Origin of the sequence: Bacillus sp. B19-2, assembly GCF_022832475.1 — a bacterium.
Classification (GTDB): Bacteria; Bacillota; Bacilli; order Bacillales; family Bacillaceae; genus Bacillus; species Bacillus paralicheniformis.
Window position 1 is genome coordinate 288358 of sequence record NZ_JALHKQ010000003.1, and the last position, 230686, is coordinate 519043.

The window sequence follows — 230686 nt, forward strand, 5'->3', positions numbered from 1 at the left end:
TGCGGTAAAATCGTGAGCTTTGTACGAGCATCCCTTTCATACGAGAGGGATTTTTTATGTTTGATAGAGTTGAAACCGGATCTTAAATATCATATTTTTGATTTTTAAAGAAAAGTATTCCAATAACATAGCAAACATGGTTTAATATCAAAGTGAACGTTTTTACTATATTTTCCGGAGGTATTTATGAACAAAAGGATCGTGAAAAGTTCAATTGCTTTCTTTCTCCTTGTTGCATTGATTTTTGGCCAGCTGCCATTAGCGAAGACAATGGCGGCCGAACACAGCGTTCCGGTTAACGAAACCACACTGACCGGCGCGACCCCTGTTGAAGCGTCATTTCAAAGCGATGATGAGGTGCATTGGTATAAAATCAATCCTTCAAATCAGGAACTCGCAAACGACACGCATTTCCGCGTTAAACTGAAATCAGCTGCAGAGCTGAACATTTCCGTCTACTCCAGCCTGGAAAACGCAGCTGAACAGCAAACGTTTGACAGATACAACGGCTACTCCTATGAAAATAATCCCGCTTTAATCGATTTTCCGATTGCCTGGAAAGGTCCTTACTACATAAAAGTAGAAAATCACCATGATGAAGAAAACGAATCCACTTCAATTACAGATATTTCTTACACCATCAGCTATGAAGGCGTCACCCTGCCTCCGGCAAATCAGGAGGCGGAAGAAGAGTGTCCGGCAGAATTAAGCGTCTCCGAAAGGGAAACCGGCAAGGGCATATTAAAACAGTTAAGAACGATCAGGGATGAAGTTCTTTCAAAAACTGAAAAAGGAAAAGAGCTGTCTTCCCTTTACTATAAAGCAGCTCCATTCATAAGCGCAAAAATGCTCTTTAACAAATCGATGAGAGACAGTGTCTACAAAGATTTGGTGCAGCTGAAGCCGCTGTTTGCCGATGTCGCAAAAAACGGACAAGAGAGCGCATACACCATGACGAATGATGATCAAAAAGCGATCAGCCGTCTGTACGAAACAGCAAGCGCGTCCGTTCCCGAATCGCTGAAAAAACAGCTGGATCAAGTCGCAAAAGACATCGGCATCGAACAATTAACAGGCAGCAAAGTATCGGCTGTGCTGGAGAAAGCGGGGATGGCGACAGCTACATCAAGCGCGCCCGAAAAACGCTATATTGTAAAATTGAAAGAAGGCAAAAAACTGGGTTCTTTCAAATCTAAAGCCCAATCTTCTGGCGTCAAGGCATTAGAACCCTTTGGTAAAAGTAAAACGGAATTTAAAGATATGTACGTTGTGGAAATGAAGGAAAGCCGTTCTGCCGGATTCAAAGCGGCGGCAAAGCAATATCAGGCGGCAGCCGCCAAGATCGCCAAGATGCCTGAAGTGGAATTCGTCGAACAGGTTCAGCAATATGAAGCACTGTCAGCGGACACCCAGTATCCATATCAATGGTCGCTCAAAAATAACGGCAAAAACCGCGCTGCGAATGCAGATATACAATTTGAACAGCTTCAAAAGCTGATGAAAGGCAAAAAGCTGAGAGATACAGTAATCGCCGTTGTCGATACGGGTGTTGATCATACGCTTGCCGATTTAAGCGGCAGCGTCAAAAAAGACGAAGGCTATAACTATATCGGCCGCACCGCGGATGCGATGGATGACAATGGCCACGGCACACACGTGTCAGGTATCATCGCAGCTGCGCAAGACAACCATTTTTCAATGGCGGGAATCAATGCCTATGCCAAAATCCTGCCTGTCAAAGTGTTGGATTCCTCAGGCAGCGGAGATACGGAACAGATTGCCAACGGCATCATCTATGCTGCCGACCACGGTGCAAAAGTCATCAATTTGAGCCTTGGCGGACCGTACAGCCGGGTGATGGAATATGCGCTCAAATACGCGGCTTCCAAAAATGTGACGATCGTTGCCGCCACCGGCAATGACGGAGTGTCGGAGATTTCGTACCCTGCATCTTCGAAATATACGCTTTCAGTCGGGGCGACCAATAACCTCGATCTCGTCTCGGACTATTCCAATTATGGAAAAGGTCTCGATATGGTGGCGCCGGGAACCGATATTCCAAGCCTCGTTCCGGACGGCAATGTCACTTATATGAGCGGAACATCCATGGCGGCGCCGCATGTTGCAGCTGCAGCGGGACTTCTTTTGTCACAGAATCCGTCCTTGAAACCAAAGCAAGTCGCTAAGCTATTGACCGAGACGACAGCAGATGTGGCATTTGAAGAACAGGATAATCCAAATCCGGACTATGACCTGGATGTAGAACCGGCTGCTCAAATTCCCGGATATGATTTCGTTTCCGGGTGGGGGAGGTTGAATGTTTATCACGCAGCCAGCATTTTTGAGCTGAACATGAAGGTTCATCCCGTTTTAAACCGCCATACGGCAGTGACAGGCACAGCCAAAAGCGGTGTGGCGGTCAAAATCTTGCGAGGGAAGCAAGTGTTGGGCACGGGAACAGCCGCAAAATCAGGCGCGTTTTCAGTGAAAATTCCGGCCCAGAAGGCGGGGCAAGTTCTTCATGTCGCGGCTTCGGGTTATCAGGCGGAAGCCTCGCTCAGAACCGTCGTGGAAAAAGCGCCGAAAAACCCGTCCGTCAAACGCATCACGAACAAAGATACTGCCGTAACGGGGAAAACGGCTGCCGGCTACACGATCAAAGTGAAAAACGCGTCCAAAAAAGTGATCGCGCAAGGTAAAGCGGATGCATCCGGAGCGTTTAAAGTGAAAATCAATAAGCAAAAAGAATATGCCGTTTTGTATATCTCCGCATCTGCTGATGACTACAGAGAAAGCGGCGATGTCAAAATGACGGTGGCTGACGTTATCCCGCCAGGCGCCCCGAAAGTTTATCCGGTTTCCGATAAAAGTACGGTGATTCACGGAAAAACAGAAGCAAACGCGCAAGTCAGCGCAAAAGTAAAAGGAAAGACGATCGCTTCCGGCAAAGCGAACGGTAAAGGTGAATACAAGCTGAACATCAGCAGGCAAAAAGCCGGAACGGTCATCAGTGTAACAGCAAAGGATAAAGCCGGGAATGCCAGCAAAGCGAAAGCCGTCACTGTGCTTGACAAAACTCCCCCGCCCGCGCCGAAAGTGAATACGGTGACAAACAAGAGCACGGCCGTTAAGGGGAAAGCCGAGGCAAACGCCGCCATCACCGTCAAAGCAGGAAAGAAAACGATTGGAACCGGCAAGGCCGATAAAAAAGGCGCGTTTTCCGTCAAAATAAAAAAACAAAAGGCAAACACCGTTGTAGCGGTCACTGCAAAAGATAAAGCCGGCAATACGAGCAAAGCGAGCAAATTTAAAGTCAAAAAAGCAAAATAATCCGATGGCAGAGGGAACTGATGACATATCAGTTCCTCTTTTTTAATCGTAATTAATATATAAGAATACTATTGAACAGCCGTGCTTCCTTCATTCGATTTATGAATTTCAGCTCATGTCAACAGTTGGGCCTATTCTCCCTTTTTTCGTTTTTCTTTAAAAAATTTTATATTAAAAAAGGAATTTTCGAGTGTTCTGTCAAAAAGTGAGTGTATTGGAAAAAGCGGAATGAACGTTCATTCCGCTGGCTTGGAGGGCAAAATCAATGGAATCGGAAAGCAAATATCAGAAGATTATCGAGGCTTCGCTCGTCCTTTTCGCAGACCGAGGCTTTGACGCCGCAACCATTCCGATGATTGCCGAGAAGGCAAACGTCGGTGCAGGCACCATCTACCGCTACTTTGACAGCAAGGAAGACCTTGTAAACATCTTGTTCCAAGATAGTGTGAAGAGATTTAAAGAAAAGATTGAGGAGGACTATCCTGAAGATTCAGCAGGGATAAAAAAACAATTTCAGCATATTTTCCGCTGCCTTTTCGAATTTTCTCAGGAAAATGTCCACGCGCTCTATTTTTTGGAAATTGACAAAACCTCACATTACCTGACAGAGAAAAGCCGTGAAGTCTTGAACGAACTGCTGGATTTCGTCTATTTATTTTTTGAAAAAGGGAAAGCGGCCGGCCTGATTCGCCCCTTGCCTTCTCACATCTTGTCGGCTGTGGTATTCGGGGCGTTCGTTCATATTCAGAAATTGGTAAGAGCCGGGGAAATCGAAGATCCTACCGGACTGATCGAAGAGATTGAAGAATGTTCCTGGCATGCTGTCAAATATCATGGATGAAAAGCTTTTTTCAAAACAGAAAGGATGATTTTCATGAACATGTTAAATGGAATTCCAATCCCTAAAACTTACGGGCCGCTCGGCAACCTGCCTTTGCTTGACAAAAACAAGGTCTCCCAGTCTCTTTGGAAAATCGCGGACGAGATGGGGCCTATCTTTCAATTTAAGTTTGCGGATGCGATTGGGGTATTTGTGTCCAGCCATGAACTGGTGAAAGAAGTCTCTGACGAGTCCCGGTTTGACAAAAACATGGGGAAGGGGCTATTGAAAGTTCGCGAGTTCAGCGGAGACGGGCTGTTTACGAGCTGGACGAAGGAACCCAATTGGCGGAAAGCCCACAATATCCTTCTGCCGAGCTTCAGCCAAAAAGCGATGAAGGGATACCATCCCATGATGCAGGACATCGCCGTCCAGCTCATCCAAAAGTGGTCCCGACTCAATCAGGATGAAAGCATTGATGTACCGGATGATATGACGCGGCTGACGCTGGATACGATCGGCTTATGCGGATTTAACTACCGCTTTAACAGCTTTTACCGAGAAGGACAGCATCCGTTTATCGAGAGCATGGTCCGGGGGTTGAGTGAAGCGATGAGACAGACGAAGCGCTTTCCGCTGCAGGATAAGCTGATGGTCCAAACGAAGCGGCAGTTTGACAGCGATGTTGAGTCGATGTTTTCTCTTGTTGATCGGATCATCGCTGACCGGAAGCAGGCCGGCGGCGAAAGCGGAAATGACCTTTTATCGCTTATGCTTCATGCGAAAGACCCTGAGACCGGCGAAAAACTGGATGATGAGAATATCCGCTATCAAATCATTACGTTTTTGATCGCCGGGCACGAGACGACGAGCGGTTTATTATCGTTTGCGATCTATCTGCTCCTGAAGCATCCGGATAAGCTTAAGAAAGCGTATGAAGAAGCAGACCGCGTGCTGACCGATCCCGTTCCTTCCTACAAACAGGTTCAGCAGCTGAAATACATCCGAATGATTTTGAATGAATCGATAAGGCTTTGGCCGACGGCGCCGGCTTTCGCTCTTTACGCAAAAGAAGAAACGGTTATCGGAGGAAAATACTTGATTCCGAAAGGCCAGAGCGTCACAGTGCTCATCCCAAAACTGCACAGGGATCAAAGCGTCTGGGGAGAAGATGCCGAGGCGTTCCGGCCTGAACGGTTCGAGCAGATGGACAGCATTCCGGCGCACGCATACAAACCGTTTGGCAACGGCCAAAGGGCATGCATCGGCATGCAGTTCGCCCTTCACGAAGCGACGCTTGTGCTCGGCATGATTCTTCAGTACTTTGATCTTGAAGATCATGCAAACTACCAATTGAAGATCAAAGAATCGCTGACATTAAAACCGGATGGCTTCACAATCAAGGTAAGGCCGAGGAAAAAAGAAGCAATGATGGTGACACCGGGTGCTCAACCTGAAGAGAACATGCGGCAGGAAGAAAAGCCTTCCGCACCGGCTGCGGAAAATACGCACGGAACTCCTCTCCTTGTGCTTTACGGTTCAAATCTCGGCACAGCCGAAGAGGTTGCAAAGGAGCTTGCTGAAGAAGCGCGTGAGCAAGGATATCGAAGCCGGACGGCGGAGCTTGATCAATATCCAGGCGCCCTCCCGGCAGAAGGGGCTGTTATCATTGTGACGGCTTCCTATAACGGAAACCCGCCCGATTGCGCAAGGGAATTTGTCAATTGGCTTGAGCATGATCAGACAGGCGATTTGCACGGTGTCAAATATGCGGTATTCGGCTGCGGTAACCGGAGCTGGGCCAGCACCTACCAGCGGATTCCGCGCCTGATTGACAGCGCATTGGAAAAAAGAGGCGCCCAAAGGCTGCACAAGCTCGGAGAAGGGGACGCAGGCGATGATTTTGAAGGACAGTTTGAATCATGGAAAAACGATCTGTGGCCGCTTTTAAGAACCGAATTTTCATTGTCCGAACCCGAACCGAATCAAACAGACAGACAAGCCATATCTGTCGAGTTTGTAAGCGCACCTGCGGCTGCGCCGCTGGCTAAAGCTTATCAGGTGTTTACAGCGGAAATATCGGCAAACCGGGAACTGCAGTGTGAAGAGAGCGGGAGAAGCACGAGGCATATTGAAATATCGCTTCCTGAAGGTACCGCATATCAGGAGGGAGACCATCTCGGGGTGCTTCCGCAAAACAGCGGGGTGCTGATTGAACGCGTTTTTCAGCGGTTTGGGCTGAACGGAGATGAACAAATTCTGATCAGCGGCCGGAATCAAGCATCACATTTGCCTTTCGAGCGGCCTGTTCATGTCAAGGATCTTTTTCAACATTGCGTCGAGCTCCAGGAACCGGCCGCAAGGACCCAGATTCGCGAGCTGGCGGCACATACTGTTTGTCCGCCTCATCAGCGCGAGCTTGAAGACCTGCTGAAAGATGACGTCTATAAGAATCAAGTGTTGAAAAAACGGCTGACAATGCTTGACCTGCTTGAGCAATACCCGGCCTGTGAACTGCCGTTCGCCCGCTTTCTGGCGCTTCTGCCTCCGCTAAAACCAAGGTATTACTCGATTTCCAGTTCGCCGCAGCTTAACCCGCGGCAAACAAGCATCACCGTCTCTGTCGTAAGCGGCCCGGCATTGAGCGGCCGCGGGCAATATAAGGGGGTCGCATCGAACTATCTCGCAGGCCTTGAACCGAAAGACGTGATTTCTTGTTTCATCAGGGAGCCCCAGTCAGGCTTCAGGCTTCCTGAAGATCCTGAAACACCGGTGATCATGGTCGGACCGGGCACCGGAATTGCACCTTACCGCGGGTTTCTTCAGGCGCGCCGCATCCAGCGCGCTGCCGGAATAAAGCTCGGGGAAGCGCATTTGTACTTCGGCTGCCGCCGTCCGAACGAAGATTTTCTGTATCGAGACGAATTGGAGCAAGCGGAAAAGGACGGAATCGTCCATTTGCATACAGCGTTTTCCAGGCTTGAAGGCCGTCCGAAAACATATGTGCAAGATTTGCTCAGAGAGGATGCAGACATGCTGATTCACTTGTTGAACGAAGGCGGCCGCCTGTATGTGTGCGGAGACGGAAGCCGCATGGCTCCCGCTGTTGAACAAGCTTTGTGTGAGGCGTACTGCATTGTACAGGGAGCGAGTCAGGAAGCGTCGGAAAGCTGGCTGTCCGGACTTTTGGAAGAAGGGCGCTATGCAAAGGATGTGTGGGACGGCGGCATTTCCCAACATGACGTGAATGCGGACAGCATCTCAAGAACGTAAAACAAAAAGAGGCATTCTGAATGGATCAGGATGCCTCTTTTTTAGAGCTTGTGATTTTTTCATTGATATAGATGAAAAGGTTTGATCCCAAGAACAAAACGAGCAAAATATACACCCATTTTGCCGGCGTTTCCCAGCCCTCGAAAAAGGGAAGAGAAGCAATGAATGTTTGCCCTTTCATGATGGCAAGTACCAATAACGCCACAAAGATGATGAGAGTGATTCCTTGTAAAATGAGCGTTTTTGCGCTTCGTTTTTTCAAATCGTCCCATACGTACATCAGCCCGAAAACGAGGGAGGCCATGGAAATGATATCATTCGCTGTGCCGTTGATCTTGAGCCCCGCCCGGAGAAAAAGATTCAAACCTACAGATGCTAAAATTCCGTAAAATCCGATTGTTTTAAGCAATATGTACCCCCTCAAACCATTATAGAGGGAGATAAAGGAAAAGCCAACATGACAGGCTGTGTTCAATCATTCTAAAAACGGCTGATCTTCAGGAGGAATCGCCATGCTGGCTTTGATTTAAATATCGGCATGCGGTGAAGAAAGTTTAGCTTTTATTTCAGATCTGATGTATGGTCTTGACGCCTGTTTCTTTTTGCTTCGGCAAAGAAAATTGCCGGATAAGCGATCAAAAGCAGTCCGATAATGAAAGAGACGATTCCCGGCCATTTAAAATGAGTCCAGAAGAAGCCTCCGAAAGATCCCGCTAAGCTTGAGCCGAGATAATAGCTCAACAAATAAAGGGAGGAAGCTTGAACGCGCTGTTCGCCGGCCGTCTGCCCGACCCAGGAGCTTGCAATCGAATGCGACCCGAAAAATCCGAATGTAAAGACAGCGATCCCGGCGATTTTCAGAGAAAGCTGCGGCAGAAGCGTAAGCAATGCGCCTCCCGCGATAATGGCAATCCCGATTTTCAGCATCAACGGGTTGCCAAAACGGTCGGCCTTCTTCCCCATATAAACGGAACTGATTGCCCCGGCCAAATAAACGATAAAGATGAACCCGATGACAGTTTGAGAGAGTCTGTACGGAGGTCCCATCAATTGAAACCCGATATAATTGAACAGCGTAACAAAGCTCCCCATTAATAAAAATCCGAGTGAAATAATCGACAGCAGCCGCTTGTTCATCAAGACGGCAGAGTAGGCGAAGCTCGCCTTTTTCACGCTCGTTTTTCGCTTGGTGGAGTGCTGCGGCCGGGGCAGCAAAATCCAAAACAAATAGCTTAATAGTACTGATAATCCCCCGATGATTCCAAGCGCTGCGCGCCAGCTGAACAAGTCTGTCAAAAGGCCGGTCAAAAGCCTTCCGCTCATTCCTCCGAGGCTTGTGCCGCTAATGTATAACCCCATCATTTTGCCGAGCCCTCTCGGATCAAATTCCTCTCCGACATAAGTCATGGCGATCGCGGGTACGCCTGCAAGGAAAAAGCCAAGCAGCCCTCTCATCACCAAGAGCGCGGCGAAGTTCGGACTAAAGGCGGTCAAGAAGCCGAGCACAGAAGTCGCAAACAGGGATATTGCCATAATCGTCTTCCGGCCAAATCCGTCAGATAAAGCTGCTGCCGCAAGCAGTGCAAAAGCCAATATACCTGTTGAAATGGATAAAGTTAAGCTTGCAGCTGCCGCCGATATGCCGAATTCCTCCGCAAACAGCGGCATGAGCGGCTGTGTGGTGTAAAGCGTAGCAAATGTCACAAAACCGCTGATGAATAAGGCGATGCTTGCTTTTTGATAATCTTTCGTATGTGGCTGTATGTAAGTCATGGCAGCTCCTCTTTTCCAGAATGACAATCTATGTTTCATGGTACGCTTTCATTTGTGATGTGTCTAATTTATAATATCTATCAACATCATGCATTCTAGTTATGAAGGAGCGGATGAGCATTAGAACACTATCAAATTGACCATTTTATTGCCGTGAGCAGGCAAAAACATTTACAAAAGCCGCCCTGGAACAAAGGATTTCCCAGCCGGCTTTGAGCAGGTCGATCAAGAAGCTTGAAGAAGAATTGGCGTCCCGCTGTTTATTCGAAAGACGAATTGTCAAGCTAAGCGCGACACTGCGTCCATGAAGGCTTCGTAAGCCGACCGCCAACCGCCAACCGAGACATTTTGCGCGGGCGGTTATTAATTAAACGAACCGCTTCGACGAGTTGCTGAACCGAAGTCATGTCCTTTGGGGAAGAACTCCCGGAGGAGACCATTGGCGTTCTCGTTGGAGCCTCGCTGCCGAGAGGAATAGGGATCATTTGTAGATCTTTTTGAAGTACACGAACGGCTTTCCTTCGGCTCGGTGCTTCTCGGCGATCTGCTCAGGCGGCCACATCTCCTGTAGCTTCCGGTTAAGCTTGCGGTATACCTGCCGACAGGCAAGCGCGAAGTTCTCCGCTCGTGATACGTCTGTTGGGCAAAGCTAGCCGCATAAGCCACACCCTCCTTGCTCCCGCCGCGTTTCAGTTCTCTTGCGATGGCAGAGGGATGACGACTTAGCTCAGCCCGATCCTGCGGCATGAGGAACACAACCGTTGCAGCGCTTTTAATTGTCCTCGATCAATTATGCTAAGATGGGAGTAGTTCATGTTGGGTTTTTCTGTAGAAAATGGTGTTGTGGTTATCAGAACCAAATAAAAATATCAGATCAATGGCACTGCATATTCACAAGTCTTCCAGCGGTTTATGAGGATAAATAAATAACGACATTCTTGGAATGTCGCTTTTATTCTAATTAAGGTTATCATAAATTAATTACAACGCACCTGCATCTCTTGCTGAGTAGAACGAAGGATAAATCGGTCGATAGTTTAGTTCGTCTCTTATTCGCGTTGTATCGACGACCATGTCCCACGGATCATAATCCTTTTGCAGTGCTTCTGACGGTATCTCGCTGTTATCAAGTTGAAAAAGCTCCGCAATTGAGATCGGTGCATCGTCGCCAACATTATAGATTCGGCCATCAAAACCCGGTATAATGGCTGCGAGCAGCAGGGCTTGACTTACGTCCGCGTGGTGTACCATATGGATTCTTTTGGCTGGATTCCAACTACGGAAGTACGGCAGACTTTCAGTAATGTGGGGATCGCGCTCTCCATAAACAAAGGGCAGCCGAACGATGCGCACTCCCAATCCCTGTTCGCGATGAAGCTGCAGCAGCGCCTCTTCGGCCTCAACTTTACTTTGAGGATAAGGATGAACGGGTCTAAGCTCGTCGTCTTCGCGATTTGGTCTCAAGCGATTAACCGAACCATAGACGTTATTGGTACTGGTAAAAACAAACCTTGGCACACCCGCCTTCAACGCCGCATGAGCTAAGGCTATACTGCCATTGAAGTTTGCTGTTCTAGTCGTATTCTCATCTCCCCCCCGGAACTGTGCAGCCAAATGAATCACAACATCAATGCCCTGGAGATCGTCAACATAGCTTTCCGGCTGCAAAAGATCGCCTTCTAAAAGCTCGGCCCCTTGCTGATAAAGCCAATTCGCTTTTGCGGCGTTCCTGACTAACAATTTAACCTGGTGTCCGCGCTGCAGCATACGGGGGACAAAACGGCTTCCTATTTTACCTGTAGCTCCTGTAACAAAAATGTTCATTTAAATCCTCCTAGCTTTTGAATGTCTCAAGGTTTAGCTTAATAGAAGGCTCGATGTGCTGCCTTCCTGTGTTTATCATATGATTGGGAATGTCAGGATAAGGAGGAGTATGATGAAGGAGGTTCCCTCTAAAAAGTTACTAGGTGATTTTTTACGTTCCCGTCGCGAACGCCTTTCTCCAGAAGATGTAGGGTTAGTATCTTATGGACGACGACGGGTGTCGGGGCTTCGAAGGGAAGAAGTAGCCCAGCTTGCCCATATTGGAACTTCATGGTATACCTCATTGGAACAAGGCCGAAGTGTTAATCCATCAGAGGATGTACTCAATAGCATAGCAAACGCGTTGCAATTGACGGAGGATGAACGTGAACACCTCCATCTTCTTGCAAAACCGGCACAACAGGAAAGTGCAGTCAATGAGCAAATGAATATGGGTTTAGAACGGACAATAAGAGCTCTTGAACCCCATCCAGCGTTTATTCTCAATAGATATTGGGATTTGTTGATATGGAACAGAGCGGCTGCATTCGTTTTCCAATTACCGCTATTTTTAAATCATATGCAGCCGAGAACCAATTGGTTGAAACATCTTTTAACGGGCGGCTTGCTGGGGGAGGACAAATACAAAGCACAAGTTGTGATCGCACAGTTTCGTGCAGATTATGCACATTTACGCGATGATCCGAGGTTTAATGAGCTCATTGAGGAATTAAAGAAGACCAGTCAGCTGTTTTGTGATTTATGGCCGTTACATGACGTTCAGGTCGTTACGGATCGCTACAAAAGAAGTTACGATCCTCATATCGGAGAGATGGAGTTTGAACATGTGATCCTCCAACCGTCAAAAAATCCCGACTTGAAGATAATGATTTATACAGCTTCAACAGATACGGCAGCGCGTTTGCAAAGTTTAATAAGCACTCTGTGAGATTGATCATTTACTTGTGACTTCTGTTAAGGCGAAAGCTCTCATGATCTGGTTAGTATGATGTCTTGCCCGTCAGGTTAGTGGAATCCTATCAAAACCGTAACGAAAGTATCGGCAGTATATGAAAGGAGACATAAGCGTAACGAAGTCTGGCGGCCGATTGCCCTGTGGAAAAGATTCTTAAGCTTAAACCCGATTTGATCGTATCGATGACAAATGACAAAAAAGAATATGAAAAGCTCTCAAAAATCGCTCCCACTGTCGTTTATCCGTTCGGCACGTTTAAAGATGCACGCGATGAAATGAAAACGTTTGGCGAGCTGCTCGGCAAGGAAAAGGAGGCTCGGGAGTGGACGAAAACGTTTAATCAAAAAATGAAAGCCGCCCGCGCGAAAATTAAAGATGCATCTGTACAAGGTGAAACGTTCTCTTTAATCGGCGCATATGCAAAATCTGTGTATGTCTACGGGGCCTACGGGTATCGGGGCGGAGAAGCGATCTATACGCAGCTGGGACTGACGCCGCCTGAATCTGTTAAAAAGGATGCCATTGATACAGCTGACGGATATAAAGCCATATCTTTCGAAGTCCTGCCGAAATATGCCGGAGACTACATATTTGTCGATGAATCATACAACGGAAAGCTTGATCAGGACAATCCGGTTTGGACGTCGCTTGACGCGGTGAAAAAAGGCAAGGTCTTTTTCCTCGATCCGGACAGGTTCTGGCCGTATGATCCAAACGCTGTTCAGGCGCAGGCCGAAGAAATAGCGGACATGATTTCCAAGAAAGCGAAAAACGAATAGAAAAGCGGGGAGCCGAAAAGAATGATCCGGCTTCCCGCTTTTTCATTTTTCATAATGCTGAAATTGAATATCCAGTGTCCGGAGGTACGTTTGCAGGCCCGCATCCTGGATGGGGATGATATAGGCCGCTTCACCCGACTCATTATGGTGGGAATGCCATAATCCCGGCGGTGTAATGAAGGCTTTTCCGGTTACCCAGTCAATCCGTTTCGGATCGATGATTTCTTTTGTGACCGGATCGATTTTGTTACCGACTAATGTGTACGTGCCGGGTGCGGCATAGGCGACAAAATCGAGAGCCACCGACTTGTGGCTGTGGGGCGCTTGATTGGAGCCGGGAGGCACGATGCCGAACATCGCCCACAATACATGGGTGATCGTCAACGTTTGATCGAATATATCATTGTTTAAAAGAACGGAAATACGGTTTCGGAAACGGGCGTCAGGAGCGGCGGCCGCTTCAGCCAATTTTGCTTTTGCCTGTTCTGCGGTGTAGAGGGTTGGTTGAAAGCGGGATTCCGACGGCTTTACGCCCAAGTAATGCAGGAGAGGTGAATCGGTGATGTAATAAATGGCTGCATCTTCTGCTGCGGTATGCCGGCTGCTTGAACCGGCAGGCAAAGTCAAAAAATCGCCTTTCTGCCAGTGAATCGTATCTTCGCCCGCTTCGGTACACCCTGCGCCGCTGACAATGTAATATAGTTCGCTTGTCGCGCGGGGGGCGGTGTGAATCGTGTCGCCTGAACGAATCTTGATGAAGTGGGCGAGAAGGGAAGGGCTTGAAGCGGGATATTCCGTCTTCAGTTCTTCAGAGATGTCCAGCGGGATGATCCGCGTTTCACCTGTTTCATACAACTCAGGCCCGAATTCTTTCACAGGAACCGGACTGATTATTCCGCTTCCAATCGGGTCAGAGGCAGTGGTATACTCGAAAAAACGGGCATGTTTCGTCAAATGCTCGGCTCGGGTTTCAAATTGAGAATGCATTGAAAAACCTCCTGTTATTTTTTGATAATTCAATCATATCTCATTTGGAATATGCTAGTAAACCATTACATTGATAGAAACAGATACGGAAAAGAGGGATTGGATTGGGAAAAGGATTGAACGGCAGAAGAATTGCCATCGGAGCATCGCGAAAAACGGATGAAATGAGCACATTAATCAAAAAGCAAGGCGGGGTTCCCGTCGTACGCTCCCTTCAGGGTACCGTGTTTTTGGCCGAAAAAGAAGTAGGTCCTGATTTGCGGGCCTTTGTTGAAACGGGAGCCGACTGGGTGATTTTTACGACCGGAATCGGGACGGAGACGCTTGTCAACCTAGCTGAGGAACTGGGGATCGGCGAGCGCTATTTGCAAGTGATCCGCGAGGCGAAGGCGGCATCGAGAGGCTACAAAACAATCGCCGCTTTAAAAAAGCTCGGCATTACGCCAGTTGCTGCGGATGAAGACGGCACCACCAAGGGACTGATCGACTCTCTTCAATCCTGCGATTTTTCTGGGAAACGGGTGATGGTCCAGCTTCACGGCGAAAATGCACCGTCACTGCTTCAGTTTTTGGAAGAGAAAGGTGCAGCCGTTGTTCCGCTTCTGCCGTATCGCCATGTTGCCCCGGACCGGGAAACCGTCGCTTTATTGTGCAGCGAGATCATCAACCGTGAAGTGGATGCGGTTTGCTTTACAACAGCCGTCCAAGTCCGCTCGCTTTTTCATTTTGCGAAAGAAAACGGCTATGCGGAGAAAATTGTTCAATCTTTTCAAGACCGCGTGTTGGCGGCCGCTGTTGGAAAAGTGACGGCAGAAGCTTTAAGAGAAGAAGGAGTTGAACGCCTGCTCGCTCCCGGCCTCGAACGGATGGGAGCGATGATTGTGGAGCTGGCCCGGTTTTATGAAACGGAAGAGGAAATCAAAACACAGTAAGTGCGAAGGAAATCAGCAGATTGGGGTGTGAGAGTCTCCTTGGGAGGCGCTGCCATGTGATGCAGATCCAAAAGAAAAAAAGCCGCAGACACAGCTTGCCGTGCGGCTTTCATTTTCTGGGCCGTGATACTTTTTGAATCATGCTTTTGAATATGTTGATCGTGAGCCGTTGATTTCAAATTGCTGGGTATCGCCGTGTTTTTTCTGCCGTATCGCCTTGTCAAACGGCTTGCAGCCGCAAAAACAAGAAAAACGCTTCGCCGATGAGCCGAAGCGTTTTTTACTTTATAAAACAAATCGATCTGAAACGAATACAGCGCCGTCTTCATTAAAAATCCGGGCGGGCTTTGTTCCGATGACCCGGATGTCTGAAGTGCTTGCGGCGATTCCCGTTTCTTCAGGCAAGGCGATGACGGGCGTGTCAAAAGCATGCCTATACCTTTCAATCAGCGGATCATGTTCAACCTTGTAGTGGCACCAAACCGCATAGTCTCCCAGGAGCTTTAAGCCGTTAAAATCGCGCAATCCACAAGCGTTGCGATCCATATAAGAGCAAGTCATGATGTTCTTTCCGAGAATGATGGCGCCGGCGCTTCCGCCGTAAATGACGCCGCCGCTTTCGGCATAGCGCTTTAAAACCTCGATAAAGTGAGATTCAATGAATTGTTTGAGCAGACGAAACGTATTTCCTCCGCCGATATATACGGCAGAAAACGCGTCCAAATCGTGCCCGGTTTTGTCTTTGACATCCGTCCACATCACGATATTTTTAACGCCGAGCGGGTGAAAGAGCCGGCTGATCCAATCGAAGCCGTCACCATACCTGTCGGCGTCCATGGCAATCGGAATATACAACAAAGGCTTATGAGGGCAGAGGCTCCCGGCAAAATGCCGATCCAGCCGTTCGGTTTGGTGCGCATCCCCGCCTCCGGAAAGAAACCATTTTCCCATCCTGACCTCCATCCATTTATTATGTTTCCTTTAATTGTTCATTCAGCACGCTGTCCTCCAATACGGCAAATTTGTCTCCATACACTTTCGTAATATGTGTTTCGCCCCAGGCGCACAGTGAATCCAATATGTCTTTAAGCGTCCATCCGTATTCGCTGAGTTCGTATTCGACCTTCGGCGGCACCTGCTGGTACACGATCCGGTTGATGACGCCGTCCTCTTCCAGTTCGCGCAGCTGCTGGGTCAGCATTTTCTGCGTAATGTTCGGCATCAGCCGCTTCAGCTCGCTCGTGCGTTTTTTGCCGTGCGTCAAATGGCACAAAATCACACATTTCCATTTACCGCCAATTACTTCAAGTGTAGCTTCGACAGATATATTGTACTTTTTCTGCTTCATGTTCTCCTCCAAACCATAGGAACTAAAAAGTACCTATCTAACTTTTTGGTTCCTATCGCACTTAAAAGTACGTACTTTTTTTTATAGATGATATGTATCATAATATCATTTGCCGGCAGCCATTTGCTATACATTAAAAACGAAAGGGGGAAAAAGAATGACTTCTGTTCATGATAAAAAACGCAGTACATTAGCGCTTTTAGCCTTGGCGGCCAGCGCATTTGCCATCGGGACAACCGAATTCATCAGCGTGGGACTTCTGCCTTTAATTGCTGATGACATGAACATTTCAGTGACGACCGCAGGGCTGACTGTATCGTTATACGCTTTAGGCGTGACAGTCGGCGCCCCCGTATTGACATCTGTCACATCGAGTATGCCGAGAAAAGCGCTGCTGCTTGTGATTATGATTATTTTTATGATCGGCAACGGGCTTGCGGCATGTGCCGGAAGCATCGGTGTTTTATTAACCGCCCGCGTGATTTCCGCGTTTTCTCATGGCGTATTTATGTCAATCGGTTCAACGATTGCGGCAAGCCTGGTCCCGGCGGATAAAAGAGCCGGAGCGATATCGATTATGTTTACCGGTCTGACGATTGCGATGATTACCGGAGTTCCCATCGGCACGTTCCTCGGTCAGCTGTTCGGCTGGCGGATTGCTTTTGCGGTGATCGTCGCAGTCGGCGCACTGGCGTTTATCGCCAACAGCTTGCTTGTTCCGGCCGATTTGCCAAAAGGCGTCCGAACATCTTTCAAGAGCCAGTTGAAACTTGTAACCAATGGCCGTCTGCTGCTTTTATTCATCATTACGGCGCTTGGTTATGGAGGAACATTTGTTGTTTTTACGTATTTATCCCCGCTGCTTCAGCATGTGACGGGATTTAAACAGGAAGCTGTTGCCGTCATTTTGCTTGCTTACGGCATTGCCGTCGCGCTCGGAAATATCATCGGAGGTAAAGCGGCCAACCAAAAACCGCTTACTGCATTATTCTATATGTTCATCGCCCAAGCTGTTGTGCTTCTCATCTTAACGGCGGCTGCTCCTTATCAGGCAGCGGGCTTTATCGTCATCATGCTGATGGGATTTTTAGCATTTATGAATGTCCCCGGGCTCCAGTCCTATGTGGTAATTCTGGCTGAACGGTTTGTTCCGGGGGCGGTTGATGTCGCATCAGCTGTCAATATCGCCGCATTTAACGCCGGGATCGCGATCGGCTCTTATACAGGAGGCGCCATCACACAATCGATCGGTTTGATTCACACTCCTTGGGCCGGAGCTTTGATGGTGCTCGGCGCCGTCGCGCTGACGGGCTGGAGCAGGGCGCTGGAACGAAATGACCAAAAACAAAATCAAGCTTTAAAGAAAAACTGCGCATGACGCATCCAAAAATATAAGGAGGCCAATGAGATGATGACGGCAAAAAATTTGCAAGATCGAATCCCATTGAATAACGGAACGGCCATGCCCTGGTTTGGACTTGGCGTGTTTAAAGTAGAAGAAGGGCCCGAACTGGTGCAAGCCGTAAAAACGGCAATCAAGCACGGCTACCGCAGTATTGATACGGCAGCCATCTACGGAAATGAAGAAGGGGTTGGCCAAGGAATTCGCGAAGGGTTGAAAGAAGCCGGAATTTCTAGAGAAGACTTGTTTGTAACATCAAAGGTTTGGAATGACGATTTAGGCTATGACGAAACGATTGCAGCCTACGAAGCGAGTCTCGAAAAGCTCGGGCTCGATTACCTGGATTTATACCTGATCCACTGGCCTGTTGAAGGGCGCTATAAAGCGGCGTGGAAAGCACTTGAAACCCTTTATGAACAAGGTCGCGTCAAAGCAATCGGCGTCAGCAATTTTCACGTTCACCATCTGGAAGACTTGCTGAAAGATGCCGCCGTCAAACCGGTCATCGACCAGGTCGAGTATCACCCGCGGCTGACGCAGAAAGAGCTGCAAGCGTTTTGCCGTTCGCATGGCATCCAGCTTCAAGCATGGTCGCCGCTGATGCAAGGCCAATTGCTCAGCCACCCGCTGCTGAAAGATATCGCGGACAAGCACGGCAAGACACCCGCTCAAGTCATTTTACGCTGGGATTTGCAAAACGGAGTCATCACCATTCCAAAGTCGACAAAAGCGGAGCGCATTGCCCAAAACGCGGACATATTTGATTTCGAACTGACCATCGAGGAAATGAAGCAAATTGACGGGCTGAATGAAAACACTCGTGTCGGTCCTGATCCTGATAATTTTGACTTTTAACAAAAACGGCCCCGTTCAAATTTTCGAACGGGGCTTCGACACATTTTTTATCCGCCGTTTTTCACAGGCTAGGACATAATGTGAAAGAGAAAATGAGATATTAAGAGAAAAAAGAAGGTAATAAGTCATAAACTGTGTGAAAAAGGTTATAAAAGTGATAAACGAGGAAATTTGATCATTTATGAAACTTTACACGATGATTGAACGGGCGTAATATAAATCTCATCAAAAAACTGAATAAAATTTCCAATTAACGTAACCGCTGAATTCCGATTGGAAGCGGGGGAACCAATTTTTTGTGGCGCTGCCACTTGGGGTGAATCCTTTTCAAGGTAAGGTGACTCTTTGCACCTGAATCCGACAGCTAACCTCGCAAGCGTTTAAAGAGAACCAAAAAACGTGCATAAAGCACGGTTTCTTAACTGTGCCCAAAAAAGCCGTAAGAGGTTTGTTCTCTTGCGGCTTTTTTTCGTGCAAAAAATATGAAAGGAGGTGAGTGAAGTGCTGGATGTCGTGATGCTGGCCATTGTCGCAAGTTTGGCGGGAATGATGTTTCTGTTGCTGAGATGGGCGGGGAAAACCGCTGATCAATCATAAATGGGAAAGGGTGATTGCCATGGCGATATTGGCAGCGGGAGCAGCCGCCATGTTTATCTATTTGACTTATGCTTTATTGAATCCTGAGAAATTTTAATTGTACACAAATTGGGGGTATTGAAATGACGTCGCTCATATCCATCTGTTTTATCCTGCTTGCCGCATTGTTGGCAGCCAAACCAATGGGGCTTTACATAGCGAAAGTATTTGACGGCGCCCCGTCCAAAATCGACCGGTTTTTCCTTCCGGCGGAACGCTTGCTGCTTAGGCTGGGCGGAGTAAAAGGAGAAAACCAATCGTGGAAGAAATACGCCGCCGCGCTGGTACTCACGAATACGGCGATGATCTTCTTGGTTTATCTCGTTTTTCGTCTGCAGGGTGTATTGCCTTTAAATCCTGAAAAGGTCGCGGGAATGGAACCCACCCTGGCTTTTAATACGGCAGTCAGTTTTATGACGAATACAAATTTGCAGCATTACAGCGGCGAAAGCGGTCTGTCCATGCTTTCGCAGATGATTGCGATCACCTTTTTAATGTTTGCCGCTCCCGCTACGGCGCTGGCAGCGGCGGTTGCGATGATTCGAGGGCTCGCCGGGAAACCGCTCGGCAACTTTTTTGTCGATTTGGTCCGTTCGATCACGCGGATTTTACTGCCGATCACAGTTGTGGTATCGCTTGTTTTCGTCGCCTTAGGCGTACCGCAGACACTTGATGGTTCAGTGACAGCCCATACGTTGAGCGGCGGGGAGCAGTCCATTGTGCGGGGGCCGGTGGCGTCCTTTCTATCCATCAAAGAGCTGGGGAACAACGGCGGGGGGTATTTTGGCGTCAACTCTTCTCATCCATTTGAAAATCCGAATGGATGGAGCAATGCGATTCAAATTTTACTAATGCTCTTGATTACCATCTCACTGCCGTTTACGTATGGGAAAATGGTTGGGAACCTGAAGCAAGGCCGCATTCTTTTTATTTCCGCAGGTCTTCTGTTTTTGCTTTCGGCCGGGGCAGCTTTCATGGCGGAATCCCAAGGAAATCCCGTCATCAATCAGCTCGGAATCGAGCACACAGAAGGCAGCATGGAGGGAAAGGAAGTACGGTTTGGAACATTGAATTCAGCTTTTTATGCGATGGTTACAACCGCGAGCGAGACAGGGGCCGTCAATACGATGCACGACACGCTCACGCCACTAACGGGTCTTTTGGCATTGCTTAATATGATGCTGAACACGGTGTTTGGCGGAATAGGCGCCGGATTGATGAACATGCTTCTATACGCGATGGTTGCGGTTTTTCTGTCGGGATTAATGGTCGGAAGAACGCCTGAGTTTTTAGGCAAAAAAATTGAAGGAAAAGAAATGAAGCTTTTAGCCGTCACTCTGCTGATCCATCCATTGTTAATTTTAGGGGCGTCAGCGCTTGCCCTCATGACGCAAGCGGGTCAGGGCGCAATTTCAAATCCCGGATTTCACGGGATCAGCCAGATTTTATACGAATATACGTCTTCAGCCGCGAATAACGGTTCAGGATTTGAAGGGCTCGGAGACGCGACGCCTTTTTGGAATATAACGACGGGAATTGTGATGTTTATCGGCCGTTATTTTTCAATTGTCACACTGCTTGCAGTTGCGGGGTCACTTTTGAAAAAGCAAACCGTTCCGGAAACAATCGGAACATTTCGCACCGATTCAAGCTTGTTCAGCGGGATTTTTATCGCTTCGATCCTGATCGTCGGGGCTTTAACATTCTTTCCGGTGCTTGTGTTGGGACCGGCCGCAGAATATTTAACATTACGATAAGGGGGCTTTACTTATGAACGATTTGCATCATTCCAGTCAACAGGTCACACCGGATGCCGATGCCGTTCACACAACAAAACAAACGATGAACGACACGATCATCAAAGATGCGGTCAAACATGCCTTTTTAAAATTAGATCCGCGAATTATGGTCAAAAATCCGATTATATTTGTCGTAGAAGTCGGATTTTTCATAACGGTTCTGCTTTCCTTGTTTCCCAGTTTTTTCGGCAGTACGGCGGCTCCCTGGTTCAATCCAGCGGTTTCTTTCATTTTGCTAGTCACCGTGTTATTCGCGAATTTCGCCGAAGCGCTGGCTGAAGGAAGAGGAAAGGCGCAAGCCGACTCTTTAAAACAGACGAAAAAAGGGATTTCGGCCAATAAAGTAATGGATGACCGCATTGAGAAGGTGTCGTCTGCCGAGCTTAGAAAGGGCGACATCGTCATCGTCTCCCAGGGAGAAATGATACCTGGCGACGGAGAAGTCATCGCGGGTCTCGCATCAGTAGACGAATCGGCCATCACGGGAGAGTCTGCTCCGGTCATCAAGGAAGCAGGCGGCGATTTCAGCTCGGTTACGGGAGGCACCCGGGTCGTCAGCGATTCGATTAAAGTCAAGATCACGAGTGATCCGGGTGAAACATTCCTCGATCAGATGATCGCTTTAGTCGAAGGGGCTGAAAGGCAAAAAACACCGAATGAAATCGCGCTGAATACGGTTTTAACGAGTTTAACGCTGATTTTTCTGATAGTTGTTGCGACACTCCCGTTTTTCACGTCCTATCTCGGTTTTCAAATTGATCCCGCCGTCTTGATTGCCCTGCTTGTCTGTCTTATACCGACGACAATCGGCGGGCTCCTGTCAGCCATCGGGATCGCGGGAATGGATCGCGTGACCCGCTTCAACGTTCTGGCGATGTCGGGGAAAGCTGTCGAGGCTGCGGGCGACATTAATACGATTGTTCTTGATAAAACAGGGACGATCACTTTTGGAAACCGGATGGCCGGGGAATTTGTCCCTGTCGGCGATGAATCGCTTCAAACCGTTGGTGAATATGCGGCGCTTGGCTCCATCCATGACGAAACACCGGAAGGACGCTCAGTCCTCGAACTCGCTGATAAACTCTCGATTCACTATGACTCGTCCGTTGCTGAAGCAGGAGAACCTATTGAATTCAAGGCGGAAACGAGAATGAGCGGCGTGAACCTGCCTGACGGAAGGCGTATTCGCAAAGGCGCTGTCGATGCCGTGAAAAAGTGGGTGATCAACAATGGCGGAACGATTCCTTCGAATCTCGATCTGGAAAGCGAACGGATTTCAAAAGAAGGCGGCACACCGCTGGCTGTTGCGGCAGACGGAACAATCTTCGGTTTGATTTATTTAAAAGACACCATTAAACCGGGCATGAAAGAGCGCTTTGACGAACTTCGCAAAATGGGGATCAAAACGGTGATGTGCACAGGCGACAATCCGTTAACGGCCGCTACGATCGCAAGGGAAGCGGGCGTTGATGGCTTTATTGCCGAAAGCAAGCCCGAAGACAAGATTAATGTGATCAAGCGCGAACAATCTGAAGGAAAGCTTGTCGCCATGACGGGCGACGGAACCAATGACGCGCCCGCGCTGGCGCAGGCTGATGTCGGTCTTGCCATGAACAGCGGCACAACAGCTGCCAAAGAAGCAGCGAATATGGTGGACCTCGATTCGAATCCGACGAAAATCATTGAAGTCGTCTCGATCGGAAAGCAGCTGCTTATGACGCGCGGCGCATTGACAACGTTCAGCATCGCAAACGATATTGCCAAATATTTTGCCATCATCCCGGCGATGTTTATGCTGGCGATTCCCGAGATGAACGCGCTGAACATCATGGGGCTTGGTTCGCCGATTTCAGCGATCTTATCTGCGCTGATATTTAACGCGCTGATCATCCCGCTCCTTGTGCCATTAGCCATGAAAGGAATTGCTTATAAGCCGATGAGCTCGAATGCATTGCTGGCCCGCAATTTATTGATCTATGGCCTCGGCGGCGTCATCGTCCCTTTTATCGGAATCAAGCTGATCGATATGCTGCTTCAGATTATTTTGTAAGGAGGAATCGTCATGAAAGAAATCGGAGTAATCTTCAGAATCAGCCTGCTGTTGATGCTGGTTTGCGGGCTTGGATATCCGCTTGCGCTGACAGGGATTTCACAAGCCGCCATGCCTGGAAAGTCAAATGGAAGTCTTATGTATGACCAGAAAGGGAATGTCATCGGCTCTGAACTCATTGGCCAGCGGTTTAGAGACCTGCGGCTCTTTCAAGGGAGAGAATCCAGCATCAATTATGATGCCGCAGGATCTGGATCGCCAAACGAAGCGCCGTCAAATCCCGATTTGCTGAAACGGCTGAAAGCTTCAATTGAAAAATGGAAGGAGGAAAACCCTGATGTTCCTATCAGTAAACTGCCGGTCGATTTAGTCACGAACTCCGCTTCAGGATTAGACCCTGATATCAGTCCTGACGGGGCGATGGCGCAAATTCCGAGAATCAGCAGGCTGACAGGGCTGCCGGAGAAAGAGCTTGTGCAGCTTGTTCATCAGCATACCAAAAGCGACTTCTTAAGTGAACCGCGCGTCAACGTGCTGCTTCTCAATATCGATTTAAAAGAAAAACTGAAGTAGAATGCTTCCCGGTGTCTGATCATACGACACCGGGAAAAACTTGATGAGAAAGCGGAGATGCTGCAATGCGGACAAAAAACACCCGTGATTATCGAAGGAAGACGCCGGGAGAGCTGCTGGCCGAAATTGAAGAGCTGAAAAGAGGGCATTGGACCATTTATATCGGTTCTGCGCCGGGAGTCGGAAAAACGTATCGGATGCTCCAGGAAGCACACGATTTAAAGCGTGAAGGGATCGATGTCGTGATCGGCCTTGTCGAAACGCATCAACGAAAAGACACGGCCGCACTCGTCAAAGGTTTAGAAGTCATTCCAAAACGAAACATTTCATATAAAGGGATAACGATGGGGGAAATGGATGTCGATGCGATTATTGACCGGAAGCCGGACCTTGTGCTTGTCGATGAACTAGCACACACCAATGTGCCAGGTTCGAAAAATGAAAAGCGGTACATGGACGTTGAAGATATTTTACAGGAAGGCATCAACGTGCTGTCCGCCGTCAATATCCAGCACATTGAAAGCGTCCATGATATCGTTCAGCATGTCACCGGGGTGAAAGTGAGAGAACGGATCCCGGACCGCGTGTTGGAATTGGCGAATGAAGTCATCTTGATTGACGTCACTCCGGAAACATTGCAAAAGCGGCTGCAGGAAGGAAAGGTATATGAAAAACATAAGATACAACAGGCTTTAACCCATTTTTTCACGAAAAATAATTTAGCTGCGTTGAGAGAACTCGCCTTGCGTGAAGTCGCAGATGATGTGGATGACCGCCTGGAGCGGACGAACGGCAGTCGCCGGCCGAGGGGAACGAATGAAAAGATTTTGGTGTGCGTCCAATACGGAAAAAATGCCGAAAAACTGATTCGGCGCGGGTGGAGAATCGCAAGCCGGCTGAAGGCCGATCTGCTCGTTTTAAACGTGTCGCGCATGTCAAAGGAGAAGCTGGCCCCAACAGAACGGGATAAAATCGGGCAATGGGAGACGCTCTGTGCACAATTCGGCGCCGAATTTATTTTTAAACACTCAAACAAAAGGCGAATTTCCGAAACAATCACCGATACAGCGAAACAGCATGGCATTACACAAATCGTGCTCGGCCAATCCGCCCGATCGCGATGGGAAGAAATCAGAAAAGGCTCGATTGTCAACAGCATAATGAGACATACAGACGGAATCGACCTTCACATTGTCTCGGATGAGAAAGCTTGAGATTGGGATGCCGTTGTCAAAGGATGTTCAGCGGCGCCTGCGGCCTCCATCTTCAGCAGTTCTTTTTTCATCTCCAATCCGCCCCGGTATCCCGTGAGCTGCCCGTTTTTGCCGATAACCCGATGGCACGGCACCACCATTAACAGCGGATTTGCGCCGATCGCAGCGCCTACGGCCCGGACAGCGTTCCGCTTTTGTATATGCCCGGCGATATCGGAATAGGAACACGTGCTGCCGAAAGGAATTTCGGAGAGCGCCTGCCATACAGCCAGCTGAAAAGGCGTGCCGGCAAGGTCAACAGGAAAGCTGAAATGAGTCCGCTTGCCATCAAAATACGCCTGAATCTGCTCGGCGTATTCTGCCAACCCTTTGTCATCCCGAATGAAAACTGGCTGTGCGTGCCTTTTTTCAGCCCAAGCGGCCAGCTCCCTGAAGCCTTGATTCCATGCCCCTGTAAAACAGAGCCCGCGGGCAGTCGCCGCAATGTGAATCTGCCAGCGGCGGCAAGTCAGCGTACGCCAGTATACGATTCGATCTTCCATATGTTTACCTCCGTTTCATTTGCCGGTATGATGTCGGCGATTGTCCTGTTTTCTTTTTAAACAAAGCGGCAAAATAATCCGCATTCTCGATGCCTACCGTTGCTGCGATTTCTGCGATCGTTCGTTCTGAATGGGCAAGCAAATCGAATGCTTTCTCAATCCTTTTCTGCAGGATGTATTCAGTCGGCGAAACGCCTTTGATTCGTTTAAATGTCCGCTGCAGATGAAAAGGGCTGATATGGCACCTGTCAGCCAAAGCTTGCAGAGACAGCGGATCGCGATAAGATTCCTCGATGATTTGCGTCACACGCTGTGCCAGCTCTTCATCTGGCAGCAGCGCCCCGGCCGGATTGCAGCGTTTGCAGGGGCGGTACCCTTCTGATAAGGCATCTTTTGCATTGAAAAAGATTTGCACATTTTCGATTTGCGGAACTCTCGATTTGCAGGAAGGACGGCAAAATATCCCGGTCGTTTTGACCGCGTAATAAAAAACGCCGTCATAGGCGGAATCGTTTTCCGTGATCGCCCGCCACCTTTCAGGCGTCAATCGTGATTTGCTGTTCATATCTTCACCCCGATCTATGTCAGTATAACCTAAATGACAGCCGGAGGTGGAGAGGCGGAGAATGGCACAGCAAGAAGACAAAGAAGAAGAAGAGGGACTGTTGCTTGGACTTCCGAAACGCGCTACAATTCTTTTACAATACAGGATGAGGTGAGAATATTGCCGAAATCAGTGAAGCAGGCCTCCTAAAATAAAAAAGCTATATTTTAGGAGGTAAAACATGAATTTTCAAACAATCGAGCTCGACACTTGGTATAGAAAAACTTATTTTGACCATTACATGAAGGAAGCGAAATGTTCTTTCAGTATAACGGCAAACGTCAATGTGACAAATTTGCTCGCCGTACTCAAGAAAAAGAAGCTCAAGCTGTACCCGGCTTTTATTTATATCGTATCAAAGGCCATTCATTCGCGTCCCGAGTTTAGAACAACTTTTAACGACAAAGGACAGCTGGGATATTGGGAACAAATGCATCCGTGCTATACGATTTTTCATCAGGATGACCAAACGTTTTCCGCCCTCTGGACAGAATACTCAGATGATTTCTCACGGTTTTATCGTCAATATCTTCAGGATGCTGAGCGCTTTGGAGACAAAAAGGGCTTGTGGGCTAAGCCGGACATCCCGCCCAATACGTTTTCAGTTTCTTCTATTCCATGGGTGCGCTTTACAAACTTTAATTTAAACCTAGATAACAGCGAACACTTGCTGCCGATAATTACAAACGGGAAATATTTTTCAGAAGGCAGTGAAACATTCTTGCCCGTTTCCCTGCAAGTACACCATGCAGTGTGTGACGGCTATCATGCCGGCGCTTTTATGAACGAGTTGGAACGGCTTGCCGCCGATTGTGAGGAGTGGCTTGTGTGACAGAGGAAAGGCCGATAGGATTCGGCCTTTTTTTATGCACTTCTTAGCGGGCATCTTAACATCTCTCACTGCTGTTTAAATTTACTCACGGCATTTGGAACGCCGGCTCTCAACAAACTTCCGGTAATGAAAATCATGAACCAAACGGATCGTCGGCCTGATTAACAGTTGAAAGCTGCCGATCACAAACATCCATATTCCCACCGGCTTCAGTTCCTCGGAGAAGAAGCAGAAGCTTCCGACAAGGAATAAAAGACCGATGAGAAAATCGTTTAATGTATGAAGAACTTTGTATCTTTTTTTGAAAAAGAGTTCGTATCGATTGTTTTGGTTTTGCGGCATTGCTTGATCCCTCCAGTCCTTTTATTACCCTGCCGGAAGCAGGAATGAAACGTCGGTATACATAGGATTTATGAATAAGGAAAAACATAGGGAAATAAACCATCGAGGAGTGAAAAATATGCGGTTATTCATATGTGCATTGTGCCTGTTCGGCTTGATTGTTCCGACATTTGAAACAAAAGCGCTGACGTTTGAAGAATTGCCGGTTAAACAAGCTTCAAAACAATGGGAAGTTCAAATCGGTAAAGCCGAAGCCGGGAACGGAATGGCGAAGCCGGAAAAAGAAACGTTTCATACTTATGCTGTCGAAATCAAAAACATTGGACACGATGTAGCTTCCGCGGAAATTTATCTCTACCGGAATGAGCCCAATTCTTCGACGAAATTTTCGCTTTGGAACATTCCTCACGAAAATGCGGTCTCTTTAGCCAAAAGCTTAAATGACGGAAGCCCTGTCAAGCACCGGAATTTGCTATTGGCAGAGAAAGCGACCGAATTGGAAGTGGACTTGATTTGGACGGAAAAAGGGAGAGAAGGCAGACTTTTAAAGGAATCGTTTATTTTCAAAGGGAGATGAATCATGAAGAAAGAGGCCGTTGAACCGTCAACGGCCTTTTTTGTGAAGATTAAGGCAGCCGGTCGTTCGGCCAACATGATATCGAAGTGAACGTTGATCAGCAGAGCTTTTCACAAAACATTTACATGTAGAGAAAAATACGGGATGTTTTCACCAATATTTTCTCAATAATGATACACTATTGACAAGCTGCTACTTTGGGAGGGGTGTTTCTATAGATGCTGATGAAGCAAAAACACCAAACTGTGTCATGAGAGCACGATCAAATCGATATAAAAGTAGGAGAGCCAGGGTTGTCAATCTGTAAAAGATCTTTTTTTATCCTGTGATTCGGCTTTAAAGTTCTGAATCTTCAAGAAAGTTTGCCGCCTTTTTGTTGATTAATCGAGAACAAAGGATGATACATATGAAAAGAATAGATAAAATCTACCATCAGCTGCTGGATAATTTTCGTGAAACGAATATCCATCAGCTTTTAAAGATACAAGGAAATTCGGCTCAAGAAATCGCCGGTCAGCTGCAAATGGAGCGTTCAAATGTCAGCTTTGAATTAAACAATCTCGTTCGTGCCAAAAAGGTGATCAAGATTAAAACGTTCCCCGTCCGCTACATCCCGGTGGAAATCGTTGAAAACATCTTGAACATCAAATGGAACTCAGAGTTGATGGAGGTTGAAGAACTGAAGCGGCTGGCTGACGGCCAAAAAAAGCCGGCGCGCAACATGTCCGCCGATCCCCTCGAGCTCATGATCGGGGCTAAAGGGAGCTTGAAAAAGGCAATTTCTCAGGCGAAAGCGGCTGTCTTTTATCCACCGCACGGCTTGCACATGCTGCTGCTCGGACCGACGGGTTCGGGGAAATCGCTGTTTGCGAACCGGATCTACCAGTTTGCCGTTTATTCGAACATATTGAAGCCCGATTCCCCGTTCATCACATTCAATTGTGCCGATTATTATAACAATCCTCAATTATTGCTCTCGCAATTGTTCGGACATAAAAAAGGGTCGTTTACAGGTGCCGGCGAAGACAAAGCAGGATTAGTCGAACAGGCGGACGGGGGCATTCTGTTTATGGATGAAATTCATCGTCTCCCGCCGGAGGGGCAGGAAATGCTGTTTTATTTCATTGACAGCGGCACATACAACAGGCTTGGTGAAACAGAGCATAAGCGAACGGCAAAAGTCCTGTTTATCTGCGCAACAACGGAAAACCCGGGTTCTGCCTTGCTGAAGACATTTTTACGGAGAATTCCGATGACCGTACATATCCCTTCGCTCGATGAACGGTCCCTTGGAGAAAGAGTGGAGCTGACAACGTTTTTATTGGGGAAAGAAGCAGAGCGGATCAAAAAAAATTTAAATGTGCATATCGATGTCTATAATGCATTGATTCATTCTGCAAAATTCGGAAATGTCGGGCAGCTGAAATCAAATGTGCAGCTCGTCTGTGCGCACGGATTTTTAAATAACCTTGACAAAGACGAGGTTGTTGAACTGACCGTCCGGGATCTTCCCGATGAGATCAAACAGGACTGGATGTCCAGCAGCAAAAATATCGAACGGAGCAAAATGATTTCTGAATACGTCAACATTACAACGATCATCTCTCCGATTGTGGAAGATGACACAACGAAAATCGATGACTCATTTAACTTATACCATCTCATAGAAGAAAAAGCGAAAATCCTGAATAGAGAAGGCTTAACAAAAAAACAAATCAATCAATATATTTTAACGGATATTCATTTGCACGTCAGAAGCTTTTTTAATCAGAAAATGCTTCAAAACCACAGTTTGCTCAAATTCGTTGAAGACGACGTGATTCAGATGACGAAAGAATTAAAGGAAGTCGCAGAACATGAGTTAGACTGCAAATTCGACCGTAAATTCATCTATTTCCTGAGCATGCACATCGCCGCATTTTTAAAGCGCGGAAAGCAGGTTGATGTCTTAAACCCGCAGGAAACAGATGAAATCAGGGAAACCCATGTGAAAGAATATGAGGTCGCACTGATTTTCAAAGATAAAATTCAAGCGTATTTTAAAGTAACCGTTCCGGAAATCGAAGTGATCTACTTGACGATGCTGATTCAGTCGATTAAATCATGGAAAGAAAACAAAAGGACGGGCATTGTTGTGGCGGCCCATGGAAACAGCACGGCGAGCTCTATGGTTGAAGTAGCCACTGAACTGCTGGGGAGCACCCCGATTGCTGCGGTTGATATGCCTTTGACCGTTTCACCCGCGGAAATCGTCAGCAGTCTGGCGGAGAAAGTGAAGCAGGTTGATGAAGGTGAAGGTGTTTTAATGCTTGTCGACATGGGATCGCTGGCGATGCTGGAAACAAGGCTCGAACAACAAACGGGCGTAAAAATAAAAACGATCAGCAATGTTACGACATCAATGGTGCTTGATGCCGTCCGCAAGGTGAATTATTTGAATTTGAATTTGCACGCCATCTACGATTCGGTTACAAAGGATTTCATCGATTTATGGGCCGATAAACCGCGGGTTTCAGGCAAAAAGAAGGCGATCGTCTCCATTTGCACGACAGGCGGCGGAACGGCGAAAAAGCTCGAAGAGATCTTAACATCAATCGTGAGCAGGACATCCGATGAACAAATCAGCATTTTGACGGTGTCATCGATCAAATTAGCAAGCCGCATAAAAGAGATTGAAAAAGCGTATGAGATCCTTGCCACGGTGGGCACGAAGAACCCTAAAATCGATGCTCCGCACGTGCCTTTAGAAGTATTAATTGAAGGCGAAGGAGAAAAAGTGATTCAGCAAGTGATCGGAAACGGCAATATCCCTGTAAGCGGCGGATTATCCGGTAAAAATGTGGTGGTGAAGGAGCTGTGCGAAGACAGCCTGAAGAAGTATCTTGTCTTTTTGAATCCCTATCATATGATAGACATGCTGTTGGAGTGGCTTCAGACGGTTCAAGACGAACTGCGCATCACATTCAGCAACGCGGTGCTGATCAAAGTCATCATGCATACCGCTTTCGCTTTTGAAAGGGTGATCAAACAAAATCCGATCGCTTTTCCTGAGGAAGAAGAAATGAATGATCAGCTTGAAAAAGTTCTTCATATCACAGAGAAAACATTAAAGCCTTACGAAGAAAAGCTTGGACTCGCGATCAGCGAAGATGAAAAAATATTTATCGCGTCCATCTTTTCTGAAGAGTTATAGCTGTTTTCCATGAGCGATTTTTTCAGGTAAACCTGTATTAAGTGGAATCCCATTTTAATACAGGTTTATTTTTATGCTTGAATGTGTTTCAAACTTGAAAATCATTCGTCTTGAAATACAATGAAAGCGCTTAATACAACTTTGTTGGCACGATACTTGCATTATAAATAAGCGAACGAAAAAAGAAAGGAGCAATGTACATGATTACAGTCATTATTAGCGGCCACGGAAACTTTCCCACAGCATTAAAAGAATCTTCAGGGATGATATTCGGAGAAGAAGACAGCCTGATCGCGGTGCCGTTTCTGAAAGGGGAAGGCATTCAGACACTGCAAGAAAAATATCATCAGACGCTGAAGGACATTCCGGAGGAACACGAGGTGCTTTTTTTAGTGGATATTTTCGGCGGGACGCCATATAACGCAGCGACCCCTTACATCGCGAAGGAGCGGAGATTTGATATGGCAGCTGGCGTGAACCTGCCGATTTTGTTAGAGACATTGAGCTTGAGGGAGCATATGCCGCTCAAACAACTGCTAAACCAGTTGAAAAAGATGAGCCGGGAATGCTTCCAAATCTGCAGCGAACAATTGGAAAAATTCAGTCAGTCCAATCAGGGAAGAGAGGATGAATTGTAATGAAAATCGTTTTGGCAAGAATTGATGACCGCTTTATTCACGGCCAAGTATTAACAAGATGGATCAAAATCCAAGCTGCTGACCGCATTATCGTTGTCTCTGATGAGGTGGCGCAGGACGAAATGAGAAAAACGCTGATCCTTTCTGTCGCACCTTCAAATGTGAAAGCCAGCGCCGTTTCGATCTCCAAAATGGCCAAAGCGTTTCACAGTCCGCGGTACGAAGATACGACGGCAATGCTGTTATTCGAAAATCCGGGCGACATTGTTTCCTTAATCGAAGCAGGTGTTCCGATCGAAACAGTCAATGTCGGCGGGATGCGCTTCGAGAATAACCGCAGGCAAATCACGAAATCGGTCAGCGTGACTGAAAAGGACATCAAAGCGTTTGAACAATTGCACGGATCGGGCGTGAAGCTGGAACTGAGGCAGCTGCCGTCAGATTCGAGCGAAGACTTTATGCAGATTTTAAGAAACGCAACAAAATCCTAGAAGGAGGGTTCTAAAGCGATGTCAACGATTCAAATTATTTTGCTGCTCGTCATTGCAGCTATAACAGGTATCGGTAGTGTATTGGACGAAGGGCAGACACACCGTCCGCTGATTGCCTGCACGTTGGTCGGTCTTGTTCTCGGGGATCTGAAAACAGGCATCATTCTCGGCGGAACGCTGGAGCTGATGGCGCTTGGCTGGATGAACGTCGGTCTTGCAATGGCCCCCGATACGGCCATCGCTTCCGTGATTTCGACCATTTTAGTGATTACCGCCGATCAGGGAATCGGCGAAGGGATTGCCGTCGCGGTGGCTTTGGCTGCTGCGGGTCAGGCGCTGACGATTTTCGTCAGGACGATCACCGTATTTTTAATTCACCGCGCCGACAAATACGCAAAGGATGGCAATTTTAAAGGAATTGAAATCATGCATATTACCGCCATGGCGTTTCAAGCGCTGCGCGTTATGATTCCGACATTGATTGTGGCTCTGATCAGTGTCAGCGCTGTTCAGGCGTTTTTAGGAAATATTCCGGACGTCATCACAAAAGGCTTGCAAATCGGCGGAGGCATTATCGTTGTTGTCGGGTATGCGATGGTCATCAACATGATGAACATACCGTATTTGAAGCCGTTTTTCTATATCGGTTTTTTGCTGGCCGCGTTTACCGATTTCAATTTAGTCGGCTTCGGTGCCCTTGGGCTCTGTCTGGCATTTTTATATCAGCAAGTGATGCAAAAAAATCATGCGCAGGGGGCGGTTGCCGCCGCCAGTGACAGCAGCGTGGCCGCTTTTGATGATGACGATGATCTGGATGCTTAACAATTGAAGGAGGGACGAATAATGGGCACAGAAAAAAGGTTAACAAAAAGAGAGATTTTCAGTATGTTTATCCGCTCAAACTTTTTGCTCGGATCATTTAACTTTGAGCGTGTACAGGCGCTCGGCTACTGCTACGTCATGATTCCGGCGATCAAAAAATTGTACGGTCCGGGAGCGAAACGGAGCGAAGCGCTCCAGCGCCACTTGGAATGGTTTAATACGCATCCGTGGCTGACAGCGCCGATATTTGGCGTGACCGCTGCGATGGAAGAAGAAATGGCCAATAATAAAAAAATTGATGCCAAAGCGATCAATGGAATGAAAATCGGCTTAATGGGCCCGTTGGCAGGTGTGGGCGACCCGATTTTCTGGGGAACGTTGCGTCCCGTTCTGGCAGCCTTGGGAGCGTCGCTTGCTTTAAGCGGAAATATCGCCGGCCCGCTTTTGTTTTTCTTTTTAATCAACGCGATCAGGTTAAGTACAAAATACTACGGGTTAAAGTACGGCTATGTGAAAGGCATGGAAATTTTGCAGGACTTGGTCGGGAACCGCATTCAGAAACTGACGGAAGGCGCTTCAATACTCGGGCTGTTTGTAATGGGAGCGCTCGTTTCCAAGTGGACGACGATCAATATCCCGATCGTCGTGTCAAGAATTAAGGATGATGCAGGCAAAGTCGATGTGCAGACCGTGCAAAACATTTTAGACAGCATCATGCCGGGGGTACTGCCTTTAGGATTGACATTGCTCGCTGCCTGGATGCTTCGCAAAGGAGTGAATCCTCTTCTCATGATTTTCGGTATTTTTATTATCGGGATTGTCGGCTATTGGACTGGTTTTTTGGCATAAAATGACTTAGTTATTCTTTTCTTAGCTTTTCGAGAGGCAGGTCCATTCGGCCGCAAAAAGGGGGCGGCTGTTTGGACCGTCACTAAAAACCGTGTGAAGAAGAGGGGAGAAAAGGGATGAAAAAGAGAATGATTCAGATGGGGATCATAGGGGCCATGATGTTTCCGGAAGCGTTTTCTGCAGCTGCGGCCGACCCGGACTACTATAACGAGGATCATCGGCCCAAGTATCATTTCACGCCGGAAGCAAACTGGATGAATGACCCGAACGGGATGGTGTATTACGCGGGGGAATATCATCTGTTTTATCAATATCATCCGTATGGCCTGCGCTGGGGGCCGATGCACTGGGGGCACGCAGTAAGCAAAGATTTGGTCAAGTGGGAGCATTTGCCGGTCGCGCTGTATCCGGATGAAAAAGGGACGATTTTTTCGGGCAGCGCTGTCGTCGATCGGCATAATACAACAGGGTTTCAAACAGGGACGGAGAAGCCGCTCGTTGCCATTTATACGCAGGACCGGGACGGGGAACAAGTACAAAGCATCGCCTACAGCAATGACAAAGGCAGGACGTGGACGAAGTACTCAGGCAACCCTGTCATTTCAAATCCGGGAAAAAGAGATTTCCGAGATCCGAAAGTCGTTTGGCACAAACAGACGAACAAGTGGGTGATGTTGCTTGCAGGCGGCGACCGAATTCTAATCTATACATCGCCTGACCTGAAGCAGTGGACATATGCGAGCGAATTTGGAAAAGGAGAAGGCAGCCATGGAGGCGTGTGGGAATGTCCGGATCTGTTTGAGCTTCCTGTAGAGGGCAGACCGAATGAAACGAAATGGGTGATGCAAGTCAGTGTTGGAGACGGCGCTGTCTCAGGAGGATCAGGCATGCAATATTTCGTCGGAAGCTTTGACGGAACAACCTTTAAAAATGAAAACCCGCCGAATCGCGTATTATGGACAGATTACGGCAAAGACTTTTACGCAGCTGTCAGCTGGTCTGATATCCCGCGGTCTGACGGACGAAGGCTTTGGTTAGGATGGATGAGCAATTGGCAATACGCAAACGATGTTCCCACTTCCCCGTGGAGAAGCGCAATGTCTATCCCGAGAGAACTAAAATTGAAAGCGTTTTCTGAGGGGTTCAGAATTGTTCAGGCTCCGGTAGCGGAGCTGAAGTCGATCAGGGGTGCATCGCAAAGGTGGAAAGACAAGATCATTTCGCCTCGAAACAGAAATTTTTTGAAAGCGCTGTCAGGTGATGCGTACGAAATCAATGCGGAATTTCAAGTAAATACCGGAACTGCGGCCGAATTCGGCTTTAAAGTCCGAACAGGGGAAAACCAATATACGAAAATTGGCTACAGCAAAAACAGCGCTTCACTCTTCGTCGACCGAAGCCAATCCGGAAACGTCTCCTTTCATCCGAACTTTAACACCGGAAAGCATGCGGCCCCGCTGCAACCGGTCGGCGGGAAGGTGAAGATGCGCATTTATGTCGACCGCTCTTCAGTCGAAGTATTCGGCAACGACGGGAGGCAGGTGATCACCGACATTATTCTGCCGGACCGATCCAGCAAAGGGATTGAAGCGTACGCATCAAACGGGTTTGTCAAGCTGAATTCGATGACGGTTCATCCTCTGAAAAAAGTATGGGGAACATCGCCCTTTCAATCGAATTTGACCGGCTGGACGACCGTAAACGGCGTATGGGCCGACACGATTGATGGAAAACAAGGACGCTCTGACGGGGATTCGTTCATTTTATCTTCAGCAAAAGGAACAGATTTCACATATGAAGCAGATGTCACGGTAAAGGATGGAAATGGCAGAGGGGCGGGTGCTCTCGTGTTTCGGGCCGACAAGGATGTTCAAAACGGATACCTTGCCAATGTGGATGCCAAGCATGATGTGGTGAAGTTTTTCAAATTTGAAAACGGCTCGGCCTCTGTTATTGCCGAACACCGCACACCGCTAGAAGCCGGCCGGAAATATCACCTGAAGGCGGTGGCCCGCGGTTCCAACTTTTATATTTACTTGGATGACCGATTGGTGATAAGCGCCCGGGATTCCACGTTTACCGAGGGAGTATTCGGCTTGAATGCATGGGATGCGACCGCAGTCTTCCAACATGTTTATACTGATCGATAGCGATGAAGCTGGAATGCTGGGCATTCCAGCCTTTTATTGATCCCTCCGTTTTCTTTTCAGTACAAACAGAACAATGTCAAACAAAACATCATTTATTTATGGAACAGAAGAACCCGAAACGGAAGTACGCACTTTTAAGTTGTATAGGCACTTTTTTGTGCCCGCAGGTTTAAAGAGGGGACCGCGTTTGTTTGAGCGCAGCGCAAAAGCATCAAAAAATCCGCCGTCTGTAAACGGCGGGCTTACTGTTTATGGGGAATTCAATCATAGCAAGTAACGGTGATGTATGTATCGTTCCCTTTAAACAGGACGAGTTCTGCTTTTTTATTCGCACCATCTGTAAAATCGCTGACATCGATCACCGGACTGTTGCTTTTTGGTCCGACGTAGATATTTTTTCTTACGATTTCGGGCGTGCTTCCCGCCCCGTCAACTTCATACAGAGTAAAAGTAAAGCCATAAAAGCTGTTGTTGTGAAAATAAAATTTCCCTCCGCCTGATTTAATGATCGGAGTCTGCGATGTCATGCCGTATGTGCCGATATTATCCCATACACCGGCACCTGCTGCAGACGCCGAAGAAAAAGGCAAAAGCAAACACGCCAAAGTGAGCAGTAAGGCACCGATTTTGCTGAATTTCATGATTGGTCCTCCTTTTTAGTCACTACACTGGGGATTGTATCATTCATCACAGATGAAAGAATGAGGCATTGTTCCCTGAAAAATTCGGTTTATCTTTTTCACGCGATGCACTTTTTGCAGGCGGCATCCATAAATTGTGCTTTTATTAAGAGAAAAGGCCGATCATGGTGCTGAGGCGTTATAACATTTGAAGCAGATGTCTCATGCAGGACCCAATTCTGCCGAACCCCGTGTTATTAGGAGAAATCTGATGTTTTAACATTGTTTCCTCTCCGCGGTTTTTCGAGGTTTTTTTTTTTGAAATCGAAATAGGCACTACTAATGATTGACAACATTTTCAAACTGGCTTAAACTTAGTTTGATGATTAAACTAAGTATGGGCATGAGGAGTGGATAAAAGAGGGAGATCATTTTTATGAGCTGATTATAAGCAACCTTTGAAATCTGATTTTTATGAAAATTTCAAAATGGAGGTGATAAGATCACATAAACCTACAATGAAGAGAATTCGTGGTTGACGAGAGAAGCATCTGTCTCACTTCTGCTGAAAGCCGCTTGCCAGGTTTAATGTATACGCTTTCATGAAAACTCATTTTAAAGCCGCTTTGAAAGGCTGTGAAGGAGGTAAGAATCATGACGGGTGAACATGTAAAACAAGTTAGTATGTATGAGAAATCCGGTTATGCTTCTGGAGATTTAGCATGTAATTTAATTTACACCACGGTTTCTACATATCTTTTATTTTTCTATACGGATGTTTATGGTTTATCAGCCGCTGCCGCTGGAACAATGTTTCTGATTGTTCGAATCATTGATGCGCTTGCCGATCCTTTTATCGGAACATTAGTAGACCGAACAAACAGCAGATTCGGGAGGTTTAGGCCGTATCTGCTGTTCGGCGCGTTTCCGCTTTCTGTACTTGCCATCCTCTGTTTTACAACCCCGGATTTTTCAGATACCGGAAAATTAATCTACGCCTATATCACGTATGTCGGTTTATCGCTCACATATACAGCGATAAATGTTCCATACGGCGCATTAACCTCCGCGATGACGAGAGATAATCAAGAGGTCGTCAGCATTACTTCTGTTCGGATGGTCTTTGCCAATCTTGGCGGACTCATCGTATCTTTTTTTGTTCCTTTACTTTCTACTTATTTAGGTGATACGACAGGAAACACGGCTCTTGGCTGGCAACTGACGATGAGCATGCTGGGGATCATTGGCGCCTGTCTATTAATCTTTTGTTTTAAAAGTACAAAAGAACGGGTCGCTCTGCCAATGTCCGAAGAAAAAATTAAATTTTCCGATATATTCGAGCAATTTCGGGTGAATCGTCCGTTAGTCGTTTTAAGCATTTTCTTTATCATTATTTTTGGCGTCAACTCGATAAGCAATTCCGTCGGCATTTACTACATGACGTACAATGTAGGCAGAGCTGATCTTGTGAAATGGTACGGGTTGCTTGGAAGCCTTCCTGCATTGGCCATCCTGCCGTTTATACCGCGAATCAATAAGTGGCTGGGAAAGAGAAAGCTATTAAATGCCGCTTTATTATTAAATATCATTGGACTTTTGGCCATTCTCATTGTTCCGCCAAGCAATGTGTTTCTGGTGCTCTTCTTTCGGGTCATTGCCGCAGTTGGAAGCGTGACGGCCGGGGGATATATGTGGGCGCTTATCCCTGAAACAATCGAATATGGCGAATATAAGACAGGGAAACGCTTGAGTGGATTGATTTATGCGATTATCGGCTTCTTTTTCAAGTTTGGCATGGCACTGGGCGGAATCGTTCCGGGACTCATACTGGAAAAGTTCGGCTATGCCGCAGGTCAGGTCCAAACTCCTGAAGCGTTGACAGGGATATTATTAACGACAACTGTAGTTCCGGTTATTTTCCTTATATTAGCTATGATCGACATTAATTTTTACAATTTAAGCGATGAAAAATATGCAAAAGTCGTCCGTGAATTAGAGAATAGAGACAAAGTGACTTGGACGATATGAATGAATTTGAGCGGGAATAGCCATTAGCCGGCTTATACTTTAAAACCGTTAGGAGGAATGAAGATGAAGATTATCAATCCGGTGCTTAAAGGTTTCAACCCGGATCCATCCATATGCAGAGTAGGGGAGGATTATTATATCGCAGTATCCACCTTCGAATGGTTTCCAGGCGTGCAAATCCATCATTCAAAAGATTTGGTGAATTGGCGTTTAGTTGCACATCCGTTGCAGAGGGTTTCACAATTGGATATGAAAGGGAATCCCGACTCAGGCGGTGTATGGGCGCCTTGTCTAAGTTACAGTGAAGGAAGGTTTTGGCTTATATATACAGATGTAAAAGTTGTGGATGGAGCCTGGAAAGACTGTCATAACTATTTAGTTACTTGCGAAACCGTCGATGGGGATTGGGGGGAGCCGATTCAACTAAATAGTTCCGGCTTTGACGCTTCATTGTTCCATGATGCAGACGGAAGAAAATATTTGTTAAATATGCTGTGGGATCACCGGACCGGCCGCCATTCATTCGGAGGCATTGTGATGCAGGAATTTTCCGTGCGCGAAAAAAGACTTATCCATCATCCGAAAATCATTTTTGAAGGCACAGATATTAAACTGACTGAAGCGCCGCACCTTTATCATATCGGGGATTATTACTATTTATTGACGGCGGAAGGCGGAACCCGTTTCGAGCATGCCGCTACAATTGCCCGTTCAAAACATATCGAAGGACCATATGAGATTCACCCCGATAATCCAATTTTAACGTCTTGGCACGAACCTCGGAATCCGTTGCAGAAATGCGGACATGCATCAATTGTGGAAACGCATACAGGCGAGTGGTATTTAGCTCATTTAACCGGGCGTCCGATTCATCCTGCTGATGACTCGGTTATTCACCAAAGAGGATATTGTCCTTTGGGAAGAGAAACCGCGATTCAAAAATTGGAGTGGAAAGACGGCTGGCCTTATGTTGTAGGCGGAAAAGAGGGGAGGGTGGAGGTGGAAGCGCCCCGCATATCTGAAACCAAGTTTCCATCGACATATGAGGAAGTCGATCAATTTGCTGATCGGACATTAAATATGAACTTTCAGACATTGCGGATTCCCTTTACGAAAGAATTAGGATCATTGACTGAAAGGCCGAATCATTTACGTTTATATGGACATGAATCACTAACCTCTACATTTACCCAGGCGTTTGTAGCCAGGCGTTGGCAAAGCCTCCGTTTTACAGCGGAAACTGCTGTTGATTTCAACCCGGAGACCTTTCAGCAAGCCGCGGGACTCGTGAATTACTACAACACCGAAAACTGGACGGCTCTTCAAGTGACTTATGATGAAGACCTTGGGCGCATTTTGGATGTAACGATATGCGATAATTTTACATTCTCACAGCCGATAAAAGACAAAATTGTCATCCCGCGGGATATACAATATGTTTATTTAAGAGTAAATGTCGAATGGGAAACTTATTATTACTCCTATTCTTTTAATAAAAAAGACTGGTATAAAATTGAGATCCCGTTGGAGTCTAAAAAATTGTCAGATGATTATGTGCGCGGAGGAGGATTCTTCACCGGAGCTTTTGTGGGAATGCAATGCCAAGATACAAGCGGGGCACATCAACATGCCGATTTTGATTACTTTATGTACAAAGAGCTATGAGTCAAAAAAACAGCGCCCCCGACAATCGGGGGCGGTTCAAATTCACTATCCTCCCTTCCCGTCTTAATGCCTCTTTCCTCCCTCGGTTCATTTTAAAAGTTGTCATCCTCGCTCGCTTTACGGGTAAGTGAAACCTAAAAGGAGCAGATGCATGATGAAACCTTTCAAATTAAACTTCATTACTAAACAATGATTCCAGAAGGTGTTCATTAATGAACATCCATCGCTTGATTGCCGATTGAATTTGAAAGTTGCCCCAACTTATAATAAACACATGTTCATTAGTTGATGAGTGTTTAGAATGGCGAATGAGGTTTTGCGATGAAGCAATCCGTTTGATTTTTCCAGCGAGCCATCCTCAAAGCTCCATGTCGCTTTCTCTCGCGTGGAAACAACCAAAACATTTGATCAAACGGCAGGAAAACGAACTGCTGCGTATGCTTGAACAGGGGTGAAAGCTTTATATTTACGGAGACGGGCTAGAAGAAAAGTTATGGCGAAAACGAGCTCCTCCAAAGGCAAAGCATAAATGGGAGAGGCCGTTCGGCCGAACCCTGTCGATCGAATTTAGCGGAATGAAGCTTTTGGCATCATGAAATCAATACAATGTGTGGTTTAATATGTTAATGTAGGTTTATATTAACAATTCCTGGAGATGGAGGTTGTAAAAATGTCATCAAAACATCAGAAAAGCTCTACCATATTGTCTGAAGAAGAACTATCTTCTGCTGCATTTAAACATAATGCGTACGATTTTTACAAAAACAGACGCGGCTCGCGTCCTGTTTATCCCGTATCCATGGGAGATCTGGGCGAAGGCTGGCTCATTACGAGGTACGATGATGCGGTCCGTATATTAAAGGATGCAAGAATGAAGAAAAATTACGAAAATGTGTTTACAGAAGAAGAATTAGAGAACTTCTCCGCTCTGGAAAATGAAGAACCTTTATCAAAGCATATGCTCAACGCAGATCCTCCCAACCACGGCCGTTTGCGGTCCCTTGTTCAGAAAGCATTTACTCCCCGAATGGTTTTACAGCTCGAAAACAGAATCCAAAAAATCGCCGATTCCTTATTGGATCAAGTAGAACCGAACCATTCTATGAATCTTGTAGACGATTTCGCTTTCCCGCTGCCGATCATTGTCATCAGCGAGATGCTTGGTATTCCGCTTGAAGATCGGCAAAAATTCAGAGTTTGGTCCCAGGCGATAATTGATTTTTCCGACACTCCTGAAAGCCTTGAGGAAAACAAGCATAAAATAGGCGAATTCGCTGAATACCTGGAATATTTGGTCCGCAAAAAAAGGGACGAGCCGGCTGAGGATTTAGTCAGTGCATTAATTCAAGCAGAAAGCGAAGGAACGAAATTAAGCATAGAAGAGCTGTATTCGACGATTATGCTTCTTATCGTTGCAGGCCATGAAACGACGGTAAACTTAATAACCAATATGACCTTTGCCTTGCTGAACCACACTGATCAGCTGGAAAAGCTTCGTCAACATCCTGATTTAATCGACTCAGCCATTGAAGAGGCGCTCAGATTTTACAGTCCAGTGGAATTAACGACCCTGCGCTGGGCGGCCGAACCGTTTACATTGCACGGGGAGGAGATTAAGCGAAAAGATGTGATCATCATTTCATTAGCTTCAGCCAACCGCGATGACACAGTCTTCCCGAATGCCGACCGCTTTGATATTGAAAGAAAGGATAACCGCCACCTTGCCTTTGGCCATGGCAGCCATTTTTGCCTCGGCGCACCGCTTGCCCGGCTGGAAGCCAAAATCGCTATTCAAACCTTGCTGCGCCGCTTTGAACATATAGAGATCAAAGGTGAAAGGGAGCAGATCAAATGGAAAGGCAATTTTCTGATGAGAGCTTTAGAAGAACTGCCATTATGTTTTTAAATGGTTGGATTTGCGGTCAGCCGTGACTTGTTATCTGTCATTTCGGCCGAAGAAAAAGCAGACGTCCATCTATCACAGGGCTCATAAAAAATCGTACTCCCCGATATGACGGGGAGTACTCCTCTTGCCAGCTTAATCGTCTATTACTTTTTCAGTCGCTTTTGCGAATGCATCCTCTCATCTTTTCCTCGCAGGTTTACAGCACCTCGACAATAAAAACCTTTAATTTTCTCATTGATTTTAATATTTGTAAATTTCTTGTTTCTGTTTATAATTAGAAACATATGTTCATGTTCCGCCGCCTTAAAACTGCTTAGCAGATGGGCATTCCAGGAATGTTCCATGAGACCGTTTTAAAATATACCGGCGAAAGAAGAAAGGTGTTTTTAAACTTGAGAGGATTCATCAAATGGACAGGGGTGGCGATTCTGTGTATCGGCTTGTTCGCCTGTACTTCCAACAAGAATGCTGAAAATGTTCATTACGCAAAAGACGACAGACAAACATTGGATATTTATACACCGCAAACAAACGAGGGTAAAAAACATCCTGTTCTCATCTACCTTCACGGCGGAGGATGGACAAGCGGAGACAAAAGCAGATCGGCTTCGAAGCCGGCGTTTTTCACGGAAAACGGCTATGTTTTCGTATCTGTCAACTATCGGCTTCATCCCGATGTTCAGTATGATGAGATGGCTGATGATGCGGCTAAGGCCGTTAAATGGGTGTTGGATCATGCTGATGAATATCAAATCGATCCGTCAAAAATCAACGTCATGGGACACTCGGCAGGGGGACACTTGGCCGGATTAATTGCCGCAGATTCAACATATTTAAATCGTGTCGGCCTCACGCCGGCCGCACTCAATTCGATTGTTGTTTTAGATGGCCCCTTGGATATGAAACGATTCATCGAAGCGATCCCGTCTTATAAAGAAGTGTTTGGCACAGACGAAAAGGTGTGGACAAAAGCATCGCCGCTTTCCTACATAAACAACTCAAAATTGCCGCCCGCCTATCTTGTGACCCGCTGGGAAGACCCTGCGGTCTACAAATTCGCGGAAACCGCAAACAAAGCGAAGGCAACGGAATTTGTGTATCAAGTCAACAGCTTATCTCACAGTGATTTAAATAAGATGTTCGGCTCTCCGGATGCGCCGGCAGAAGCACAGAATCTGACAAAAGCGGTTATGGCGTTTTTAGAGAAGGAAAATAAATAAATCAAACGACCGACTGGGCTTCCTACATGTACTTGCTGAAAGTATATAATCAGCTATTAAACCAGCAGAGAAAGGCCGAAAATGTAAAATCCGGCCTTTCTCACACTTGGCACCCCCTCGCTCATAAAATATCGAACTGCAAAATCCCAAAATATAAACAAAACATTAATAAAATCAAGCCATTTGATTAACAAATTTAAGATACGATCATATAGAACTTGATGGTTGGGAGATGAAGAGCAAGGGGGATATGATGTGAGAATGAAACGGTTAAGGATGAGGAAGCATTTACTGATAGCTGTCTGTTCTTTGGCACTTCTTCTAAGTTCTCCGGTTGTAGGCGATGCGAGCGCAGCCACTAAACCAACAACCGCAGCTTCGCCGCACTCTTCCGGATTTTTCGTAGATCATTACAAAAATAATATCTCTGCTAATATGACGGCGGAATCCAATCCTGTCATCGGGGTGCTTTCCGAATTTAATACACTTTGGACCCCCGGAAAGACGTGGAATACCGGTACTAAACTGAACAGCAGAGTGTTGGATGCCAACATCCAAAAAGTCGTGGATATTGCTGAACACCGCACGATGCTTGAGGAAAATGCTGCATATTTTGATGATCGGAGGGGCCAGAGCTACAGTGTTATTGACGGCCTCGGGAAGCTTGCTGACGTCTATCGAATGAACGCGGGAGCGACGACAACGATCATCAGTATCCCGGCAGATGCCTCGATAAAAAAATATCATGATGAAGGAACCAATTCAGGCAGCACCAGCTCGGAACTTGGACATGTCGTGAGTTTGGTCAATACTTTACGCGGCAACTTTTCTTCATCGAATCCGGCTAAAGGCTATTTCAATTATCCCCGTCCGTTTCGCTGGAAAGGCAATTCGATCATTGTTCCAACGCTTATTCCCGTCATCAATCCTGATCCGAACAAAGACGGAGGTTTTCCAAGCGGACATACGAACGCCGCATATCTCAGCGCTTTTGCTTATGCCTATGCGATACCAGAGCGTTATCAGGAGCTGCTGACTCGCGCTTCTGAACTCGGTCATAACCGGATTGTTGCCGGTATGCATTCCCCGCTGGACGTTATGGGGGGAAGGGTAATGGCAACAGCGTTGTCAGCTGCGATTCTGTCTGATCCCGACAATGAAAAATTGAAGAAAGCGGCTTATGATGAAGCGCATCGTAAACTATTAACGCAAACCGGTACAGGCGAAGACAGTTACAGCGATTATAAAACGAATAAAAAACAATATACGGAACGATTGACATATGGATTTCGTCGAATGAAGACAACCGCTAAACCAATGGCAGTTCCAAAGGGAGCCGAAGTCCTGCTGGAAACGCGTTTTCCTTACCTTGACAAAAAGCAGCGCCGTATGATTTTAGCCACTACCGGTCTTCCGGCCGGCTACCCTGTTCTTGATGATCGAGAAGGATGGGGAAGGCTTAATCTCTTTTCCGCCGCAGATGGATATGGTGCTTTTACCAAAGATGTTACCGTGAAGATGGATTCCGCCAAAGGCGGCTTCCATGCAACGGATCGCTGGCGCAATGACATCTCCGGCGCTGGTAAGCTGACCAAAATGGGGACAGGCACTTTGAAGCTGGAAGGGAAAAATACATATTCCGGCGGCACACGAATTGATCAAGGGACACTTGAGGGCAGTTCGGAGACAGCTTTCGGGAGAGGTGATGTTTCCCTGAGAGGAGGCACCCTTAAGGAAGATGTGCCAGGAAAACTGGTCATCGGAGGAGACTACAAACAATCTGCTAAAGGAATACTTGAACTTCAGCTCAGCGGCAAAAAAGATCAGCTGAAAATTAAAGGCAAAGCAAAATTGAAAGGGATATTACGCCTCAATTTTACGGACAACTACGTACCGGTTGACGGATCGGCGATCATAACCTTCCACAAGCGTCATGGCTCATTTTCTTCCGTCGAGACCAGAGGATTGCCAAGCAAGTATAAAGTGAAGATTATCTATAAGTCCAACAGTATTCAGTTGAAAGTTGATCAAAAGGGGAGAAGCTGATCTTCATCAAAAGCTGCAAGCTGGCACTTACTGCCGCCAGCTTGTTTTTAGTTTTGACGAAGTCTATCTTGAACAGGGGATCTTAAAAAATAGTCGGCACCATTCCCCCGTCCATGCGGATCGGAGACCCTTTAAATGCGGATGCATAAGGACTGCATACAAATGCTGCCAGTCTCCCGATTTCAATAGGCTTGATAAATCGCTGTATTTCGGATTGAGGCAGGTTTGCCGTCATAAATTTCTTCTCTTTTTCCGAAAAAGTCATCCCTTCATCAGGATACATTCCCTCAATGATTTGCTTCACATTCTCAGAGAGCGTCGGCCCCGGCATGATCGTATTGACCGTCACTTCTGTTCCGATTGTTAATTTTGATAAGCTTTTTGCCAATGATAATAGCATTGATTTTGTCATACAATACTGAGGCATCTGTCCTGAAGGCATCATCGCTTCTTCACTCGCAATAAAGATGATGCGGCCAAAATCACTTTTCAGCATTTTCGGCAAATAAAATTTAGTTAAACCGTTTGCAGCCAGAACGTTTGTGCGGAAGTATTTTTCCCATACTTCATCGTCAACGTCTTCATATTCCATGATTTCATAAATGCCCATATTGTTTACTAAAATATCGATTTGAGGGTATTTGTTAAATAAAGCTTCCCTTTGCCTAATATCCACGATGTCAGCCGCGGCGTTTTGGGGAGAGGTGGCAGGAAAAGCTGATTTTATTTCATTGACTGTTCGTTCTGCCTCTTCCTCATTTCGGCCGTTAATGAGGACATGAACACCTTCTTTGGCAAGTTCAATAGCGATGGCTTTTCCTATCCCTTTCGTCGATCCTGTAACTAAAGCCGTTTTATTTTTTAATCCCATATCCATCAAACATTTCTCCTATTCTAGTTAAGTCCATTCAGCCGGGTTTGCTTACGCCAATTAGAAGGTGTCTCGCCTTCCCAGAGGCGAAAGGCCCGGTAGAACGAGTTCTGATCTTCATATCCGATCAGAAAGGCCACTTCTTTAATATCGAGCGAAGGGTCTGCCAAGTACTCCCGCGCCTGCTCATGTCTGACTTGGATCAACAGCTGCTTGAAGCTAGTGCCTTCGTCAGTAAGCCGGCGCTGCAAGGTGCGGCCGCTCATTCCCAATTCGCCCGCGACAGCCTGAATGTCTGGGTGCCCTCCTGAGAGCGTCCGTTTCATGATCCACTTGACCACTCCGGTAATTGAAAGGCTATTTTGCTGATCATTCAACGATTGATCCAGCACAGGAGTCAGAATCTCCAGCAACTCTGCATTATACGAGACAAAGGGGCGGTCCAGATCTCCTCGATGCAGCGTCAGCCGATTCCGAGCTGCACCGCTCTGGATACGGCAGCCGAAGTATGCTTCAAGCGCCTGCATGTCGCCCATTGGGTGTGCAAACTCGACCGACTTCGCTGTCAACGGCTGACCTGTGCCCCGGCGCCCGAGTTCGAGAAGAAATGCCAGTGTAATGCCGATCAAGAGCGGCGGACCGGGTTGCTTAGCATCCGACCATTCCAGTTCGATTGCACAGTGCTCACTTTCCTCGGTGATACGCAAGCTCTCGGGAGGGCACAATTGTTTGTAGCGGGCCATTCGCTTTAGCGCGTCGCGGTAGTCACGAGCATGGTAAGCCGCTAATACGGCCGGAGGGTAATGTGCCGGCTCAAAACCGGTCGCAAGCTTGATGATTCCTTTGGAAACATCATCAACGAGATCGGAATACGCCTGCCAGATCGCGAGGTATTGGGCGGCGGTGACAACTGGTTCAGTCATCATGGTGAGCGGCAGCTGGGCTTTTCGGAGCACGTCAGAGGCATTAATTCCTAAGTGACGCAATCCCGCCCAAAACCCTGCCGGGAATTTAATTCGATTATGAGACATCATACGTATGAGCACTCCTTTAACTTTCTGCACCTTCGCTCACTAGGTCGTCATTGCGTCCTGCCTTGTTGGCGGGTCAGTTATAACTTTACCTATCCATTGTCGGACTGTAACTAGCAAAGGACGACATTTAACTTGCCGGTTACGCCGAACGCGTCAGCGTACGAAGATTGTGACAGGCGGGCGCCTGTATTCTATCATTACCTTCAAATAGGAGGGACAAGTATTATTGTTTGAATCTTCATTTGATGAATGCAGTCCTTAGATATAGGAAACAAGCCGGGAAGAATCTCCCGGCTGTAAAATCATCCCTTGCCGAACATGGGATTTCCTGTTCTCATCACATGTTTTCTCATCATGAAAAAGAGGAGGGCAGCGACAAAAAACTCGGAAAGCGGCAAGGATAGCCAAACTCCCGTGACACCAATAAACTTAGGCAAAATCCAAAGCAGGATGAAAAGGGACACGAAGCTTCGCAATATGATGATCACAGCCGATGAACCGGCCCGGCCAATGGATTGAAAGTAACTCATATAGACAAAGTTATAGCCAAGGAAGATATACCCGATAAAAAATAGGCGGATTCCATCGATGGCCAGCTGCTGGATTTCGGTTGATTCTATTCCGAATAAGCCTACAAGGAACGGTGCAGCCACCCAGCCGATAACGAGCAAAAGAATCCCCAGGATAACAGCGGTCTTCTCCCCAATCTTCATGCTGCTTTTGATTCGTTCACTTTCTTCAGCACCATAATAATAGCTGATCATGGGCTGAAGTGCCATTTCAATGCCGAAGAAGGACAGGAACATGAACCCGTGAAGGTAGTTAATGACCGAGAAGGCAGCGACTCCTTCCGTGCCTGCCAGCCCGGCCATCGCTAAGTTATACCCTGTCACAAATGCGAGGAGCCCGGCCTCTGCCAGAAAACTTGGAAATCCGATGGAAAAGATGTGCATAAGGGATTTCCAAGACCATTGAAACGCCAGCTTTCTCAGTTGCGCTTGACGGTTAAAGAAGTGCAGGGAGAGTACAAGCAGTCCGGCGAATCCGCCAAGCACCGTTGAAATCGCAGCGCCTGTTACCCCCATGTTCAAAATCATGATTGTATAAAAATTCAGGATGATATTCACAATCGATGTTGTTGCAAGAGCGATCATCGAAAGCTTTGGACTGCCGTCATTCCTTACAAAAATACTTAACACTTGTTCGAATGCGATGACCCAGCCGAATAAAAACATGACGTTTAAGTACTCTATGACGTAAGAAGAGGTGTCGGAGTTAGCGCCAAGCCATAGCGAAATGGTTTGAATGTTGAGAATCCCGAATACTCCTAAAAGCAAGCTGATGATAAACGCCAAGAAGAGAGCCAATGAAAAAATGCTGCTCGCCTTCTGAGGGCGATTCTCGCCGATGCTGATGGAGTATTTTGTTGCTCCGCCTATCCCAATCCAAAGAGCGATGGCCATAATCAAAGAAATGACCGGATAGGAAAGGTTCACTCCAGCCAGTGCTGAGGTTCCAATGCCATTTCCCACGAATAGGCCATCAATTAAAATATTCGCTGACATCAAGAGTAATCCAAGCGTTGCAGGGATGAAATATTTAAAAAACACTTGATTAACTGGTAATTTCATGAGCTGCTGATGTCTTTCTGTCATCATGTATTCCTCCTATAATGAGCTACAGGAGTATTCTAAACCTTCAAGTTACTTGAAGGTCAATCAAAACTTTGTCACCGGAATTTGGATTAAAGTGACAAAATGATCGGGCTCCTTGATGACAGCCTCATCAAGAACGGAAATCTCAACGGGGATTCCTTCAAGTTTATATCCTTCCTCTTTCAGCTGACGTAAAACAAGCTGATAACTTTTCCTCATGTCTTCGTAGGGGCCAATATGGGGATAGCTGGCATACAACCCTTCGTTTAAATATTCATCGCTGTCTTCGCCGTGCAGCAATTCAAATAAGCCGATGTATTTTACAGGTCCCTCTTGCTTCAAACTTTCCATATCCACGATCGTTCCGATGTCTCCGGTGAAGAAGCCGTTATTCTCGATCGACTGGCTCGAGAGCGTTTCTCTATCCTTTAAATAAATGTCGTCGCCTTCCTCTATCAGATCGACAGGTTTGTCAAAATACAGATAGGAAACAGCCCGTTTGGGGAAATACTGAAATGTTAAAGCGGGATGACCGGCAAGTTTTATCCCTTCTTCGATTGTGGAAATTTTGTTCTCGATCCGCGCCGCACTGCGTTGGAGCCGGAAAATTTCCGTCCTGACTTCCTCAAGCTTCTTCTTCAAAATGTCCATCGTCGTTTCCGGAGTCCTTTTATTTAACTGATGCTGAATGTCTTTTAACGAAAATCCATTTTTCCTTAAAAAAATAATCGTATCCAGAACCTGAAATTGTTCAACACCATAATATCGATAGGAGGTTTCAGGATCGGTATACTTTGGCTTGAACAGTCCGATTTCATCATAGTAACGCAGAGTCGATGCGGGCAGCTTGAAAAGCCGCGCTACTTCTCCTACACGGAATCGATTGTTCATCATGTTTCACCTCATTTGTTCGTTTTAGTGATATTACCGAAATACAGAGCTATTCGGTTATCGGAATTATGTATTAAGTCTACTATTGACATTAGGTGAAAATGCATGCCTGGTCAACAAGGAACCGCAGCCTCTAAAAGAGGCATTACGCCGAAGCAATCTATTATCATGAAGCAGAAACGGATATCACGAATGATAGATTTTTAAAAATAAATGAGGGCTTCATGATTGGAAGCCCTCATTTGCCATATTTATTTTTCAAAACCGTGAATACAGTTTGGTTAAAGAAGCTTATTCAGGAAAAACTCCCGGCAAATTCATTGCTGAGCCGCCCTTGTTCCGATCGAACGAAATCGCGGGTGTTCTGCCAGTATGGAACGCTTCATTTCTTTTACTACCGGGTGGTCTGACTTTAAAAACCGATCTTTCTCGTATAGCCCGGCCAATTGGCCGTGATCTAATACACCTAATGTATCACTTAATTGATAGGCGGCTTTTAAATCATGCGTGATAAAGAAATACGACATTCCGAAATCGTCTTTGAGCTCTTTTAATAAATCCAATATAAGCGTTTGGGTTACCATGTCCAGGCTGCTGACAGACTCGTCTAATACGATCAGCTTCGGCTTCAGCGATACGGCTCTTGCAATATTAATTCGCTGCAATTGGCCGCCGCTGAATTGATGCGGATATTTTGTTAAATCCTCTTCAGTTAAGCCTACTCTTTCCAACAGCTCGATAATGGTCCGTTTTTGCTCGGTGATTGTGAGCCTTTCATAGTTTTCCAGCGGTTCTGCTATAATTTGTTCCGCCGTCATTCGCGGGTTGACGGAAGAATATGAGTCTTGAAAAACAGCTTGAAGGTCGCGGCGGATTTTCCGCCGGATGGATTGATCGGCTTTATATAGATCATGACCTTGAAAAAAGATTTGGCCCGATTGCGGCCGTTCCAAACCGAGCATCACTTTTCCCAACGTGCTTTTCCCGGCTCCGCTTGGTCCAAGCATGCCTAGACATGCGCCTTCCTCAATTGAAAAACTGACATTGGAAAGGACTTGTTTCGATGGAGCTTTCCATTTGAACAATTTGCGCGCCGTATAATGATGAGTGACGTCTTTCACTTGTAATAAACTCACTTGTTCACCCCGTATCAAATGCAGGTCTTCTTCATACTGACTCAAGTGGCAAGTTGATCCATTGGCAATGTCAACCGTGCACTTAACAGTCTCTTTGTATAGTCATGTTTTGGTTCATCAAACAGCTGAAACACATCTCCATTTTCTACAATTCTCCCATTCTGCATCACAGCGACTTCATCGGCCAATTCAGCAATGACGCCCAGATCATGAGATATAAGCAAAATCGCCGTGCCGAATTCAGATCGCAAGCCGTCTAAATATTTCAGCACCGTCTTTTGATTAAACACGTCGAGCGCAGTTGTGGGTTCATCCGCAATAAGAACGGCCGGCTCCAGGCATGCCGCAATTGCAATCATGACCCGTTGAAGCATTCCGCCGCTTAATTGAAAAGGGTAAGAATGCAAAAGTTTAGCAGGGTGGGGGAGATTCACATGATGCAATGCTTCGGTCGCAAGCTCTTTCGCCTGTTTCTTGCTAAAAGATGTATGAGAGCGAATCGATTCGGTCATTTGCTGGCCGATCGTAAAAACGGGTGTAAAAGCGTTCATCGGATTTTGCATGATATAGGCAATATCTTTGCCGCGGATTTTGCGCATGTCCTGATCTGCTAATCCGTTCAATTCCCGGCCCCGCAATGCAATACCTCCTTCCACCTTGGTTGTTTTCGGATCAAGCGTCTGAAGAATAGACATGCTCGTTACCGTTTTTCCGCAGCCGCTCTCACCAATCAAACCAAGAACCTGTCCGCGCTTCAGTTCAAAATTAATATCTTGCACAAGGGTTGAATGTCCTTTTTGATTATGAACCTGTACATGCAAATCTCTGACTTGAAGCACTGTTGATTGTTCTGTTTCCAACTTCCTCATTCCTTTTTATCATCGACGTTTGACGCCGTATTGATCTGATAAGGCTTCGCCCAATAAATTGAACGTCACAACGACAACCATGATCATCACCCCTGGATAAATCATGATCTCGGGGTTCGTCCGAATATATGATTTACCTTCATGAATCATCGCTCCCCATTCAGCTGCCGGGGGCTGAACGCCTAATCCGAGAAAAGACATGGCGGAGATATCCATAATGGCCCAGCCCATTTCCAACGTGCCGATGACGACGAGAGGAGGGAGGACATTAGGGATAATATGCTGTTTAATAATTTTCCATTGTGAAGATCCATTGATTTTTGCCGCCGCAATAAAGTTCTCCTCTTTCAGACTAAGCACCATTCCTCTAAAAATTCTTGCATAATAGACCCATTGCACAAGCATGAGGGCCAGAATGACTTGGGGCAGCCCAGGACCGAATATGCCCACGAGGCCAAGAACTAAAATTAAGTTCGGAAAGGCCATCACACCATCGCAGCATCTCATTAACAGCTGATCAATCCAGCCGCCTTTATACCCTGAGATCGTCCCGATAATGAGGCCGATAACGAGTGAGGAAATGAAAATGAGCATCGCGAATCCAAGAGAAATCCGGGCGCCGTACAAAAGGCGGGATAAGTTGCATCTTCCCAGATGATCCGTTCCTAAAGGAAACGTCCAGGATGGAGGCTGCAGCTTATAGACCAAATGGACTTCAGCAGGATGATGCGGCGCAATCCAAGGGGCGAATACAGCGATGATAAAAAGGATGGTTAATATGATGGCGCATATTGTGATCACTTTTGAGCCTTTGAAAATCTTGCGTATACTTATCATCGATGCTGCCCTTCTTTCCTTGAAATGCGCGGGTCAATATACATTTGAATGAGGTCAACAATTAAGTTGCTCAATATAAAAAAGGTGGCGGCTAAGAACACATAGCATTGAATGACAGGGATGTCCCGATTGAAAATGGCCTCAATAAAATAACGGCCAAAGCCTGGCCAAGAAAAAACGACTTCAACAATGATTGTGCCGGTGAGCAGTTTGCCAAGGTTCATTCCCAGCCCTGTAATCATCGGAGAAATGGCCATTCGCAATACATGTTTGGCCATAATGTTCATCTTCGTCATTCCTCTTATGCGTGCAAATTGCACATATGGTTCTTGCAGGTTTTCGATGACACTTGCACGGAGCAGCCTTGTATACATCGCGATTAAAGGAAGCGCCAAAGTCATCGACGGCAGTACAAGATGCTGCCATGTCCCGATTCCCTCTACCGGGAAAAGGTCTAATTGAACAGAAAAGAAAAAAACCAGCATATACCCTAACCAAAAAGTCGGGATGGATGCCCCGAAAAAGGAAATGAAGCGGCTGATATGATCAACTGCACCGTTTCTTTTGATTCCGGCTAAGAAGCCGAGCGGCACACTGACAAGCACCGCAATCAATAAACTCCCAAGCGCGAGCTCGATCGTCGCCGGCATTCGGTGTGCAACTTCATCCCAAACCGGCTGATTTGAAACATAAGATATGCCAAAATCAAGTTGGCATATCTTCAATACAGAGTTTACATATTGAATAAAGAATGGCTGATCCAAGCCAAACTCATGTCTTTTTTGCGCTAAAATTTCATCGGTCGGCTGGATATGTGCTGCGGCTAAGTATGCTTCAGCTGGGTCAACCGGTGAGAGATGAATCATTCCAGTTGTCAGAAGTGCAGCTAAAAGAAACACTGGAATAATAGACATGAGTCGTTTCAATATATAGTTGCCCATAAAAGCCTCCTAGTGCTGCTGTTTGATGCGAATCCCTCTAAATGGATGTTCGTCACGATTGGCAGGGAACGTAAAGTTGCTAATATTCTTTTGATATATCGCCGTCTTTTTAATATAAGAAACAGGAACGATGGCTCCCTGTTCTTGAAGGGATTTTAAAATAGATGAGTAAAGCTCCTGCCGCTCTTTTTCATCGGTCGTTTGAGGTACCTTTGCCATCTGCTTGATTAGCTCGTCCTTGTTTGGATAGGCTGAAATCGCTTCATTAAATCCGAATCCTTTGGAGGCGACAATGTTTAAAAATGTGTGCGGGTCATAAGGCGCACCATAGTTGCTAAAAAAGTTCATATCAAATTCATTCGCTTTAAACCGTTTGACTTGGGTTGCCAATTCTACGCCTTCAAGATTCAGCTTTACCCCGATCGCCGCCCATTCCGCCTGAAGCGTTTCGGCCATTGTTTTTTGAATGGATTCCGCTGAATCATACATTAAACTAAATTCAAGAGGTTTTCCGTCTTTCTCGCGCACCGTCTTGCCATTCGGAAGCTTCCAGCCTGCCGCATCTAATAGCGCTTTTGCTTTCTCTGGATCATAGTTGATTTTCTTTACATCAATATCAGACGTGTAGGGGAAGTCTGTCGGTAAAATATGATCTGCTTTTTCTTCTAACCCGGAGGTGATGCCTTTCACCATGGCTTCTTTGTCAAAACCATAGTGCAGGGCTTGCCGCACGCGCTCATCAGCAAGCTGTTCTTTTTTCGTATTCATGACAAGCTGTCTCGTCGCCACTGGTTCAGAAAGGCTTGTTTCATATTGACCTGTCGATTGCAGCTGCTTGAATGCATCCAAACTGATAACACCTTCGCCGTAAATGAGGTCAAGCTCGCCTTTTTCAAATGCAAGCACCCTTGTTTCGGCGTCCGGGATGACTTTCACCTTGATTTTCTCGACTTTTGGCTTTTCACCCCAATAATGTTCATTGCGTTTAAAAACCGCATATTCATCAGCTTTATGCTCTTCCAATACCCATGGGCCCGTACCTACCGGTTTTGCGACACCCTTTGAAGTATCGCCGTCCTTAGGGAAGCCCGCTTCTCCCAAAAAACGGACCGGCCGTACAACGGCTAGTTCCTGAATGGTCGGGTAATATGGTGCAGTTAATGTCAATTTAAATGTATGATCATCGATCACTTCTGTTTGGGCTATTTTTGAAATAAACCCTAACCAGCTATGTAACTCAGTATGTTTTAAAATGGAATCAAAATTCTTTTTCGCAATTTTCGCATTAAACTTCGTTCCATCTGAAAATGTTACATTCTTACGCAAATGAAACGTATATATTTTACCGTCACTTGATATATCCCAAGATTCGGCTAAATGCGGTTTAAGCTTTCCTCCCGCTTCATAGGTAACCAAAGGTTCATATACCATCGACTGGGCAAATAATTGGGAAGGATTATACACATGCGGATTCATTTCGCCAATATCTCTAGGCCAAGCCATTGTGACCATGTTTTCATGAGTTTTCTCTGTTGAATTTCCTGACGTTGTACATCCGGCTAATAAAATAGAAAAGGCGAGCATTAACACAAAAGTAATTTTAATTTTCAAACTAATCCTTCCGCTCATCATGCTTTGTTTCCTCCTAAGTGAAGTTGATAATCATTTTCATTCTATGCAGGAAGCATATCCTTGTCAATGTAAGATATAGGAACTGCCTAAATGCTGCGGAATAGGGGAGCGGCGGCATCCCGTGAAGAACGAGCGCAAAGAGGGAGAGGCAAAATTGAAGTGGGCGAAGAATGAACTTTTTATTAAAATGGATTGTAAAAACGAAGCAATCAAAGTACACTTAATGATAATGATAATCATTTACGTTTGAGGTTGTAAACTCATGACATATACCGGGAGTGAAGAGCGATGAGCAGAAATGAAGTGTTTGACGTGACCGTGATCGGCGGAGGTCCGGCCGGGTTATATTCCGCCTTTTACAGCGGGCTGCGGGGAATGAAAACGAAGATTATCGAATATCAGCCGATGCTGGGCGGCAAGGTCCACGTTTATCCTGAAAAAATGATCTGGGATGTCGGGGGGCTAACACCGATTTCCGGAGCCAGGCTGATAGAACAGATCGTGCAGCAGGGGCTAACATTTCATCCTGAAGTGCTGCTGAATGAGAAAGTTGAATCGATTGCCCGCAATGAAGAAGGGTTGTTTGAATTACATACGGCTGCCTCAGGGGTGCATCTGTCCAAGACGGTCATCGTTGCCGTGGGCGGCGGCATCCTCAATCCGCAAAAGCTTCAAATAGAAGGAGCAGAGCGTTTTGAAGTGTCCAATCTGAATTATACGGTTAAATCGCTGCAGCATTTTAAAGATAAAACGGTCATAGTATCAGGCGGAGGCAATTCGGCTGTCGACTGGGCCAACGAGCTCGAACCTGTAGCGAAAAAGGTCTACCTCGCTTACCGCAAAGATGCGCTCAGCGGGCATGAGGCCCAGGTGGATCAGCTGCTGAACAGCTCGGTGAGCTGCTTCTTCCATACCCAGATTACCAAGCTGATCGCTTCAGATGATCATGAGGTGATCGAACGGGTCGAGCTCACGAACGCGCAAACCGGTGAGGTGATGGAACTCCCTGTCGACGAGGTGGTCATCAACCATGGCTATGAACGCGATACTTCACTGCTGGAGAACAGCCGGCTTCATATTAACCGGGTTGATGACTATTATATTAAAGGTACCGCAAACTGCCAGTCTTCCGTGCCCGGACTGTATGCGGCGGGGGATATTGTGCATTATGAAGGCAAGCTGCACCTGATCGCCGGAGCGTTTCAGGATGCGGCAAACGCGGTCAACAGCGCCAAGCGCTTTATCGATCCCGAAGCGCACAAGAGTGCGATGGTATCGTCACATAATGAGGTTTTCAAAGAGCGCAACCGCGAGCTTGTGAAGAAGATGTTCGTGTAGAAAAGGAACGTTTCCGCCTGAGGGAGCGGCTGATTCGTCGAGAGGATCTTGGAGATATGCCAAGATCCTCTTTTTATTTAAACCAGCCTTTTTCCTTTGAACGGGTAATGGCTTCGATCCGATTTTTCACCTCAAGCTTTTCAAGAATCATTGAGATATAATTTCGGACGGTTCCACTTTTGATGCTGAGTTCTTGGGCGATTTCTTTTGTGTTTTTTCCGTCGGCCACAAGTTCGAGCACTTCTTTTTCTCTATCTGTTAGGGGATTGGCCTCACTGTACATGTCTTCCATCAATTCAGGCGCATAGATCCGCTTTCCTTTCATGACGCTGCGGATGGCGCTCACAAGTTCTTCGCTTGGGCTGTCCTTTAACAAATAGCCTTTAACACCTGCTTTAATAGCCCGCTGAAAGTAACCGGGGCGGGCAAAAGTGGTTAAGATAATAATGTTGCAGCCTGTATCCTTTAGTTCCTCAGCAGCTTCAAGCCCCGTCTTTCCCGGCATTTCAATGTCCATAATACATACATCAGGCCGATGTTTTTTTGTGAAATCAACGGCATCCTGTCCGGTTGTGCCTTTGCCGACGACTTCCATATCATCTTCTAAATTCAGTAGCGATCCTAAAGCGCCCAAGAGCATCTGCTGATCTTCCGCAATAAATATACTAATCATGCAAGCCATCCTTTTTTGTTTATTTTGAGTTATTAGGAATTGACATGGTAAGCTTAGTTCCGTTTTTTGTATCAATGTGAAGGCTTCCGTTTGCAAATTCAAGCCGTTCTCTCATGCCAAGCAAGCCGTGTCCTTTTGAAAAGCACTTCTCTTCACCTTGAAACGTTCCATCGTCAGTCACTGTAATGACAACTTCCTTCCAGAGCTGCTGGATGTCAACGCGGCAGGTCTTAGCCTGACTGTGCTTGACGACATTCGTGACAGCTTCCTTTAAGCACATGCTCAATATGTTTTCATTAAGCAAGGAGATATTTTCCGGCAATTTATCTTCTTCATAGATAAACGCAATGTCGGCTGCTTCAAGAATTTGTTTGATGTTCATAATTTCATCCTTGAGCCGGATGCCCTTCATGGAGGATACGATTTTTCTGACTTCATTTAAAGAAGTTCTCGCAGTTTGCTGAACGCTTTTCAGTTCACGCGCGGCTTGATCGGGATCTTTGTAAATTAATTTTCTTGCCAAGTCGCTTTTTAAACCGATCAGAGACAGCTTTTGTCCAAGTGTATCGTGGAGGTCGCGGGCAATCCGCTGCCGCTCTTCTAATTTTACCAAATTGGCGATCCGTTCATTAGCATACTCGAGCTTTTCTTCGAGGCGTTCGCGCTCCTTGCGGCTTCTGATACTGAACGGCAATAAAATTGCGCTGATGAGAGTGATGACGACAAAAGGAATTTGTGTCAGAAAAAATTCCTTTTTTAAGACGAGACTGAAGTTGGCAGCGACGGATGCGCTTATTAAATGAACGTAATATAAAATGTGAAAAGGGGCTCGTTTTTTAATATTACCTATAAAATACGCGATAAAAAAAGCAAAATAAATATAGCTGAACAGCATAATCGAGGCGGTTGAAATGCCAATTAAAATAAACGCCCACAAATAAACGTCCCAGCCTTTTGAGACAAAAGCAAATCTGTATACCGCAAAAAATAAAAGTGTCAAAATGATGCCGATGCCGATGACAAGTGTAGATGATGATTGCATGATAAAGTAGAAGGGCAGGATGAAAAATATCGTCCATATATACGGCGAGATCCCGTTAAGTTTTTGAAATGCAAAATGCTTTTTGAACATGATATAACCTCTTTTTCAGCTTTTCATCTTTAGAGTAACTTTACCATTGCCTGAACCGGATTGCATCATCCGACAATAAATAAGGAAGCCTTCTTGTTGATATAAGAAGACCTCCTCATCGTCAGGCGTTCTTCCGCAGCTTCTGTTTTTCCGTTGAATCCTGCGGAAGATGGGAAGATGTTTGTTTCATGTCCCGAAAGGTTACAAACTGCTTTTTTTCTTCATCCCAAAGCCGGAACGCGAGTGATTGCAGGCTTGTTTTTAAAGTGATGGTCGGGACGTTTTTTAGTGGTTCGTGCTGCTCGTGGGCGATTTCAAGTTTATAGTTAGGCACCTTTGGGCTCAGATGGTGAACGTGGTGGTACCCGATATTGCCTGTAAGCCACTGAAGCAGTTTCGGGAGCTTATAAAATGAACTTCCTTCCACAGCGGCCTGAACGTAGCTCCAGTTTTCATCCGCTTCAAAATAAGAATCTTCAAATGTATGCTGAACATAAAACAGCCAGACGCCGATCGAACCCGAGATCAGAAAGATCGGACCCTGTACGAGCAAAAACGATTGCCAGCCAAAGATCAGGCAACAGACAGCAGCCAATGCCGCGATCGCAAGATTGGTGAGATATGTGTTCACACGTTCCTTTCGTCTTGCGCCTTTTTTGTTAAAGCGGTTTGTGATCAGAAAGACATAAATCGGTCCGAGAATAAACATGATAAACGGATTTCTGTAAAGTCTGTATGCGATTTTTGTGCGTAAAGGTGCGGCTTTATATTCGTTTACCGTCAGCATCCAGATATCGCCTGTTCCTCGTTTATCCAGGTTGCTGCTTGTCGCATGATGAATCGAATGGCTGTGCTGCCATTGAAGAAAAGGAAATAAAGTCAGAACGCCTGTCAAAAAGCCGAGAATATGGTTATGGCGTTTTTGTTTGAAAAAGGACAGATGGCAGCAGTCGTGAAAAATAATGAAAATTCTCGTCAAAAACCCTGCGGCAATCACCGTTATTCCTAAAGTAAGGAGATAGGAGACATCGAGGCTGAAATAGGCAAGAAACCAAAGTCCGAAAAAAGGAATAAACGTATTGAAGAGCTGAATGAGACTGTTTTTGGTATCAGGCTGGGCAAACGCAGCAACCTGTTTTGTTAGCTGTTTTTGTTTATGGGCAATAGTTTGTTCAGTCATAGTAAAGTTATCCTCTCATAAATGGGTCTTAAATTAAGTTTACGGCACAGCGAGATGTCTTTGTAGTAGCACACATCATGCTTCAAACATGACACTTGTCATGTTTCCTTCATTCGAATGGATAAGAAGATTGACAATGTTATAATGGGGCAAATCCGCATGATGTTATGGCGAATAAAGGAATTTGTAAGAGCGCGATGATTGATTCGTTAAACAAAGTTCTTTTACAATGATGTAATTGATGATCATATTTTAGTCATTTAGATAAGGAGTGAATTCATATGTCACGAATGGAAAATAAAACATTTAATTGTGAGAAGGAGCTGACGCTCAACATTATCGGCGGAAAGTGGAAAATGCTGATTTTGTGGTTTTTAGGAAAAGAAGGTACGAAAAGGTTCGGAGAATTAAAAGCTTTGATGCCCGGCATTACGCAAAGAATGCTGGTAAATCAGCTGCGTGAATTAGAAGAAGATCATATTGTACATAGGGAAGTATATCCGGTTGTTCCCCCGAAAGTTGAATATTCCCTAACAAAACAAGGAGAAAGTTTAATGCCTATATTAGAGGCGATGTATGAATGGGGTAAAAATTATATAGAAACTAACTTTTCAAAAGATGATGAATAGAATGATTGACTTTAAGATACTGTTTTGGAGACAGTATCTTTTTCTATACCATATGAGTAAAAGTATAGTATGTAAAAAAAAAGTGCGTACTATTAAAGGAATTTTCCCCTTGTTATACTCTTCATGTAACAAAATATCAAAAGAACAATCCGCGGAATTCTTAATTTAAACAGGGGTGATTGCAAGTGGAATTACAGTTAGCATTAGATTTAGTCAACATACCGGAAGCCATCGAAGTAGTAAAAGAAGTAGAAGAATACATTGACATTGTAGAAATCGGTACGCCGGTTGTGATAAATGAAGGACTCCGTGCAGTGAAAGAGGTGAAAGCCGCTTTCCCGAATTTGAAAGTGCTGGCAGACCTTAAAATTATGGATGCGGCGGGGTATGAAGTGATGAAAGCATCAGAAGCAGGAGCTGACATCATCACCATTTTAGGGGCTGCTGAAGACATGTCTATTAAAGGCGCTGTAGAAGAGGCAAAAGCCCAAGGGAACAAAATCCTCGTGGATATGATTGGGATTAAAGACATCAAATCGCGCGCTAAAGAATTGGATGAACTTGGTGTCGATTATATTTGTGTGCATACCGGTTATGACCTTCAAGCCATTGGCCAAAATTCATTTGAAGACTTAATGACGATTAAAAATGTTGTGAAAAACGCTAAAACGGCTATTGCAGGCGGAATTAAATTAGATACATTGCCCGAAGTCGTTGAATTAAAACCTGATTTGATTATTGTCGGGGGCGGTATTGCAAATCAAGATGATAAAGCGGCAGCGGCCGCAAAAATGAAACAGATGATTCAACAATCATGAAGACTTATGATTATGTAAAAGCGATTATCGCAGAGCTTGATCATGCAACCTCTCAAAATCAAGCGGAAGGAATAGAAGACTTAATATCCACTATCATGTCTTCTGAAAAAGTGTTTGTTTCCGGTGCAGGCCGCTCTGGTTTAATGGGGAAATCATTTGCTATGAGATTAATGCACATGGGGATTGATGCATTTGTAACAGGAGAAACCGTAACACCACCATTTACCGGAAAAGACTTGCTTATCGTGGGCACAGGGTCAGGGAAAACAGAAAGTTTGCTTCATATGGCGGAAAAGGCAAAAGATATCGGAGGCACTGTAGCGACAGTTACGATCTCTCCAGATTCGCCGATAGCTGAAATAGCTGACCTGATACTGCAGCTGCCCGGCTCCCCAAAAGATCAAACGACGGGCAATAAACAGACGATACAACCGATGGGCTCGCTTTTTGAACAGACTCTTTTATTGTTTTATGACGCTATCATATTGCGAATCATGGAAATGAAAGGGCTGAATACTCATAACATGTATGGAAATCATGCCAATCTTGAATAATAGAAAATCGCCATCCGTCATCTTGGATGGTGATTTTTTTGCCTACAAACCTGTTTTCAACATATCATTTACATCTTTATTATATTTTTGAAATGTAGATAACGTAAACTGGAGCAGGGACTAAATAGACATATGAAGAAAGGAGCTTATCATGCTTACAAGTTTTAGCCTGATTGGGTTTATACCTTCAATTATTGTTGCTGCTTTAATCATATTCGTGTTGAGAAAGCTTGTACTTTCTTTAAGAAATAAATAGGGTATTGATAATCACATTGTTGTTACGTTTTGATAAAGTGTTGTTTATATACTAATCTCCTAAATATTGATTGTGAGCTTATCCAGCCTTGTATCTTCTGTTCTGATAAACGAGATGAACAGATGATCAATTATTGAATATATATTGGTTATATGTTATGTTTTTATCAAGTTAGCAGAAATCATTCCTTGTATCCATATCGAAACAATTGATCAAGGACAGGTGGAACCTCTTATTTCTCTAACAAAATTTAAAACGATCAAAAAGGGGATAAACAAATGCCATTACTACGTTTCGATCTAATAGAAGGCCGTGATGAACAAGCATTAAAAAAATTATTAGACACCGCGCACGATGCGATGGTAGAAGCGTTTAACGTTCCGGAGAAAGACCGCTATCAAATTGTTCATCAGCATTCGGCGAATGAGCTTATTATCCAAGATACAGGCTTGGGATTGAATAGATCAAAGGATCTGGTTGTGATCAGCATCACCAGTAAAACAAGAACGGAAAGTCAAAAAGAGAAATTGTATGCTTTACTTGCTGAAAGGCTCGAAGCGGAATGCGGCATTTCACCTGAAGATGTCATGGTGTCCATCACGGAAAATGGAGATGCCGATTGGAGTTTCGGCCTCGGCGAGGCGCAGTTTTTAACTGGAAAGCTGTAAGCGGACAAAAGGAATGTTGACAGGGACATCTGAATCCCTTCAGAAAAGCTTGAGCTGCTGGCGAAACGATTGAAGACTCTTTTTTTAAGAGTCTTCTTTTTGTTGCAAATATTGGCGGCATTCGAATTTGACGCATGAAGAGAAAAGGCGGTCAAAAACAACCCCTTTCTGCTTGTTAAAATGTTTCATATAATAAACATAAATGATTTGCAGAGGAAGTTTAGTTTTCATCAGATTTAGGAATCAAAACTGCCGCTAAAAAAGATGAGGATCATTCATGGCAACTGATCTTTTCATGCTGATGTACTGTTTATGAGAGCATTAAAACAAATAAAGTGGATTTGTAATGATTAGATGAAGTGAAAGAGCATGATAATGGAATAAAAGAAACGAATTTAATTTAAAGTAGGAAGTGAAAGCATGGATCTTGAAACGGTTATGAAGGAACTGGAAGCGTTGGGTACGGAAAACATGAAAAAAAGATACATAACGAATGGTGCACACGAACCGCTTTTTGGCGTGGCGACAAGCAAAATGAAGCCTCTCGCAAAGAAAATCAAGAAAAATCAGCCTTTGGCGGAGCAGCTTTACGCTACCGGGAACTACGATGCCATGTATTTTGCCGGCATTATTGCTGACCCAATGACAATGACTGAAGCGGATTTTGAGCGCTGGATCGATGCGGCGTATTTTTATATGCTTTCTGATTATGTTGTTGCCGTAACTTTGGCAGAAACCGATTTTGCGCAAGCTGTCGCAGATAAATGGATTTCAAGCGGGGAAGAACTCAGAATGTCGGCAGGCTGGAGCTGTTATTGCTGGCTTTTAGGTAATCGGTCAGACGATGAATTTAATGTCACCAAGATGGCCGGTATGCTTGATCAGGTGGAACATGCGATTCACGATTCTCCGGATCGAACAAAATCGGCTATGAATAACTTTATCTACACAGTCGGGATTTCATATGTGCCGCTCCATGAAAAGACGGTTGAAACCGCAAAAGCAGTAGGCCCGGTCGAACTTCGGCGGGACAAGAAAAAAGCAGTATCCTGAGCGCTTCCAAAATATTCAAATGGATATAGAGAGGGGCCGCTTGGTTTCAAACGAAAATATGTAAGGTGTTAGCATAGTCTGCAGTGAAACTTCTAAAAATAACTAGGGAGCAGAGCATGGAAAATAACGTTTTTGAACAGATGGCAAATCGCTATGATACAGAAGAAAGAATTCAGTTAGCAAAAGTGATTGTTGATGAAGTAAGACCGGAATTGCGAAATAGTCAGTCAAAATCTTTAATTGACTATGGGAGCGGTACGGGTCTCATTAGTTTAGAATTATCAGATTTAGTACAGTCTATTTTGTTGGTCGATTCGTCAAAACAAATGCTGGAGGTGGCGAAAGCTAAAATTTCTCGGAAAGGAATCGCCAACGCAAAAGTGCTTCATTCAGATTTTACCGAAGAAACTCCGGAATTAAAGGCAGACATCGTATTAATGTCACTCGTCCTTCTTCATATTCCGGATACGAATAAAATTTTACAAGAATTGTTCGGTATTTTAAATCATGGCGGAAAGCTCATGATTATTGATTTTGACAAAAACGATAAAATTCAACATCCGAAAGTCCACAGCGGTTTTTCGCACGAAGAATTGAAAAAAAGATTATCCGATGTTGGATTTAAATCAACTGAAATGAAGACATTCTATCACGGACATCGTATTTTTATGAATCAAGATGCCTCAATGTTTATATCCAGCAGCATAAAGTGATTTCTTGTTTTTTTTGAAATGAAATAAAGGAAGCCGGAAAACGATCCGGCTTCTCATGCGGCACATCTTCTTCTTCAGCTTCACCTTCTCCGCCCGGTAAAATTCATGAAACATCCTCATCGACACCGTTTTCCGGGTTCGGACACATGGCTCCATTGCATGTCGAGATCTTTTGCGATTTCCTTTCTGTGTTCTCTTTTTTTAAATCAAGACCGAAGCGTGTGGTGATGGATTCTTTTTGTCGGCCGTCCGAGACGTCGATGTGCACAAAGTTGATAAATCAGCTTGTTTCTTATTTTTAGGAGATAAGAAGTTAACTTTTGTGCTTGACAATATACCGTATGGGGTATAATATTACTTCGTAAGCGATAAAGAAAGTTCATAAGGTGGTGTCAATAAAACTAATGATTTAGCTATATCATTTCTGCTTATCATCATTCGAACGTTATGATCCTATAACCGGATGAAAAAAAGCCGCAGATATGGCAATCATAGATATGCGCGATTAAACGATGTACCCGATCTATCAGAAGATTTTATTTTAAACATTCCCATACGCGTATCTAAAACGTTTTTATTTAGAGATTCCGCGTGATAAGATACACATAATAGCTCGTTACAGGGTAGAATTTAATTTAGGCGTTCGTTGTCTAAAGCGCAAAGGTATTCTTGTGAACAGTTATGAATTGGCAAACTTGCAAAGCGGAAATTAATAAAAGAAAGGATTTTAGCGATATGGAGTATGATCAAAAGATTAAAAATCGTTTGCGCCGGATAGAAGGACAGATTAAAGGTGTATTGACGATGATGGAGCAAGGAAAAGACTGTAGAGAAGTCGTCACTCAATTGGCAGCATCTCGTAATGCAATGGATAGAGCATTAGGTGTTATTGTGAGTACAAACCTTGAACATTGTGTTCGTGAAAGCTTGGAACAGGGAGAAGACACATCCAGCTTAGTAAAAGAAGCGGTCGACTTATTGGTAAAGAGCCGATAAAAAATTCATCAACCTATAATTTAAGGTTGACGAATTTTTATATGTTTTATAATATACCCCCACCGGTATTTAATGAGTTGGCTAATAGCAGATCTTCAGAAAAAATTTTAAACTTCCATATACCCCTATAGGTATATGGAGGCTAGGAGGTTAAACATGACAGAACAAACAAAACGTACAACAATTGTTTTATTTAGCGGAGATTATGATAAAGCAATGGCGGCCTATATTATTGCAAATGGTGCTGCTGCCTACGATCATGAAGTGACGATTTTTCATACTTTTTGGGGATTAAACGCTTTGCGTAAAGAAGAACTTGTTCCAGTGAAAAAAGGGTTTCTTGAAAAAATGTTTGGAAAAATGATGCCTCGCGGTGCTGATAAGATGGGTTTATCTAAAATGAACTTTGCGGGTGTGGGTCCTAAAATGATTAAAAATGTTATGAAAAAGCATAACGCGCTGACATTGCCACAGTTAATCGAGTTGGCTCAAGACCAGGATGTGAAGCTTGTAGCTTGTACGATGACAATGGATCTTCTTGGTTTGCAGGAAAAAGAACTATTAGATGATATCGACTATGCCGGAGTAGCAGCTTATTTAGCAGATGCTGAAGAAGGTAATGTCAACTTATTTATCTAATGGAGGGAGGATAATAAATTATGATGGATCGCGGCGCAATCATGACTGCGATACTCATTTTATTGATACTTTGGATTGTATTTCGCCGTTTTTTACCAATGCAAGGTGTCAAACAAATAACAACTGCTGATTTACAGTCAGAATTGAAAAATAAAGACAAACAGTTTATCGATGTACGAACACCCCGTGAGTTCCGGACAAGGCATATTAAAGAGTTTAAAAATATTCCCTTGTCTGACTTGCCTCGCCAAACTGATCAGCTTTCGAAAGATAAAGCCGTATTTGTGATCTGTCAAAGTGGAATGAGAAGTTTAAAGGCAAGTAAAGTATTGAAAAAACAAGGATTTAAACATATCACAAATATAAAAGGCGGCATGAATGCGTGGCATTAACACCGATTTTTTAACTGATGGTATACCCCCACCCCTATAAGAGAGAAGGAGGAAAAAAATGATGAAAGCAAATGTTGTTCTAGACGCTAAAGGCTTGGCGTGCCCAATGCCTATCGTAAAAACGAAAAAGAGAATGAAAGATGTAAAAGCTGGTGAAATACTAGAAATTCAAGCAACAGACAAAGGTTCTACGGCAGACCTGCAAGCATGGGCAAAAAGCACAGGGCATGAATATCTAGGTACTGAAACAGAGGGAGAAATACTTCGTCATTTTCTTCGAAAAGGAGGAAATTATTCATCAGAAAATGCATCTTTAATTCCCAAAATTTCATTAGAAGCCTTCAAACAGAAAGTGGAAAGTGATGAGCCTTTCAATATTTTAGATGTCCGCGAGGCAGAGGAATATGAAGAAGCTCATATTCCAGGTGTAGTGCATATCCCTCTTGGTGAAGTGGAAAAGCGCTCTAACGAGTTAAACAAAGATGAAGAAATTTATATTATCTGCCATTCGGGAAGAAGAAGTGAAATGGCAGCCCACACGATGAAAAAACAAGGATTTAAAAAGGTGATTAACGTTGTCTCCGGTATGCGTGAATGGACAGGACAAACAGAAAAAGGAGGTATATAAAACATGGCCGTACAAGCACTTACCGCAAATGAAGTGACACAAAAAATCTTTAACAAGGTACCTTTGTTTATTCTGGATGTACGTAATGAACATGATTTTAGCGATTGGAAGATTGAAGGGCATGATGTTGACCATTTAAATGTACCGTATTTTGATCTTTTAGATGGCGTAGAAGATATCTTAGAGAACATTCCATCCGATAAAGAAGTGCTAGTCGTATGTGCAAAAGAAGGTTCATCCGTCATGGTATCTGAAATGCTTTCTGAAGCAGGTCTTTCTGTATCCTATCTTAAGGGGGGGATGAAAGCATGGAGTGAGCATTTAGAGCCGGTAAAAGTCGGGGATTTACAAGACGGCGGTGAAGTGTATCAGTTTGTTCGAATCGGGAAAGGCTGCTTGTCATACATGGTCATTTCCAATGGTGAAGCAGCGATTATCGATGCGACACGCATGGCGGATGTCTTTATAGATTTTGCTGAGGGAAAAGGCGCAATGATTACTCACGTATTTGATACACATCTTCACGCAGACCATATTTCAGGCGGCAGAATCATTGCTGAAAAAACAAAAGCAACCTATTGGCTGCCGCCGAAAGATGCTGAAGAAGTGGTCTTCGATTATCAACCATTGGAAGAAGGAAATGATATCATCATCGGAAATACAAAGATTAAAATTCAACCGATTTATTCTCCTGGGCACACCATTGGCTCCACTTCTTTCATTGTCGATGATCAGTATCTTCTTTCAGGAGATATCTTGTTTATCGATTCCATTGGCAGACCGGATTTAGCAGGTATGGCAGAAGATTGGGTAGGAGATTTAAGAAAAACGCTTTATAGCCGCTACAAAGCGTTATCGAAGGATTTAATCGTATTACCGGCACACTTTATGATCATTGATGAGCTAAATGAGGATGGAAGTGTTGGTCAAAAACTAAGTACATTATTTACCGAGAACCATGGTTTGAACATTGCGGATGAAACAGAATTCAGACACCTGGTGACAGATCATTTACCTCCGCAACCTCATGCATATCAAGAAATTCGTGAAACAAACATGGGGAAAATCAACCCTGATGAAGAAAAACAGCGTGAGATGGAGATTGGGCCAAACCGATGTGCAATTCGGTAACACAAGTTTCTGTTAAAAAGAGGAGAGATGAATATGAAATCAGATAAAGTATTAGACGCAAAAGGACTGGCATGCCCAATGCCAATCGTCAGAACAAAGAAAGCGATGAATGAACTGGAATCAGGTCAAATATTAGAAGTTCATGTAACAGATAAGGGAGCTAAAAATGATCTAGCTGCTTGGTCTAAATCTGGCGGACATGACCTTTTAGAGCAAACTGAAGAGGGCGATGTACTGAAATTCTGGATTAAAAAAGGCTAATGGATGTAAAAGGGTATCGAATCAAAAGATACCCTTTTCCTTTGAAAAGGAGGAAACCAAAATGGATATTGCCTTTATGATCACGATTTTCATGATAGGGTTTATTGGCGCTTTTATTTCCGGAATGATTGGTATTGGCGGATCTGTTATTAATTATCCTATGTTGTTGTACATTCCTTCTCTAGCGGGAGTGATGTCATTAACAGCCCATGAAGTTTCAGGGATAGGAGCGATTCAAGTGTTCTTTGCAACATTTGGCGGTGTTTGGGCTTATCGTAAGAGTGGTTTTTTAAATAAACCATTAATCACTTACATGGGAAGCAGTATCCTGATTGGGAGTGTATTGGGGAGTTACTTTTCTCATCGTTTATCTGAACAAGGAATGAATTTCATATACGGAATTTTGGCTATTATAGCTGTTATATTAATGTTTACACCTAAAAAAGGACAAGAACGTAGGGAAGGCGAAGAAGTCACATTTCATAAATGGTTAGCTTCGTCCTTAGCCTTTATCATTGGCGGCGTATCAGGTGTTTTAGGAGCTGGCGGCGCTTTTATCTTAGTTCCTATTATGTTATCGCTTTTAAATATTCCTGTAAGAATCACCGTTGCTTCATCTCTTGCAATTACATTTATTTCCTCCATCGGCGCAGCAGTTGGAAAAGTAATGACCGGACAGGTGCTTTTTGGGCCGGCTTTGGTTCTTATGATCGCTAGTTTAATTGCATCTCCTCTTGGCGTAAAAGTTGGACAAAAGGTAAATACACAATTCCTGCAATGGGTTTTAGCTCTATTAATAGCAGCGGCAGCCATTAAAATCTGGTTAGGATACCTTTGAAAATGAAAGACCCAACAGGTTCAATAGTCGATTGCTTTCATGTTAGGAAACTCGATCGCATTCAATCATCGTTTCAAGCGCTGGATGACATTCTTTTTAATAATGGCGATTTGGACAGGTTTAAATAGTTGTGAAAAAAACTTATTGGTTTAATGAGTATTATGGGAGTTAAACAATTATGAGTCAATAAGATGAGCACTTTCCCTTCTCTGGCGGGTAAAACTCTTGATCGGTGCCCGTTTCTCACAAGGATTCTGATATTCGTTATTATGATGACAACAGTGAAAGTTTAGGTTGATATTTTAAATTAATATTTAAGATAAACAGATCAGAGAAAATTTCATTTTAAAGGAGGAATTGGATGAAAGAGATTACAGATCTGACTTCAATGGTGGCAATTGAGAAGTTTATAACCGGTCATAAATTAAGTTTTATATATATATCAAGGCCTCAATGCACAGTATGTCACGCTGTTCTGCCGCAGCTTAGAGTACTGTTGACCCGCTTTCCAAAGATTAAATTAGGGCATATCAACGCTGATATAGTGGAGGAGGTTGCCGGCAGGTTTTCAGTCTTCACAATTCCAGTGCTTCTTTTGTTTATTGAGGGAACCGAATATCTAAGAGAAGCGCGTTTTGTTCATTTTGAGCAGCTTGAACAGAAGTTAAAAAGAGTCTATCAATTGTACGAGGAATAAATAGCTGAGGGAGGGACTATGATGTGTCAAAATCCGACTTTTTTTGAACGGTATAAAGAAGAAGGAAAGTCAATGGAAAGCGGCTATTTAAGGCAGATCTTCGACCATTTGCAGGATGGAATCATCATGATGGATCAGGAACGCAGAATTCTGGTGATGAATCCGTCCGCAGAGAAGATGACGGGATGGAAATTAGGGGACAAGGTTCCGTACTGTTCCTACTGCCAAACGAGAAAATTGGAAGCGGGAGAAGCGCGTTGTTATTTGCTGGCCAAGCGGGAAGTTCCTTATTTTCTTTCCTCGATGCCCACCTATGAGGGGCGATTCGTCGACATGGAGATGAGCACGGCTGTCATTTCTGAAAACGGCGATCAAATGGAAGTTCTTTTGGTTCTGAAAGATTTAACGATAAAGAAAAAGGAAGAGGAAGCGCGGATCTCCAAGCTTGTTCTGCAAAAAACGCTAGAAACTCAGGAAAACGAACACAAGCGGCTGGCCCAGGAACTGCACGATGGCGTAGGGCAATCGCTTTATTCGGTTTCAGTAGGTATTCAAGCGATTCAATCGCGCATGGAGCTGGAAGAAACATTTACGGAGTACATGCAGGAGATCATCGATGAGCTGGAAAAAGCGATCCAAGACGTCAAGCTCTACTCTCTTCAGCTGCGGCCGCACAGTCTCGATCAGCTGGGGCTGATTCCTGCTGTCAAGCACCTTGTGTCCAGCTTAAACAAGACGCATCAGGATGTTTCTATTACGTTTGCCTCAAGCAATGTCAGCAATCGCATGCTGCCGGTTTTGGAAATCAATTTATACCGCATCATTCAGGAGGCGCTGCATAATGCCCTGAAATATTCGCAGGCGACACATATTAAGGTCATATTGTACAAAGAAGATGGCGAGCTCGTTTTGATGATTCAGGACAATGGCATCGGTTTTGAACGTGGGCTGACAGAGGAAGGCTTGGGATTTAAACATATGGAAGAAAGAGTCGATCAGATGGAAGGAAGCCTTCGAATTCACTCCGCACTTCAGAAAGGAACGACAATTAAAGTGAAAGTACAGGACAAAGGAGGGGAGGGGGAGTGATCAAGGTATTGCTGGTCGATGACCACATGATGATCCGCAAGGGCATCCGTGTGCTTTTGGAAGGTTTTTCTGAAATCGAAATTGCGGGAGAAAGCAACAATGGCAACGAAGCCGTTTTTAAGGCCGGACAGCTGAAACCGGATGTCGTGCTGATGGATTTGTCGATGCCAAACGGGTTGGACGGATTCACAGCGAGTACTGCAATCCGAAAGATGAACCCTTCTGTTAAAATCGTGATTTTGACAATGCATGATGAAGAAATTTTTATCCAAAAAGCGATAGAGGCGGGGGCCCATGGATACGTCTTGAAAAACAGTCATTATCAGTTGCTTTATCAGGCGATTGTCGAAGTGTACAGGGGAAATCTCTATTACAAGACATCTGTATCGCAAGACATCATTGATCAATGGCTGAGTTCAGCGTCCCAAAAGCCGCCTTCTGTTTTAACTGTTCGCGAAAAGGAGATTCTCAGATTCATTGTGCTGGGTTATGCCAATAAGGAGATTGCCGATAAACTCTCAATCAGCGTCAAAACCGTCGAAAATCATAAAACAAATATGATGCAGAAATTAAAACTGGACTCGAAACACGAATTAATCCAATATGCGATCAAAAACAAATATCTCGATCTGACGTTCTAACATACAGCCTCTTAACCTTGTCAGCTTGGGAAGACGGGGCTCAAATAAAAGTAGGGGAGTTCCCCTATACAAAAAAAGGAAGATGGATGGTAACTTAAAAAACAAGAGACACATCTTTAAGAAAAACAGCAACTTTTTAAAACAAAAGGTGGTTGACTATGGCAAGACAAGCTCGTTATACCATTGTTATTGTAGGAGCCGGGACTGCTGGCATCTCTGTCGCCGCCCGTCTCGTCCGGGCTTCTAAAACACTCAAAGGACAAATTGCCATCATTGACCCGCAAACAAAGCACTACTACCAGCCTTTGTGGACATTAGTCGGAGGCGGCGCAGCGAAGAAGGAAGAGTCCGAGCGCGATTTAGCTGCCCTGATTCCTGCCGGGGTCGACTTGATCGGCGATGCTGTAACAGAGTTTCGCCCGAATCAGAACACACTTCTTACAAAACAAGGAACGATCGTTTCCTATGATTATCTCGTGGCAGCAGCCGGTTTGCAAATCGATTGGGACGGGGTCAAAGGTTTGAAAGATGCGGTTGGAAAAAACGGGGTTTGCAGCAACTATTCATACCATACGGTTGACAGCACTTGGGAAAACATCCGCAATTTCAAAGGCGGGACCGCCATTTTCACTCATCCTGATTCTCCCGTGAAATGCGGGGGAGCTCCGCAAAAAATTATGTACTTGGCAGACGACTATTTTCGCAAGTCAAATGTGCGCAATCAATCGGACATGATTTTTGCATCGGCGAAATCAACCATTTTTGATGCCCCCAAATACGCAAATGCGCTCGAAAAAGTCGTCCGGCGCAAGGATATCCACACGATGTACAAGAGAAATCTAATCGAAATTCGGCCTGATTCAAAAGAAGCCTTGTTCGAAAACTTGGAAACGGGAGAGCAGGAAGTATTAGCATATGATCTTCTTCATGTGACGCCGCCGATGAAAGCACCTCTCTTCATCAAAGAAAGCGCATTGGCGGATGCCGGCGGCTGGGTCGATGTTGATCCGTACACGCTGCAGCACAAAAAGTTTGCCAATGTTTTCGGAATTGGTGACTGTGCCAACCTGCCGACGTCCAAAACGGGAGCTGCAGTTCGTAAACAGGCTCCGGTTGTGGTGCGAAATCTGATGTCCTTGATCAAAGGATCTTCATTAGAAGCAAAGTACGATGGATATACCTCGTGCCCCTTGGTTACAGGATACAACAAACTCGTGCTGGCAGAGTTTGACTATCACAAGGTGCCGCAAGAAACGTTTCCATTTGATCAGTCCAAGGAACGATTCAGCATGTACCTGTTAAAAAGAAGATTGCTTCCCGTCATGTATTGGAATGGCATGTTAAAAGGACTGATGTAAGAGGCAAGACAAAGCATGATGCGAACTCAAAAGGACATATTCCGATAAATGTTTCAAGAGGAGGAATACAACATGTTATTGCGCTATTTTTACGATGAAAAGCTGGCCCATGCATCCTATCTGGTTGGCTGCCAAAAAACAGGGGAGGCCATTGTCATTGATCCCGGCCGCAACCTAAAACCATATTTACAAGCAGCCGAAGATGAAGGGCTAGACATCACAGCGGCCGCGGAAACCCATATTCACGCCGACTTTGTTTCCGGCGCTCGCGAATTCGGCGCTACACATCAAGCGAAGCTGTATCTTTCCGCTGAAGGGGACGCAGATTGGAAATACCAATATGTCGATGAATTGAAACATCAACTTGTGAAAGACGGCGATCGCTTTTCCATCGGAAACCTGATGTTTGAGGTTATGCATACTCCCGGCCATACCCCGGAAAGCATTTCCTTTCTGTTGACGGACAGCGGAGGAAATGCGGATCGTCCAATCGGCATCTTTACAGGAGATTTCGTCTTTGTGGGCGACATTGGCAGACCCGATTTGCTTGAAAAAGCGGCGGGGATCAAAGGAACGTCAGAGTCGGGGGCAAGAGAGATGTTCAAGTCCCTTGGAAAGTTTAAACAACTCCCGGATTACTTGCAGGTTTGGCCGGCTCATGGTGCAGGCAGCGCTTGCGGCAAGGCATTGGGAGCCATTCCTACTACGACTGTCGGTTACGAAAAGATGTTTAACTGGGCAATGGCATACACCGATGAAGAAACATTCGTTAAAGTCTTGCTTGACGGGCAACCAGAACCGCCAAAGTATTTCGCTGTGATGAAACGAGTAAATAAAGAAGGCCCTGCATTGCTTAAAGATCTTTCTGCTGTTCCAGAGATTACGTCGATTGAACAAGTGAAAGATTTGCAGGGAAAAGAGCAAATTGTGGATACACGCACTTCCCGAGAATTTGCTGAAGGGCATATCAAAGGCACAATCAACATTCCATTCAACAAAGCGTTTACGAACTGGGCAGGCTGGCTCATCGACTACAATCGTCCTGTGTACTTCATAACGAATCCGGCCGAAGTGAACGAACTCCTGGAAGCGCTGCGCTCTGTGGGCATTGACAATGCGGCAGGGTTTATGGATCGGGACAAAATCCTGACAAGCGGTGCTTTTTCACTTGAATCGTACGCGGAGATCACACCACCTGAGATCGCAAAATTAGTGGATGACGGATTCGTGCACGTGCTTGATGTTCGCAATCTGACTGAATGGCAGGAAGGTCATATTCCGAGTGCGCAACACATCATGCTGGGAACGCTCCCAGAAAGGCTCGATGAAATTAGAAGAGACTGTCCGATTCTTGTGCAATGCCATTCCGGAGCCCGATCTGCCATCGGAGCCAGCATCCTGCAAGCTAACGGCAGTTTCAAACAAGTATTAAGTTTGAGCGGCGGCATTGTCCAATGGCAGAAAGACGGTCTTGCCATTACAACTCCTTGACCTCCATTCGACGGATTGTAATGAAAGGAAATGTCTACACAAGCGCATGGAATAAAGGGTCAAGAGGCCGATTTTGTCTTACTCCCGGCCTCTGACTGATATTATTTCCGCTTTTCCTTCGCCGTCCGATCAAACTTCTGAAACATCTTCCTTAGTGCCCGCTTCTTCGCGTTTTCTCTTCCTTCGAACCAAGGCCGAGACGGCCGATGATGACTTTTTTCCGTCCAAGATGTCGATACATTCCTGTGGCATACAAAAAACGATTTGTTGACTTTAGGAAATTGATATTGACAAAAGTATTGTGCAAAATAACCCCTTTTTATAAAATATAAAGTAATTATTTGGATATTTAGGGGGAAGAAGTGTGAAAAAGAAAATGTGTTTTTTTATAGTACTGCTTTTTGCAGGTGGTTCTTTTGTGACTCCATATGACTTTGTCTCGGCTGAAGGGTTTGTAGACCAAAAAACTGCCATTGACGATCTATATTACTCAGGGAAAAAGACAAGGGAAATTGTAAAAGATGGGCAGATGCATTTTACGCTGGAAACAACATACCATGAAAATGGAAGCGTTGAAGCCATCGTTACGGAAAATAAACATACGACTCATATTCAATATAACCCTGCAACGGGCATGACCTTATTAAACGGTGTAACACTAGAAACAAAGAAAGAATTTGAAATGGGTTTGTCAGCGTACAAAGAAGTATACATGGGGACTGTAACAAATAATGTTCCGGCAGGCACTTTGGTTGGAGCGGCAATTTCTTTGACAAGTATATGGACCAGGGTTCCTGCGAGCAGAGTAAAACAAACAGTTTTAACCCTAACTTCATTGGTTGTAGGAGAGACACTTGATAAATTAATAAAGGTGAAAATCAAGCAATACAGAACTTCGAAGCCTGTCAAAGATGGAAGCATGTGTTACAAACAATATAAATATAAGCATAAGTCTACATGGTATTATAAGAAAAAACAAAGCAAACAACAAAGCTCAAGCTGGTTTTTACAAAGTAAGCCCTGTTAAGGAGCGGGAAAATGAGCAAATGTCCGGTATGCAGGAAACCGTTTACTTTTAGAGAAAAATATATACTTGTTAAAACAAAGAAGCCAAGTTGCCCCAAATGTAAAAGTCCGCTAAAGGAAACAACAGCTTCAAAATTGCTTTTTAGTTTGATTTTTATTTTGCCAATACTTTATTTTATGTCTTTTTGGAGCGGATGGGATTCACTATTAAAGTGGTTTTCTCTTTTTATTTGGATTGTGTTTTGTTTATTTATTTTGCAACCTGTACTTTATCGTTATGATAAGATAAAAAAGCTAAAGGGCTGAATTTAAGAAGTATTCAGTCCTTTAGCATGTCAGGGAACTATGAATGTGCAAAAAATCCTCAGCGTATTCTTTTTTCATGTAAGAGTGCAGGTTTATCTCATCCTGAGTCTCTTCACTGAATATCACACTTCCTCTTCACCACTTCTCAGATTTAGAAACATAGCTCTGCGAGATCCTGAGCTCCTTCTTCAAATCAAGGTCGAAACGGCCGATGATGACTTCCTTTTTTATGACATCCAAGGTGTCGGTATATCTTTTGGCTTTGGTACCAATTAAGGCGGTAAAAGATACATACACCATTTTCTTGAAGCAAGTCATTACATACCTAGATTTATGGGCCTTTTCGTTGGCGATAAGTAACAACTAAAACTTAACGTCTACTCCTACCCGACTTACAAATTCTATATCTTCCGCTTAAAATGCAGCTATTCATGCTATTATATACACTCTATTGACTGTGAAGTTGCTATAATGTGGTTAATTCTCATTCGCGTTTTGATGATCCATGAACCCATCATGAATCACTACATAAAGAAACAGAAGATAGAGTCAAAGCAATGAGACGATATATCATGTCAATTTAACACGCACGAGTACACCATACCTGGATATTTGGTGGATTCTTTAATCATCTTCTGGCAGATACTCACCCCTTTCATAATCATTTTTAAAGCTGAGTAACAAATCATAAATCTATAGTGACTATAGGATCAATTCTTTTGTGCCTGCTTAATGAGCAATCGTTATGAGACAGGAACGATCATTGCTTGGTGGATATGTTGAACAAAGAACGAAAAAAGAAGTTCGTCTTAAACAGGTTATTCTCAAGATCGTTCAGTTGAGGTCATCTTAGAACTAACAAAGAAGAAAGGATGAGATTGATGAAGGAATATTTTTCAATTGGGGAAACAGCCCGCCTTAATAACATTTCCATTCAAACATTGCGCTATTATGATAAGATCGGAATTTTCAAGCCTCAATGCACAGACCGGGATAATGGCTATCGATATTACCATGTTAAACAGTTCTTTTATTTAGACATTATAAAATATCTCAAATCTATTAAAACACCTTTGGGAGAAATTAAGTGCATGATTTCACATACATCTACCCCTGAACAGATGCAAGCCTTTCTTGAGGAGCAAGAAAGCGTGATTGAGCATGAGATGGATAGACTCGAACGTGCCAGGCAATTGCTTCAAAGAAGAAAGAACCAGCTTCATGAACAATTGGAGATACGCACTAAAAAAGAAGAAGGTCTAGTTTATGTTCGACATATAGGAGGCCAAACCATTTTAAAAGCAGTGACACCTCAAGTGAATCCTCATGACCAATCAGATTTGTATTACCGAAAATTGGCTGAAGTTCTTGAAGAAAGAGGAGATATCGTTGATAACTATTATGGACTGATTTATGATTTAAAGCCCTATAAAGATTCCGGTGACATTTATTGCAGCAGCGTTTATACGACGATTTATGATGGAGTAAAGATAGATACAGGGGAACAAAACATGAGGATAGATACAATCCCATCCGGCGAATATGTATGTATTTCATTTGATTGCACGGCAACAAATTATTTTGACTACTATCAAAAACTGTACCATTTTATTGAATCACATGGTATTCAAACGGATGGAAAAGTATATCAAGTTTCTTTTCCAAACAGCTATAACTCATTAAAAGAAGAAGACTTCCTCACAGAATTTAGAGTGCGGAAAAAATAACAATTTCCTTGACCCTATAGTTGCTATAGGGTTTATGATTTATGCATCGTTCTGATGAATATTCGAAAGGGAGGATGTATAAAAATGGCGGAAAATAAGACGCTTCGGTTACTCATGCCAAAAAGCCTGCTGGAAGCCCATTTATTAAATTCTAAACGAATGGTTCATCTGAAGAAGTACCTGGCGACTTAGATGTGTGCCTCTCAAATTTAATGAATCTAAAACAAAAGGAGCGATGAAGATGAGAGCACCGATAGATGAACCCATTTGGTACGCCTACCCCGGCATGGTAGCTGTCGTTACGGCTCAATATAAAGGTGAAAAAAACGCAATGGCTTCCGGGTGGCATACGTATATTGGATCTTCTCCCGGAATGTATGGGATATCGATAAATAAAGAGACATATACTTACAAATTGATTGAGAAAAGCGGCGTTTTCGGTGTGAATTTTCTTCCGGGGAGATGTTCGGAACTCATTCAAGCATTAGGTACCCATAGCGGCAGAGATTTAAATAAGTTTGAAGCATTTCATATTCAATACGAAGAAGGACTAAAAGCTGAGATACCGATTTTAACTGATGCGTATTTCGCTTATGAGTGTAAAGTACACAGTATTTCCACTTTGGGCGATCAAGAGTGGATTGCGGGAGAAGTTTTACAGAGATATCAAGATCAAGAGCTTTTCTTAAAAAATGGTATGCCGAATTTAGAAAAATTGGATATACCGCTTCATATTGGAAAGTCTAGCTACCGGATATTAAATAGTAAAGCAGAGGAACATCAACACCCTTTTTAAAACAAAATGGATTGAAACATTTAGGTTCCTTCACATTCATTGTTACGTGGCATACATGCTCTTGAAGAACCCCCTATGCCTTGGGTTCATCTCACACGGGCCAAATGAATCTATCTAGACTAATATTCGTAAGAGTAGAGGAAGCCTTTCAATGGATGGATGTGCAGTGGGTTCCGATGGAAATCCTTTTACTTAAACGAAGCAAAAAGAGACGCAAAGACCGCAAAGCTTCTTCAAAAATGCTTTGCGGTCTTTTATATTTCTAACCCTCGATTCGTTTCACAATGGAAAGGTATTTCAACTTTCTCTTTCGATCAATAATAGTCCATATTTAAATAACTGAAAAGATTCCCGGCCCTTTGTATTCTAAGTGATTGGTGTCAGTAGCATGCACGAGATTGGAAGGGCGTGCTTAAGACAGAGCTTTAGATCATTACGAGACACTAGAACAGGCGGTAGAGCTTGGCGTGATAATCTGATGTTTCTGTATTGTTAATATATTGTCCGGAGATGAAATTTGAAAGCAGATTGCGAAATGAAAAAATAACTTGGTTTGAAGAATAACGGATTGAAGGCTGGATTGTAAAAGTGGATATGTTTTAATGGTTTATGGCTGAAAGTATATCGCGTTTGTCGTAAACAACGAGTTATGTATCAATCTTTTGATATAGTTCTTTAACGGTTTCCACAAACATTTTTGTTGCATGAGATATTTGAGATGTTGTACAAATTCCTATGGTACGATAAGTATTTTCCTCCAACTCAATCGCCTTAATTTTGTTGCGGACGCCCTTAAGAACCAATTCAGGCCGAATATTAATTCCTAAATTAGCTTCGACAAGCGCTAGAATCGATTGGTCATCCGAAACTTCATATCGAACCTTTTGTTGAATATGATGCTCTTTAAAAAACGCAGCAACCTCGTTATCCCATCCTTTTTTAGGCTTAATTAAAGGAAATTCCTCTAATTGGTTTGCTTTTACTTTTAATTGTGTACTCAGCGGGCTCTCAAGAGAAACAATACAATATAATTTGTCCTTGATTAAAGGGGTGAAGCAAATCCCTTTCGTATTCACATAAGTATTGAAACAACAATCTAATTCACCTGATAAGACTGCTTTTTCTAAGTTTAAATAATCGTCCTCATAAATGTTAACGGTTATGCCTGGGTATTTTTCGTTGAATCGCTTGATAATGATAGGCATCCAGTTGGCTGTTACACTTGCAAAAGATCCTACCTTTATAACCCCTGTCTCTAACCCTCTCAAAGCAGAGGCTTCCTGAAATAATGCATCATTTAATTTTGTTATTTTTAAAGAATATTGATATATTTTCTCGCCCTCTCTTGTCAAAGAGATCCCTGTTCGGTTTCGAATCAAAAGTTTTACACCTAAATCTTCCTCAAGCGTTTTAATGGCGTTGCTAATCCCAGGTTGAGTGAGATGGAGCTCTGAAGCTGCTTTGCTGATATTTTGAAATTGTACAACCTTATTAAAAATATCGTAGCGTTGAAGTGTCATAGCAGATTTCCTTCCATAAAAAAATTGTATACCCAGCATATTTTATTTTTATTTTACCATTATCAATTTACTGAATAAACTGAATTTAAGTCAACACACAATTTTTTTGGAGGGGTTGCATGAATACACTAACAGACACGATATATTTGAAAAACTTTATTTCTGGCAAGTGGACAGATCCTGAAAAGCAGCAATATGAGGATGTTTATAATCCTGCAACAGGAGAAGCAATTGCTAAAGTACCTATTTCAGGAAAAAGTGATATTGATTTTGCTGTAAAGGAAGCAAATAAGGCATTTACTGAGTGGAAACGTGTTGCAGTTCCTAAAAGAGCCAGAATTCTTTTTACATACCAACAGTTATTGGTCAAACACTGGGATGAGTTAGCACATTTGATTACTTTGGAAAACGGAAAAACGTTCTCTGATGCTTATGGAGAAGTGCAGAGAGGAATTGAATGTGTTGAATTTGCTGCTGGTGCCCCATCCTTAATGATGGGAGAGCAATTGCCTGATATAGCAACCGGAGTTGAATCAGGAATGTACCGTTATCCTTTGGGTGTTGTGGGAGGAATTGCTCCATTTAACTTTCCTATGATGGTGCCTTGCTGGATGTTTCCTTTAGCTATTGCATGCGGAAATACATTTGTTTTAAAGCCTTCAGAACGCACCCCAATGTTAGCTAATCGCCTGGCGGAATTATTCAAAGAAGCCGGTTTGCCGGATGGCGTGTTAAATATTGTCCACGGAGCCCATGATGTTGTAAACGGTTTATTGGAGCATGAATTAATTAAAGCGGTTTCATTTGTCGGTTCGCAGCCTGTAGCGGAGTACATTTATAAGACGGCAGCAAAGAACGGAAAACGCGTTCAAGCGTTAGCGGGTGCGAAAAATCACAGTATCGTTTTAGAAGATGCCGATCTTGATGTGACAGTGAAAAATATTGTAGGCGCAGCATTCGGTTCGGCAGGCCAGCGCTGTATGGCAGCATCCGTTGTTGTCGCTGTCGGAGACATTGCTGATTCTCTCGTCAGTCGTTTGAAAAAAGGTGCAGATGACATGGTGATTGGTGATGGGACAAATAAAGATGTCTTTCTAGGACCGGTTATTCGAAAGGAACAAAAAGAACGTACACACTCCTATATATCTTCTGGAGAAGCTGAAGGTGCAAAACTTGTAAGAGACGGAAGGCAAGATATGAAGGATGATAAAGGATATTTTGTTGGGGCGACAATATTTGATCACGTTCATACAAACATGAAGATTTGGAAAGAAGAAATTTTCGCTCCTGTTTTATCAATTGTACGAGTGAATACGCTTACAGAAGCGATTGAAGTTGCTAACCGTTCTGAGTTTGCCAATGGGGCATGCTTATATACAGCGCCAAAGCAATACGTGAATTTAGAGAAGAAATCGATTCAGGAATGCTCGGAATTAATTTAGGTGTTCTGGCACCTATGGCTTTCTTCCCGTTCTCTGGCTATAAGCATTCATTTTATGGCGATCTCCATGCCAACGGGAAGGATGGAGTGAACTTTTTCACAAGAAAAAAGATGGTGACGGCACGTTACTAAACCCTATGCTTCCCACCATTCCATTTGGAAGAAAATCGATCGTAGAAATGAGGTCTTTCAATTGCAAAAAGAAGCGTCCCTAAACACAGAAGAATTAAGATTAAAAGATGCTAAATATGTGTGGCATGCGATGAAAGGTGCTGCCGAAGACCCTGAATTGCTAATAGCGGAATCCGCAAAAGGTGCCTGGGTGACAGATGCAGAAGGGAATCAATATTTAGACGGCATGTCAGGCTTATGGTGTGTAAATGTCGGATATGGAAGAAAAGAACTTGCAAAAGCAGCTTATGACCAGCTTGAAAAACTGCCTTATTTTCCGCTGTCTCATAGTCATGGTCCAGCTATCAAGCTAGCAGAGAAACTAAATCAGTATTTGGAAGATGACTATTTATTCTTTTTCTCAAACAGCGGCTCAGAAGCAAATGAAACGGCCTTTAAAATGGCAAGGCAGTACCATCAGCAAAAAGGAGAAGCCAACCGTTTTAAGTTTGTTTCCCGCTACAGAGCTTACCATGGCAATACAATGGGAGCGCTTGCAGCTACAGGTCAAGCGCAAAGAAAATATAAATATGAACCGCTGGGCCAAGGCTTTTTACATGTTTCTCCGCCTGACTTATACAGGAAGCCGGAAGATGTCGTTACGCTGGAAAGCGCGGGGGCTATCCATCAGCTTATGACATGGGAATTGAGTGAAACCATCGCAGGCGTCATCATGGAGCCGATCATTACAGGAGGCGGGATCTTAATGCCTCCGGAAAATTATTTAAAACGGGTGAAGGAAATATGTGATCATCATGGTGCGCTCCTGATTGTAGATGAAGTGATTTGCGGCTTCGGAAGAACAGGCAAGCCTTTTGGTTTTATGAACTATGGTGTAAAGCCGGACATCATTACAATGGCAAAAGGAATTACAAGCGGCTATATGCCATTATCTGCAACAGCCGTGCGCAGAGAAATCTATGAAACATTTAGCGGCGAGGAAACAAACGATCGTTTTCGGCATGTGAATACTTACGGAGGCAGTCCTGCCTCTTGTGCAGTCGCGTTAAAGAATATTGAGATTATGGAACAAGAAGGATTGTTTGAGCGCTCCAAAGTGTTAGGGGAAAGAATGCTTCAAGATCTTCAGATTCTCCTAAAACATAATCATGTCGGCGATGTTCGGGGAAAAGGCCTGCTGCTCGGCATAGAATTAGTGAAGAACAAGGAGACGAAAGAACCGATTGAACTGGAGAAAATAAACGCAGTGATGAAGGCTTGTAAGGAGAAAGGTTTGCTTATTGGGAAGAACGGCGACACCGTCGCAGGCTATAACAATATTTTGCAGCTAGCTCCTCCTCTCAGTATTACAGAGAATGATTATCAATTTATCGTGAAAACCGTGAAGGAGAGTCTTCAAGTCATTTAAATCTCGGGGGTGGAAAGATGATTCATATTTCAGAAACGTTTGAAGCAGTCCTTAAAGACAAAAAGGCAATTCAAAAGATGTACATTAACGGCGAGTGGGTTGAAAGTTCATTAGGACAAACGAGAGAAATTCTGAATCCGGCGAATAACACGGTCATTGCAACGGTTACTGAAGGAGGCGCAGATGAAGCTGATCGAGCTGTTCAAGCTGCGAAGAACGCCTTTTACAAGAACGGATGGAAAACAGCTTATGCCCGTACTAGAGCAGACCTGCTGTTGAAGGTTTCTAGAAAGCTGGAAGAACAAAAAGAAGAGATTGCAAAGCTCGAAACATTGAATAATGGAAAGCTCTACAGTGATTCATTAGTGGATGTTGAAGATGCGATTCATCAATTTCAATATTATGCCGGGCTTGCGATGCAGCCCCATGGCCAGACATATGAAGTGCCTGATGAAATTCAGGCAATGGTGATTCGTGAACCAATAGGGGTTGTTGCCCAGATTGTGCCATGGAATTTTCCGCTAGTCATGGCGGCGCAAAAAATGTCTGCTGCTCTTGCCGCCGGCTGTACTGTGGTGGTGAAGCCAGCCACTCAAACACCGCTCACCTTGATCCGGTTATTTGAGATCATTGATGAAGCAGGTTTTCCAAAAGGTGTCGCCAATTTAGTGCTCGGCTCTGGATCCACTGTAGGCAACACGCTAGTAACACATCCTGATGTTGATAAGATTTCTTTTACCGGAGGAACATCAACAGGAAAGCAAATAATGAAAGATGCCGCTGATACAGTAAAAAAAGTGGGCTTAGAATTAGGAGGGAAATCGCCAAACATTGTGTTTGCTGACGCAGATTTTGAAACAGCGGTTGACTATGCACTGTTAGCCATATTTGCCGGGCAGGGACAAGTGTGTTCAGCGGGTTCTCGTCTTATTCTTGAGAAGTCTATTTATGACAAATTTGTCCCGGAACTTGTTGCACATGCGAAAAACATTAAAGTTGGCCCAGGATGGAAAGAGACGTCTGAAATGGGGCCGTTAATCTCTAGAGATCACATGGAAACAGTCCTGCATTACATTCAAATTGGAAAAGAAGAAGGAGCAAGTCTTTTGTGCGGCGGCATGCAGCTTATTGATGGTGAATTAGCGAACGGAAATTATGTGGCGCCAACCATTTTTACAGATACAACGCCAACAATGAGAATTGTACAGGAAGAGATATTTGGTCCTGTTCTCGTCATACAGGTTTTTGAAACAGAAGAGGAAGCTGTTGAATTAGCAAATGGAACTGATTTTGGTTTAGCGGCAGCTGTCTTTACAAATGATGGAGCAAAAGCACAGCGTGTGATTCGCGGACTTCAAGCAGGAATTACTTGGGTTAACACGTATCATCCCACTTTTAATGAAGCGCCATGGAGCGGTTATAAGCAAAGTGGAATTGGCGGCGATCTCGGTACTTACGGCTTTGAAGAATATTTATATAAGAAACAAGTGAACATTGCCTTGCATGTTCAGCCATCTGGAGTATACAAAGGATAGCTTTTGATCAAAGCAGCTATTCTGGGGAGGTACCGTTTTGAACAGTTTTGATATTGTCGTCATTGGCGCTGGCATCATTGGCTCAAGTGTTGCTTATTATCTTTCGAAAGAAGGATACAGTGTAGCACTGGTTGAGAAAGGTGATATCGCGAATGGAACTTCAAGCCGTTGTGATGCAGTCGCCCTCATTTGTGATAAAAAGCCCGGCATTGATACGGCCATTGGTTTTAAGAGCATTCAGCTTTATAAAGAGCTGGCCAAAGAATTTTCTTTTGATTTTGAATTTTTCTCAAGAGGAAGCCTTTATGTATGTGAAACAGATCAAGAACTTGAAATTGCACGGGATTATGTAGCTCAGCAGGTTGCGGCTGGATATGAGATGCGTATGGTTGACCGGCAGGAGCTGCCTGATATTGAACCGCATTTAGCCGGTGACTTAATGGGCGGAATATGGACTGAAGTAGATTCGACCATGAACCCATATCTTGTCTGTTACGCCTTTATTGAAGAGGCTAAAAAGTACGGATTAACCCTTTTTACAAACCATGAGGTAAGGGAGATTGTTCAAGCCCCGGATGGCGGGATAGAGTCGGTCAAAACAGATAGAACAACGATCCATACGAAACAAATTGTGAACTGCGCGGGGGTTTGGGCCGGCAAGATCGGGGAAATGGTTGGGATTGATATTCCCATTCGTCCTCGAAAAGGGCTGATTTTAATAACGGAAAAGACAAAAAAAGTAGTGAATCAAAAAGTTCATGAGTTCGGCTACATGCTGTCAAAATTTGAAGACATTCAGTATAAACGCAGCGTCAGTCAATTAGTAGAAGACAACAATATTGCATTCACCATTGAACCAACGGAAGCGCATAATTTTTTGGTCGGCGGGCACCGCGCTTTTAAAGGCTATGATATTCGTTCGGAACATGATGTAATGCGGGGCATTGCTGAACGGGCTATACGCTTTTTGCCGGTACTAAAGGATATTCAGTGTATTCGAGCTTATGCTGGAATACGTCCTTGGGTGGTAGATCATCTTCCAATTGTTTCTGAAGTGGAAGAAGTTCCAGGGTTTTATATTGCAAGCGGCCATGAGGGAGACGGTATCAGTATGGCTCCGATCACAGGAAAAATGGTTGCGCAGTTAATCTCAAATCAAGAAACAGATTTTAATATCGATCGATTGAATTTTTCAAGGTACAAAAACGCAGCGCTAGAGCAAACGGTTTAAACAAAAATAAAATTGGAGGAATGAACATGTATAATCCAGTCGGAATGATTCCAGCAATGCCTACCCCTTTTGACAAGAAAGGAAATGTGGATTTTGAAGCATATAAAAATCTGATTGATCATGTAATCGATGGCGGAATGCATTGTTTGCTGGCAGGGGGAAGCACGGGAGAATATTCGCTCATGTCGATGGAAGAAAGAAAAACCGTATTAAAAGCTGCAGTGGAATATTCAAATGGACGTACACCCATTATGGCTGGAACAAGTGCACATCGAACAGAGGATACACTTGAATTAACAAAATACGCGGCGGAAATTGGAGCCGACTGTGCCTTGGTTGTAACACCTTACTATATGAAGACGAGTGAAGAAGGACTGAAAAACTATTACAAAACGCTGGCAGCGGAATCTGGAATCGGCATTGTCATTTATCATTACCCAGCGGCTACAAATGTGGAGCTTTCACCTGAATTGATTGCTGAATTGAGCCAGGTGGAAGGGATTGTTGGCGTGAAAAATACCACAGATCAAGAGCATACATGCAAAGTCATTGGACTGACGAAAGACCAGCAAAACTTCTCTGTTCTTACAGGTTTTGAACACTTAATCCTGCCAACTTTGGCTGTAGGAGGACACGGTGCTACAGGGATTATTCATAACCTGGTGCCAAAAGAAATCGTAAGAATGTATCAGCTTTTTAAAGAAGAGGGAGATATAGATGGCGCAATTGCCTTGAACCAAAGACTTCTTCCTCTCTATGATTATGTCGAAGCTGAACCTGTACCAGGTCCAGTAAAAGCAGGTTTGAATTTAATAGGGCTCAATGGGGGAGAAGTTCGAGCACCATTAGTCCCGGCTTCTAAGGAGCTTACATCTAAAATGAAAGAGACGCTTTTGCAATTAGGCTACGAAGTCAATCCTGTTTAAATATGTTTAGGGAAGGATGTCCAACATGGCATTCTTCCCTGTTCCAACAACAAAACCCAGGCGGAGGAATGAACAATGACGCTGAACACATACAATCATTCACATTATGGATTTATTCAATCAAACTCGGATGACATCATTGCAATGAAAAAAGGCCAGTATGCATCAGGGTATTCTGTCGGAATCTTATTTCTAGATGAATGTTGGTATCCTGTTTTGCCAGGAAATGTGGCAAATCTATCAACATATGACTTTCCTGTGGTTTTAAAAGTTGTCCCGAATTGTACACAGGAGCGTATTCATGTGGGAGATCCTACTCTTGCAGATGATGTGGTAGCCGCTGCTAAACAATTAGAGGCAGAAGGAGCAAGAGCGATTTGCGGGGCATGCGGGTTTTTCGGGAATTTTCAAAAAGAAGTGGCGGATGCAGTGAACATTCCTGTTTTTATGTCCAGTGTCATTCAACTGCCTTGGATCAAAACCGGCCTTAAAGAAGGACAGCAAGTCGGCATGCTGACAGCTGACAGCAATGGATTGACTTCAAAATTATATAAAAGCTGCGGTATTCATCATGAAGACTGCGTAGTCGTTAAAAATTTGGGTCATTTGCCAGAGTTCTCAGCGATTACTGAAAGCAGAGGAAGATTCAATAATGGGCTCGTTCGTCAGGAAGTTGTTCGAGCGGCAATTGAGTTAGTGGATCAACATCCAAACATTGGCGCCATTTTGCTGGAGTGCAGCGATCTTCCTCCTTATGCTTCGGTGATACAGCAGGCTGTTGGGTTGCCAGTGTTTGATTTTATTACGATGATTCGTTGGGTCCACATGGCAACTGCTCAAAAACCATATATGGGATTCATTTAAACGGGAGGATTTATGACATGGATGAAATGAATACCATTGTATGCAGGTGTGAAGAAATTTCTTTAAAACTGATTAAAGATACGATAGAGCGATACAAGTGTTCATCTCGAGAAGTGAAATTACGTACGAGAGCAGGCATGGGATTTTGCGGAGGAAGAACCTGCCGGTGTGTCATAGACCAAATCACAAAAGAATTAAATCAGGAGATGGTGAGGAATGACATTCAGCTCAGTTATCGCCCTCCAGTTCGTCCAGTCACATTTGGAGCACTAGGGGGGAGCGATCATGACAATGAGGGTTGAACATCACCCTGTTCTTGGCTCTTTAGAAAATCAGCAGTCCTTTACATTTTATTTTAATGGGGAGGCTTATGAAGGCTATGAAGGAGATTCGATTGCTTCAGCTTTGTTAGCAGCTGGAGTGCGGACACTCCGTCAACATGAGGCTAGTGGAACAGACAGAGGCATTTATTGCAACATTGGCCATTGTTTTGAGTGCAGAGTGCAACTTGGAGACTGCAAGGTTGTCCGGGCTTGTTTGACCCCGATAAAAGAGGGGATGGTTATTCATTCTGTACCTGGATATAAAAAAGGGGGTGAGTAGCATGATAGATCTGTTAGTAGTGGGCGCGGGTCCGGCAGGCTTGAGTGCTGCCATTGAGGCTGCTGAACAAGGCTTATATGTTCTTGTCATTGATGAATTTCCCCGTGTTGGCGGCAGACTGCTTGGCCAGCTTCATCAAGAGCCTGATGGAGAATGGTGGAACGGCATTTCAGAATCAGATAAGCTGCATAAACGCGCCATAACAGCTGGCATTGCGATCAAATGTGAAACATCCGTTTATGATATTGAAAAAAGCAAAGCTGGATGGCGTGTCCACACATCAAATGGAACCCTGAAGTCGAAGGCGCTGCTGCTTGCCACTGGAGCCAGTGAGGTGCCTATTCCGATACCGGGATGGACGCTTCCAGGAGTGATTTCGATTGGCTCCGCCCAAGTGATGGGATATGTTTACCGAGTGAAGCCCGGTCGATCGTGTGTAATTATTGGTGCAAATGTGTTGTCGATGGCGATTGCAAATGAGCTGAGGCTTTGCGGTGTGGACGTGAAAGAAATCTTGATCCCTAAACCAAGCCTAATTTCGCAGGAAGCAGGACAGCCAATTAGTGTTTTGAGTTCGCTTATGAAACTAACTCATCTTGCACCAAACGCACTGCTAAGACAGCTAGGAAAAGCGGGGAGGATTTTTCCGCCGTCTCTTGTTGCGAAATGTTATCCGGTTAAGGGTATTAAGATGTTTGGTATCCCGATAAAAGTGAAAACAGCAGCCTTAGAAATATTAGGAGATAAGCAAGTAACCGGAGTGCGGACAACTAAAATTACCTCGTCTGGAGCGCCGATTCCTGAGACTGAAAAAATAGTTGAAGCAGATGTTGTTTGTATTGCAGGCGGGCTTACGCCAATGGCCGAATTAGCATCGATTGCAGGCTGCTCGTTTCAATACGTACCCGAATTGGGCGGACACATACCGGTGCACAGTGAGAAAATGCAAACAAATATTCCTGGTCTTTATGTAGCAGGAAACATTACTGGTGTTGAGAGTGCGAAAGTAGCCATGGCTCAAGGGAAAGTCGCAGGCTTAACCATTGCAGCTGAAATGAGTAATCGTACTAGTGAGATAGAGGATCTTATCAATCAGGCCATACATTTTGTAAGAAAGACAAGAGCTGAGGCGCTCATCCAATTTCAGCCGAATATCCCTAAGGCTCGTGAACACATGTACAAATGCTATAAAACAAACTAAAGGGTTTTTATGCACAGAGAGGTTCTAGGAGGGAATACAATTGAAGTTGTTACTTGTAGGAGCAAATGGAACGATTGGTTCAGCGGTATACAAAGAACTGAGCAATGATGTCGAGATCATTACAGCAAGCCGAACGAATTCAGATGTAGAGGTAGACATTACCTCTCCAGCGAGTATTTCCAAGATGTTTGAACAGGTAGGACAAGTCGATGCCGTCGCAAGCGCAGCAGGCGCTGCACACTTTGGTTATGTCAAAGAAATGACACCGGAACAAAATCAAATCGCAGTGAACAGCAAGCTGCTTGGGCAGATTAATCTGGTTCTGCTTGGGTTAAAGTATATACGTGATAATGGCAGTATCACTCTAACAACAGGCATTTTAATGGATGACCCTATTGTAAAAGCTGCTTCAGCAGCCATGGCAAACGGCGGCATTCGTGCTTTTGTTCAATCTGCGGCAATTGAAATGCCAAGAGGCATCCGCATTAACCATGTGAGTCCAAGCATGCTTGAAGATTCCATTGAGAAATACGGTCCGCTGTTCCAAGGATTTGAACCTGTCGCTTCGAAACGGGTAGGTTTAGCATTTAGAAAAAGCATTTTAGGGGCTCAAACAGGGCACAGCTATAACATTTACTAAATACAGACATTCTCTATGTTTTCCGCTGAAAAATGAATACCCATCCTCATCCGGATTCACTGACTGAACGAAGTTGAAACAAGCTTAGGGATAAAAAGAATACTTTGTCCCTGAGATGATATCCAAACTATGTATCTAGAAGGGAAGTTTAAACCTTAAATTTTTCAGAATATTAAAATTATATCACTAGGTTTGATTTTGTTGAGCGTCTATACTAGAGAACGAACTCCTTGTGTGGTCCATTTATGGTAATTTGACAACTCATCATTTTAAAGAGTAACGGGCAAAGGGAAGAATGGGAGAAAGATAATAAGCATCTGTTAAGATGGATAAAGGGGCTAATACAGATGATACAACATGTTGTAGATTCTTTAAATAGCTATATATGGAGCTTGGCTTTGGTTATTTTTTTTCTGATAATCGGTATTTTTCACTCAGTGGCAACCCGTTTTCTGCAATTTAGGCATCTAAAGGATATGGTGATATTAACTTTTAATGGAAAAGATTCGGAAGCGGGGTTATCTCCATTTAAAGCGTTATCAATGTCTTTAGGGAGTCGTGTTGGAACTGGTACGATTGCTGGGGTAGCAACGGCTATTGCCTTCGGTGGACCCGGTGCCGTTTTTTGGATATGGATGATGGGGATGCTTGGCGCTGTGACCTCATTTATTGAAATCACCCTTTCCCAAGTCTATAAAAGTAAAATTAGAGGAGAGTATCGCGGAGGGGCCCCTTTTTATATTGACAAAGGGCTAAAAATGAAAAAAGTTGCTGTTGGATTTGCTGTTGTCACCATCATTGTGATGGCTGTGTTATGGCCAACACTACAAGCAAATACAATTGCTGCGGCTGTTCACCAAGCATTTGGCATTTCTACTGTCATCACAGGCGGGTTATTGGTTTTCATACTGGCAATCATTATTTTTGGGGGAGTCAAAAGATTGGGAAAGGTTGCCGAAACAGTGGTGCCTACAATGGCTGTTGGTTATGTCCTATTATGTCTTGTAATCGTAGGGTTTAATCTAGAGCATTTACCCGGTGTCCTCATGTTAATCTTAAAAAGTGCGTTTGGCGCCGATTCGGTGTTCGGAGGCGTTGTGGGGTCAGCGATTACTTGGGGAGTGCAGCGCGGTGCTTTTTCACATGCTGCGGGAATTGGCAGCGAGACCTTTGAAGCTGGAGCTGCTGAAGTATCTCATCCTGCAAAACAAGGATTAGTGCAAGCTTTTTCCGTCTACCTAACCACGTTAGTGATTTGCTCAGCAACGGCGTTTACTATACTGATAACGGGAATGTATAACGTGTCCCCTGATGGAGGAGACTTCATCACGTCACACGCTGTTGCTGGGAAAGACCCTTCTGCTTATCCTTCACTTGCTGTAGATTCAGTCATCTCTGGTTTTGGTGCAGCCTTTTTAGCTATTGCTCTGTTCTTCTTTGGTTTTACTACCCTCATGTCATACTACTATAAAGCTGAGACTTGTTTAGCTTTTATTAATCAAAATCGAGAAAAATCTTATAAATTGATCTTGTATCCTTTAAAACTCACTTTGCTCGTTATGGTATTTTACGGCAGTGTGCAATCGGGGGAAATCGTATGGGCACTCGGAGATCTTGGAATGGGGAGTATGGCATGGCTGAATTTAATAGCCATCTTATTCATGACGAAAACGGCTTTAAAAGTACTAAGAGATTATGAGGAGCAAAAAAAGGAGGGGAGAGATCCAGTATTTGATCCGGAAAAACTAGGAATAAAGAATGCACATTTTTGGGAGAAAGAGTATCAAGTAATAGAAAACGATGAAGAAGGAAGTAAGGTCAAGGAAGTCCTTTAAAAGTTAATCTCTTCTCTAGGTAAACGAACAACATCCTTAGGATATTCTGTTTAGCAGAAGAACCAATTGTTTTTAGCCATTGGTTCTTTTTCTATTTAGATGTTATTAACATGAGGACAAACAGCTCTCACATAGAGAACGGCAGATCATTGTCATCCTATATATGCAGCCGGAAGAAATGGTGAGTATGAAGTATATACGGAAATGAGTATCACAACTATTATCGAGTGAAGGCAAAAGCCTTCTACAGAACTGGCGATTGCTCTAAGAGAAGAGGTGTACATGAAGAGTCAAAAATAAGTTTCAGTTTGATAGATGGATGTTAGAAAATGGAGAAAAAACACGATTCCGTAAGATATTATCGTGTTACAGGAGGTGAGCGGAATGAGTAGTATGTTAATTGTCGGAGAAAGGGGATATGGAAAAAGTACTTTATCCTTAGAGTTAGTTAACAATTATGGTTATTATTTAGTTACTGATGAATTATCGATAATACATAATCGAAGTAATATAGTTGAACCTTACCCACGGCCACTTGGAATTTGGGAAAATAATTCAGAGTGTGGGCTTATAAAAATAAACGTACCAGCTACAGAAGTTTGCGAACGGATTGCCGATACACCAACAGTAATTAAACAAATTATAATATTAGATAAAAAAATGGGTCATATTTCTTCCCCTTTTTAATATTAAAAGCTTTATTGACACAACATATAAACATAGGGTTAAATATGGGTGAAGCAATATCTACATTAGTTAATTTATCTGTGAAGATTCCTTCTGAACAATTGATATATTCAGATTTTAACCATTTAAGAGAAGACGCAGATATTTGCGATATCCTCTTTAAGAAAAAGATTAATTATAGGAGGAAAAATGATTTTAATAAGAAAAGCCAAAGTGTCAGACGCTAATTCAATTGCCAAAGTTCATGTGGAAAGTTGGAAAACCACATATCAAGGAGTATTGCCTGATGACACGTTATCTAAGCTTTCTGTCGAAAATCAGGCAAAGCTTTGGAGAACCTCATTAAGTGATCCTCAAAATCAAGATATTGTCTATGTTGCAGAAGAAACCGATGGTAAAATTATAGGCTTTGCTTCCGGGGGTCCAAACCGCGATCATCTTAGCAAATATAAGGGTGAAGTTTCCGCGATTTATCTGTTGTTACAGTATCAGAAAAAAGGAATCGGATCTCAACTAATGAAGGCGATTGTAGAGGAGCTTGTAAAGAAAAACATAAAATCATTAATGGTATGGGTTTTAGCCGGTAATCCATCGATAAATTTTTATGAAAAATTAGGTGGAAGGCAGAGCACAACAAAACAAATACAATTCGGTGAAAATTATTTCAAAGCTATTGCTATCGGCTGGACGGATATAAATGGTTTTTTGTTATAAAATGATCTGCGTGTTATTATATGCTCCCCTAAAGGTAGGCAGATGAAATGAAAAAATCTGTTTGGTTGCTTTGGGGGGCGGGATGCTCGTTACCAGACCAATGATCGGAAAAATGATTGTTCTTTCGCTTATCGGATCTATTCCGCTTATCCTTATCACCGATAAAACAAGTATGATTTGGATTTCCATCCGCCGTATTGTTCATCCGCGGCACAAGTATCGGGGGTATTAATCTTCCTTTGACGAGCGACGCTTATACAGGGCTTGACAGAAAACAACTTCCAGAAGCAAGTGTCGGAATTAATTATTGAAAACCTTGGTTCAAGCTTCGGTTCAGCTGTGATCGCAACCGTTGGCGCAACTGTCATGGAAGGATTGCAACCAACGATTGCGAATAGCTTAAAAGGTTATCATGCCGGGTTCTTAGTTTCTACAATTATCCTTGCCATAATCTTCATCCCACACATAAAAAAGCTAAATAAACAAATGGTCACTGGTGAAGTTGACACGCTCCAAGAGCAATCAAAATTGGCTGATTTATTCCATACGGAGAAACTTCATCGAGCAGAAGACGCACCCGTTATCCAGCCAAATTAGCTGGCATAAAAAGAGGCTGGGTTGTATATCATCCCAAGCCTCTTCATTAATTTTACTTCCCCTTCTTCCGCTTCTCCGCCCGATAAAACTCATGAAACATTTTCATCAGCGCGCGCTTCTCAATCCGCGACACATAGCTCCGTGAGATTCCGATCAAAATTTGAATCTATCTATTATTGAACTCGGAAATATTGTTCATTTGCATTTAAATTGACCTTTTATCATGTCTAAAATTGAGAGGAGGGGACACAAAGTATTTATATCTTTGGATAATAAATTTTTCGCGTTATTCTGCTTTCAGAGGCGGGGGAAATTTCTGAAAATACTAGGATCCGCGTTGCTTTTCTTTATTTCCCCCTGAAAACTTTCTCAAAGGGAGAATATCAATGAGACAAAACAATTATAAGACTGGATTTGTATCTCAGATGAAATGTTCAAGATGCATCATCAATAAAGTGGAATTTTGTTCACAATTTCGACATAAGTAATAGCTCGTTAGAGTTATGTTTTCTCCGATTTTTCATTCTGAAATTTTAAGCTGATATTATGATGAATTGAATGAATGATAGTGGCAATGGCTAGTATACTCGAATATGAGTTTTATACAAAATATAGTTGTTTGGTGTTGGCTATAAATAAAAAGATCAATGGCAGTATATCAATGCCTTCAAAATGATTGATGAGTAAACCAACCACAAGAGAATGTTATAATTCAACATTTTTTCACATTTTCCATCAGAAGTACCTTGTCTTCGCTTTGTAAATAAAATAATGTAAAGAGTGATTTGTAATTCGTTATCTAATAAAGAATGGCAGTTTTGAATGTTACTGGCTGAATGAGGACAACAAATTTTAACATGGCTAGAGCCAAAAAACTTTGCGTGTTTCAGATTTCAGTAAGAGTTATAAGCACCCCGGGTTACTATAATAGGACTTTAAAGAAACGATTCAAGTTACAACTCCAGAAAACATGACAAAACCTGTGATCAACAAAAAAGTATGGGGAGAATATACATGGAGACTGTAAAAGAAGAAAATAAACTGAAAAAACAAAAAGAATTGATGGGAAATCGTACTGGAAATGCTCTCTATCGAACTGTATGGAGATGGCATTTTTATGCCGGTCTTATTTTTGCACCGTTTCTTATGATTCTGGCAGTTACCGGCTCTGTCTATTTATTTAAGCCGCAAATTGAACAGGTGCTTTATCAAGACTACTACGAGGTTACTCCACAAGGTGATAAAATACCTGCTTCCCGTCAGATTGAGGCAATAAAGAAGCTATACCCTGATGCAGTAGTAACAAAATATCGTCCCGGAGAAAATGCCACACGGTCGAGTGAAGTAAGCATTTCTTCTCATCATGAGTCTCGAACTATTTTTATAAACCCTTATACAGGTAAATCACTTGGCGAATTAAAAGATGAAGACAGAATAATGGATAAAATTGAAGAATTTCATGGAGAGCTAATGGCTGGTACACTCGGAGATCGAATTGTAGAATTAGCTGCGTGTTGGGCAATCGTGTTAATTGTAACTGGTCTTTTTTTATGGTTTCCAAGACAAAAGAAAAGTTTGTCAGGCGTTCTTTTTCCGAGATTAACAAAAGGAAAAAAGGTTTTTCGAAGGGACTTGCATGCAGTACCCGCATTTTGGGTGACAGCGGGAATGTTATTTTTGATTCTCACAGGTCTGCCTTGGTCAGGTTTTTGGGGAAGTAACTTTCAATCGATTGCTACAAACTCCGGCTCAGGATATCCACCTTCCATATGGTCAGGCAGTGCTCCTTCATCTACAGTTAAAACAAAAGATATAGCTGAGGTCCCTTGGGCGGCTGAAAATTTAGATGTACCTAAGTCGAAAATTCAGGGGCTGGTTCCTCTTTCAATCGATGATGTGGTGACAATAGCTGATCGTGAGGGAATGCATCCGAGTTACACCATAAGCATTCCAAGTGAAAAAGAAGGCGTTTATACATTGTCGGCTTTTCCGCCAAAAGCACAAGATGAGGCTACGATTCACATTGACCAATATTCAGGAGCTGTACTGGCAGATTACCGTTATGACAACTACGGTTTAGTAGGAAAGATAGTTGCTTGGGGAATCACTTTGCATAAAGGAACTCAATTCGGTTTGATAAACCAACTCATCAGTCTTCTTATTTGTTTAGGAATAATTCTTGTTGCAGTCAGCGGTTTTTATTTATGGTGGAAACGAAAACCGAAAAAAGGATTAGGCGCTCCCCAAGCACCTAGTTTAAAGGAAATGAGGTTCTTCCTCATTTTAATCATCGGTTTAGGGATTTTGTTTCCTTTGGTTGGTTTGTCGGTAATTGTTGTATGGTTAATTGACTGGTTAATTATTCAAAGGATCACTGCAATAAAGAATTTTTTGAATGCATAATCCGAAATGTGAGGGTGGCTTTCTTGAAAAAAAACATATTTACTTTATTTTTTATCTGCAGCCTATTTCTAAGCGCTTGTTCACTTGAACAGGATGTTGCTGATCGATACAAAAAAGAAAAACCGCTTGAATCAGAAATCATTCTACCAAAATCCTTATCGGCTCATCAAAAGGAAACAATAAAGGTTATTCTTACCCAAGGCGGTAAAAGGGTTGAAAACGCAGACTTTGTTCACTTTGAAATATGGAAACAAGACGGTTCGGTTAAATACCCTATGGAGCAAGCTGAGGAAGTAGGCAAGGGAATGTATAGTTTAACTAAAAGCTTTGAGCGTGAGGGGCTATATTATGTAAAAGTGCATGCCAAAAGCGACAGCTCTATTATTATGCCTCAAAAACAGTTTATCATAGGGGAGCTTTCTGAAAGTGAGTTGAAATTCCTGCAAAAAGGTTCGCAAAAACAAAAAGAGGGTCATCAACACCATCATTAAAAAGGCATGTAAACCGGTTTTCATATGAAAGCCGGATTTTTTTATAAGCCGTTGAAATCCGGCACGGAATCACGTGAAGATGATCATTGGGAGCCTGAGGTGCTATCAATAGAATAAGGACAAAGAACAAATTGACGGGAGCGCCAGCATGTGAGAAAAGGTAACGGTGACCAACATAAAGAATATTATGCAGAAACTGCATCTAAGCAATAGAGTTCAACTCACACGATATGCTTATGAACGAGGGTGGTCGCTGTTACAAACGTTGCATCAGTGACAATCCATAGCTGCACAATGATTACGGGGTTTTAGAAAAATCAGTACCCATTTTGAAAAGATAAAACAATAAACATAGGCATATGTAAGAAAGGGTAAGCTTTCACTTTTATTGAGGGCATAGAGGAAAGAAATAGAAGCCGGATTATTAGACCGGCTTCTTCGGTATTATTTCCCCTTCGAGATAAATGCAAGTAATTTTTGGGTTTGACTGAAGAGCAAAGCAGATTTTAAAAAGTTACATCCCATTTGCAAAAACGATAGGGGAAATGTTTGGGCCGAATTGTGAGGTTGTCATTCACGATTTGATAACACCGCAGTCTTCCGTCATTTTCACAATCAACAATCATGTAAAATGTGTCGACTGTCTTCTCATATAGAGATTGAAATCAAGTCAGTCTTTCAAATGTCAAGCAGTCATATGACTGCTTGACATTCTAAAAGAAAATATAGAGAGTGTGAGGATATTGCTGGAATTGTGATATCGCATGGGACAGATACCCTTGAAGAGACTTCGTATTTCCTTTATCTGGTTATTTCTGATGAAAGGCCGGTCGTGTTAACAGGATCACAAAGAGGACCGACACTTGATGGAACGGATGCATTTGGGAATTTAAGGCAAGCTTTCTTATTAGCGGTACATCCCGATACGAGAGGTTTAGGGGTAACAGTGTTGTTTAATGAACGTATACTTGCGGCTCGTTATGTGAAAAAGCAGGCATGTGTCAAATGTTGATGGGGTTTTCTCTTCGGGATTCGGTTATTTAGGAACGGCAGATCAAGATCAGATCGTCATTCATCAAAGACTCATTAAGCGTGAGACATATCAATCGAAGAAGCCATTGCCAAAAGTAGAACTTATCAAGTGTGCACTTGGATCAGATGGAAAGTTTATTTTGCTCGAAATATTCGAACCTAATCATTGACCCTTCTATTACATCTAAACCCTTGTCTTTTTTTGCTGGCAAATGACCTTCAACTTAGCTAAATGTTCTTCAATGAGTTTATTGAATAAATCAAATTATAGCCTCTTGAGATTTAAGTATCCTTCTATCGACTTTAGCCATTGTCATGGTCACCAAACTTTCTTGAAATTGACGTTTGAAAACATCCGATTGCCCTTTTATCTTATACATATAGAGGTACCAATACATCAACACGCATTATCGATCATATCTTTTATTTGACTACCTGCAAATAATGAAGCAGTAAATCTCAACGAAAGAAGGGATACATGAAGAGATTATAAAAATAGTATGTTTTTCGATGTATGGGCTATAGGTGGAAACTAAATTTATTATAAAAGGAGATATAATATGAAAAAATCAGTAACTTTTAAAAATGGTCACTTAAATATGGCTGGACATCTTCATCTACCGGAAGATTTCGATAAAAACAAAAAATATCCTGCAATTGTTTGCGTTCATCCAGGCAGTAGTTGTAAAGATCAAACCGCAGGCATCTATGCCGAGAAACTTGCAAAATCAGAATATGTAACTATTGCATTTGATGCATCATATCAGGGAGAAAGTGAAGGTGAACCTCGATATATTGAAGAACCAGCTGCACGAGTGGAAGATATTCGGTGTGCGGTCGATTACCTGACTACGCTTGACTATGTGGATGTAAATCGCATTGGTGTATTAGGTGTTTGTGCGGGAGGTGGTTATGCAGTAAATGCCGCAATGACAGAACGTCGTATCAAGGCAGTTGGTACAGTCGTTGGTGCTAACATAGGCCGTGGTTTTCGTGAAGGCGATCCGATCAAAGCATTAGAGGAAATTGGTGAACAACGTTCTGCAGAAGCTCGCGGAGCTGAACCGATGATTACGAACTGGATTCCGAATAGTCAAGAGGAAAGGGAACAAGCTCGTATGACCGATATAGATATGAAGGAAGCTATTGATTATTACAAAACTCCAAGAGGTCAAAGTCCTCATTCGCCTAATAAGTTAAAGTTCACTAGTATAGGATCAGTGATAGGTTTTGATGCTTTCCATTTAGCAAATAAGCTGCTCACCCAGCCACTACAAATCATTGTTGGCAGCGTACAAGGTGGATTCGGTTCTTATCAAGATGGACATGAACTCTATAATAAAGCAGCTTCAGAAAAAAAAGATTTGTTTGTTGTTAAAGGTGCAAGTCACTATGACTTATATGACCAACCAAAATCTGTTAACCAAGCAGTTGACAAACTGAAAGTTTTCTATAAAGAAAACCTTTAAAATGATTGAAAGGCAATAGTTAATCGTGAGACGTTTTTTTACCTTCAGCAATAAGCCCTGTTCGTATTATAAGGTTAATCAGTCATTTGTGATGGATCTATTTTTATACTAAAGATAGTTGGGTAGGACGATATGGCCCGTAGGACACTGATCCCGTCTGAAATACAATTTATTTGATGAATCCCAGCCCTCACAGAGAACTCTGGAAGCTGAAAAGAAGTAAGGATGACTTATTGAATCAAACCTTAGAGCTTCATGAAAAAAGAAAAAGCCCCTCCACCCGCCAAGCCAAACTTAAGTGGGTGGAAATCTTCTTTATATGCTGGCAAGCACCGGTGAGGAAAAGTGCACTCACATTTGGTTTTTCCTTCAACCATCAGTTGCAAAACCCATACAGGCCCGACCCTGTTTGGTTTGTGCCGTGATGTCATGGCAAGCTGAACCCATCCCTTCGCAATACGTGTTTAGCCCTCTGCTGTTTAAATTTCGGCCTAATTGGGCGAAGGCCCATCGGAAATGAAATAGAAGCCGGAATTTTAGACCGGCTTCTTCCAATCACTTCCCCTTCGCCTTCTTCCGCTTCTCCTTCTCAGCCCGGTAAAACTCATGAAACATCTTCATCAGCGCCCGCTTCTCAATCCGGGACACATAACTCCGCGAAATCCCGAGTTCTTTCGCAATCTCACGCTGCGTTTTCTCTTCTTTCAAATCAAGGCCAAACCTGCCGACGATGACTTCTTTTTCTCTGCCGTCCAAGATGTCGATGTATTTTTTGACTTTTTCAAGCTCCATATTGAGCTGAATGGTGTCGATGACGTCTTCGTTTTCTAATTTTAAGACATCGATGAGCGAAATTTCGTTACCTTCTTTGTCTTGGCCGATCGGGTCATGGAGAGAGACGTCTTATTGGAAGTCTTTGGTGTCGGGACTTCAACATTGGGTTTTGCATTATCAAAGCGTTTGCCTATACGCATCTTGATACTGATGATTAATATTGGACAGACAAATTCACTAAAAAAAGAGAGATTCCTGAAAGAAGAAAGTTGCTAAAAAGACTTAACAATAAATGAGAAATGGATTCTTTCTGGTGCAGTGTGTGGCTGGGGTGATAATCTGAAAAATGGAAACGAAGTGTTAGCCGGTGCAGTAAATATGAACAATCAAAAACATTTTTAGAGTGGGCTTCTTATGATAATGCTGGTATGGAAATTAGAAGTAAAGCTTTACACGAACATTGGATGGAAGATTTATCCTGTCCAGTGTTAATAATTGAAGGCGATCACTCAGTCAATGAAAGAGTTGACCGTGTCTTGGATTATATGAATTCTAATTAAACTAACGGATAACGACAGCTGCATAAGGAAATTAAAAACTCGAAGACAGTTCCAGTAAACAGGCAATGGACATTTAAAATCAATAGATCTTTATAAGTAACAATTAGATCGGCAATGATAGGCTACTTAGCTCGGCTTACTACAATCTTGGAAAGAATTACGCAGATTTAGGAATAAATGATAAAGTAGATTATTTCTTAAATGAGGCTGCCAAGGTATCAGAAAGTGCTAAGTTGAGCAATTTACCACATTCTCTGTCTACATACGCTAAATTTCTTTTTAAGCAGGAGAAAACAAGTGAAGAAATAAAAATGAGTAAAAAAGGTTTATCCGCTGCGATATCCCAAGGTGATATACTTTTTGTGTCACTGCAAAAGTACTTGGAAGCACTTTATATTAATGCAGTAGAACAAGCGGGAATCAAAAAAACGCCTGATTACTTAGAAAGAAATAAGAATTATGCGTATGTGGAGAATATCACAATTGATATGGCTGAAGTTTTTGCAAAATCAAAGGAATATGAAATATCTTATGTTTACCATCAAAAAATGCTTGAAACGCAAAAACAAATTCAGAGGCGAGAATGCCTGTATGGATTTTAAAAAAGGCGTAATCATTATACTTAGTGCAGTTATTTTAGGTCTCGGTATTACTTTTACTGTAGAGCAAAGTGAAGCATATCATCAACTTTCTGACCGAAATCAAACATGAAAACTGATTAAACCCTCTTAATAGAGGTTTTTTATTTATGTATTGGATTGGTTTAAAATTGACAATTGAGTTAAAAGGAGAAAAAGCTCTATCCTATTTCTAGGATAAAGCTTTTTTTATTGTTAGACAGCATTAATACATTTCTCTAAAAAAGTTACCAGCAACTCTCTGCGGCATCTCGCCGTGCTCAATTGTTTAGTCCTTTTTTTTCATAACCTTTACAAATCTGAAAAAGTCATCATCATCCGGCAGGGGCTTGTCATCTTCGCGTCCATTGCGATGCATATGCGGATCAGAGTGATGTTCATTGTAGAACTCTACGATATGGAATCCACACTTATTCACATAGAAGTTGATATTTCGCTTTTCGAAATAAGGTGTCACGGTTTCCCAAAGCACAGTATCCGGATACTGTGCTTCAATGGCTTTCCAAGCAGAAAGACCAATCCCTTGGCTGTGATATTCTGGAGATACATAGAATAAATCTAGCGAATTATGATGTGTTTGGCTGTTGATACGTACTACTGCACCACCGACCTTCTTACCATCCTGAAGAATATGATATACCACTGCTCCGGGAGCATTGAAAGACTCCTGAACATCATTGTCCGATGGAATCGGTCCATCTTCGCAATCACCGAACGTTTCAATCACGGCGATCGCAAATGCTTCTTGTAATTTTTTTTGGAATTCTGGCAGATCAGACTCCTTTGCTAGTTCCAGAATAACTTTTGGTTCCTTTTTTGTTTTCATGATTGCTCACTCCTTCATTTGCTTAAATATCGAGTCCAGTCGTTCAGTAGAAACATTCCAGCTGTTCTACGAGAAAGAAGCACTAAATGATATAAAAATAACCAATCCATACTAATCAAATCTGCCCGCTTAATACCCACTTCCGTCAACAACTAATTTGAAGTCCGTGCAATCTGGGAAAAGGGGTTATTTCTGAATTGATTTTGCCGCATGTGGAGTTGCATTGGAGCGCTCGTTTAATTTGCCATACGTCAGCTTGCGCCATATCAATTCCATCGGACCGTACTTAAACCGTCTCAACCACAATGTACTAAAGATCATAAGCACGAAATAGACGGCCAGGCTGAACATGAACGTGCCGGCAGATTGAATATGATCCGCAAGCCCGAATCCGTACCTGAGGAACAGAACTGTTCCAATGATAGAGTGAAGCAGATAACAGGTCAATGACATCCGTCCGACTTTAGTAAATATCATCATAGGGCCTCGCAGCTGAGGAACGTACAGAAACAGCATTGCAAAAGTGCTCATATAAAACATACTTCCGGTTAAGCCGCCATTTTGACCCAAGACAGAGGAAATGTCCGAAAAATTAAACATGTCTAGCAATATACTGCTTTGTGTTATTAGAAAAGCGATTGTGCTAATGATCCAGATACGTTTCCATATAGGCTTTTTCGCTTCCATGTCTTTGAAAAATTCCATCTTAACAAAGTACACGCCCAGCAGAAACATGAGAAACATGGAATAGATCATAGAGAAAGAGCTAGCAGCCATCGTGACCATATCTGTCCACCGAGTGCTGATGGATTCCATGTAGGTAAGGCTGCTGTGGCTAAACAAAGTAAACTCTGAAAAATTCGGGTTTTTTGACCCTGCAGTATTGATGACATTGTACAACATTGTGAAAACAGGAGTCAGGAATTGAAACACGATAAGTGCGATAATCCATCTAAGCACCGTTTTGGCTGTGCGTTTATAGAAGGCGAGTAACAGGAAGCCGCTTACGGCATAAAAGGTCAATATGTCACCGACCCAAACAAATGTGATGTGCAAAATGCCAAATCCCAACAGGATAGATAACCTACGGGCAAACAGCTTGTTGGGACTATCTACCTTCTGCGCGGCTCGATCCATAAAGATCATAAACCCAACCCCGAACAGGAAGGAGAATAACGTAACGAATTTCCCTTCGGCAAACCAGGAAACCAGATTGTGCAGTACGTCATCGGAGGTCATGTCGAATCCCTTTACTGAATCTACGATCAGAAAATAATTGACAATAATAATGCCCAGCAAGGCAAATCCGCGTACGATGTCCAGAAAATGAACCCGTTCCCGCAGACTCACCGGTTGCCCGTGTCCTTCTTTTTGTACAGTCATATCAATGCTCCTTTTCCATTTATCATCGCAATGTGTGGTTCGGATCTGAAAAACCTGAGCCTTACAATGGATAAATATAAAGACCGAATCTTAACAATTTATGAAGAGTCATCATTTTTTTAGAAAATGTGATAAGTTTGTGGCGGACATCAGCTTTCATAAATTGTTAAGATTTACGTAGTATCTTATAACGTACTTAACTATGAACGATATATAGTAAGGACACACGAGAAATAACATCAAGAATCATGAGGTGAGAGAGACATGACCCATCGAATATTAGTCGTAGAGGATGATCAGGATATTGGTGATCTTTTGGAGGAGTCCCTTACGCGTGCAGGCTACGAGGTGCTAAGAGCCAAGGATGGAAAGCGAGCATTGCAACTTGTGAATGACTCGCTTGATTTGGTTATTTTGGATATTATGATGCCAGGCATTTCGGGAATTGAAACATGTCAGCACATCAGGAAATCCTCTAACGTCCCGATTCTGTTTCTGACGGCCAGATCGAGTACACTCGATAAAACTGAGGGATTACTCGCCGGCGGCGATGATTATATGACTAAACCATTCTCGGAAGAGGAACTTCATGCTAGAGTGATTGCTCAATTACGCAGATATACTATCTATCAGGAAAAGAAGGAACAGGAAGAAACATTTCTTATCGGGGGCAAACTAAGAGTGAGCGAAGAATTTAATGAGGTCTGGAAAGAGGAGCAGCAAATCAAGTTGTCAGATCTGGAATATCGTATCCTGAAACTTCTGATGAGCAAACGCAACAAAATATTTTCTGCCCAAAATATATATGAGAGTGTGTGGGGACAGCCTTACTTTTACTGTTCCAACAATACGGTGATGGTGCATATTCGGAAGCTGCGCTCCAAAATTGAGGATGATCCGGCACGTCCGGTTTATATAAGAACTGAATGGGGAAGAGGATATCGATTTGGCGCATCGTAAATTTACGCTAACCAAAAAACTGGCTTTGCTGATCATGGTTGCTGCGATTGTGAGTGGTGTGATCTTTCTAACGTTGCAAAAGATCACAGATGATCTGATCGAGGGATATCTGAGTTCGGATGAGTATTATCAAGAGGAGTCAGCAAGATACATTCAAAAATTCAGCAAGTACGTTTCAGAAAATGAGTTGTCTACATCAGATAGAAAAGCGTTTGGTGAGTGGGTCAAAAAAGAAAATTACATTAACCTCACCATATTCAAGGATCAGGAGCTGCAATATGATTCCATTTATTCCGAATCGGATTATGGAAAGGAAAAGCTGACTCAGTACGCTCAAAATCATTCACATCCTGTCAAGTTTAGCGATGGTGAAGGACGAGTCATTATCGACGGTTTCTACTCTTCCCGATATTATAGCCTGGCCTTTACATTGGATTTGCTCGGGGCAACCCTCGTCTTTTTAATCATTGTTCTCTTCGGCATTCGCCAAAGTCTTCGCTACCTTAAAACGATTCACCAAGAGATTCATATTCTTGAAGGGGGCGAACTGGACTACGAGATGACGATAAAAGGGCATGATGAATTAGCGATGATTGCAAAGAGTCTTGAGGATCTGCGGAAAGCTTTCCTGGACAAACTTAAAGCTATCGAGGAATTGCAAGCTGAGAGCCGCAGCCTGGTTACCGAAATGTCGCACGATATGCGCACACCGCTGACGTCGCTGATCATGAATCTGGAGTTTGCCAAAAAAGCGGGAGACGAAGCGGGTACCAGCAAAGATCGGTATGTAGCCAATGCTTATGGTAAAGCACTGCAATTAAAAAGCTTGTCTGACAATCTGTTTGCGTATTTCCTGCTGGACAAGGAATATGAGGCCGATCTGGAGACCGTTGCAGTGAAAGAAGTGATCTACGATCTAATATCAGATCAGGTTGCTATCCTTCATCAGAAGCATTTTCGGGTCCGTATTTCAGGCGAGCTGCCGGAAACCTATATTAACGTGAATTTGGAGGATCTTGGTCGTGTATTTGATAATGTGATGTCAAACTTATTTAAATACGCAGATCCGGAAGAAGAAATCAGCATCACGTTTGTATCGGATCAAGAGATATTTGAGATCCATGTTAGCAATACGATTAAACTTGCGGATATAACACCGGAAAGCAATGGACTCGGTGAAAGGAGCATTGCGCGAATGATGTCCCGCATGCAGGGACAGTTTCACAGTATACAAAAGAATTCTAAGTACTACATTGTGCTACGATTTTGGAACATCAAGATGTAGGCTGAGAATAAAAACCACGAATATATTGAAATAGGAGACAACATGATGAGATTTTCCGACAAATTCCAAAAGGTACCTTACCTGTTACAAGCGCTTCTCAATATCTGTCTGTTCTTCCTGGCGATAGCCTTAAGCGCACTTCTGATCAGCGAGACATGGTACATTGTGCAATTCGTATACAAGTCACTGTTCAACAAAGTGGACAGCTATTATGGGATGCTTGGAGAACTGCTTATATTCTTCATGTACTTTGAGTTCATTGCTTTGATTATCAAATACTTCAAATCAGATTTTCATTTCCCGCTTCGCTACTTCATTTATATTGGCATCACAGCTGTCATTCGTTTGATTATCATCGATCATGATCAGGCGATCTCAACGTTCTGGTGGGCGATGGCCATTCTTGCAATGATTTGTGGATTCTTTATTGCCAATAGACGAAATTCTGTTGTTGAACATTAATAAATTAGTTCACTTTATGCCGATACGCCGCCGAAATGTCCTAATTGTGAATGGGAAAATTGATAATCGGTATTTATAAGTCTAGCTGTTTAATGTCAGTTCAGAAATCTATAGTGGATCAAAGTGGATTGTGGTTGTGAGTGGATATCTGAATGTATTTTTTGGCTACTTTAACAGACATGTCCCGATGACATAGAATTAAGAACTGAAAATCGCTTCTTTATTTTAAAAGGAAGAGGTTGAAATTCTTAATAAATAAGATGAAAAAGTTAGGATGGACGTTTATTGTTTTTTCTCGCTATTTTTTAACCATAATTGATATAAACGTATAGAAATGTAATGAAAATAAACTTTCATAACCAATAAGATAGATTTACTATATTGAGGGCCCAGTAATATAGAATACAGATCGATGGTTCAAGCCATCGGTTTTTTATTTGTTTTCATACTGAAAATCACCCATTAGGACAAACAGTTATTACATAGCATTACCCAAGGTGTGATGCATTTATGAAGGTGATGCTCATCGAGGGACCGCCAGCTGACAAATGCATGAACGATTCCTCTCATTATTTAATAAAACTTGATAGGAAGTAGATCCAGAGTGATGGCAATGTATATAAGGGTATGGATCGAGCACCCACACCCAGATCGAGGTCTGTATAAAGAAAGCAGGGACGATGCGATTAAAGAACTCATAATCAAGTTATCTGCTATGATCCAGATTGTCTTTCTCATAGAGCTTATTAGTGTGCAAAAACGATTTTCATAACTCTTTCATCTATTTCTTTTAAAAGAAACTTTAGTGAAAATAGAGAAAAGCCGGAAGGTTCAATCCGGCCTTTGCTAAATTATTTCCCCTTCGCCTTCTTCCGCTTCTCCTTCTCCGCCCGGTAAAACTCATGAAACATCTTCATCAGCGTCCGCTTCTCAATCCGGGACACATAACTCCGCGAAATTCCGAGTTCTTTCGCAATCTCACGCTGCGTTTTCTCTTTCTTCAAATCAAGGCCAAACCTGCCGACGATGACTTCTTTTTCTCTGCCGTCCAAGATGTCGATGTATTTTTTGACTTTTTCAAGCTCCATATTGAGCTGAATGGTGTCGATGACGTCTTCGTTTTCTAATTTTAAGACATCGATGAGCGAAATTTCATTGACTCCCAGAGGTTATCCGTTTTTTGTGTTAAAGCGATAAAGGATTAACTGGTTTGGAGCTTACTGTTACCGGTTAGGTTTATTAGTTAATATGTTTTTACTTGATGGGAAACTCAACTAATTAAAAAAATCGGACTTTTTAAGAAGCAACTCGTGAAGGTTTTCCAGGGAAGAAGGAGAGGCGACGAAGCATCAAGTTATGGACAGCAATACCTAAGGAAACAACGGATTGGCGCTCAGATTCCGAAGCACTGTCGTGTAAGGAAATGATAAGACATGTATTAAAGGAGAATTTCATTATCATCAAATTTTAATAAAACATATGAATGAGCCTTCAGAGGAATCTCGTAACCCTTATGAATCAAAAACTTTTACCACAGTAACCGAAGAATTAGAATTTGCAAAACCATTTCGAGCAAAGTTCTTGGAATCCATAAAATCTTTAAACGAAACTGATTTAACAAATATAAAGATAGACAGGGCTGAGGTTGGATATGTTCGCGAACTAGGGGACATGTTATTAAGAATCGCTTATCATGAGTCAGTACATACTGGTCAACTTATAGACTATTTTAGAAATGCTGGAGTTGATAGGCCTTTAATTTGGGACTAGTCAAAATCGGGATAAAGAAGGGACTTACTCCCTTCTTTAAACTTTAATAACTCTAGATTGGGGATTCTAACAAATGGTACCAGTTGCAAGTGATAGTTTTATGTTCACGATTTATTTCCAATACTCGTTCCTTATGAAATCTTCCTTTTTACTTTGTTAAACTTTATTGATGTTCCAATAAATGTATTAGGGTGGGTTTTATGGTCAAAATGCTGGTGGCACTCGTCTTCACCACTAGTCAAATCCTAAAGTCGAGACTGAAAAAAGGCTGTCAGTTCTCCAGCTATCACTTCTGGTTGCTCTTCAGGGAGGAAGTGTCCACAGAAGCTTATACTGCCACCCTGTACATCTTGCACAAAGGCTTTGAGAGGAGTGACCATATCTGTGATGGAACCTTGATCAGCGCCCAGAGCAAGAACGGGTGTCCTAAGTTTCCCCTTGGTGATTAATTTGCGGTTTTGTTGAGCGGACAAGGATGCCTCACGGTAATAGGCGAGACCAGCACGCAACCCACCGGCTTTTTTGAAAACTCGCAGGTATTCCTCGATGTCTACCTCTGAAAACACTTCGGGATTTGCAGCTTTTCGGCGCAGGAACCATTCCAGATATTCACGTTCTCGTCCGGCGATCAGTATTTCCGGCAGGTCCGAGACTGTGTGAAATGCGAAATGCCAGGTACGCCATGCTTGCTCGGGAGCGGTTGGCAGTGCGTCCGGCAATGTGATGCCTGGTATTCCTGCGTCCATAAGAACTAAACGCTGAACCTCGTGGCTGAACAATGCTGTATAGGGAAAGGCGACCCACGCACCAACATCGTGAGCAGCGAGATAATATCGTTTTATGCCGAGCTGTTCAAGGAATTTGTGCACAGTGATTGCTAGGGTCTTCGTGTCATATCCGACCGCTGGCCGATCGGAATCCCCCTGTCCAGGCAGATCCAGTGCAATGAGTTTGTAGGTTGGAGCGAGAAGCGGCATCACCTTACGCCATGCGTACCAACTCTCCGGAAATCCAGCGAGGAGAACAATTATTTCACCGTCCTCCTTCCCCCCGACTACGTAATGAAGTCTTACGCCGTCTACAGTCTGAAATTGGTGACTAAATCCAATCAATGCAGGATCGAGTCGAAGTGTTGGAGAGGCGTCAATCGTCCTATTCCCAGCCTCAGTTTTAGCAGGCTCATACTCTGCAATTTGCTTATTCTCATTTTTTTGATTTTCAATTGAACTCATCGTTAGCCCTCCTGTTTTTATCTAGTAAGCCATTATTGTTAGAACGAACGTACCGATAATTTTTAATAACGTTTATCATGTCATATAGTTATATTTTTGTCGTTCTGCACCTTGGATACTATATCCATTTACGATTATAATTTAGCAATAGATTGGACAAAGCATTAACATCTTTGTGCAGTCAAATTTTCCGTCTTGTCCTTATGCATTTCCACTTTTGTGGTCATTTAATATTGGACTGTTCAGTTCAAAAATAGTAAAAAAATAAACGTGAAACCCTTTAGTTTATTGAGCTGTCTTATAAAGTACGTTTGGCAATATTTTTGGACTTATCAGTCCGGAAATATTGCAAGGAACCACCTGTTAAGTTAATAGGTGGGGTATGCTCTCTGAAATATCCTTCATGATGCAAGAATTTCCTTTGACGCGCGAGAGCACGTTCATGCCATGATTCATTGCTAACAGTAGACGGGCCGTTTTCCTACTATTCACTGTAGATGCAAGTTCACCGTTTTCCTTTCCTTTCTCGAGGAGGTTGTAAAAGGCCTCTTCCAGCGTCTCAATTCTTTCCTCTATAAGTGTCTTGGTCTCATCACCCAAGTAATCATAGAAGATGGATAAATTTGTGATCAAACAGCCGCCTGGGCCGTTTTCCGCCAAACCTGCTTCCATGTGATAACGGAAATAGTCAGTTAATCCCTGCTTAGCGGATTTAGCGTTCGCCAAAATGCCCCGTTTTTTCTCACCAATTAATTCAGAATAGTATTTTACGGCTTCATTCAGCAATGATTGTTTATCTCCAAAGGTCTCATAGAGGCTCGACCGGCTAATACACATGCTGTGCATCAAATCGGGTATACTGGTACCATCATACCCTTTACTCCAAAAGGTCCTCATCGCAGATCTGAGCGCTTCTTCGCGAACGAACTCCTTTCTACGTCCCAATGCAATCCCTCCTTTTTATAAAATGAGAATAACATTTTCGGACCGACAAGTCCAAAATTTTTTGATATATTAGTAACGATCGAGTAACCCTTATTGTACTAGTCATGTTCAATAGACCTTATTTTGTATTTTATTTTGAATGCATCTTCTAATATTTTTAGTTATATTAAGGTCTAATAAACATGCCACCATCTAGATGTAAGAAATCAGGTGATTTGAAATTTATAAATATTAAAAATAAAGAATTGATGAGGTAATTATATCTTCTTAAATTTGTATACCATAATTTAGGGAAACGTCTTCATAAAATAATAAACACAAGAATCTTAAAATGGTTTTACATAAGGGTATAACGTTATATCATGGTTGAAAAGAGGTTATGAAAATGAAAAAGTAGTAATTTTGAGGAAAGTAAAAAACAAAGTTTTATGGGCAGCCAAGTGAACGTGGCAAATGAAAAGAAGCCGGAATTTTAGACCGGCTTCTAATGACTTACTTCCCCTTCGCCTTCTTCCGCTTCTCCTTCTCCGCCCTGTAAAACTCATGAAACATCTTCATCAGCGCCCGCTTTTCAATCCGCGACACATAGCTCCGCGAGATCCCGAGCTCTTTCGCAATTTCGCGCTGCGTCTTCTCTTTCTTCAAATCAAGGCCGAAGCGGCCGACGATGACTTCTTTTTCTCTGCCGTCAAGGATGTCGATGTATTTTTTGACTTTTTCAAGCTCCATGTTGAGCTGGATGGTGTCGATGACGTCTTCGTTTTCCGATTTGAGGACATCGATGAGGCTGATTTCGTTACCTTCTTTGTCTTGGCCGATCGGGTCATGGAGGGAGACGTCTTTTTTCGTTTTTTTCAATGCGCGCAAATGCATGAGGATCTCGTTTTCTATACAACGCGCCGCATAAGTGGCGAGCTTTGTTCCTTTTCCGGCTGAATAGCTTTCGATTGCTTTGATCAGCCCGATCGTTCCGATGGAAATCAGGTCTTCTGCATCTTCGCCTGTGTTTTCGAATTTTTTGACGATGTGGGCGACCAGCCGGAGGTTATGCTCGATCAGCATGTTTCTCGCGTGTTCATCCCCCTGGGCCATCAGCTCCAAGTACTTTTTTTCGTCACTGCTTGACAGCGGCTGTGGAAAGGCATTGTTTTTCACATATGATACTAAAAAAACGAGTTCCTTGATGACATAACCGAGCGCTGCAAAAACACCTGTCATTATCGGCACCTCCACATAATGTATGTAGGCAGAAGCCTATATGTAAATGTATGTTGGAGGGGGGATGTCTGTGTCTGTACCCGGCAAAATTGCCGGACTGCCAAATATTCCGGCGTTCTGTTCGGCATGCAGCCGCTTGTTTCTGCAACCGCTTCCATTTTTTAATCATTTACAAAAGTTAACAATAGCGGGATAATAAAGGCAAGGAGGTGAGGGTGCCGGACGGTTCACCATAGGGTAAACGCTATCAACCAGTCGGTCCGGTGCGACAGATGAAAAACAAACGTCTTTTCATCCTTTCGTTAATTGTACTGAGCGTGGTCATGATTGGAGTTCAGGAAACCTTCCCAAACCTGCTGACGACAGGGTTAATGACTGTCGTTATTGCGGTGGCAGTTTTTAATATTTTAAAAGAATCGCTGAATAAAAAAGATGAAACACACAGCAAATGAGGCGGTAGAAAGCGTTTGCTTCTATCGCCAATAGGAAAACCGGCTCAAAGTGGTGAGCCGGTTTTCTTATTGGTTATTCTTTAAGCGCTTTTCCCATGCCTTTTAAAAATTGCAGACCGAATCCGACGGCTCGGTTGATGTCCGGGTCGTTCATGGCTTTCAGCAGATCGAGGACCCCGGTTTTTTTATCGCTTTTTAAAAAGTCCTCTCCTTGTTTTGTACCGGCGACGATGCTTTCTATCAGTTTCCCCATGACTTCCGGTTCGGCTTTGGAGAGGGCGCCGCCTGCTGCGATGGCTGTATTCATCAAGTTTTTGGCCGGCTCCTTGGACAGCTGGCCGAGGACGATTTTTGCGATATCTTCCTTTGCGCCGATCATGCTGTCTGCGGCATCAAGGACCCCGAGGCCGTCTAGTTCGCCGAGAAGCTTCATCGTTTTTGAAACGGCGGCTTCCTGTTCAGCCAAAAGGGCTTTGAGTTCTTCTAATTTTTCAAGCTTTATTTGCTCCTCAGATTTGTCTTCTTTGCGGATGGCGGTGATGGGAGCTGCCATGTGTGATGACCTCCTTTTGATTTAGTCTGTTAAATGAACATACCCTGGACGCTTCCATTTCCGCTCGACTTCAGCTCCGTTTTGCGGATGGCGTTTCTTATTGCGCGGATTTGTTTTCGGAAGCGGCGGTTCTGCGCATCCGCCGAGCACTTCCATACGCACCTTTGTCTGCTTGTAAGCAGGTGTATTGGTACGCGCATCTACTGCAGGGCCTGTCAAGAAATTGATCGCGGATTCTTTATCTGTCGAGTTCATCGGCAAATACAATTCGTTCGCTCTAACCCGGTCTGTCACAAGCGCGGTTAATTTTACGGCGCCAAACGGCGAGATCAGTCTGACCTGTGATCCGTCGCAGATGCCCCTGTCTTTGGCGAGCTCAGGCGAGACCTCAACAAAGACGTCCGGCACTTTCGCCTGGATGCCTGCCGATTTGTTCGTCATGTTTCCTTCGTGAAAATGCTCCAGCATTCGGCCGTTGTTAATGTGAAGGTCGTACTCTTCAGGAAATTCGGCAGGCTCTGTCCAGTCTGCGAGGGCAAAGCGCGCTTTCCGGTCAGGGAAGTTAAAGCCGTCTTCATATAAAAGAGGCGTGCTTTCTCCGGTCAGGCTGCCCCACAGGAAGCTGTTCCATCCTTCAATTGCGTCATAATCCGCCTTTGCGAACAGCGGTGACAGGCTTGCCATTTCTGAAAAAATGTCTCCCGGGTGGCTGTAATGCCAGTCAGCTCCAAGCCGGTTTGCGATCTCTTGAATGATGACCCAGTCCGGCTTTGCGTCTCCGAGCGGCGAAAGGGCCTGGTACAATCGCTGGACGCGTCTTTCCGTGTTTGTGAAAGTTCCATCTTTTTCAAGTGAAGCTGACGCAGGCAGAACAACGTCGGCGTATTGGGCTGTTTTCGAAAGGAACATGTCCTGAACCACAAGGAAATCAAGGCTTGATAAAATGTCATGGACCCGGTTTGCGTTTGAATCGACTAAAGCCATATCTTCTCCGACGATATACATGGCTTTCATTTTGCCTTCTTCAACGGCGTGAAGCATTTCGATGTTGTCGAGTCCAGGTTTATTGTCGATTGTTGTGCCGTAAGCTTGTTCGAACTTTTTCCGCGCTTTGTCATCTGTAATGTGCTGATATCCCGGAAGCCAGCCGGGAAGCGTCCCCATGTCGCAGGCGCCCTGGACATTGTTGTGGCCGCGGAGCGGGTACGCCCCAGCGCCCGGGCGGCGGTAATTACCGGTAGCTAAAAGCAGGTTTGAAATTGCGGCGGACGTGTCGGAACCGCCTGTGTTTTGGGTGACTCCCATCCCCCAGAGAACGCACGTGCCGTCTGCATCGCGGATCATCTCAGCGATTTGGATCAGCGTCTGTTTATTGATGCCTGTGATTTTTTCTGCATATTCAAGGGTGTATGTCTCAAGCGATTGCTTATATTCTTCAAAGAAATTGACGTTTTCATTGATAAACGCCTGATCGTGCCAGCCTTGGTCGATCATATACTTCGTCACGGCCATCAGCCATACTTGATCAGTTCCTTGCTGCGGTCTGATAAACAGATCCGAGCGTTCGGCCATTTCGTTTTTGCGAAGGTCGGCGACGATCAGCTTTTGTCCGTGAAGCTTATGGGCGCGCTTCACGCGGGTTGCCAGTACCGGGTGACCTTCGGCCGGGTTGGCGCCGACGATGATGACGAGGCCTGCTTTCGCGATGTCTTGAATGGTGCCGGCATCGCCGCCCATGCCGACTGTGCGGAACAATCCGTCCGTTGCCGGAGACTGGCAGTACCGCGAACAGTTGTCGACATTGTTAGTGCCAAATACTTGCCGCGCCAGCTTTTGCATCAAGTAATTTTCTTCATTCGTGATTTTTGAAGACGAAATAAACCCGACGGCGTCTTTTCCGCTCTGCTCCCGAATTGAGCCTAATCTGCGGGCAACGTAGTCAAACGCTTCTTCCCAAGTTGACTCGACAAATTCGTCATTTTTGCGGATCAACGGTTTGGTCAAACGCTCTTCCGCATTTACGAAATCCCACCCGAATTTCCCTTTCACACACGTCGAAATGGCGTTGACAGGAGCTTCTGACACAGGCTGGATTTTTAAGATGTCACGGCCTTTTGTCCATACTTCATATGAACAGCCGACACCGCAAAATGTACAGACGGTCTTTGTCTTTTTGATCCGCTGTGAACGCATCGCCGCCTCGACTTCTGAAACGGCAAAGATGCTGCTGTATCCCGGCTCTACATCTTTGACAAGGTCGATCATCGGCTCCATGACATCCGGTTTGATACCTGTCATGAACCCGGCTTTTCCAAGCATCGATTTTTCCATTAGCGCATTGCACGGACAAACCGTGACACACTGCCCGCAGCTGACGCATGATGACTCGTTGATTGAAACGCCTTCATCCCAGATCACCCGCGGCCGTTCACGCTCCCAGTCAATTGAGAGCGTCTCATTGACCTGCAGGTTTTGGCACACTTCAACACATTGTCCGCATGCGATGCACTGATTCGGATCATAGCGGTAAAAGGGGTGCGACATATCGACTGCGTAAGACGGGTCTTCTTTTGGCGTGTAAGGGTATTTCTGCTCTTCGATTCCCATCATTTCTGCCGTATTATGTAGCGTACAGTTGCCGTTGTTGTTGTCGCATACCGTACAATAAAGCAAATGGTTTTCGAGCAGGCGGTCCATTGCTTCTTTTTGTGCTGCTTTGACCCGTGCTCCAGACAGGCTGACCGTCATTCCGTCTTCTGCCCGCAGGGAGCATGCCCGCTTTAATTTTCCGTCTGCTTCCACAATACAGGTATCACACGTTTGAATAGGATCCGTCTCCGGAACATGGCATATTTGCGGGTGTTCAAACCCGTTTTTGTTCAATATGTCTAAAACGGTTGCCCCGGCCGCTGCTTTAATTTCTTTGCCGTCTATCCGGACACTGATTGGCTTTCCGTCCATCTTTATTCCCCTCCATCATCTTTTCAAAATCAAAAAAAGCCATGTACATATATACCGAATCCTGGCGCGGAAAGCGGTATAAACATACATGGCGGAATAGTTTACTAGCAAAGCTTACTAACAGACCAATCCTATATTGTGAGAATTCGATAGATTCATAACACGACGGTATTACAAATCCATCAGCCCGGCTTTTATTATAAAGTGATATTGATTATAATTCAATAGAATAGGAAAATTTTAACCAAGTGAAATGTCTAGGGGACATCGAGACAGATGGCAGGTTTAAACGGAAGGGGTATGCATGATGTCTAAAAAAATCCACGAATTCAACGATATGATCCGCAAGCTTCGAAAAGAGCTGTTTGGCAAGGGGCCTGAACGGATTCACACGGTCTTTGTCGACAATATGGCAGTTTCGACGCTTTACGGCAATTTGACGGCGAGCGAGCAATTTATCGCAAGCACGTCGGAGGGAAGGGAAATGGTCCATGCCGCAAGGACGACTCTGATTCAAAAACACTACTCCAATCACGTGCCTGAGGGAATGGAGCAGCTCATCGGAGCGAAGCTCGAGCACCTTTTTACAGACATCAAAATTCAGGAGGATATTGCGGTGTCTGTTTTTATCTTTGACCGCAATATTGAATACGGCACCGAATCAGCCAGCGGGGCTTGACGATCGGTCTCAAGTTCGAGGAGGAGTCATGATGATTGAACTGAAATCGAGTGAAAAACGAAAAGCAAAGGTTTTGTTAACAGAAGAAAGTCCGACATTCGCGCATGCGATAGCCGAAGGACTTATCGAAGGAAACGTTTATATCGATGATTTCCTCGCACCGGCCACTGTTCTTTTTCAAACAGCTGCCGGGATTTATTATGTCGCTGGAGATATCCCCGACAGCGGAAGGAGCGAATGGCTTCATTATCTGAATGAACAGAGGAACGGAGCGCGCTTTACCGTGTTTTCGGCTTCTGAAGAGTGGGACGCCTTTTTAATCGGGGGGCTTGGCGATCCTCTGCAGCAAATGGAGCGCGTGTCATTTTTCCTCGGAAAAGAGGAATGTGTTCGCAGCGCCGCATTTGCCGGTGTTGAAAGATTTTCTGAAGATGACCTTCAAAAAAGCACGAATTTTACGGACAAATACGCGATTGAGTATTGGGGAGGGCCAGACCGTTTTATGAAGAACGGTTTCGGATTTAAAGTGTCGCATGAAGGTGTGATCGCCAGTGAATGTGTCACCATTTTTTGTTCGGAACGCTTTGCTGAAGTTGATATCGCAACACACCCGGATTACAGGGGACGTGGGTTTGCAGTCCGCTGCGCCGACGCCTTTATCGCGTATGCAATAGAGAACCGCTTGAAACCGCGCTGGGATTGCGACCGGCAAAACGTTGCATCGATTCGCCTCGCTGAAAAATTAGGCTTTCGACCTGTCAAAACATATTCATTGTTTGTCGGAAAACCGTGAACCAATACGAATGTTTTTAAACAGGGGGGACAGGTTAAAGGCATAGTAAGGACTAAACAATTGCAGGATGGCAGAGATTTCTCCCATTGAAAGTGCAGCTTCTCTCCTATATGATCGTAGTATTGGCTTTTGGAGGTGGAACGAATGAAAAAAAGCTTGGCGATGGTCCTCGTCTTTCTGCTTCTGCTTGCAGGCTGCGGAGAGGACGATCCCAGAAAAGTCGTAGCATTTGGAGACAGCAATACACGCGGCTCAAATTGGCAATTTCGCGATTATCCAAAAGCGGAAAAATGGGTCAATTTACTTCAGACTTCCCTTCAAGGGCAGTACAAAATAAATAATGCGGGAATAGGCGGAGAAACAACGGAAGACGCCAGGCTTCGATTCAGGAAGGATGTGCTGGATGACGAGCCGGCATATCTTTTTATCATGTTCGGAACAAATGATGCAGCAATTCTTGCGAAAGGGCTGCCGCGCGTATCCAAAAAAAGGTTTAAAGAAAACCTCTATTATTTTGTTAAAGAAAGCCGCCGCCGCGGGATAGAGCCGATACTAATGACGTGCCTGCCGATCGTCGAAGGAAGCGGGGACAACATCTTTTATTATGCAAGATACCGGGCTGCTTCGTTTGAAAAATACGGAGGGGCGCGTAAATGGCACGATTCCTATAATGACGTCACAAGGGAAACGGCGCGTGAACTTGATGTGCCGCTAATCGACAACTGGAAAAACATCGTGAAAAAAGCAGGCGGAGCTACAGATGAGAAGCTGATCCATTCGGGGTTTATCGACCCATCGGGAAATCACTTAACCCCAAAAGGCGCGCGAATTATTTTTGAAGGAATTAATGAAAGTAAAGTCATAAAAACTTCTTGATTTAAGTAAAAGGCCTAGCCATTTCTCCTTTTTCTTCATAGGCTGTTACTATAACAGTCTAAAGGAGGAATGATGCGATGGGATATCCTTTTCCCGCTGGTCCGTGTTCGTACCCGGCTTATCCCGGATATGCAGGCGCCGCATACGGATATGCGTTCGTTGTCGTCCTTTTAGTCGTCCTGCTCGTCATTGGCGGGTTCTACTGGCTTAGTCCTCACGGATTCTTCAAATAGCACCTCTTTTAGAGAGGTGTTTTTTCATGAAAAACAGTAGTAAGCGTATTATTCAAGTGATATAATATCAACCTAAGTGAAAAAAAGCGGCGAGAGCGCCCGGGAGTGCTTGAGCTATGAAGAGACGGAAAGCAGATGACCGAGCGACCTTCTTTTGATTTCGGTTTCAATCAGCTCGATGAATTCGCGGTTTAAATTCATCTCATTTGCTTTAATGTATGATTCTATTAAAAGTTCATCAGACAGCTTTTTCATACTCGGTACCCATTTAATGGGAAAGACACCTCCTCATAAAAATTGGAATAACCTGTTTGGAATAAGCATAAAATGTTAAGTTATATGATCTTTGTTTGAAGTACCTATAATCTATCATGAATATTGGGCGAGAACAATCGTTCTGTTATCCACACCAAAAAGTGGATAACTTGTGGGTATCATGTTTATAATTTAATAAAAGGTCGATGAAATATGAGTGGATACTGTGTGTAATTTTATCCACACCTGTTGAAGAATCCTATTATATGTCGAAAACTTTTCGGACAGCCGATTTTTTAAGACACTTTTAGATTTGATTCGACACATTGAAAAAAGAAGCAGTAATTGAAAGGAAAGGGTGCGGCTTTGTGTTAAAAAAGTTCTTTTTGCCGGATGAATTTGTAAAAAATATTTTTCATATTACCCCTGAAAAACTAAAAGAGCGCAATGTAAAAGGGATTATTACGGATTTGGACAACACGCTTGTAGAATGGGACAGGCCTAGTGCGACACCGCGTCTCATCGAGTGGTTTGAAGAGATGAAAGAGCACGGCATTAAAGTGACAATTGTCTCAAATAATAATGAAAAACGCGTCAAAATATTTTCTGAACCGCTTAATATTCCGTTTATTTACAAAGCGAAAAAGCCGATGGGCAGAGCTTTTAGAAAAGCCGTCAAAAATATGGGGCTTAAAAAAGAAGACGTCGTTGTCATAGGAGATCAGCTCATGACAGATGTGCTGGGAGGGAACCGCAATGGGTTTCATACCATTCTTGTCGTGCCTGTGGCTGCTTCCGACGGCTTTTTTACGCGTTTCAACCGCCAGGTGGAACGCAGAATTCTCAGCGCTTTAAAACGGAAAGGCCATATTCAGTGGGAGGATTAAAGAATGGAAAAGGTAGTTTGTATCGGATGCGGAGTCGCCATTCAAACCGCAGATAAAAATAAACTGGGCTACGCGCCTGAAGCATCGCTGTTAAAAGACAATGTCATCTGCCAGCGCTGCTTCAGATTGAAAAATTATAACGAAATTCAGGATGTTTCACTGACGGACGATGACTTTTTGAAAATCCTTCACGGCATCGGGGAAACGGATTCGCTTATTGTGAAAATCGTCGACATCTTTGATTTCAACGGAAGCTGGATCAACGGACTAAACCGCTTTGTCGGAGGTAATCCGATCTTATTAATAGGAAACAAAGCAGATATTCTCCCTAAATCAGTCAAGCGCGAGCGCCTTGTAAACTGGATGAAACGCGAAGCGAAAGAGCTCGGCTTAAGGCCTGTTGATGTGCTGCTCGTCAGCGCCGGGCGCGGGCAGGGGATGAAAGACGCGATCGACGCGATCGAACATTACAGACAAGGCAAAGACGTATATGTCGTCGGATGTACGAACGTAGGGAAATCAACGTTTATCAATCGGATTATTAAAGAGGTTTCCGGAGAGGGCGACATTATCACGACATCCCAATATCCGGGGACGACGCTTGACGCGATTGAAATTCCTCTGGATGACGGATCGGCGATGTATGATACGCCGGGAATCATCAACCATCATCAAATGGCGCACTATGTCGCGAAAAGCGATCTGAAAATATTAACGCCGAAGAAGGAGCTGAAGCCCCGCACCTTTCAGCTGAACGAAGAACAGACGCTGTTTTTCGGCGGATTGTCGCGGTTTGATTATGCAAGCGGAGGCAGATCTTCGTTTGTATGCTATATGCCGAATGAACTCAACATCCACAGAACAAAGCTTGAAAACGCGGATCAGCTGTATGAAAAGCACGCTGGGGAAATGCTTGCTCCTCCTGCAAAAGAAGATCTTGACTCGTTTCCGGAGCTTGTCAAACATACGTTTACGATTAAAGAACCGAAAACGGACGTTGTGTTCTCTGGCCTCGGCTGGGTAACCGTCCAAGAGGCGAACCAAAAAATTGTCGCCCACGCGCCTAAAGGCGTTCACGTGTTTTTGCGCAGATCTCTAATATAAGTGCTAAGGGGAGAGAGTTATGAAACCGATATACGGACTGATTGGCAATCCGGTGGCTCATTCCATGTCTCCGGACATCCATAATGCGGCTTTGGAGGATCTTTCTTTAGAAGGGTATTATCACGCTTTTCGTGTGGAAAACGAAGATCTTGAAGATGCTGTGAAAGGTATGCGGGCCCTTGGCATTCAAGGGTTTAATGTGACCGTCCCCCATAAAGTATCGATCATGAAGCATCTCGACCGTATTGATGAAAGCGCCGAAGCTCTCGGGGCGGTCAACACTGTCAGAAGAGAAAAAGAAGGGCTGGTCGGATATAATACAGATGGAGCAGGATTTCTTAAATCGCTGAAGCCATCCCTTGATCGTCCCCTTTCTGAGCTTTCGATACTGTTGATCGGAGCCGGCGGTGCGGCGAGGGCGATATTTACCACTCTGGCAGCTGAGATGCCGAAGCAGCTGGACGTGGCGAATCGTACGCCTGAAAAGGCACTAGCGTTCACTCGGCATTTTGAAGGAGAGGCACGTGCTTTGTCGTTGCAGGAAGCGGAAGCAGACTTGTCAGCATATGATATCGTGATTCAAACGACGTCGGTCGGGATGCACCCGAACATCGAAGCTGCCCCGCTTTCATTGGCGAATGCGAAAGAAACGTGCCTTGTATGCGATATTATCTACAATCCGCTGAAAACGGCCCTGCTGCAGGAGGCTGAAGCAAAAGGCTTGAATACATTGGACGGAGTCGGCATGTTCATCGGCCAGGCGGCCCTTGCTTTTGAGCTGTGGACCGGACATGAGCCGAATATGGAAAAAATGAAATCAATTGTGTTGCAGCAACTAGGAGGAAAATCATGCTAACAGGAAAACAAAAACGCTATTTGCGCCGGGAAGCGCATCATCTGTCACCGATTTTTCAAGTCGGTAAAGGCGGAGTCAACGAAAACATGGTCAAACAAATCAGTGAAGCGCTTGAAGCCAGGGAATTGATCAAGGTGAGCGTGCTGCAAAACTGCGAGCAGCCTAAAGAGGAAGTAGCCGAAGCGCTGGCGGGCGGAGCACGCGCCGAACTGGTGCAGACGATCGGAAACATTATCGTGCTGTATAAGGAGTCGAAAGAAAATAAAAAAATTGAGCTTCCTTAACGCTTAAAGGTGGTAATCATGAGGAAAATCGGGATTTTTGGAGGGACATTTGATCCTCCGCACAACGGGCATTTATTAATGGCAAATGAAGTCCTGTATAAACTGGATCTTGATGAAATTTGGTTCATGCCCAACCAAATTCCGCCGCATAAACAAAAAAACTCGTTTTCGCTAAGTATGCACAGGGCGGAAATGCTGAAGCTCGCCATTTCGGGGAAAGAGCAATTTAAATTGGAGACGATCGAACTCGAAAGGGAAGGCCCTTCTTATACATTTGATACCATTCGCCTGCTGAAAGACCGATATCCAAACGATAAGTTTTACTTTATTATCGGCGCGGATATGGTGGAATACCTGCCGAAATGGTCAAACATTGACAAGCTTGTCAACATGATTCAATTTGTCGGAGTGAAGCGGCCCGGCTTTCAAATTGAGACGCCGTATCCGCTCGTTTTTGTCGATGTGCCTATTTTTGAAGTGTCATCATCTTTACTTAGGGACCGCATTAAAAATCAGCAGCCGACAGATTATTTAATTCCTGACGAAGTGAAGGTCTATGTGAAGGAGAATCATCTATATGAAACGTGAGGAAGCCTTAGCCTGCGTGCAAGAACAGCTGACAGAACAACGCTACATCCATACGGTCGGCGTAATGGAGACGGCTGTCAAACTTGCCGAACGGTTTGGCGCAGATGTGAAAAAAGCCGAAATCGCCGCGATATTTCATGACTATGCCAAATTTCGCCCGAAAGAGGAAATGAAACAAATCATCCTCAACGGGGGCGGGCCGCTTGAAGTGCTCGATTTTCATCATGAACTTTGGCATGCGCCGGCAGGAGCAACGCTTGTCAAAACAGAGGTTGGAATTACGGATGAAGACATCCTGTCAGCCATTCGATTCCATACGTCCGGAAGGCCGAATATGGCTCTTCTTGAGAAAGTGATTTATGTAGCGGATTATATTGAGCCGGGCCGCCGTTTTCCAGGGGTTGAAGAGGTTCGGACTCTCGCTGAAGAAGATTTGGATTCGGCCCTTATCCAGGCGTTGAAAAATACGATTACCTTTTTAATTTCAAAAAATCAGGCCGTTTATCCGGAAACGGTCGCCACATATAATGCTTTAGTAAACGATAGACATTAGGAGGAATTACTGAATGGATCAAGCTTCAATTTTAAAAATTGCCGCAGAGGCCTGCGATGATAAACGGGCGGAAGAAATTATCGCCTTAAATATGCAGGGGATTTCCCTCGTGGCTGATTATTTTCTGATTTGCCACGGGAATTCTGACAAACAGGTTCAGGCCATTGCCCGGGAAATTAAGGATCAGGCTGAAGAAAATGGAATCGATGTGAAGAAAATGGAGGGCTTTGACGAAGCCAGATGGGTTTTAATCGATTTGGGCGATGTCGTTGTCCACGTTTTCCACAAAGAGGAACGAGGCTATTACAACCTTGAAAAGCTGTGGGGAGACGCGCCGACTGAAGACCTTTCGTTCGGAGTTAATGAATGATCTATAAAGGATTTTCCGGTATTTATGACAAGCTGATGTCTCACGCCCCTTACGATGAGTGGGTCAGCTGGATTGAAAAAAAGATCGGTGCACAGCAAAAAGAACGTATACGGATACTTGATCTGGCGTGCGGAACGGGTGAAATATCGGTCCGCTTGGCTGAAAAAGGCTACGATGTCACAGGAATCGATATCAGCGAAGATATGCTCGCGCAGGCTCAGTACAAAGCAGCCGTCCGGCAGCTCGACATTCAGTTCTTTCAGCAGGATATGCGCGAGCTTGCCGGGCACGGGCAAAAATTTGACGCGGTTGTGATCTGCTGTGACTCGCTGAATTATCTAAAGGGCGAAAAAGACGTTTTCAATACTTTTAAAAACGTTTTCTCTCTATTAAAAGAAGGCGGCCTTCTTCTGTTTGATGTTCATTCCATTTACAAAATGGATGTCATTTTTCCGGGAAGTACGTATGCCGATCAGGATGAAGAAGTGAGCGTCATTTGGCAAAGCTATGCGGGGGATGAGCCTCATTCAGCTGTTCACGATTTGACCTTTTTCGTAGAAAGCGGAGGCGTATACGAAAGGTTTGATGAATCGCATGAACAGCGGACTTTCCAGACGGAAAAGTATATCAGCTTATTGCGGCAAGCCGGATTTGAGGTGCAGTGCGTGACTGCCGATTTTTCAAAATTGGAGCCTGGCGCAGAGTCGGAACGTCATTTTTATACAGCGAAAAAAACAAAAACCATCGTTTAATCGTAACGATGGTTTTTCATAATGCATTTTTCCTTTGTTGAAAATTTCAGCGCATTCGTGAAACAATGAATCAAATGGAAAATTGCTTCTTGACTAGAGCGATATCTTCTTCATACTTCAAATGGGTGTTTCGGAACATCTGGCGGAACATATCCTGAACACCGCTTTCCAGCGCCTTAATTCCCTCACCGGTTACACCGCCTTTAACGCACACCTTTTCCTGCAGGGCGGGCAATGTGTAATGCCCTGTTTCGAGCAGCCTTCCCAAACCTACCAGCATTTCTGTCGTCATTAAAATCGCGTCTTCTTTTGATACGGAGGTTTCTTCGACAGCGGCCTGAATAAACTCCTGAACCAAATAACTGATAAAGGCGGGGCCGCAGCTGACAATGTCTGAGGCGACCCTCGTAATCCCGCTTTCGATTTCAAGAGGGATTGAGAACTTGCTCACTAAAGCCGTCAATTTTTCTTTTGCCTCAGCTGTGCAGCTTTCTCCGTAAGTCAATAATGACACGCCGGACAACGCTCTGTTCGTAATGCTCGGGATCACTCTTGCCGCCTGGCAGGAGACGATGGCTTCCAGCTGTTCGACCTGCACCGGACTCGTAATGGTGACCACAATCTGATCGCGGGTGAAGACGGGTGAGAGCCGTTTTAGCAAAGGATAAATATCCAGCGGCTTGACACAGATAAACACGGCATCACTTTCCGTAATCACTTCTTCCGGCCGTTCTGCAACCTGAATGTCTGGGAATCGTTTTTTTATGTTTAACGCTTTGTCGATCGTTCGGTTAGTAATAGTTAAAGATGAGGGAATGACCGCTCTGGATTCAATCAACGCCTCAATTAAAATGGTCCCCATATTTCCTGTCCCGATAAAGCCGATATTCAATCGTTCTCCCCTCCTTTGAACCTGTATCTTTTAAACGATATGAAAACTTCAGTCAAAATATGTATGAAAGCAGGTGAGCAGTTTGACAGATTGGCTAAAACAATATAAATGGCATGCGGCGGGAAGCGTGGCACTCGTCTTGATCATCAGCGCTGCCTTCATGCTGTTAAGCGGAAAGCGTGAAACTTCATCAGGCCTCTCCATTCCTGAAGAGGCTTCTGCACAGACTTTTGACAAGAAAGAAGAGGTGAAGAGGGAAAAAAACGCGGGGAGAGAGGAGGTTATCATCGATTTGAAAGGCGCTGTGAAAAATCCGGGCGTCTATCAAATGAAGGAGGGAGACAGGGTGCACGATGCATTGAAAAAAGCAGGCGGCACCGAGAAAAAAGCGGACCAAAAGCAAATTAATCTGGCAGCCGTTTTGCGGGACGGTATGGTTCTTTATATTACATTTGAAGGGGAAGAGGCCGCTGGCTCTTTTTCGGAAGCGGACTCAAGAGCAGACGGCAGCTCAGGTGATATCGTCAATATCAATACGGCTTCCTCTGAGGAGCTTCAGACGATTCCCGGGATCGGTCCTTCAAAAGCGGAAGCGGTAATCGAATTCCGCGAGGAGAACGGAAGGTTTCAGACGATTGAAGACATAACAAACGTTTCGGGAATTGGAGAAAAGTCTTTTGAAAGAATAAAATCTTCAATCACGGTAAAGTAAATTGACGTTTGCGGATAAACATATGTAAACTTAGGGAAGTCGACATCGTATTTTTGGAGGGAAAACAAGTGGAACGGATTTCTTGGGATCAATATTTTATGGCGCAAAGCCATTTGCTGGCGCTTCGCAGCACGTGTACAAGGCTTGCTGTAGGGGCGACGATTGTCAGGGATAAACGAATTATCGCAGGAGGCTACAACGGATCGATCGCTGGAGGTGTTCACTGTGCGGATGAAGGCTGCTATATGGTGGACGGGCATTGCATCAGAACGATTCACGCCGAGATGAACGCGATTCTTCAGTGTGCAAAATTCGGCGTTCCGACCGAAGGTGCTGAAATATATGTCACGCATTTTCCGTGTATTCAATGCTGTAAATCGATCATTCAGGCAGGTATAAAAACGATATACTATGCGAAGGATTACAAAAACCATCCTTACGCGGTTGAACTTTTCGATCAGGCTTCTGTTAAAGTGGAGCAGGTAGAGCTCGATGAGATGATTATCGACTTGAAAAACCAGGAAAAGTTATCGTTTGTGGCCGATCTGATCAAGCAGCTGGCTGAGAAAGGTCTTGAGGAAGAGGAAATCAGGAAAATACACGCAGAGGCCAACAAATTGTTTACAAGCTACGTGTAATCCAATGGACAAACATCGCATCTTCCCGTGCGGAGCGATTTCAGCGGCAGCCGGAATCGCTTCCGCTCACTCTTCTCTTTATCTCTTCCTCACCGTCGGTTTTTTTCTGTTCTTTATCCTCTGTTTCTTCAAGAAACAAATACTCCTTTTCATCATATGTGCAGCGATTTGTATTTTATATTTCACTTCTTTTTGCATGATCGATCATTTCAATACAACGATTTATCATGAAGGCAAATTTCACACGTTCGCTTCTGTTCTGGATATCCCCATAATAGACGGAGACCGGCTTTCTTTCACAGCCGAAACAGATAAGGGGGAAGCTTTGAAAGCGGGCTATACGATCCAGTCTCCGCAAGAAAAACGGGCGCTCTCCGCTCTTCAGCCGGGAAGCATCTGTGTCATGCAAGGTGAATTAAGAGCGCCGAAAAAAGAGACGGTTCCTGGAACTTTTGATCAAAAAGAATCCTTGTATCAAAAAGGGATTCACTGGATATTTGCAGTTCAGTCTATTGAAAACTGCAAGCCGGGCGGCGGTCTTATGCCATTTCTATTGAACATCCGAAAAGCGGGCCTTGATTTTACAGAAGAAAATATGGCGAACCCGGCTGCCGGTATTGTGAGAGCGCTTACTTTCGGTGACCGGTTTCTCATTGAACAAGATGTGCTGGACGGCTATCAGCGCCTTGGGATCATTCACCTTTTAGCGATTTCCGGGCTTCATGTCGGTCTGTTGTCGGCCGCTCTGTTCCACGTATTTATTCGCTTCGGTTTGACGAGGGAATGCGCCAAATGGCTGCTCGTTTTCGGGCTGCCCGTTGCGGCAGTTTTGACCGGAGGCGCCCCATCGGTAGTGAGGGCGGTTCTCATGTCTGAAATCTATTTGCTGGCATCACTGTCTAATAAGAACTTCAAAAGCGCCGATGTGATCAGCATCGCCTGCCTCGGACTGCTGTTGTATCATCCTTATCTGCTATTTCAAGCCGGATTTCAGCTTTCTTTTGCCGTGTCCTTCGTTTTCATTCTTTCAAAAGAAATATTGATCAAACCGAAAAGCCGAATCTCTCAGCTGCTATTGGGGTCATTTTTGGCTCAGCTCGCTTCCCTTCCAATTCTGCTTATTCATTTTCAAGAGTTTTCATTTCTCAGCACAGTGATGAATCTGCTTTTCATACCTCTCTATATTTTTATCATCATGCCGCTGTCTTTCGGAAGTCTGTTGGCTTTCATATGTTTTCGTCCCCTGGGGGAGGCGGCAGCCTGTGTGCTGGACCGTCTGCTTATGTGGAGCCATCAGGCTGTTAAAGTGGTGTCTGCCGCAGATGTTTTCGTTTTTTCTGCGGTTAAACCGCCGGATATTTTGTTGTTTTTCTACTTCGCAGCTATTTTTCTGTTTTTGCTGTTTCTTGAAAAAGAGATATCGTTTCGTGCAGTTATGATTTCGTCCGGCTTCCTTGCCGCTGTGTTTGCGATTCACTTATGTCTTCCTCAGTTTGCAGGAGAAGGAGAGGTCACAATGCTTGATATCGGCCAAGGTGACAGCATGTATGTCAGCGCTCCCGGTCAGAATGGTACCGTCTTCATTGATACGGGAGGAACCGTATCCTTTCGGAAAGAGCAGTGGAGAAAGCGGAAAAAGGATTTTTCCCTGGGAGAGAGCGTATTAATGCCATTTCTGGCATCCAAAGGAGTCAAGAAACTCGATGCTTTAATTTTGACTCATGCTGATCAGGATCATATTGGTGAAGCTCAAGTGCTGATCCAAAAACATAAAGTCAAGCAATTGATCGTGCCGAAAGGCTTCGCAGCCGAACCGTCTGATGAAAAGCTGCTTCGCCTTGCCTTGAAAGAAGGCGTCAAGGTGCATGTAGCCAAAAGAGGTGACATCCTTCATATTGGCAATCTTGAATTTTATGTTCTTTCACCGAAAGAGGCGGACAAAAACAGCAAAAACAACGGTTCCCTCGTATTGTGGATGAAAGCGGGCGAATTTTCATGGCTGTTAACGGGCGATTTGGAGAAAGAAGGTGAAAATGAGATCATGAAAGTGTATCCGAATCTTAAAGCGGATATTCTGAAAGTCGGTCACCATGGAAGCAAAGGTTCTACGGGGGAAGATCTGATTAAGCAAATTGAGCCGAAAACAGCCATCATTTCGGCGGGAGAGCACAACCGCTACGGCCATCCCCACAGGGAAGTGCTGGATATCTTAAACCGCCACCATGTGAAGGTGTTCAGAACGGATCAGCACGGTTCGATTCAGTACCTATTTCGAGATGGGAACGGAACGTTTTTGCTTCATCCCCCATATGATAAAGTACATTCCCCGCAAGAAAAAAAGACTGCTGAAAAACAGCAGTCGTCAAAAAGCCGCTTGCCTGACGGAGAGTAAGCGGTGTCCATGACTTGGCTTGATTAAGCGGCCAGATGTATAACAGTAGCGATAATAAACATTGTAGCGAAAAAGCCAAAAGACACGATGAAACCGACACCTGAATCTACAAGATCGTTACGTTTGCTTTGCACGTCTTTTTCAAATTCATTCACAATTTACCCCTCCTATTGATATCCAGTATAATTCAATTCTTTGCAAAAATCTAGGAGCTTCATGCAACCGTTTTCTAAAATTTATGAACATCGTCTTCTATAAACTAACCCGGGGGTTTATGGAAGGCGTTTATTATAAATGAGAGAGCGGGTGACTCCGCTTCTCTCTTTACTAATTGCAAAACACGCTTTAGGATAGAAAGGAAGGATGAAAGAGGGGAAAGTGCAGATGACGGTATTTGATATTTGGAAAAGCTTAAAAAAAGGCGATATTCATCCTGTTTATTGTTTATACGGGAAAGAAACGTATCTTCTGCAGGAGACGGTTCAAAGGATTAGACAAGCCGTTGTTGATGAAGAGACGAAGGATTTCAACCTTTCCGTATTTGATTTGGAAGAAGAGGCATTAGACCTTGCTGTTGAAGATGCTGAAACTTTTCCGTTTATGGGGGAGAAGCGTCTTGTAGTTGCGAAAAACCCGTCTTTTTTAACAGCTGAAAAAAAGAAAGATAAAATGGAGCATAACCTCGGAAGCCTGGAGGATTATATTGCGCAGCCGGCGCCTTATTCCGTTTTTGTGCTGCTCGCTCCTTATGAAAAGCTTGATGAGAGGAAAAAGCTGACCAAGCTCTTGAAAAAACACGCCCAAATGGTTGAAGCAAAAGAACTGAACGGCCGGGAAACGGCTGATTTTATCGCGGGGCTTGCAAAATCAGAGGGGAAGCTCATAGAACGAGAAGCGGCGGAAGAGCTTGTCATCCTGTGTAATGCCAGCCTGTCGGCCATTGCCCAAGAGGTGAAAAAGCTTAGTACATATATTGGTGATCGGGATTCGATCACGCTTGAAGACGTCAAAAAGCTCGTTGCCAGAGGTCTCGAGCAGAACATTTTCGAATTGATCAACAAGGTTGTGAACCGGAAGCGTACAGAAGCGCTGCAGATTTTCTATGATCTGTTAAAGCAAAATGAAGAACCGATCAAAATGATGGCGCTGATCGCAAACCAGTTCAGGCTTTTGATGCAGACAAAATACTTTTCGCAGCAGGGGTACGGGCAAAAGCAAATCGCCTCAAACCTCAAAGTTCACCCGTTCAGGGTGAAGCTCGCGATCGACCAAGCGAGGCTGTTTTCTGAAGAAGAGCTGAAAAGCATCATCGAGCATCTCGCCGTTATGGATTATGAAATGAAGACAGGCAAAAAAGACAAGCAGCTCCTGCTTGAGCTGTTTTTGCTCAAGCTTTTGCAGTCCGATTGAAAAAACGGCTCTCTTAAAATTAGAGAGCCGTTAGACTGTCGAGAAAACCTTGACAGTCTTTTCAGTTGTTCTTATTTCTTTTTCTTCATAATCGGCAAGCTTCACCATTAGGTGATAAAACATGCTTTGCATATCGCTTCGCTTCGGCTTTGAGGATATTGTCATTAGGATTGTGGGATGCAAAAGCCGGAAGAAACGTGCCGTGACATCGGATAATAGTACCCTCAATCGGCCGTAAATACTCTTTTACAGTGAACATATTGCGGCCCCCAACGCGATATTCCTCTTCCGCTCCGCCTGTTGTCGTAGCAATCATGAATTCTTTGCCTTTCAAGTTTTCGCCTCCGGGGCCGTGCGCCCAGCCGTATGTCAGCACATCATCAAACCATTTTTTCAAAAGAGGCGGACAGCTGAACCAATAAAATGGGAACTGAAAAACGATCCGGTCATATTCAAGTAATAATCGCTGTTCTTTTTCAACATCGATACTCCAATTTTGATACTCCTGATACAGATCACGAATCAAGACATCAGGATGATTTTTCAATTCGTTCATTAGTGCCTTGTTCCATTTGGACTTCCTCAGATTTGGATGTGCTGCAATTACCATTATGTTCATGAACATCTTCCTTTACTGTTTGTTGTTTTCCTTGAACCTTTGTTCGTCCCAATTATTACGAATATTTTTGGCATTGCAAAGTACGCTTTTTTTCGTACATAGTCCTTTAAATCGTACGATTGTGGTGAAAGAACTTTTTTATGGCAGTACGGTAAACCGTACTATGTATGTAAAATAAGAGTACTACCGCGAATCAGAATGATATGGTAACGTAACTGATATCACGAATACCGAATCGGGAGTTGACAAAGATGAAGTCAAAAGTACAGGAAATGAAGACGACGGAAGGTATAATCATAACTTTGGCGGCCATAGGAGGAAAATGGAAGCCGCTGATCCTGTTCGTATTACTTCATGAAGGCACCAAACGCTTCGGAGAGCTGAGGCGGATGCTCCCTGGTGTTACACAGGGGATGCTGACCAACCAGCTTCGGGAGCTCGAACATGATGGTCTCGTCAAACGGCAAGTTTATCAGGAAATCCCTCCGAAGGTCGAATATAGTTTAACCGGGCACGGAAAAACATTGGCGCCGGTGTTGACCGATATGTGCAGCTGGGGATATAAACATCTCGACTTTGTGAAGCAGTTGAGTGATGAAGAGGAATGAGAAAGGGAGAAATGTAAAAGTGACAAAGAATTTAAGGACTTGCAGCAAAGGGCATGAGTATGATAAAAGCAGTGATTGTCCTGTTTGCCCGATTTGTGAGCAACAGCGCAAACCTGACAACGGATTTCTTTCATTGCTCTCTGCGCCAGCCAGACGAGCTTTGGAACACAATGGAATAACTTCTTTGCAGGATCTGTCAAAATACAGCGAAAAAGAGATTTTGCAATTTCACGGTATGGGACCGGCATCTTTGCCTAAATTACGGGGGGCTTTGAAGGAAAAAGGGTTATCTTTTAAAAGTTAAACTCCATGAATGATTATTCTTGTACATAGCAAGGGAACTTCCTTTTTCGGAAGTTCCCTCATTTTGTATAAAAATCAATAATTATATGTTTGAATGAAAACAGCTGTCCGAAGACAGCCTCATTCAAAAAATAGCTCCGTGCGAGTGGAGCATGGCTGACATGAAAGCTCCTCTCTGTCGGCACAGACCTGAATCGCGCTATTTTTGCGGTCTGACGGCTTCTCATTTAAGAGAGCCGTTTTTTATGACGGCAAGCAAAAAAGCTTGGCATGGCCAAGCTTTCTATTATGCAGAAAGTCCGTTCACTTTTTTCGCTAGGTTTGATTTGTAACGAGCTGCGGTGTTTTTGTGGACAAGACCTTTTTTAGCTGCTTTATCGATTTTCTTTGCTGCTGCAGAAAGAGCTGCTTTCGCTTTGTCTGCTTCGTTGTTGCTTACGAAAGTTTCAACTTGTTTCATAGCAGTGCGCATTGAAGATTTGATTGTTGCGTTGTGCGCGCGGCGCTCGTTGTTTGTTTTTGTGCGTTTGATCGCTGATTTAATGTTTGGCAATGTGTTTCACCTCCTAAGACATAACCTCTGTTCCTTTTCTATAGGTTAGATCTCAACAATAGAACAAATTGTATTCTATCAAACACACCCTTAGATTGCAATATAAATGTAAAGTATTTTTATTTGAAAGCACCGCTTCGTGGGAATGTTTGCAGACCTTGTGGGCACACTAACACCAGTTATGTTTTTGGAGGGAATGCAAATATGGAGAAAAAGAAGCTTGATTTAAGTCAATATGCAGTCCGGACAGACTTAGCCGTGGAAGCGAGGGATCTGGCAGAGGAAAAGGAAGCTTCTCCAAAGAAAGAGCTGAAAGGGTTTACAGTCAAAGAATACGAAAAAGACGGGATCAAAATTCAGACGATGGACATTGATGAAGAAGGAGCGAAGCTGTCGGGGAAAAAAGCCGGCCGCTATTTAACCTTTGAAACACAAGGGATCAGGCAGCAGGATTCCGTCTTGCAGGAAAAAGTCGTCAATGTGTTCGCGAAGGAATTTTCCGCATTTCTCGATTATTTGAACATTCCGCGGGATGCCAGCTGCTTAATTGTAGGGCTTGGCAACTGGAATGTCACGCCCGACTCGCTCGGCCCACTAGTGACGGAGAACCTTCTCGTGACGAGGCACCTTTTTCAGCTACAGCCCGAAAATGTAGAGGATGGCTACCGTCCGGTGAGCTCGCTTTCCCCGGGAGTCATGGGCTTGACCGGAATTGAGACGAGCGACATTATCCAAGGGGTAATCGATCGCTCCAAGCCCGATTTTGTCATTGCCATTGATGCGCTGGCATCAAGAGGGATCGAGCGTGTGAATTCTACCATTCAAATTTCAGACAGCGGGATACACCCCGGGTCTGGGGTGGGGAATAAAAGAAAAGAATTAAGCAAGGATACGCTTGGCATTCCGGTCATCGCCATCGGGGTTCCGACGGTGGTTGATGCCGTCACGATCACGAGTGATACGATTGATTACATGCTGAAGCATTTTGGAAGAGAAATGAGAGATGACAGTCCGTCCAGGTCGCTCGTTCCCGCGGGGATGAGCTTTGGGAAAAGAAAGGTCCTCACCGAAGAAGACCTTCCTGATGAGGAGCACCGCAAATCGTTTCTCGGTATAGTCGGAGGCCTCGCGGAGGATGAAAAAAGGCAGCTGATCCATGAAGTCCTCTCTCCGCTCGGCCATAACTTAATGGTGACCCCAAAAGAGGTCGATACCTTTATCGATGATATGGCAAATGTGATTGCGAATGGTCTGAACACAGCGCTTCATGAAAATGTCTCGCAAGAGAATAAAGGAATGTATAACCACTAAGATCAAGGCGGCTGACCAGGCCGCTTTTTTTCGTGCATATAGCATTGCCGGAACTTGTTCTACTTCCTCTATCTTGTACATAGTCTATTTACTAGACAAGCTCTGGAGGGATTTGCGATGAGAAAAAGAGGCAGGAATCGTCAGTTTGTGCTGGCTGTAAATGGAAGAAGTGCGGTTAAGACAGTATTCTTATTTATTGTCAGCCTGCTGCTCGTTTTTATTTTATCAGGCGTGCTGACATCGCTGCGTCCTGAGTTGAGGCCGTCTTCATCGTTGTACCGGGTGACTGATGAACTGGCGGGCGAGACCTTTGGGCTCATTTTGGGAATGGAAAACCACTACTTTGCATCAGAATTGCCGGAACCGAATAAACGTTTTGAGCTTTCTCCGATCGTCTTGAAACTGGCGACCAGCATCAATTTGAAAGATCCGCGAAGTTTTCTCGGACGGGAGCTTCCAGGCTTCTCTCATTTTGATTCGGAAATCCTCATTGCAGGGCAAGGGACGGATTACACAAATATGCCGTCAGAATCTCCGCCGCCGACAGAGGTCTTAAAAGAGGAGAGAGAAGCGAACCTTGCAGAGCTTGAAGGGAAGCAGAAAAAGAAAACAGGGGAGGAAAAACCTCCTGAACAATCGACGGGCGGCCGAAAAGTCGTATTTATCTACAATACGCACAATACGGAATCGTATCTCCCCTTTTTAAAAGGTGAGACGGAACCTGATCGGGCGCTTCATTCGAAAGCAAATGTTACGCTTGTCAGCGATATGCTCGCAAATGCGATGAAGTCGCAGGGTGTCGGGGCAATGGTGGATAAAACCGATTTTCAGGCGAACTTGCGGAAAAAAGGCTGGGCCTATGCGCGGTCCTATGATGAATCAAGGCCGGTCGTTAAAGAGGCGATGGCTCAAAACAAAGATTTGCAGTATTTTATCGATATTCACAGGGATGCAACACGGAAAAAAGCGACCACAACAACGGTAAACGGAAAAAGCTATGCGAGGCTCGCGTTTGTCATTGGTAAGAAGAGTCCTAATTTTGAATCGAATTTTAAATTGGCAAAAGAACTGCATGAACGGCTGGAAAAAAAATATCCCGGATTGAGCCGCGGTGTTATATCTAAGGGAGCTGCCGGGGATAATGGCATATATAATCAGGATTTAAACGAAAGATCCGTCTTAATCGAATTTGGCGGCGTAGATAATAACCGCGAAGAGCTGGAGCGGGCTGCAGAAGCGATGGCGGATGTATTCAGCGAGATGTATTGGAATGCTGAAAAAGTTGATGCAGACACCGGTGAAGACGATAAGAAAAAACAATAGGACAGGTGATGGAAGTGGCTTCTTTTATGGGAAAATGCATATTGGCTTGCGCTGTCATGTTTTTCGGCGTCCTTCTCGGCATGCAGCAGGCGAACAACGGAATGATTGAAATGAAAGGGTATCAGGACCCTGATTTAAAAGCGGCGCTCAGCATATCTGAAGGGGATGCGAAAGAGGCGTCAGTCCTCGGCCATCAAATCGATTTGGAGGAAAAACAAAAAGAGCTGGAACATCTGGAAGCTTTCAACCTCTTTTCCTCGGCAGGCCGCGCCCTGGCCGATTCGGTTACAAACACAGCCCGTTCATTGTATGACTGGATAAAGGAAAAAACGGAATAAGTAAAAGAAAAAACGAGCCGGATGGAGGACTCGTTTTTTCTTTTTCGGGTTTAGAAAGCATATGTGACTTAGGATTGAATCTTCACAACCCTATTGATATAATCTAAGCTAGCGCATATTGCGTTTCATAGTAGGAGTGATTAGTGTGACAGATAAAGAAAAACGATTACAAAGGCAGTCGAGAATCCGAAATTTCTCTATTATCGCCCATATCGACCACGGCAAGTCAACGCTTGCGGATCGAATCCTGGAAAAAACGGCGGCAATCACTCAAAGGGAAATGAAAGAACAGCTCCTCGACTCGATGGATTTGGAACGTGAAAGAGGAATCACCATTAAACTGAACTCCGTACAGCTGAAATATCAGGCAAAGGACGGAGAGGAATATATTTTTCATCTGATCGATACCCCGGGACACGTCGATTTTACGTATGAGGTTTCGAGAAGCCTTGCTGCATGCGAAGGCGCGATTCTCGTCGTCGACGCCGCACAGGGAATCGAGGCGCAAACGCTGGCAAACGTTTACCTTGCGCTTGACAACGACCTTGAAATTCTGCCGGTCATTAATAAAATCGACCTTCCGAGCGCAGAACCCGAACGCGTCCGCCAGGAAGTCGAGGATGTCATCGGTCTTGACGCTTCAGACGCCGTCCTTGCTTCAGCAAAAGCAGGCATCGGAATTGAAGAAATATTGGAGCAGATCGTTGAAAAGGTTCCCGCACCAAGCGGAGATCCGGAAGCGCCGCTTCAGGCTCTGATCTTTGACTCTCTGTATGACGCATACCGCGGGGTCGTCGCCTATATCAGAGTCGTCCAAGGTACCGTAAAAGCCGGTCAAAAAATTAAGATGATGGCGACGGGAAAAGAATTTGAAGTCACTGAAGTCGGCGTTTTCACACCGAAGGCTGTTCCGGTTGACGAACTGACTGTCGGCGACGTCGGATTCCTGACGGCCGCAATCAAAAACGTCGGAGACACCCGTGTAGGGGATACGATTACAAGTGCGGAAAACCCAGCGCCCGAAGCCCTGCCAGGCTACAGAAAGCTGAATCCGATGGTCTATTGCGGTCTGTATCCGATTGATACAGCGAAATACAACGACTTGCGGGAAGCGCTTGAAAAACTTGAGCTGAACGATTCAGCCCTGCAGTATGAGGCGGAAACGTCCCAGGCTCTCGGATTCGGCTTCCGCTGCGGTTTCCTGGGGATGCTCCACATGGAAATCATTCAGGAGCGGATTGAACGCGAATTCAACATCGATTTGATTACGACGGCTCCGAGCGTTATCTATGACGTATACATGACAGACGGAGAAAAAATCGTCGTCGATAACCCGTCAAATATGCCTGATCCGCAGAAGATCGACCGGGTCGAAGAACCGTTCGTCAAAGCGACGATGATGGTGCCGAACGACTTTGTCGGCGCGGTCATGGAACTGTGCCAGGGCAAGCGCGGCCAGTTTATCGATATGCAGTACCTTGATGCGAACCGCGTCAGCATTGTCTACGAAATTCCGCTTGCGGAAATCGTCTACGAGTTTTTCGATCAGCTTAAATCAAATACGAAAGGCTATGCGTCATTTGATTACGAACTGATCGGATATAAACCGTCCAAGCTCGTGAAAATGGACATTATGCTGAACGGCGAAAAAATCGATGCTCTTTCCTTTATCGTTCACCGCGATTATGCGTATGAACGGGGTAAGGTTATCGTCGAAAAGCTGAAGGAACTCATTCCGCGCCAGCAGTTTGAAGTGCCTGTCCAGGCAGCCATCGGCACAAAAATTGTCGCCCGTTCAACCATCAAAGCCATGCGCAAAAACGTTTTGGCGAAGTGCTACGGCGGGGATATTTCCAGAAAACGCAAACTGCTTGAAAAGCAAAAGGAAGGAAAGCGAAGAATGAAACAGGTCGGCTCTGTCGAAGTTCCGCAGGAAGCCTTTATGGCAGTCCTGAAAATGGACGACAGCGGTCCGAAATCATAATCATGAGCCGCCGCAGCGTAACACACTGCGGCTTCTTCCTGTAAAAGAAGGTGAAAATAATGAAAGCAGCATATATCCATATTCCGTTTTGCGAGCACATTTGCCATTATTGCGACTTCAACAAGTTTTTTATTCAATCTCAGCCCGTTGATGAATATTTGCGCTCTTTAGAGAAGGAAATGGCCAATTCAATGGAAGCGGCCGGACATCCGGAGCTGAAAACGATCTTTATCGGGGGAGGAACGCCGACATCGCTGTCGGCAGCGCAGCTTGAACGGCTTCTTGATTCCATTCATCGCGTTTTAAAACCGTCCGAAAGCCTTGCCGAATTTGCAGTGGAAGCCAATCCCGACGATTTATCGGCTGAAAAGCTGGATGTTTTAAAAGCCGCCGGTGTAGACAGGCTGAGCTTTGGCGTACAGACGTTTGAAGACGAGCTGCTAAAAAAAATCGGCAGGGTCCACGAGCAAAAAGACGTACTCGTTTCCTTTGAAAGAGCGCGAAAGGCGGGATTTGATAATATCAGCCTTGATCTGATGTTCGGCCTGCCAGGACAAACCATCGGCCACTTCGCCTCATCGCTCGATACGGCGCTTGCCCTCGGGGCTGAACATTATTCGGTCTATTCGCTGATCGTCGAACCGAAAACCGTTTTTTATAACTTGATGAAAAAAGGCCGGCTTCATCTGCCGCCGCAGGATCAGGAAGCTGAAATGTACGAACTCGTGATGCGGAAGATGGAAGAAGCGGGCATCGGCCAATACGAAATCAGCAACTACGCCAAAACAGGATATGAGAGCAAACATAACCTCACATATTGGAACAATGAGGAGTATTTCGGTTTGGGCGCGGGCGCGCATGGCTATATCAATGGTGAAAGAACGGTAAATGCCGGCCCTGTCAAACATTATATCGACCTGATTGAGCAGTCAGGCTTTCCTTATAAAGAAAAACACAGGGTTACAAAAAATGAACAGATTGAAGAAGAAATGTTTCTCGGTCTTCGAAAAACCGCGGGAGTAGACAAAGAACGCTTTTTCGAAAAATACGGAAGAACTGTCGACGATCTCTTCCCGAAAGTGCTCCGTTCGCTGGAAGAAACAGGGCTGATTGTGAACACGAGCAAAAATGTATTTTTATCACATAATGGAAAACTATTGGGGAATGAAGTGTTTCAGGCATTCCTGGGTGAGTTATAATTGACATTTTGATTTCGGTTTGGTAATTTTGATATACAATTAGCACTCAGTTGTGTCGAGTGCTAACAGGGGTGATATGGATGTTAACAAATCGTCAGCTGTTAATCTTGCAGGTTATCGTCAACGATTTCATTCGTTCAGCTCAGCCGGTAGGGTCAAGAACGCTTTCCAAAAAGGAAGATATCACATTCAGCTCAGCAACGATCAGAAACGAAATGGCTGACTTGGAAGAGCTCGGTTTTATCGAAAAAACCCACTCATCTTCAGGCCGGATTCCTTCTGAAAAAGGCTATCGCTATTATGTCGATCATCTGCTTTCACCCGGAAAGCTGTCAAAAACGGACTTGAACATTATACATTCGGTTTTCAAAGAAAAAATCTTTGAACTCGAAAAAGCGGTGCAGAAGTCGGCTCAAGTGCTGTCTGATCTGACAAATTATACATCGATTGTCCTCGGTCCGAGACTGAGCGAGAACCATCTTAAACAGATTCAGATTGTGCCGATTCAGCCCAAGAAGGCCGTTGCCATTCTAGTAACGAATACCGGCCATGTCGAGAATAAAACGATCAATTTTCCGGCGGAGGTCAATCTTTCCGATCTCGAAAAGCTGGTGAATATATTAAATGAACGCCTTAGAGGCGTGCCGATCTCAGAGCTGAAAGACAGGATTTTCAAAGAGGTCGTCATCTTCTTAAAGTCGCATATCCAAAATTACGATACGATTTTACACGGGCTCGGCGCAACGCTGGATTCATCTGTTCAAACCGACCGGCTGTTTTTCGGCGGCAAGATTAATATGCTGAATCAGCCCGAATTTCACGATATTGACAGAGTGAAATCGCTATTGTCGCTCATTGAGAAAGAACAGGAGCTTCTCCGGCTCTTTCAGTCGACTGAGTCCGGAATTACCATTAAAATCGGCAAGGAAAACGACTATGAAGAAATGGAAAACTGCAGCCTGATTACCGCGACATACACGGTCGGCTCAAAACAGATCGGCTCCATCGCGGTCATCGGGCCGACGCGCATGGACTACTCCCGCGTCGTCGGTTTGCTTCAGCACGTATCATCTGACTTGTCAAAAGCGTTGACAAGTTTGTATGATGGGTAAGGCAGTACCTAAAACAGAGACAGAAGGGAGAAATCCCTTCTTTATCATGAAACTCATCCTTTAAGGGAGGTGAACACAGATGGCAGAAGAAAAACAAACCGAAGAGCTAAACGAACAAGAGGAACTGAACGAGACAGAAGCGGAGACAGCCGAAGCCGAACAAACGGCTGCTGAAGCTGATGCCCCGGCAGAAGACACTCAAACAGAAATGCTTGAAAAACAACTAAAAGAACTTCAAGAACGTTTTGAAGAAAAAGAAAATAAACTTTTACGTGTTCAGGCGGACTTTGAAAACTACAAAAGACGCGCGCGCCTTGATCTTGAGGCTGCTGAAAAGTACCGTTCCCAGCGCATCATCAGCGAATTGCTGCCGGCGCTTGACAACTTTGAACGCGCACTTCAAATCGATCCTGACAACGAGCAGACGAAAAGCCTGCTTCAAGGGATGGAAATGGTGCACCGTCAAATTTTGGATGCTCTTAAAAATGAAGGAGTTGAACAGATTCCATCAGTCGGAGAGCAATTTGACCCGAACATGCACCAGGCTGTTATGCAGGTCGAGGATGAAGCGTACGAATCAAACGCAGTCGTTGAGGAACTGCAAAAAGGCTATAAACTTAAGGACCGGGTGATCCGTCCTTCTATGGTAAAAGTCAATCAATAACTACATAGCAGGAGGTAAAAATCATGAGCAAAGTAATCGGAATCGACTTGGGAACAACGAACTCATGCGTTGCAGTGCTTGAAGGCGGAGAGCCGAAAGTCATCCCAAATCCAGAAGGAGCCCGCACGACTCCTTCGGTTGTTGCATTTAAAAACGGAGAGCGCCAGGTGGGTGAAGTGGCGAAACGCCAGTCCATCACGAATCCGAACACGATCATGTCGGTCAAGCGCCACATGGGCACGGACTATACAGTTGAAATCGAAGGCAAAAAGTACACGCCGCAAGAAGTGTCTGCCATCATCCTTCAGCATTTGAAATCATATGCTGAAAGCTATTTAGGCGAAACTGTATCTAAAGCCGTAATCACAGTTCCTGCATACTTCAACGATGCAGAACGTCAAGCGACAAAAGATGCCGGTAAAATCGCCGGACTTGAAGTTGAGCGGATCATCAACGAGCCGACTGCAGCTGCGCTTGCATACGGTCTGGATAAGACGGAAGAAGATCAGACGATCCTCGTCTACGACCTTGGCGGCGGTACATTCGACGTTTCCATCCTTGAATTGGGAGACGGCGTATTCGAAGTTCGTTCTACAGCGGGTGACAACCGCCTTGGAGGAGACGACTTTGACCAAGTGATCATCGATCATCTCGTCTCAGAATTCAAAAAAGAAAACGGCATTGATCTTTCTAAAGACAAAATGGCGCTTCAGCGCTTAAAAGATGCGGCTGAGAAAGCGAAAAAAGACCTTTCCGGCGTATCTTCTACGCAAATTTCCCTGCCGTTTATCACAGCAGGTGACGCAGGTCCGCTGCACCTTGAATTGACACTGACCCGCGCGAAGTTTGAAGAGCTGTCTTCACACTTGGTAGAGCGCACAATGGGCCCTGTCCGTCAGGCTCTTCAAGATGCGGGACTTTCTGCAAGCGAAATCGACAAAGTGATCCTTGTCGGCGGATCAACACGTATCCCTGCCGTTCAGGAAGCGATCAAAAAAGAAACTGGAAAAGAAGCGCATAAAGGCGTCAACCCTGACGAAGTCGTAGCCCTTGGTGCAGCCATTCAAGGCGGCGTCATCACAGGCGATGTCAAAGATGTTGTCCTTCTGGACGTAACTCCGCTGTCACTTGGTATCGAAACAATGGGCGGCGTGTTCACGAAGCTGATTGAGCGCAACACGACAATCCCGACAAGCAAGTCCCAAGTGTTCTCAACAGCGGCTGACAACCAAACAGCGGTTGACATCCACGTGCTCCAAGGTGAGCGCCCGATGGCTGCTGACAACAAAACGCTCGGACGCTTCCAGCTTACAGATATTCCGCCGGCTCCTCGCGGCGTACCGCAAATCGAAGTGTCATTTGACATCGATAAGAACGGTATCGTCAACGTCAGCGCGAAAGATCTGGGCACCGGCAAAGAGCAAAACATCACGATCAAATCTTCTTCAGGCCTTTCTGACGATGAGATCGAGCGCATGGTGAAAGAAGCTGAAGAAAACGCCGAAGCGGATGAAAAGAAAAAAGAAGAAATCGAACTTCGCAACGAAGCGGATCAGCTTGTTTTCACAACTGAAAAAACGCTGAAAGATCTTGAAGGCAAAGCAGACGAAGCGCAAGTGAAAAAAGCGAATGAAGCAAAAGACGCGCTAAAAGCTGCGATCGAGAAAAATGATCTTGATGAAATCAAGGCGAAAAAAGATGAGCTGCAAGCGATCGTCCAAGAGCTATCAATGAAGCTTTACGAAGAAGCTGCAAAACAGGCTCAGGCTCAGCAAGACGGCGGCGCCGGCGCTAAAAAAGCCGACGACAATGTCGTTGACGCTGAATATGAAGAAGTAAACGACGACAAAGATCAAAAGTAATTGAAATAAAATGTGCTGTGCTTACCCCGGTTTGCACAGCACATGACCTTACAGGCGATGAAAGTCAAAGTCAGGATCTCTTGACTTTGACTTTTTTCTTCCTAAAGGACAAAAGGAATTGAAAAAACATAATTTGAAATGATACAATCTAATTTATGTGAGAAAATCGGGAGTGTGAAGAGATGAGTAAGCGTGATTACTATGAGGTGCTTGGGGTAGGTAAGAGCGCTTCTAAAGATGAGATTAAAAAAGCTTACCGCAAGCTTTCAAAAAAATATCACCCGGACATCAACAAAGAAGCCGGAGCGGATGAGAAATTCAAAGAAGTCAAAGAAGCCTATGAAACACTTTCTGATGACCAAAAACGGGCCCATTACGACCAGTTTGGCCACACCGATCCAAATCAGGGATTCGGAGGCGGAGGTTTCGGAGGCGGCGACTTCGGCGGCTTTGGGTTTGACGATATTTTCTCAAGCATTTTCGGAGGCGGCGCAAGGCGGAGAGATCCGAATGCTCCGAGGCAGGGCGCCGATCTGCAGTATACGATGACACTGTCATTTGAAGAAGCGGCCTTCGGAAAAGAGACGACGATCGAAATTCCGCGTGAAGAAACATGTGAAACATGCAGCGGCTCAGGCGCGAAACCGGGAACAAAGCCGGAAACATGTTCACACTGCGGCGGCTCAGGCCAGCTGAACATGGAGCAGTCGACTCCGTTCGGAAAAGTCGTCAACAGAAGAGTATGTCATTACTGTAATGGAACGGGTAAGCAAATTAAACACAAATGTTCCACTTGCGGCGGTTCAGGAAAAGTGAAAAAACGCAAGAAAATCAATGTCACCATCCCAGCGGGTGTGGATGATGGCCAGCAGCTTCGAGTATCCGGACAGGGTGAACCGGGGATCAACGGCGGTCCGTCAGGTGACTTATTCGTCGTTTTCCGCGTCCAAGAACACGAATTTTTCGAGCGCGATGGAGACGATATTTACTGCGAAATGCCGCTGACATTTGCACAGGCTGCGCTCGGGGACGAAATTGAAGTGCCTACTCTTCACGGTAAAGTAAAATTAAAAGTGCCGGCGGGCACGCAGACTGGCACTAAGTTCCGCTTAAAAGGAAAAGGCGTTGCCAACGTACGCGGGTACGGTCAAGGCGATCAGCACATCGTCGTCCGCGTCGTGACACCGACGAATTTAACAGAAAACCAGAAAAATATTCTCCGCGAATTTGCAGAAGTGAGCGGAAATATGCCGGATGAACAGGAAATGAGTTTTTTCGATAAAGTAAAGCGTGCCTTTAAAGGCGATTAATGATTGGATGAGGAGTTGGTAGTATGAAATGGTCCGAAATCTGCATTCACACGACACATGAAGCGGTTGAGCCCATCTCGAATATTTTACATGAAGCTGGTGCGAGTGGAGTCGTGATTGAAGATCCGCTTGATTTAATTAAAGAGCGTGAGAATGTATACGGAGAAATCTACCAGCTCGATCCCAATGATTATCCTGATGAAGGAGTCATCATCAAAGCGTATCTCCCGATCAACAGCTTTTTGGGGGAGACTGTAGAAGGAATCAAGGAAACCATCAATAATCTGCTGCTGTATGATATTGACCTCGGACGAAACAAAATTACCATCAGCGAGGTTAACGAAGAAGAATGGGCGACAGCATGGAAAAAATATTATCATCCCGTAAAAATTTCCGAGAAGTTTACGATTGTTCCGACATGGGAAGAGTACACACCGGTTCATACGGATGAGCTCATCATCGAGATGGACCCGGGAATGGCATTCGGAACAGGCACACACCCGACAACCGTACTTTGCATACAGGCGCTCGAAAGGTATGTGAAAGAAGGGGATTCGGTCGTGGATGTCGGAACGGGAACAGGCATTTTGAGCATTGCATCAGCCATGCTTCGCGCCAAACAGGTTGAAGGATATGATCTCGATCCCGTAGCCGTGGAAAGCGCCCGCTTGAACTCCAAGCTCAATAAAGTCAGCGATCATATCGAGATCAAGCAAAATAATCTGCTCGACGGCGTTGAAGGAGAAAAAGACGTCATCGTTGCCAATATCCTGGCCGAGGTCATCTTGCGCTTTACGGATCAGGCATACGATCTGTTGAAAGACGGCGGCTATTTCATTACGTCGGGAATCATCCAGCAGAAAAAACAGGAAGTCAAAGATGCACTGGTGAAAGAAGGCTTTACGATCGTCGAGGTTCTTTCAATGGAGGACTGGGTCAGCATCATCGCTAAAAAATAATCGTTAGTAGGTGTGACAAGCGTATGCAACGATATTTTATCGAACAATCAAAACAAGAGGTCACAGCCGCACCCGCGTTCTCGATCAAAGGCGAAGACGTTCATCACATTGCGACCGTGATGAGGATGTCTCCCGGAGACGAGGTCATTTGCTGTGCAAAAGACGGCCATGAAGCGAAATGCCGGATCGAGTCCGTCACAAAAGAAGAGGTTTTATTGAGCGTAATCGAATGGACGGGGCAAACACGCGAACTGCCCGTCCAGATCCATATTGCCAATGGCCTTCCTAAAGGAGATAAGCTGGAATGGATCATTCAAAAAGGGACAGAGCTCGGTGCAAGCTCGTTTATTCCTTTTCAGGCATCACGCTCCGTTGTTAAACTTGATGAAAAAAAGGCAAAGAAAAAGCGGGAAAGGTGGGCGAAAATCGCCAAAGAAGCCGCAGAACAGTCCCACAGAAACGCGATTCCCGATGTAGCGCCGGTTCACACGTTTCAACGTTTGCTTGAGAGCCTTGAGGACTTCGATAAATGTGTCGTTGCATACGAAGAGTCATCAAAGCAAGGCGAGACGAGCCGGTTTCAATCCGTGCTCAAAAGCCTGCCGGAAGGATCATCCGTACTCATGGTGTTCGGTCCTGAAGGCGGATTTTCAGAGGATGAAATTGAGGCGCTTAAAGAAAAAGGAGCCCTCGCCTGCGGGCTCGGTCCGCGGATTTTAAGGGCGGAAACAGCTCCGCTGTACGCGTTGGCGGCAGTTTCTTATCATACAGAGTTATTAAGAGGTGAATAACAATGGCAACCGTTGCATTTCATACACTTGGCTGCAAGGTCAACCATTATGAAACAGAAGCAATCTGGCAGCTTTTCAAAGAAGCCGGCTACGAAAGAAAAGAATTTGAAAGTTCGGCGGACGTATACGTCATTAATACATGCACCGTCACAAATACAGGTGATAAAAAAAGCCGCCAGGTGATCAGACGGGCGATCCGCCAAAATCCTGACGCCGTCATTTGCGTGACAGGGTGCTACGCCCAGACTTCCCCGGCGGAAATCATGGCGATCCCAGGCGTTGATATCGTCGTCGGTACGCAGGACCGCGAAAAAATGCTCGGCTATATTAAGCAGTACCAGGAAGAAAGACAGCCGATTAACGGCGTCAGCAATATTATGAAAGCAAGAGTGTTTGAGGAGCTTGATGTTCCTGCGTTTACCGACAGAACGCGTGCTTCTTTGAAAATTCAAGAAGGCTGCAACAATTTCTGCACATTCTGCATCATTCCGTGGGCGCGCGGCCTGCTTCGTTCCCGCGACCCTGAGGAAGTCATCCGCCAGGCGCAGCAGCTCGTTGATGCCGGCTATAAAGAAATCGTTTTGACCGGTATTCATACCGGCGGTTATGGAGAAGATATGAAAGACTACAACTTTGCGCAGCTGTTGAAAGAATTGGACAGCCGTGTGAAAGGTCTGAAACGAATCCGTATCTCTTCAATCGAAGCGAGCCAAATTACAGACGAAGTGATCGAAGTGCTTGACCGCTCAGACAAGATCGTCAGACACCTTCACATTCCGCTTCAATCCGGCTCAAACAGCGTTTTAAAACGGATGAGAAGAAAGTATACGATGGAGTTTTTCGCCGACAGGCTGACGAAACTCAAAAAAGCTCTTCCGGGGCTCGCAGTCACTTCTGATGTGATCGTCGGCTTCCCGGGGGAAACGGAAGAAGAATTTATGGAGACGTACAACTTTATTAAAGAGCACAAGTTTTCCGAGCTCCACGTCTTCCCGTACAGCAAACGGACCGGAACCCCGGCAGCACGCATGGACGGCCAAGTTGACGAGAACGTGAAAAACGAACGAGTTCACAAACTGATCGCTCTTTCAGATCAGCTTGCGAAAGAATACGCATCAGACTATGAAGGCGATGTTCTGGAAATTATTCCGGAAGAGCCGTTCACGGAAACGGACGAAGACAATCTGCTTGTCGGCTACACGGACAACTATATGAAGGTTGTTTTCGAAGGTTCCGAAGACCTGATCGGCCAGCTTGTTAAAGTGAAGATCTTAAAAGCCGGCTATCCGTACAATAAAGGACAGTTCGTCCGCGTCGCCGAAGACGGCGTCCATGAAAACATCCGCTTATCGTCATAAATGATCAACTCAGCCGGTTCACAAAAAGGTGTTCCGGCTTTTTTGCGAATCTCATAAGAGACAACCACTTGAAAAGGAGTCGGGACGATGACAAAACAAATGGCACGAATGATCGATCACACGCTATTGAAGCCTGATGCTGTCAAATCCGAAATCGAAGCGCTTTGCAAAGAAGCACGTGAATACGGTTTTGCTTCCGTTTGCGTCAATCCTTGCTGGGTAAAGCTGTGCGCCGAGCTTCTTGAAGATTCAGAAGTGAAAGTATGCACGGTTATCGGCTTTCCTTTAGGTGCGGCGTCTCCGGAAACAAAAGCTTTTGAAACCAGGCAGGCGATCGCAGACGGAGCCGGTGAAGTTGATATGGTGATCAACATCGGTGCATTAAAAGATCGCGATACCGGAACCGTGGAGCATGACATCAGAGCGGTGACAGACGCGGCCGCCGGCAAAGCTCTCGTAAAAGTCATCATAGAGACCTCACTGTTGACGGATGAAGAAAAAAGGCTCGCTTGTGAACTGGCCGTAAAAGCAGGCGCCGACTTTGTCAAAACATCGACCGGTTTTTCCGGCGGCGGTGCGACAGTTCAAGATATAAAACTGATGCGGGAAGCTGTCGGACCTTATATCGGCGTTAAAGCTTCAGGGGGCGTCCGCGATAAGGAAATTGCCCTTGCCATGATTGAAGCCGGAGCGACGAGAATCGGAGCAAGCGCGGGCGTGTCGATTGTCAAAGGCTTAACAGCGAATGAAGACTACTAATCAAACAAAACCAGGCGTTTACCGGGCCTGGTTTTTGTTTGGAATGAGAAACATGATCAGCGAATGAAACAGATTTGAGAGCGGCAGAAACAATAGGGACGTGACGACGTTGAAGAGCAGGCTGAAATGGGCAATCTGCTGAGCGGGGCTTGCCGACAGTCCGGAAATAAAGCCTGTTATTGATGAGAGCAGGGGGTATACAGCTGCTACACCGATGACATTAAACAGCACATGGGCATAAGCCGTTTGCCTGGCTGCAGCTCCGCCTTTGAAGGACGCCATCACGGCTGTGATACATGTCCCGATATTGGAGCCGAGAACAACGCTCATCGCTTCGGTCAAACCGACGACATCTTGATCCATAAAGCTCATCAGGATGCCGACACACGCCGAACTGGAATGAATCATCGCGGTCAAAACCGTCCCGATGATCAAGGCGTAAAGCGGTGAATCTTCGGCAAGCTGCACAATATAAGCGCCCGAGTCTAGCTGTGACAACGGCACGGCAAGCCGGCTGAAGCCGCTGATACAGAAAAAAATAACACCCAAGCCGATCATGCTTACGCCCACTTGCCGAAAAGGGGATTTTCCGGCAATGAAAAGAACCGCACCTGCGGCAAAAAGGGCAAAAATCAAAAATTCCAGCTTCACTGCCAAAAATTCCGTTGTGAAGGTGGACCCGATGTTTGTTCCCAAAATGAGCGGAATCGAACGTTTAAATGAAAGGGCGCCTACCGAGACAAAGCCAATAACGATCACCATAAAAGCCGAGCTGCTTTGCAAAACCCCCGTAAATACAATGCTGACCAAAAAGGCTTTCACCGGATGATCCGTGAAAAACAGCAGCCGCTTTTCGATTTTTTCAAATGTCAGTGAAATCAAGCCTTTTCTCAGCATGCTCATGCCTTTGAGAAAAAGAACGATCAATAATATGAATAAGATCAGGATTATCATCAGTTTTTCGAACAGCCTCCTTTATAAATATATACAGACAAGCTGCCGAAATCATGACTGAACAATAAAACGTTCTCCTTGGTTGACCTTACCGGAGGCTTATATTATAATGTCAAAGTACATGTTTATATGTATGTCTTTTTTTAAAGCAGTCGATTGGTGTATTCGGAGGGAGGGAAAGAGAATGTCAAAAACGGTCGTTAGAAAAAACGAATCGCTTGAAGATGCTCTTCGTCGCTTCAAACGCAGTGTATCAAAGACAGGTACTTTGCAGGAAGCAAGAAAGCGTGAATTTTATGAAAAACCTAGCGTAAGACGCAAGAAAAAGTCTGAAGCTGCAAGAAAGCGCAAATACTAAAAGAGGGTGGATTTATGAGTCTTCTTGAGCGGCTGAATCAAGATATGAAGCTCTATATGAAAAACCGTGAGAAAGACAAACTGACTGTCATTCGCATGGTCAAAGCTTCGCTTCAAAACGAAGCAATCAAGCTTAAGAAAGACAGGCTGACCGATGATGAAGAACTGACTGTTCTTTCTCGTGAATTAAAACAGCGTAAAGACTCCCTCCATGAATTTTCAAACGCTAATCGTTCAGATTTAGTAGATAAAGTTCAAAAAGAGTTAGACATTCTGGAAGCTTATATGCCTGAACAGCTGACGGAAGAAGAGCTGCTCGGCATCGTCAACGAGACGATCGCCGAAGTCGGCGCCTCTTCAAAAGCGGATATGGGCAAAGTGATGAGCGCTATCATGCCGAAAGTCAAAGGCAAGGCGGACGGCGGTCTCGTCAATAAGCTTGTCAGCAAACAACTGTCTTAAGAAAAAGACGCCTTTAAGCAATTAAAGGCGTCTTTTTTTGTGCGTGTTCATACAATAGAAAAGTAGTAGAAAGATGAAACCTTTGTTACATTTATAACGTATGTAATGTTAATGATAATAGGGGAAGGAGGCCTCAGACATCATTGCTGCTGAAAAAATTTAGAATTTTTGTTGCTCTGGCCAGCGGTTTTGTTTTATTCTTATTACTAGGCGTTCATTTGACCGTGAAAGCGGATGGAGATACAGTGTATGTCATTCCGATCGAAGAAACGGTTGAAAAAGGGCTTTCAAAATTTCTTGAGCGCTCTTTTCAAGAAGCGGAAGATATGAATGCCAAACATATCATACTCGATATCAATACCCCCGGCGGAGCGGTCGACGCAGTCCTTGACATGGCTGATACGATACATAACTCCGACATTCCGGTGACCGCTTATGTGAATAGAAGGGCTCTGTCCGCAGGCGCTTACCTCGCCTTGAATGCAGACGATATTTATATGGCGCCCGGCGGGAAAATGGGAGCTGCCGCGATCATTGATACGCAGGGAAATGCCGCTGATAAAAAGTCGGAATCTCTGTGGCTCGCTGAAATGGAAGACGCAGCCAAAAAAAACGGGCGTGATCCGAAATACGCTCTCGCGATGGCCGATGCTGACGTCGATGCTAAAGAAGTTGGGGCGCCGAAGGGCGAGCTGCTCACATTAAGCCCTGACAAAGCGCTGGAAGTCGGCTATTCAGAAGGCACAGTTTCGAGCCTTGATGATCTTTTGAAAAAGCTGAACTTGAAGGATGCTAAAATCGAGCGTGCTGAGGTGAGCTTCGCCGAAAAGGTGGCCCGGTTCATCACGCATCCGGTCGTGATTCCGATTCTCCTTTCAATTGGAAGTCTCGGGTTGATTGTGGAGCTTTATTCGCCTGGTTTTGGGATCCCCGGCTTTATGGGACTCTCCGCGCTGCTGCTCTTTTTCTACGGTCATCTCGTCGCCGGGCTTGCCGGAATGGAAACGATCCTTCTGTTTGCAGCAGGCATTATTTTAATCATTTTAGAGATTTTTCTGCCGGGCGGAATAGCAGGGATTGCCGGCCTGATCGCAATTGTTTCGAGCCTCTTTTTAGCATCGGGAAGCTTTAAGGTCATGGCCGTCTCCATTTTGATTGCAACTGCTGTTTCTATAGCGGCATCCATTCTATTGACAAGGGTGTTGGGGAAGCGTATGAAATTTTTCAAAAAATTGATCTTAACCGACTCGACAAGCACGGAAAGCGGATATGTGTCAAATGAAAGCCGGCGCGATTTAATTGGTAAAACCGGCGTCACGTTTACACCGCTCAGACCGTCCGGAACGGTCATCATCGGCGATGAACGGCTTGATGTCGTATCTGAAGGCTCGTTCACCGCGAAGGACAAGAAAGTGAAAGTGGTTAAAGTGGAAGGCTCACGCATTGTTGTGAGAGAATTATAAATTACATTATTAGGAGGAATATTATGGATCCGTCAACACTGTTTCTTTTGCTTATTATAGCAGCCGGAATCATCTTACTAGCTGTCTTCTTTACATTCGTCCCGGTCATGCTGTGGATCTCGGCTTTGGCCGCTGGTGTTAAAATCAGCATTTTCACACTGATCGGAATGAGGCTCCGCCGCGTCATTCCAAACCGCGTGGTGAACCCGCTGATCAAAGCGCATAAAGCGGGACTTGATGTTACGATCAATCAGCTCGAGAGCCACTATCTTGCAGGGGGTAATGTTGACCGGGTTGTCAACGCGCTCATCGCTGCCCAACGTGCAAACATTGAACTCACATTCGCCAGATGTGCGGCCATCGATTTAGCGGGCCGTGACGTGCTTGAAGCCGTTCAAATGAGCGTTAATCCGAAAGTCATCGAAACGCCGTTTATTGCCGGTGTAGCAATGGACGGTATCGAGGTGAAAGCAAAAGCGAGAATCACGGTTCGCGCAAACATCGACCGCCTTGTCGGGGGAGCGGGAGAAGAAACAATCATTGCCCGTGTCGGCGAAGGGATCGTTTCGACAATCGGTTCCTCCGATAATCATAAAAAAGTGCTTGAAAACCCGGATATGATTTCACAAACCGTCTTGAGCAAAGGATTGGATTCAGGCACAGCGTTTGAAATTCTATCGATCGATATCGCTGACGTTGACATCGGCAAAAACATCGGAGCGATTCTGCAGACCGACCAGGCTGAAGCCGATAAAAACATTGCCCAGGCGAAAGCGGAAGAACGCCGCGCCATGGCGGTTGCGCAAGAACAGGAAATGCGCGCCCGCGTCGAAGAAATGCGCGCTAAAGTCGTCGAGGCAGAAGCCGAAGTGCCGCTTGCGATGTCTGAAGCTCTCCGCAGCGGAAAGATCGGAGTCATGGACTACCTTAATATGAAAAACATCGACGCCGACACAGACATGCGCGATTCTTTTGGAAAGATGACGAAAGACCAAAATGAAGAGGATCATAAATAAACAAGCCCCTGTAAAAAGGAGGGAGCTCATTGCTTGATATCCTGTTCGACAATCCGATTATCATGGCGGCCATCATCGCAGCCATCTCCTTCATATTCAACAAGCTCGGAAAAAATGATGAAAATGAAGAAACAAAGCGTAAACCGGCGCCTGAACGGCCGAAAACGCAGACGACGCCGAAGCAGACGGCACAGCGCCGGCCGGCAGAAAACAATAAACAACGGCCTGCAGCAGCTGCGGCTGCTGCAAAAAGCGAAGATATGGCCGCAGAGCTCCGCAGAATCCAAGCGGATGCCGAGCGGTCCATGCCGGCCGTTGAACGGGCCATTAAAAAGCAGAGCAGCCGGGTGATCAACCGGAAACAAGAGCTGCTCGATTTGAATAAAAACACGATTGTCCAAGGCGTTGTACTCAGCGAAGTATTCGGCCCTCCACGGTCGAGAAAGCCGCATTACACAATGAGGCGCCGCCCTAAAATTTAAGTATTAGAACCCCCATATCACTCATACATATGAGATGAAAGGGGGTTCTTTTTTTTATGGCGCAAAGAAAAAATCGCATCAAAGCGTGGCTGACAAGAACATTGGAAATTCCCCCTGATGTCATGATGGATCTTCCGAGAATCACGATGATAGGAAGACTTCACATATATATTGAAAACCACAGAGGGCTTTTGCTTTTCAGCGATACCGAAGTAAGGCTGATGCTCAAACAGGGGCAGTGCATCATTCAAGGTAAAAACTTTGTCATCAAAACGATTTTGCCTGAGGAAATTCTGCTTGAAGGCACGATTGAGCTCGTACGCTATATCGATTCATAAGTCGGGGGGAAAGAATCGTGAAGAATAAATGGCTTTCTTTTTTTTCAGGAAAGATCCAGCTTGAGATAACGGGAAAGGGGATCGAACGATTATTAAATGAATGCACCAGGCGCAGCATCCCGATGTTTAATGTTAAGAAAAAGAAAGACGCTGTCTTTCTTTATATTCCGCTTTCTGATGTACATGCCTTCCGGAGGGTCATCAGGGATTTTGACTGCAAGTGCCGCTTCGTCAGACGAAAAGGTTTTCCTTTCCTCGTGCAGAAGTCTAAACGGAATAGCGGCTTCACGATTGGAATTGCTGGTTTTTTTATCATCATGTTTTTATTGTCCAACATGCTTTGGAAGATTGACATAACAGGAGCCAATCCGGAGACAGAACATCAAATCAGACAGCACTTGAATGAAATCGGCGTCAAAAAAGGCCGCCTTCAGTTTACAATGCTGACCCCGGAAAAAATTCAGCAGGCGCTTACAAAGCGCGTCGAAAACATCACCTGGGTGGGCATTGAATTAAACGGCACGGCCCTTCACATGAAAGTGGTTGAAAAAAATGAACCTGACAAAGAAAAATATATTGGTCCGAGGCACATCGTCGCCAAAAAAGGGGCAACCATCTCGAAAATGTTCGTGGAAAAAGGCGAGCCGCTCGTCACCGTGAACCAGCACGTTGAAAAAGGGCAAATGCTTGTTTCCGGACTGATCGGGAGCGAAGAGGAAAAGCAAAAAGTCGGAGCCAAAGGGAAAATCTACGGTGAAACCTGGTACAAGTCAAAGGTAACGGTTCCGCTTGAGACATCATTTGACGTTTTTACGGGCAAAGTAAGGACAAGTCACAAGCTATCCTTCGGTTCTTTTTCCGTGCCGGTCTGGGGCTTTTCTTTTAAAAAAGAAGAGTTCTCACGCCCGAAGACAGAAACCGAAAAACACTCGCTGCATTTTATGAATTTTACGCTTCCTGTCGCGTATGAAAAGGAGCATACGAGGGAGAGCGAACAAATCAAAAGGGTGTACTCGAAAAAAGAAGCGGTCCTTGAAGGGATCGAAATGGGAAAAAGAGACATCAGGAAAAAAATCGGCAGCGACGGGAACATTATCAGTGAAAAAGTTTTGCACGAAACGAGTGAGAATGGTAAAGTTAAATTGATCATCCTTTACCAGGTTATTGAAGACATTGTTCAAACAACACCAATTGTTCAGGAGACTAAAGAATGACAGAACACTTACTTGCGATTCATCAGCAACTGGAAAGTCCGAACGAGGCTCAAGCGCTGTTTGGGAACCAGGACTCCCATTTGAAGTTAATGGAGGAAGAGCTGAACATTTCGATTGTCACGCGCGGTGAAACCGTCTATGTGACCGGAGACGAAGAAACGTTTGAAATCGTGGACAGCCTGCTTGCATCCCTCTTGAATCTCATCCGCAAAGGAATCGAGATATCAGAACGCGATGTCTTGTATGCGGTCAAGATGGCGAAAAAGCAGAAGCTTGAGTTTTTTGAAAGCATGTATGAAGAGGAAATTACGAAAAACGCCAAAGGAAAACCGATCAGAGTCAAAACCATCGGTCAAAGAGAATATATCGCCGCCATGAAAAGGCACGACTTAATCTTCGGCATCGGCCCTGCAGGAACGGGGAAAACCTATTTGGCTGTCGTAAAGGCCGTTCATGAACTGAAAAACGGACGCATCAAAAAAATCATTTTGACAAGACCAGCTGTTGAAGCAGGGGAAAGCCTCGGGTTTTTGCCTGGGGATTTAAAGGAGAAAGTCGACCCTTATTTAAGGCCGCTCTATGACGCGCTCCATGATGTGCTCGGAACGGACCATACGGCACGGCTGCTTGAAAGAGGAACGATTGAAATCGCGCCGCTTGCTTACATGAGGGGGCGAACGCTCGACGACGCATTTGTGATTTTGGATGAAGCGCAGAATACGACACCGGCACAAATGAAAATGTTTTTGACGAGATTGGGTTTTGGTTCTAAAATGGTCATTACAGGCGATATTACGCAAATCGATTTGCCGAAGGGCGTCACATCGGGGCTTGCCGTTGCAAAAAAGATGCTCCTTGATATCGAAGGCATTTCAATTGTTGAACTGGATCAGACGGACGTGGTCAGACACCCGCTTGTCGCCCGTATTATTGAAGCATACGAAAAGTCAAAATAATTCCGAATGGCCCGATCGCCCGTTATCGGGTCATTTTTTAGTTTCCCGCGGGAAAAGAGGTGCTTTTGTTGAAAAAGAAAAAAAGAGACGGAAAGTTTCGGCTCATCCGCTTGGAAAACGGCCGTTTCCTTCCCGTCATTCTTTATGCGGCTTTATCCGCGCTGATGTTCATCCTGCTGTTTTTCCATGTGAGGCCCGAGTCTCTCGACCTCGATTTATTTTCGATCAGCGAGAATACGATCTATGCGCCGGCGACAGTCGAAGATCAAAAGGCAACAGCTAATAAAAAACAGGAAGCGAGAGAGGAAGTTCCCGACCAGTACACCTTGAAAAAAGAGTACTCTGACAACAGGGTCGACCTTGTCTCATCAATATTCGACATCATTAAAGAAGTGAAAAAAGAAAGCGCAGAACAAGAGAAAAAAGACAAGCAGGCCCCGTCTGAAAAAGACCAGATCAAATCTGTTGAAGAAAAGCTGACTTCAGATGTGACGGACTCGCTGTCGCAGGATTCAGTCAAACACCTGCTGAAGGCCAGCGACGGAGAGCTTTCCATGACACAGGATTCGGTCATCACCGCCGTCAATGACGTGATGAGTAAAGAAATCCGCGCCGGCAAGCTTGATGAAGCGAAAGAGCATGTAACGAAAGAGCTGAAAGGTAATTCGATACCTTCAAAATTAAAAAACGCCGCTGATGAAATCGGACGCTTTGCAATCATTCCCAACTATGTATACGATCCCGACAAGACGGAGCAGAAGCGTCAGGAAGCGGCTGACAGCGTGCAGCAGGTGCAGATCAAGCAGGGGCAGATACTCGTTGAGGAAAATCAGCTGATCGACAGGGAAGTCTATCGAAAGCTTGAACTGACAGGACTCTTAAGCGGAGCCAACATCTTCAAGCCTGTCGGCGGACTGCTGCTTTTAATCGCGCTTTTCATCTCAGCTTTGGTTTACTATTTCGAAAAGCAGTACAGCAGCCGGATTCCGAAAAATAAGTCGCTCATGCTGTTTTCATTGATTACAGCAATCGTTTTAATCGTCATGGAAGTGATCAGCCTGTTTCAGCAGCTTGAAATCGGCCATATCGGCTATCTCGTGCCGATTGCGATGGGCGTGATGCTTATTAAACTGCTGATCAATGAAAGGCTGGCGATCCTGTCGAGCATGATCCTTTCCATTTGCGGAAGCATGATGTTTAACCAAGGTGTGACAGGCACGTTTAATTATGGAATCGGAACGTATTTCTTGATCAGCTCGATGGCGGGTATACTGTTTTTAGGGAAGCATAATGCGAGGGCGAAAATCCTCCAGGCCGGCTTGTTTGTCTCCCTGATCAACATCGTCGTCCTGTTTACCCTGCAGCTCATTCAAAACACGGCGCAAACCGGACTTGAGATGGGTACATACCTTGTCATGGGAGCGGTGTCCGGCATCGGATCGTCAGTTCTTGTGCTCGGGCTCATGCCGTTTTTTGAAAGCGGCTTTGGGATTCTGTCCACGATGAAGCTTCTCGAGCTTTCAAACCCGAATCATCCGCTGCTCCGCAAAATTCTGACGGAAACACCCGGCACATACCATCACAGCGTTATGGTTGCGAACTTGTCGGAGGCGGCATGCGAAGCTGTCGGAGCAAACGGGCTTTTGGCAAGAGTCGGAGCCTATTACCATGATATCGGCAAGACAAAGCGGCCCCAATATTTTATAGAAAACCAAATGAATATTGATAATCCGCATGACAAGCTTTCTCCGCAGCTCAGCAAAAACATTATCATTGCCCATGCGACAGACGGCGCCGATATGCTGAGGGATCATAAAATGCCGAAGGAGCTTGTCGACATCGCCGAACAGCATCACGGCACATCGCTGCTCAAGTTCTTTTATTATAAGGCGAAAGAAAAAGGCGATCAGACGACTGAAGAAGAGTTCCGCTATCCCGGTCCGAAGCCCCAGACAAAAGAGGCGGCGATCATCTCGGTGGCCGACAGCGTTGAAGCAGCCGTCCGCTCAATGCATAACCCGAATCCCGAAAGGATTGAAAAGCTGGTGCGCGGGATCATATCAGATAAGCTGCAGGACGGGCAGTTTGACGAATGCGATTTGACTTTAAAAGAGCTCAATATTATCGCGAAGACGCTCTGCGAAACGCTGAAAGGCATTTTTCATTCCCGGATCGAATATCCGGAAGCTAATCCTAAACAGAAGGTGAAACACACATGAGTTTAATTCTAGATATCACAGACGAGACCGGACGGGTCCCTGAAGACCAGCTTGCTGAAATTGAGAAGATTCTTCAATTCGCAGCGGCAGAGGAAGGCGTCGCAGACGGCGCTGAAGTTTCGGTTACGATCGTCAACAATGAAGAGATACAAAAAATCAACAAAGAGTACAGAGGCAAAGATTATCCGACTGACGTCATTTCATTTGCCCTTGAAGAAGACGGCGAAGGAGAGATTGCAATTATCGGCGCTGACATGCCGCCCGTTCTCGGAGATATCATCATCAGCGCTGATAAAGCACGAGAACAGGCCGAAGAATACGGGCATTCACTGATGAGAGAGCTGGGTTTTCTGACGGTTCACGGCTTTTTGCACCTCCTCGGCTATGACCATATGACAGAGGAAGAGGAAAAAGAGATGTTCACTAAGCAAAAGGAAATTTTGAATCGATATGGGCTCTCAAGATCCTCATAAACAAAACGAATGGCGCCGTCTGAAATGGAGTTTTTCAAACGCCTTTACAGGAATAGTCAAGACGTTCATGTCGGAGCGCAATTTTAGAATTCATTCTGGAGCCGCCATCCTCGTGATCGTCTGCGGCTTTTTCTTCAGGCTGACTCTGATCGAATGGTCCATCATCTTGATCCTGATCGGCGGAATGCTCGCCTTGGAGCTGATGAATACGGCTGTGGAGCATACGATCGACCTTTTCACAAAAGAGAACCACCCGCTTGCAAAGGCGGCAAAGGACGCGGCGGCCGGGGCGGTTTGCGTGTTTGCGGCCGTTTCGTGTATGATTGGGTTACTCATCTTTTTGTCAAAATTGTTTTGATGCCGTGCTTTTCATTGTGCGCAATTCTTACAAAAATTTTACATTTGTGATTTGGGCGTGAAAAAGAAGCCATTTTTATGTAAAATAAAAGTGTTAGCGGTACCATAACCGCTATAGGAAGGAATACACACATTGACTAAACAAGAATTGATTGCAGAAGCTTTAAAAGCAAGGGAATTTGCATATGTTCCGTATTCGAAATTCAAAGTCGGCGCTGCCCTTTTGTCTGAGGACGGCAAGGTGTACAAAGGCTGCAACATTGAAAATGCTGCATACAGCCTGTGCAACTGCGCCGAGCGGACAGCGTTGTTCAAGGCTTACTCGGAAGGGGAAAAATCGTTTAAGATGCTTGCCGTCGCTGCGGATACGCCGGGTCCGGTGTCGCCGTGCGGAGCGTGCAGACAGGTGATTTCCGAACTTTGTTCAGCAAACATGCCTGTCATCTTAACCAATCTGAATGGCCAAGTCAAAGAAATGACGGTTCAAGAATTACTGCCAGGAGCATTTTCATCGGAGGACTTACATGACACAGGAAAGCTTTAAATCAGGATTTGTCTCCATTATCGGACGACCAAACGTAGGAAAATCTACATTTTTGAATCGCGTGATCGGCCAAAAAATCGCCATCATGAGCGACAAACCGCAAACAACAAGAAACAAAGTGCAAGGTGTGCTGACAACCGATACATCCCAGACGATTTTTATCGATACGCCGGGCATTCATAAACCGAAGCATAAATTGGGCGATTTTATGATGAAGGTGGCGCAGAACACTTTAAAGGAAGTCGACTTGATCTTGTTTATGATCAATGCAGAGGAAGGCTACGGGAAAGGCGACGAATTTATCATCGAGCGCTTAAAAGGAGTCAAGACGCCGGTATTTTTGATCGTCAACAAAATCGACCGGATTCATCCGGATGAGCTTCTTGTGCTAATCGATGAGTACAGAACCAGGTATCCGTTTCAGGAAATCGTTCCGATCTCCGCCCTTGAGGGAAATAATATCGATACGCTTTTAAAGCAAATTGAGGATTATTTGCCGGAAGGTCCGCAGTTTTACCCGAGTGACCAGGTGACCGATCATCCGGAGCGATTTATCATTTCTGAGCTGATTCGGGAAAAAGTGCTGCATCTGACAAGGGAAGAGATCCCTCACAGCATTGCGGTCTCGATCGAGTCCATTCAAGAACGGGAAAACGGTTCTGTGTATGTGAGCGCGACCATCGTCGTCGAACGCGACTCGCAAAAAGGGATCGTCATCGGAAAAAGAGGCAGTCTGCTTAAAGAAATCGGCAAGCGGGCAAGAACCGATATCGAGGCGCTGCTCGGATCATCGGTGTTTTTAGAGCTGTGGGTTAAAGTGCAGAAAGACTGGCGCAACAAGATGTCTCAGCTTCGTGATTTTGGATTTAGAGAAGACGAGTATTAACGGACAGAGCTTGACCGCGGTTTAGTCGTGACAAAATCTCTCGAAATCAAAGATATATTAGAAAAAATTGTTTAACATGAAATGGAGGATACAAGGTCAAGATAATCTTAAGAATTTGGATGTTTAAAAAGCTAGTTATAAACAGAAAGGTGGGGCTTTTTATGTTGAATTTTACTTGGAATGTATTTTCACAAACAGGAAGCGTTGACACGTACCTCCTTTTTAAAGAATTGGAAAAGGAGAACCTGGAAAGACCCGAAGTACTTGAAGAAGAGCTAGCGCAAATTGACTTTCCAATTTTGTGATCATGCTTGACCCCTCCAATTTTTGGATGGTGCACATATGCTGACGAAATGTGAAGGTATCGTCCTTCGTACAAATGACTATGGTGAAACAAATAAAATCATTACGCTGTTGACGAGAGAACACGGGAAAATCGGTGTGCTGGCAAGGGGCGCCAAAAAGCCGAACAGCCGCTTGTCAGCGATTTCCCAGCCGTTCCTTTATGCTTCTTTTTTATTCCGCAAATCATCCGGTCTCGGCACATTGGAGCAGGGCGAGATGATCGAAAGCATGAGGCATATCCGCGAGGATCTGTTTTTAACAGCATATGCGGCCTACATCGCTGAATTAATCGACAAAGGAACGGAGGAAAAGAAACCGAATCCGTTTTTATTTGAGCTGCTTCTTCAGTCGATGAGGAGGCTCGATGACGGTACAGATCCCGACATTATCGCCAACCTTATCGAAGTTAAAATGCTCAGCGTGATGGGGCTGTATCCGGAGCTGGATGAATGTGTGCACTGCAAAAGCAAAGACGGTACATTTCATTTTTCGATCCGCGACAACGGCTTTATCTGCCACCGCTGTTTTGCGAAAGATCCATACAGGATACCGCTGTCTCCCGCATCCGCCAGGCTGTTGAGGCTGTTTTTTTATTTTGACCTGTCAAGGCTCGGAAATGTCTCGGTCAAACGGGAGACGAAGGATGAGCTGAAAAGGGTCATTCAGACGTACTATGACGAGTACTCAGGGATATACCTGAAATCGCGGCGCTTCATGGAACAAATGGACAATATGAAAAAGATGCTGGGCGATGAAAACAAAAGTTGACAACCTCTTCATCTTTTTATAAGATCATGTCATGAAGATTGGATTCAATAATGACGTTGCGTTGACGGAAAGAAGTAATTGCGCACGGCCTCATTGAAGCGACTCCGGGGCGGTGAAAGCCGGGGATGAGAGCGTAATGAAAGGCATTCCCTGAGCAACTTTTAAAAAAGAGGCTGAGACATTTCCTCTCAGCAATTAGGGTGGAACCGCGGGAGAACTCTCGTCCCTATGTTTGTGGGCAAACAAGCATAGGGACGGGAGTTTTTTTCTGCCCAAACCAGCCCTATGCCAAAAATTAAACTTGAAAACACGTTATGTGGAGGTGCTTCATTTGAATATTCAAGAAATGATTCTGACCCTGCAAAAGCACTGGTCCAATGAAGGATGCGTACTTTTGCAGTCGTATGATGTAGAGAAGGGTGCAGGAACGATGAGTCCATATACATTTTTGCGGAGCCTTGGTCCTGAACCTTGGAAAGTCGCTTATGTGGAGCCGTCAAGACGCCCTGCGGACGGAAGATACGGGGACAATCCGAACAGGCTTTATCAGCACCATCAATTCCAGGTGATCATTAAGCCGTCTCCCGACAATATTCAAGAGCTTTATTTAGATTCATTAAAAGCCCTTGGAATCGACCCTCTGGAGCATGATATCCGTTTTGTCGAGGATAACTGGGAAAATCCGTCGCTCGGCTGCGCCGGGCTTGGCTGGGAAGTGTGGCTTGACGGCATGGAAATCACCCAGTTTACCTATTTTCAGCAGGTCGGCGGGCTTGAGTGCAAACCGGTTTCTGTTGAAATCACATACGGGATTGAACGCCTTGCTTCTTATATTCAAGACAAAGAAAACGTCTTTGACCTCGAATGGACGAACGGCTATACGATAAAAGATCTGTTCAAGATGGCTGAATACGAGCATTCCGTCTATACGTTCGAGACATCTGACGTCGACATGCTGTTCGAATTGTTTGCAACGTATGAAAAAGAAGCGAACCGCCAGATGGATCATGGACTTGTCCATCCTGCTTATGATTATGTACTGAAATGCTCGCATACGTTCAACTTGCTTGACGCAAAAGGAGCGATTTCCGTGACGGAGCGCACAGGATATATTGGTAGGGTGAGAAACCTGGCCAGAAAAGTGGCGAAAACGTATTATGATGAACGCGAAAAGTTGGGTTTCCCAATGCTGAAGGAGGAAGAGGCTTCACATGAGTAATCAAGATTTGCTTTTAGAAATCGGATTAGAAGAAATGCCGGCGCGCTTCATGCATGACAGCATGACTCAGCTTGGTGAAAAACTGGAAAGCTGGCTCAAGGAAAAAAATATTGCCTTCGGCTCCGTTAAGCTGTATAACTCTCCTAGAAGACTGGCCGTTCTTGTCGAGAACGTGGCGGAGAAGCAGGACGATGTGAGAGAAGAAGCGAAAGGACCGGCAAAGAAAATCGCCCTTGACGAAAACGGCGAATGGACAAAGGCGGCCATCGGCTTTTCACGGGGGCAAGGAGCAAGTCCGGAAGATTTGTATTTTAAAGACATCAAAGGAACGGAATATGTTTTTGTGCAAAAATTCCAAAAAGGTCAGGATACGTTTTCATTACTTCCTGAGCTCGGCGACTTGGTGACAAGCCTCCACTTTCCAAAAAACATGCGCTGGGGCAGCGAAGATTTGAAATATATTAGGCCGATTAAATGGATCGTCGCGCTGTTCGGCAGTGAAGTCGTTCCATTTTCAGTCGCTCATGTCGAAACCGGCCGCACAACACAGGGGCACCGCTTCCTCGGAAAAGCAGCCGACTTGAGCGCACCTTCTGAATACGAAGCGGCACTGGAAAGTCAGTTTGTGATTGCCGATCCGGACAAACGGAAGCAGCTGATCGTAAAGCAGCTTGACGAACTGGCGGCTGAAAAGTCTTGGGACATTCCGAGGGACGAGGATCTGCTGGATGAGGTTACCCATCTGGTTGAATATCCAACGGTTCTGTTCGGTTCGTACGAAGAGGAATTTCTCGCAATTCCTGAAGAGGTGCTCGTGACAACGATGAAAGAGCATCAGCGTTATTTCCCTGTCAAAGATAAAAACGGCGATTTGCTTCCTTACTTTGTGACCGTCCGCAACGGAGACAGCCGCGCCCTTGAAAACGTGGCGAGAGGGAACGAAAAAGTGCTGAGAGCAAGGCTTTCAGACGCCGCCTTCTTCTATAAAGAAGATCAAAAATTAAACATTGACGAGAATGTGAAAAAGCTCGAAAAGATCGTTTTCCACGAAGAATTGGGATCGCTTGGAGACAAAGTGAGACGCACTGAGGCGGTTGCTGAACGGATCGCTGAAGTCATCGGTGCGGATCAAGAGACGGTGCAGCTGATCAAGCGCGCTTCGCACATTTCAAAATTCGACCTTGTGACACATATGGTTTACGAATTTCCTGAGCTGCAGGGCATCATGGGTGAAAAATATGCGCGAATGCTCGGTGAGAAAGAAGAAGTGGCGCTCGCTGTCAATGAGCACTATATGCCGAGACAAGCCGGAGGGGAAACGCCTTCATCAATCGTCGGCGCCGTCGTCGCATTAGCGGATAAACTCGATACGGTCGCTTCATTCTTTAAAATCGGCGTCATTCCGACAGGATCTCAGGACCCGTATGGACTGAGAAGACAGGCGACCGGCATCGTCCAAATCCTGCTTGACCGGAACTGGGGCATTTCATTCAAAGAACTGGCTGCGTTTGCCGGACAGGAAGCAAACAGCGAACTGCTTGAATTCTTTAAACAGCGCCTCAAATACGTATTAACAGCGGAAAACATCCGCTACGATGTCGTGGATGCCGTGCTCGAAAGCTCGAACCTTGAGCCGTATTCGGCTGTCAAAAAAGCCGCTGTCCTTGAATCGGCTGCAGCAAAACCGGAATTTAAAGAAACGGCTGAAGCGCTGGCAAGGGTTATTTCGATCAGCAAAAAGAGCGAAACGAACGCCATTGACGCGTCACTGTTTGAAAACCCTCAAGAAGAGGAGCTTTTCAAAGCTTATGAGGCGTGCAGACAGCAATTAGAAAGCCTTTACGAAGCAAAAGATTATGAGGGCGCCTTCAGTGAGCTGTCCAAGCTGAAAGAGCCGATCGAAGCTTATTTTGATCACACGATGGTCCATGCCGAAGATGAAAGATTAAAAGCGAGCCGCCTGGCGCAAATGGCAAGCCTTGCGGAGCTGATCCGATCTTTTGCAAACATCAATGCCATCATTGTAAAATAAACACCGCAGAAGACGGTTGCTGACAAGCTGGCAATCGTCTTTTTGCTCAAATCGGTTTTTCACATCCTTGTCAAATTGTGCCTGTCTTTTTCATAGAATTCAATTGTAATTGCTGTTATTTTAGTCTTCATATGCGTTATAATATGTTATCGACTTTTATACATAACGAACGAATTGTGAGCTTCGGCTTAAAGGTGGTGAGTACGATCGAACTAAATAAACGTCAAGAGCATATTTTGCAGATTGTCAAAGAGAACGGGCCGATTACCGGAGAACATATCGCGGAAAAGCTGAATCTGACAAGGGCTACACTTCGTCCGGACTTGGCGATATTGACGATGTCAGGATTTTTGGAAGCAAGGCCGCGGGTCGGTTATTTCTACACGGGAAAGACGGGCACGCAGCTCTTGGCTGATAAGCTGAAAAAGCTGCAGGTGAAAGACTTCCAGTCCATTCCGGTGGTCATTCATGAAAATGTCTCCGTTTATGATGCGATTTGCACGATGTTTTTAGAGGACGTAGGAACGCTTTTTGTCGTTGATGATAATGCCATCTTAGTCGGTGTACTTTCACGAAAAGACTTGCTCAGAGCCAGCATCGGCAAACAGGAGCTCCCTTCAATACCCGTCCATATCATAATGACGAGAATGCCGAACATTACGCTTTGCAGGCGCGACGATTTCATTTTGGACATTGCCAAGATGCTTATTGAAAAACAAATTGACGCACTGCCTGTTGTAAAAGATACAGAAAAAGGCTATGAAGTTGTGGGAAGAATTACGAAAACGAACATGACAAAAATTTTAGTCGGCTTATCTGAAAATGAAATCATGTAGAGTAACTTCAAATGGAGGGATATCATGAGTAATCGGACGATTTATGTTGTATCAGACTCTGTCGGCGAGACCGCTGAGCTCGTAGTCAAGGCGGCTATCAGCCAGTTTAACGGTTCATCCGAGCAGACAAACATCAGGCGGATTCCTTATGTCGAAGACCGCGGAACAATAAAAGAAGTGATCTCGCTGGCAGAAGCGGACGGCGGCATCATCTGTTTTACGCTTGTTGTCCCGGAGATTCGTGATTTTTTAATCGCCGAAGCGGAAAAGGCGAATGTCGTGTATTACGATATCATCGGCCCGCTGATTGAGAAAATGGAGACGGTCTACGGCTTCAGCGCGAAATACGAACCGGGCAGAGTCCGCCAGCTTGACGAAGATTATTTTAAGAAGGTAGAGGCCATCGAATTTGCCGTAAAATATGACGACGGCAGAGACCCGAGGGGCATCTTAAAAGCGGATATCGTGCTGATCGGTGTGTCGAGAACGTCCAAAACTCCGTTATCCCAATACTTGGCGCACAAACGGTTAAAAGTGGCAAACGTTCCGATCGTTCCCGAGGTGGATCCTCCCGAAGAGCTCTTTACCGTTGATCCGTCTAAATGCATCGGGTTAAAAATCAGCCCGGATAAGCTGAACCATATTCGCAAGGAGCGCCTGAAATCGCTCGGCCTCAACGACAAAGCGATTTACGCTAATATCAATCGCATCAAAGAAGAGCTGGAGTTCTTTGAAAAGATCGTCGGCCGCATCGGCTGCAATGTCGTAGACGTGTCAAATAAAGCGGTAGAGGAAACGGCCAACATAATTCACAACATGATGACAAAAAGGGTCTAAGAATAAAACTCAGGACACCCCATCCTGGGTTTTTGCTTTGATGGTTTTGGGAAAAGTGAAAATGATAGCATCTTTAACCCATTTGTATTATAATAAAAAATTGTGATAAAATAATTAACTTTTAGGTTTAAGCTTAGTACAGAACGAATAAACTATTATGGGTATCGTGTCAAGAATTTCCCGGAAAAAACTTTCGACAAATTCTTATAGATCGATTATTTTTGAAACCTGTGTGATTTTGCCTGTATTTATAGCAGGAGATTGATGGAGGGATGGAGAATTAGTCTTCTTGAAAAAGAAAGGACGATTTTTGTCGATGCAGACGCATGCCCGGTGAAAGATGAAGTGCTCAAAACAGCGGCGGATTTCGACGTAAAGGTGGTATTCGTGGCTTCATTCGAGCATTTTCAAGTCACAAGGAAAGAAGAAGAGAATTGGACATATGTCGATCCGCACAAAGAAGCAGCCGATCTGTACATTGCCAACCATGTTCGACCAGGTGATGTCGTCGTGACACAAGATATCGGGCTGGCATCGCTTTTGCTTGGCAAAAAGGTCTATGTGATGTCGGAGAGAGGCTTTCTTTTCGAAGAGGACACAATTGATCATGCTCTTTTCCGCCGTCACGTCGCACAAAAATTGAGAAGAAGCGGACGTTACACGAAAGGCCCGAAAAAACTGGTCAAGGAAGACCGAGAGCGATTTGTCAAAGAGCTGCAAAAAATCTTGTCGAAAATTGAAGGATTTACGTACTAAGCAGCGAATTATGTACGACGGAGTGTTGGAACATGGGCAATCGTATACCAGACGAAATTGTAGAACAGGTGCAAAAATCAGCTGATATCGTAGAAGTTATCGGAGAGTACGTCCAGTTGAGAAAACAGGGGCGTAATTATTTTGGGCTTTGTCCTTTTCATGGTGAGAATACGCCATCTTTTTCCGTTTCCGGAGAAAAACAGATTTTTCATTGTTTTGGCTGCGGAGCGGGAGGGAATGTTTTTTCATTTTTAAGACAAATGGAAGGCTATTCATTTACCGAGGCCGTCTCTCACCTGGCGGACAAATATCAAATAGATCTGCCGGAACAGGTTGCAGCTGTATCAGCATACAGCACAGGCAGTTCGGATGAACAGAAAATGGCGGAAGCTCATGATCTGTTAAAGAAATTTTATCATCATTTGCTGGTCAATACAAAGGAAGGCCAGGAAGCGCTCGATTATTTGCTCGGAAGAGGCTTTGAGATGGAGCAGATCGAGCAGTTTGAAATCGGATGCGCCCTTGATTCATGGGATTTCATCACAAAATTTTTGGAACGGAGAGGTTTTGATCTTGCGCTGATGGAAAGAGCCGGACTCATCATCAGACGCGAGAACGGTGACGGCTATTTTGACCGTTTCAGAAACAGGATTATGTTTCCGATTCATGATCATCACGGCGCAACGGTCGCTTTTTCCGGACGGACGTTCACCGGGGAGCAGCCAAAATACATGAACAGCCCGGAAACGCCGCTTTTTCGAAAAAGCAAGCTTCTCTATCATTTCCATCAGGCCCGCCTTCACATTCGAAAAGAAGAGAGGGCCGTCCTTTTTGAAGGATTTGCCGACGTCATTTCAGCCGTCAGTTCCGGTGTGAAAGAATCGATCGCCACGATGGGCACATCGCTGACAGAAGAACATGCGAAGATCATCAGGCGAAATGTCGGAGAGGTCATCCTGTGCTATGACTCGGATCATGCCGGTTATGAAGCCACGCTGAAAGCGGCGGAGATTCTTCAGAAAAAAGGCTGCGACGTCAAGGTGGCCATGATACCTGACGGGCTGGATCCCGATGACTACATCAAAAAATTCGGCAGCGAGAAATTCAAGAATGATGTAATAGGGGCCAGCGTTACGATGATGACGTTTAAAATGAACTATTTCCGCAAGGGCAGAAACCTGTCTGATGAAGGAGACCGTTTAGCCTATATCAATGATGTACTGAAGGAAGTCAGCCTTCTCAGCGGCCCTTTGGAACAGGAAATATACATCAAACAGCTGGCAAATGAATTTTCAATCTCATTTGAATCCTTGAAGGATCAGCTTTCCGTATTTGAAAAGCAGGCTGTAAGCCGCAGCAGGGAAAGCAGCCGCCAGGACTCAAAAGAGCGGCAGTCCGCCGTTTCGCGCGCGCCGCGAAGAAAGACGGGTCTTCGGCCGGCTCATGAGAACGCGGAGCGGATGCTCCTGGCTCACATGATTCATGACCGGGACGTCATTCGAAAGGTTTTAGACCGGGTGGGCTTTGAATTCAACCTTGATCAGCACCGCGCGATTGCCGCTTATTTGTACGCCATGTATGAAGAAGGGGCGGACATTTCCATCCAGGAGCTCTTTAAAAGAGTTGAGGATCAGGAACTCGGTCAGCTTCTGACAGATATCTTAATGCTTCAGGTGAACGAAGAATTAAGTGAAGCGGAATTATCTGATTATGTAAAAAAAGTGTTGAATTATCGAAATTGGTCAATGATAAAAGAAAAAGAAGCTGCAAGGGCGGAAGCCGAGAGGCAAAAAGATTTCATCAAAGCGGCAACTTTGGCACAGGAAATTGTTAAGCTGAACCGTTCGCTGAAATAAACCGTTATATATAATAGGAAAAGCTTTTGGCAATGAATCCTAACGGAGGAGCAAAAGCTGCTTGTCCTAATCATATATTGTCAATTTATGATTTGCTTTCCCGTGAAGCCATAGAAGAGAGAGAAGGCTTTACTCGTGAAATAGGAACAAAAAAAGCGGGATGCTTTTAGAATTCGTCTGTAAGTTTTGGAAGGAGGGATCCATGAATGGCTGATAAACAAGCACACGAGACCGAAACTGAATTCACATTTGAACAGGTGAGGGATCAATTAACAGAAGCCGGAAAAAAACGCGGAGTGCTCACATATGAAGAAATTGCAGAGCGCATGTCCAGCTTCGAGATCGAATCAGACCAAATGGATGAGTATTATGAATTTTTAGGAGAACAAGGCGTTGAATTAATTAGCGAGAACGAAGAAACTGAGGATCCTAATATTCAACAGCTGGCCAAGGCCGAAGAAGAATTTGACCTTAACGATTTAAGCGTGCCTCCGGGCGTTAAGATAAACGACCCTGTCCGCATGTATCTGAAAGAAATCGGACGGGTAAACCTTTTGTCTGCAAAAGAAGAAATCGAATACGCGAAAAAAATCGAAGAAGGCGACGAAGAGTCGAAGCGCCGTCTCGCTGAAGCCAACTTGAGACTTGTCGTCAGCATCGCAAAACGGTATGTCGGCCGCGGAATGCTTTTCCTTGACCTTATTCAGGAAGGAAACATGGGCCTGATGAAGGCGGTAGAAAAGTTTGACTACCGCAAAGGATACAAATTCAGCACATACGCCACATGGTGGATCAGACAGGCGATTACAAGAGCGATTGCCGACCAGGCGAGAACGATCAGGATTCCTGTTCATATGGTTGAAACCATCAACAAGCTGATTCGTGTTCAAAGGCAGCTCCTTCAGGATCTCGGCCGCGAACCAACGCCTGAAGAGATTGCGGAAGATATGGATCTGACGCCTGAAAAAGTCCGTGAAATCCTAAAGATCGCCCAGGAACCGGTTTCACTCGAGACTCCGATCGGTGAAGAGGACGATTCACATCTGGGAGACTTCATTGAGGATCAGGAAGCGACTTCTCCGTCAGATCATGCAGCATATGAATTGCTGAAAGAACAGCTTGAAGATGTACTGGATACATTGACAGACCGTGAAGAAAATGTGCTCCGCCTTCGCTTCGGCCTTGATGATGGTCGTACAAGAACATTAGAAGAAGTTGGTAAGGTATTTGGGGTAACAAGAGAACGAATTCGTCAAATAGAAGCTAAAGCACTTCGTAAATTAAGACATCCAAGCAGAAGCAAACGCTTGAAAGATTTTCTCGAATAAACTTGAACGGGTCAGGAGATCCGTTCTTTTTTCACGACATAATGAAAGCGCTATTATTGGTAACCCGATTATATTTTACTTAATTTCTTTCGAATTTGCAAATATCCAAAAGTGCATTTTGAGTCATTATAACCTTGAGATCGAAGGAAAAGCCCTTTATAATTGTTGTTGTAACCGTATTCAAAAACTGGTCTTTAAATGGAAAATGAACAATCGCTTCATCATCCGTTATTTTGTCTAAAATGTGAACTTCATCAGCTTTTGTTTCATAATCGGTTTACTTTTTGTAAAATTAAAGTAGAATTAGAATTGTTTACATAAGGGGCAGGGGTAAATTAAAAAGGGGGATGTAAAATGAACCGCAATCCATTGATACCATTTTTGTTAATCGCCATTATGGGCATAGGACTTGTTTTTATCTTATCCATAAAAGGCCTTTATGACGAAAAAGAAATTGCAGGCGAAGGGAATAAAACAGCTCAAGAAGACAAAGCGGATGCCTCGCCTGAAGAAATTTACAAAGCGAACTGTGTAACCTGCCACGGCGAGAATTATGAAGGTGTATCAGGTCCTAAACTGAAGGGCGTCGGGGACCGGATGGATACAGGTGCGATTAAAGAAAAGATTGAAAAAGGCGGTAACGGAATGCCGGGAGGACTTGTTCCGGCGGAAAAGCTTGATGATATGGCAAAATGGGTGTCAGAGATTAAATAGCTTTTCAAGATTGGCTAAATCACCAAAAGGATTCGTAATGAAAGCTTAGACAAGAGCTTTTGTGCGAATCCTTTTTTGTTTTCATTAAACGGGGGTTTTTGCTTAGCGGTGAGTCATGTTGAAAGGGTGATTTGGACTATTTAGATTTTCGGTCCCGGCCTTTAAGAGGATGATGCGTCTGTCGGAAATAGGCCTTTGTTACTTTTTTTGGGGCGCATTCCAGCTTTACAGGGAAAAAATAAGCAATCCACCCTATTTAAGTAAGATTGCATCTATTTTACTATTATATAAATGGAGAAAATGCAGCGGATGCACTGGTGCCATCCGTCTATTTGAGTATTTCCCTGAGGTGAATCATATGAGTCATGAGAGCACATTGAATCATATCCACAGCACGATTAACCAAAAGCTGGCTGATGTAGAAAGCCGGATTGAACGTGTCAAAACAGCAAAAAAGGAGATTGAGAAAGAACACGAAACCGGGATTGTCGAGATCAGACAAATCTTGCACCCTCATCTGAACAGCCACTGGACGGGGGACTTCGCCAATGATTTTGATGACGAACGGGATGAAGCTCATACATCAATGTACAACATCGTGAACGGAAAGTACGAAGGCTATATTTCACAGCTGGAGAGAAAAATTTTCGCGCTGGAAATTGAAAAACACAGCCTTGAATTGGCGGGAGCGGCAGCTAAAGAGGCGGATCATTTGCTTTCTCTCGGAGAAAAAGCGGTAAATCAGTTGAGCGATAAACTCCGCTCAATCAAAAACAGTTGGAGCTGGTTTTAATGACGACAATCAAGCTGAAACATGAAGCGGTCATCAAAAAGCTGGAGGCCGTAAGAGAGGCGCTCGAGGCCCTAGACCTGCCAAATCCTCCGAAAGCTGCGGGGAAAAATAACTTGACATATGTGACAAAATGCAACGAACGCGAGCAGAACATTCATCAGATGGTGGCCGATTACAAAAAAGCCGTACACAAAAACATAAAGGATACGAAGGAAAATGTCGATTTGCTGAAAGAGCAGGACAAAGCAATCGCCAGAAAATAGCCCTTAGGTTAGAGAGGACAATTCAATGAAAGTATTTGAAGCGCATTCTTTAATTGAAGCAGCGAATAACCGCAAGAAACAATACGAAACCTTTGAGGATCAACTGCAGACACTCAAAAAAGCGTTTCTTGGGGTCGCTGATTTAGGTGAAGATTTTCAGGGGAAAGGTGCCGACAACATTAAAGACTTCTACAAAGGACAGGCAGAGATCGTAGACAGCTGGTTAAAGCTTGTTGAAGCGCAGATTGCTTTTTTTAAAGGTGTATCGGGTGATATAAAGGACAAAAAGCTGTCCGATTCTTATGTGGAAGTCTCTTTTTTGGATCATGAACTGAAAAACGCTGATTTGAAAGCGACGGAAATCGTCTCGGGGCTCAAGCTGGAAATGGATAAAATCATCGCAAGTATCAGCGATATCGTTGACTTGGACAATTGGACGCTCGACGATTATATTGATAAAATGTCTAAAGCGCAAACAACCCGTCAAAACACCATCGACGCCGTTAATCAGCTGGATGAATCGCTCAAGACCGAATACACAAACTTACAAGCGCTCGACAGCGCCGTGCTCGGCAAATATTCCGGGCTGATGGAAGCTACAAGCCACGGAAAAACCGCCTCGCCGATGTATTTTAGCTTGAAATCGTTCCACTCAAGCGAGATCTATAAAAATACGATAGAAGTCGAAAATCAAGCCGCCAATTATATTGAATTCAAAAATGAACAGGCAGAAGCGCGCAGGCTTCAGGAAAAACAAGAAGAAGAAGCGAACAAGCCTTGGTATTTAAAAGCGCTTGACGCAGCCGGAACATTTGTCGGAGAAGTCAGCGGGTATTATGATTATAAGAGAGCCGCTGAAGGTGTCGACCCGGTCACAGGAGAAAAGCTGACAGACGGCCAGCGTGTCGCCGCCGGAGCAATGGCGGCAGCAGGATTTATTCCGATCGTAGGGTGGGCAGGCCGAGCCTTCAAAGGCGGCAAAGCCATTTATAAAACAGGAAAAGGACTCATCGCCGCTGAACACGCGCTTGACGCTTACAAAGCCTCAAAAACGTTGAACGTCTTGAAAATGACGGAAATGGGCGCCTACGGCCTTGTCGCTTCAAATGGGTTCTCAGAAGCCGTCACGGGCAAGGACATGTTTGGAAACAAAGTTTCTGAAGAGAGGCGGAAACAAGGACTGATCGAAGCCACCTTGAGTCTCGTCGGTGCAGGTGCTGTCGCAAAAACGGCAAACCACGGCGCTCAAACATTGGCCAAAACGGCCGGCAAAAACATTCCGCTCGCGAAATCGCCAAAAGTGGAACTGGTACAAAAAGGAAACAACATCCTTGAAAAGGTGAAATCCTTCCAAGTTCCGACAAACGTCCGCGTCTACGTCGAACAGCCGGCCTCCGCAACAGGCCACCATATCGGCACCCCAATTGTCCGCGTGAATGTGGAAAAAACGCCGGTGAAAGAGATTGGGATTGTGAAGATGGTGAGTGGTGGGGGGACTGGTACTGGGAGAGCTACTAGACTTATTCCTGGTACACCTGGAAAACCAACGACAGGAGACCCAACTAAATTAGGAAAAAACATACTAGAGTCAATGGGTTTACCACGATCCGCAAGTTGGAAAGGCTATCAAGCACAGCACATCATTCCATCTCAGCTAAACAAACACCCTGTTATAAAAAAAATTGGAATGGAAATGAATGACGCGTCAAACGGAATATTTTTACCTATACCGATGGACGACATCAGCGGTTTATCTAGACATAGAGGTTACCATAGTGTATATAACAATGTTGTAAGACGACAACTTGATAAATTGGATGTAAACCAAGACATAACAATATTAGAAAAACAAGTGTATGAACTACAACAAAAATTAAAAAAAGGAGTGGAGATTGGAATACCATTGTATAAGACTAAGGTGAAAAATCTCGAAGAATTTTATAAAAGTGGAAAAAATAAAAAGCTCCCTATTTGGAACAGAGGCGGTGGAGCAACCGAAGAATTATGGGAAAGGTGGTTATCTAAATGAATTTTGGTAAGAACACTCAATTAGTCGAAGAAGTAATGAGCTTTATTCGTAATAACAAGATGTTTTTCAATAAGAACTTTAGTGTACCTAATTTGCAAGTCATTAATAATTTTAGTGATGCGCAAAATTTTGCTTGGTCACAAGATTTAAATGAAGTTGATACAGTGTGGGAGCATGTTAAATCATTAGAAACTGAAAATATTGTAGAAAAGATATACGATTTAGATTTAGCTACTCAGCAAGATGAATTATACGAGCATTTCGGTGACTATGAAAATTACTCTGAAGATTTTCTTCCGTTTGATTATGTAGATATTCATGAGGAGATTGAAGGAGACCTCACAATGTGTGCTTTAAATCGGTTGGTCAATGGAAAAACAAATAATTTTTATGAAAAGGTTTTTGAGATATATAAAGAAGGCGGATGGCCTTGCGGTTGGAAGGGAACATATCCTAAAGGGGAATTTATTGTCTTTGTCCCATCTAGTAGCAACGAATAAGAAAAAATAAATATAATCACTTGCAAACCTTGATTGGCCGTATGCTTTCCAAGGTTTTTGGAAATTTGAGACAGTTTAGTGATAACAAGTTAATGTATATAAAGGTAAATGAATTACAACGAGAAAGTTCAGCCTATCACTTCCTACAGTTAGAGCATAAAGAAAAGCGTCTCCGTAGAACAGCCGACCACATCGGCACTCCAATTTTCCGCCCTGAATAAGGGGGGGGATCATGGATAATATTTTTTTGGACAATTTACAAAATGAAGTTAAAGTAGGATTTGTTTTAACAGTTGCCGAAAGAGTATTTTCTGTAATCAGCAAAGACGATGAAAGGTATCCGGAAGGAAGAGAAGCATTGGACAAATGTTGGTTATGGGTTGAATCTCATGCTGTTACTGGTGAGGACTTATACGAGCTTATTGATAACGCAGACTTTACAGGAATTTCAGAATTTGCTGAGGAAGAAGAAGACTTGAATATTGCTAGGCTGTGGTCACTATTGGTTGATGCTGTCGCTTATACTTCTTGGGAAGCTTATAAAAAAGAAAAAGTAAAATATTTACCACAAGCTTTAGAAGGTATAAATAAAGATAGCATTACCATCTTTTTAAACAGCGCAGTGGAAACTGGTTTTATCACATCGAAAGAGGTTGAAAAGATAAGAAAGGGCATTGAGGATTATCAGAGTACAAACGAGGAGATCCCCACAAAAAGAGAAGAGTTTATAAAGTTATTTTAATTAGGAAAGAACTCAATCGTAAGTTTAATATATGTTTATTAACCGTTCCTAAAGTTAAGAATAAAGCACTTGATTGCCAAGCAAGGCGACAAGTGTTTTTTCAGTTTTAGGATAGAAAATGAGTACCAGACGGGGTATTTAAATTCCCCAATTTAACGATAAAAGTAACTTCTGAGACTATTCAAGGAATCAAGCCAAACGGAAGATTGAATTTAGTTATTAAAAATGGTGAATATATTTAATTGAGGAGTGTAGTAGATGTTTCAAGAGTGGGAAGAATTGAATGATCATTTAAAATTAGCATATTATTTAGGACTTTGTGAAGCAATAGTTCCTGCATTAAAACAATCAAACGATTTCAATTATATAAAAGAAGCATTAGATGCCTGCTGGAAGTGGCTTGAACACAAGAATATAGAAGCAGACGATCTTTATGCTTACCTGGAAAATTTAGATGTCACAGGGATTTTAACTTTAATGCAGCTTGAATCAAATGAAGATGATCTAGATGCTTGGATATGTATTGCCGATGCAATATCTTATACAATTCACAAAGCATATAAATATCAGAAAGATGAGTATTTACCTGAAACCATCGAATCCATTGATTCTTACGAGTTATTTGAGGAATTTCATAGTCACTTTAATTTATTATTTGAAAATCCAGGTCAAAAAGAAAAAGCTTTTTTGAAGTTTTTGAAAAAAGAAGGGTCAGAAAAAGTTTCCAAGGAGAGCGTTCAAGATTTTTTACTTGATAGTTAGAATAGAAATAAGAAAGCTGGCATATCCAAGCTACGGATTGGACACTCGACAATGATATTAATAAAATGTCAAATCGCAAAAAACGGCAAAACACCATCGTGAATACGCGCTTGACGCCTACAAAGCCTCATAAACGTTGAACGTCTTTGTAAGATCAGAAATTGATGAAAGCATTAAAGTAACTGGCAGACTTAATCTAAGGATTTAATTGATTAGTTGGAGGTTAAATTCATGGCAGATACAAACTTCGATCGTTTCACAGAAGACAGTAAAGTAATATTTTTTCTTGGACTTTCGGAAAAAGTTTCGTCGGTATTTTCCCGAAAGGAAGACCAAATTTTTGCCAAGGGAAGCTCTAGAAAAATGTTGGGAGTGGATAAAAGATAAAAATAATATGGGGGATATTCTTTATGATTTATTGGATAATGAGGAAAATGGCATAACTATAATTCAAGAGATGTCAGATAATGAAATAGCTGTCGCAGCTTGGAACTGTATGATTGATGCAGTTGCATACACTAGTAGAAAAGCATTTGAACGAGAAGGTGTTAAATATTACCCAGAACCAATTACTTTAGTTGATGACACATTAGTGGACCATTTTATTGACTGTTTTGAAAAATGTATAGAGGATGCAGATAATTATATTCAGAGAATAAATTCTTTGCTGGACGATTACAGAAATGGAGATATTGCGAGTGATTTGAGGAAAAAAATATTAAAGGAATTACAAATACAAAATTAACTACAGCTCTCCTATTTTATGAGCCTTTGTGAATTAGAACTTATCAAATTAGAAAAGGATGTTTAAAGTTTAGAGTTACAGGAAATTCCTGAGCAGAGATACAGAGATATAGCAGAAAACAAATCAACAGTTCATAAAGAAAATCAGGAGTGAACACTTTGTCTAATTCCATTAAATCATTAGAACCTATAAATATACCAAGCGGCTGGTTCGTTAAATATAATAATTTAACCGTCACTCAAGAACAAGTTGAACCAAATACCAAATTATTAGAATTAGAAAAACAAAGATATCATGCTGCGGTTAAAATCATAAAAGGCCAGGATGAATATCTTATTCATATTTATGATAATCATAGAGAAACGATTGACACAATCCATGTTGAAGATCGCCGGCAGTTAGTGAACGAATTGGAACGGATCATTTGGAAAATTGAAGCGGCGGCATTTGGAGGAAACATTTTCATTTTTGAAGGACCCCCTGACTATTTACGTCTGAGAATTCCTCAAGGATGGACCGTCTCTTATAATAAACTAATTGATATCGATCCAGATCAGTTAGAGGAAGACAGTGATGACTGGTTTAACTTTACGTCATCATTATTGCAGTTGGAGCATAAAGAAAGCCGCTTGATTTTAGATGTCGGCTGGTACATAGATATTGATCCTTCAGGCACTTTTTATATGCTGTTAATAAAGAATCAGGACTGGGAAAACCCGTTAGAAGACAGGGAAACGAGAAGACCGGAAAAATTAGTGGCCCATATAGAAGCTACCCTTCAAAAAGCAGGGGAACTTAAATATAAATAGCTATCTGATAATTTGTTAGATTTTGGCCAGGGAAAGTTGTATTCCATGTATCCGGGGCCGGCCGCGATATGTTTGGAAATCAATTATCTGAAGAAAAGCGTAAACAAAGCCTGATGATTGCAGTGGCTATTGGGGGATATGGGTCACTATTTGAATCGTGTACATACCAGAAATATGCCTGTTTCTTATTCACCTGTAAATAGGAGTAAAGCAGATAAAAAGGTTACAGACATGATTGATAGCGCTAATCGAACAGTTGAAAAGGTAAGTCCATCAACTGATGTGGTTACTTACAGACGAGTTCAAGGCGGAATTCCACCAAATGCAAGCAGGGTTCGTATAAACATAGATAAAATGGCAGAGTTAGTATTCCAAATACAGTTCTTGCTCCATGGATGGAGTGGATAGAAGAGTACGCTGCTAATGGCAGGATAATAAAAAATGAGTGACTGAGAACGGTAAGGGGGGGGGGGAGAGCTAAAATGTTATTAGAACCAACGTATGCTGAAAATATAATAGTTGGGGTTGTTTATAATAACGCATGGAACTGGTATGTCACAGAAAAAGATGTATGGTTTTTAGATTATAATAAACTCGACGAGGCCTACAAAGCTAAAGGGTTTCAACTAGATGATTTCATTGATGAGAGTGAGCGGGGTGGTATTCAGGTATTAAACAATAACAATGCATTAGAATTCTTGCAACGAATCAAAAAGTACAAGGTAACAACTGAAGAACTAAATCATCTCATGCATGAAATTTTTCAACACAATGCAACTGATGATCTGTTAGATTTCAGTCCTTCATTATTAATTGATTTTGATAAGCGAAAGTTGTATTCCATGTACCCAGAGCCGGCATCTTATGAAGAATATGTACCGAATCACTGGAGCGGGATTTATGAGGACTTTACAAGTCTAGTTCCTGCAAATCAAAAGTATTGGATCAATCATAAAGGGAAAAGTTTTTTTTCAAAAAGATAGGAGAGTGTCTTATGAATAGTAATGATACGGTAACCATGTTAAATGAGGAATTTGTGAATGATCAGACAGGTGAAAAGGTCGAAGGCATTACGATTATCATAGATGGACAATTTAAACAAGTTCTAGATATCATTAAAGCCAAAAGCGACAGTTATGAGAATTACACTGAGATCATACGGGACGCTGTTTTTGAGGGTGTAAACAGTATGACGATGAAGCTGAGAAATAAAGAATAATAATGAATGATTAAAACATACCCCGATTTACCAAAAGACAAACAGAGCTCCCCATTTTTTGCTTGCTGAGGGGTTCTTTTTTTATATGCTGATCATTCTATAAGACATCTTACTGTCCCGGCTTATCCCGGTATGAATCAATAACTTTGAATGAACTGAACAATTTAGATATGATCTGGATAAAAGTGCTTTAAAAAATGGGATGATAGAAAGTTGGTTTTTAAAGATGAACATCAACAACATACACGATTTTAATTTAAACCAAGAAAATGACTTTTTAGCGATACAAACAAAACTAAAAAAACATATCAATCTAGTAAACTCCATCAGTAAAGACGATCTGCAAACCTGTGCGGGGGTTGATTTAGCTTATTGGGAGGAAGATGGTGAAGCGTTTGGTGTCTGCAGTATCATCGTGCTGGATTTTCATACGAAGCGTGTCATTGAAAAAGTACATAGTGCAGGGAAAATCGATGTGCCTTATATCGCGGGGTTTCTTGCTTTTAGGGAGCTGCCGCTTATTATAAAGGCGGCTAAGAAGCTGACGATTGAACCGGATGTTTTTTTATTTGACGGGAATGGCTATCTCCATTTTAACCATATGGGGATTGCGACACATGCGGCGTTTTTTCTCGAAAAGCCAACGATCGGCATTGCGAAAACTTACTTGAAAATAAAACAAACTGATTTTGTGATGCCTGATAATAAATTCGGCGCTTATACCGATATTGTGATTCATGGCGAAGTCTACGGACGTGCGGTGCGGACAAGGCAAGATGTCAAACCGATTTTTCTATCATGCGGACATTTGCTTGATTTAGACAGCAGTTATGACATCGCGATGAGCTTGGTCAATCGAGAAAGCAGGCTGCCGATTCCGGTTCGGCTCGCGGATCTTGAGACACATGCTTTACGTGCGTACTACAGAGAAAATCAAAAATTGGCCGAGTAGAATGTTGATTTGCTGTTCCAGCTTGGAAACTACAGCGATTTTTTATATGATAGTAAAAGAAAAATGAATCTAGAAAAGTTGTGATAATTGTGAATGAATTGAAGTTATCGAAAAGGCTGCAGACTGTGGCGGAATACATAACAAAAGGGGCGGTTGTGGCTGATATCGGGTCTGATCATGCGTATTTGCCTTGCTATTGTGTGCTGAATCGCCTGGCAAGCGCCGCGATCGCCGGAGAAATCACAGATGGTCCTTTTCTTTCTGCGAAGCAGCAGGTTGAGAAACTGCAGTTAAGTTCGCTCATATCCGTAAGGAAAGGAGACGGGCTTGAAGTGATTGAAAAGGGCGAAGCTGATGTGATCACGATTGCCGGAATGGGGGGCTCGCTCATTGCTCACATTCTAAAAGCGGGCAAGGATAAGCTCTCAGGTAAGGAACGTTTGGTTTTGCAGCCGAATATCCACGCTCACCATATTAGAGAGTGGCTCTATCAGGAAGGCTATGCACTGATCAATGAAGAAATCCTTGAAGAAGACGGCAAGTACTATGAGGTTCTTGTCGCGGAAGCGGGCGATCGGGATGCGGCTTACGATGGGGTTTCCTTTGCGGCAGGCATGCTTGTCGGCCCATTTTTGGCCAAACAACAAAATGCTGTTTTTATCAAAAAATGGTCGCAAGAACTGAAACATACAGAAAACATCTATCAACAAATTGAAGCGGCTCTTCCGAGTGCAGAAAATCGACAAAAATTGCTTGAGCTGTCAGAACGGATAGAGATCTTAAAGGAGGTACTTAGAAGATGACAAAAACGATAAACGGGCATGGAATCATTCAATTGTTTGAACAATTTTCACCAAAGTCATTCGCCGTTGAAGGCGATAAAATCGGCCTGCAAATCGGCACGCTGAACAAAACGGTGGCTAATGTCATGGTCACGCTTGATGTTCTCGAAGAAACGGTTGATGAAGCGATTGCAAAGAACGTTGACTTAATCATTGCGCATCATCCGCCTGTTTTCAGGCCGCTGAAACATGTCATCACAGATCAGCCCGGGGGAAGGCTGATCGAAAAGTGCATCAAGCATGATATCGCCGTTTATGCGGCTCATACAAATCTCGATGTCGCTGACGGCGGAGTCAATGACATGCTTGCGGAAGCGCTGGAATTAAAGAACACAAAAGTGCTCGTTCCGACCTATGAAGAGCCGCTGAAAAAACTTGCCGTTTATGTCCCGAAAGATTATGAAGAACAGGTGCGCGCAGCGCTTGGAGACGCCGGAGCCGGTCATATCGGCGCCTACAGCCACTGTGCGTTTTCTTCAGAAGGAGTCGGCAGCTTCAAGCCGCTGTCTGAAGCCGATCCGTTTATCGGCAAGCGGGGCGAGCTTGAACGGGTCGAAGAGGTAAGAATCGAGACCGTTTATCCGTCAGGTATTGAAAAATCCGTGATCAAAGCGATGAATGAGGCCCATCCGTATGAAGAAGTGGCCTTTGATATTTACCCCGTCGAGCAGAATCCGCTCCAAAAAGGGCTGGGCCGTATCGGTGAATTGAAAGAAGAGATGACACTTGGAACATTTGCCAGCTATGTAAAAGAAAAGCTGGAAGCGAACGGAGCGCGGATGGTAGGCAAGTCTGATGCGAAAGTAAGGAAGGTCGCTGTATTAGGGGGCGACGGCAACAAATACATCCATCATGCAAAACGAATGGGCGCCGATGTATATGTCACAGGAGACCTTTATTTCCATACGGCGCACGATGCTATGATGATCGGGCTGAATGTGGTCGACCCCGGACATTATGCCGAACAAATCATGAAAAACGGAGTTGCGAAAAAGCTGACGGCGATGTGCCGGGAGAAAAAATACGATGTCGCCGTCTTTCCATCAGATACAAATACGAACCCGTTTACATTTGTATAAAAACAAAACCTGAAGCTGAAGAGCTTCAGGTTTTTGCTTTTACTTTAGGCAAGATTTTTTGAAGAGGTACTTCGTGACTGATCTGCCATGTTGACGGGTCTTCATGATCGAATTGTTCTAAAAAGCGGATGACTTCTTTTGTAATCGGGGTCGGGGTCGATGCGCCGGCCGTTACAGCGACGGTTTCCACGCCGTCGAGCCATTCCAGCTTTAATTCGCTTAAATCGCCGATCCGGTATGCTTTCGTACCTGCGATTTCTTCGGAGACCTGGGCGAGACGGTTCGAGTTATTGCTTTTCGGATCGCCGACAACGATTGTCAAGTCGGCTTTTTTCGCCTGCTCGGATACCGCTTCCTGACGCACTTGGGTGGCCAGGCAAATCTCCTGGTGGAATTCAACATCCGGATATTTTTCTTTTACTTTTTCCATAATATCATGGACATCCCATTGGGACATCGTCGTTTGGTTCGTGACAATCAGTTTCTCCGCATCAATGTCCAGCCTTTCCACGTCTTCTTCGGTTTCAACAAGATGAACGATATCCGGGGCGACACCGACCGCTCCTTCAGGCTCCGGGTGTCCTTTTTTTCCGATGTAGATGACGTGATAGCCTTCCGCTTTCATTTTTCGGATTAAATCGTGTGTTTTTGTCACATCAGGGCAGGTGGCGTCAATCGCGACAAGACCTTTATCCTCAGCTATTTTGCGGACTTCAGGCGAAACGCCGTGAGCGGTGAAGATCACCGTTCCTTTGTCGACCTGATTCAAAATCTCAAGCCGGTTCGGACCGTCAAGCGTATAAATGCCCTCTTTTTCAAATGCGTCGGTGACATGTTTATTGTGAACGATCATACCTAAAATATATATAGGTCTCGGCAGACTTTTATCGAGAGCCGCGTTTTTGGCGATGACCATGGCGTCGACGACACCGTAGCAATAGCCGCGCGGCGATATTTTAATTACGTTCATTCTTAGTCCTCCTATAAAGAAGTAAGAGCCGGGCATGATAAAAAGCCGTAAAAAACGGCTTATTTTTGCAGTCTCTATAGACCTCATTATATCTGATCCCGCAGGAGATATCAAAGAATGTTATACATACAGTTTAGGTTTTGATCCTCCGGTTTTTCTTTTTGAAGACGGAGGGGCTGAACGGCTCTGTTTTTTTCTGATTTCTTCGGCTTTGGATTTTTCGGGTGTTTTGGAAGATACTTTTATTTCTTCTTTCTTTTCGCCGCTCGTTTCGGTCTTGTTGTCCGGTTCGTCTTTTTGTTGTTCGCTGTCCTCCGCTTCAGTATCATCGGAATTCAGCTGTCTGAACATTTTCACCATGCCAGGGAGATTGCGGACGAGGGGTCCGTATTGCTGAATCATCGGCGTTACTTGCTGGGCTACACCGAGCGCTTTTTGAACATTGCCGAGCATGTTAGAAATGGTAGCCGGATTGGCAAGACCTTGAATGCCTCCAAGGCCGCTTCCGGTTCCGCCGAGGCCCGCACCTGTTCCCCCGGACGCGGCAGATCCGGGAAGAAATTTCGAGAGCAACCCTTGAATCCCTCCTCCTCGCGCGCCTGCTTGCTGCTGGGCGGCGCCCAGCGGCTGAAACATTTGCTGCAGGCCGCGGGGCTGCGCTTGAGGGGGCTGCATTCTCATCCCCTGATGTCTCGGCATCAAGGCTCTGCCGGGCCTTTGCGGCATCTGCGGTCTTGGCTGATTTCTCATCGGCTGTTGCTGAAACATACTTGTACCTCCTTTCAAAATCCTTCTCTTGATAGGGTATGCACCAACAGTGGCAAAGTGCCTTTGCCGCCGGCCCGAATAGGGCGGGGGTGATGGTTTTTTTCCGCAGGATCAGTTATAATTTAATGATGGACATGATATCAGCCTTTTTTTAAGCAGTGCGGCATAAAAAAGGATACATAAGCGCACAATTCAGCCATATAGGATAAAGCTTGGAGCGCCGGAATAAAGGCTTTCCAAGAAGGAGTTGGGAAAATGAAACAAACGAAATTTGAAATGTACGATTTAAAGCCGTTTATTATAGAGGCTGTTCACCACTTGGGATTTTATGAGCCGACTGATATTCAAAAGCGGTTAATTCCATCGGCGCTGAAAGGGGAGAGTGCAATCGGGCAGTCGCAGACAGGTACGGGAAAAACGCATGCCTATCTGCTCCCGCTCTTAAGCAGGATCGATCTTGAAAAAGAGTTCGTTCAAGTCGTGATTACGGCTCCGACAAGGGAGCTCGCCAACCAAATTCATCAGGAAGTCCTGAAAATCACCAAATTTTTAGGGCCTGATGAAGCGGTTCGTTCTAAATGTTTCATCGGCGGGACCGATAAACAAAAATCGATTGACAAATTAAAAACGCAGCCTCATCTGGTGGTTGGTACGCCGGGGCGAATTGCAGATCTGATCAGGGAGCAGGCGCTCGATGTTCATAAAGCCGGTTCGCTCGTTATCGACGAGGCGGACTTAATGCTTGATATGGGATTTTTGGAAGATGTCGATTTTATCGGATCGCATATGCCTGAAGGCTTGCAGATGCTCGTATTTTCCGCAACGATTCCCGAAAAATTAAAGCCTTTCCTGAAAAAGTACATGGCCAATCCGAGGTATGCGCATGTTGAGCCGAAGCACATCACGGCCGAAAAAATCGAACACGTGCTCATACCTTCCAGACACAGGAATAAAAATGAGCTGCTGCTCGAGGTTATGACCCATTTGAATCCGTATTTGGCGATTGTTTTTGCCAATACAAAAACAACGGCTGACGAAATCGCCGCTTACCTGGCGGACAAAGGGATGAAAGTCGGACTTCTTCACGGAGGGCTTACGCCGCGGGAACGAAAAAAAGTGATGAAGCAAATCGGCGATCTGGAATTCACCTATATCATAGCCACTGATTTGGCTGCAAGGGGAATCGATATTAAAGGCGTCAGCCATGTCATTAACTATGAACTGCCTGACGATCTTGATTTTTACGTTCACCGCGTCGGTCGTACAGCGCGCGCCGGAACATCCGGAACAGCGATGACGTTTTATGATACATCTGACGAAGATGCACTTGTGAAGCTAGAACAGATGGGAATCGTGTTTGAAAACATGAGGCTTGAAAAAGGCGAGTGGAAAAAGATCGATGACCGCAAGCGCCGTCAGAACCGAAAAAGAACGCCTGATGAAACGGATGAAGTCGCCAAGCGGCTTGTAAAAAAACCGAGAAAAGTCAAGCCCGGATATAAGAAGAAAATGCAGACGGAAATCAATAAAATAAAAAGACAGCAAAAAAGAAAGCAATTTAGAAAAGGAAAGTAGGGGAAACAGTTTTGTTGAAAATCGGTTCACACGTCTCAATGAGCGGAAAACATATGCTGCTCGCGGCCAGTCAGGAGGCAAGCTCCTACGGCGCCAATACATTTATGATCTATACGGGAGCGCCGCAAAACACGCGCAGGAAAAAAATCGAGGATTTGAATATTGAAGCAGGAAGGGCTCATATGGAGGAGAACGGCATCTCTGATATCGTCGTTCATGCCCCGTATATTATCAATATCGGCAATACAACAAATCCGGCCACATTTGAGCTCGGTGTCGAGTTCCTGCGTTCTGAAATTGAAAGGACATCGGCGATCGGCGCCAGACAAATCGTTCTTCACCCGGGAGCTCATGTAGGTGCGGGCGCAGAAGCGGGCATACAAAAAATCATCGAAGGATTGAACGAGGTCATCGACCCGAATCAGAATGTGCAGATCGCTTTGGAAACGATGGCCGGCAAAGGTTCAGAATGCGGGCGGTCGTTTGAGGAGCTGGCACAGATCATCGACGGCGTTACACACAATGAACATTTATCCGTCTGCTTCGATACATGCCATACCCATGACGCAGGTTACGATGTAGTATCCGACTTTGACGGTGTCTTAAACGAATTCGATAAAATCGTCGGAATCGACCGTTTAAAAGTGCTTCATATTAATGACAGCAAGAATGTCAGAGGCGCGAGAAAAGACCGGCACGAAAACATCGGATTTGGAGAAATCGGTTTTGATGCGCTTCAATACATCGTTCACCACGATCAGCTGACAGATATTCCGAAAATCCTTGAAACGCCTTATGTAGGAGAAGATAAAAAGAACAAAAAGCCGCCGTACCGGTTTGAAATTGAAATGCTTAAAAATAAACAGTTTGATGAAGGGCTGCTGGAAAAAATCAAGCAGCAATAAAAAAGGGGGGCGTATCAGCTCCCCTTTTTATGATACGTATTGAGAAAACAGCTGGTTCAAAAGCTGCACCGCTTCTTTTGAAGTGACCGCTTCCACCTGCTTGAGCAGTTTATTGCGTTCTTCCTCATTAAAAATATTGATGTTTTTTCCTTTCACAAGCTTTTCTACTTCAAGCGCTTGTTTTCTTGTTACATGAATTCCGTATTGTTTAGCGTACTTCAGCACCTCGTCAGCCGTGACCTGATTTAAACGCTGCAGCACGATTTTTTGAAATAAAATCACGTCCATTCCTCCCCTCTGAACTAATGTATGGCGTAAAATTAAAAATGTGTCATTTTTTTATTTCAGTCTGTTAAATGATATGATGATGATAAGGGACGGTTTGGCCAGTTTGGGAAAAGGAGAGACAGAATGGCAAATACCACAAAACAGCATAAAAAAGAATCAGCGGTCAAAATGGCATTCCGGATCGTCATGATTCTCGTCGGGGCTGCCTGCGCAGCCGCCAGCATCGAATTATTTTTAGTGCCGAACAACATCATTGATGGGGGCATTATCGGCATTTCACTAATATTGGACTACATTTTTAAAGATACTCCGTATATCAACTTCGCACTGCTCGTCGTCGTTCTTAACATTCCGTTTATGTTTTCAGGCTACAAGCACATCGGAAAAACGTTCTTAATTTCAACCCTGATCGGAATCATCAGCTTGTCAATTATCGAAACCTTGTTGCATCATGTAGAAGGGGTTACGACTCAGCCCGTCCTGGCAGCCGTATTTGGCGGTCTTCTGCTCGGATTCGGCGTAGGGCTTGTTATTCGTAACGGCGGTTCTATGGATGGAACTGAGATACTCGGCATTTTGCTTACGAAAAAGCTGCCGTTTTCAGTCGGCGAATTTGTCATGTTCGTCAATGTCTTTATTTTTGCGTGGGCAAGCTTTGTATTCGGCCTTGAGCAGGCTATGTTTTCGGTTATGACATACTATATTGCGATGAAGACGATCGACGCCGTTATTCAAGGGCTTGATGAGACGAAAGCGGTTATCATCGTTTCAGATCAATACGAGGAGATTTCCGATGCGCTGCTGCATCGCCTCGGCCGGGGAACGACCAAGCTCAAAGGGAAAGGCGGCTATTCCGATGAGGACACAGAGGTGATTTATGCCGTTGTGACCAGGCTTGAAGTGACGAAGCTGAAATCGATTGTTTTCGATATTGATCACAATGCTTTTATTACGATTATGGACACGCACGAAACGCGTGGAGGAAAGTTCAAAAACGCCATCCATTAGGCTTTCATTTACTTTTTTTTAGTTTATATGTATAATTTAAAGATGAACTGGTCAATCGTGAAAATGGCTTGCTGCTTTTCGGCTGCCATTTTCTTTTTGTGCGATAAATCGTAATGATTCTGGAGAGTTTGAAGGTGAACGTATTGAAACAACCTATTATTGAAATGAAGCATGTATCATATTCCTATGATCATCGAAATGTGATAGAAGATATCAATTTAAACATTGAAGAAGGGACTTTTCTCGGCTTGGTCGGTCCAAACGGATCGGGAAAGACGACATTGCTGAAATGCATTCTCGGGCTGATTAAGCCGCAGACAGGCGAACTTAATTTGTTCGGCGTCCCTCTCAGAAAATTTAAGGACTGGAGCAAAATCGGCTTCGTATCCCAAAAAGCAAACAGCTTTAACACCGGTTTTCCCGCTTCCGTATATGAAGTGGTGGCAAGCGGTTTAACAGCGAAGCTCGGCTTATTCAGGCGCATGTCTAAAGCCGATAAGCAAAAGGTGGATGAAGCGATCGAAGCCGTCGGCATCACGTCCTTGAAAGACAGAAACATCGGCGAGCTTTCGGGAGGACAGCAGCAAAGAACTTTCATCGCGAGAGCGCTTGTGAGCGAACCGAAGCTGCTCATTCTTGACGAGCCAACGGTTGGAGTCGATCAAAAAACAGTTGAAGGGTTTTACAAGCTGCTGGAGAAGTTGAATCGTGAAAAAGGCATTACGCTCATTCTTGTCACCCATGATGTCGGCACGGTTTCCGATAAAGTCACACACGTTGCCTGCATGAATAAACATCTTCATTTTCACGGCAATACAGAAGAGTTTGAGTCCATGACAGATCAAGACTTGTCTCAATTTTACGGGCATGATGTTCAAGCCATCAGCCACAATCACCATCATCATGGAGGACACGAATAATGCTGACACCTTTTTTTCATTATGAGTTTTTGCAAAACGCTTTTATTTCAGGAATATTAATCGGCCTCATCGCGCCCTTGCTCGGTGTATTCATCGTTGTCAGGCGTCTGTCGCTGATCGCGGATGCGCTCAGCCACGTTTCTTTAGCCGGCATAGCGGCGAGCCTGTATGCAGGCAAACAGTTTGCAGTGCTCGCCGGGGTCAGCCCAATCTATTTCGGAATGGCGTTTTCCGTTGCCGGATCTTTGATTATCGAGAGGCTGAGAACGGTTTATAAACATTATCAGGAGCTGGCGATCCCGATTATCATGTCGGGAGGAATCGGGATTTCCGTTATTTTTATTTCGCTTGCGGACGGATTTAATACGGATCTGTTCAGCTATCTATTTGGCAGCGTCAGCGCTGTTTCGCGGGAAGACATGCTGGTGATCGTCGGAATTTCCGCAGCCGTTCTGATCGTGGTGTTTTCCCTTTTTAAAGAGCTGTTTCTTCTGTCATTTGATGAAGAGCATGCAAAAGCTTCGGGGATTTCCGCAAAGTGGATTCATTTTATATTTATTTTGATCGTTGCGCTTGTGATCGCCGCCTCTATGAGAATCGTCGGTACGCTTCTCGTTTCAGCGCTGATGACGCTCCCTGTCGCTGCAAGCATGCGCATTGCCAAGGGGTTTAAGCAGGCGATCTTCTTATCGATCCTATTCGGTGAACTTTCCGTCATCGTCGGCCTGGTGCTTGCTTATCATCTCGATCTGGCGCCGGGGGGAACGATCGTGATGCTGTCGATCTTTATCCTGATACTGTGCATCAGTTATAATAAAATCAAAAGGAGGATTCGCCGTGAACGTACAGGAAGCGCTTGATTTACTGAAGGAAAAAGGATATAAATATACAAGCAAACGGGAGGATATGCTTCAGCTGTTTAGTGATTCTGATAAATATTTAACGGCGAAAAATGTCCTTTCCGCTTTAAACGATGATTATCCGGGGTTAAGCTTTGATACGATCTACAGGAATTTGTCGCTGTTTGAAGAACTCGGCATATTGGAAACGACTGAGCTTTCCGGTGAAAAGCTGTTTCGTTTTAAATGTTCTTCTGCTCATCACCACCATCATTTTATTTGCATGGTGTGCGGCAAAACGAAGGAAATCGAGCTATGTCCGATGGAAAAGCTGACAGACGATCTTGACGGCTACCAGATCAGCGGCCATAAGTTTGAAATTTACGGAACGTGCCCGCGATGCGAAGAAAATAGCACGGAAGCGCAGTAAAGAAAAGCGGCATATGGCGTTTAAAGCCATATGCCTTTTTAACGCAAAAGCATGTAAGAGACTTTATCTTACATGCTTTTTGCGCCTTTAATCGTTTTCGCGTTCTTTTTCAGCCATTCGGCGGCTTCAAGCCAGCTGTCGACTCTGACGATGTTTGAATCGGTCGGAAGCTGATTGTACGGCGTATTAAACAACAGAACCGGAATGCCTGCTTCTTTTGCAATCATGGTTGCATTCCCGTGGTGGTCCTCAAAGAAAACATCGATTTCATGCCTGAAGACGGCTTCCAGTTTATCGTGTCCGCCGACAAGTTCTATATGGTCATAATGAATGTCGCGTTTCTCGAACCAGTCAAAGGTGATATCCTCCAGATGGTGTCTTCTTGCCGTAATGTATATCAGCTTATGCTGTTTTTTCAGTTCATCCAGCGTCTGTTTGGCATATTGAGCCAGCAGCGCTTCCTGATAGATGCGGGGCTCGTTTTCGTTCATCCATTTCCAAAAATCTTCTTGGGATATATTCAGCAGCTTTGTTAAGTCATATTCCTTAATATCTTCCAATGTAATGGAGAGGCTGAACGACTCGTTCAAATAGGGAACAAAAGTATCCTGGGCAGTAATCGTTCCATCAATATCGATTCCTAAATGTAACATGTCCACACTCCTTATCATCCATTCCTCCAGTGTATCATAATCTTTTAACATTTACAGTAAAGTTTAGCAAACATGAATCGGGCTAAAATGCTTAAACTATAAATGCTCCTTTATGGATTAAAGAGGGGGGATATCGAATGGAAAGAGATCAAAATGTTCGCGATCGTAACCGGGCCGGTTATGATGCTGACCTAGTCGATGCGACTTTAGATAATGATGACTTTTTAGAAGAAACAGCAGCAGAAGTTGCCCCGACTTATCGTACAGATAACAGGGACAACGGCGAAGCGCGTAACGATGCCGATGCTGCCGGCGGACGTGTAACCGGATATATCGCGCTTGCGCTTTCGATTATTTCCTTGTTTATGCTTCCAGTGCTGTTAGGAATTGCAGGGATCATTGTCGGTTATATAGCCAGAAGACAAGGAGCAGCTGGCTTAGGAGCATGGGCAATGGGTATCGGTGCAGTTTCCTTGGTGCTTGGCATATTCATCACCCCGTTTTTCTAACGGAAAAAGCTTGACGGATATCCGTCAAGCTTTTTTTATTATGTGTTTAATTTTTCTTTTTCGGCCGCTTGTTTGGCATAATGCTCTTCGGCGAGCTTGTCGATTTCTTTTTTCAATTCATCGACCATCGTTTCCTCAGGCACTTTCCGGACGATTTCGCCTTTGCGGAACAGGAGGCCTTCGCCGCGTGCGCCGGCAATTCCGATATCGGCTTCGCGCGCTTCTCCGGGACCGTTGACGGCACAGCCGAGAACGGCAACTTTGATCGGCGCCTTGATTTTAGCGATGTAATCTTCGACTTCATTGGCGATGCTGATCAAATCGATTTCGATCCGGCCGCAAGTCGGGCAGGAAATCAATGTCGCCGCATTGGAAGCGAGCCCGAAAGATTTCAGGAGCTCCCTGGCGACTTTTACTTCTTCGACCGGGTCCGCGCTTAAAGAAATCCGCAATGTATTGCCGATTCCTTTTGAAAGGATCGCGCCGAGACCGGCGGCGCTTTTCACCGTACCGGCAAACAGCGTTCCCGATTCGGTGATGCCTAAATGAAGCGGATAATCGAATGCTTTTGCCGCTTTTTCGTACGCTTCAATCGCCAGATTTACATCAGACGCTTTCATGCTGACGATGATATCGTGGAAATCGAGATCTTCAAGAATTTTAATGTGGTGCAGTGCACTTTCGACCATGCCGTCTGCTGTCGGATAGCCGTATTTCTCAAGGATACGTTTTTCCAGAGAGCCTGCATTGACGCCGATCCGGATCGGAATGCCCTTTTCCTTCGCTGCATTGACAACGGCTTCAACCTTTTCGCGGCGGCCGATGTTTCCCGGATTGATGCGGATTTTATCGGCTCCGCCTTCGATCGCTTTTAAAGCCAATTTATAGTTGAAATGAATATCCACGACAAGAGGGATGGATATCCGCTTTTTGATCTCAGGAATCGCGTCTGCAGCCCGTTCATCAGGACAGGCGACGCGGACGATTTGACATCCCGCTTCCGCGAGTCTGTTGATTTCGGCGACGGTTGCTTCAACGTCATGTGTTTTCGTTGTTGTCATGCTTTGAATGACGACTTCGTTATTGCCGCCTATTGTTAAAGGTCCCACTTTAACGGGACGCGTTTTTGTACGATGTGTGATTTCACTCACTTGAATTCGCTCCTTAAGTATAATTCGGAGGCGGTTGCTCCTTTTCTTATACCAAATCGTTTACAAGTCTTATTGTAACAGCCCGTTCATGAAACTGACAAGAAATTAACGCTTATTCAGGATAAACGGGAAACTTGTAGGTGACGCCTGCTTGAATGCGGCTCGCCTTCACATTCGGATTCAGCGCTTCAAAATCTTCGGCTATTTTGTCGGCCGGAACGGCGCTGTTCCCGATGATTGAAAATACGGTCTGTCCGGGTTTGACGGTAACGGTCTTATATTGCAGGCTTGCAGCCGGAGCTTCCGCTGCCATGGTTGAAGCCGGCAAGGCGTTTTGAGGGATGGTGCCTGATTTCAAGTCATAATAAACAATGAACAGGGCGAGCAAAATCGAAAACAGCACAATCACACGTTTCATCTGTTTTGTCCCCATTTCGTGCATTTTTTATTATGTTACGCTTGTCCCTCTTTCAACATGACAATAAATTTGCTCCTGCCCGTTTTACCTTGCTGTTTTAGAAGCCGGCGTCTCTTTAATGGCGAGAAACAGGATGATAAAGTTCACAAACCAGTTCAGGAGAAACTGACTTGGAACCACTGCCTCCAGCGCGTCCATAATTGCAAAAAACACGGTTGCGAGCGTGATCGAATAAGCAGACATCACCCAAAGCTGTTTATAAGAGAGCATTTTCTTCTGACCATTGCGAATGATCAGCCCGATGACGGCAAGAACCGAAACATCAATGAATTTTCCGGCTGCCGTCGCCAAAAACAGCAGAACGCATAAGACGGGAACAATCACTGATTTATTTTGATCAACTAAAGAAAGGATATCATCCTTAGACATGTCCTCGGGAAGCATTGTGTATGGCATTTCCTGGACTTGGCCGTCAATGGCGATGACGAACTTATCTTTCAGGATGCCGACGGAATTCCGTTTGTCTTCAATCTGTTTTGTTTTATAAGAGCCGCTCGGATCAAAAACGATGACAAATCCGAATGACTGTGATTCAATCGCTTTCTTTGCATCTGTTTGCAGTGAGCCGTCTTTTATGGAGAAATCGGGGAATTCTTTCACAGCTGACTGAAAGCTGTTCATTGTATTCACCACTCCGCTGCTGATATGGTAAAGGTTCGGGAGAGCGGCGATGATGCTGAGCAAAAATACGTATAAAATCGTTCTCCCTATGCCTTGGAAACGCATTTTGCCAATCGCGTGAGGGGAATATGTACTTTTAAAAAATCGCTGAAATAAATTCATTCGTTTTTCACTTCCTATTTCTATAATGTATCTGCATTATTGTATCGTCACAAAAGGACGAATACAAGAAAACTTATCGATCAACAGGGGTTCTGGAAGTTTCCTTTTGGAAAAATGGGTATAATATGAAGCATCACAATCGATTGGAGGGGATTCGCATGGATGTTTTATATTGGATCATCGTTGCGGCGATGTTCATCATTGCGTTCATCGGCCTTGTTTATCCCATCATTCCGAGCGTCGTTTTCATCGTAGCCGGCTTTGTTCTATACGGATTTTTATTTACATTCGGGCATTACTCCTACTTATTCTGGATCATTGAAGGCATTTTTACAGCCGTATTGTTTGCCGCCGACTATATTACAAATCTCCTCGGTATTAAGCGCTTCGGCGGCAGCAGGGCGGCGATATGGGGCAGCACGATCGGCCTTTTGATCGGACCGTTTGTGATACCGGTGGCAGGCATTATTTTGGGGCCTTTTATCGGGGCCTTGGCAGGTGAGATGATTGTTCATCAGAAGGATATCAAAACTGCCGCTAAAATTGGAATCGGTTCGCTGATCGGTTTTATTTCCGGAGTTTTAGCTAAAAGCGTGATCCAGTTAATCATGATCGGCTACTTTTTATATACTGTGCTTTAAATTTTCCCCTGCATGTTTAAAAAGAAGGTGAAAAGGATAAAGTTTAGTGAGCGCTTGAAATGCACTTGTGATCATTTTGTGAGCATTTCCATTGAAACAAGCCTTTTCTTTTGATACATTGAAAGAGGAAAGGCTTGCTAAAGGCGGCATTTCAATACATACAATATTAAGGAGGAATTGATGATGGCTTACAAACTTCCAGAATTACCTTATGCTTACGATGCGTTAGAACCACACATCGACAAAGAGACGATGAATATTCACCATACGAAGCACCATAACACATATGTTACAAAATTGAACGAAGCGGTGGCAGGCAAACAGGATCTTGAAAGCAAATCTGTTGAAGAGCTTGTTGCAAACCTTGATGCTGTACCGGAAAACATCCGCACAGCTGTCCGCAACAATGGCGGTGGACATGCCAACCACTCATTGTTCTGGAAACTTCTTTCTCCAAACGGAGGAGGCGCTCCGACTGGTGAATTGGCAGAAGCGATCAACGGCAAATTTGGCAGCTTCGATCAATTCAAAGAAGACTTTGCCGCTGCAGCAGCTGGCCGTTTCGGCTCCGGCTGGGCATGGCTTGTTGTCAATAACGGAGAGCTTGAAATCACAAGCACGCCAAACCAAGATTCTCCTCTTTCAGAAGGCAAGACTCCTATTTTAGGTCTTGACGTATGGGAGCACGCATACTACCTGAATTACCAAAACCGTCGTCCAGATTACATTAAAGGGTTCTGGAACGTCGTTAACTGGGATGAAGTTGCACGCCTTTACAGCGAAGCAAAATAATCCAGCTTGAGAAAAGAGGCCCGCTTAATAGCGGGCCTTTTTATGTGTTGTTCGCGAAGCAAAGCGTCTGCTGAAGGATCGGCAAAAAAGCAGGTTTGGTTGTTTTTCGTTTCTTTTGTTCTGAAGTACATAACTGACTTTTGATGAGACAGACTAATGGTGATTAGTAAAGGGGAGTCAGTTATGAGCAGAATCAAAAACATAATAGGCGATGTTGAAGTAAACAGGGACCTCCTGCTGCTGCTTGCAGTCGGCGGCCTTTATTCTCTTAGCATTGCCCTTTCCAATACGTTTGTGAATGTATATCTGTGGAAGCAGTCCGGACAGTTCGTCGATTTGGCCATTTACAATTTGTCGATCGTCGTGATGCAGCCGATCATCTTTATGTTTGCCGGCCGCCTTGCCAAAAAAATCGACAGGGTGTTTATCCTCAGGTTTGGCGTTTCGTTTTTAGCTGTATTTTATTTAACCGTGCTGTTGGCGGGGGAGAATGCGGGATCACGGCTTGTGCTGCTCGGCAGTGTGCTCGGAATTGGCTATGGATTTTATTGGCTTGCGTTTAATGTCCTGACATTTGAAATCACTGAGCCGGACACGAGAGATTTTTTTAACGGATTTCTCGGCATTTTAAATTCCGGCGCGGGAATGATCGGTCCGATTGTTGCCGGCTATGTCATTTCAAGGCTTGCTGACAACACGGGGTACACGGTGATTTTCAGCCTGTCCTTGGCTTTATTTTCAGTGGCCGTCATCACGAGCTTTTTTTTAAAGAGGCGTGAATCGCGCGGCCGCTACATTTTGAAAAAAATCTGGACGGAACGAAATTCAGACCCGAATTGGCGCAGCATTACAAATGCTCATTTTTTTCAGGGGCTGAGAGAAGGGATTTTCGTTTTTTTAATCAATGTCTTTGTCTTTATCACGACAAAAAGCGAGTTGGCATTGGGGAAGTTCGGCTTGATTAATTCAGCTGTTTCTTTTTTTGCATACTATTTCGCAACGCGGCTTATTAAAAAGGGAGCGCGCAAAAAGGCGATTTTAATGGGCGGTCTCGTCCTGTTCGGCGCTCTCTTTCTGATTTTGTTTCATATGACGTATGTGACGCTGCTGCTGTATGCTGTTGCGATTGCGATCGGCTATCCGATATTGCTCGTACCGTATTCATCGCTCACATATGATGTGATCGGGAAAGCAAGGTATGCCAGGAAAGCGCGGATCGAATACATTGTCGTCAGAGAAGTTTTTTTAAACATCGGACGGATTGTCTCGATCTTGGTTTTTTTGCTGCTCGTGTCGCTCCTGAAGGAAGACTTGGGCATTCCGGTTTCCCTCGTTTTACTGGGGGCAGGCCACACGCTGATCTACTATTTCGTCAAAGATATCCGTCTGACAGAGCCCGCCCGCGAAACGGTCGGAAAAGATGCGCATAAACAAACAGCTGAACCGAATTATTTAGAAGGAAAAAGGTAAGCCCCAAGGGAAAATAGTAGAAAAATGCCGAAAAAAACTTTACAATAGATTTGGCACCTTTTCATAAGGTGTCTTTTCTTTATTTCAAAAAGGTGATGCTAATGATGAACAAAAAAATGAAAACCGAAAAACGCAAATCGCTCCCCATCAGATTGAACATATTGTTCCTGCTCGCTTTTATTATTTTCACAATCGTCGTCGTGCGCCTCGGCATGGTGCAGATCGTCTTTGGCGAAGACTATACGAACGAAGTGCAGAAGCAGGAAGAAGTCGATGTCTCGACAAGCGTTCCGCGGGGGAAAATATATGATCGGAACTTGAACACGATCGTGAAAAATAAACCGATGAATGCCATTACATACACAAGGACATCATCGACCTCTCAGGAAGACAGGCTCAAAATAGCAAAAAAACTTGCAGAAATGATCGAAATCGATACAGATAAAATAACGGAGCGCGATAAAAAGGACTACTGGATTTTAACGCGGCCGAAAAAAGCCGAGAAGCTCATCACCGATCAGGACCGGAAAAAAGTTAAGGACGGCAAGCTGAAAGAAGACGATTTATACCAGCTGCAGCTTGACAGGATCACGGAAGATAAACTGAATGAACTGACAGATCAAGATTTGAAAGTCTTGGCAATCAAGCGCCAGATGGATTCAGGGTACGCGCTGACTCCGCAGTATATTAAAAACAAAGACGTATCGGCAAAAGAAATGGCGGTTGTCAGCGAACACCTGGACGAGCTGCCTGGAGTCGACGTGACGTCAGATTGGAAGCGGGATTATCCTTATAACGGTTTGCTCAGAACGATGATCGGCAGCATATCCGATTCAAATGAAGGGCTTCCGAAAAGTCTGCTCGATCATTATTTGTCGCTCGGCTACAACCGGAATGACCGGGTCGGAAAAAGCTACCTAGAAGCCGAATATGAAAATGTGCTTCAGGGACAGAAAGAGAAAGTAAAAAATATTACCAACAAATCAGGGGATATCGTCGATAAGGAAGTCATTTCCGAGGGGAAAAGCGGAAAAGATTTAGTCTTGACGATTGATGTTGATATGCAAAAAGCGATTGAAAAAATTATCGAGGATGAACTGAAATCTGCCAAAGCCCAGCATAGCGCTCCGCTTCTCGACCGCGCATTCGTCGTCATGATGGATCCGCGAAACGGGGAAGTGTTGTCGATTGCCGGCAAGCAGCTTAAAAACGAAAGCGGCAAATTAAAGGTTGACGACTATGCGCTCGGCACGATGACGTCTTCTTACGCGATGGGCTCGGCTGTCAAAGGGGCCACTGTTTTAACAGGTCTGCAGACAGGAGCCATTAATTTAAATACGACTTTTCTTGATGAACCGCTTTGGATCGGTGACTCGCCGAATGCGAAAAAGTCATGGAGAGTAGGCTTGGGAACACTGGGTATCCAGGGAGCGCTTGAACAATCTTCAAACGTGTTCATGTTTAAAACGGCGATCGCCCTTGGTAAAGGCCATTATAAGGCGCATCAGCCTCTCAACCTTCAAACAAAAGCATTTGACACATTCAGGTATTATTTCAGCCAGTTCGGCCTCGGCGTCAAAACCGGAATCGATCTGCCAAATGAAGCTTCAGGCTACAAAGGATCTCAAAGACTGCCTGGTTTCTTGCTTGACTATTCCATCGGACAGTATGACACATACACACCGCTGCAGCTGGCACAGTACGTGTCAACGATTGCCAATGGCGGGTACCGCATGAAGCCGCAGCTCGTGAAAGAGATCAGAGAGCCTGATTCGAAAAAAGGAATCGGGGCCGTTACACAGTCCGTGCAGCCTGAAGTATTGAACAAATTAGACATGAGCGATCAATATATTAAAGAAGTCCAAAACGGATTCAGGCGTGTCATGACAAAAGGTACGGCAGCGGGACAGTTTGCTTCTGCTTCATATAAACCAGCCGGAAAAACAGGAACGGCCCAGTCTTTCTATGACGGACCGGACAAATCGAAAACGGGAACACCGACATACAATACAACGCTTGTCGCCTACGCTCCTTACGATAATCCGGAAGTCGCAATTTCCGTCGTCGTTCCTTGGGTTTATAACGACTATGGTCAAAGATATTCAATTACAAACGAAATCGGCCGAAAAGTGCTTGATAAGTATTTTGAACTGAAATCAAAACAATCAAAAGAAAATACCGCCGAAAAAAATAAAGACAAAATCGAAAAAGAAGCTACAGAATAGGACTTTTTCATTAAAACACCTGCATTGAACCATGCAGGTGTTAGATTGTTGACAAAATCCCAAAACGACTTTTTGTTTTGGGATTTTGTCATCCCTTTCAGCGTGATTGAAAACCCTTGCAGTCTAGGAAGGCCGAGCATCGGAGAGGAGCGAATGTTGGAATTCGTGAGCACCGACGCGCAGGCCTGACAACGAATGCGAGGGTTTGTCGACACGCTGGCACCTGCATTGAACCATGCAGGTGTTTTTTTGTGCGCCCGTTCCTTTCGTGTGCATTCTATACAAAGTTCAAGCTTATTTTACAAAACCTTAATAATTCATTTAAACAAGATTAATACTGAAAAGTTACGCTATACCCGTAGGACAAATTACACATTTACGCGGGAGGATTAAGAAGTGAAACCATTTAAAAAAATCACACTGATGTTCATCATGTCCGTTTTAGTTGTCTTCGCAGCAGCTTGCGGAAGCAGCAGTACAAACAACAATGCAGACGAAGGCAAACAAAGCGATAAAACAGAGAATAAGGCTTCAGGATCTTTAACGATTTCGGGTTCTTCGGCGATGCAGCCCCTTGTCTTAGCAGCGGCTGAAAAATTCATGGATGAAAATCCTGATGCCGATATTCAAGTTCAGGCTGGAGGTTCTGGCACAGGCCTTTCGCAAGTGTCTGAAGGCACAGTCCAAATCGGAAACTCCGATGTCTTTGCCGAAGAAAAAGAAGGCATTCCTGCCAAAGAGCTTACCGATCATCAAGTTGCGGTTGTCGGAATGGCAGCTGCCATCAACCCTGAAGTAGGCATCGATGACATTTCGTTAGAGGATCTCAAAAAGGTATTCACAGGTAAAATCAAAAACTGGAAGGAACTAGGCGGGAAAGATCAAAAGATCACGCTTGTCAACCGTCCTGATTCTTCAGGAACCCGCGCGACTTTTGTCAAATATGCACTTGACGGAGAAACTCCGGCTGAAGGAATCACTGAAGATTCTTCAAACACAGTGAAAAAGTTAATCGCTGAAACGCCTGGAGCAATCGGATATCTTGCGTTTTCTTATATCAAGGATGACACAGTCACTCCGCTTTCAATCGACGGCGTTAAGCCGACAGCCGAAAATGTACAAAAAGGCAAATTCCCGATCTGGGCATACCAGCATTCTTATACGAAAGGCGAGCCTGAAGGCTTGGCAAAAGAATTCCTCGACTATTTGATGAAAGATGACATTCAAAAATCCATCGTGACGGAGCAGGGCTACATTCCAGTAACAGACATGGAAGTAAAGCGCGATGCGAATGGGAAGCAAACTGATAAATAATTGACAATAGAAGGCGGGAAAGTGTGCTCCTGACACTTTCCCTCTTATGACTTGTTCTTATAGGAGTGTAAAAAATGGTTCAAAAAATAGAGAAACTGTCCGCGAAAGAGCGGCTGATCAGCTCCAAGCATAATCGCAAAATGGATGAAATTCGCGGGAGGATTTTGGTTACGTCGTGCGCGTTTATCATGATGACGGCGGCGATTTCGATCACAATTTTTCTCGGAAATAAGGGGTTGCAATCTTTTCTGGCCAATGGTGTAAGTCCAATTGAGTTCTTAACCAGTCTAGATTGGAATCCAACGAACGAAAACCCTGAATACGGAGCCCTTCCGTTTATACTCGGATCTTTTGCAGTGACCCTTCTTGCATCTTTGATTGCTGCACCGCTTGGAATAGGAGGTGCGATTTTTATGACGGAAATCGCGCCATCATGGGGCAGAAAAGTACTGCAGCCGGTTGTCGAATTGCTTGTTGGTATTCCTTCCGTCGTTTATGGATTCATAGGCCTTACAGTGTTAGTGCCGTTCATTTCACAGTTTAAGTCAAGCGGGTCGGGCCACAGCCTTCTGGCGGGAACGATCGTCCTGGCTGTCATGATTTTGCCGACGGTCACTTCTATTTCAACGGATGCGCTCATGTCGCTGCCGAAAAATCTGCGCGAAGGATCATACGCATTAGGCGCAACCCGTTGGCAGACGATCCGCAAAGTGCTGATACCGGCAGCGCTGCCTTCGCTTCTGACAGCCGTCGTCTTAGGAATGGCGAGGGCGTTCGGCGAAGCACTGGCCGTGCAGATGGTCATCGGAAATTCCCGAAACCTGTTTGAGAGCCTTTTAGACCCTGCGGGGACATTAACAACGATCATAACGTTGAATATGGGCCATACAACATACGGGAGCGTGGAAAACAATACGCTCTGGTCAATGGGGCTTGTCCTTCTGATCATGTCGTTCTTGTTCATCCTGCTCATCCGTTATCTGTCATCCAGGAGGAAACTGTAATGAACAGCAAAGTAACAGATCGTTTAGCAACCGGTGTTTTTGGATTGATTGCTGCGGTAATCGCCGCCATTCTTGTCGGTTTGTTCGCTTATATCATCATCAATGGTGTTTCACATATCAGCCTCAGCTTTTTAACTTCGCGTTCCAGTGCGCTTTCAAGCGGCGGCGGAATCCGCGATCAGCTGTTCAACTCGTTTTATATTCTCGCGCTGACGATGCTGATCACGGTTCCCCTTGGAGTCGGCGGAGGAATTTATATGGCGGAATATGCGCCCGCCAACAAATTGACCGATTTTATCCGTGTCTGTATTGAAGTTTTGTCATCCCTTCCTTCGATCGTTATGGGGATGTTCGGCATGCTGATGTTTGTTAATCTGACCGGATGGGGGTACAGCATTATCGGCGGAGCGCTTGCTTTGACGATTTTCAACCTTCCCGTCATGGTCAGGGTGACAGAGGATGCGATCCGCTCTGTACCTAAGGAACAAAAAGAAGCTTCCCTTGCTTTAGGTGTGTCCAAATGGCATACGATTAAAACGGTATTGATCCCTGGTGCGGTGCCGTCCATCATCACAGGCGCGATTCTTGCGTCGGGGCGCGTATTTGGCGAAGCTGCCGCTTTGCTGTTTACAGCCGGACTAACCACGCCGAGACTGAATTTCGCCGATTGGAATCCGTTTTCTGAGACATCGCCGCTCAATATTTTCAGACCGGCTGAAACGCTGGCCGTTCATATTTGGAATGTAAACACGCAGGGGATCATCCCTGATGCTGAAGCGATCGCAAACGGTGCATCCGCTGTTCTCGTACTGTCCGTCTTGATCTTTAATTTGGCGGCCCGATGGCTCGGCTCTTTTATTCATAAAAAGTTAACGGCAAACAAATAAGAAGGAAGGATGAAATCATATGGCTCAGGTCCAAATGCCGGTTTTGGAAACCGTGCGCGACACTATCGGAATCGCTCCGTTTCCTGAAACGAAAGAACATATTTTAGAAGTGAAAAATTTAAATATTTACTATGGAGAAAAGCGGGCCGTCAACGACATTTCCATGCATGTTGACAAACATGCCGTTACCGCTTTGATCGGTCCGTCAGGCTGCGGAAAATCGACTTTTTTAAGAAGTATCAACCGGATGAACGATCTGATTCCATCAGCCAGAACATCCGGAGAAATACGATATGAAGGGCTTAACATCCTTGATTCCAATATCAATGTCGTCAATCTGAGAAGGGAAATCGGAATGGTATTTCAGAAGCCGAACCCCTTTCCAAAATCAATTTACAGCAACATTACCCACGCTTTAAAGTATGCGGGCGAACGGCGTAAATCCGTGCTTGATGAGATCGTGGAAGAAAGCTTGAGGAAAGCCGCACTGTGGGATGAAGTGAAAGACAGGCTGCATGAGTCGGCTTTTTCGCTGTCAGGCGGGCAGCAGCAGCGCCTCTGCATCGCCCGGACGCTCGCGATGAAGCCTGAAGTCCTGCTCTTGGATGAGCCCGCTTCAGCGCTCGATCCGATTTCAAACGCGAAAATAGAGGAATTAATCGTCGGTTTAAAAGAGGAATACTCGATCATCATTGTCACCCATAACATGCAGCAAGCTTCAAGAATTTCCGATCAAACGGCATTTTTCCTTAACGGAGATTTGATCGAATACGATCGTACGGAAAAGATTTTTATGAATCCTTCAGAAAAAAAGACAGAGGATTACATCAACGGCAGGTTTGGATAAGGAGGGGCCGGTATGAGCGCTGTAACAGCTGTAAAGTCAAAAGATGTGTACCAGATCAACGATTTGAATTTATGGTACGGCGAACATCACGCATTAAAGAACATTAACTTGACAATACCCGAGTACGAAATTACCGCCATCATCGGTCCGTCGGGCTGCGGAAAGTCGACCTTCATTAAAACGCTGAATCTCATGATCAATATGGTTCCGAATGTCAAAATGACCGGAGAGATCAGCTACAACGGAACGAACGTACTCAACAGCAAAGTCGACCTTGTTGAGCTGCGGAAGAAAGTTGGTATGGTGTTTCAAAAAGGAAATCCGTTTCCCCAGTCGATTTTTGATAATGTCGCATACGGACCAAGGATCCATGGACTGAAAAACAAAAAAGAATTGAATGAAAGGGTGGAAAAAGCGCTTATAGATGTGGCGCTGTGGGATGAAGTGAAAGACCGCCTTCATTCCCAGGCGCTCGGACTTTCCGGGGGGCAGCAGCAGCGCCTCTGCATCGCAAGGGCGCTGGCCACCAATCCGGACGTTCTCTTGATGGATGAACCGACATCCGCGCTTGATCCCGTTTCGACTTTGAAAATCGAAGAACTGATGCTCAAGCTGAAAGAGAAATATACGATTGCAATCGTCACGCACAATATGCAGCAGGCTTCGAGAATTTCCGATCAAACGGCATTTTTCCTCATGGGCGAGCTGATTGAGTGCAACGATACGGTCAAAATGTTTTCAAGTCCTGACGATTATCGGACAAAAGATTATATTACAGGCCGGTTCGGATGAGAAAGAGGCTGCCGTTTTAAAGCGGCAGTCTTTTTTGCACCGGCGGCGGAGGCAATAAAAAAGCAGGCTGGAACGAAGAGGACTGATCCCATAAGATGGGACAAATAAAAAACACCTTCAAGTTTGAACGGATAGCTGTTATCCGAAATAAGACATGGAGGTGTTTTTTCTATGGGACAAGAGTGAGTTCCGGTTGAAGTCAAACGGAAGGCTGTAGAAATGAGATTGATAGGCGTACCTATGAAAATGATCGTGCACAAATCGAATATCAAGAATAAGGCGCGGGTTCAGACATGGTTCAGGTGGTATAAGGCTGCGGATAAACACCGATTCGAACAGCCTGTTGGAAAACAATATACTGATGGAAAGGATGCCGAGTATTCTTCTGAATTAGAGAGACTGCAGGCAGAAAGTCGTTAGCTGAAACAACAAAATGAAGTTTTAAAAAAAGGGGGTAGTCCCAGAGGCATTCTTTTCGATTTTTACGAAACAATTCAACCTTAAATCTACCTTAATAAATAAAATTCCATATTGACCAAACATTGTAAAAGGTGATACATTATTTAATAGAATTAACAAAAAATACTTTTGTTTATATAAGGAGCATTTATGGATAACAAACAAAACTTTATTACTCTCATCCATCATTTCATATTTTCTCCAAAGGACTTTCTTTCTATTAAGTATTCTAGCGATAAGAATTATCGTCATTCTTGGTTTGTCTTCCTAGCTGTATTGTTTCTGTTCTTAGGCTTTTATTTAGCTATCTTCCCAACGCTCTCTACCTTGATTAATAATTCATTTCAAGACAATGGAATTGATTATACAACTGATATGAATACACTCATTATGATTATTACATTAGTATTAGGTATTATTCAATTTACCTCGATGGTTCTTGTAAGCTTTTTTATTATACATATTATTGGGATATTAATTGGCGGGACCGCTACAGCCAAAGAATTTTTCCCTAGTTTTATTTATTCAATCATACCCATAGGCATCAAATTTACAATACTCATTATTTTTTCTTTCTTTTTAGGTAGTGATTTCGCCTTTTCAGTTATTTACCCAAATTCTCAACAGCCGCTAGATATTATCTTGAATATTATTATCGACCCTTTCTTTTGGTGGTCTACCATTCTAGGGTGTATTGCCTTAAAAGCAATACATCAAATTTCTTATAAAAAAACAATCATAATCATTAGCATTACAATGTCTTTAGGTATTATTTCTCTTTTTTCAACCAGTTTATTTTTATAAACTGAAAGGAGGTGAAATTTCAAGATGAAAAACAGCAATCTTTTTAAAATTGCAAGTATTACAGGTGTAGTTTCTCTCTTTGCCATTGCTACTTTCCTTATGGGCTCTTCAGAAGGTATTGCAGGTTTAGCTTCTATTGACTTTAGTTCAGGTCATCAGTTCGCTTTAGACCTTGCAACAAACCTAGGAATTAGTAAAAAAACAGCCTATGTAGCAATCGGTGTTATAATGACAACAGGCGATGTATTGACAATTCTCAGCCTATTGGCTGTTGTTTTGGGAGGAACGGGTCTAATTACAGCTGCAATGGTTGCTACAGCGAAAAAGCTGGCTAAAAAATACGGCAAGAAATATGCTGCTGAATGGTAAAATGACCAAAAGGAAGAGATTGAGGAGTATAATTATACTCCTCCTTATTTTCGTTCTAGGAGGAATATACACATGCTCAACAAAAGGGTTCTCATTGCAAACTTTAAACTAACCTATAGACGAACTTTAAATCGCTTGATTTATTTTTTTCCATCAAGCGAAAATTTACTTAAATCAAATAAAATTCTATTTGTCTTTGCGCCCTTTTTCTTAGTGTATCTATTTATTCTATATAAAGCCTCACAGACTCTTTTAACTGGAGTTCCAGAGCATATTCTAACTCTAGGTACTAACTTTATCATTCTCTTTTTTGTTTTGAATATATTAAAATCATCGACTGATATCATACATCGATATGTATATCCTGAAGATTTTCTTCTTCTCCATACTTTAAAAACGGATCCAAAAAAAATTTTATTATCAAGGTTCTTTACAACAATTTTTCTAAACATCCTGTTTAAATTAACAGTAGTGTTATTCCCTATACTCTTTTTTATAAATTTTTCTACACATGACCGTATATATCTTTTGTTATCATTTCCATCACTGCTAATATTTATTGTTGGACTGACAAGTCTTTATTCTTCGCTTACATACATCGTTTATTCTAAATTTCTACATAACATTTTAAATTCACGATTAAAAAGCTTGTTATCCCTTATAGGAATTGCCTGTATATCTGCCATTTCAACTACTTTTCTTGGCTGGATTGGACTTAATTATTTTTATCAAAATGATCTCCTTGAAGCTATTGGAAATTTCATATATCTATTCAAATTAGATACGATATTAACCACCAATTGGCTACCTACAAATTGGTTTTTGCTTTCAACAAGTGATATACATTTATTTTTTATATATTCTATAGGTTATATTGCTTTAGGTTGTCTTTGCGTCTTTATTACCTTTCATTTAATTTTGAAAGTATTGATTATAAAAGAAGCAGTACCTAATAATCTTTTGCCAAAATTAAAACCGATTAAGTTGCCTTTTTTAAGTTTCTTACAAAAGGCCTTACCACGGCAAAATATTGCTATTCTAAAGAAAGACCTTACTGCATTATTAAGAGCTAATTTTACAATAAAAAAACGACTGGTACTTTCCATTAATATGATTGCAATAGAACTAGGTGTATTGATAGGTCTTAGTTTAAATCAAATGTGGTTTGATTTCTCAGATATCTTTGTTATCTACCCAATTTTATTTGCTGTGACTTATAATACATCTTTATTAGGAGAGGGATTACTTGGCGTAACTTCAGCAGATGCAGAGCGTGAGAACCTTTATGTTTATAAGAGTTCGGGTGCTTCTATTTTTAAATTGATCGCAGGAAAATCTTTATTGCACTTATCTGTGATTCTTATTTTAATGAATACGTTATTTCTATTTATCTTATTGTTATTCAACTTGGATATTATGACGCAATTTATATTGTTCATCATGATTAACTCCATCAGTCTTATCATAGGTTCTGGACAAATTATTGGAACATTTCTCTATCCTCGTTTAGATTGGGAGAATTTCGAAGATATTGGTTCATCTGTTAAAGCATCATTTTTTGAACATACTATTCTTGGAGTGTTACTGGCATTTTATCTTCAGTTGTATGGTATCACAGGCGTTCTCGTTACATTTGATATTATTAATAGGGGAATATTCTTTTTAATCATTGTGACAGGCACCATTTTATTTGTTATAGGTATTGGATTCTTTTATTATTTTTGGATTAAAAGAATAGGAACGAAAAATTGGGAGATGAAAACATGAACATTGAAAATGTGTCTTTCAAATATAAAGATAAACTGATCCTTAAATCTATTAATTTAAAGATAGAGAAAGGCAAAGTGTACGGCTTGCTTGGACCAAATGGAGCTGGTAAATCAACTCTTTTAAAATGTATCCTTGGTATAGTGAAACCTTACGAAGGTAAAATCACTGTCAAAGGAGAAACCTTGGAATCTGAAAGATCCTCTTACCTTAAATATATAGGATACGTTCCAGACGCGCCTTTTATCTATCATTATTTAACACCTAGAGAGTACCTTGAGTTTGTTGCTGATTTACAAGATGTCCCTTATGAGATTAAAAATGATAGAATAGATCTTTTGTTAAGTCAATTTAACTTGAAAGATAATGAAAATGACATGATATCTACATTTTCTTTTGGTATGAAACATAAGTTATCTGTTGCAGGAGCCATACTTCATGAACCAGAAATATTAATATTAGATGAACCATTAGGTGCATTTGATCCTCCAACTACAAAGATGATGAAAAGTTTTCTCAAACGTTATGCTGAACAGGGAAACACTGTCATCATGTCTACACACCTTGTAAACATAGCACAACAACTATGTGATAAGGTTGGAATACTGATTAATGGTACTTTAGTTAAAGAATATAATCACCTTACAGACATAAAGGATTTTGAAGATTTGATTATAAGGGATATGGATACGATACTAAAATGAAGGAATTATTAAAAAGAAATAAGCGTATACTCTATATAGCAAGCTCCTTTTACATAGTGGGTTTAGTTCTTGGTGGGATTTTTAACAATATTCTACCTAGTCTTAGTCAAGATAATGTTCAACATATCACAGTATTGGGTTATTTTACACATAATTTTGCAGCAAATTTATTTCTCATTTTTTCAATGTTTACATTTGGAATTTTGACATCTATCTTATTAATATTGAATGGCTTCTTAGTCGGTCTATCTTCTTTACATAGTATCACCGACCATGGCAATGATGTCTTATTTATATTAACTGCTTTGGTTCCTCACGGTATTTTTGAGATTCCCGCAATGATTTTATCGGGAGCACTTGGTTTCAAATTGTTAGATTACGTATATATGAAGATAAGGGGCATTAATTTTCCAAAAAAACAGTTTTTCCTAGATTTTTTGTACTTTGTTATTATACTATTTTTATTGACATTACTTGCTGCTGTTACAGAAGCATTAATAACGCCTTATTTACTTAACAAATTAACATTAGGAGGCTCTTATGTTCTTTAATAAAAAGCAGATAGATAAATTACTGGATGATCATACAGAAGAAGAACAAAAAGAAACGAAAAGTAAAGTTAATACTTCATTTATAATAGTATTTTATTTTTCAATACTGCTAGCAATCTGTACTTTCTTTTTTGATTACAGGTACTTTTTGATTGCTTTGTTTGGCCCGACCATTTTAGTAACTTTTATATCCCCACCTTTCCAAACCAAAAAAGGTATTTATAGAATTTTTTCGGCCATATATTTAATACTTTTAATTACAGTTACTTTCTTTTGGTTAAATTAAGTGCTTAATTCTCAATCAAAAAACATCCTTAATGAATGGATGTTTTTTGATATCGTTTAAATTAACTTTTCGACAAGTTCCACCTCGTACTACGAATGGGTTCTCCATCTTTTTTTATTGTATAGGTATGTAAACGGTTTATTGTAGGGGGGAGGGCTTATGTTAACGTTTGCTGATTTTGGGAAAGCAAGTCCGACCATGGTGCCTCTGATAGGGGTGCTTTTTGCTGGATTTGGCATCAATGATATTTAAACCTTCTTTGAAGAAGGGCGACCATGTTTATCTTCGCCACTTTATTTTTTGCATTTTACATGACACAGGATTCTTTGAACCAATCAAAGCATTAAACAGCTGACAAAGGGGAATGTTGTCACTGTTTCCATGGGGAAAGCTGCAATTGGGATGATCTCACACTTAGAAGGTGCAGGATCCACAACCTTTTTATTAAACTGTACCCGCACTGCTTCCGCTTGTAAAAATTACATATAAGTCCTTGCTTACTGTACGACCAAGGTTAAGTGTATACATCTTACGAGTATCAGAAAGCTATTAATATAATGCCTCCATCGGATCGTTTCATTCCTCACTAAAGTCTGAAACGTTCTATCTTAACAGCATTGATCGAACTACGACTGCCATCGTAGAACGCACTGTTAAAGAATACATTCAATATTTTAACAATATTCATATTCAAACAAAACCTAAACAACCAATCACCGGTTAACTATCGGGAATTGGTTGTTTAAAGGTGTTTTTGAATCCTGTCTCAAAACGGGGGTCGTTCCAGCCTGCTTTTTTATTTGGACAGCGTTTTGACGATGTTTTTCAAGCTGTCACCGCGCTTCAGTTCGTATTTACCTGCGCGGATTTTAGATTCGTTTCCGGTCTTTTTCACATAATCTTTGAAGTCATCAGCAGATGAAATCACTTTTCCTTTTGCAAGGAGGTCTGCTATCTCAGCCGTGCTCATGCCGCTTTTGATTTCAAGCTTATACTTGGAATCTTTTTTTTCTGCTTCTTTCTCTTTTTTGTTTTGAGACGAAGCATCCTGCTTCAGAGCGGTCTCTTTATAATGGAGCAGCTGCTGGTATTCTTCGCGTTTCAGCGAAACCTGCTGATTGTCCTTTAAATAGGTTTTGACATCGGTTTCGCTGATGTTTTGAGCGTCTTTAGAAGCTTCAGCTTTTCCGTTATCCGTCAAATAAAATGCGCCTGCAAGAACGGCGGTAGCCAAAATCATTCCTCCGGCAAATGCTTGTACACTTTGTCTGGTCATACAAGCACCCTCTCATTGTCTTTAATGATCGCTTTGACATCTTCGACAGATACGTGCTCAGCTTTTGCGATGGCGTCTACAGACATGCCGTTTTGGTATTTTGAAAGAATCTGCTTCGCAATATGCTGGCTGATTCCGGCATTTGGTCTGCGGACGACCACATTTGAATCGAGGAGCTCTTCCTCAAGCACGGTCATCTTCTTTTTCAATTTATAGATTTCCTGCATGGCGGACAGCTGAAGGGTTTCCAACTCCTGTTCAACTTCCTTGATCGGTTCTCTTTGAAAATATGAGAATGCAATCAGCGCAATACTGACAACGAGCAGCGCAATGATAGCAATTTCCACGTTCATCACCTTCAATTCTAATTTTCTCCTTCTTTTTTATACCATAAAAACGCTTGCTTCAAAAGGAGTTAATGCAAAAAATAAAAATTTTGTCGAAGAATTTTATTTTCGTTGCGCCTGCGGGGCCATTTCCAATAGGATAGATACATAACAGGACTTAACGGGAGGGCGCAAGGTGAAAAGGATAATCATCTCGAAAAAACCTTTTCAACATAGTATTCGAAGCGAATCTTCGTTTTGTAACGATATTTTAAAAATATCTTCGCCGGATCATGAAACCGTTCGGCTGAGCTGGGAGATCTCAGATGCGGCGCTTTCTGCGGCTGAAGCGGTTCTGTTTGAAAGGATAAGAGACGTCGAAAAGCAAATTCTTCTCTTTTCCGTAAAAAACGGAGAGCGCAGCGTACGGACGATCCATACCGATGCATTTAAAGGGGAAGCCTCGGTTTTTCCCGCTGCAGGCAATGCGTTCTATAAAGCGGAATACCGGATATACAATTCGCTCAACATGTCGCTGGCTGTTCTCACCTCCGGCTGCTTCTACCTTGGGGAAAACGGAATTCATTCAAACAGCAGCTGTTTTCTGTATCACGACAATCAGCAGGATTGGACGACTCAATTTTCCGCGTATACGAGTTATTCTTTAATAGAAGGAAAGGAGCGTTTCCGTTGATCAACGTATTGCTGCTGTCGCTGGAAAATCCCCTTTTATTGAAAAGCGGAGCGGGGCGCTATGTGAAAAGTCACCTTGAACTATTGCGGAACGAAGTCAGCTTTACCGTCTGCACGACGGCTGCCGGGCAAAACAGCCATTTATGGGAAACGCTTGAGATTCCGCTTGATTTAAAAGCGTTCGCTTCTTTTGAAGAGGCGGTGGCCGCCATGAATTTTCAGATGATCAAAACCGTGCTGGCGTATAAAGGACAATTTCATTTCATCCATGCAAATGATGATATTACCGCGCCTGCCGCCGTTTATCTCAGCGAGGTGCTGGCTGTGCCGCTGATTTCCACGGTACACGGCCTTGAAAGCGGCCGGAAAACGGCAGCAGGCGAAAATGTCCACCCATACAGAGCAAGCCTCGAGCGGCTTCTGTCTGAAAAAAGCGATCAAATCCTCGTGCTGAGCAGCATGATGAAGTCAGACATACAAAAGGCGTTTTCACTTCCTTTCGAGCAAGTCCGCGTCATTCCCCATCCGTGCATAAAAAGCCGCACAGTGAAAAAACGAATGAAAAGCGCGCCATACTTTTTTTCCTGCGGAAGGTTTGTTCCGGAAAAAGGGTTTATCGCATTGCTGCACGCCTTTCAGCAGCTTCGCAAACGGCGGCCTGATCTTGAACTTGTCATTGCCGGGGAGGGACCGCTTCAAAGCGGGATTGAGGCAAAGGCAAGAGAATTGGGTATTAAGGAAAGTGTGACAATTCTTCCTTTCCTTTGTGAAGAGGAAAGAGAGAGCTGGCTGGCATTTTGTGAAATGGCTGTTTTCCCAAGTTATTATGAACCGTTCGGCATCGCTGCTCAAGAAAGCATGGCCGCAGGCGCTGCCGTCGCCGTCGGAATCAACGGGGGATGGAACGATTTCGTTATCGATCGTGTGACAGGCTTTCATGTTGATTTTAATGATCCGGATAAGGCTGCATATGCGCTCGCAGAAATTGTCGGCGCTAAGGAGCAGCTGCTCAAGGTCGGGCAAACGGCAGAGGCTTATATATTGGATTTGCATGATCCTGGATATTTCAAAAATATGTTTTTGCAACATGTGTATCACACGTCTTTATAAAAACCGTGACAAACTAAAAAAAACGCCTGGCATTCCGGCATCATAAGTGGTATTATAGATAAGTCTGAACAGAAATGATATATAGTTTGGAGGGAAAAATAAATGCGCGTTAATATTACTTTAGCTTGCACTGAATGCGGCGAGCGTAACTATATTTCTACAAAGAACAAGCGTAACAATCCAGATCGCGTTGAATTCAAAAAGTATTGCCCACGTGACAAAAAATCAACATTACACCGCGAAACAAAGTAAGCAGCAGGGATTTTCCTGCTGTTTTTCTGTTGTTAAGGGGGAAAGAGATGTGAAGCGTTCTTTACGTAATGAGGTCAGAAAGAGGCTTGCAAACATGCCGGAACAGGAGTTTCTTCTAAAGGCGGGAGCGATTCACCGGAAGCTTTTTCAATCAAAACAGTGGAAAAAAGCGTCTGTCATTGCCCTCACGATATCCAGAAATCGCGAAGTTCCGACAAAACCGATTATTGAACAGGCACGGCTTGAAGGAAAAACGGTGTGCATTCCGAAATGTATGCCTGATACAAAAGAGATGCATTTTCGCAGCTATCAGGATGAAAGCGATCTTGAAGTTGTGTATTTTGGGCTGCAGGAACCGATCGTGCACAAAACCGGGCGGATGGAGCCTGAAGACATCGATTTCATCCTTGTGCCGGGAATTTGCTATGACCGGACAGGATACAGAATCGGCTATGGAGGCGGCTATTATGACAGATACCTGGCCGGTTTCACAAAAGATACCGCATCGCTGGCTTTCGAGTGCCAAGTGATCGATCATGTCCCAAAAGAACCGCACGACATTCCGGTTGAGCAAATTTTTACTGAAGACGCCGTTTACACCTGCAGCGGGTCTGCTGAATAATTATTAAAAAATGAGACACGATACGGTTATAGGAGGGATCATATGAGAAAAGTTACATTCATTGCAGTAGGCGTCATTGCCGCTCTTGTGTTTTTTCAAAACCGTTATCGTGTCATCAATTTCATTCTTGGTCAAAACCAGATCCGCCACTATTTTATCCATTTGATGATGAGAATTCCGTTTTTTCGCAATAAGTTTATACAGCAGGCTTTCTGAATCCCGTTTAAAAACGGGATTTTTTTAAAAGCGCTTAAAAGGCGCAGAATGACGCGTTTCCTGTTATAATGGACAAAAACAATTGTGGAGCGTCGGTATGTATTCAATCGATTATTTGTATTGGAATTTCATCGGGAACCTCTTAGACAGGGATTTTGAGCTTGTGCAGGCACCCGCTTCATTCGGAGAAGCCTGGCTTGAAGCAAGGGGGAGCGCGCCGTATGATTTGGTTCGCGTTTTTCGGAAGGATATCGATTTCAGACAGGATCTCGTTGGTGACTTGGAATCTCTTTATGAAAGAGCGGAGCGCCTGAGAGCAGCATCAAGGCAGCGAAAGCTCTCAATATTGAACGTCTATTTGTCACAGGAAGCCCCTGTAGATGAGTGGGAAGATGTTGTCAGTCATCCGGTCGCAGATAAACGGATCAGCATCGTTCCGGTTTTTATTGAGCACGCTTCGGCTGAAGAAGGCTTCCGTAAACTCGCCGTTGCATTAAACATGGGGCCGGATGAGCTGACAGGCAACATGCACGATGCCGGATACGAGAATGTGGAAGAGAAGAGAGCCGAAGTATTAGCAGCGGCTAAAGCAAGAGAAGAAGAAAGGCGGCGGGAAGCAGCTGTATTTGAGAAAGGCAAACCGATGTTTACCTGGATTTTTGCAGTGCTTCAAGTCTTTATGTTTTTGCTTCTGGAAATGTCAGGCGGCAGTCAGAATACCGACACGCTCATCCGGTTCGGTGCGAAGGAAAACAGCCTCCTGTTAGCCGGGGAATGGTGGCGGCTTGTCACGCCGATCGTTCTTCATATCGGATTGGTCCACCTCATGTTCAATACATTTGCATTGCTGTCTGTCGGAGCCGCGGCAGAAAGGGTGTTTGGATCATTCCGCTTTCTTGTTATATACATATCAGCCGGAATTTTTGGATCGATCGGCAGCTTTCTGTTCAGCCCGTATCCGTCCGCAGGGGCTTCGGGAGCGATCTTCGGTTGTTTGGGAGCACTTTTGTATCTGGCTTTTTCAAACCGGAAAGCTTTCTTAAAAACGATCGGAACAAATATCATTGTGATTATCATTCTGAACCTCGGCCTCGGTTTCACCATTTCAAATGTTGACAATGCCGGCCATATCGGCGGATTGATCGGCGGACTCCTGACAGCCTTGGCGGTTGGAATCCCCGGAAAAAAAAGACCGCTCCAGCGGCTGGCAGGCTGGGTTCTCATCTTTGTCATCGGAGGAGGAGCCCTGTACTTTGGGACACATTCAGTTTCGATGCAGGAAAATGCCATGCTGCATCAGGCGGCGAAATGGTTTGAAGAGGGAGACTATGAAAAGGTAAAAGATGCTTTGCAGGAAGCCGGCTCAAAGCAGGATGCTTCCAGCGACACTTTAAGACTGCTCGCTTATTCCGAATATCAGCTCGGCGAGTATGAAAACGCCGGGAAAAGGTTCGAGGCCGTCGTTGAAAAAGATCCATCAGACCACGCCTCACTCTATATTCTTGCCAGGCTCTATGCTAAAAAAGGCGAGTTCGCCAAAGCCGAACAGTCTGTTGAAAGAGCGTTGGCGGAAAAGCCTGATGAAGAGATGTATAAAGCGTTTCGGGACGAACTTAAGAAAGAAACCGCCCGGTAACCAAGTATGAAAAGCTTCCGTTATGTTAAAAATGGTCTTTAGTATAGACTCATTTGACGGGAGCTTTTAATATACAATGGAAAAAAAGCATGCGGTCCAAAAAAATTTAGCAAAAAATGTTGAATATTTAAATGAAAAGCTGGGGGTCGACAAAAGCTTCGACATGATCCGGCTTGATGTTGTTTATGCTGATAGAGACATGTCGCTTTATCTTGTCGACGGCTTTGTAAAAGATGATATTATGCACTACTTGCTTAAGAATCTCTCAAGGCTCACCCCTGAAAGTCTGGAAGACGATCCGCTTGAGAAGCTGATCAAAACGTACATCCCATACATCGAAATTGATACGGAAGACGACCTCGACAAAGCAGCCGCCCAGGTGCTGTCCGGGCCGGCCGTTCTCCTTGTCGACGGGGTGGACCATGCCATTATTATCGATGCGCGGACATATCCGGCAAGAAACCCGGAGGAACCCGACAATGAACGTGTCGTCAGGGGTTCAAGAGACGGCTTCGTCGAAACGATCGTGTTCAACACGGCACTGACGAGAAGGAGAATCCGCGACCGTTCCCTCAGAATGGAGTTCCTTCAGATCGGCAGAAGAAGCAAAACGGATGTCGTCATCTGCTATTTGGAAGATATCGCTGATTTGGAAAGTGTAAAAAAGCTGAAACAATCGCTTGAAGCGATCGATACGGACGCTTTGACAATGGCGGAAAAGACACTGGAAGAATATATCGGCGGCCGTCATTGGAACCCTTATCCGACGGTCCGTTATACAGAAAGGCCTGATACTGCGGCCGTTCATTTGTACGAAGGCCACATTCTCGTCTTTGTAGACGGTTCGCCAAGCGCGCTGATTACCCCTGTTACTTTTTGGCACCATCTGCAGCATGCCGAAGAGTACAGAAACAAACCTCTTGCAGGCGCCTATTTGCGAATGGTCCGTTTTATATCTGTGTTGGCATCGATCTTTTTGCTGCCGCTGTGGTTTTTGCTTTCCGTCCATCCCGATCTTTTGCCGGACGCCCTTGAATATATAGGGCCTGACAAAAAAGGGGCTCTTCCGCTGCTTGCGCAATTCATCATAATTGAAATAGGCGTCGACATGATGCGGATGGCTGCAATCCACACCCCGTCGTCTCTGGCTACGGCTCTCGGACTTGTAGCTGCTTTAATGATCGGGGAAGTGGCGGTGCAGGTCGGACTTTTCTCGCATGAAGTCGTCTTGTATCTCGCTGTTGCGGCTATCGGCACGTTTGCTACGCCGAGCTATGAGCTAAGCATAGCGAACAGGCTTGCACGAATCGTTCTCCTGATCGCGGCCGGTGCATTTGGACCGATCGGCTTTGTCATCGCGATATTCTGCTGGGTGATTTATCTGGTCAGAATGAAGTCGTTTCATGTGCCGTATTTATGGCCGTTTATCCCCTTTGACTACAGAGCCTTTCGAGATATCGCGATTCGAACGCCAATGCCGCTGAAAAATAGAAGACCCGTATTTTTGGATCCCCAGGATCCCGACCGCTGAATGTCTGTTTTCCTTCAAGAAAACAGGCTTTTTTTTGCTTGACGGCGGACAGCTTTATGAATACTCTAATGTTAGACCTTTAAAGAATGGTGAAATAAAATGAAAACAGCCTATGATGTACAGCTGTTGCTGAAACAGTTTGGATGTTATGTTTATTTTGGAGACCGCGAACTTGAACTTGAATATATGATGGACGAACTGAAAGAAATGTTTCTTTCGAATCTGATAGAAAAAGAACAATGGCTTAAAGGCGTATCAATTTTGCAGAATGAACTCACAAAAGTAAAGAGAAAATAAAACAGGGATTAGAGGGGGAGCAGAATGAATGACAGCTGGCTGGTCGGAGTCGACCTTGGAGGAACAACGGTAAAGCTCGCTTTTGTAAGCGCTTATGGTGAAATCCTGCACAAGTGGGAAATTCCGACCGATAAATCGGGGGAAACGGTTACGGTAAGCATCGCAAAAGCCATCGACGGCAAATTGAAAGAGCTCGGCAAACCGAAGCGCATCTTAAAATGGATCGGCATGGGCGCTCCGGGTCCCGTCAATACGGAGACCGGCATCGTTTATAAAACGACGAACATGGGCTGGGAAAACTATCCGTTAAAAGACCATCTTGAAGCAGAGACAGGAATAGCGGCGGTCATTGAAAATGACGCGAACATCGCGGCTCTCGGCGAAATGTGGAAAGGAGCGGGAGACGGCGCAAAGGATTTGATTCTTGTCACATTGGGAACGGGTGTCGGAGGCGGCATTATTGTAAACGGAGAAATCGTCCGCGGGCAAAACGGAGCAGGCGGTGAAATCGGCCACATCTGTTCAGTTCCTGAAGGAGGAGCGCCGTGCAACTGCGGAAAAAGCGGCTGTATCGAAACGATCGCTTCGGCTACGGGGATCGTCAGGATTGCCAAAGAAAAAATAGAAACCGGCCATCGAGATACTAGCTTGCGTGCATGTCCGGAGATCACGGCGCGCGATATTTTTGAAGCGGCCCGGGAAAATGATCCTGTTGCTTGCGAAGTCGTCGATTATGTGGCGGGTCATTTAGGAATGGTCCTCGGCAACTTGGCGAGCTCGCTCAATCCTTCGAAAATCGTAATTGGCGGAGGCGTGTCAAAAGCAGGAGAAATCCTGCGCTCAAAAGTTGAACAATCTTTCAACCGCTTCGTATTTCCGCGGGCCGGCGAGGCGGCTGAGATCGTAATCGCTTCACTTGGAAACGACGCAGGCGTGATCGGCGGCGCATGGATCGCAAAAAACCAATGGCTGAAAAGCCAGGTGGAGCCTGTTTTATAAGCATTTACGGACCGCTTTGCAGCATTGTTAACACTTTTAAGCCAATGTGAAAAATGATTGATTTTTTTGTACAGACAGGTTAAGATATGATTTAGTAATTTTAGCGATTTTTCTAAAATAAAACAATATGTGGAAATCAGTTTGCGGAAACATGCGTCTTGCTGCATAGGGAGGTTTCGAATGCGAAAGTCATTTTTTTCAAAAATTTCGTTTTTGTTAATTGCGACATTGCTGATGTGGCTGAAAACGTATGTCGTCTACAAAACAAGCTTCAACATTAAAATTGAAAACTTCATGCAAGAGTTTATATTGTTCATCAATCCTTTAAGCTTTTTGCTGTTTATATTCGGAATCGGCCTGTTTTTCAAAGAAAAAAACAGGGACCGGTTTATTATCGGGGCAAGCATCGTCCTGACATTTGTCTTGCTTGCGAACATGATCTTCTACCGTTTTTACAACGACTTTTTAACGATTCCTGTATTGTTCCAGACGAATAATATGGGCGATTTGGGAAGCAGTATCAACTCTTTGTTTATGCCGACCGATTTGCTTCTCATCGTCGACATTGCCATTTTAATTTGGCTGTACAAGCGCCAGCCTGCCAAAACAGGCGGAAAGGCGACAAGAAAGGAGCGCGCGGCTTACTATCTATTTGTCGCTGCCGTTTTCTTTTTCAATTTAGGGATTTCTGAAACAGAAAGACCGCAGCTTTTGACAAGATCGTTTGACAGGGAAGTTCTTGTGAAGAACATCAGCCTTTACAACTTCCATATCTATGACGGGCTGATCCAGTCAAAGCAATCTGCACAGCGTGCGCTCGCCGACAGCAACAGCCTCACGGAGATTGAAAACTATGTCAACGCAAACCGCACGGACACCAATCAGAACCTGGCCGGGATCGCCAAGGGTCGAAATGTGATCCTCGTTTCCCTGGAATCCACCCAGAGCTTTGTCGTGAACCAAAAGTTAAACGGCAAAGAGATTACGCCTTATTTAAACGACCTGATAAAGAAAAGCTACAGCTTCGAGAATTTCTATCATCAGACAGGCCAAGGCAAAACGGCAGATTCCGAATTCATCGTCGACAACTCTCTCTACCCTCTTGGAAGAGGAGCGGTCTTCTTTACGAATGCAGGAAACGAATATACGGCAATGCCTGAAATATTGAAGAACCACGGCTATTATTCCTCGATTTTCCATGCGAACAACAAAAGTTTCTGGAATCGGGATATTATGTACGATACGTTGAAATACGATAAGTTTTACGATATCAATTCCTATGATGTAAACGAAGAAAACTCAGTGGGCTGGGGACTGAAAGATAAGGAATTCTTTGAACAAACATCAGAGCTGATGAAAGAAATGCCTCAGCCGTTTTATACCCGCCTGATCACGCTGACAAACCATTTTCCGTTTGAGCTGGATGAGGAAGATAAACTGATCGATGAATTTGATTCAAAAAGCCGTACGTTAAACAGATATTTCCCGACCGTCCGCTATCAGGATGAAGCGCTTAAACGTTTTATTGAAAAGCTGAAAGAAGACGGCCTCTACGATAATTCTGTTATCGTGTTATACGGTGACCATTACGGGATTTCCGAAAACCATAACGAAGCGATGAGCCAATTCCTCGGCAGAGAAGTAACCCCGTTTGAGGAAGTGCAGCTTCAAAGAGTCCCGCTTGTGATCCACATTCCGGGAGTCACGGATAAAGAGCCGAAAGCCATTGACACCGTCGGCGGCCAAATCGACATTCGGCCGACTGTACTGAACCTTCTCGGAATCGATTCAAGCGATCAGATCCAGTTTGGAAACGACCTGTTTGCCAAAGACAAAACGGAGTTTACAGTGCTTCGTGACGGCAGCTTTATTACGAAAGACAAAGTATACACAGACGGCATATGCTATGATAAATCGACAGGAAAGCCGTCTAAAGATAAAAAAGGCTGTGAGCCGTACATTGAAAAAGCGAAACAGGAGCTTTCATATTCAGATCAAATCATTTATGGCGACTTGCTGAGGTTTTATGACAGCGAGCGCTTAAAAAAGCAATCTGACGCCAAGCCGAAAGACGAGTAAGCTTTTCTTTTGGCGGAGAAAGCTGATGCAGCAGGCCGGATATCGTTCCGGCCTGTTTTTAATGACAAGCGTCCGTCATCAAAATCATGATCCAAGCCGATGCCGGTTATGATATAATTGATAATGATTCTCTTTATCGATATTCAAACCAGAAGGAAGGTATGAAAGGTGAATATGAAAGGAAAGACGCTCGCGGGAGCATGCTTTGTACTATTATTGATCGCAGCATTGACAGCATGCGGCAATCAAACAGAGAGCAAAGATTCTTCTTCTAAATCAAAAAGCGAAGAAACGATTACATACAAGGCTGAAAACGGAACGGTTAAAGTTCCGAAGCATCCGAAACGGGTGGTTGTCATGGCTGACGACTATTTCGGCTATTTCAAAACGCTCGGTCTCAATGTAGTGGGTGCCCCTGACAGGGTATTCAAAAATCCTTATTTCAAGGGGAAAACCGATGGTGTGACAAATATTGGTGAAGGAAATTCCGCTGAAAAGGTTATTCAATTAAAACCGGACCTGATTGTCGTATGGACGACCCAAGGCGCTGATATCGAAAAGCTGGAAAAAATCGCTCCGACGGTCGCTTTAAAATATGACAGCTTGAATAACACTGAACGGCTGAAGGATTTCGCAAAAATGACAGGTACTGAAGATCAAGCGGAGAAATGGCTGGCTGAATGGGACAAAAAAGTTGCCGCGGCAAAATCAAAAATTCAAAAAGCAGTCGGGGACAAAACGGTTTCCATTATGCAAACGAACGGCAAAGAAATCTTTGTATTCGGCGATCAATTCGGAAGGGGAGGAAGCATTATTTATCAAGATCTCGGCTTAAAGGCGACAAAGCTGACGAAGGAAAAAGCAATCGACGAAGGGCCGGGCTACACGAGCATTTCATTAGAAAAGCTGCCTGAATTCGCCGGAGATTATATCTTTATAGGGCCCTGGGAATCAAGCGGAGACGAGAGCGCCGTGCTTAATACCTCCATTTGGAAGAACCTTGGCGCGGTCAAACATCAACATGTCTATAAAATCGACCCTGTCGGCTTCTACTTTTCCGATCCGATTTCATTAGAGGGCCAGCTTGACTTTATTACAGAACGCTTAGCAAAATAATAGAAGAACTTCCGCCTATTTGGCCGGAAGTTTTTTTGCGGGCTGAAACCTTATTGAAAAAGCGTTTTTTAAGTGCAAACCGGGAGAGTTTTTAAACGAGCCTTCATCATATGCTATTGTGGGAGGGATCATTGATGGCATTCATCAACATCAAACCGGAGTTAAAGCAGAATATGGAAAGATTGTCTGATATCCTGAACATACCCGAACCGCTTTTAATCAGCGCAAACGCGAATGCAGCCGCGAACGAATTTTATTTTCCGGGAGCATCTTTTCAAGCAGGAAAAAACGTTCCAGCAGCCGAAACATATGAACAGTTGCAATTATTGGCGAATCAATACACACTTGAAGATGAACAGTGGCTGACAAAAACAGCCGTTTACGATTCAGCAGAACTGAAAAAGGAAATTGACAGATTGACGGAGTGCTTTCCGTTTGTTACTTCCCGCATCATCGGCTGCTCAACCATGGGCCAGCCTATATACGAACTGCTCCTCGGAGCTGAAAATGCCGAAAAAAAAACGCATATGAATGCCTCTTTTCATGCCAATGAATGGATCACCACTTCTGTTTTGATGAAATGGCTCAAAGAATACTGTTATCATTTATGTACAGGCCGGTCCGCTTTAGGTTTTTCACCGCTTGACATTTTTTCATCAACAAAGCTTTCCGTCGTGCCGATCGTTAATCCCGACGGGGTTGATCTTGTGCTTAACGGTCCCGGTCATCTTGGGATCGCGCGGGAAGCACTGGATGAGATGAATGAGCATCAGCCAGATTTCCGGGAATGGAAAGCCAATATAAACGGAGTGGATTTAAATAATCAGTTTCCGTCTTTTTGGGAGATCGAAAAACAGAGAAAACCTCCCAAATCCCCTTCCTACAGGGACTACCCCGGAGATGAACCGCTGACAGAACCGGAAGCGGCAGCGATGAAGGATTTAATCGCAAACGAGCCGCCTGATCGGCTTGTGGCGCTTCACACACAGGGAGAGGAAATTTATTGGGGATACAAGGGGCTGGAGCCTCCTGAATCTGCTGATGTGATCCAAACATTTGAGCGCCTGAGCGGTTATAAGGGCGTCAGATATATAGACAGCTATGCAGGATTTAGAGATTGGTTTATTCATTTTTTCGGAAGAGAAGGATATACTGTTGAACTCGGCAAAGGAAAAAATCCTTTACCGCTCAAACAATTTGACGATATATATTGTAAAAGCAGAGGCATACTTTGGGCATCCTGCTTTTTTGAAAGTTGAAACTTTTCACAGTGAAAATCGTAAATTAGACAGCCAATCATTTATGGAGGGAGAATGGCCGGTTTGAGAGTTTCGTTATGGCTTATTGCCGTTGTGATGACCGTGGCTGCGGCTGGTTGCACACCGCAGCATCAGGAAGGATCAAAAAGCGTTCATCATGAGGAGCCGGAAGGGAAAAGAGAAAGCAGTGCAGCAGTAAAAGATAAAAAAGTGATAGCGCTCAAGGACCGGCACTTTGATGAGGCGGCAGGATGGCTGGATAATGAAACCGTTATATACACCGCAACCGATCCGGTCGCAGGAAGTGAAGTCAAATCATATGATATATTTAAAGGGACGGGCGAAACGATCTACAAGACGGAAGACAGGCTGATAGCGGCGGAAGTAAACAGGGAAAAGGGCATGATTCTCATCCAAACCGCCGGAAACGACCCTGAAATGAAGTTAACTTTGCTTAATTTGCAGGGAAAACAGCTATACACAAAGAAATTTCGCACGCATGAACTGCAAGTGGACTGGAATCGGTTTGACCCTTATCTTTTATACGTCACAACTTTTACGCAAGACTGGAATTATGAATCGCGCCTGATTGATGCGAAAGAAGAGCAAACGGAAAAAGACATCGCACAGGCCGCCTTTGTTCATTGGACTTCCGCCGACACTTTTGAATATATCAAATGGAATGAACGGGACCGGGAAAAACCGGCTCCTGTTTATTCCTACAACACAGCGGACGGACGGGAAAAGAAGCTCGCCGGTGATGCCGTACTGCTCGATGTTCTGGGGGATATGCGGCTGATCGTAGCGCCTTCATCCAATCATCGTCAGGGCACCTACATATTTTCAGACGTTTCTTCGTCGGAAAAGAAAATTTCTTTCAAGTTGCCGCTGTTCTCGGAATATGGCAGCCTGTCACCAATGGAATACAGCTACGACCCTCGGCATGAGCTGTTTTACACGTATCAGCCGAATGAGTCGGGCTCCTTGTATGATCTGATTTCCGTCAGTCTCAAATCCGGGAAACGGGAAGTCATTCGTGAAAAAGTGGAGATGCTTCCGATTACCGTATCTCCTGACGGGGATTATGCATTGTACGGTTATACCCAGGATCAAATCATTTCATTCAGCTCAAAAACAGCAGCGCCCCTTGTAACCAAGGAATAGAAAGGAGAATGGACAGTGGCCATAGCAGATGTCACCATCATACCGATCGGTACTGAGACTCCGAGCGTAAGCGCGTATGTAGCGGAGATTCAAACCATTTTGGAAGGATTTAAAAAAGAAGGCAAAATCCATTATCAGCTGACACCGATGAATACTTTGATTGAAGGAGAATTAAGCGATTTATTTGAGGTGATTCAGACGATTCACGAAGCGCCTTTCCAAAAAGGCATCCACAGAGTGGCGACGAATATCAGGATTGACGACCGCCGTGACAAGAAAACGACAATGGAAGGCAAGCTTGCAAGCGTCCAGCGTCATTTCAGCCAATAAGAAAAACAGCCTTATTCCGTAATTCCGGAATAAGGCTGTTTTTGTCTAAGGCACCGGGTTTAGTGGACTGTCGGATATCCGCTGTTAATGATTGTCATGACGGTAAACCATCCAAACACTAAAAAAGCCGCCCCGCCAAATAAGATGCCAAGAACGTTGATTTGTTTAAGAGAACGAAGAACTCCAAGAGCAGATAATATCGTGACTAGACCGAAAATGATCACGAGCAACATCAATATAAACCCCCTTCGTTTGGATCCCCTGCAGTATATTTCCAATTTTATTTTAACCGTTTTCATCAAGTTTGTCGAGGACAACATGATTCATTGAAAGTTTCTCACAAAACCTTCATAATGGAACAAAGAAAGATGAATCTGAGGTGAAGAAAATGAAATGGAGAAGAATGCCTTTAGGGCCTATCCAGACGAATGCTTATATTTTATCCCATGACGACGGTACCTGCTTAATATTTGATCCCGGCAGCGAATCAGGGAAGCTGAATGCATACATAAAAGAAAAAGGGCTGAAACCTCTTGCTGTATTGCTTACTCACGCTCATTTTGATCATATCGGAGCTGTGGACAATGTCAGAAAAGAATGGAACATTCCTGTATATGTACATAAAAATGAAGCTGAATGGCTGATTGATCCTTCATTAAACGGTTCAGCGCTGCTTACGGGACAGACGATCACTGCAGAAAAAGCAGATCATCTGATTGAAGAAGAGGGTGATCTTAAAATCGGCCCTTTTACGCTCCGCATGCTCTTTACGCCTGGACATTCTCCGGGCAGCATCTCGTATTATGCGGAAGAGGAAAACCTGATCGTTTCCGGAGATGTTTTGTTTCAAGGAGGGATCGGGCGTACAGACCTGCCAGGAGGCAATCAACAGGTGCTGATGGACAGTATTCATCAAAAACTGCTGACGCTTCCGGAAGAGACGCTTGTGTTAAGCGGTCACGGCCCAGAGACGGACATAGCAACAGAACAGGAACAAAACCCGTTCATCAACGGATTTACTTTGTAAAATATAAAAAAGACGATCCCGATGGATCGTCTTTTTTAATGGCCTCCCTGCCCGGGAACCATAATGAACACAGAATAATATGTAAATGCGGCAAAAAAGACTGTCAAGTAAGCACCGAAAATATAAATGTACATCCGCTCGGTCAAGTTGAGATACGATAAGAACACAAAGAATACAGTTTGACCGAAGAACAGCAGTGATGCATCTTTCATATTTCCTAAATAAAACATGACCGCAAAGATACCTGTCCAGAAACCTAACACACGGAACATGCGATTCATTTATATCCCTCCCAAAAAGCCCCTTTGATTTTATTATAAGCCAATTTATCTTGAAATGTAAACATTTTCATTTTGGGAAAATCAATTCATTTTTTACAATTTTGTGATAAGCATTTTTAAAAAATCACCTGTCACGTGTTTAAACGGAAAATATCACGGGTACTAAAACATACAAAGACAAAGTCAGTACATTTTAAGGAGGAATCATTCATGGAAGAGCTGACCTTTTATTCATACCCGAGCTGCACATCATGCCGGAAAACGAAACATTGGCTGAAAGCGAACCAGGTTGATTTTACAGAGCGGCATCTTTTCAGGGAAACGCCGAATCAGGACGAGCTGAAACATATTTTGTCTCTCACGACCGAAGGAATCGATGAGATATTGGCGACAAGAAGCCAGGCATTTAAAGAGTTAAATCTTGATATTGAAGAATTAACGGTAAGCGAAGTGCTGGAATTGTTAATTCAAAAACCAAAGCTGCTGAGACGCCCGATTATCGTAAACGGCGATAAGCTGGTTGTCGGATATAATCCCGGCGAACTCTTAAAATTAAAAAAACACACCTTACACCGTTCTGTTTCCTGAAAAAAACGAAGATTGCTGACACATTGCATGTTCAGCATATCTTCGTTTTTTCGCCTGTGTAACTGGGCTAGCTGGATTCGAACCAGCGCGTCACGGAGTCAAAGTCCGTTGCCTTACCGCTTGGCTATAGCCCAATGCGCTTACGCATAGTGTAGACAATCGATTTCGTTTTATACATAGTGATCAAAATGTCGGTCATAAAAACGATTGATTTTAAAGGAAAACAATGAGGAGGATTGACATGGAAAACAAGCATGCAGCCCTTTATGAGTATCTGGTCAAACAGGCGGACAGAATCACCGGTGAATGGCTGTCCCGAACAGCGTCTGAAAAAGAAAAAACGGCACAGCAATATAAGGACTTTATACTGTCTGTTTCAAGGGTATTTGCCAAGGATGAACAGGCGCTATGCTGGGATAAAGCCTCCGGATGCGCCAAGGAAATTGCCTACGACAGGGCTGTCAGCCAAATTCCGGTGACTGACAGCATAAAGGGTTTTAAAGTGTGCCGTGAACTTTTAATAGATGAAATCGAGCATTTTTCAGATAAACATGCACCGGACTGTTCGAAAAAAGATTTTTTTATCTGGAATAAACAGCTTCACTCAATGATGGATGAGGTTATTGAACAGTTTATTCTTGAATATGAGCATACGACAAAGAGCCAATTGAAGGCGCAGACCGAGATGATACGCGAACTGAGCGCACCGGTTATACCGGTATCAGAACACATCGGTGTCCTGCCGCTCATTGGCGAAATTGATACTCACAGGGCAACGGTGATCATTGAATCTGCGCTCAAGCAGTCTGCTGAGCTTCATCTCTCGCATCTGTTTATTGATATTTCCGGTGTTCCTGTCGTCGATACGATGGTTGCCTACCAGTTGTTCAAAGTCGTAGACAGCACAAAACTACTTGGCGTTGAGACGGTTCTTTCGGGGTTAAGACCGGAGATTGCCCAAACAGTTGTGAAGCTTGGCATGGATTTTTCGCATATTAAAACAGAACAGAGCCTTGCTAAGGCGCTTTGCAATAAAGGCTTTTGCATCCGTGAAAACGGCAAGTCTGAAGAGAAGGTTTAAATTTCTCATTTCAGCAGTTGGAAGCTGAATAAAATAGTCAAATCGGTATTCGGAAATTCCGTTTTTGCTTCGCATTCAGCTTGATTTGCGATTTTTAAGGATTTGATGCTTCCGATGTTTTTCGTATAAACTGCGCTTAGAAAGGAGGCGCAATGGTTTGTACACGATTGAATCATTAAGCGGAAGATTAATTGACGAGGCATATAGAATGAAGGCGTCAGACATTCATATTGTTCCCGGTGAAAAAGAGGCGGTGGTCCGCTTCAGGATTGATGATGAACTGTTTCAAAAAGACAGATTAACGAGAAATGAGTGCTCAAGGCTCATTTCTCACTTTAAATTCCTCTCTTCGATGGACATTGGTGAAAGACGGCTGCCGCAAAGCGGGGCTTTAACTCTTTATATCAACCGTCAGCCCGTTCATTTAAGAATGTCCACTCTGCCCACCATCCATGATGAAAGCTTGGTCATCAGACTTCTTCCCAAGATGAGCAGCAAGCCGCTCACAAAGCTTTCATTGTTTCCGAGTGCAACAGTTAAGCTGCTGTCTTTTCTAAAGCATTCCCACGGATTAATGCTGTTCACCGGTCCGACAGGCTCGGGGAAAACGACAACACTCTATTCTTTAATTGAATACGCCAAGCGGCATTTTAAGCGAAATATCATTACATTGGAAGACCCTGTCGAATCAAGAAGCGAAAACATTTTGCAAGTGCAAGTGAATGAAAAAGCGGGCATGACTTATTCTGCGGGGTTGAAGGCGGTGCTTCGCCACGATCCGGACATGATCATCCTTGGAGAAATTCGCGATGCCGAAACAGCCCAAATCGCAGTCAGGGCAGCTTTGACAGGACACCTTGTTTTATCGAGCATGCATGCGAAAAATGCAAAAGGCGCGATAAACAGACTGCTCGAGCTCGGCGTTGATATGACAGAAATTGAACAAACATTGGTTGCAATCAGCGCCCAACGCCTCGTCGGTCTCGTCTGCCCGTTTTGCGGCGACAGCTGCTCTTTATATTGCAGATTGTCGAGGCCTGTGAGAAGAGCAAGCGTCTTTGAACTTTTGTACGGAAAAAGCCTCAATCTCTGCATCGAAGAAGCAAAAGGCAGGTGCGGTGACATGAAAACAGAAACTTTGAAAACGCTGATCCAGAAGGGAATAGCACTCGGATATCTGCCGTCGAATACTTATGAACGCTGGATAGGCCATGAAGATTAAAATGAGGTGGCCCGTCCGGGAACAGGCGGACATTCTGAAAAAGCTCGGAGACATGATGAAGAGCGGATATACGATTTTGGATGCTTTAAGTATGCTGGAACTGCAATTGAATGAAAGGCGAAGAGCAGATCTGACATTTGCGATGGAGAAGCTGACAGAAGGTCGACCTGTGTTTCAAGTGCTTGAAATGATCTCATTTCATAAGGATGCTGTTACCATTGTTTACTTTGCCGAACAGCACGGGAATTTGCCATATGCCTTTCGGCAGAGCGGAGAGCTGCTTCACCGCAAGATCGCTCAAACCGAAAAACTAAAGAAAGCCGCCAGATATCCTTTGTTTTTAGTTTTAACGGTCTGCGTCATTATCTCTATTATGAAATCGGCAATCATCCCGCAATTTTCCGCGATCTATGAATCAATGAACGTTGAAACGTCTTTTGCAACGACCCTCATCTTTTCGGTTTTTGATCATTTTTATCTTTTTTTCGCAGGAATGCTGATGATTGCTGCAGCTTTATCCCTCTATTACCTGTGTTCATTTCGCCATAAACCTCCAGAAGACAAAATGACCTTTCTCATTAGAATTCCCTTGCTGGGCCAAACCTTCAAACTATTCAACAGTTATTTTTTATCGCTCCAATTGAGCAATCTTTTGCAAGCGGGTCTGTCTGTATATGACAGTTTAAAAGCATTTGAAAGCCAGCCGTTTTTATCATTTCATAAAAATGAAGCGAAGCGCCTGATTGAGCGGCTGAAACAAGGGGAGAGTCTGGAGCAGATGCTGGCCGGGCATCCGTTTTATGAAAATGATTTGGCAAAGGCTGTTGCTCACGGCCAATTAAACGGACACTTATACAGAGAGCTGTATTCATACAGTCAATTTTTGATTGAGCGGCTTGAACGGAAAGCAGAAAAATGGACAGGTCTGATTCAGCCATTGATTTACGGGCTGACCGCGGCGATGATATTCATTCTTTATTTGTCTATGCTTTTGCCAATGTATCAAATGATGAACCAGTTATAAGGAGGACGGAACTGTGAATGAAAAGGGATTTACACTGATAGAAATGTTAGTCGTCATGCTCGTCATCTCCATCCTGCTGTTGATCACCATACCGAATGTGACCAAGCATAATCAAAGTATTCAAAAGAAAGGATGCGAAGGGTTAATCAATATGGTTCAAGCGCAAATCACGGCTTATCAAATGGATCATGACGGGAAGATGCCGAGCAGGGCGGACCTTGAATCTGAAGGTTACGTGAAGAAGAACTTAAAGTGTCCGAATGGGAAAGCAATTAAAATTTCAAACGGCAAAGCACAGGCTGATTGACGGTTATGAATCAAAAAGGATTCACGCTTTTGGAAAGTTTAACTGTATTGATGATCGGTTCCATTATGCTCTCTCTTCTCTTTGCCGCACTGCCTCCCGTTTATGAAAAAAGAGTCGTTCAGCACTTTGTCTCACAGCTTGAAGAGGATTTGCTTTACGCTCAGCAGACAGCTCTCGTCCGCCATGCGACGGTTAAGGTGCAGTTTGACTTTGCCGGCTGCCGCTATATTATTAAGCATTCGGACGAAGGCTCATCGTCTGAGCTGGTCAGGAAATACAGTTGCAATATCGCGGTCAAAAAAGCGACGCTCAAACGAACTCTTACTTTTAACCCAAGCGGAGCTCCGAATCAAGGGGGGAAAATCGTGATCGATACACAGCACGCCTCTTTTGCACTGACGATCTATTTAGGAAGCGGAAAGATTAATGTGCAAAAAAAATAGAGGCTTTACAACAGTTGAAGCTGTTTCCGCGTTCGGCATATGGGTCATGATCACCATGTTATTGATTCCTATGGTTCATCAGCTGTCTTTGCAGCGCGGGACATCCGAAAAAGAAGAAGAGGCATATCGCATATTGGATGAAAAGATCAGCCGCTACACGCTGACAGGACAGTTTCAGCCTAAAGAAACCGTGCTTTACCGGAACACATCTTACTTTATTGAATGGAAGGAGCAGGGAGATGATTATGAAGTGTGCATCTCCATTGAAAAAAGAGACAGCCAAAGGCGTTGTTTCACCATTTTGCGGGCAAAAGGGATTTACCCTTCTTAATGTACTGGTTTCCTTAATGGTGTATATGTTCGTTGCAGGAACGATGGCCTCGATATTTCATCTGTTTTTATCCCCGGAAAGAAACGGTGCGGATATTCACCTGCGTGAATGGACGATTACTGCCGAGCAAATATTGAAGGAGTGCAGGAATTCACTTGATATAAGAGCGGCCGGCGATCAGCAGTCATTAGAAATGACAAATCGCCAAGGTGACGCCGTTCGCTATGAGAAATATCAAACAGTTATTCGAAAAAGAGTGAATGGAAAAGGTCATGTGCCGCTTTTACAACATGTCAAACACATGAGGTTTGTGATTGAAGATCACTTGCTGATCCTTGAAGCGACAAGTCTAAGCGGCAAGTCATACCGTAAGTCCATTCCGCTCTATCATATGTAAAAGGTGATCGCGTGAAAAATTCAAAAGGATTCATTTATCCAGCTGCTGTTTTCACAGCTGTGGTTTGCATGCTCTGCGCGAGTCATTCAGCCGTTTTATTAACGAATCAACGAATGTTTGCAGAGCAAACAAAAGAATTTCACATTCAGCAAAACCTTCTCCAAAATGGAATTCTCCATGCTTTGTCCCATATTCACGAAGAGACAAAAGAGAAAATTCAAAAACGGTATGGCTTAATATCGTACACTGTAAATCCGGCTCATCAGCAGCTCAAGCGAGTGAAGATAGAGGTAACGACAGATTCGGGCGCAGAAACGAGCGCGGAGTTTCAATATGATTTGAGAAATCGAAAAATCACAAAGTGGAAAGAATATTAAAAATTGTGTGTCGGGATCATGAAGAATGTATAAAAAAAGATTCGCATGACAACACTTCAACTGACAGAACTCCCCAAGAGGTGATGTGATGAAAACGAACGATTATGTTAAATATATGACGGAACAGCTCGTAAAATATATGGACACGCCTAAGCAGGAAAGAAAAGAAATGAAAGAAAAACGCAAAGAATCAAAGCCGCCGTCCAGGATATATCAATGGTTCGGCATTCTTCCTCTTGGCTGTATTATGTTTTTTAAACGGCATAAATAAAGACAAGCCGCTTTCACTGCAAAGCGGCTTATTTATATTCTTCCACAACGACGACTTTGTTGATTTTGTGTGTCGCAGGTTCAAATGAAATGGTGACAAACACTCCGAAATTTTTATTTCCTTCACTCAATGTGACATGGTATTGTTTGACCGCTTCATCCGCCCGCTTTCGATCCCATACTTTTTTCGTGAGACGCACTTCTGCTTCCGGATACCTCTTTTTTGCTTCCTCAACCGCTTTTTCTTCCCACTTAGACATGCGGGCTGTTTCGTAAGCCGCCGCATGGGCATTGAGCGGCCCAATGCTTGCAAGCAGCAAAAAAGAGCATAACATGACGTTTTTCAGCACGGGGCATCATCCTTTCTATCCTATTTTTTCCTTGTTAACAGTGTTTATACAAAAATCAAGAAGAAATTATGTACTCTATAAAGAACTTCAAACTTTTCAAAAAGATGAGAATTTGAGAGATTTTTTGAGGAATTAAACGAAAATGTTCTGTAAAACGAACCTAATCGACTATTTTGATAGTTTTCAAATGGTACGTTTGTTCTTTATACTCAAACTATCAAGTTCTTTAAAACGAACGAGCGAATAAAGTCATTACATACTCGCTAGGAGGGTAGTCATGATCCGATTATCTCGAACTAGGAGATGCCGAAAAAGAGCCGGAAAAAACATCATCGTTTTTCAAACGCTGCTGATCATTTATCTTTTAATTGGATTGGGGAGTCAGCTGTCACAGCATACAAACGCATCATTTCACGATGTGGAAACATACAGCATGACAATGAAAGCGGCCTCATCATTTCCTCAAGATGAGAAACAGTGGGACGGGAGCAATTTGAAGCTTCAAAAACAGACAAAGACGAAAGGTACGGTCTGTGCACCGCTGACATTGTTTGCAGAATATAAAAACCGCGGCAGCCAAATCGCCGACTCTGAATGGAAGTGGGAGCTTCATAAACTCGGCAGTGCCAAAAAGCCGCTAGAAGACGGGACGGTGATCGATAAAGGCGCGTTCAAAAAAGAAGCCGAAAAGAGCATCTACCGGATAGAGTCAAAGCGGGCGGCAAAAGGAGGGCTCTACGCTTTTAAACTGATTAAGCCCGAAGGCCATCCCGATGTGAAAAAAGGCAAGCCTTTCATTTGGTCAAATGTGATGGAGCTTCAAGACTGCAAAGAAGAAACACCGAAGCCGCCTAAAAAAGCTTCAGCAAAGCCGAAGCAAACAGAACAGACAGAAACACGGGAAAAGTCTGAACAGGACATAGAGAAAACACCAAAGAGCAGTGAATCCGTAGATAAAGAAAATAGAAAAGAAGAAAATTCATTAGAAAGCGGGGAAGCGTCATGAAACATGTGATGAAATGGGTCAGCAATATCTTATATGTGATTATTTTCACACTCATCATCGCCGCGGTCATCGTCGTGATTTCGACAAAGTCGTCTGGCGGAGAGCCGCAACTCTTCGGCTATCAATTGAAAACGGTTTTATCCGGTTCGATGGAGCCGGAGTTTAAAACAGGTTCTGTGATAGCCGTTCAAAAGATTGAAAATCCCGGGTCTTTGAAAAAGGGAGATATCATTACATTCATGCAAGACGAAAACACCATGGTTACCCACCGAATTATCGGTATAACAAAAAATAAATCAAATCTCATGTTTAAAACAAAGGGTGACAATAACCAAAACCCTGATTCCGATCCGGTGCTGGCGGAAAATGTTGTCGCTAAGTATTCGGGCATTACGGTTCCGTATGCCGGGTATTTGCTGGATTTTGCAAGTAAACCGATCGGCACAGCCATATTGCTGATCGTGCCGGGACTCTTGTTGATTCTTTATGCAGTGATTACTGTATCCGCGGCTTTAAGAGAGATTGACCAAAAAACTAAAGCAATTGAAGCCGCCGGGAAAGATCAATCAGTTTCCATGTAATCTTCGTTGGTCACCTGAACATTCAGGTCTCCATATATACAGATTTTCTTATTATAAAAGGAGGAGTTATCAATGGGTACAAAGAAAAAACTCGGATTAGGCGTTGCGTCTGCTGCGCTTGGACTGGCATTAGTAGGAGGAGGAACTTGGGCTGCGTTTAACGACATCGAAACAACTCAAGCAACTTATGCAGCAGGTACGCTTGACCTGAATGCGAAAGATACATCTGCAAGGGTGAACTTGTCCAACTTAAAACCTGGCGACAAATTCACTAAAGATTTCGAATTCAAAAATGACGGATCACTTGCGATTAAAGAAGTGCTTATGCAGCTTGGGTACAGCAATTTCGTTGACGGAAACGCGAAAAACGGCGGGAAGAACTCTGCTGAAGACTTCCTGAAACAATTTAAAGTCAGCGTTCTGACTGTCGGAGTTGAAGGCGGAAACGGCTATCCTAAAAACATCATTTTAGATGAAGCCAACCTTTATGATCTGTACAATATGTCCGCGAAAAAAGATAAGGCTGCGTATGAAAAAGTGAAAAAAGCAATCCAGCCAGAGTTTCTGCATGACAATGGCAAAATCAATGTAGCGACAATCAACGGAAAAACGGCGCCTGAATACGACGGCATTCCAAAAGATCCATATGACTTTGACAAAGTTCAATTGGTGATTGAGTTCGTCAATGACAAAACAACAGACGCCAATGGCAGAATGGTACAGAACAAATATCAAGGAGATTCTGTGCAGCTTGACTTCTCATTCGAAGGTACTCAATGGAACGGCTTGACAATCGACGGCAAAAAACATGCCGATGAAAAAGGTTATGTAAAAGAGAACGAAAGAGCGCACAGTGAAGATAAATAATGGTGCAATTTAAAAAACGGATCTATATGATCCGTTTTTTTATGTTCATGAGGAATCGGCTTATTCAGCGTAAAAAATGCCAAAGGGAGTAAGATATGTTTCCCTTACTCCTTTTCCTGTCTTTTCTTCCACTTTTGATAATCTAAAAATTCTCGAAATTGTTTTTTAGAAACCCCTGATGCCATAGCGTCACGAACTAGATTTTCCCATTCACTATCTAATTGACCATCGTATTCGGTTTCATCT

At 44.2% G+C, this 230686-nt stretch carries 235 protein-coding genes, 1 tRNA gene, 15 pseudogenes and 1 riboswitch (2 of these 252 running past the window's edge); of the genes and pseudogenes, 197 read left to right on the plus strand and 54 right to left on the minus strand.

The window, feature by feature from the left end:
• From MST20_RS13820 to MST20_RS13835, 4 genes are all read left to right on the plus strand, one after another.
• On the plus strand, positions 1-16 hold the 3' portion of the coding sequence (locus MST20_RS13820) for a class I SAM-dependent methyltransferase (RefSeq protein ID WP_243942896.1). 590 nt of this gene lie to the left of the window's left edge; only the last 16 of its 606 coding nucleotides appear in the window; its start codon lies off the left edge, out of view; it ends in the stop codon at positions 14-16.
• A gap of 170 nt (positions 17-186) precedes the next feature.
• Positions 187-3330 carry a S8 family peptidase gene (locus tag MST20_RS13825; RefSeq protein WP_243942897.1) on the plus strand — a complete coding sequence of 1048 codons (3144 nt, stop codon included), beginning with the start codon at positions 187-189 and terminating at the stop codon, positions 3328-3330.
• A gap of 265 nt (positions 3331-3595) precedes the next feature.
• Complete coding sequence (locus MST20_RS13830) at positions 3596-4171, plus strand: TetR/AcrR family transcriptional regulator (RefSeq protein ID WP_243942899.1); 576 nt, start codon at positions 3596-3598, stop codon at positions 4169-4171.
• Between the two features lie 33 nt (positions 4172-4204).
• On the plus strand, positions 4205-7423 hold the full coding sequence (locus MST20_RS13835; protein WP_243942900.1) for a bifunctional cytochrome P450/NADPH--P450 reductase: 3219 nt from the start codon (positions 4205-4207) through the stop codon (positions 7421-7423).
• A 25-nt stretch (positions 7424-7448) separates the two neighbouring features.
• Here the strand turns inward: MST20_RS13835 and MST20_RS13840 are convergent, their stop codons facing one another.
• The gene (locus MST20_RS13840) at positions 7449-7832 is read right to left on the minus strand and encodes a YoqO family protein (protein ID WP_243942902.1); all 384 of its coding nucleotides are present in this window, start codon (positions 7830-7832) and stop codon (positions 7449-7451) included.
• A 152-nt stretch (positions 7833-7984) separates the two neighbouring features.
• Positions 7985-9196, minus strand: coding sequence for an MFS transporter (locus MST20_RS13845; RefSeq protein ID WP_243942904.1), 1212 nt, complete (start codon positions 9194-9196; stop codon positions 7985-7987).
• A gap of 135 nt (positions 9197-9331) precedes the next feature.
• Here MST20_RS13845 and MST20_RS21400 point away from each other — a divergent pair.
• Positions 9332-9470, plus strand: a pseudogene (locus MST20_RS21400) (LysR family transcriptional regulator); the annotation flags it as partial.
• A gap of 5 nt (positions 9471-9475) precedes the next feature.
• Here the strand turns inward: MST20_RS21400 and MST20_RS21405 are convergent.
• Both MST20_RS21405 and MST20_RS13855 read right to left on the minus strand, forming a co-directional pair.
• Positions 9476-9679: pseudogene (locus MST20_RS21405) on the minus strand (transposase); the annotation flags it as partial.
• A gap of 498 nt (positions 9680-10177) precedes the next feature.
• Positions 10178-11020, minus strand: a complete 843-nt coding sequence (locus MST20_RS13855) for an NAD-dependent epimerase/dehydratase family protein (RefSeq protein ID WP_243942908.1) — start codon at positions 11018-11020, stop codon at positions 10178-10180.
• 112 nt (positions 11021-11132) lie between these two features.
• On the opposite strand from MST20_RS13855, the gene MST20_RS13860 reads away from it, so the two are divergent.
• Positions 11133-11948, plus strand: coding sequence for a helix-turn-helix transcriptional regulator (locus MST20_RS13860; RefSeq protein WP_243942909.1), 816 nt, complete (start codon positions 11133-11135; stop codon positions 11946-11948).
• Between the two features lie 167 nt (positions 11949-12115).
• Entirely contained in the window at positions 12116-12754 is a 639-nt protein-coding gene (locus MST20_RS13865) for an ABC transporter substrate-binding protein (protein ID WP_243942911.1), read from the plus strand.
• 42 nt (positions 12755-12796) lie between these two features.
• Here MST20_RS13865 and MST20_RS13870 read toward each other — a convergent pair whose 3' ends face one another.
• Positions 12797-13741 (minus strand): cupin domain-containing protein, encoded by a 945-nt coding sequence (locus MST20_RS13870; RefSeq protein WP_243942913.1) that lies wholly within the window; start codon positions 13739-13741, stop codon positions 12797-12799.
• A 104-nt stretch (positions 13742-13845) separates the two neighbouring features.
• Here MST20_RS13870 and MST20_RS13875 point away from each other — a divergent pair, with 104 nt between their 5' ends.
• Entirely contained in the window at positions 13846-14673 is an 828-nt protein-coding gene (locus MST20_RS13875) for a uroporphyrinogen-III synthase (protein ID WP_243942915.1), read from the plus strand.
• Between the two features lie 285 nt (positions 14674-14958).
• Here MST20_RS13875 and MST20_RS13880 read toward each other — a convergent pair whose 3' ends face one another.
• Together MST20_RS13880 and MST20_RS13885 are read right to left on the minus strand one after the other, a co-directional pair.
• Complete coding sequence (locus tag MST20_RS13880; protein ID WP_243942916.1) at positions 14959-15624, minus strand: peptidase E; 666 nt, start codon at positions 15622-15624, stop codon at positions 14959-14961.
• Positions 15625-15643: 19 nt separating this feature from the next.
• Entirely contained in the window at positions 15644-16021 is a 378-nt protein-coding gene (locus MST20_RS13885; protein ID WP_043926545.1) for a winged helix-turn-helix transcriptional regulator, read from the minus strand.
• Between the two features lie 157 nt (positions 16022-16178).
• Here MST20_RS13885 and MST20_RS13890 point away from each other — a divergent pair, with 157 nt between their 5' ends.
• From MST20_RS13890 to kdpDN, 7 genes are all read left to right on the plus strand, one after another.
• Entirely contained in the window at positions 16179-17399 is a 1221-nt protein-coding gene (locus tag MST20_RS13890; protein WP_243942918.1) for an MFS transporter, read from the plus strand.
• Between the two features lie 30 nt (positions 17400-17429).
• Positions 17430-18278, plus strand: coding sequence for an aldo/keto reductase (locus MST20_RS13895; protein WP_279600078.1), 849 nt, complete (start codon positions 17430-17432; stop codon positions 18276-18278).
• Between the two features lie 250 nt (positions 18279-18528).
• Positions 18529-18671, plus strand: a riboswitch (cyclic di-AMP (ydaO/yuaA leader).
• Positions 18672-18894: 223 nt separating this feature from the next.
• Positions 18895-18972: a K(+)-transporting ATPase subunit F gene (gene kdpF / locus MST20_RS21410; protein ID WP_152847393.1), complete on the plus strand. Its 78-nt coding sequence runs from the start codon at positions 18895-18897 to the stop codon at positions 18970-18972.
• Between the two features lie 25 nt (positions 18973-18997).
• Positions 18998-20671: a potassium-transporting ATPase subunit KdpA gene (kdpA, locus tag MST20_RS13900; RefSeq protein ID WP_243942920.1), complete on the plus strand. Its 1674-nt coding sequence runs from the start codon at positions 18998-19000 to the stop codon at positions 20669-20671.
• A 13-nt stretch (positions 20672-20684) separates the two neighbouring features.
• The gene (kdpB, locus tag MST20_RS13905) at positions 20685-22763 is read left to right on the plus strand and encodes a potassium-transporting ATPase subunit KdpB (RefSeq protein WP_377905055.1); all 2079 of its coding nucleotides are present in this window, start codon (positions 20685-20687) and stop codon (positions 22761-22763) included.
• A gap of 12 nt (positions 22764-22775) precedes the next feature.
• On the plus strand, positions 22776-23336 hold the full coding sequence (gene kdpC, locus MST20_RS13910; RefSeq protein WP_243942922.1) for a potassium-transporting ATPase subunit KdpC: 561 nt from the start codon (positions 22776-22778) through the stop codon (positions 23334-23336).
• 65 nt (positions 23337-23401) lie between these two features.
• Positions 23402-24550 carry a KdpD-like non-kinase potassium sensor gene (gene kdpDN / locus MST20_RS13915; protein WP_243942924.1) on the plus strand — a complete coding sequence of 383 codons (1149 nt, stop codon included), beginning with the start codon at positions 23402-23404 and terminating at the stop codon, positions 24548-24550.
• Here kdpDN and MST20_RS13920 read toward each other — a convergent pair.
• Positions 24523-25092, minus strand: coding sequence for a methylated-DNA--[protein]-cysteine S-methyltransferase (locus tag MST20_RS13920; protein ID WP_243942925.1), 570 nt, complete (start codon positions 25090-25092; stop codon positions 24523-24525). The genes kdpDN and MST20_RS13920 overlap by 28 nt on opposite strands.
• Before the next feature lie 4 nt (positions 25093-25096).
• The gene (locus MST20_RS13925) at positions 25097-25657 is read right to left on the minus strand and encodes a bifunctional transcriptional activator/DNA repair enzyme AdaA (RefSeq protein WP_243942927.1); all 561 of its coding nucleotides are present in this window, start codon (positions 25655-25657) and stop codon (positions 25097-25099) included.
• 220 nt (positions 25658-25877) lie between these two features.
• Here MST20_RS13925 and catA point away from each other — a divergent pair, with 220 nt between their 5' ends.
• Positions 25878-26528, plus strand: a complete 651-nt coding sequence (gene catA, locus MST20_RS13930; RefSeq protein ID WP_243942929.1) for a type A chloramphenicol O-acetyltransferase — start codon at positions 25878-25880, stop codon at positions 26526-26528.
• Positions 26529-26609: 81 nt separating this feature from the next.
• On the opposite strand, the gene MST20_RS13935 is transcribed toward catA, so the two are convergent.
• Entirely contained in the window at positions 26610-26870 is a 261-nt protein-coding gene (locus tag MST20_RS13935; protein WP_243942931.1) for a YrhK family protein, read from the minus strand.
• A 118-nt stretch (positions 26871-26988) separates the two neighbouring features.
• Between MST20_RS13935 and MST20_RS13940 the strand changes: the two genes are divergently transcribed.
• The 7 genes from MST20_RS13940 (at position 26989) to MST20_RS13970 (ending at position 35590) form a co-directional block, all read left to right on the plus strand.
• Complete coding sequence (locus tag MST20_RS13940; protein WP_243942934.1) at positions 26989-27447, plus strand: hypothetical protein; 459 nt, start codon at positions 26989-26991, stop codon at positions 27445-27447.
• Positions 27448-27853: 406 nt separating this feature from the next.
• Positions 27854-30640, plus strand: a complete 2787-nt coding sequence (locus tag MST20_RS13945) for a sigma-54-dependent transcriptional regulator (RefSeq protein WP_243942935.1) — start codon at positions 27854-27856, stop codon at positions 30638-30640.
• A 200-nt stretch (positions 30641-30840) separates the two neighbouring features.
• Positions 30841-31278, plus strand: a complete 438-nt coding sequence (locus MST20_RS13950; protein WP_243942937.1) for a mannose/fructose/sorbose PTS transporter subunit IIA — start codon at positions 30841-30843, stop codon at positions 31276-31278.
• On the plus strand, positions 31278-31769 hold the full coding sequence (locus tag MST20_RS13955) for a PTS sugar transporter subunit IIB (RefSeq protein ID WP_243942939.1): 492 nt from the start codon (positions 31278-31280) through the stop codon (positions 31767-31769). Before MST20_RS13950 ends, MST20_RS13955 begins: the two co-directional genes overlap by 1 nt.
• Before the next feature lie 18 nt (positions 31770-31787).
• Positions 31788-32591: a PTS mannose/fructose/sorbose transporter subunit IIC gene (locus tag MST20_RS13960; protein WP_243942941.1), complete on the plus strand. Its 804-nt coding sequence runs from the start codon at positions 31788-31790 to the stop codon at positions 32589-32591.
• A 21-nt stretch (positions 32592-32612) separates the two neighbouring features.
• Entirely contained in the window at positions 32613-33440 is an 828-nt protein-coding gene (locus tag MST20_RS13965) for a PTS system mannose/fructose/sorbose family transporter subunit IID (protein ID WP_165427659.1), read from the plus strand.
• A 116-nt stretch (positions 33441-33556) separates the two neighbouring features.
• Positions 33557-35590, plus strand: coding sequence for a glycoside hydrolase family 32 protein (locus MST20_RS13970; RefSeq protein ID WP_243942944.1), 2034 nt, complete (start codon positions 33557-33559; stop codon positions 35588-35590).
• Between the two features lie 260 nt (positions 35591-35850).
• Here the strand turns inward: MST20_RS13970 and MST20_RS13975 are convergent, their stop codons facing one another.
• Positions 35851-36231, minus strand: coding sequence for a hypothetical protein (locus MST20_RS13975; RefSeq protein ID WP_059231398.1), 381 nt, complete (start codon positions 36229-36231; stop codon positions 35851-35853).
• A gap of 633 nt (positions 36232-36864) precedes the next feature.
• Between MST20_RS13975 and MST20_RS13980 the strand changes: the two are divergent.
• The 5 genes and pseudogenes from MST20_RS13980 to MST20_RS14000 all read left to right on the plus strand — a co-directional run bounded on the left by MST20_RS13980 (position 36865) and on the right by MST20_RS14000 (position 45075).
• Positions 36865-38258, plus strand: a pseudogene (locus MST20_RS13980) (MFS transporter).
• Positions 38259-38301: 43 nt separating this feature from the next.
• A complete protein-coding gene (gene xynB / locus MST20_RS13985; RefSeq protein WP_243942946.1) occupies positions 38302-39903 on the plus strand; it encodes a xylan 1,4-beta-xylosidase in 1602 nt (533 codons plus the stop codon).
• Positions 39904-40573: 670 nt separating this feature from the next.
• A complete protein-coding gene (locus MST20_RS13990) occupies positions 40574-41809 on the plus strand; it encodes a cytochrome P450 family protein (protein WP_243942948.1) in 1236 nt (411 codons plus the stop codon).
• 392 nt (positions 41810-42201) lie between these two features.
• Positions 42202-43029 carry an alpha/beta hydrolase gene (locus MST20_RS13995; RefSeq protein WP_243942950.1) on the plus strand — a complete coding sequence of 276 codons (828 nt, stop codon included), beginning with the start codon at positions 42202-42204 and terminating at the stop codon, positions 43027-43029.
• Between the two features lie 261 nt (positions 43030-43290).
• Positions 43291-45075, plus strand: coding sequence for an acid phosphatase (locus MST20_RS14000; RefSeq protein WP_243943421.1), 1785 nt, complete (start codon positions 43291-43293; stop codon positions 45073-45075).
• Positions 45076-45157: 82 nt separating this feature from the next.
• On the opposite strand, the gene MST20_RS14005 is transcribed toward MST20_RS14000, so the two are convergent.
• The 9 genes from MST20_RS14005 to nikA form a co-directional block, all read right to left on the minus strand.
• A complete protein-coding gene (locus MST20_RS14005; protein ID WP_243942952.1) occupies positions 45158-45952 on the minus strand; it encodes an SDR family NAD(P)-dependent oxidoreductase in 795 nt (264 codons plus the stop codon).
• Positions 45953-45969: 17 nt separating this feature from the next.
• Positions 45970-46977 carry a helix-turn-helix transcriptional regulator gene (locus MST20_RS14010; protein WP_243943423.1) on the minus strand — a complete coding sequence of 336 codons (1008 nt, stop codon included), beginning with the start codon at positions 46975-46977 and terminating at the stop codon, positions 45970-45972.
• A 305-nt stretch (positions 46978-47282) separates the two neighbouring features.
• The gene (locus tag MST20_RS14015; protein WP_243942954.1) at positions 47283-48638 is read right to left on the minus strand and encodes an MATE family efflux transporter; all 1356 of its coding nucleotides are present in this window, start codon (positions 48636-48638) and stop codon (positions 47283-47285) included.
• Between the two features lie 60 nt (positions 48639-48698).
• A complete protein-coding gene (locus MST20_RS14020; protein WP_243942956.1) occupies positions 48699-49529 on the minus strand; it encodes a MerR family transcriptional regulator in 831 nt (276 codons plus the stop codon).
• 314 nt (positions 49530-49843) lie between these two features.
• Complete coding sequence (gene nikE / locus MST20_RS14025) at positions 49844-50662, minus strand: nickel import ATP-binding protein NikE (protein WP_243942958.1); 819 nt, start codon at positions 50660-50662, stop codon at positions 49844-49846.
• Between the two features lie 41 nt (positions 50663-50703).
• A complete protein-coding gene (gene nikD, locus MST20_RS14030) occupies positions 50704-51522 on the minus strand; it encodes a nickel import ATP-binding protein NikD (RefSeq protein ID WP_243942960.1) in 819 nt (272 codons plus the stop codon).
• 18 nt (positions 51523-51540) lie between these two features.
• The gene (gene nikC, locus MST20_RS14035) at positions 51541-52368 is read right to left on the minus strand and encodes a nickel ABC transporter permease subunit NikC (protein WP_243942962.1); all 828 of its coding nucleotides are present in this window, start codon (positions 52366-52368) and stop codon (positions 51541-51543) included.
• Positions 52365-53309: a nickel ABC transporter permease subunit NikB gene (gene nikB, locus MST20_RS14040; RefSeq protein WP_243942964.1), complete on the minus strand. Its 945-nt coding sequence runs from the start codon at positions 53307-53309 to the stop codon at positions 52365-52367. Before nikB ends, nikC begins: the two co-directional genes overlap by 4 nt.
• Before the next feature lie 9 nt (positions 53310-53318).
• Complete coding sequence (gene nikA, locus MST20_RS14045; RefSeq protein WP_243942966.1) at positions 53319-54941, minus strand: nickel ABC transporter substrate-binding protein; 1623 nt, start codon at positions 54939-54941, stop codon at positions 53319-53321.
• 288 nt (positions 54942-55229) lie between these two features.
• On the opposite strand from nikA, the gene MST20_RS14050 reads away from it, so the two are divergent.
• Positions 55230-56279 carry an NAD(P)/FAD-dependent oxidoreductase gene (locus MST20_RS14050; RefSeq protein WP_243942968.1) on the plus strand — a complete coding sequence of 350 codons (1050 nt, stop codon included), beginning with the start codon at positions 55230-55232 and terminating at the stop codon, positions 56277-56279.
• A 73-nt stretch (positions 56280-56352) separates the two neighbouring features.
• Here MST20_RS14050 and desR read toward each other — a convergent pair whose 3' ends face one another.
• The 3 genes from desR to desA all read right to left on the minus strand — a co-directional run bounded on the left by desR (position 56353) and on the right by desA (position 59264).
• Positions 56353-56952 carry a two-component system response regulator DesR gene (gene desR / locus MST20_RS14055; RefSeq protein ID WP_020452333.1) on the minus strand — a complete coding sequence of 200 codons (600 nt, stop codon included), beginning with the start codon at positions 56950-56952 and terminating at the stop codon, positions 56353-56355.
• A gap of 19 nt (positions 56953-56971) precedes the next feature.
• Positions 56972-58084: a two-component sensor histidine kinase DesK gene (gene desK, locus MST20_RS14060; RefSeq protein ID WP_243942970.1), complete on the minus strand. Its 1113-nt coding sequence runs from the start codon at positions 58082-58084 to the stop codon at positions 56972-56974.
• 121 nt (positions 58085-58205) lie between these two features.
• Positions 58206-59264 (minus strand): Delta(5) desaturase DesA, encoded by a 1059-nt coding sequence (gene desA, locus MST20_RS14065; RefSeq protein WP_243942971.1) that lies wholly within the window; start codon positions 59262-59264, stop codon positions 58206-58208.
• Between the two features lie 281 nt (positions 59265-59545).
• Here desA and MST20_RS14070 point away from each other — a divergent pair, with 281 nt between their 5' ends.
• From MST20_RS14070 to MST20_RS14095, 6 genes and pseudogenes are all read left to right on the plus strand, one after another.
• The gene (locus MST20_RS14070) at positions 59546-59893 is read left to right on the plus strand and encodes a winged helix-turn-helix transcriptional regulator (protein WP_003183789.1); all 348 of its coding nucleotides are present in this window, start codon (positions 59546-59548) and stop codon (positions 59891-59893) included.
• A gap of 185 nt (positions 59894-60078) precedes the next feature.
• On the plus strand, positions 60079-60711 hold the full coding sequence (hxlA, locus tag MST20_RS14075; protein WP_243942972.1) for a 3-hexulose-6-phosphate synthase: 633 nt from the start codon (positions 60079-60081) through the stop codon (positions 60709-60711).
• Positions 60708-61265, plus strand: coding sequence for a 6-phospho-3-hexuloisomerase (gene hxlB, locus MST20_RS14080; protein ID WP_243942973.1), 558 nt, complete (start codon positions 60708-60710; stop codon positions 61263-61265). Before hxlA ends, hxlB begins: the two co-directional genes overlap by 4 nt.
• Positions 61266-61799: 534 nt before the next feature.
• Entirely contained in the window at positions 61800-62189 is a 390-nt protein-coding gene (locus tag MST20_RS14085) for a tautomerase family protein (RefSeq protein WP_243942974.1), read from the plus strand.
• Positions 62190-62609: 420 nt separating this feature from the next.
• Positions 62610-63314: pseudogene (locus MST20_RS14090) on the plus strand (DNA alkylation repair protein).
• Positions 63315-63358: 44 nt separating this feature from the next.
• Positions 63359-63955: a class I SAM-dependent methyltransferase gene (locus MST20_RS14095; protein WP_243942976.1), complete on the plus strand. Its 597-nt coding sequence runs from the start codon at positions 63359-63361 to the stop codon at positions 63953-63955.
• A 69-nt stretch (positions 63956-64024) separates the two neighbouring features.
• On the opposite strand, the pseudogene MST20_RS14100 reads toward MST20_RS14095, so the two are convergent.
• Positions 64025-64220, minus strand: a pseudogene (locus tag MST20_RS14100) (hypothetical protein); the annotation flags it as partial.
• A gap of 205 nt (positions 64221-64425) precedes the next feature.
• Here MST20_RS14100 and MST20_RS14105 point away from each other — a divergent pair.
• The 16 genes and pseudogenes from MST20_RS14105 to MST20_RS14180 form a co-directional block, all read left to right on the plus strand.
• A pseudogene (locus tag MST20_RS14105) lies at positions 64426-64668 on the plus strand (sulfurtransferase); the annotation flags it as partial.
• A 22-nt stretch (positions 64669-64690) separates the two neighbouring features.
• The gene (locus tag MST20_RS14110) at positions 64691-64951 is read left to right on the plus strand and encodes a metal-sensitive transcriptional regulator (protein WP_059231383.1); all 261 of its coding nucleotides are present in this window, start codon (positions 64691-64693) and stop codon (positions 64949-64951) included.
• 156 nt (positions 64952-65107) lie between these two features.
• Positions 65108-65590, plus strand: a complete 483-nt coding sequence (locus tag MST20_RS14115; RefSeq protein WP_243942977.1) for a DsrE/DsrF/DrsH-like family protein — start codon at positions 65108-65110, stop codon at positions 65588-65590.
• Positions 65591-65613: 23 nt separating this feature from the next.
• Positions 65614-65982 carry a rhodanese-like domain-containing protein gene (locus MST20_RS14120; protein ID WP_243943425.1) on the plus strand — a complete coding sequence of 123 codons (369 nt, stop codon included), beginning with the start codon at positions 65614-65616 and terminating at the stop codon, positions 65980-65982.
• Between the two features lie 58 nt (positions 65983-66040).
• The gene (locus MST20_RS14125) at positions 66041-66610 is read left to right on the plus strand and encodes a sulfurtransferase TusA family protein (protein ID WP_243942979.1); all 570 of its coding nucleotides are present in this window, start codon (positions 66041-66043) and stop codon (positions 66608-66610) included.
• Between the two features lie 3 nt (positions 66611-66613).
• Positions 66614-67741, plus strand: coding sequence for an MBL fold metallo-hydrolase (locus tag MST20_RS14130; protein WP_377905437.1), 1128 nt, complete (start codon positions 66614-66616; stop codon positions 67739-67741).
• 33 nt (positions 67742-67774) lie between these two features.
• Positions 67775-68002, plus strand: a complete 228-nt coding sequence (locus MST20_RS14135; RefSeq protein ID WP_165427629.1) for a sulfurtransferase TusA family protein — start codon at positions 67775-67777, stop codon at positions 68000-68002.
• A 61-nt stretch (positions 68003-68063) separates the two neighbouring features.
• Entirely contained in the window at positions 68064-68840 is a 777-nt protein-coding gene (locus MST20_RS14140) for a sulfite exporter TauE/SafE family protein (protein ID WP_243942981.1), read from the plus strand.
• Positions 68841-69201: 361 nt separating this feature from the next.
• On the plus strand, positions 69202-69537 hold the full coding sequence (locus MST20_RS14145; protein WP_243942983.1) for a thioredoxin family protein: 336 nt from the start codon (positions 69202-69204) through the stop codon (positions 69535-69537).
• Between the two features lie 21 nt (positions 69538-69558).
• On the plus strand, positions 69559-70626 hold the full coding sequence (locus MST20_RS14150) for a PAS domain-containing sensor histidine kinase (RefSeq protein ID WP_243942985.1): 1068 nt from the start codon (positions 69559-69561) through the stop codon (positions 70624-70626).
• Complete coding sequence (locus tag MST20_RS14155) at positions 70623-71267, plus strand: response regulator (RefSeq protein ID WP_025811099.1); 645 nt, start codon at positions 70623-70625, stop codon at positions 71265-71267. Before MST20_RS14150 ends, MST20_RS14155 begins: the two co-directional genes overlap by 4 nt.
• Before the next feature lie 158 nt (positions 71268-71425).
• Positions 71426-72625, plus strand: a complete 1200-nt coding sequence (locus tag MST20_RS14160; RefSeq protein ID WP_243942987.1) for an NAD(P)/FAD-dependent oxidoreductase — start codon at positions 71426-71428, stop codon at positions 72623-72625.
• A gap of 72 nt (positions 72626-72697) precedes the next feature.
• On the plus strand, positions 72698-74116 hold the full coding sequence (locus MST20_RS14165; RefSeq protein WP_243942989.1) for an MBL fold metallo-hydrolase: 1419 nt from the start codon (positions 72698-72700) through the stop codon (positions 74114-74116).
• Between the two features lie 364 nt (positions 74117-74480).
• Positions 74481-75143: a hypothetical protein gene (locus MST20_RS14170; RefSeq protein WP_243942991.1), complete on the plus strand. Its 663-nt coding sequence runs from the start codon at positions 74481-74483 to the stop codon at positions 75141-75143.
• 1186 nt (positions 75144-76329) lie between these two features.
• Positions 76330-77175, plus strand: coding sequence for a MerR family transcriptional regulator (locus MST20_RS14175; protein ID WP_243942992.1), 846 nt, complete (start codon positions 76330-76332; stop codon positions 77173-77175).
• A 241-nt stretch (positions 77176-77416) separates the two neighbouring features.
• The gene (locus tag MST20_RS14180; protein ID WP_243942994.1) at positions 77417-77971 is read left to right on the plus strand and encodes a flavin reductase family protein; all 555 of its coding nucleotides are present in this window, start codon (positions 77417-77419) and stop codon (positions 77969-77971) included.
• A 647-nt stretch (positions 77972-78618) separates the two neighbouring features.
• On the opposite strand, the gene MST20_RS14185 is transcribed toward MST20_RS14180, so the two are convergent.
• Complete coding sequence (locus MST20_RS14185; protein WP_243942996.1) at positions 78619-79491, minus strand: LysR family transcriptional regulator; 873 nt, start codon at positions 79489-79491, stop codon at positions 78619-78621.
• A 119-nt stretch (positions 79492-79610) separates the two neighbouring features.
• On the opposite strand from MST20_RS14185, the pseudogene MST20_RS14190 reads away from it, so the two are divergent.
• The 19 genes and pseudogenes from MST20_RS14190 (at position 79611) to MST20_RS14280 (ending at position 98700) form a co-directional block, all read left to right on the plus strand.
• Positions 79611-81064, plus strand: a pseudogene (locus MST20_RS14190) (CoA-acylating methylmalonate-semialdehyde dehydrogenase).
• Between the two features lie 61 nt (positions 81065-81125).
• Positions 81126-82472 carry an aspartate aminotransferase family protein gene (locus MST20_RS14195; RefSeq protein ID WP_243942998.1) on the plus strand — a complete coding sequence of 449 codons (1347 nt, stop codon included), beginning with the start codon at positions 81126-81128 and terminating at the stop codon, positions 82470-82472.
• Between the two features lie 17 nt (positions 82473-82489).
• Complete coding sequence (locus tag MST20_RS14200) at positions 82490-84007, plus strand: aldehyde dehydrogenase family protein (RefSeq protein WP_243943000.1); 1518 nt, start codon at positions 82490-82492, stop codon at positions 84005-84007.
• A 37-nt stretch (positions 84008-84044) separates the two neighbouring features.
• On the plus strand, positions 84045-85238 hold the full coding sequence (locus MST20_RS14205; protein ID WP_243943002.1) for an NAD(P)/FAD-dependent oxidoreductase: 1194 nt from the start codon (positions 84045-84047) through the stop codon (positions 85236-85238).
• A gap of 26 nt (positions 85239-85264) precedes the next feature.
• Entirely contained in the window at positions 85265-86164 is a 900-nt protein-coding gene (dapA, locus tag MST20_RS14210; RefSeq protein ID WP_243943004.1) for a 4-hydroxy-tetrahydrodipicolinate synthase, read from the plus strand.
• A gap of 75 nt (positions 86165-86239) precedes the next feature.
• Positions 86240-87028, plus strand: a complete 789-nt coding sequence (locus tag MST20_RS14215; protein ID WP_243943006.1) for an aspartate/glutamate racemase family protein — start codon at positions 86240-86242, stop codon at positions 87026-87028.
• 17 nt (positions 87029-87045) lie between these two features.
• On the plus strand, positions 87046-87330 hold the full coding sequence (locus MST20_RS14220; RefSeq protein WP_243943008.1) for a (2Fe-2S)-binding protein: 285 nt from the start codon (positions 87046-87048) through the stop codon (positions 87328-87330).
• On the plus strand, positions 87314-87631 hold the full coding sequence (locus tag MST20_RS14225) for a (2Fe-2S)-binding protein (protein WP_243943010.1): 318 nt from the start codon (positions 87314-87316) through the stop codon (positions 87629-87631). Before MST20_RS14220 ends, MST20_RS14225 begins: the two co-directional genes overlap by 17 nt.
• Position 87632: 1 nt before the next feature.
• Positions 87633-88832, plus strand: a complete 1200-nt coding sequence (locus MST20_RS14230; RefSeq protein WP_243943011.1) for an NAD(P)/FAD-dependent oxidoreductase — start codon at positions 87633-87635, stop codon at positions 88830-88832.
• A 40-nt stretch (positions 88833-88872) separates the two neighbouring features.
• On the plus strand, positions 88873-89472 hold the full coding sequence (locus MST20_RS14235; RefSeq protein ID WP_243943012.1) for a short chain dehydrogenase: 600 nt from the start codon (positions 88873-88875) through the stop codon (positions 89470-89472).
• A gap of 347 nt (positions 89473-89819) precedes the next feature.
• Positions 89820-91307, plus strand: coding sequence for an alanine/glycine:cation symporter family protein (locus MST20_RS14240; protein ID WP_243943013.1), 1488 nt, complete (start codon positions 89820-89822; stop codon positions 91305-91307).
• A gap of 384 nt (positions 91308-91691) precedes the next feature.
• Positions 91692-91994: a phosphoenolpyruvate carboxykinase (ATP) gene (locus tag MST20_RS14245; protein ID WP_243943014.1), complete on the plus strand. Its 303-nt coding sequence runs from the start codon at positions 91692-91694 to the stop codon at positions 91992-91994.
• A gap of 189 nt (positions 91995-92183) precedes the next feature.
• Positions 92184-92708: a GNAT family N-acetyltransferase gene (locus MST20_RS14250; protein ID WP_243943015.1), complete on the plus strand. Its 525-nt coding sequence runs from the start codon at positions 92184-92186 to the stop codon at positions 92706-92708.
• Positions 92709-92778: 70 nt separating this feature from the next.
• Positions 92779-93194: pseudogene (locus tag MST20_RS14255) on the plus strand (MFS transporter); the annotation flags it as partial.
• Between the two features lie 1125 nt (positions 93195-94319).
• Positions 94320-95708 (plus strand): PepSY-associated TM helix domain-containing protein, encoded by a 1389-nt coding sequence (locus MST20_RS14260; protein WP_243943016.1) that lies wholly within the window; start codon positions 94320-94322, stop codon positions 95706-95708.
• A gap of 14 nt (positions 95709-95722) precedes the next feature.
• Entirely contained in the window at positions 95723-96199 is a 477-nt protein-coding gene (locus tag MST20_RS14265) for a FixH family protein (protein ID WP_347880869.1), read from the plus strand.
• Between the two features lie 503 nt (positions 96200-96702).
• A pseudogene (locus MST20_RS14270) lies at positions 96703-96828 on the plus strand (PAS domain-containing protein); the annotation flags it as partial.
• A gap of 125 nt (positions 96829-96953) precedes the next feature.
• Entirely contained in the window at positions 96954-97211 is a 258-nt protein-coding gene (locus tag MST20_RS14275; protein ID WP_243943018.1) for an asparaginase domain-containing protein, read from the plus strand.
• 580 nt (positions 97212-97791) lie between these two features.
• Positions 97792-98700, plus strand: coding sequence for an alpha/beta hydrolase (locus tag MST20_RS14280; protein WP_243943020.1), 909 nt, complete (start codon positions 97792-97794; stop codon positions 98698-98700).
• A gap of 555 nt (positions 98701-99255) precedes the next feature.
• Here MST20_RS14280 and MST20_RS14285 read toward each other — a convergent pair.
• Positions 99256-99603 (minus strand): annotated as a pseudogene (locus MST20_RS14285) (sigma-70 family RNA polymerase sigma factor); the annotation flags it as partial.
• Between MST20_RS14285 and MST20_RS14290 the strand changes: the two are divergent.
• Together MST20_RS14290 and MST20_RS14295 are read left to right on the plus strand one after the other, a co-directional pair.
• Positions 99589-100034 (plus strand): annotated as a pseudogene (locus MST20_RS14290) (P-loop NTPase family protein). The pseudogenes MST20_RS14285 and MST20_RS14290 overlap by 15 nt on opposite strands.
• Before the next feature lie 233 nt (positions 100035-100267).
• Positions 100268-100636 (plus strand): hypothetical protein, encoded by a 369-nt coding sequence (locus tag MST20_RS14295; RefSeq protein WP_243943021.1) that lies wholly within the window; start codon positions 100268-100270, stop codon positions 100634-100636.
• Positions 100637-100940: 304 nt separating this feature from the next.
• Here the strand turns inward: MST20_RS14295 and MST20_RS14300 are convergent, their stop codons facing one another.
• Together MST20_RS14300 and MST20_RS14305 are read right to left on the minus strand one after the other, a co-directional pair.
• Positions 100941-101498: a GNAT family N-acetyltransferase gene (locus MST20_RS14300; RefSeq protein ID WP_044154447.1), complete on the minus strand. Its 558-nt coding sequence runs from the start codon at positions 101496-101498 to the stop codon at positions 100941-100943.
• Between the two features lie 186 nt (positions 101499-101684).
• Positions 101685-102881: a DUF418 domain-containing protein gene (locus tag MST20_RS14305; protein WP_243943023.1), complete on the minus strand. Its 1197-nt coding sequence runs from the start codon at positions 102879-102881 to the stop codon at positions 101685-101687.
• Positions 102882-103145: 264 nt separating this feature from the next.
• Between MST20_RS14305 and yrkP the strand changes: the two genes are divergently transcribed.
• The 3 genes from yrkP to psiE are packed head-to-tail and all read left to right on the plus strand — an operon-like array spanning position 103146 to position 105588.
• Positions 103146-103841: a two-component response regulator YrkP gene (gene yrkP / locus MST20_RS14310; protein WP_087986853.1), complete on the plus strand. Its 696-nt coding sequence runs from the start codon at positions 103146-103148 to the stop codon at positions 103839-103841.
• Entirely contained in the window at positions 103828-105126 is a 1299-nt protein-coding gene (yrkQ, locus tag MST20_RS14315) for a HAMP domain-containing sensor histidine kinase (protein ID WP_243943025.1), read from the plus strand. Before yrkP ends, yrkQ begins: the two co-directional genes overlap by 14 nt.
• Before the next feature lie 45 nt (positions 105127-105171).
• On the plus strand, positions 105172-105588 hold the full coding sequence (gene psiE / locus MST20_RS14320; protein ID WP_243943027.1) for a phosphate-starvation-inducible protein PsiE: 417 nt from the start codon (positions 105172-105174) through the stop codon (positions 105586-105588).
• A gap of 851 nt (positions 105589-106439) precedes the next feature.
• Here the strand turns inward: psiE and MST20_RS14325 are convergent.
• A pseudogene (locus tag MST20_RS14325) lies at positions 106440-106745 on the minus strand (sigma-70 family RNA polymerase sigma factor); the annotation flags it as partial.
• Between the two features lie 191 nt (positions 106746-106936).
• Between MST20_RS14325 and MST20_RS14330 the strand changes: the two are divergent.
• Positions 106937-107358 (plus strand): annotated as a pseudogene (locus MST20_RS14330) (DinB family protein).
• Positions 107359-107603: 245 nt separating this feature from the next.
• On the opposite strand, the gene MST20_RS14335 reads toward MST20_RS14330, so the two are convergent.
• The 3 genes from MST20_RS14335 to sigK form a co-directional block, all read right to left on the minus strand.
• Positions 107604-108590, minus strand: a complete 987-nt coding sequence (locus tag MST20_RS14335; protein WP_214485439.1) for an alpha/beta fold hydrolase — start codon at positions 108588-108590, stop codon at positions 107604-107606.
• Positions 108591-108953: 363 nt separating this feature from the next.
• Positions 108954-109535, minus strand: coding sequence for a TetR/AcrR family transcriptional regulator (locus tag MST20_RS14340; RefSeq protein ID WP_214485438.1), 582 nt, complete (start codon positions 109533-109535; stop codon positions 108954-108956).
• A 492-nt stretch (positions 109536-110027) separates the two neighbouring features.
• A complete protein-coding gene (gene sigK / locus MST20_RS14345; RefSeq protein WP_003183729.1) occupies positions 110028-110753 on the minus strand; it encodes an RNA polymerase sporulation sigma factor SigK in 726 nt (241 codons plus the stop codon).
• 272 nt (positions 110754-111025) lie between these two features.
• On the opposite strand from sigK, the gene MST20_RS14350 reads away from it, so the two are divergent.
• Positions 111026-111205: a hypothetical protein gene (locus MST20_RS14350; protein ID WP_023855265.1), complete on the plus strand. Its 180-nt coding sequence runs from the start codon at positions 111026-111028 to the stop codon at positions 111203-111205.
• 73 nt (positions 111206-111278) lie between these two features.
• Here the strand turns inward: MST20_RS14350 and MST20_RS14355 are convergent, their stop codons facing one another.
• Positions 111279-111758 carry a helical membrane plugin domain-containing protein gene (locus MST20_RS14355; protein WP_243943029.1) on the minus strand — a complete coding sequence of 160 codons (480 nt, stop codon included), beginning with the start codon at positions 111756-111758 and terminating at the stop codon, positions 111279-111281.
• 21 nt (positions 111759-111779) lie between these two features.
• Positions 111780-114719, minus strand: a complete 2940-nt coding sequence (gene fdhF, locus MST20_RS14360) for a formate dehydrogenase subunit alpha (protein ID WP_243943030.1) — start codon at positions 114717-114719, stop codon at positions 111780-111782.
• Between the two features lie 307 nt (positions 114720-115026).
• On the opposite strand from fdhF, the gene MST20_RS14365 reads away from it, so the two are divergent.
• The 4 genes from MST20_RS14365 (at position 115027) to MST20_RS14380 (ending at position 117300) form a co-directional block, all read left to right on the plus strand.
• Positions 115027-115398, plus strand: a complete 372-nt coding sequence (locus MST20_RS14365; RefSeq protein ID WP_025811122.1) for a Na-translocating system protein MpsC family protein — start codon at positions 115027-115029, stop codon at positions 115396-115398.
• A gap of 31 nt (positions 115399-115429) precedes the next feature.
• The gene (locus MST20_RS14370) at positions 115430-116191 is read left to right on the plus strand and encodes a GNAT family N-acetyltransferase (protein ID WP_243943032.1); all 762 of its coding nucleotides are present in this window, start codon (positions 115430-115432) and stop codon (positions 116189-116191) included.
• A gap of 144 nt (positions 116192-116335) precedes the next feature.
• The gene (locus tag MST20_RS14375; RefSeq protein ID WP_429703115.1) at positions 116336-117067 is read left to right on the plus strand and encodes an SGNH/GDSL hydrolase family protein; all 732 of its coding nucleotides are present in this window, start codon (positions 116336-116338) and stop codon (positions 117065-117067) included.
• 77 nt (positions 117068-117144) lie between these two features.
• Entirely contained in the window at positions 117145-117300 is a 156-nt protein-coding gene (locus MST20_RS14380; RefSeq protein ID WP_023855260.1) for a hypothetical protein, read from the plus strand.
• A 114-nt stretch (positions 117301-117414) separates the two neighbouring features.
• Here MST20_RS14380 and sda read toward each other — a convergent pair whose 3' ends face one another.
• Positions 117415-117555, minus strand: coding sequence for a sporulation histidine kinase inhibitor Sda (gene sda / locus MST20_RS14385; protein ID WP_003183713.1), 141 nt, complete (start codon positions 117553-117555; stop codon positions 117415-117417).
• 368 nt (positions 117556-117923) lie between these two features.
• Here sda and MST20_RS14390 point away from each other — a divergent pair, with 368 nt between their 5' ends.
• From MST20_RS14390 to MST20_RS14425, 8 genes are read left to right on the plus strand one after another with little or no spacing between them, the layout of a single operon-like run.
• On the plus strand, positions 117924-118442 hold the full coding sequence (locus MST20_RS14390; RefSeq protein ID WP_020452282.1) for a YqeG family HAD IIIA-type phosphatase: 519 nt from the start codon (positions 117924-117926) through the stop codon (positions 118440-118442).
• Between the two features lie 3 nt (positions 118443-118445).
• A complete protein-coding gene (gene yqeH / locus MST20_RS14395) occupies positions 118446-119546 on the plus strand; it encodes a ribosome biogenesis GTPase YqeH (RefSeq protein ID WP_243943034.1) in 1101 nt (366 codons plus the stop codon).
• Between the two features lie 19 nt (positions 119547-119565).
• Positions 119566-120402, plus strand: coding sequence for a shikimate dehydrogenase (gene aroE, locus MST20_RS14400; protein ID WP_243943036.1), 837 nt, complete (start codon positions 119566-119568; stop codon positions 120400-120402).
• Complete coding sequence (gene yhbY, locus MST20_RS14405) at positions 120396-120686, plus strand: ribosome assembly RNA-binding protein YhbY (RefSeq protein ID WP_003183704.1); 291 nt, start codon at positions 120396-120398, stop codon at positions 120684-120686. The genes aroE and yhbY overlap by 7 nt, the downstream gene beginning before the upstream one ends.
• 18 nt (positions 120687-120704) lie before the next feature.
• Positions 120705-121274 (plus strand): nicotinate-nucleotide adenylyltransferase, encoded by a 570-nt coding sequence (locus tag MST20_RS14410; protein ID WP_243943038.1) that lies wholly within the window; start codon positions 120705-120707, stop codon positions 121272-121274.
• Positions 121264-121827 carry a bis(5'-nucleosyl)-tetraphosphatase (symmetrical) YqeK gene (gene yqeK, locus MST20_RS14415; protein WP_243943039.1) on the plus strand — a complete coding sequence of 188 codons (564 nt, stop codon included), beginning with the start codon at positions 121264-121266 and terminating at the stop codon, positions 121825-121827. The genes MST20_RS14410 and yqeK overlap by 11 nt, the downstream gene beginning before the upstream one ends.
• Before the next feature lie 13 nt (positions 121828-121840).
• A complete protein-coding gene (gene rsfS / locus MST20_RS14420) occupies positions 121841-122197 on the plus strand; it encodes a ribosome silencing factor (protein WP_059231259.1) in 357 nt (118 codons plus the stop codon).
• Positions 122194-122949 carry a class I SAM-dependent DNA methyltransferase gene (locus MST20_RS14425; RefSeq protein ID WP_243943040.1) on the plus strand — a complete coding sequence of 252 codons (756 nt, stop codon included), beginning with the start codon at positions 122194-122196 and terminating at the stop codon, positions 122947-122949. The genes rsfS and MST20_RS14425 overlap by 4 nt, the downstream gene beginning before the upstream one ends.
• Positions 122950-123019: 70 nt before the next feature.
• Here MST20_RS14425 and comER read toward each other — a convergent pair whose 3' ends face one another.
• Positions 123020-123841, minus strand: a complete 822-nt coding sequence (comER, locus tag MST20_RS14430; protein WP_243943041.1) for a late competence protein ComER — start codon at positions 123839-123841, stop codon at positions 123020-123022.
• A gap of 82 nt (positions 123842-123923) precedes the next feature.
• Between comER and MST20_RS14435 the strand changes: the two genes are divergently transcribed.
• From MST20_RS14435 to MST20_RS14445, 3 genes are all read left to right on the plus strand, one after another.
• On the plus strand, positions 123924-124553 hold the full coding sequence (locus MST20_RS14435; RefSeq protein ID WP_279600090.1) for a helix-hairpin-helix domain-containing protein: 630 nt from the start codon (positions 123924-123926) through the stop codon (positions 124551-124553).
• 68 nt (positions 124554-124621) lie between these two features.
• Positions 124622-125191 carry a ComE operon protein 2 gene (locus tag MST20_RS14440; protein WP_243943042.1) on the plus strand — a complete coding sequence of 190 codons (570 nt, stop codon included), beginning with the start codon at positions 124622-124624 and terminating at the stop codon, positions 125189-125191.
• Between the two features lie 4 nt (positions 125192-125195).
• A complete protein-coding gene (locus MST20_RS14445) occupies positions 125196-127583 on the plus strand; it encodes a DNA internalization-related competence protein ComEC/Rec2 (protein WP_243943043.1) in 2388 nt (795 codons plus the stop codon).
• 23 nt (positions 127584-127606) lie between these two features.
• Here the strand turns inward: MST20_RS14445 and MST20_RS14450 are convergent, their stop codons facing one another.
• Positions 127607-127738, minus strand: coding sequence for a YqzM family protein (locus MST20_RS14450; protein WP_003183686.1), 132 nt, complete (start codon positions 127736-127738; stop codon positions 127607-127609).
• A 229-nt stretch (positions 127739-127967) separates the two neighbouring features.
• On the opposite strand from MST20_RS14450, the gene holA reads away from it, so the two are divergent.
• On the plus strand, positions 127968-128993 hold the full coding sequence (gene holA / locus MST20_RS14455; RefSeq protein WP_243943044.1) for a DNA polymerase III subunit delta: 1026 nt from the start codon (positions 127968-127970) through the stop codon (positions 128991-128993).
• An 85-nt stretch (positions 128994-129078) separates the two neighbouring features.
• On the opposite strand, the gene MST20_RS14460 is transcribed toward holA, so the two are convergent.
• Complete coding sequence (locus MST20_RS14460; protein WP_243943045.1) at positions 129079-129612, minus strand: NAD(P)H-dependent oxidoreductase; 534 nt, start codon at positions 129610-129612, stop codon at positions 129079-129081.
• Positions 129613-129863: 251 nt separating this feature from the next.
• Between MST20_RS14460 and MST20_RS14465 the strand changes: the two genes are divergently transcribed.
• Together MST20_RS14465 and MST20_RS14470 are read left to right on the plus strand one after the other, a co-directional pair.
• A complete protein-coding gene (locus MST20_RS14465) occupies positions 129864-130220 on the plus strand; it encodes a winged helix-turn-helix transcriptional regulator (protein ID WP_020452269.1) in 357 nt (118 codons plus the stop codon).
• A gap of 19 nt (positions 130221-130239) precedes the next feature.
• Positions 130240-130524, plus strand: a complete 285-nt coding sequence (locus MST20_RS14470; protein ID WP_265626266.1) for an RNA polymerase alpha subunit C-terminal domain-containing protein — start codon at positions 130240-130242, stop codon at positions 130522-130524.
• Positions 130525-130809: 285 nt separating this feature from the next.
• On the opposite strand, the gene rpsT is transcribed toward MST20_RS14470, so the two are convergent.
• Positions 130810-131076 (minus strand): 30S ribosomal protein S20, encoded by a 267-nt coding sequence (rpsT, locus tag MST20_RS14475; protein ID WP_020452267.1) that lies wholly within the window; start codon positions 131074-131076, stop codon positions 130810-130812.
• Between the two features lie 204 nt (positions 131077-131280).
• Here rpsT and gpr point away from each other — a divergent pair, with 204 nt between their 5' ends.
• The 13 genes from gpr (at position 131281) to deoC (ending at position 146046) form a co-directional block, all read left to right on the plus strand.
• Positions 131281-132387: a GPR endopeptidase gene (gene gpr, locus MST20_RS14480; RefSeq protein WP_243943049.1), complete on the plus strand. Its 1107-nt coding sequence runs from the start codon at positions 131281-131283 to the stop codon at positions 132385-132387.
• Between the two features lie 117 nt (positions 132388-132504).
• The gene (gene spoIIP, locus MST20_RS14485; protein WP_243943051.1) at positions 132505-133710 is read left to right on the plus strand and encodes a stage II sporulation protein P; all 1206 of its coding nucleotides are present in this window, start codon (positions 132505-132507) and stop codon (positions 133708-133710) included.
• Between the two features lie 14 nt (positions 133711-133724).
• The gene (locus MST20_RS14490) at positions 133725-134048 is read left to right on the plus strand and encodes a YqxA family protein (protein ID WP_059231275.1); all 324 of its coding nucleotides are present in this window, start codon (positions 133725-133727) and stop codon (positions 134046-134048) included.
• A gap of 145 nt (positions 134049-134193) precedes the next feature.
• Entirely contained in the window at positions 134194-136032 is a 1839-nt protein-coding gene (gene lepA, locus MST20_RS14495; protein WP_059231276.1) for a translation elongation factor 4, read from the plus strand.
• Positions 136033-136091: 59 nt separating this feature from the next.
• On the plus strand, positions 136092-137231 hold the full coding sequence (gene hemW, locus MST20_RS14500; protein WP_243943053.1) for a radical SAM family heme chaperone HemW: 1140 nt from the start codon (positions 136092-136094) through the stop codon (positions 137229-137231).
• An 80-nt stretch (positions 137232-137311) separates the two neighbouring features.
• Entirely contained in the window at positions 137312-138343 is a 1032-nt protein-coding gene (gene hrcA / locus MST20_RS14505) for a heat-inducible transcriptional repressor HrcA (RefSeq protein ID WP_020452261.1), read from the plus strand.
• A 79-nt stretch (positions 138344-138422) separates the two neighbouring features.
• Positions 138423-139007 carry a nucleotide exchange factor GrpE gene (gene grpE, locus MST20_RS14510; protein ID WP_243943055.1) on the plus strand — a complete coding sequence of 195 codons (585 nt, stop codon included), beginning with the start codon at positions 138423-138425 and terminating at the stop codon, positions 139005-139007.
• Positions 139008-139030: 23 nt separating this feature from the next.
• The gene (gene dnaK / locus MST20_RS14515) at positions 139031-140869 is read left to right on the plus strand and encodes a molecular chaperone DnaK (protein ID WP_152846917.1); all 1839 of its coding nucleotides are present in this window, start codon (positions 139031-139033) and stop codon (positions 140867-140869) included.
• 182 nt (positions 140870-141051) lie between these two features.
• Positions 141052-142179, plus strand: a complete 1128-nt coding sequence (dnaJ, locus tag MST20_RS14520; protein WP_065644202.1) for a molecular chaperone DnaJ — start codon at positions 141052-141054, stop codon at positions 142177-142179.
• A 23-nt stretch (positions 142180-142202) separates the two neighbouring features.
• Positions 142203-143138, plus strand: a complete 936-nt coding sequence (prmA, locus tag MST20_RS14525) for a 50S ribosomal protein L11 methyltransferase (protein ID WP_065644201.1) — start codon at positions 142203-142205, stop codon at positions 143136-143138.
• Between the two features lie 23 nt (positions 143139-143161).
• Complete coding sequence (locus tag MST20_RS14530; protein WP_243943058.1) at positions 143162-143929, plus strand: 16S rRNA (uracil(1498)-N(3))-methyltransferase; 768 nt, start codon at positions 143162-143164, stop codon at positions 143927-143929.
• Positions 143930-143931: 2 nt separating this feature from the next.
• Positions 143932-145287 carry a tRNA (N(6)-L-threonylcarbamoyladenosine(37)-C(2))-methylthiotransferase MtaB gene (gene mtaB, locus MST20_RS14535; RefSeq protein ID WP_243943060.1) on the plus strand — a complete coding sequence of 452 codons (1356 nt, stop codon included), beginning with the start codon at positions 143932-143934 and terminating at the stop codon, positions 145285-145287.
• Positions 145288-145374: 87 nt separating this feature from the next.
• Positions 145375-146046 (plus strand): deoxyribose-phosphate aldolase, encoded by a 672-nt coding sequence (gene deoC / locus MST20_RS14540; RefSeq protein ID WP_243943062.1) that lies wholly within the window; start codon positions 145375-145377, stop codon positions 146044-146046.
• An 18-nt stretch (positions 146047-146064) separates the two neighbouring features.
• Here the strand turns inward: deoC and MST20_RS14545 are convergent, their stop codons facing one another.
• Positions 146065-147000, minus strand: a complete 936-nt coding sequence (locus MST20_RS14545; RefSeq protein ID WP_243943063.1) for a Na/Pi symporter — start codon at positions 146998-147000, stop codon at positions 146065-146067.
• Between the two features lie 184 nt (positions 147001-147184).
• On the opposite strand from MST20_RS14545, the gene rpsU reads away from it, so the two are divergent.
• From rpsU to MST20_RS14730, 37 genes are all read left to right on the plus strand, one after another.
• On the plus strand, positions 147185-147358 hold the full coding sequence (rpsU, locus tag MST20_RS14550) for a 30S ribosomal protein S21 (protein ID WP_003183654.1): 174 nt from the start codon (positions 147185-147187) through the stop codon (positions 147356-147358).
• Between the two features lie 14 nt (positions 147359-147372).
• A complete protein-coding gene (locus MST20_RS14555) occupies positions 147373-147819 on the plus strand; it encodes a GatB/YqeY domain-containing protein (protein WP_023855244.1) in 447 nt (148 codons plus the stop codon).
• 143 nt (positions 147820-147962) lie between these two features.
• On the plus strand, positions 147963-149282 hold the full coding sequence (locus MST20_RS14560; RefSeq protein WP_243943064.1) for an NfeD family protein: 1320 nt from the start codon (positions 147963-147965) through the stop codon (positions 149280-149282).
• A gap of 23 nt (positions 149283-149305) precedes the next feature.
• A complete protein-coding gene (floA, locus tag MST20_RS14565; protein ID WP_020452249.1) occupies positions 149306-150298 on the plus strand; it encodes a flotillin-like protein FloA in 993 nt (330 codons plus the stop codon).
• A gap of 29 nt (positions 150299-150327) precedes the next feature.
• Positions 150328-150780 carry a hypothetical protein gene (locus MST20_RS14570; RefSeq protein ID WP_243943066.1) on the plus strand — a complete coding sequence of 151 codons (453 nt, stop codon included), beginning with the start codon at positions 150328-150330 and terminating at the stop codon, positions 150778-150780.
• Between the two features lie 56 nt (positions 150781-150836).
• Positions 150837-151118 carry a sporulation protein YqfC gene (yqfC, locus tag MST20_RS14575; protein ID WP_020452247.1) on the plus strand — a complete coding sequence of 94 codons (282 nt, stop codon included), beginning with the start codon at positions 150837-150839 and terminating at the stop codon, positions 151116-151118.
• 17 nt (positions 151119-151135) lie between these two features.
• Entirely contained in the window at positions 151136-152332 is a 1197-nt protein-coding gene (gene yqfD / locus MST20_RS14580; RefSeq protein WP_243943068.1) for a sporulation protein YqfD, read from the plus strand.
• Positions 152329-153288 (plus strand): PhoH family protein, encoded by a 960-nt coding sequence (locus tag MST20_RS14585; RefSeq protein ID WP_048350460.1) that lies wholly within the window; start codon positions 152329-152331, stop codon positions 153286-153288. The genes yqfD and MST20_RS14585 overlap by 4 nt, the downstream gene beginning before the upstream one ends.
• Before the next feature lie 164 nt (positions 153289-153452).
• Complete coding sequence (locus MST20_RS14590; RefSeq protein ID WP_223254788.1) at positions 153453-155507, plus strand: HD family phosphohydrolase; 2055 nt, start codon at positions 153453-153455, stop codon at positions 155505-155507.
• Positions 155504-155980: an rRNA maturation RNase YbeY gene (gene ybeY / locus MST20_RS14595; RefSeq protein WP_243943070.1), complete on the plus strand. Its 477-nt coding sequence runs from the start codon at positions 155504-155506 to the stop codon at positions 155978-155980. Before MST20_RS14590 ends, ybeY begins: the two co-directional genes overlap by 4 nt.
• On the plus strand, positions 155958-156338 hold the full coding sequence (locus MST20_RS14600; protein ID WP_145624080.1) for a diacylglycerol kinase family protein: 381 nt from the start codon (positions 155958-155960) through the stop codon (positions 156336-156338). The genes ybeY and MST20_RS14600 overlap by 23 nt, the downstream gene beginning before the upstream one ends.
• 132 nt (positions 156339-156470) lie before the next feature.
• Positions 156471-156881: a cytidine deaminase gene (locus MST20_RS14605; RefSeq protein WP_243943072.1), complete on the plus strand. Its 411-nt coding sequence runs from the start codon at positions 156471-156473 to the stop codon at positions 156879-156881.
• On the plus strand, positions 156862-157767 hold the full coding sequence (era, locus tag MST20_RS14610) for a GTPase Era (protein WP_023855242.1): 906 nt from the start codon (positions 156862-156864) through the stop codon (positions 157765-157767). Before MST20_RS14605 ends, era begins: the two co-directional genes overlap by 20 nt.
• 161 nt (positions 157768-157928) lie before the next feature.
• Positions 157929-158072, plus strand: a complete 144-nt coding sequence (locus MST20_RS14615) for a YqzL family protein (RefSeq protein WP_003183626.1) — start codon at positions 157929-157931, stop codon at positions 158070-158072.
• A 37-nt stretch (positions 158073-158109) separates the two neighbouring features.
• Positions 158110-158880: a DNA repair protein RecO gene (gene recO, locus MST20_RS14620; RefSeq protein WP_243943074.1), complete on the plus strand. Its 771-nt coding sequence runs from the start codon at positions 158110-158112 to the stop codon at positions 158878-158880.
• Between the two features lie 331 nt (positions 158881-159211).
• The gene (gene glyQ, locus MST20_RS14625; protein WP_243943076.1) at positions 159212-160099 is read left to right on the plus strand and encodes a glycine--tRNA ligase subunit alpha; all 888 of its coding nucleotides are present in this window, start codon (positions 159212-159214) and stop codon (positions 160097-160099) included.
• A complete protein-coding gene (gene glyS, locus MST20_RS14630) occupies positions 160092-162131 on the plus strand; it encodes a glycine--tRNA ligase subunit beta (RefSeq protein ID WP_243943078.1) in 2040 nt (679 codons plus the stop codon). Before glyQ ends, glyS begins: the two co-directional genes overlap by 8 nt.
• A gap of 197 nt (positions 162132-162328) precedes the next feature.
• On the plus strand, positions 162329-162967 hold the full coding sequence (gene ccpN, locus MST20_RS14635; protein ID WP_025804968.1) for a transcriptional regulator CcpN: 639 nt from the start codon (positions 162329-162331) through the stop codon (positions 162965-162967).
• Between the two features lie 24 nt (positions 162968-162991).
• On the plus strand, positions 162992-163804 hold the full coding sequence (locus MST20_RS14640) for a pyruvate, water dikinase regulatory protein (RefSeq protein ID WP_065644186.1): 813 nt from the start codon (positions 162992-162994) through the stop codon (positions 163802-163804).
• A gap of 264 nt (positions 163805-164068) precedes the next feature.
• Complete coding sequence (locus MST20_RS14645; protein ID WP_065644185.1) at positions 164069-164560, plus strand: YaiI/YqxD family protein; 492 nt, start codon at positions 164069-164071, stop codon at positions 164558-164560.
• Between the two features lie 32 nt (positions 164561-164592).
• Entirely contained in the window at positions 164593-166416 is a 1824-nt protein-coding gene (gene dnaG / locus MST20_RS14650) for a DNA primase (RefSeq protein ID WP_243943079.1), read from the plus strand.
• Between the two features lie 206 nt (positions 166417-166622).
• Positions 166623-167744 (plus strand): RNA polymerase sigma factor RpoD, encoded by a 1122-nt coding sequence (gene rpoD / locus MST20_RS14655; protein WP_043928723.1) that lies wholly within the window; start codon positions 166623-166625, stop codon positions 167742-167744.
• A gap of 354 nt (positions 167745-168098) precedes the next feature.
• Complete coding sequence (gene cccA, locus MST20_RS14660) at positions 168099-168458, plus strand: cytochrome c550 (protein WP_020452233.1); 360 nt, start codon at positions 168099-168101, stop codon at positions 168456-168458.
• Positions 168459-168816: 358 nt separating this feature from the next.
• Entirely contained in the window at positions 168817-169251 is a 435-nt protein-coding gene (locus tag MST20_RS14665) for a YwqH-like family protein (protein ID WP_243943081.1), read from the plus strand.
• On the plus strand, positions 169251-169514 hold the full coding sequence (locus MST20_RS14670; RefSeq protein ID WP_243943083.1) for a YwqI/YxiC family protein: 264 nt from the start codon (positions 169251-169253) through the stop codon (positions 169512-169514). The genes MST20_RS14665 and MST20_RS14670 overlap by 1 nt, the downstream gene beginning before the upstream one ends.
• A gap of 25 nt (positions 169515-169539) precedes the next feature.
• The gene (locus MST20_RS14675; RefSeq protein ID WP_243943085.1) at positions 169540-171543 is read left to right on the plus strand and encodes a T7SS effector LXG polymorphic toxin; all 2004 of its coding nucleotides are present in this window, start codon (positions 169540-169542) and stop codon (positions 171541-171543) included.
• Entirely contained in the window at positions 171540-172043 is a 504-nt protein-coding gene (locus tag MST20_RS14680; RefSeq protein WP_243943087.1) for a cytoplasmic protein, read from the plus strand. Before MST20_RS14675 ends, MST20_RS14680 begins: the two co-directional genes overlap by 4 nt.
• Positions 172044-172275: 232 nt before the next feature.
• Complete coding sequence (locus tag MST20_RS14685) at positions 172276-172785, plus strand: Imm6 family immunity protein (RefSeq protein WP_243943089.1); 510 nt, start codon at positions 172276-172278, stop codon at positions 172783-172785.
• A gap of 258 nt (positions 172786-173043) precedes the next feature.
• Entirely contained in the window at positions 173044-173547 is a 504-nt protein-coding gene (locus MST20_RS14690) for an Imm6 family immunity protein (RefSeq protein WP_243943090.1), read from the plus strand.
• A 231-nt stretch (positions 173548-173778) separates the two neighbouring features.
• Complete coding sequence (locus MST20_RS14695; protein WP_243943091.1) at positions 173779-173934, plus strand: hypothetical protein; 156 nt, start codon at positions 173779-173781, stop codon at positions 173932-173934.
• Positions 173888-174292 carry an Imm6 family immunity protein gene (locus tag MST20_RS14700; protein ID WP_243943092.1) on the plus strand — a complete coding sequence of 135 codons (405 nt, stop codon included), beginning with the start codon at positions 173888-173890 and terminating at the stop codon, positions 174290-174292. The genes MST20_RS14695 and MST20_RS14700 overlap by 47 nt, the downstream gene beginning before the upstream one ends.
• 149 nt (positions 174293-174441) lie before the next feature.
• Entirely contained in the window at positions 174442-175101 is a 660-nt protein-coding gene (locus MST20_RS14705; protein ID WP_243943093.1) for a hypothetical protein, read from the plus strand.
• A 482-nt stretch (positions 175102-175583) separates the two neighbouring features.
• Positions 175584-176084, plus strand: a complete 501-nt coding sequence (locus tag MST20_RS14710; RefSeq protein WP_243943094.1) for a hypothetical protein — start codon at positions 175584-175586, stop codon at positions 176082-176084.
• Positions 176085-176095: 11 nt separating this feature from the next.
• Entirely contained in the window at positions 176096-176320 is a 225-nt protein-coding gene (locus MST20_RS14715; protein ID WP_020452227.1) for a hypothetical protein, read from the plus strand.
• Between the two features lie 226 nt (positions 176321-176546).
• Positions 176547-177272, plus strand: a complete 726-nt coding sequence (locus tag MST20_RS14720; RefSeq protein ID WP_243943095.1) for an endonuclease V — start codon at positions 176547-176549, stop codon at positions 177270-177272.
• Positions 177273-177427: 155 nt separating this feature from the next.
• Complete coding sequence (locus tag MST20_RS14725) at positions 177428-178075, plus strand: tRNA (adenine(22)-N(1))-methyltransferase (protein WP_243943427.1); 648 nt, start codon at positions 177428-177430, stop codon at positions 178073-178075.
• Positions 178072-179193 (plus strand): Nif3-like dinuclear metal center hexameric protein, encoded by a 1122-nt coding sequence (locus MST20_RS14730; RefSeq protein ID WP_243943096.1) that lies wholly within the window; start codon positions 178072-178074, stop codon positions 179191-179193. Before MST20_RS14725 ends, MST20_RS14730 begins: the two co-directional genes overlap by 4 nt.
• Positions 179194-179218: 25 nt before the next feature.
• Here MST20_RS14730 and MST20_RS14735 read toward each other — a convergent pair whose 3' ends face one another.
• Both MST20_RS14735 and vrrA read right to left on the minus strand, forming a co-directional pair.
• Entirely contained in the window at positions 179219-180163 is a 945-nt protein-coding gene (locus MST20_RS14735) for a 4-hydroxy-3-methylbut-2-enyl diphosphate reductase (RefSeq protein ID WP_243943097.1), read from the minus strand.
• A 120-nt stretch (positions 180164-180283) separates the two neighbouring features.
• Positions 180284-180931: a VrrA/YqfQ family protein gene (gene vrrA / locus MST20_RS14740; protein ID WP_243943099.1), complete on the minus strand. Its 648-nt coding sequence runs from the start codon at positions 180929-180931 to the stop codon at positions 180284-180286.
• Positions 180932-181186: 255 nt separating this feature from the next.
• Between vrrA and MST20_RS14745 the strand changes: the two genes are divergently transcribed.
• A complete protein-coding gene (locus MST20_RS14745) occupies positions 181187-182506 on the plus strand; it encodes a DEAD/DEAH box helicase (protein ID WP_243943101.1) in 1320 nt (439 codons plus the stop codon).
• An 11-nt stretch (positions 182507-182517) separates the two neighbouring features.
• Positions 182518-183411, plus strand: a complete 894-nt coding sequence (locus MST20_RS14750) for a deoxyribonuclease IV (RefSeq protein WP_243943102.1) — start codon at positions 182518-182520, stop codon at positions 183409-183411.
• Between the two features lie 27 nt (positions 183412-183438).
• Here the strand turns inward: MST20_RS14750 and MST20_RS14755 are convergent, their stop codons facing one another.
• Positions 183439-183693 carry a DUF2624 domain-containing protein gene (locus tag MST20_RS14755; protein ID WP_023855226.1) on the minus strand — a complete coding sequence of 85 codons (255 nt, stop codon included), beginning with the start codon at positions 183691-183693 and terminating at the stop codon, positions 183439-183441.
• Positions 183694-183822: 129 nt separating this feature from the next.
• Between MST20_RS14755 and MST20_RS14760 the strand changes: the two genes are divergently transcribed.
• The 4 genes from MST20_RS14760 to zur all read left to right on the plus strand — a co-directional run bounded on the left by MST20_RS14760 (position 183823) and on the right by zur (position 186896).
• Positions 183823-184707, plus strand: a complete 885-nt coding sequence (locus tag MST20_RS14760) for a YitT family protein (protein ID WP_165427580.1) — start codon at positions 183823-183825, stop codon at positions 184705-184707.
• A gap of 143 nt (positions 184708-184850) precedes the next feature.
• Positions 184851-185627 carry a metal ABC transporter ATP-binding protein gene (locus tag MST20_RS14765; RefSeq protein ID WP_023855223.1) on the plus strand — a complete coding sequence of 259 codons (777 nt, stop codon included), beginning with the start codon at positions 184851-184853 and terminating at the stop codon, positions 185625-185627.
• A complete protein-coding gene (locus tag MST20_RS14770; protein WP_023855222.1) occupies positions 185627-186487 on the plus strand; it encodes a metal ABC transporter permease in 861 nt (286 codons plus the stop codon). Before MST20_RS14765 ends, MST20_RS14770 begins: the two co-directional genes overlap by 1 nt.
• Entirely contained in the window at positions 186465-186896 is a 432-nt protein-coding gene (zur, locus tag MST20_RS14775) for a zinc uptake transcriptional repressor Zur (protein ID WP_243943104.1), read from the plus strand. The genes MST20_RS14770 and zur overlap by 23 nt, the downstream gene beginning before the upstream one ends.
• A gap of 68 nt (positions 186897-186964) precedes the next feature.
• Here the strand turns inward: zur and MST20_RS14780 are convergent, their stop codons facing one another.
• Positions 186965-187549 (minus strand): 5' nucleotidase, NT5C type, encoded by a 585-nt coding sequence (locus MST20_RS14780; RefSeq protein WP_243943106.1) that lies wholly within the window; start codon positions 187547-187549, stop codon positions 186965-186967.
• A 137-nt stretch (positions 187550-187686) separates the two neighbouring features.
• Between MST20_RS14780 and MST20_RS14785 the strand changes: the two genes are divergently transcribed.
• Entirely contained in the window at positions 187687-188058 is a 372-nt protein-coding gene (locus MST20_RS14785) for a hypothetical protein (protein WP_065644174.1), read from the plus strand.
• A gap of 38 nt (positions 188059-188096) precedes the next feature.
• On the opposite strand, the gene ispG is transcribed toward MST20_RS14785, so the two are convergent.
• The 3 genes from ispG to MST20_RS14800 all read right to left on the minus strand — a co-directional run bounded on the left by ispG (position 188097) and on the right by MST20_RS14800 (position 190470).
• Positions 188097-189215 (minus strand): flavodoxin-dependent (E)-4-hydroxy-3-methylbut-2-enyl-diphosphate synthase, encoded by a 1119-nt coding sequence (gene ispG / locus MST20_RS14790; RefSeq protein WP_243943428.1) that lies wholly within the window; start codon positions 189213-189215, stop codon positions 188097-188099.
• A gap of 106 nt (positions 189216-189321) precedes the next feature.
• Positions 189322-189627, minus strand: coding sequence for a LysM peptidoglycan-binding domain-containing protein (locus MST20_RS14795; protein WP_020452212.1), 306 nt, complete (start codon positions 189625-189627; stop codon positions 189322-189324).
• A gap of 84 nt (positions 189628-189711) precedes the next feature.
• Complete coding sequence (locus MST20_RS14800; RefSeq protein ID WP_243943108.1) at positions 189712-190470, minus strand: DUF1189 domain-containing protein; 759 nt, start codon at positions 190468-190470, stop codon at positions 189712-189714.
• A gap of 158 nt (positions 190471-190628) precedes the next feature.
• Between MST20_RS14800 and MST20_RS14805 the strand changes: the two genes are divergently transcribed.
• The 17 genes and pseudogenes from MST20_RS14805 to MST20_RS14885 all read left to right on the plus strand — a co-directional run.
• Positions 190629-191111, plus strand: a complete 483-nt coding sequence (locus tag MST20_RS14805; RefSeq protein WP_243943110.1) for a DUF456 domain-containing protein — start codon at positions 190629-190631, stop codon at positions 191109-191111.
• A 183-nt stretch (positions 191112-191294) separates the two neighbouring features.
• Positions 191295-191903 carry a superoxide dismutase SodA gene (gene sodA, locus MST20_RS14810; RefSeq protein WP_065644171.1) on the plus strand — a complete coding sequence of 203 codons (609 nt, stop codon included), beginning with the start codon at positions 191295-191297 and terminating at the stop codon, positions 191901-191903.
• A gap of 183 nt (positions 191904-192086) precedes the next feature.
• Positions 192087-193373: an MFS transporter gene (locus MST20_RS14815; protein WP_020452208.1), complete on the plus strand. Its 1287-nt coding sequence runs from the start codon at positions 192087-192089 to the stop codon at positions 193371-193373.
• A 101-nt stretch (positions 193374-193474) separates the two neighbouring features.
• A complete protein-coding gene (locus MST20_RS14820) occupies positions 193475-195598 on the plus strand; it encodes a peptidoglycan D,D-transpeptidase FtsI family protein (protein ID WP_243943112.1) in 2124 nt (707 codons plus the stop codon).
• A 396-nt stretch (positions 195599-195994) separates the two neighbouring features.
• A complete protein-coding gene (locus tag MST20_RS14825; RefSeq protein ID WP_347880870.1) occupies positions 195995-196912 on the plus strand; it encodes a phosphate ABC transporter substrate-binding protein in 918 nt (305 codons plus the stop codon).
• Positions 196913-196986: 74 nt separating this feature from the next.
• On the plus strand, positions 196987-197916 hold the full coding sequence (pstC, locus tag MST20_RS14830; protein WP_243943113.1) for a phosphate ABC transporter permease subunit PstC: 930 nt from the start codon (positions 196987-196989) through the stop codon (positions 197914-197916).
• On the plus strand, positions 197916-198803 hold the full coding sequence (pstA, locus tag MST20_RS14835) for a phosphate ABC transporter permease PstA (protein WP_152846954.1): 888 nt from the start codon (positions 197916-197918) through the stop codon (positions 198801-198803). The genes pstC and pstA overlap by 1 nt, the downstream gene beginning before the upstream one ends.
• Before the next feature lie 34 nt (positions 198804-198837).
• Positions 198838-199650 (plus strand): phosphate ABC transporter ATP-binding protein PstB, encoded by an 813-nt coding sequence (gene pstB, locus MST20_RS14840; RefSeq protein ID WP_243943432.1) that lies wholly within the window; start codon positions 198838-198840, stop codon positions 199648-199650.
• 12 nt (positions 199651-199662) lie between these two features.
• On the plus strand, positions 199663-200442 hold the full coding sequence (gene pstB, locus MST20_RS14845; protein WP_243943114.1) for a phosphate ABC transporter ATP-binding protein PstB: 780 nt from the start codon (positions 199663-199665) through the stop codon (positions 200440-200442).
• 140 nt (positions 200443-200582) lie between these two features.
• A pseudogene (locus MST20_RS14850) lies at positions 200583-200859 on the plus strand (hypothetical protein); the annotation flags it as partial.
• A 192-nt stretch (positions 200860-201051) separates the two neighbouring features.
• On the plus strand, positions 201052-201705 hold the full coding sequence (locus tag MST20_RS14855; protein WP_243943115.1) for a YIP1 family protein: 654 nt from the start codon (positions 201052-201054) through the stop codon (positions 201703-201705).
• A 24-nt stretch (positions 201706-201729) separates the two neighbouring features.
• A complete protein-coding gene (locus tag MST20_RS14860) occupies positions 201730-202074 on the plus strand; it encodes a circular bacteriocin, circularin A/uberolysin family (RefSeq protein WP_020452200.1) in 345 nt (114 codons plus the stop codon).
• A 72-nt stretch (positions 202075-202146) separates the two neighbouring features.
• Complete coding sequence (locus MST20_RS14865; RefSeq protein WP_243943116.1) at positions 202147-203841, plus strand: hypothetical protein; 1695 nt, start codon at positions 202147-202149, stop codon at positions 203839-203841.
• Positions 203838-204545 carry an ABC transporter ATP-binding protein gene (locus tag MST20_RS14870; protein ID WP_243943117.1) on the plus strand — a complete coding sequence of 236 codons (708 nt, stop codon included), beginning with the start codon at positions 203838-203840 and terminating at the stop codon, positions 204543-204545. Before MST20_RS14865 ends, MST20_RS14870 begins: the two co-directional genes overlap by 4 nt.
• Positions 204542-205096 carry a stage II sporulation protein M gene (locus MST20_RS14875; protein WP_243943118.1) on the plus strand — a complete coding sequence of 185 codons (555 nt, stop codon included), beginning with the start codon at positions 204542-204544 and terminating at the stop codon, positions 205094-205096. Before MST20_RS14870 ends, MST20_RS14875 begins: the two co-directional genes overlap by 4 nt.
• Positions 205086-205382: a methyltransferase gene (locus tag MST20_RS14880; RefSeq protein WP_243943119.1), complete on the plus strand. Its 297-nt coding sequence runs from the start codon at positions 205086-205088 to the stop codon at positions 205380-205382. The genes MST20_RS14875 and MST20_RS14880 overlap by 11 nt, the downstream gene beginning before the upstream one ends.
• Positions 205383-205900: 518 nt before the next feature.
• Positions 205901-206128, plus strand: a pseudogene (locus MST20_RS14885) (IS3 family transposase); the annotation flags it as partial.
• A gap of 50 nt (positions 206129-206178) precedes the next feature.
• Here the strand turns inward: MST20_RS14885 and MST20_RS14890 are convergent.
• Both MST20_RS14890 and MST20_RS14895 read right to left on the minus strand, forming a co-directional pair.
• The gene (locus tag MST20_RS14890) at positions 206179-206658 is read right to left on the minus strand and encodes an endolytic transglycosylase MltG (RefSeq protein WP_023855204.1); all 480 of its coding nucleotides are present in this window, start codon (positions 206656-206658) and stop codon (positions 206179-206181) included.
• Positions 206655-207005, minus strand: a complete 351-nt coding sequence (locus tag MST20_RS14895; RefSeq protein WP_011198121.1) for a hypothetical protein — start codon at positions 207003-207005, stop codon at positions 206655-206657. The genes MST20_RS14890 and MST20_RS14895 overlap by 4 nt, the downstream gene beginning before the upstream one ends.
• A 175-nt stretch (positions 207006-207180) precedes the next feature.
• On the opposite strand from MST20_RS14895, the gene MST20_RS14900 reads away from it, so the two are divergent.
• From MST20_RS14900 to MST20_RS14965, 14 genes are all read left to right on the plus strand, one after another.
• Entirely contained in the window at positions 207181-207678 is a 498-nt protein-coding gene (locus MST20_RS14900) for a hypothetical protein (protein ID WP_243943121.1), read from the plus strand.
• A complete protein-coding gene (locus MST20_RS14905; RefSeq protein WP_243943124.1) occupies positions 207675-208787 on the plus strand; it encodes a glycosyltransferase family 4 protein in 1113 nt (370 codons plus the stop codon). Before MST20_RS14900 ends, MST20_RS14905 begins: the two co-directional genes overlap by 4 nt.
• 102 nt (positions 208788-208889) lie before the next feature.
• Positions 208890-209039: a 50S ribosomal protein L33 gene (gene rpmG, locus MST20_RS14910; protein WP_003183500.1), complete on the plus strand. Its 150-nt coding sequence runs from the start codon at positions 208890-208892 to the stop codon at positions 209037-209039.
• A gap of 49 nt (positions 209040-209088) precedes the next feature.
• The gene (locus tag MST20_RS14915) at positions 209089-209661 is read left to right on the plus strand and encodes a 5-formyltetrahydrofolate cyclo-ligase (protein ID WP_243943126.1); all 573 of its coding nucleotides are present in this window, start codon (positions 209089-209091) and stop codon (positions 209659-209661) included.
• 42 nt (positions 209662-209703) lie between these two features.
• Positions 209704-209877: a hypothetical protein gene (locus MST20_RS14920; protein WP_020452191.1), complete on the plus strand. Its 174-nt coding sequence runs from the start codon at positions 209704-209706 to the stop codon at positions 209875-209877.
• A gap of 97 nt (positions 209878-209974) precedes the next feature.
• Entirely contained in the window at positions 209975-211513 is a 1539-nt protein-coding gene (locus MST20_RS14925; protein ID WP_243943128.1) for a rhomboid family protein, read from the plus strand.
• A gap of 76 nt (positions 211514-211589) precedes the next feature.
• Positions 211590-213044, plus strand: a complete 1455-nt coding sequence (locus MST20_RS14930; RefSeq protein WP_243943130.1) for a spore germination protein — start codon at positions 211590-211592, stop codon at positions 213042-213044.
• A 99-nt stretch (positions 213045-213143) separates the two neighbouring features.
• Positions 213144-213341: a YqgQ family protein gene (locus MST20_RS14935; protein WP_020452188.1), complete on the plus strand. Its 198-nt coding sequence runs from the start codon at positions 213144-213146 to the stop codon at positions 213339-213341.
• Between the two features lie 24 nt (positions 213342-213365).
• Positions 213366-214340 carry an ROK family glucokinase gene (locus MST20_RS14940; protein ID WP_243943131.1) on the plus strand — a complete coding sequence of 325 codons (975 nt, stop codon included), beginning with the start codon at positions 213366-213368 and terminating at the stop codon, positions 214338-214340.
• A gap of 180 nt (positions 214341-214520) precedes the next feature.
• Positions 214521-216419 carry an LTA synthase family protein gene (locus MST20_RS14945; RefSeq protein ID WP_243943133.1) on the plus strand — a complete coding sequence of 633 codons (1899 nt, stop codon included), beginning with the start codon at positions 214521-214523 and terminating at the stop codon, positions 216417-216419.
• Between the two features lie 174 nt (positions 216420-216593).
• Positions 216594-217535: an iron-hydroxamate ABC transporter substrate-binding protein gene (locus tag MST20_RS14950; protein ID WP_243943433.1), complete on the plus strand. Its 942-nt coding sequence runs from the start codon at positions 216594-216596 to the stop codon at positions 217533-217535.
• Positions 217536-217669: 134 nt separating this feature from the next.
• The gene (locus tag MST20_RS14955; protein WP_243943135.1) at positions 217670-218794 is read left to right on the plus strand and encodes a M14 family metallopeptidase; all 1125 of its coding nucleotides are present in this window, start codon (positions 217670-217672) and stop codon (positions 218792-218794) included.
• A gap of 54 nt (positions 218795-218848) precedes the next feature.
• Entirely contained in the window at positions 218849-219958 is a 1110-nt protein-coding gene (locus MST20_RS14960) for a YqgU-like beta propeller domain-containing protein (protein WP_243943137.1), read from the plus strand.
• A gap of 15 nt (positions 219959-219973) precedes the next feature.
• Positions 219974-220288 carry an MTH1187 family thiamine-binding protein gene (locus tag MST20_RS14965; protein ID WP_075752339.1) on the plus strand — a complete coding sequence of 105 codons (315 nt, stop codon included), beginning with the start codon at positions 219974-219976 and terminating at the stop codon, positions 220286-220288.
• A 59-nt stretch (positions 220289-220347) separates the two neighbouring features.
• Here the strand turns inward: MST20_RS14965 and MST20_RS14970 are convergent, their stop codons facing one another.
• Positions 220348-220521: a DUF2759 domain-containing protein gene (locus tag MST20_RS14970; RefSeq protein ID WP_003183486.1), complete on the minus strand. Its 174-nt coding sequence runs from the start codon at positions 220519-220521 to the stop codon at positions 220348-220350.
• Between the two features lie 155 nt (positions 220522-220676).
• Between MST20_RS14970 and MST20_RS14975 the strand changes: the two genes are divergently transcribed.
• Positions 220677-221315, plus strand: a complete 639-nt coding sequence (locus tag MST20_RS14975; RefSeq protein WP_243943139.1) for an MBL fold metallo-hydrolase — start codon at positions 220677-220679, stop codon at positions 221313-221315.
• Positions 221316-221350: 35 nt separating this feature from the next.
• On the opposite strand, the gene MST20_RS14980 is transcribed toward MST20_RS14975, so the two are convergent.
• On the minus strand, positions 221351-221596 hold the full coding sequence (locus MST20_RS14980; protein WP_020452180.1) for a DUF2626 domain-containing protein: 246 nt from the start codon (positions 221594-221596) through the stop codon (positions 221351-221353).
• Between the two features lie 210 nt (positions 221597-221806).
• Between MST20_RS14980 and MST20_RS14985 the strand changes: the two genes are divergently transcribed.
• Complete coding sequence (locus MST20_RS14985; RefSeq protein ID WP_003183482.1) at positions 221807-222184, plus strand: Spx/MgsR family RNA polymerase-binding regulatory protein; 378 nt, start codon at positions 221807-221809, stop codon at positions 222182-222184.
• Between the two features lie 62 nt (positions 222185-222246).
• Here the strand turns inward: MST20_RS14985 and MST20_RS14990 are convergent.
• Positions 222247-222318 (minus strand) — tRNA-Gln (locus tag MST20_RS14990).
• A 107-nt stretch (positions 222319-222425) separates the two neighbouring features.
• On the opposite strand from MST20_RS14990, the gene MST20_RS14995 reads away from it, so the two are divergent.
• The 9 genes from MST20_RS14995 to MST20_RS15035 all read left to right on the plus strand — a co-directional run bounded on the left by MST20_RS14995 (position 222426) and on the right by MST20_RS15035 (position 227637).
• Entirely contained in the window at positions 222426-223265 is an 840-nt protein-coding gene (locus tag MST20_RS14995) for an STAS domain-containing protein (protein WP_243943141.1), read from the plus strand.
• Between the two features lie 157 nt (positions 223266-223422).
• Entirely contained in the window at positions 223423-224487 is a 1065-nt protein-coding gene (gene comGA / locus MST20_RS15000; protein ID WP_243943144.1) for a competence type IV pilus ATPase ComGA, read from the plus strand.
• Positions 224477-225511 carry a competence type IV pilus assembly protein ComGB gene (gene comGB, locus MST20_RS15005; protein WP_279600099.1) on the plus strand — a complete coding sequence of 345 codons (1035 nt, stop codon included), beginning with the start codon at positions 224477-224479 and terminating at the stop codon, positions 225509-225511. Before comGA ends, comGB begins: the two co-directional genes overlap by 11 nt.
• 13 nt (positions 225512-225524) lie before the next feature.
• Positions 225525-225818 carry a competence type IV pilus major pilin ComGC gene (gene comGC / locus MST20_RS15010; protein ID WP_165427561.1) on the plus strand — a complete coding sequence of 98 codons (294 nt, stop codon included), beginning with the start codon at positions 225525-225527 and terminating at the stop codon, positions 225816-225818.
• A 5-nt stretch (positions 225819-225823) separates the two neighbouring features.
• Positions 225824-226261, plus strand: a complete 438-nt coding sequence (gene comGD, locus MST20_RS15015) for a competence type IV pilus minor pilin ComGD (protein ID WP_279600100.1) — start codon at positions 225824-225826, stop codon at positions 226259-226261.
• Positions 226245-226592 (plus strand): competence type IV pilus minor pilin ComGE, encoded by a 348-nt coding sequence (gene comGE / locus MST20_RS15020; RefSeq protein WP_243943148.1) that lies wholly within the window; start codon positions 226245-226247, stop codon positions 226590-226592. Before comGD ends, comGE begins: the two co-directional genes overlap by 17 nt.
• Positions 226525-226989, plus strand: coding sequence for a competence type IV pilus minor pilin ComGF (gene comGF / locus MST20_RS15025; RefSeq protein ID WP_243943150.1), 465 nt, complete (start codon positions 226525-226527; stop codon positions 226987-226989). Before comGE ends, comGF begins: the two co-directional genes overlap by 68 nt.
• 11 nt (positions 226990-227000) lie before the next feature.
• Positions 227001-227366, plus strand: coding sequence for a competence type IV pilus minor pilin ComGG (gene comGG / locus MST20_RS15030; protein ID WP_243943152.1), 366 nt, complete (start codon positions 227001-227003; stop codon positions 227364-227366).
• 88 nt (positions 227367-227454) lie between these two features.
• Positions 227455-227637, plus strand: coding sequence for a YqzE family protein (locus tag MST20_RS15035; RefSeq protein WP_020452171.1), 183 nt, complete (start codon positions 227455-227457; stop codon positions 227635-227637).
• A gap of 28 nt (positions 227638-227665) precedes the next feature.
• On the opposite strand, the gene MST20_RS15040 is transcribed toward MST20_RS15035, so the two are convergent.
• Positions 227666-227986 carry a YqzG/YhdC family protein gene (locus tag MST20_RS15040; RefSeq protein ID WP_165427557.1) on the minus strand — a complete coding sequence of 107 codons (321 nt, stop codon included), beginning with the start codon at positions 227984-227986 and terminating at the stop codon, positions 227666-227668.
• Positions 227987-228263: 277 nt separating this feature from the next.
• Between MST20_RS15040 and tapA the strand changes: the two genes are divergently transcribed.
• The 3 genes from tapA (at position 228264) to tasA (ending at position 230440) form a co-directional block, all read left to right on the plus strand.
• Entirely contained in the window at positions 228264-228992 is a 729-nt protein-coding gene (tapA, locus tag MST20_RS15045) for an amyloid fiber anchoring/assembly protein TapA (protein WP_165427556.1), read from the plus strand.
• Positions 228989-229573, plus strand: coding sequence for a signal peptidase I SipW (gene sipW, locus MST20_RS15050; RefSeq protein WP_075752363.1), 585 nt, complete (start codon positions 228989-228991; stop codon positions 229571-229573). Before tapA ends, sipW begins: the two co-directional genes overlap by 4 nt.
• A gap of 72 nt (positions 229574-229645) precedes the next feature.
• Positions 229646-230440, plus strand: coding sequence for a biofilm matrix protein TasA (gene tasA, locus MST20_RS15055; protein WP_243943154.1), 795 nt, complete (start codon positions 229646-229648; stop codon positions 230438-230440).
• 104 nt (positions 230441-230544) lie between these two features.
• On the opposite strand, the gene sinR is transcribed toward tasA, so the two are convergent.
• Positions 230545-230686 carry the final stretch of a transcriptional regulator SinR gene (gene sinR / locus MST20_RS15060; RefSeq protein WP_006637528.1) on the minus strand. The gene runs 194 nt beyond the window's last position, so the window shows 142 of its 336 coding nt (coding positions 195-336); the start codon falls outside the window, past its right edge; its stop codon occupies positions 230545-230547.

What these genes read in the sequence shown, in the direction of transcription:
- MST20_RS13825 (WP_243942897.1), top strand. Translation starts at nt 187, where the DNA reads ATGAACAAAAGGATCGTGAAAAGTTCAATTGCTTTCTTTCTCCTTGTT.
- MST20_RS13830 (WP_243942899.1), top strand. Translation starts at nt 3,596, where the DNA reads ATGGAATCGGAAAGCAAATATCAGAAGATTATCGAGGCTTCGCTCGTC.
- MST20_RS13835 (WP_243942900.1), top strand. Translation starts at nt 4,205, where the DNA reads ATGAACATGTTAAATGGAATTCCAATCCCTAAAACTTACGGGCCGCTC.
- MST20_RS13845 (WP_243942904.1), bottom strand. Translation starts at nt 9,196, where the DNA reads ATGACTTACATACAGCCACATACGAAAGATTATCAAAAAGCAAGCATC.
- MST20_RS13855 (WP_243942908.1), bottom strand. Translation starts at nt 11,020, where the DNA reads ATGAACATTTTTGTTACAGGAGCTACAGGTAAAATAGGAAGCCGTTTT.
- MST20_RS13860 (WP_243942909.1), top strand. Translation starts at nt 11,133, where the DNA reads ATGAAGGAGGTTCCCTCTAAAAAGTTACTAGGTGATTTTTTACGTTCC.
- MST20_RS13870 (WP_243942913.1), bottom strand. Translation starts at nt 13,741, where the DNA reads ATGCATTCTCAATTTGAAACCCGAGCCGAGCATTTGACGAAACATGCC.
- MST20_RS13880 (WP_243942916.1), bottom strand. Translation starts at nt 15,624, where the DNA reads ATGGGAAAATGGTTTCTTTCCGGAGGCGGGGATGCGCACCAAACCGAA.
- MST20_RS13885 (WP_043926545.1), bottom strand. Translation starts at nt 16,021, where the DNA reads ATGAAGCAGAAAAAGTACAATATATCTGTCGAAGCTACACTTGAAGTA.
- MST20_RS13890 (WP_243942918.1), top strand. Translation starts at nt 16,179, where the DNA reads ATGACTTCTGTTCATGATAAAAAACGCAGTACATTAGCGCTTTTAGCC.
- MST20_RS13895 (WP_279600078.1), top strand. Translation starts at nt 17,430, where the DNA reads ATGATGACGGCAAAAAATTTGCAAGATCGAATCCCATTGAATAACGGA.
- kdpF (WP_152847393.1), top strand. Translation starts at nt 18,895, where the DNA reads ATGGCGATATTGGCAGCGGGAGCAGCCGCCATGTTTATCTATTTGACT.
- kdpA (WP_243942920.1), top strand. Translation starts at nt 18,998, where the DNA reads ATGACGTCGCTCATATCCATCTGTTTTATCCTGCTTGCCGCATTGTTG.
- kdpB (WP_377905055.1), top strand. Translation starts at nt 20,685, where the DNA reads ATGAACGATTTGCATCATTCCAGTCAACAGGTCACACCGGATGCCGAT.
- kdpC (WP_243942922.1), top strand. Translation starts at nt 22,776, where the DNA reads ATGAAAGAAATCGGAGTAATCTTCAGAATCAGCCTGCTGTTGATGCTG.
- kdpDN (WP_243942924.1), top strand. Translation starts at nt 23,402, where the DNA reads ATGCGGACAAAAAACACCCGTGATTATCGAAGGAAGACGCCGGGAGAG.
- MST20_RS13920 (WP_243942925.1), bottom strand. Translation starts at nt 25,092, where the DNA reads ATGGAAGATCGAATCGTATACTGGCGTACGCTGACTTGCCGCCGCTGG.
- MST20_RS13925 (WP_243942927.1), bottom strand. Translation starts at nt 25,657, where the DNA reads ATGAACAGCAAATCACGATTGACGCCTGAAAGGTGGCGGGCGATCACG.
- catA (WP_243942929.1), top strand. Translation starts at nt 25,878, where the DNA reads ATGAATTTTCAAACAATCGAGCTCGACACTTGGTATAGAAAAACTTAT.
- MST20_RS13935 (WP_243942931.1), bottom strand. Translation starts at nt 26,870, where the DNA reads ATGCCGCAAAACCAAAACAATCGATACGAACTCTTTTTCAAAAAAAGA.
- MST20_RS13940 (WP_243942934.1), top strand. Translation starts at nt 26,989, where the DNA reads ATGCGGTTATTCATATGTGCATTGTGCCTGTTCGGCTTGATTGTTCCG.
- MST20_RS13945 (WP_243942935.1), top strand. Translation starts at nt 27,854, where the DNA reads ATGAAAAGAATAGATAAAATCTACCATCAGCTGCTGGATAATTTTCGT.
- MST20_RS13950 (WP_243942937.1), top strand. Translation starts at nt 30,841, where the DNA reads ATGATTACAGTCATTATTAGCGGCCACGGAAACTTTCCCACAGCATTA.
- MST20_RS13955 (WP_243942939.1), top strand. Translation starts at nt 31,278, where the DNA reads ATGAAAATCGTTTTGGCAAGAATTGATGACCGCTTTATTCACGGCCAA.
- MST20_RS13960 (WP_243942941.1), top strand. Translation starts at nt 31,788, where the DNA reads ATGTCAACGATTCAAATTATTTTGCTGCTCGTCATTGCAGCTATAACA.
- MST20_RS13965 (WP_165427659.1), top strand. Translation starts at nt 32,613, where the DNA reads ATGGGCACAGAAAAAAGGTTAACAAAAAGAGAGATTTTCAGTATGTTT.
- MST20_RS13970 (WP_243942944.1), top strand. Translation starts at nt 33,557, where the DNA reads ATGAAAAAGAGAATGATTCAGATGGGGATCATAGGGGCCATGATGTTT.
- MST20_RS13975 (WP_059231398.1), bottom strand. Translation starts at nt 36,231, where the DNA reads ATGAAATTCAGCAAAATCGGTGCCTTACTGCTCACTTTGGCGTGTTTG.
- xynB (WP_243942946.1), top strand. Translation starts at nt 38,302, where the DNA reads ATGAAGATTATCAATCCGGTGCTTAAAGGTTTCAACCCGGATCCATCC.
- MST20_RS13990 (WP_243942948.1), top strand. Translation starts at nt 40,574, where the DNA reads ATGTCATCAAAACATCAGAAAAGCTCTACCATATTGTCTGAAGAAGAA.
- MST20_RS14000 (WP_243943421.1), top strand. Translation starts at nt 43,291, where the DNA reads ATGAAACGGTTAAGGATGAGGAAGCATTTACTGATAGCTGTCTGTTCT.
- MST20_RS14005 (WP_243942952.1), bottom strand. Translation starts at nt 45,952, where the DNA reads ATGGATATGGGATTAAAAAATAAAACGGCTTTAGTTACAGGATCGACG.
- MST20_RS14010 (WP_243943423.1), bottom strand. Translation starts at nt 46,977, where the DNA reads ATGTCTCATAATCGAATTAAATTCCCGGCAGGGTTTTGGGCGGGATTG.
- MST20_RS14015 (WP_243942954.1), bottom strand. Translation starts at nt 48,638, where the DNA reads ATGATGACAGAAAGACATCAGCAGCTCATGAAATTACCAGTTAATCAA.
- MST20_RS14020 (WP_243942956.1), bottom strand. Translation starts at nt 49,529, where the DNA reads ATGATGAACAATCGATTCCGTGTAGGAGAAGTAGCGCGGCTTTTCAAG.
- nikC (WP_243942962.1), bottom strand. Translation starts at nt 52,368, where the DNA reads ATGATAAGTATACGCAAGATTTTCAAAGGCTCAAAAGTGATCACAATA.
- nikB (WP_243942964.1), bottom strand. Translation starts at nt 53,309, where the DNA reads ATGGGCAACTATATATTGAAACGACTCATGTCTATTATTCCAGTGTTT.
- nikA (WP_243942966.1), bottom strand. Translation starts at nt 54,941, where the DNA reads ATGATGAGCGGAAGGATTAGTTTGAAAATTAAAATTACTTTTGTGTTA.
- MST20_RS14050 (WP_243942968.1), top strand. Translation starts at nt 55,230, where the DNA reads ATGAGCAGAAATGAAGTGTTTGACGTGACCGTGATCGGCGGAGGTCCG.
- desR (WP_020452333.1), bottom strand. Translation starts at nt 56,952, where the DNA reads ATGATTAGTATATTTATTGCGGAAGATCAGCAGATGCTCTTGGGCGCT.
- desK (WP_243942970.1), bottom strand. Translation starts at nt 58,084, where the DNA reads ATGTTCAAAAAGCATTTTGCATTTCAAAAACTTAACGGGATCTCGCCG.
- desA (WP_243942971.1), bottom strand. Translation starts at nt 59,264, where the DNA reads ATGACTGAACAAACTATTGCCCATAAACAAAAACAGCTAACAAAACAG.
- MST20_RS14070 (WP_003183789.1), top strand. Translation starts at nt 59,546, where the DNA reads ATGTCACGAATGGAAAATAAAACATTTAATTGTGAGAAGGAGCTGACG.
- hxlB (WP_243942973.1), top strand. Translation starts at nt 60,708, where the DNA reads ATGAAGACTTATGATTATGTAAAAGCGATTATCGCAGAGCTTGATCAT.
- MST20_RS14085 (WP_243942974.1), top strand. Translation starts at nt 61,800, where the DNA reads ATGCCATTACTACGTTTCGATCTAATAGAAGGCCGTGATGAACAAGCA.
- MST20_RS14095 (WP_243942976.1), top strand. Translation starts at nt 63,359, where the DNA reads ATGGAAAATAACGTTTTTGAACAGATGGCAAATCGCTATGATACAGAA.
- MST20_RS14110 (WP_059231383.1), top strand. Translation starts at nt 64,691, where the DNA reads ATGGAGTATGATCAAAAGATTAAAAATCGTTTGCGCCGGATAGAAGGA.
- MST20_RS14115 (WP_243942977.1), top strand. Translation starts at nt 65,108, where the DNA reads ATGACAGAACAAACAAAACGTACAACAATTGTTTTATTTAGCGGAGAT.
- MST20_RS14120 (WP_243943425.1), top strand. Translation starts at nt 65,614, where the DNA reads ATGGATCGCGGCGCAATCATGACTGCGATACTCATTTTATTGATACTT.
- MST20_RS14125 (WP_243942979.1), top strand. Translation starts at nt 66,041, where the DNA reads ATGATGAAAGCAAATGTTGTTCTAGACGCTAAAGGCTTGGCGTGCCCA.
- MST20_RS14130 (WP_377905437.1), top strand. Translation starts at nt 66,614, where the DNA reads ATGGCCGTACAAGCACTTACCGCAAATGAAGTGACACAAAAAATCTTT.
- MST20_RS14135 (WP_165427629.1), top strand. Translation starts at nt 67,775, where the DNA reads ATGAAATCAGATAAAGTATTAGACGCAAAAGGACTGGCATGCCCAATG.
- MST20_RS14140 (WP_243942981.1), top strand. Translation starts at nt 68,064, where the DNA reads ATGGATATTGCCTTTATGATCACGATTTTCATGATAGGGTTTATTGGC.
- MST20_RS14145 (WP_243942983.1), top strand. Translation starts at nt 69,202, where the DNA reads ATGAAAGAGATTACAGATCTGACTTCAATGGTGGCAATTGAGAAGTTT.
- MST20_RS14150 (WP_243942985.1), top strand. Translation starts at nt 69,559, where the DNA reads ATGTGTCAAAATCCGACTTTTTTTGAACGGTATAAAGAAGAAGGAAAG.
- MST20_RS14160 (WP_243942987.1), top strand. Translation starts at nt 71,426, where the DNA reads ATGGCAAGACAAGCTCGTTATACCATTGTTATTGTAGGAGCCGGGACT.
- MST20_RS14165 (WP_243942989.1), top strand. Translation starts at nt 72,698, where the DNA reads ATGTTATTGCGCTATTTTTACGATGAAAAGCTGGCCCATGCATCCTAT.
- MST20_RS14175 (WP_243942992.1), top strand. Translation starts at nt 76,330, where the DNA reads ATGAAGGAATATTTTTCAATTGGGGAAACAGCCCGCCTTAATAACATT.
- MST20_RS14180 (WP_243942994.1), top strand. Translation starts at nt 77,417, where the DNA reads ATGAGAGCACCGATAGATGAACCCATTTGGTACGCCTACCCCGGCATG.
- MST20_RS14185 (WP_243942996.1), bottom strand. Translation starts at nt 79,491, where the DNA reads ATGACACTTCAACGCTACGATATTTTTAATAAGGTTGTACAATTTCAA.
- MST20_RS14200 (WP_243943000.1), top strand. Translation starts at nt 82,490, where the DNA reads ATGATTCATATTTCAGAAACGTTTGAAGCAGTCCTTAAAGACAAAAAG.
- dapA (WP_243943004.1), top strand. Translation starts at nt 85,265, where the DNA reads ATGTATAATCCAGTCGGAATGATTCCAGCAATGCCTACCCCTTTTGAC.
- MST20_RS14215 (WP_243943006.1), top strand. Translation starts at nt 86,240, where the DNA reads ATGACGCTGAACACATACAATCATTCACATTATGGATTTATTCAATCA.
- MST20_RS14220 (WP_243943008.1), top strand. Translation starts at nt 87,046, where the DNA reads ATGGATGAAATGAATACCATTGTATGCAGGTGTGAAGAAATTTCTTTA.
- MST20_RS14225 (WP_243943010.1), top strand. Translation starts at nt 87,314, where the DNA reads ATGACAATGAGGGTTGAACATCACCCTGTTCTTGGCTCTTTAGAAAAT.
- MST20_RS14230 (WP_243943011.1), top strand. Translation starts at nt 87,633, where the DNA reads ATGATAGATCTGTTAGTAGTGGGCGCGGGTCCGGCAGGCTTGAGTGCT.
- MST20_RS14240 (WP_243943013.1), top strand. Translation starts at nt 89,820, where the DNA reads ATGATACAACATGTTGTAGATTCTTTAAATAGCTATATATGGAGCTTG.
- MST20_RS14245 (WP_243943014.1), top strand. Translation starts at nt 91,692, where the DNA reads ATGAGTAGTATGTTAATTGTCGGAGAAAGGGGATATGGAAAAAGTACT.
- MST20_RS14250 (WP_243943015.1), top strand. Translation starts at nt 92,184, where the DNA reads ATGATTTTAATAAGAAAAGCCAAAGTGTCAGACGCTAATTCAATTGCC.
- MST20_RS14260 (WP_243943016.1), top strand. Translation starts at nt 94,320, where the DNA reads ATGGAGACTGTAAAAGAAGAAAATAAACTGAAAAAACAAAAAGAATTG.
- MST20_RS14280 (WP_243943020.1), top strand. Translation starts at nt 97,792, where the DNA reads ATGAAAAAATCAGTAACTTTTAAAAATGGTCACTTAAATATGGCTGGA.
- MST20_RS14300 (WP_044154447.1), bottom strand. Translation starts at nt 101,498, where the DNA reads ATGAAAACAAAAAAGGAACCAAAAGTTATTCTGGAACTAGCAAAGGAG.
- MST20_RS14305 (WP_243943023.1), bottom strand. Translation starts at nt 102,881, where the DNA reads ATGACTGTACAAAAAGAAGGACACGGGCAACCGGTGAGTCTGCGGGAA.
- yrkP (WP_087986853.1), top strand. Translation starts at nt 103,146, where the DNA reads ATGACCCATCGAATATTAGTCGTAGAGGATGATCAGGATATTGGTGAT.
- psiE (WP_243943027.1), top strand. Translation starts at nt 105,172, where the DNA reads ATGAGATTTTCCGACAAATTCCAAAAGGTACCTTACCTGTTACAAGCG.
- MST20_RS14335 (WP_214485439.1), bottom strand. Translation starts at nt 108,590, where the DNA reads ATGAGTTCAATTGAAAATCAAAAAAATGAGAATAAGCAAATTGCAGAG.
- sigK (WP_003183729.1), bottom strand. Translation starts at nt 110,753, where the DNA reads ATGACAGGTGTTTTTGCAGCGCTCGGTTATGTCATCAAGGAACTCGTT.
- MST20_RS14350 (WP_023855265.1), top strand. Translation starts at nt 111,026, where the DNA reads ATGAAAAACAAACGTCTTTTCATCCTTTCGTTAATTGTACTGAGCGTG.
- MST20_RS14355 (WP_243943029.1), bottom strand. Translation starts at nt 111,758, where the DNA reads ATGGCAGCTCCCATCACCGCCATCCGCAAAGAAGACAAATCTGAGGAG.
- fdhF (WP_243943030.1), bottom strand. Translation starts at nt 114,719, where the DNA reads ATGGACGGAAAGCCAATCAGTGTCCGGATAGACGGCAAAGAAATTAAA.
- MST20_RS14365 (WP_025811122.1), top strand. Translation starts at nt 115,027, where the DNA reads ATGTCTAAAAAAATCCACGAATTCAACGATATGATCCGCAAGCTTCGA.
- MST20_RS14370 (WP_243943032.1), top strand. Translation starts at nt 115,430, where the DNA reads ATGATTGAACTGAAATCGAGTGAAAAACGAAAAGCAAAGGTTTTGTTA.
- MST20_RS14375 (WP_429703115.1), top strand. Translation starts at nt 116,336, where the DNA reads ATGAAAAAAAGCTTGGCGATGGTCCTCGTCTTTCTGCTTCTGCTTGCA.
- MST20_RS14380 (WP_023855260.1), top strand. Translation starts at nt 117,145, where the DNA reads ATGGGATATCCTTTTCCCGCTGGTCCGTGTTCGTACCCGGCTTATCCC.
- sda (WP_003183713.1), bottom strand. Translation starts at nt 117,555, where the DNA reads ATGAAAAAGCTGTCTGATGAACTTTTAATAGAATCATACATTAAAGCA.
- yqeH (WP_243943034.1), top strand. Translation starts at nt 118,446, where the DNA reads ATGGAAAAGGTAGTTTGTATCGGATGCGGAGTCGCCATTCAAACCGCA.
- aroE (WP_243943036.1), top strand. Translation starts at nt 119,566, where the DNA reads ATGAAACCGATATACGGACTGATTGGCAATCCGGTGGCTCATTCCATG.
- yhbY (WP_003183704.1), top strand. Translation starts at nt 120,396, where the DNA reads ATGCTAACAGGAAAACAAAAACGCTATTTGCGCCGGGAAGCGCATCAT.
- MST20_RS14410 (WP_243943038.1), top strand. Translation starts at nt 120,705, where the DNA reads ATGAGGAAAATCGGGATTTTTGGAGGGACATTTGATCCTCCGCACAAC.
- yqeK (WP_243943039.1), top strand. Translation starts at nt 121,264, where the DNA reads ATGAAACGTGAGGAAGCCTTAGCCTGCGTGCAAGAACAGCTGACAGAA.
- rsfS (WP_059231259.1), top strand. Translation starts at nt 121,841, where the DNA reads ATGGATCAAGCTTCAATTTTAAAAATTGCCGCAGAGGCCTGCGATGAT.
- MST20_RS14425 (WP_243943040.1), top strand. Translation starts at nt 122,194, where the DNA reads ATGATCTATAAAGGATTTTCCGGTATTTATGACAAGCTGATGTCTCAC.
- MST20_RS14445 (WP_243943043.1), top strand. Translation starts at nt 125,196, where the DNA reads ATGGACAAACATCGCATCTTCCCGTGCGGAGCGATTTCAGCGGCAGCC.
- holA (WP_243943044.1), top strand. Translation starts at nt 127,968, where the DNA reads ATGACGGTATTTGATATTTGGAAAAGCTTAAAAAAAGGCGATATTCAT.
- MST20_RS14460 (WP_243943045.1), bottom strand. Translation starts at nt 129,612, where the DNA reads ATGAACATAATGGTAATTGCAGCACATCCAAATCTGAGGAAGTCCAAA.
- MST20_RS14465 (WP_020452269.1), top strand. Translation starts at nt 129,864, where the DNA reads ATGAAGTCAAAAGTACAGGAAATGAAGACGACGGAAGGTATAATCATA.
- gpr (WP_243943049.1), top strand. Translation starts at nt 131,281, where the DNA reads ATGGAGAAAAAGAAGCTTGATTTAAGTCAATATGCAGTCCGGACAGAC.
- spoIIP (WP_243943051.1), top strand. Translation starts at nt 132,505, where the DNA reads ATGAGAAAAAGAGGCAGGAATCGTCAGTTTGTGCTGGCTGTAAATGGA.
- hemW (WP_243943053.1), top strand. Translation starts at nt 136,092, where the DNA reads ATGAAAGCAGCATATATCCATATTCCGTTTTGCGAGCACATTTGCCAT.
- hrcA (WP_020452261.1), top strand. Translation starts at nt 137,312, where the DNA reads ATGTTAACAAATCGTCAGCTGTTAATCTTGCAGGTTATCGTCAACGAT.
- grpE (WP_243943055.1), top strand. Translation starts at nt 138,423, where the DNA reads ATGGCAGAAGAAAAACAAACCGAAGAGCTAAACGAACAAGAGGAACTG.
- dnaK (WP_152846917.1), top strand. Translation starts at nt 139,031, where the DNA reads ATGAGCAAAGTAATCGGAATCGACTTGGGAACAACGAACTCATGCGTT.
- dnaJ (WP_065644202.1), top strand. Translation starts at nt 141,052, where the DNA reads ATGAGTAAGCGTGATTACTATGAGGTGCTTGGGGTAGGTAAGAGCGCT.
- prmA (WP_065644201.1), top strand. Translation starts at nt 142,203, where the DNA reads ATGAAATGGTCCGAAATCTGCATTCACACGACACATGAAGCGGTTGAG.
- MST20_RS14530 (WP_243943058.1), top strand. Translation starts at nt 143,162, where the DNA reads ATGCAACGATATTTTATCGAACAATCAAAACAAGAGGTCACAGCCGCA.
- mtaB (WP_243943060.1), top strand. Translation starts at nt 143,932, where the DNA reads ATGGCAACCGTTGCATTTCATACACTTGGCTGCAAGGTCAACCATTAT.
- deoC (WP_243943062.1), top strand. Translation starts at nt 145,375, where the DNA reads ATGACAAAACAAATGGCACGAATGATCGATCACACGCTATTGAAGCCT.
- MST20_RS14545 (WP_243943063.1), bottom strand. Translation starts at nt 147,000, where the DNA reads ATGATAATCCTGATCTTATTCATATTATTGATCGTTCTTTTTCTCAAA.
- rpsU (WP_003183654.1), top strand. Translation starts at nt 147,185, where the DNA reads ATGTCAAAAACGGTCGTTAGAAAAAACGAATCGCTTGAAGATGCTCTT.
- MST20_RS14555 (WP_023855244.1), top strand. Translation starts at nt 147,373, where the DNA reads ATGAGTCTTCTTGAGCGGCTGAATCAAGATATGAAGCTCTATATGAAA.
- floA (WP_020452249.1), top strand. Translation starts at nt 149,306, where the DNA reads ATGGATCCGTCAACACTGTTTCTTTTGCTTATTATAGCAGCCGGAATC.
- yqfC (WP_020452247.1), top strand. Translation starts at nt 150,837, where the DNA reads ATGGCGCAAAGAAAAAATCGCATCAAAGCGTGGCTGACAAGAACATTG.
- MST20_RS14585 (WP_048350460.1), top strand. Translation starts at nt 152,329, where the DNA reads ATGACAGAACACTTACTTGCGATTCATCAGCAACTGGAAAGTCCGAAC.
- MST20_RS14590 (WP_223254788.1), top strand. Translation starts at nt 153,453, where the DNA reads ATGTTCATCCTGCTGTTTTTCCATGTGAGGCCCGAGTCTCTCGACCTC.
- ybeY (WP_243943070.1), top strand. Translation starts at nt 155,504, where the DNA reads ATGAGTTTAATTCTAGATATCACAGACGAGACCGGACGGGTCCCTGAA.
- MST20_RS14600 (WP_145624080.1), top strand. Translation starts at nt 155,958, where the DNA reads ATGGGCTCTCAAGATCCTCATAAACAAAACGAATGGCGCCGTCTGAAA.
- era (WP_023855242.1), top strand. Translation starts at nt 156,862, where the DNA reads ATGACACAGGAAAGCTTTAAATCAGGATTTGTCTCCATTATCGGACGA.
- MST20_RS14615 (WP_003183626.1), top strand. Translation starts at nt 157,929, where the DNA reads ATGTTGAATTTTACTTGGAATGTATTTTCACAAACAGGAAGCGTTGAC.
- recO (WP_243943074.1), top strand. Translation starts at nt 158,110, where the DNA reads ATGCTGACGAAATGTGAAGGTATCGTCCTTCGTACAAATGACTATGGT.
- glyS (WP_243943078.1), top strand. Translation starts at nt 160,092, where the DNA reads ATGAGTAATCAAGATTTGCTTTTAGAAATCGGATTAGAAGAAATGCCG.
- MST20_RS14640 (WP_065644186.1), top strand. Translation starts at nt 162,992, where the DNA reads ATGAGTAATCGGACGATTTATGTTGTATCAGACTCTGTCGGCGAGACC.
- MST20_RS14645 (WP_065644185.1), top strand. Translation starts at nt 164,069, where the DNA reads ATGGAGGGATGGAGAATTAGTCTTCTTGAAAAAGAAAGGACGATTTTT.
- dnaG (WP_243943079.1), top strand. Translation starts at nt 164,593, where the DNA reads ATGGGCAATCGTATACCAGACGAAATTGTAGAACAGGTGCAAAAATCA.
- rpoD (WP_043928723.1), top strand. Translation starts at nt 166,623, where the DNA reads ATGGCTGATAAACAAGCACACGAGACCGAAACTGAATTCACATTTGAA.
- cccA (WP_020452233.1), top strand. Translation starts at nt 168,099, where the DNA reads ATGAACCGCAATCCATTGATACCATTTTTGTTAATCGCCATTATGGGC.
- MST20_RS14665 (WP_243943081.1), top strand. Translation starts at nt 168,817, where the DNA reads ATGAGTCATGAGAGCACATTGAATCATATCCACAGCACGATTAACCAA.
- MST20_RS14670 (WP_243943083.1), top strand. Translation starts at nt 169,251, where the DNA reads ATGACGACAATCAAGCTGAAACATGAAGCGGTCATCAAAAAGCTGGAG.
- MST20_RS14675 (WP_243943085.1), top strand. Translation starts at nt 169,540, where the DNA reads ATGAAAGTATTTGAAGCGCATTCTTTAATTGAAGCAGCGAATAACCGC.
- MST20_RS14680 (WP_243943087.1), top strand. Translation starts at nt 171,540, where the DNA reads ATGAATTTTGGTAAGAACACTCAATTAGTCGAAGAAGTAATGAGCTTT.
- MST20_RS14685 (WP_243943089.1), top strand. Translation starts at nt 172,276, where the DNA reads ATGGATAATATTTTTTTGGACAATTTACAAAATGAAGTTAAAGTAGGA.
- MST20_RS14690 (WP_243943090.1), top strand. Translation starts at nt 173,044, where the DNA reads ATGTTTCAAGAGTGGGAAGAATTGAATGATCATTTAAAATTAGCATAT.
- MST20_RS14695 (WP_243943091.1), top strand. Translation starts at nt 173,779, where the DNA reads ATGGCAGATACAAACTTCGATCGTTTCACAGAAGACAGTAAAGTAATA.
- MST20_RS14710 (WP_243943094.1), top strand. Translation starts at nt 175,584, where the DNA reads ATGTTATTAGAACCAACGTATGCTGAAAATATAATAGTTGGGGTTGTT.
- MST20_RS14715 (WP_020452227.1), top strand. Translation starts at nt 176,096, where the DNA reads ATGAATAGTAATGATACGGTAACCATGTTAAATGAGGAATTTGTGAAT.
- MST20_RS14720 (WP_243943095.1), top strand. Translation starts at nt 176,547, where the DNA reads ATGAACATCAACAACATACACGATTTTAATTTAAACCAAGAAAATGAC.
- MST20_RS14730 (WP_243943096.1), top strand. Translation starts at nt 178,072, where the DNA reads ATGACAAAAACGATAAACGGGCATGGAATCATTCAATTGTTTGAACAA.
- MST20_RS14735 (WP_243943097.1), bottom strand. Translation starts at nt 180,163, where the DNA reads ATGAACGTAATTAAAATATCGCCGCGCGGCTATTGCTACGGTGTCGTC.
- vrrA (WP_243943099.1), bottom strand. Translation starts at nt 180,931, where the DNA reads ATGTTTCAGCAACAGCCGATGAGAAATCAGCCAAGACCGCAGATGCCG.
- MST20_RS14745 (WP_243943101.1), top strand. Translation starts at nt 181,187, where the DNA reads ATGAAACAAACGAAATTTGAAATGTACGATTTAAAGCCGTTTATTATA.
- MST20_RS14760 (WP_165427580.1), top strand. Translation starts at nt 183,823, where the DNA reads ATGGCAAATACCACAAAACAGCATAAAAAAGAATCAGCGGTCAAAATG.
- MST20_RS14770 (WP_023855222.1), top strand. Translation starts at nt 185,627, where the DNA reads ATGCTGACACCTTTTTTTCATTATGAGTTTTTGCAAAACGCTTTTATT.
- MST20_RS14780 (WP_243943106.1), bottom strand. Translation starts at nt 187,549, where the DNA reads ATGTTACATTTAGGAATCGATATTGATGGAACGATTACTGCCCAGGAT.
- MST20_RS14785 (WP_065644174.1), top strand. Translation starts at nt 187,687, where the DNA reads ATGGAAAGAGATCAAAATGTTCGCGATCGTAACCGGGCCGGTTATGAT.
- MST20_RS14795 (WP_020452212.1), bottom strand. Translation starts at nt 189,627, where the DNA reads ATGAAACGTGTGATTGTGCTGTTTTCGATTTTGCTCGCCCTGTTCATT.
- MST20_RS14800 (WP_243943108.1), bottom strand. Translation starts at nt 190,470, where the DNA reads ATGAATTTATTTCAGCGATTTTTTAAAAGTACATATTCCCCTCACGCG.
- MST20_RS14805 (WP_243943110.1), top strand. Translation starts at nt 190,629, where the DNA reads ATGGATGTTTTATATTGGATCATCGTTGCGGCGATGTTCATCATTGCG.
- sodA (WP_065644171.1), top strand. Translation starts at nt 191,295, where the DNA reads ATGGCTTACAAACTTCCAGAATTACCTTATGCTTACGATGCGTTAGAA.
- MST20_RS14815 (WP_020452208.1), top strand. Translation starts at nt 192,087, where the DNA reads ATGAGCAGAATCAAAAACATAATAGGCGATGTTGAAGTAAACAGGGAC.
- MST20_RS14820 (WP_243943112.1), top strand. Translation starts at nt 193,475, where the DNA reads ATGATGAACAAAAAAATGAAAACCGAAAAACGCAAATCGCTCCCCATC.
- pstC (WP_243943113.1), top strand. Translation starts at nt 196,987, where the DNA reads ATGGTTCAAAAAATAGAGAAACTGTCCGCGAAAGAGCGGCTGATCAGC.
- pstA (WP_152846954.1), top strand. Translation starts at nt 197,916, where the DNA reads ATGAACAGCAAAGTAACAGATCGTTTAGCAACCGGTGTTTTTGGATTG.
- pstB (WP_243943432.1), top strand. Translation starts at nt 198,838, where the DNA reads ATGCCGGTTTTGGAAACCGTGCGCGACACTATCGGAATCGCTCCGTTT.
- pstB (WP_243943114.1), top strand. Translation starts at nt 199,663, where the DNA reads ATGAGCGCTGTAACAGCTGTAAAGTCAAAAGATGTGTACCAGATCAAC.
- MST20_RS14855 (WP_243943115.1), top strand. Translation starts at nt 201,052, where the DNA reads ATGGATAACAAACAAAACTTTATTACTCTCATCCATCATTTCATATTT.
- MST20_RS14860 (WP_020452200.1), top strand. Translation starts at nt 201,730, where the DNA reads ATGAAAAACAGCAATCTTTTTAAAATTGCAAGTATTACAGGTGTAGTT.
- MST20_RS14865 (WP_243943116.1), top strand. Translation starts at nt 202,147, where the DNA reads ATGCTCAACAAAAGGGTTCTCATTGCAAACTTTAAACTAACCTATAGA.
- MST20_RS14870 (WP_243943117.1), top strand. Translation starts at nt 203,838, where the DNA reads ATGAACATTGAAAATGTGTCTTTCAAATATAAAGATAAACTGATCCTT.
- MST20_RS14875 (WP_243943118.1), top strand. Translation starts at nt 204,542, where the DNA reads ATGAAGGAATTATTAAAAAGAAATAAGCGTATACTCTATATAGCAAGC.
- MST20_RS14880 (WP_243943119.1), top strand. Translation starts at nt 205,086, where the DNA reads ATGTTCTTTAATAAAAAGCAGATAGATAAATTACTGGATGATCATACA.
- MST20_RS14890 (WP_023855204.1), bottom strand. Translation starts at nt 206,658, where the DNA reads ATGACCAGACAAAGTGTACAAGCATTTGCCGGAGGAATGATTTTGGCT.
- rpmG (WP_003183500.1), top strand. Translation starts at nt 208,890, where the DNA reads ATGCGCGTTAATATTACTTTAGCTTGCACTGAATGCGGCGAGCGTAAC.
- MST20_RS14920 (WP_020452191.1), top strand. Translation starts at nt 209,704, where the DNA reads ATGAGAAAAGTTACATTCATTGCAGTAGGCGTCATTGCCGCTCTTGTG.
- MST20_RS14925 (WP_243943128.1), top strand. Translation starts at nt 209,975, where the DNA reads ATGTATTCAATCGATTATTTGTATTGGAATTTCATCGGGAACCTCTTA.
- MST20_RS14930 (WP_243943130.1), top strand. Translation starts at nt 211,590, where the DNA reads ATGGAAAAAAAGCATGCGGTCCAAAAAAATTTAGCAAAAAATGTTGAA.
- MST20_RS14935 (WP_020452188.1), top strand. Translation starts at nt 213,144, where the DNA reads ATGAAAACAGCCTATGATGTACAGCTGTTGCTGAAACAGTTTGGATGT.
- MST20_RS14940 (WP_243943131.1), top strand. Translation starts at nt 213,366, where the DNA reads ATGAATGACAGCTGGCTGGTCGGAGTCGACCTTGGAGGAACAACGGTA.
- MST20_RS14945 (WP_243943133.1), top strand. Translation starts at nt 214,521, where the DNA reads ATGCGAAAGTCATTTTTTTCAAAAATTTCGTTTTTGTTAATTGCGACA.
- MST20_RS14950 (WP_243943433.1), top strand. Translation starts at nt 216,594, where the DNA reads ATGAAAGGAAAGACGCTCGCGGGAGCATGCTTTGTACTATTATTGATC.
- MST20_RS14955 (WP_243943135.1), top strand. Translation starts at nt 217,670, where the DNA reads ATGGCATTCATCAACATCAAACCGGAGTTAAAGCAGAATATGGAAAGA.
- MST20_RS14960 (WP_243943137.1), top strand. Translation starts at nt 218,849, where the DNA reads ATGGCCGGTTTGAGAGTTTCGTTATGGCTTATTGCCGTTGTGATGACC.
- MST20_RS14970 (WP_003183486.1), bottom strand. Translation starts at nt 220,521, where the DNA reads ATGTTGCTCGTGATCATTTTCGGTCTAGTCACGATATTATCTGCTCTT.
- MST20_RS14975 (WP_243943139.1), top strand. Translation starts at nt 220,677, where the DNA reads ATGAAATGGAGAAGAATGCCTTTAGGGCCTATCCAGACGAATGCTTAT.
- MST20_RS14980 (WP_020452180.1), bottom strand. Translation starts at nt 221,596, where the DNA reads ATGAATCGCATGTTCCGTGTGTTAGGTTTCTGGACAGGTATCTTTGCG.
- MST20_RS14985 (WP_003183482.1), top strand. Translation starts at nt 221,807, where the DNA reads ATGGAAGAGCTGACCTTTTATTCATACCCGAGCTGCACATCATGCCGG.
- MST20_RS14995 (WP_243943141.1), top strand. Translation starts at nt 222,426, where the DNA reads ATGGAAAACAAGCATGCAGCCCTTTATGAGTATCTGGTCAAACAGGCG.
- comGB (WP_279600099.1), top strand. Translation starts at nt 224,477, where the DNA reads ATGAAGATTAAAATGAGGTGGCCCGTCCGGGAACAGGCGGACATTCTG.
- comGD (WP_279600100.1), top strand. Translation starts at nt 225,824, where the DNA reads ATGAATCAAAAAGGATTCACGCTTTTGGAAAGTTTAACTGTATTGATG.
- comGE (WP_243943148.1), top strand. Translation starts at nt 226,245, where the DNA reads ATGTGCAAAAAAAATAGAGGCTTTACAACAGTTGAAGCTGTTTCCGCG.
- MST20_RS15035 (WP_020452171.1), top strand. Translation starts at nt 227,455, where the DNA reads ATGAAAACGAACGATTATGTTAAATATATGACGGAACAGCTCGTAAAA.
- tapA (WP_165427556.1), top strand. Translation starts at nt 228,264, where the DNA reads ATGATCCGATTATCTCGAACTAGGAGATGCCGAAAAAGAGCCGGAAAA.
- sipW (WP_075752363.1), top strand. Translation starts at nt 228,989, where the DNA reads ATGAAACATGTGATGAAATGGGTCAGCAATATCTTATATGTGATTATT.
- tasA (WP_243943154.1), top strand. Translation starts at nt 229,646, where the DNA reads ATGGGTACAAAGAAAAAACTCGGATTAGGCGTTGCGTCTGCTGCGCTT.